This window comes from Reichenbachiella sp. (assembly GCF_039969095.1).
Taxonomy (GTDB): Bacteria; Bacteroidota; Bacteroidia; order Cytophagales; family Cyclobacteriaceae; genus Reichenbachiella.
Genome location: NZ_JBDVOL010000008.1, coordinates 115,344 through 346,029, shown reverse-complemented (window position 1 = coordinate 346,029; position 230,686 = coordinate 115,344). Strand labels below are relative to the sequence as shown.

The window sequence follows — 230,686 nt, the reverse complement described above, 5'->3', positions numbered from 1 at the left end:
ATTCAATAATGGAGGTGTCATCCTCAGCAATCTCGAGGATTTGACCAATTGGGCGCGAATGTCCAGTATCTGGCCCATGGGTTTTGGTTTAGCATGCTGTGCGATTGAAATGATGGGATCGATGGCTTCAGGTTATGACCTAGATCGCTTTGGGGTAGTGCCGAGAGCCAGCCCTAGAATGTCCGATGTGATGATTGTGGCGGGCACGGTTACTTATAAAATGGGCGACCGAGTTCGTAGGCTCTACGAGCAAATGGCCGAACCCAGATATGTCATCTCCATGGGAAGTTGTGCCAATTGCGGCGGGCCCTATTGGGAACACGGATATCATGTAGTAAAAGGCGTGGATAAGATCATTCCAGTAGATGTGTATGTGCCAGGCTGTCCACCAAGGCCAGAAGCTTTGATTGGTGGTATTATCAAACTTCGAGAAAAAATTGAAAATGAAACTTTGGTCGCTCCTGAAGGGTTCAAAGAAATCTTGGATAAACAAGCCTAATTATGACAGTAGAAGAGTTTAAAAATCTTATTGATTCGAAATTGGGTGAGGAAGTAGTTTTGTCGATAGACGAAATCTCAACACCCCAGGCTTTGGTTATCGAGTCAGATAAAGTACTGCCCGTAATGGATGTACTCAAAGACAATGAGTCTTCATTCTGTGACTTGCTTTCATGTCTGACGGCTGTCGACAACGGCCCAGAAGTGAATACTTTGGAAGTCATTTACAATTTGTATTCGATTCCTTTAGAGCATTCCATCATGATCAAGACGACAATTTCCCGCGAGAATCCAGAGCTAGAAACTGTTAGCTACTTGTGGAAAACGGCCGATTGGCACGAGCGAGAAGCTTATGATCTTTTCGGCATTAAATTCAATAATCACCCTGATCTGAGAAGAATTCTAATGCCAGCAGATTGGGAAGGACACCCTATGCTCAAAGATTATGAAGAGCCAGCGACATATCGTGGAATGAAAACGATCAGAGAGGAGGGAGACCCAGTATGAGCCAAGCCATAGAATATAAATACCGACCAGAAAACCTCAACGAGTCAGCACCCAACGTATATGACGAATCCAAACTCTCTCGCGAGGAAATGGTCATCAACATTGGGCCACAGCATCCTTCCACACATGGTGTGCTTCGGCTAGAAGTGGTCACGGATGGAGAAATTGTGGTGGATGTGGTTCCGCACTTGGGTTATCTGCATCGATGTTTTGAGAAGCATGCGGAGTCTGTAGCTATGAATGGCGTTATACCATTCGTGGATCGAATGGACTACGTAGGAGCGATGAATTCCGAACATGCCTATGCGATGGGTGTGGAACGCATGTTAGGTATTGAAGATAAAATTCCTAAGCGAGTGGAATACATCCGAGTCTTAGTGGCTGAGTTGAACAGAATAGCTTCACACTTTGTGGCTATTGGGACGTACGGACTGGACATTGGTGCCTTCACCCCTTTCCTTTGGGTCATGCGTGATCGCGAGCATATCCTTCGATTGCTCGAATGGGTCAGTGGAGCACGGATGTTGTACAACTACATTTGGATTGGTGGGTTGTATTATGATTTACCAGTGGGATTTGAAGAGAAATGTACTGAATTCATCAACTATCTAAAACCCAAATTGGTCGAGTTAGATGAGGTTTTGATGAATAATAAAATATTTATAGAGCGCACGGCTAACATTGGAGTCATTCCACGAAATCTTGCGATCAATTATGGAGTAACAGGCCCAATTCTAAGGGGATCCGGCTTGAGATTAGATTACCGCAAAGTAGATGGATATTCCGTCTATCCTGAGTTGGACTTTGAAGTGCCGATTGGCAAGGGTCAAATGGGACAAACTGGTGATTGTTGGGACAGAACTTGGGTGCGTGTTGAAGAGGTGAAGCAATCTGTAAAAATCATTGAACAATGTTTGTCACAATTGACTGGTGATTTGAAACGAACCCGTGACTTCGATCCGAGAGAATTAGTGCCTAAAAAAATTCGTCCTAAAGCTCAAGATTTGTACGTGCGAGCTGAAAATCCTAAAGGTGAACTAGGCTTCTTTTTTAGAACTGATGGCCGTTCAGATATTGCCATTCGATGCAAAGCGCGAGGATGCAGTTTTTCTAACCTATCCATTTTACCAGCTATTTCTAAAGGATATATGGTGGCTGATTTGATTGCCATTGTAGGTTCGCTCGATTTTGTGATGGGTGAAGTGGATAGATAATCAAACTTACTATTCAAAAATCGTTAAATTTAATCTACTAATGATTTTTGGATATGGATTTTAATTATTGTCTCAAAGTACTCGATGCGGAACAGATCCGACAAGCTGATCAATTTACGATCAAAAATGAACCTATTCATTCTATAGACTTGATGGAGCGGGCTTCAGAAGAGTTCGCTCGATGGTTTACAGCACTTTTTGATACGGAGATCCCGATCGTCATATTTTGTGGAACTGGCAATAATGGGGGAGATGGATTGGTGATTTGCAGATTACTCAATGATGCAGGATATACAGTTTCCTTGTTTTGTGTAGGTGACCCTGATTCAGGTTCGAGGGATTTCAAAATCAACTACGATATAATTCAAAACTACGATATTCCTCAGACAGTTATAGATCAATCAAATTTCCCCACACTTGGTAAAGACACGGTCATTATAGATGCTATTTTCGGATCTGGCCTAAGTCGTCCGATTACTGGACTTATTGCTGATTTGATTAATCATTTGAATGCCGAACCTTGCGAATATCGTGTGGCAGTAGACATTGCTTCTGGATTAGGGTGCGACAGTAAGTTTGATGGAGGTGCGATAATGAATGCTTCACATACAGTCTGCTTTCAGGTGCCCAAGTTATCATTGCTTTTGCCAGAAAATGAGAACCAGAGTGGTGAATTAATTATCAAAAGTATTGGATTGATAGAAGAGTACATCCAATCACTTTCTTCTAATTATTATTTTTCAACACTTTCATTTGTTCGCTCATTTGTAAAACACAGATCAAGATTTTCTCATAAGGGCCGAGCAGGAAAAAATCTATTGGTTGCTGGGAGTCACGGAAAAATGGGTGCCGCCATATTGGCTGGCAAAGCTTGCCTGCGATCAGGAGCTGGGCTACTGACTATGCATACACCGGGTTGTGGCCAAAACGTCCTTCAAAACAGTGTGCCAGAGGCTATGGTGATGGTAGATGATCAAGACCAATTGATTTCCAATATGCATTCTATTTCAGATTTTGATGTGATCGGAGTTGGACCCGGAATAGGTACAGATAAAATGACAGCTGGAGCATTCAAACAAATACTTGATCAGTTTGATCTACCAATGGTTATTGATGCGGATGCTTTAAATATACTTTCTGAAAATAAAAACTGGATTGAAAAAATCCCTGAAGGATCTGTTCTTACACCCCATCCAGGAGAGTTCAGAAGATTGGTTGGTAACTGGGAGAATGATTATGACCGCTTGAATAAACAGATAGAATTTTGTGCAAAACACAAAGTGATCATTCTCTTAAAAGGTGCCAATTCCAGCATCTGTAATCCAGACGGTACTGTAGTTTTTAATGCTACAGGAAATCCTGGCATGGCGACTGGCGGAAGTGGAGATGTATTGACTGGTATTCTAACTGCGCTCGTGGGGCAAGGTTATAATGGTTTTGAAGCTGCACTATTAGGTGCTTATCTTCATGGACTAGCAGGAGATTTATTTGTGAAGAAAAATGCGGAGGAATCGTTGATAGCTTCAGACCTTTTGGAATACCTACCTCGTGCGATGCGTAAAATAGTTTATCAACAAAAAGTAAAAAAATCTGAGAGGCGTCGTCGTATATAGTCATATTCATCGAGAAATTACTAGGCGCTTATCGAAAATTCAGATTCATCTGTCAGACTTAACAATAAATTAATTATATTCATAGAAACTATAAGTCCGCAATCAGCGTATTTTGTAGAGCAGTGAATTTGGGAACTAAACGATATGCAAATTTTAAAAGTCATAGGATCAGTGGTCTTGCTGCTTGCAGCCACATCTGCTTGGGCTCAAGATAGCACCAGCACCACGACTTTTACTGCAGAAGCACTCATATTCGAAAACGAATCCCTAAATCTTACCAATCAAATAGAAGTTTATCCTAACCCATCTATAGACTACATTATAGTAAATATTAAAAATTCAAACTTAAGAGAAACTTCTTTTGAATTACACAGCATCATTGGAAACACGGTAGAAGTAGATGCTGAAAATATAGGAAGCGATAAGTATCGTATTAATATCAAAAGCTTTAACCCAGGATATTATTTTGTGATTGTCAAAGATGATTTTTCTCAATTTAAAGAAGCTTACAAATTTTTAAAGAAAGAGTAAAGTAGCAAGGAGCGTAAAAAAAAGGCCTCGAGAAATCGAGGCCTTTTTTTTGTGTTTTGTCGCCTAGCTTATTGCGCCAGGTCGTAGTGTTTCCTGAAGAGCTCTTCGTATTTGCTAGCTAGTTCTAGGTTTTCAGTGCCTCTGAAAGTTCTAGCCAACTCACTTAGTGAGATTAAGTTCTTTTGCAATTCAAATCTGTCCAAAGTGCCCGTACTATATAAGTAAGTGAGCATTTCATCTGAACGCTGTGCAATCAGCTCTGCCATTTCGGTGGCTTTTTCTTCTTCTCCAACTAATATCAAGTAGCCTACTTGCTGAACACTGAAATGGTCGTATCTGATTACATTATCAGGCATAATCTCCAAGCATTTCAAAACAGCCTCTCTCGCCTTTTCAATATTTCCTTCAGCCAAAAGGTTTTCTATCAATGTATTGAAACTGGCTCTGTGATTCAAAACAAAGTTTCTATAATCTTCAGAATAATAGACCGTAGGATTATCCAATTCTCTCCAGTAGAAATTGTTCATCATGTTGTCGAACATGATGTTCGTGTCAACAAACATTTCACCTGAGTTTTCATTTTTGATTGGTAACAAGCGGAATGCATTTCCTTCCTGAACCATATAATCTTTCAAATTGAAATTCACACTTGATGCCGACGTATTGTTGAAATAAATAGGTCTCTCCCAATTGTTGTTAACAATCAAGTCAAGAATTGCCAAATCTTTCTTTTCAAGACCTCGACCTTTCATGCTCCAGGTCATACGATCAGATAGCCTTGAGGCAAACTGCTCAGGAATAATGCCCATGCCCATCACTTTAGCTGAATCAACTGGCAGATAAAAATTCTTAGCTGGTACAGAATTATAACTACTAATAGATGTAGGAACTGCTAAAGCCGGGTGTTCTTCTTTGATCAATTTGATAAACTGCGAAGCGTTCATCGTGCCGCCTTTGATATTCTGTCTTTCTACTAATGGTAGATAGTCATTCAGCCCACCTTGTTTGTAGTTGTCTAGTGTTAAACCAAACGGTAAAGGTTTCGACTCATAGGCATCACGCATCATTTGTGCGATATACCAATCCGTATTGAAATAACTCAATACAATGACTCTCACGTCAGTTCTGAATCCTTCTACCTCCTGCACATACCACAATGGGAAAGTGTCGTTGTCACCACCGGTGAAAATGATGGCGTTGGGTGCACACGAAGCCAGAAAGTTCTTAGCTGAATCTACAGAGAAATACCTGTTTGATCGGTCATGGTCATCCCAGCCTTCAGAGGCCATAATTATTGGTGCTGATAAGCAAATAACTAGTGCTATTGCAGCCGCTGGAATTCCCTTTTTGATTACAGCCATAATCCCATTGAATATGGCGATGAATCCTAATCCAATCCAAAAGGCATAAGCATAATAAGAGCCTGCATAGATATAATCTCTTTCTCTTGGTTCAGTAGGTGGTGAATTCAAATAAAGTACAACAGCGGCACCAGTTAAGAAGAAGAGCATACCCACAAATGCAAAATTTCTTGGGTCTTTATAATATTGAAAGGTCAAACCGATGATACCTAAAATAAGAGGAATCATAAAGAAGATATTTCTTCCTTTGTTCTCCTCAAGCATGGGGGGTACTTTTCCGAATGCGTCATTCAGTCCTACCCAATCAGCTCCTTGAATGTCAGAAGCACGACCCGCAAAATTCCACATGAAATAGCGGAAATACATCGTGCCCAATTGATGCTTGAACATGTATTCTAAATTGTCGCCGAAACTAGGTTTTTCCCCTTTTTTCAATCCTAAAATCTCTCTATAGCGCTGTACATGACCTGGCTGATTGCTATAAGCTCGTGGTAACACAGAGGTATGCGCTGGGTCGTAAATGTATTCCAGTTTATAATCTGATACTTCATATTTGTCCTCTCCTTTAGTGTAAACAGGAGCGCCTTTCTTTTGATCTACAATATCAGCCGTAAATAATTGTCCATGCAGTAAAGGTCTACTTCCGTATTGCTCTCTTTTCAAATAAGATACATAACTCAATACATCCTCAGGGTTGTTTTCGTCAATCGGAGGGTTATAATTCGATCGTATCAACACAATAGAATAAGACGAATACCCGATGAGAATAAAAGCAAAACTTACTAAAATCGTGTTGAGCGTAGCGTTGCTAGACTTGATGGAATAATAAATCCCATAGATCAAACCGCCTAAGAATAGAGTGATGAAAAATATAATTCCAGAACCAAATGGAAGTCCCAAATTGTTCACGAAGAATATTTCCATTTTTCCAGCAAAGCTTGGAAGCCCAGGAATCACACCTTCCATAATAATGAGAACAATGGCACCACTGGCAATCATAGTTGTGATAATGCCACGTGTGCTTAATTTCTCTCTTTTCTTAAAATAATAGATTAGCGCTAATGCTGGAACAGTAACTAAGTTCAATAAATGGACTCCAATGGATAATCCAACCATATAAGCAATCAAAATCATCCATCTGTTTTCATCAGAAGGATTTTTGATGTTTTCCCATTTGAGCATGGCCCAAACCACAAAGGCTGTAAAGAATGAAGACATTCCATATACTTCAGCTTCAACTGCTGAAAACCAGAATGAATCAGAAAATGTGTAGGCCAGTGCGCCAATGAGCCCACTTCCAATGATTACGAAGTTGGTGTGTGCTGTGTCAGGCTCAACTAATTTTTTTGCAATATGAGTGATAGACCAAAATAAGAATAGTATGGTGAATCCACTACTCAACACACTGAGCATATTAATCCAATAGGCCACTTGAGTCACGTCTCCCATTGCGAGAAATGAAAACAACCTTCCTAGCAATAAAAAGAAGGGAGCTCCAGGAGGGTGCGGCACTTCAAGTTTGTAGGATACCGCTATAAATTCACCACAATCCCAAAAACTAGCCGTGGGTTCTACTGTAAGGGCATATACTGTGGTGGCCAGAATGAATATGATCCAACCGGTTATATTGTTTAATTTATTGTAATCGCTCATAAAAATTGGAAATTTAACTGGCGAAAATAGTCATATTTGATCAAACCAAAAGGTTAATAAAGGTTAACTTGGGGCGCTGAAAATGGAACACTTAATTAGAAAAGTATGAAGTATACAAAAGGTCTTTCCCTGATTGCAGGACTTTTAATTCTTATTCAAGAAAATGGAATGGCGCAAACCAATTCAGAAGCAGCTATTGTTTCTGAAGAATTGATGGAAGCAGAACTACTCACTTATCGTGGTTCAATTTCTCGAACTTGGGATTTGCTCCACACAGATTTAGCTGTTTCATTTGACTGGGAAAAGCGTTATCTCCATGGGAAAGCCACTTTGGATTTAAAGCCATTGTTTTATGAGCAAGAACAGTTAGTGCTTGATGCCAAAGGAATGGACATAAAGTCACTTAATGTTGATGGAACGTCAATTGAATTTGAATATGATGGTTGGGAAATATTAATTCCTTTAGGTAAGGCCTTTTCTCGGAATGACACGATCCAAGTAAGCATAGAATATACGGCAAAGCCCTATGAGCGCGAAGTAAGTGGAAGTGAAGCAATCGAAGAAAATAGAGGCTTATACTTTATTAATGCCGACGGCTCTGATCCTGACAAACCGCAGCAAATCTGGACACAAGGTGAGACGGCAGCGAGCTCGGGTTGGTTTCCTACCATAGACATTCCAAACGAGCGCAGTACGCAGAAAATGAAAATTACTATTCAGGATAAATTCAAGACATTATCTAACGGATTGCTTACAGAACAAATCGAAGAACCAAACGGAAAACGAACGGATATCTGGGTGATGGATCAACCGCATCCGCCATACTTATTTATGATGGCTGTTGGTGATTTCACAGTTACTACAGATGAGTGCAATGGCGTGCCTTTAGCCTATTGGTTGGAAAAAGATTTTGGGAAATATGGAAAAGACATATTTGGAAACACTCCAGAAATGATGACGTTCTTTTCTGAGATACTAGGATATCCATATCCATGGAAAAAGTATGATCAGATTGTAGTTCGCGATTATGTATCTGGAGCAATGGAGAATACCACGGCTTCCTTGTTTTATGAGCAACTCAATGTAGACAGTCGATATCTGATAGATGATAATTGGGATGCGATTATTGCGCACGAACTGATGCATCAATGGTTTGGAGATCTGGTTACCTGTGAATCTTGGTCCAATTTGACCTTGAATGAAGGATTTGCGAGTTATTCTGAATACCTATGGAATCAATATAAATATGGTCAGGATCATGCTGATTATTCATTTCTTGTCGAGCAAGAAGCTTATTTTATTGAAGCTGCCGAAGAACCTAAAAATCTCATTCGATATTACTATGAACATCCGGACGATATGTTTGATTCACACTCTTACAACAAAGGAGCGGCTGTTCTACACATGTTGAGAAGTTATTTGGGAGACGATGCTTTCTTTCTTGGAGTTAAAAAATATTTAGAGGACAATGCTTTTCAGTCTGTAGAAGTAGCTCAACTAAGGATCGCATTTGAGGAGGTGACAGGAGAGGATTTGAACTGGTTTTTTGATCAATGGTTCTTTTTTGCTGGCCACCCTGAATTGGAAGTCAGGCATCTATATGAGAATGATACTTTGACTTTAACAGTAGCTCAGATTCAAACCGAAGATGATATGCCAATATTTCAGCTGCCAGTTTTCGTAGACATCTGGAAGGGTGATGAGCTGGCGAGTTTTCCCATAATCATCAATGAAGCCTATGAGACATACCAGTTTCCTATGGACGAAAAACCCGATGTGGTCATCTTCGATAGCGAGCGCCAATTGTTGGGAGTTATTGATCATCCTAAAACGGAGCAAGAGTATTATACACAGTTTGTAAAGGACGGGAGTCTATATAGCAGAATTGAGATTTTGGATAGTTTATATGCATTCAAAGACAAGAAGCTGATTGATCAAGTTTTAAGACAAGCCTTCAAAGACCCATATTATATGGTGCGTCAATATGCTTTGGAATCTTTGATGGATGAAGAAGTTAAGCTGAAGAAATACGAAACGGAAGTTGTTCAATTGTTGAAAGATTCAAGCTCACAAGTAAGAAGTTATGCATTGGCTTATTTAGGAGTAGATGGATTTGAAAAGTATCGCGCTGAATTTGATAAAGCACTGAATGATTCATCTTATTTGGTGGTGGCGTCAGGTATATCCCAGTTTACCGGAAATGAGATAGAATTACCCGCTAGTTTTTTAGCCAATCAGAAAGAAGTGACTAATTTAAATGTGGTGATCATGCTGGCCGAATATTATCTCTATCAAGAGCACAAAAACTCTTTCGATTGGTTTCAAAATCGAATGAAAGGACTGGATGGAAATACTTTATTCTATTTTATTCAAGCCTATGCAGAAAAACTATTGGAAGCGCCAGATGAATACAGAAAGGCAGCTGTTCCCCAATTTGAAGAAATAGCGCTTAAAAACTCGAATTACATGGCGCGGTTCTCTGCTTATCAGGCCTTAGTATTGATGTCGGACATATCCGGTATAGAAGCCAAACTCAAAAAGATCCGAGAGAACGAGGAAGATCAGCGATTGATAGAGCTTTACGAGGGGATTTGACAATAAAATGTAATGTCCTCAGAGTCACTCGAAGAGGACTCTGAGGTGAAATCTCTTACATCCCTAACAACTCATCAATCGAGCTGCTTGCTACAAAGTGATAATTTGGTCGTGCATTCTCATAAATGGCTTTAGCCATCTCAGTGCCTTCAGGTGTTTTTACAAACTCTTTATATAAAGGCATCAAAAATTTTCTTCTTCCGGTATTCACCAAAAACGATTCAAGTTTTTCGTAAGCGGGCTCGTATTGATTGGCAATGACATGTACGCCCCACAAATCAAAAATTTCACTGTTACCTGTGTTGGTGAATCCAAACGCATGATCCAGATTCGTCATTTGCTCAGTAGAGAGTGAATCTGGTAGACCGCGAACAAATCTTAACCACTCATGTGTAGTCCAGTTGTCACTATTATAAGAAGTTTGTAGTTCCTCTTTGCTTTGATTGGCAGTCCATGTAGCCAATGACTTATCTACGTTTTCAAATTTATCAGATACAGGCACTGGGCAGTTATCAGGCAATCCAGGCGTGTATATCCACGCCTCATAAAAGGCTGGCTCGATATCCAATTGATAAGCATCAAACAATTGAGTTTGAAGAATGTCAATGAATTGTTCGGTGGTCATGGTTTTGAAAGAATTACTAGTAAAATAATCTTTCAAGAATGCATCCCATTTTTCTCTACCTACAGTCTCTTCCATGAGCCTTAAGAAGAAATAGCCTTTGTCATAAGCAATAGCAGTTAATCCATCATCAGGGTTTCTGTTAGTCAGTTCCAATTTCAAACTAGTGTCTTTGAAATTGCCGTCTGCCTTCATTTCTTCTATTTCTGCTTTCAAATCCTGTAGGGACAGTAGCGCAAGCATTTCAGAATAATCTCTTCCATATACAGCTTCCATGATTCGGTATTCGAAATAAACTGTGAATCCTTCATTCAACCAGAAGTCGTTCCAGTTGGCATTAGTTACCAAATTGCCAGACCATGAATGAGCCAGCTCGTGAGCGACCAAAGACGTTAAGGATTTATCGCCAGCTAATATTGTAGGTGTTGCAAAAGTTAGTCTTGGGTTCTCCATACCGCCGAATGGGAAACTAGAAGGCAACACAATAAGATCGTATCGATCCCATCGGTATGGGCCATACAATTTTTCAGCAGCGCTGATCATTTTTTCTAAATCCTCAAATTCAGCAGCTGATTTAGCCAATACAGAAGGTTCAGCATATACTCCACTTCTTTGTCCCAACGAACTGAATTGAACATCGCCAACAGCCAGTGCCATTAGGTATGCCGGAATGGCCTGCTTCATCTCAAAATTGTAAATACCACTTTCATTTTTTTCTGTAGGATTTGAAGCACTCATCATTGCTAATAATTCAGTTGGCACTTTTACTTGAGCATCATAAGTAAAACGAATACCTGGAGAATCTTGGATAGGAATCCATGATCGAGCTAATATGGCCTGTGATTGAGTAAACAAGAATGGATAGGCTTTGTCAGTAGTTTGACTCGGCTCTAGCCATTGCAGCGCTTCGGCCTTTTCTGAAGTCTCATAAGCAATCACCACATTTTTAGTCTGTGGTGTGATGTCAATTGTCAGAGGAGCACCCAAATGCGGTTGTGATTCACCTAATACAAAATTCAAAACTTCATTATTGCCATTCATAATAGAGTTGATAGTTAGATCTTTTGTATCCAATATCAATTGCTTCGCTTCTGGCGAAGTATTAATTGTCAGCATGGCAGTCGCTTCAATTTTTTTCAACTCAAAATTTACATTTGCATTCCAGTTTAAGTGTGTAACCACTGCTTCATTTGGTCGAGCAAAAGAATGAGAGTCAGAAGCTTCCATAGTAGTATCTTTAGTATTATTCGATTCTTGTCCTTCTGAGCAGCTTGCCACTAGTAAGCTGCAGCTTATAGAGAGGAGAAAGAGATTTGTGATCTTTTTTATCATTGGTATCTATTGTTTTTTATTTGGTAAATCTAATGATCTGGTGAAGTAATAAAATTAATGTTTGATTTTCGACAAAAATGCTGTTTAAACGGGCTTAAAAGAATGCGAATCAAAAAAAATAAATATTGCTGAAAATAAGTTTGCAAAAATTTGAATAAGAATCAAAAGCATATAATTTTGCACTTCCTTAAGAAAAACGGGAGCGAATTATGCTTCAATTTGAATGAGGAATGTTCTCAATTTATTGAAACAAGGGGGGATACCAAAGCGGCCAACTGGGACGGACTGTAACTCCGTTGACTTATGTCTTCACAGGTTCGAATCCTGTTCCCCCCACATTGGCCTGATTTAACAACCAATTAAATCAGTGAAAACTTTAAGCGGGAGTAGCTCAGTTGGTAGAGCGACAGCCTTCCAAGCTGTAGGTCGCGGGTTCGAGCCTCGTCTCCCGCTCTTAATTTTTCAAGCCGATGTAGCTCAGGGGTAGAGTGCTTCCTTGGTAAGGAAGAGGTCACGGGTTCAAATCCCGTCATTGGCTCTTGATCTCTGAAAGCCTTTTTAATTAAAAGGGCTAATATTGGTTTGAGTAATTGTGCTATATATATAATGTGTAGCCTTTTTTTATATAATAAATATTTAACTAAAATAGGAATTTTCAGACATGGCTAAAGAAACCTTTGACCGTTCGAAACCTCACGTGAATATTGGTACAATTGGTCACGTGGATCACGGAAAGACAACTTTGACTGCTGCGATCTCTTCAGTTCTTGCGAACAAGGGTCTAGCAGAAATGAAAGACTTCTCTTCTATCGACAACGCTCCAGAAGAAAAGGAAAGAGGTATTACAATTAATACTTCACACATCGAATATCAAACTGCAAACAGACACTATGCTCACGTAGATTGTCCTGGTCACGCCGATTATGTGAAAAACATGATTACTGGTGCTGCTCAAATGGACGGTGCGATCATCGTGGTTGCTGCTACTGATGGACCGATGCCACAAACTAGAGAGCATATCTTGCTTTCTCGTCAGGTAGGTGTTCCTGCTTTGGTTGTATTTATGAACAAAGTAGATTTGGTGGATGACGCTGAATTGCTTGAGCTAGTTGAAATGGAAGTAAGAGAATTACTTTCTGAATACGACTTCCCAGGTGACGATATTCCAGTAATTGCTGGTTCTGCACTTGGTGGATTGAATGGTGAGCCAGAGTGGGTTGCTAAAATCGAAGAGTTGATGGAAGCCGTAGATAATTACATTCCGCTTCCAGAAAGAGCTGTAGATAAAGACTTCTTAATGCCTGTAGAGGATGTATTCTCTATTACTGGTAGAGGTACTGTTGCAACTGGTAGAATCGAAAGAGGTGTTACTAACACAGGTGACGCTGTAGACATTATCGGTATGGGTGCTGAAGACATGAAGTCTACAGTAACTGGAGTTGAGATGTTTAGAAAGATATTGGATAGAGGTGAAGCTGGCGATAACGTAGGTATCCTTCTTAGAGGTGTTGAGAAAGCCGACATCAAAAGGGGTATGATTATCTGTAAGCCTGGTTCTGTTACTCCTCACCAGCACTTCAAAGCTGAAGTTTATGTATTGTCAAAAGAAGAAGGTGGAAGACACACTCCTTTCTTTAACAAATACAGACCTCAGTTCTACGTAAGAACAACTGACGTTACTGGCGAAATCATGCTTCCTGAAGGAGTAGAAATGGTAATGCCTGGTGATAACGTAACTATCGAAGTTACTTTGATCAACAAAATCGCAATGGAAAAAGGATTGAGATTTGCAATCAGAGAAGGTGGTAGAACAGTTGGATCTGGACAGGTTACTGAGATTTTAGACTAAGGTCTACTACAGATATCATAAGATTATCAGATGCGTTTCATTTTTTAATGAAGCGCATTTGTTTATAATCAAAAATAATTCTAATTTTGCAGTCCTTTTGGGCTGAAGGATACACGGGTGTAGCTCAATTGGCAGAGTAGTGGTCTCCAAAACCATTGGTTGGGAGTTCGAGTCTCTCCACCCGTGCAAATGTTTAAAAGCAAAGATTTGAGTAATGACAAAATTGATCAACTTTTTTAAAGAGTCTTATGACGAAATGGTCCATAAAGTTACATGGTCTAAATACAGTGAGCTTCAGAGTAGTTCAGTTTTGGTATTGGTCGCTTCCCTGATCTTCGCAATATTCATTGGAATAATAGATTTCGGATTCGATAATCTATTAAAATGGTTTTATAATCTATAACAAGTCAAAAATAGTCCCGCTATTATGAGTGAACTTAAGTGGTACGTTGTTCGTGCAGTCAGTGGACAAGAAAAAAAGGTGAAATCCTACTTGGAAATGGAGATCTCTAGAATGGGTTTTGAAGAGTACATTCCTCAAGTCATGATACCTGCAGAAAAGGTGTATGAAATGAGAAATGGAAAAAAACGCGTTAGAGAAAGAAATTTCTTCCCGGGTTACATCCTTATTTCTGCAGATCTGAACTACGGCGAAGTACAACATACAATCACTAAAATACCGGGTGTAATTGGCTTTTTAGGTGCCGACGATGGCGGTCCTACCAAGACTCCAGTCGCTCTGAGACAAAATGAGGTAAACCGAATTTTGGGTAAAGTGGAAGAAGTAGATGAATTCGAAGAGAAATTGGATACTCCTTTTATTGTCGGAGAAACTGTAAAAGTAATGGATGGTCCGTTCAGTGGATTTACAGGTAATGTAGAAGAGGTTTTCGAAGAAAGAAAGAAGCTGAATGTAATGGTGAAAATCTTTGGACGAAACACACCTGTAGAACTTAATTATATACAAGTAGAAAAAACAGAGTAAAAATGGCTAAGGAAATTAGTGGTTACTTAAAATTACAGATAAAGGGTGGCGCAGCCAATCCTTCTCCTCCTGTAGGACCTGCTCTAGGTAGTAAAGGTCTTAACATTATGGACTTCTGTAAGCAATTTAATGCCAGAACCCAGGAAAAAGCGGGACAGGTATTACCTGTGCTTGTTACAATATATACCGATAAGTCGTTTGATTTTGTTATTAAAACTCCTCCTGCGCCAGTCTTGTTGCTTAATGCTGCAAAACTGAAAAAGGCTTCTTCGGAGCCTAATCGCGATAAGGTGGGTAGCGTAACTTGGGATCAAGTGAAAGATATTGCTGAAACTAAAATGCCTGATTTGAATGCATTTACAATAGAATCAGCAATGAAGCAGGTAGCTGGTACAGCTCGAAGCATGGGTATAAAAGTAAGTGGTAAAGCCCCTTGGGCCTAATTAATTTAAAATTAACATGGCGAAATTAACGAAAAGTCAAAAGCTAGCTGCTGAGAGGTATGACAACACGAAGGATTATTCCATCGAGGAGGCATCGCAGATAGTAAAGGACATCACTACAACTAAATTCGACGCCTCAGTAGACGTTGATATTAGGCTAGGAGTTGATCCAAGAAAGGCAGACCAGATGGTAAGAGGAGTTGCGACACTTCCGCATGGAACTGGTAAAGAAGTAAGAGTTCTTGTACTATGTACTCCTGATAAGGAGCAAGAAGCTAAAGATGCTGGTGCAGATCACGTTGGATTAGATGAATATATTAAGAAAATCGAAGGAGGTTGGACTGATATTGATGTAATCGTGACTATGCCGACAGTAATGGCTAAAGTAGGTAGAATAGGTAGAGTATTAGGTCCAAGAGGATTGATGCCAAACCCTAAGTCTGGTACGGTGACATTAGATGTAGCAAAAGCTGTACAAGAGGTGAAATCTGGTAAGATTGATTTCAAAGTTGACAAATTTGGTATTATTCATGCAAGTGTAGGAAAGGCTTCTTTCACTGCTGAACAAATCAAAGATAACGCGATGGAATTGATCAATGTGGTTAATAAATTGAAGCCTGCTAGTGCAAAAGGTACTTACATGAAAAACATTAGTCTTTCAAGTACAATGAGCTCTGGTATTTCAATTGACAAAGCCTCAGCTGGAATTTAAAAAGCTTTTATAATCAATGTCGCTTGCGGCAGGATTCTAAATAAAGAACAAAATGACTAAAGCAGAAAAAGCAGTCGTTATCAAAGAATTGTCTGAGAAATTCAAGGAAACTAGTAATTTCTATTTTACTGACGCTTCAGGTTTAACTGTAGCAGAGGTAAACGATTTCAGACAGAAATGTTTTGATAATGGTGTAGAATACAAAGTGGTGAAAAATACACTTATAAGAAAAGCTTTGGAAACTGTTGATGCTGACTTTTCTTCATTGAACGATGAAGTGTTAACAGGTTTTTCAGGGGTGATGTTCACAGGAGCAGAAAATGCAAATGTCCCTGCAAAGATCATCAAAGAATTTAAAAAAGCTGACAGTGCTGATAGACCAAAATTAAAGGGAGCTTCCATCGATTACGATCTCTTTATTGGTGAGGAACACTTAAATACGCTTGCTAAACTTAAGTCGAAAAGCGAACTTATTGGCGAGATTATTGGATTGTTGCAATCTCCTGCAAAGAATGTTGTATCTGCTCTACAGAGCGGAGGACAGACTTTATCAGGATTGGTACAGACGTTGTCAGAACGTTAAAATTGGTTTCAAATTATTAAATATTAAATACTAAAATAAAATGGCAGATTTAAAAGCATTCGCTGATCAGTTGGTAGGACTAACTGTAAAGGAAGTAAATGAATTAGCTGAAATCTTGAAAGAAGAGCATGGCATTGAGCCTGCTGCTGCAGCCGCTCCTGTAATGGTAGCTGGTGCTGGTGGTGGAGACGAAGCTGCTGCTGAAAAAGATTCTTTCGACGTGATCTTGAAATCTCCAGGAGGAGCTAAATTGGCGATCGTGAAGTTAGTTAAGGAATTAACTGGACTTGGATTGAAAGAAGCTAAAGAACTAGTTGATGGCGCACCTAAAGCTATAAAAGAAGGTGTTGCTAAGGACGAAGCTGAAGGACTTAAGAAGCAGCTTGAAGAAGCTGGAGCTGAAGTAGAGCTTAAGTAAAATTTGACTGTTTTTAGTTTTAAGAACGTCTAAAATATTAGACCCCGATTTATATCGGGGTCTTTTCCTGTTTCTGCTGGTTAAGCTTTTGCAGAAACAATTACTTACATTATTATCACATAAAATTGTACGGCCTTGGCTAGTAAAAATAAATCCGAAAGAATTAATTTTTCTTCGATAAAATCAGTGATTGATTATCCTGATTTCTTGAAGGTTCAATTACAATCTTTTGAAGATTTTTTTCAGTTGGAAACGCCCGCTGAAAAAAGAATTCAGGAAGGACTATTCAAAGTTTTCTCAGAAAACTTCCCTATTTCTGACTCAAGAGAGAATTTTGTACTTGAATTTATAGACTACTTGGTAGATCCACCAAAATACAACGTGGATGAATGTATCGATAGAGGGTTAACATATTCTGTTCCTTTGAAGGCAAAATTGAAATTGTCTTGTAATGATGAGGACAACGATGATTTTGAAACCATCGAGCAAGAAGTGTTTTTGGGTAACATCCCCTACATGACTGCCAAAGGATCGTTCGTAATCAATGGAGCAGAGAGAGTAATTGTTTCTCAGCTACATAGATCTCCTGGTGTATTCTTTGCACAAAGCAAGCACACCAACGGTACTAAATTATATTCAGCAAGAATCATTCCTTTTAAAGGTTCTTGGATTGAATTTGCGACTGACGTGAACAATGTCATGTACGCTTACATTGACCGAAAGAAAAAATTCCCAGTAACTACACTTTTGAGATCTATCGGATACGGTTCTGATAAGGACATCTTGGATTTGTTTGGACTATCTGAAGAGATTCCAGCAAATGCTAAAGAATTAAAGAAAGTTATTGATAGAAAACTAGCAGCCAGAGTTCTTAGAACCTGGACTGAAGATTTCGTGGATGAAGATACTGGAGAAGTAGTATCTATCGATAGAAACGAAGTCGTTCTAGAGAGAGATTCTGTTATCACAGAAGAAGACATCGAAACGATTGTAGAATCTGGTTCTAAATCAATTATTCTACATAAAAAGGATGTAAATATTACAGATTACTCTATTATTTACAATACGCTTCAAAAGGATAATTCAAATTCTGAAAAAGAGGCTGTAGAGCAAATTTACAGACAATTAAGAAACACTGAAGCTCCAGATGAGCAGACGGCAAGAGATATTATAAACAACTTGTTTTTCAGTGATAAGAGATACGACTTGGGAGAAGTTGGTAGATATAGAATCAACCGTAAGCTTCAGTTAGATCTAAGCAACGACTCGAGAGTATTGACGACAGAAGATATTATCTTAATCGTAAAATACTTGATCGGATTGATCAACTCAAAAGCAGTTGTCGATGATATAGATCACTTGAGTAATAGAAGAGTGAGAACAGTAGGAGAACAATTGTATGCTCAGTTTGGCGTAGGACTTTCTAGAATGGCTCGTACCATCAAAGAAAGAATGAATGTTCGTGATAATGAGGAGTTCAAGCCAATCGATTTGATTAATGCTAGAACCCTTTCTTCTGTGATCAATTCGTTCTTCGGAACGAACCAGTTGTCTCAGTTCATGGATCAAACGAATCCATTGGCGGAAGTCACTCACAAAAGAAGAATGTCAGCACTTGGACCAGGTGGTCTTTCTAGAGAAAGAGCCGGTTTTGAGGTTCGAGATGTTCACTACACGCACTATGGTCGTCTTTGTACGATTGAAACACCTGAAGGTCCAAACATTGGTTTGATATCTTCTCTTTGTGTCCATGCCAAAGTAAATAGCATGGGATTCATCGAGACACCTTATAGAGAGGTAGACAAAGGAGTGGTGAATATGACTAGTAATGTGAAGTACTTGACCGCTGAGGAAGAGGATACTTACAACATTGCGCAGGCTAACGCTCCATTGACCGACAATGGTAATTTTGTCAATGACACGATCAAAGCAAGATTTGAAGGTGATTTCCCAGTAGTGGGCCCTCAAGATTTGAAATATATGGATGTAGCGCCGAACCAGATTGTGTCTGTAGCGGCTTCTATGATTCCATTCCTAGAGCATGATGATGCAAACAGAGCCTTGATGGGATCTAACATGCAACGTCAAGCAGTTCCTCTTTTGAAACCACAAGCACCAATTGTAGGTACTGGTCTGGAAAAAAGAGTTGCATTAGACTCTCGTTCTTTGATCCTTGCAAGAGGAAAAGGAGAAGTTGTAGATGTGGATGCAAACAGAATTGTAGTGAAATATGAAGTTTCTGATGATGAAAGATTAGTTTCTTTTGATGAAGAGCACATCACTTATGATTTGATCAAATTCAGAAGAACAAACCAAGATACTTGTATCAACTTGAAGCCTATTGTTTACAAAGGCGATAAAGTAACAGCTGGACAAGCGCTTTGTGAAGGTTTCGCGACTGAGGATGGTGAATTGGCACTGGGAAGAAACTTGACCGTGGCATTTATGCCTTGGCAAGGATACAACTTTGAGGATGCGATTGTAATATCTGAAAAGGTTGTAAGAGATGACGTATTTACTTCAATTCACATCGATGAATTTGAATTAGAAGTTAGAGATACAAAAAGAGGTGAAGAAGAATTGACTTCTGAGATTCCAAACGTAAGTGAGGAAGCAGTGAAGAATCTCGATGAGAATGGTATCATCAGAACTGGCGCTGAAATCAAAGAAGGAGATATTCTAATTGGTAAGATTACTCCTAAAGGGGAAACTGATCCTACACCTGAAGAAAAACTACTAAGAGCCATCTTTGGAGACAAAGCGGGTGATGTGAAAGATGCTTCATTGAAAGCTTCACCATCACTTAGAGGTGTAGTTATAGATACAAAATTGTTTTCAAGACCTAAGAAAGACAAAGACCTTAGAGCGAAGACCAAAAGAGAAGTTGAAATTTTGAAAAATAATTACTCTCAAGAATTGAAAGAATTGAGAGCAGTTGTTATAGCTAAATTGGTTGAGCTTATTGGAGGTAAAACTTGTCAGGGTGTAAGACACAAATTTGGTGATGAAATCATGTCTAAAGGCGTGAAATTCAATGCTAAAAACATAGAAGAAAATCTTTTCCCAGAAAAGAATATCTATAGAGACGAGTCTAATTACAATGTTCAAGAAGAAGTGAACCTTATTGGTGATTTGTTGTTGGATAATTGGACTACTGATGAAAAAGTGAATAAAATGGTTTTTGAATTAGTCAAAAACTTTGGTAAGAAGAGACACGATATTGGTGGAATCTTCAAGCGTGAAAAATTCACTTTGGAAGTTGGAGATGAATTGCCAGCAGGCATTGTACAATTGGCTAAAGTTTACGTGGCTAAGAAACGTAAATTGAAAGTAGGTGATAAGATGGCGGGTCGTCACGGTAACAAAGGGGTTGTAGCCAAAATTGTAAGAGAGGAAGATATGCCTTTCTTAGAAGATGGAACGCCTGTTGATATCTGTCTGAACCCTCTAGGTGTACCATCAAGGATGAACATTGGTCAGATTTATGAAACAGTGCTTGGTTGGGCCGGATTGAAATTGGGTAGAAAATACGCTACTCCAATTTTTGATGGCGCGAGCATGGCTCAAGTAGCATCTGAATTGAAGGAAGCAGGTTTGCCAGAGTATGGTAGAACTTACCTTTACGATGGTTTGTCTGGAAACAGATTTGATCAGCCAGTTACAGTTGGTGTGATTTACATGCTGAAACTAGGTCACTTGGTAGATGATAAGATGCACGCAAGGTCTATCGGGCCATACTCTTTGATTACTCAGCAACCGTTGGGTGGTAAGGCACAGTTTGGTGGACAGCGTTTTGGTGAGATGGAAGTTTGGGCATTGGAGGCATTTGGTGCAGCCAACGTACTTCAGGAAATCTTGACCATCAAATCTGATGATGTCATCGGTAGAGCAAAAGCATATGAAGCCATAGTAAAAGGCGAGAATATGAACAAACCAAATATTCCAGAGTCGTTCAACGTACTCGTTCACGAATTGAGAGGTTTGGCTCTTGAAATTACTTTAGACTAATTAATTGATCATAAGACCTTCGGGTCATTAACATATAAGATTGTAATTATGGCATTCAGAAAAAGCAAAAAGCTAAGCAGCAACTTCTCGAGAGTTACAGTAAGTTTAGCTTCTCCCGAATCTATTCTGGAAAGCTCACATGGTGAGGTTACACAGCCTGAAACTATCAATTACAGAACATACAAACCAGAAATGGGTGGATTGTTCTGTGAGCGAATTTTCGGGCCAGTAAAAGATTGGGAATGTCATTGCGGGAAATATAAGAGAATCAGATACAAAGGTATTATCTGTGACAGATGTGGTGTTGAAGTTACCGAGAAGAAGGTAAGACGTGAGCGCATGGGACACATCGAGTTGGTAGTACCTGTAGCACATATCTGGTATTTCAAATCTCTACCTAACAAGATCGGTTACCTCCTAGGAATTCCTACTAAGAAGTTGGATCAAATTATCTACTACGAGCGTTACTTGGTGATTCAGCCAGGAGCGAAAGAAGAAGATGGTATTGCTCGTCACGACTTCTTGACAGAGGATGAGTACTTGGATATCTTGGATAAGTTGCCTAGAGAAAACCAATTGTTGGATGACGACGATCCAAACAAATTCATTGCTAAGATGGGTGCAGAGGCGTTAGAAATGTCTTTGTCAAGAATCAAGCTAGATGAATTATCATACGAATTAAGACACCAGGCTGCCACTGATACTTCTCAGCAGAGAAAAGCAGAGGCTTTAAAAAGGTTGAAAGTAGTTGAAGCATTTAGAGATGCAAAAACTCGTATCGAAAACAAGCCTGAGTGGATGATCATTAAAATGGTGCCAGTTATTCCTCCAGAATTGAGACCATTGGTGCCATTAGATGGTGGTAGATTCGCTACCTCTGATTTGAATGATCTATATAGAAGAGTGATTATCAGAAACAATCGTTTGAAGCGATTGATCGATATCAAAGCGCCAGAAGTGATTCTTAGAAATGAGAAACGTATGCTTCAGGAAGCGGTTGATTCACTTTTCGATAATTCAAGAAAGGTAAATGCCGTAAGATCTGATGGAAATAGAGCATTGAAATCTTTGAGTGATATGCTTAAAGGTAAGCAAGGTAGATTCCGTCAAAACTTATTAGGTAAAAGGGTGGATTACTCTGGTCGTTCTGTAATTGTAGTAGGACCGGAATTGAAAATGCACGAATGTGGTCTTCCTAAAGGAATGGCTGCCGAGCTTTTCAAGCCATTCGTTATCAGAAAATTAATTGAAAGAGGAATTGTTAAGACAGTAAAGTCGGCGAAGAAAATCGTTGATCGTAAGGACCCTGTGATTTGGGACATTCTTGAGAATGTATTGAAAGGACACCCTGTACTGCTTAACAGAGCACCTACGCTTCACAGATTGGGTATTCAGGCTTTCCAGCCTAAAATGATTGAAGGTAAAGCCATTCAATTACACCCATTAGCCTGTACAGCATTCAACGCCGATTTTGATGGTGACCAGATGGCGGTTCACGTGCCTTTAGGACACGAAGCGATCTTGGAAGCATCAGTTTTGATGTTGGCTTCTCACAACATCCTAAACCCTGCCAACGGGGCGCCGATTACGGTACCATCTCAGGACATGGTTTTGGGTCTTTATTATGTAACTAAAGGTAAGAGAACTACAGATAAAGAAGTTGTTGCTGGAGAAGGAATGACTTTCTACAGTGCTGAAGAAGTGGAAATTGCGATCAACGAAGGAAGATTGTCTAAGCATGCATTCATCAAAGTAAGAACTAAGGTTCGTACTGCAAGTGGTGAATTAGAGACTAAGATTATCGAGACTGTTGCTGGTAGAGTAATATTCAATCAGTTGGTTCCAGAAGAAGTTGGTTTCGTGGATGAGTTGTTGTCCAAGAAAAAATTGCAACAAATCATTTCTAATGTATTTAAAATCTCAGGAATGGCTAGAACAGCTCAATTCCTTGACGATATCAAGCACCTAGGATTCCAGTCTGCTTACAAAGGCGGATTGTCAATGGGGCTTGGGGATATTAATATTCCAGATGAGAAAGAGAAGTTAGTTGCTCAGGCTAAAGAGGAAGTGGATGCAGTATGGCAAAACTACCAAATGGGTCTGATTACTGACAACGAGAGATACAATCAGGTAATTGATATCTGGACTAGAATCAACTCTATGTTGACTGGTACTTTGATGAAGCAGCTAGAAGAAGAAGATCAAGGCTTTAACTCGATCTACATGATGATGCACTCTGGTGCAAGGGGTTCGAGAGAGCAGATCCGTCAGTTAGGCGGAATGAGAGGTTTGATGGCTAAGCCACAAAAGAACTTACAAGGTTCTGTAGGTGAAATTATTGAAAACCCAATTCTATCCAACTTTAAAGAAGGACTAGATGTAATTGAGTACTTTATTTCTACTCACGGTGCTCGTAAAGGATTGGCCGATACTGCATTGAAAACTGCTGATGCGGGTTACTTGACTAGACGTCTGGTTGATGTATCTCAGGATGTAGTTGTAAACGAAGAAGATTGCGGCACTTTGAGAGGATTGGATGTTTCAGCATTGAAAGACAACGAAGATATCGTTGAGCCTTTATCTGAAAGAATCTTGGGTAGAGTATCTGTTCATGATGTTTACGATCCAATTTCTGAAGAATTATTAATTCCAGCAGGAATTGAAATTACTGAAGAACTAGCTGAGAAAGTAGATGATACTGCAATTGAATCGGTTGAAATAAGATCGGTATTGACTTGCGAGTCTAAAAAAGGCGTTTGCGCATTGTGTTACGGACGTAACCTAGCTACAGGTGCCATGGCGCAAAGCGGTGAGGCTGTAGGCGTAATTGCTGCACAGTCTATCGGTGAGCCGGGTACGCAGCTGACTTTGAGAACTTTCCACGTTGGGGGTACGGCTTCTAATATTGCAGTAGATGCTACCATTCCAGCCAAATTCGATGGAGTTGTCGAAATGGAAGGTTTGAGAGCAATCAAAACTACAAACGCTGATGGCGATACTGTGGAAGTAGTTATGGGTAGAACTGGTGAAATCAGGATAGTTGATCCTGAATCTGGTAAAACTTTAATTACTAATCATGTGCCTTACGGTGCTTTCTTGGATGTTAAAAACAAAAAGAAAGTAAAGAAAGGAGACAAGCTTTGTCACTGGGATCCATACAATGCAGCCATTTTATCTGCATCTGATGGAGTTGTTCAATTTGATTCTGTTGTTGAAGGAGTTACTTACAAAGAGGAGTCTGATGAACAAACTGGTCACAGAGAAAAAGTAATCATCGATACAAAAGATAAAACTAAGAATCCAGCAATTCTTGTTGAATCTAAAGACGAAGAATTCACCTATAGTATTCCTGTAGGTGCTCACTTAGCTGTAGACGAAGGAGATAAAATCAAGGCTGGCCAGATCTTGGTGAAAATTCCAAGAACAATGGGTAAGTCTAGAGATATTACAGGGGGTCTTCCAAGAGTAACTGAATTGTTCGAGGCAAGAAACCCATCAAACCCTGCAGTAGTTTCAGAGATCGACGGTGTGGTAACATACGGTGGTATCAAAAGAGGTAACAGAGAGATTTTCATTGAATCAAAAGATGGTGTCAAAAAGAGATACCTAGTATCTCTTTCTAAACACATTCTTGTTCAGGACAATGACTTTGTAAAAGCTGGATATGCACTTTCTGATGGAGCCATTACTCCTGCAGACATTTTGGCTATCAAAGGCCCAACTGCTGTTCAAGAGTATTTGGTAAATGAAATACAGGAAGTTTATCGTCTTCAAGGTGTGAAAATCAATGATAAGCACATCGAGACGATCGTGAGACAGATGATGCAGAAGGTTAATATTCTTGATGCTGGTGATACTACTTTCTTACCAGGTCAAATTGTTGATAAACTGATCTTCATGGAAGAGAATGATTCAATTCTTGATAAGAAAGTGGTGACAGAACCTGGTGATTCTCCAAACTTGAAGCAAGGACAAATTATTGAATCAAGACAATTGAGAGATGAGAATTCTAGCTTGAGACGTAAGGACTTGAAGTTAGTACAGGTGAGAAATGCTGAACCAGCAGTTTCTAAACCTACACTTCAGGGTATTACACAAGCTTCTTTGGGTACGCAGAGTTTCATCTCTGCAGCTTCTTTCCAGGAGACTACCAAAGTATTGAGTGAAGCATCTATCAGAGGTAAACGAGATACATTGAACGGATTGAAAGAGAATGTAATTGTTGGACACTTGATCCCAGCAGGTACAGGACAAAGACAATTCCAGGATTTGATTGTAGGTTCTCAAGAAGAATATGATTCATTAGTTTCTTCTAAAGAAGAATTCGAAAAATCAAAAGAATATCAGACAGATGAGCAATAAGAAAGAAGAGAATCAAGATAAACCACAACAAGGCAATCAAATTAACATTGAATTGTCTGAGGAAATCGCAGAAGGAGTTTATGCCAATTTGGCTATGATCGCTCATTCGAATTCAGAGTTTGTCATTGATTTTATTCGATTGATGCCAGGAGTGCCAAAAGCAAAAGTAAAATCCAGAGTCGTGGTGACTCCAGAGCATGCTAAAAGGTTGTTTGCAGCGCTTCAGGATAACATCAATAAGTACGAACAAACGTTTGGACCAATAAAACACGTAGATGATTCTCCCAAATTCCCTATGAATTTTGGAGGGGCAGTAGGCGAGGCTTAACGGACCAGATTAATTTATAAGATAATTAGGGGTTAGGATATTTTGTTCAGAAATACTTAATCCCTATTTTTGCGTTCCGAAAATTTTCGGAGGAATTGAAATATATAAATAATAAGTAAATGCCTACTATACAACAATTAGTAAGAAAAGGCAGAAAGACATTGGTGTCAAAGTCAAAGTCTCCTGCATTGGATTCTTGCCCGCAAAGACGAGGTGTATGTACCAGGGTATATACGACCACGCCTAAGAAACCTAACTCTGCGATGAGAAAAGTTGCTAGGGTAAGGTTAACCAATGGCAAGGAAGTGAATGCTTACATTCCAGGTGAAGGTCACAACCTTCAAGAACACTCGATTGTATTGATCAGAGGTGGAAGGGTAAAAGATTTACCGGGTGTAAGATACCACATCATTAGAGGAGCTTTAGACACTGCCGGTGTTAGTGGCCGACTTCAGAGAAGATCTAAGTACGGAGCCAAGAAGCCAAAAGACAAAAAATAATAATTTAAAAGAAAGATGAGAAAATCGAAACCAAAGAAGAGATATATTCTTCCGGATCCGAAGTTCCAAGATACGCTAGTATCTAAATTCGTGAACTACCTTATGGTGGACGGAAAGAAGAGTATTGCTTATTCGATCTTTTACGATGCGGTAGCATTGGTAGAAGAAAGAACCAGTGAGAATGGTCTTGAAACTTGGAAAAAAGCGCTTAACAACATCATGCCCTCAGTAGAGGTGAAAAGTAGACGTGTAGGTGGTGCAACTTTTCAGGTTCCTATTGAAGTAAGACCGAACAGGAAAACTTCCCTAGGAATCAAGTGGATGATTTCATACTCTCGCTCTAGAGGAGAGAAAACCATGAAAGAAAGATTGGCTGGTGAAATTATTGCTGCTGCTAAGGGTGAAGGAGCTGCTGTGAAGAAGAAAGATGACGTTCACAGAATGGCTGAAGCGAACAAGGCATTTTCACATTTTAGATTTTAATAACAGGAAACGATGGCAAGAGATCTTAGTTTGACTCGAAATATTGGTATTGCAGCACACATTGATGCTGGTAAAACTACCACTACCGAGCGTATCCTGTATTACACAGGCGTAAGTCACAAAATAGGAGAGGTACACGATGGTGCCGCTACTATGGACTGGATGGAGCAAGAGCAAGAAAGAGGTATTACAATTACTTCTGCTGCTACTACTGTATTCTGGCCTTATAAAGACAATAAATATCATATCAATATCATTGATACTCCTGGTCACGTAGATTTTACCGTAGAGGTAAACAGATCATTAAGGGTATTAGATGGTTTGGTTTTCTTGTTTAGTGCAGTTGACGGTGTAGAGCCTCAGTCTGAAACTAACTGGAGACTAGCAGATAACTACAAAGTAGCTCGTTTAGGTTTTGTCAACAAAATGGACAGAGCTGGAGCTGATTTCCTAATGGTATGTAACCAGGTAAAAGAAAGATTGGGCACTAAGTCTGTTCCTTTCCAATTGCCAATTGGTGCAGAAGAAGGATTCAAAGGAGTAGTTGATTTGGTAGAAAGAAAAGCCATGATCTGGAACGAAGCAGACATGGGTATGACTTTCGAAGAAATCGATATCCCTGCGGATATGGTTGACGATGTGGATCAGTATAGAGAAGAGTTGTTGGAGGCAGTAGCCGAATACGATGAGTCTCTCATGGAGAAATACTTCGAAGATCCTAATTCGATCACTAAAGAAGAAATTATTGCGGCATCTAGAAAGGCAACTATAGACATGGCTTTTGTGCCAATGTTCTGTGGGTCTGCCTTTAAGAATAAAGGAGTTCAGACCATGTTGGATTATGTAATGGAATTGCTTCCTTCACCTCTTGATAGAGAAGGTATCGAAGGAACTAATCCAGACACAGAGGAGCCAACTTTGAGAAAGCCTTCTGCTGACGAACCATTTGCAGCATTAGCATTTAAAATTGCAACTGACCCATTCGTAGGTCGTTTGTGTTTTGCAAGATCATATTCGGGTACTTTGGATTCTGGTTCTTATGTGTTCAACACAAGAACAATGAAAAAGGAAAGAATTTCTAGAATCTTCCAAATGCATGCTAATAAGCAGAATCAGATTAATCAATTCCATGCTGGTGATATTGCTGCAGTAGTAGGATTTAAGGATATCAAAACTGGAGATACTCTTTGTGACGAAAAGCACAAAATAGTTCTTGAGTCTATGGATTTCCCTGATCCGGTAATTGGATACGCTATTGAGCCTAAAACTCAAGCAGACGTAGACAAGTTGGGTATGGCAATTGCTAAGTTGGTAGAGGAAGATCCTACTTTGGTAGTAAACACTGATCATGAAACTGGTCAAACTATCTTGAGAGGTATGGGTGAGCTTCACTTGGATATTATTATTGATCGTCTAAAAAGAGAATTTAAGGTTGAAATCAACCAAGGTGCTCCAGAAGTAGCTTACAAAGAAGCTATTCAGACATTAGTAGATCATAAAGAAGTTTACAAAAAGCAATCAGGTGGTAAAGGTAAATTTGCCGATATCGTTTTTGAATTGTCTCCAGTAGATGAGGATTTTGATAAAACTGGATTGCAGTTTGATAATAAAATTGTAGGTGGTGTAATTCCAAAAGAATTCATTCCTTCAATTGAAAAAGGATTTAAAGCTGCCATGGACAATGGTCCTTTGGCTGGATATCCTTTGGATAGCATGAAAGTGAAATTGTATCATGGTTCTTTCCACGATGTGGATTCGGATGCACTTTCGTTTGAATTAGCTGCTAAAATTGGATTCAAAGAAGCTGCTAAAAAAGCGAGTCCAGTATTACTAGAACCTATTATGGGTGTTGAAGTTGTTACGCCAGATGAATATACGGGTAACGTAACAGGTGACTTGAACAGACGTAGAGGTTTGATGAAAGGAATGGACGTAAAAGGAAATTCTCAAGTTGTGAAAGCTGACGTACCATTGTCTGAGTTATTTGGTTATATCACTGACCTTAGAACCATGACTTCTGGTAGAGCGACTGCTTCATTGACATTCTCACACTACGATCCAGTTCCTAAGAACATCGCAGAGGGAGTAATTAAAAAGGTAAAAGGCGAGGCCGTTTAAAGCATATTAGTTATGAATCAGAAAATTAGAATTAAACTAAAATCTTACGACCATAATTTGGTAGATAAGTCTTCTGAGAAGATCGTAAGAGCGGTAAAATCTACTGGTGCTGTAGTGAGCGGACCTATTCCTCTTCCTACAGTAAAGGAAAAATTTACTGTATTGAAGTCACCCCACGTAAACAAGAAAGCTCGTGAGCAATTCCAGCTTTGTACTTATAAGAGATTGGTAGATATCTTCTCTAACAGTGCAAAAACTGTAGATGCATTGATGAAGCTTGAATTGCCGAGTGGTGTAGATGTAGAGATTAAGGTCTAATAATTAGACTTTGAAAATATGAGAACCACGTGTAAGCGTGGTTCTTTTTTTGTGCCTTACGGAATTGTTACTTTTTTGTTTAGGAATTGTTTGACTGCAATTTATAAATTGCTATCTTTGCACTCCTTTTCCGAATAAGTGGACGAAAAGGCGAAATTTATTAAAGAAATTTAATACTGAAATGTCAGGTATAATAGGAAAAAAAATTGGGATGACTAGCATCTTTGGGGCCGATGGACGAAATGTCGCATGCACATTGATAGAAGCTGGTCCTTGCGTTGTAACGCAAGTTAAGAACGAAGACACTGACGGGTATACAGCTGTACAGCTTGGTTACGGTGAGCGTAAAGAAAAGCGTACGACTAAAGCCTTGAAAGGTCATTTCGCGAAAGCGAAAACTACTCCTAAGCAACACTTAGTGGAATTTAGAGATTTCCGAGTTGAGTTTGATGGAGGTGTAGAACTTGGACAAGAACTAAGTGTAGCAGATATTTTCCAAGAGGAAGATTTCGTAGATGTAATTGCCAATTCAAAAGGTAAAGGTTTTCAAGGTGTAGTTAAAAGACACAACTTCGGTGGTGTTGGACAAGCTACTCACGGTCAGCACAACAGACTGAGAGCACCTGGATCTATTGGCGGAGCATCTTATCCTGCAAGAGTATTCAAAGGAATGAGAATGGCTGGTCGCACTGGTAATGACAGAGTCAAAGTCACTAATCTTCAAGTAATGAAGATTATTCCTGAGAAAAATCTGATTTTGGTTAGTGGGTCTATACCAGGACCTAAAAATGGAACTGTAATTCTAGAGAAATAGTCATGAAAGTATCCGTAGTAAATAGAAACGGTGAGGATACCGGGAGAAAAGTTGATTTGGCTAAGGACGTTTTTGGCATCGAGCCAAACGATCATGCTATCTATTTAGATGTAAAGCAATTCCTAGCGAATCAGAGACAAGGTACTCACAAGTCGAAAGAAAGAGCAGAGATCTCTGGATCGACTAGAAAAATAAAGAAACAAAAAGGTACTGGTACCGCACGTGCGGGTAGTATCAAGTCGCCTTTGTTCAGAGGTGGAGGAAGAGTTTTTGGTCCAGAACCAAGAGACTATTCATTCAAGCTTAACAAGAAATTGAAAACTTTGGCTAGAAAGTCAGCTTTGACTTACAAAGCGACTGGCAAAAGTATTTCAGTTTTGGAAGATCTAAGCTTCGAAGCGCCAAAGACGAAGGAATACCAAAACTTATTGACAAGTCTTTCTTTAAATAATAAGAAGACGTTGCTAGTATTAGCTGAAGACAATAAGAACGTTGTGTTGTCGTCAAACAACCTTCAAAAAACTAAAGTAACAACAGCAGAACAGATCAATACTTATGATCTTTTGAATGCTGACAATTTGATACTTTGTGAAGGTTCAATTGAAAAGATTCAGAACTTATTAAATAAATAAGAAGATGAGTATACTAAGAAAACCACTAGTTACCGAGAAAGTATCTGCGCTTAATGAGAGTGGAAAATATGGCTTTATAGTTGATCAAGATGCTAATAAAGTTGAGATCAAAAAGGCAGTAGAGAAAACCTACGGAGTAACGGTTGAGAAAGTAAACACAATGGTTTACCAGGGCAACGCAAAAACTAAGTACACTAAATCGAAAGTAGTAAGCGGAAGAACTTCAGCTTATAAGAAAGCAATCGTGCAAGTGGCCGAAGGAGATATAATTGATTTTTACGGAGGAGTATAAATAGTTAGAAAATGGCTGTAAGAAAATTAAAACCGATGACGCCGGGTACCAGATATAGGGTCGCACCTGTATTTGATGAGATCACTAGCTCTACTCCGGAAAAATCTTTGACCAAAGCTGTTCACAGAAATGGTGGACGAAACAATTCTGGTAGAATGACGATCAGGAATGTAGGCGGTGGTCATAAAAGAAAATATAGAGCAATAGACTTTAAAAGAGATAAGTTCGGAATTCCGGCTACTGTGAAGACTATTGAGTATGATCCCATGAGAACTGCAAGAATTGCTTTGTTATTCTATGCGGATGGTGAAAAGAGATACATCATTGCTCCTGAAGGAGTAAAGGTTGGGGATACTTTGGTATCTGGACCAGGTGTGGCACCAGAAGTAGGTAACACACTTTACTTGTCTGACATTCCTTTAGGTACAATCATTCACAACGTGGAGTTGAAGCCTGGCAAAGGAGCATCTATGGCAAGAAGTGCTGGAGCATATGTGCAATTGATGGCGAGAGAAGGTAAATACGCAACAGTGAAATTGCCTTCTGGAGAAATGAGATTAGTACTTGTGACTTGTCTTGCTACTATTGGAACCGTATCAAACGGTGACCACATGAATGTAAGATTAGGAAAAGCTGGTCGAAACAGATGGTTAGGAAGAAGACCTAGAGTAAGAGGTGTAGCAATGAACCCTGTCGATCACCCAATGGGAGGTGGAGAAGGTAAATCGTCTGGAGGTCATCCAAGATCTCGTAACGGAATCTTTGCTAAAGGTCAAAAGACCAGAACGCCTAAGAAATATTCTAACAAGTTGATCATTGGTAAAAAGAAGAAATAAGCAATGGGAAGATCATTAAAAAAAGGACCTTATATAGATTTCAGACTTGAGAATAAAGTCGATGCCATGAGTGAATCAGGCAAGAAATCAGTGATCAAAACTTGGTCAAGACGGTCGATGATATCTCCGGATTTCGTAGGATACACTTTTGCAGTACACAATGGAAACAAATTTATTCCTGTGTTTGTGACAGAGAACATGGTTGGGCATAAGCTTGGCGAATTCTCTCCGACGAGAAATTTCAGAGGTCATATTAATAAAAAAGACAAAAGAAAATAATTAGCTGAACTATGGAAGCTGTAGCAAAACTAAAAAACGTACCTACCTCTCCTCGTAAGATGAGAGTGGTTGCTGATTTGGTAAGAGGCCAAAGAGTAAACCATGCATTAAACGTACTGAAGTTTGAGGCAAAGCAAGGTGCTGCTAGACTAGATAAATTATTATTATCTGCCATCTCTAATTGGGAAGCTAAAAACGAGGACGCGAAGCTTGAAGAAGCGGACCTATACGTGAAAGAAATTTTTGTGGATAGCGCAAGAATTTTGAAAAGGCTGAGACCTGCTCCGCAAGGAAGAGCGCACAGAATTAGAAAGAGATCTAATCACGTGACTTTGGTAGTGGATAGCCACAACGCAGAGAGCGCAGAAAAGAATACTGAAACTTCAGAAAACAAATAACCATGGGACAGAAGGTAAACCCTATAGGATTTAGATTAGGAATTGTTAAAGGTTGGGATTCCAACTGGTACGGAGGCAAAACCTTTCCTGACAAATTGGTAGAAGACACCAAAATCAGAAAGTATATCAAAGCCAGAATTCCTAAAGGAGGTATTTCTAAAATTGTTGTAGAAAGAACGATTAAAAGAATCACTTTGACTATTCACACGGCTAGACCAGGTGTTGTGATTGGTAAAGGAGGATCTGAAGTTGATAAAATTAAGGAAGAATTGAAAGCATTTACTGGAAAGGATTTGCAGATCAATATTTTCGAAATTAAAAGACCTGAATTGGATGCAGCATTGGTTGGTGAGTCTATTGCTCAGCAGTTGAAAGCTAGAATCTCTTACAGAAGAGCAATGAAGCAAGCCATCGCTTCTTCCATGCGAGTAGGAGCTCAAGGAATCAAAATCAAAGTAGCTGGCCGATTGGGTGGTGCTGAGATGGCGAGAACAGAGCAATACAAAGAAGGTAGAATTCCTTTGCATACTTTGAGAGCTGATATTGATTATGCGATTTCTGAAGCGCATACGATCTATGGTAAAATTGGTATCAAAGTATGGATCTTCAAAGGTGAAGTTTACGGAAAGAGAGACTTGTCTCCAAACGTAGGCATGAGCAATCAAGGAGGTGGCGGAGGAAACCGTGGCCCAAGAGGTGGCAACGAAGGTCCTAGAAGAAAAAGAAGACAATAATCCCTCTCTCTAGAGGAACAAAATATTTAACAGATGTTACAACCGAAAAGAACGAAGTTCAGGAAAAAACAAAAGGGTAGAGTCAAAGGACTTGCACAGCGAGGACATACTTTAGCCTTCGGTACTTTTGGAATTAAGTCCCTAGAGCCAGGTTGGATCACTAGTCGCCAAATTGAGGCTGCCAGGATTGCCATGACCAGAGCGATGAAGAGGGAAGGACAGGTTTGGATTAGAATATTTCCAGACAAACCTGTAACAAAGAAGCCTGCTGAGGTAAGGATGGGTAAAGGTAAAGGTGCTCCAGAATATTGGGTAGCAGTAGTAAAACCTGGAACTATCTTATTCGAAGCTGCTGGTGTGAGCAAAGAATTGGCTCAAGAAGCTTTGAGATTAGCGCAGCAGAAGTTGCCGCAAAGAACAAAGTTCGTTGTTAGAAGAGATTTTCAAGCACAAGGGTAATCCCTTTAAATAGAGGAAATTATGAAAAATTCTGAAATAAAAGGCTTATCGCTTGATGAATTGAAAGGCAAGCTTGTAGCTGAAAAAGAAAATTATGCAAAGTTAAAATTTGCACATGCTATCACTCCTATCGAAAATCCAATGAGATTGAAGGAAGCTAAGAAGTTGGTAGCAAGGTTAAGTACTGAAATCAGGGCTAAACAAATCGCCCAACAATAAGTTAGTTCGAGATGGAAGCCAGAAATTTAAGAAAAGAGCGTGTCGGAAAAGTAGTTAGCGACAAAATGTCGAAAACTATCACTGTAGAAGTGTTGCGTAAAGTAAAGCACCCGATGTACGGAAAATTCATGATCAAGACAAAGAAATTTGCAGCTCATGATGAGAATAATGATTGTGGTATCGGTGATACTGTAAAGATCATGGAAACAAGACCTTTGTCTAAGAACAAAAGGTGGAGATTGGTTGAAATAATTGAAAGAGCTAAATAAGAGATGGTACAACAAGAATCAAGACTTAGTGTAGCGGATAACAGTGGTGCTAAAGAAGTGCTTTGTATCCGTGTATTAGGAGGAACTGGTAAACGATATGCTTCTGTTGGTGACAAAATTGTTGTGACAGTTAAGTCTGCTATTTCTTCAAGTAATCTAAAAAAAGGTACTGTTTCTAAAGCAGTAGTTGTTAGAACGAAAAAAGAAGTTAGAAGAAAAGATGGGTCTTACATCAGATTCGAAGACAATGCTGCGGTATTGTTGGCAGAAAGTGGTGAGCCTAGAGGTACTCGTATCTTCGGCCCAGTGGCTAGAGAGCTTAGAGAAAAGCAGTTTATGAAAATTGTTTCATTGGCTCCAGAGGTGCTGTAATTTTATCATAGCGTAGAAAAAATTAGATCATGAAATTTCACATCAAAAAAGGAGACACCGTTAAAGTACTTTCAGGAAACTCGAAAGGAAAAACAGGAGCTGTTCTAGAGGTAATTCCTTCTAAATATAGAGCTATCGTAGAAGGCTTGAATATGGTGACTAAACACACCAAGCCGTCAGCTGAAAGTCCAGAAGGTGGCATCAAAAAAGTTGAGGCGTCAATTCATATGAGCAATTTAATGCTTGTAGATGCTGCAACAGGCGAAGCTACTAAAATTGGAAGAAAGCTAGACGAAAATGGCAAATTGCAAAGATTTTCAAAGAAAACAGGGGAGGTAATCAACAATGGCTAATCCAAGATTAAAAGAGATTTATGAGAAGGACGTAGTTCCTGCTCTTAAAGAAAAGTTCCAATATAAGTCTGTTATGATGGTACCTAAAATAGAGAAGATCTCTATCAATAAAGGTATCGGTGGAGCAGTATCTGACAAGAAATTGGTTGACGCTGGAGTTGAGGAATTAACTCAAATTACAGGACAGAAAGCTGTAGCTACTTTGGCTAAAACTTCTATCTCTAACTTTAAGTTGAGAGAAGGAATGCCAATTGGGGCAAGAGTAACATTGAGAGGAGACAAGATGTATGAATTCTTGGATCGTTTAATGACTGTAGCACTTCCAAGAGTAAGAGACTTTAGAGGTATTAAAGATAAAGGCTTTGATGGACGCGGAAATTACACTTTAGGTGTAAAAGAGCAAATCATCTTCCCTGAAATTAGTATTGATAAAATCAATAAAATTTCTGGTATGGATATCACGTTCGTGACATCAGCCCAGACCGACGAAGAAAGTTATGAACTACTTAAGGCATTTGGAATGCCTTTCGTAAAGAAAAATAATAATTGATATGGCAAGAGAAGCAATAAAAGCCAGAGAAAGAAAGAGAGAAAAGTTGGTAGCTAAGTATGCCGCTAAAAGAGCTGAACTAAAAGCAGCTGGCGACTATGATGCATTAGACAAACTTCCTCGAAACTCATCTAAAGTTAGACTTCACAACAGATGTAAGCTTACAGGCAGACCTAAAGGATACATGAGAAAGTTCGGTATTTCTAGGGTTACATTCAGAGAGATGGCTAGCGATGGAAAAATTCCAGGTGTTACTAAAGCAAGCTGGTAAAAAGAGTTTTTAAAATATAAAATATTAACTAACTTTGCACCCCCGTAAAGAAATGGGGGTTAAAAGTATACTGTAATGACAGATCCGATAGCAGATTATTTAACAAGATTGAGGAATGCCATCAAGGCAAATCATCGAATCGTAGAGGTTCCTGCTTCTAACATGAAGAAGGAGCTTACTAAAGTGTTGAAAGACAAAGGGTTCATTAAGAATTTTAAATTCGATGAAGATGGTGTCCAGGGGAAAATCAGAATTGCATTGAAATACAATCCAGAGACGAAAGAATCTGCAATTGTAAGCTTAGAAAGGGTAAGTAAGCCAGGTCTAAGAAAATATGCTAAGTCTGACGCATTACCCAGGGTATTGAACGGTCTTGGAGTAGCCATTTTGTCTACATCCAAAGGCGTTATTACTGACAAAGAAGCCAGACAGCACAATGTGGGCGGCGAAGTATTGTGTTACGTTTATTAATTAGAATAAGATGTCAAGAATAGGAAAAAAGCCGATTACTATACCATCTGGCGTTGAAGTAAACATCAACGGTGGATCAGTTACAGTAAAAGGATCAAAAGGAACTTTGGCAAGAGAGATTGATACAGATTTTACTCTTGCTCTAGAAGATGGTGTTCTGTCTGTACAGAGACCAACCGATCAAAAAAGACATAAAGCACTTCATGGTCTTTACCGTTCTCTGTTGAACAATATGGTAGAAGGCGTGAGTGAAGGGTACAAAAAAGAATTGGAATTGGTAGGTGTAGGTTATAAAGCCTCTACTCAAGGTCAAATTCTTGAATTGAACTTGGGATATTCACACAATATCTTCATGGAAATTCCTAAAGAAGTTAAAGCTTCAGCTGAAACTCAAAAAGGAAAGAATCCAATTGTTACTTTGGAGTCTGCGGACAAAGAATTGATCGGAGAGGTTAGTGCTAAAATCAGATCCCTAAGAAAAATCGAACCTTACAAAGGAAAAGGTATCAGATTTGTTGGTGAAATTATTAGAAGAAAAGCTGGTAAAACTGCTGCTAAATAATAAGAGACATGGCAATTACTAAAGAACAAAGAAGGCTAAGAATTAGAAGAGGTATCAGAAATAAGATTACTGGTACAGCCGAAAGACCAAGATTGTCTGTCTTTAAAAGTAACAAGGACATATATGTTCAATTGATTGATGATGTAAATGGTCATACTTTGACTTCTACTTCGTCTGCTGAACTAGGGAAAGCAAATATTAATATTGAAATTTCTAAGGAAGTAGGTAAGAAGTTAGCTGAAAAGGCTGCAGGATCAGGTATCTCATCTGTAGTATTTGATAGAGGTGGTTACCCTTATCATGGTAAAGTAAAAGCTTTAGCAGAAGGAGCTAGAGAAGGAGGCCTTAAATTTTAATTGAATTATGTCTAAGCAAAATATAAAAGCAATCAAAGCAAGCGAAATTGAACTTCAAGAGAAAGTAGTTGCTATAAAAAGAGTTGCTAAAGTAGTAAAGGGTGGTAGAAGATTTAGTTTCTCTGCTATCGTTGTTGTGGGTGACGGAAATGGTGTAGTAGGTTATGGATTGGGTAAAGCCAATGAAGTAACTGACTCTATCACAAAAGGAATCGACGACGCAAAGAAAAATTTGGTAAGAGTGCCTGTATTTAAAGGAACTGTACCTCACGATGCAATTGGTAAGTTTGGTGGAGGACATGTATTGTTAAAGCCAGCTTCAACGGGTACTGGTGTAATAGCTGGTGGTGCGATGCGTGCAGTATTAGAGAGTGCAGGTGTACATGATGTACTTGCAAAATCTAAAGGTTCTTCAAACCCTCATAATGTAGTGAAAGCTACTTTTGATGCTTTGAGTCAAATGAGAGATCCTTATGCAGTAGCTCGTCAAAGAGGAGTTGAATTGTCAAAAGTATTTAACGGATAATAAAATGGCCAAAGTAATTATTACTCAAAAGAGAAGCGTCATAAAAAGACCTAACAACCAAAAGCTTACAATTAAAGCTTTGGGATTAGGTAAGATCAACAGATCTGTTGAAAAAGAATTGACCCCACAGATTGAAGGAATGATCAGAAAGATCAGCCATTTGGTATCTGTAGAGAATAAATAATTTTAGAACTATTCTGAAATCATAGAAAGATGAAATTAAATACATTACAACCTGCTGAAGGGTCGATTAAATCTGACAAGAGAATTGGTAGAGGTCAAGGATCTGGAAGAGGTGGGACATCTACAAGAGGTCACAAAGGTGCTAAATCTAGATCTGGTTATTCTAGAAAAAGTGGTTTTGAAGGAGGTCAAATGCCTTTATACAAACGTGTGCCTAAGTTTGGTTTTACCAGCCCGAATAGAGTTGAGACTAAGCCAATCAATTTAGATACGCTTCAGACATTAGCTGAGAAAACAAAAGCTACTACTATCACTGTGGATACTTTGGTAGAGAATGGTTTAGCAGCTAAAAACGACATAGTTAAAGTATTAGGTAGAGGTGAGCTTAAAGCTAAATTGGACATTACTGTTCATTACTTCTCTAAAACCGCTATCGCTGCAATTGAAAAAGCAGGGGGCAAAGCAACAGCATTGTAATCTATGAAGAAGTTTTTTAGTACCATACGGAACATATTTACCATTGAAGATCTAAGGGTCAGAATACTGAATACAGTCGGTTTTTTAATCATCTTTAGACTGGGTTCTTTTGTTGTTCTTCCTGGTATAGATCCTTCTAAATTAGATGACAACGTTGCAGGTATATTAGGTATATTAGATACCATGCTAGGAGGCGCATTTAGCAATGCGTCTATCTTTGGCTTAGGGATCATGCCTTATATCTCAGCTTCCATTGTTATCCAGCTATTAACTATGGCTGTTCCTTATTTTCAGAAATTACAGAAAGAAGGAGACAGTGGTAGAAAGAAAATCAATCAAATTACAAGAGTACTGACTATTGCGATCACTTTCGCTCAGGGTAGTGCTTATCTAGCAGGAGCTATTCCTGCAGATGCGATTGTATTAGAAAATAAATTTTTGTTCACACTTTCTTCATTAACCATCCTTACAGCAGGTACAATCTTCTGTATGTGGTTGGGTGAAAGAATTACTGACAAAGGAATTGGTAACGGTATCTCCATGTTGATCATGATAGGTATCATTTCTAGATTCCCTGGTAGTTTGATGCAGGAAGCAGTGACTAGAGGAATGAGCGAAGCGCTTTTCTTCTTGCTTGAAATCTTAGCATTGTTCTTCGTAGTGATGGCAGTGGTATTGTTGACTCAGGCAGTAAGAAGAATCCCCGTACAATATGCCAAGCAAGTGGTTGGTAATAAGGTATACGGAGGTCAAAGACAGTACATTCCTTTGAAAGTGAATTCAGCTGGCGTTATGCCAATCATTTTTGCACAGTCGTTGATGTTCTTGCCATCTATGGTAGGAGGATACTTCGCTGAGTCAAGTGATGTAGCACAATATGTGGCAACTACATTCTCCAATTTCCAATCTTGGGAATACAATTTGACATTTGCAATCATGATCATGTTGTTTACTTTCTTTTATACAGCCATCTCGGTTAATCCAAACCAGATTGCTGATGACATGAAAAGAAACGGAGGTTTCATTCCAGGTGTTAAGCCAGGGAAGGCGACTTCTGAATTTATTGATACCGTATTAACAAGAGTAACATTCCCAGGATCTTTATTCCTTGCAGTGGTGGCTATCATGCCAGCATTTGCTCAAATGGCTGGCGTTAATACAAACTTTGCTCAGTTTTTTGGAGGAACATCATTACTGATTATGGTTGGTGTGATACTAGATACCCTTCAGCAAATTGAGAGTTACTTATTGATGAGACACTACGAAGGCATGATGAAGTCTGGTAAGTTGAAGGGTAGATCTCAAAATATAGCAGTAGCATAATTTTAAAACAAGAATGGCAAAACAGGCTTCAATAGAACAAGACGGAACAATTAAGGAAGCGTTGTCTAACGCAATGTTTCGAGTAGAATTGGAAAATGGGCACGAAGTAATCGCTCATATCTCTGGAAAGATGAGAATGCACTACATTAAAATCTTACCAGGCGATAAAGTGAAAATGGAAATGTCTCCTTACGACTTGTCTAAAGGAAGAATTGTTTATCGTTATAAATAAAAATCGCTGATATGTCCCGATCTGATTGGGATGTGTAGGTTTAAATAGTAGAAAAATGAAAGTTAAAGCATCCGTAAAAAAGAGAAGCGCAGACTGCAAAGTCATCCGCCGAAACGGTAAAGTTTACGTAATCAACAAGAAGAACCCTAGGTTCAAGCAAAGACAAGGATAATTATGGCTAGAATTGCAGGAGTAGATATTCCAGGAAACAAAAGAGGTGAGATTGCACTTACCTATATTTTTGGTTTGGGTCGTAGTTCGGCACAAAAGATTTTGTCTGAAGCAGGCATAGACTGGAGCAAGAAAGTTGATGATTGGAGTGATGATGAAGCGGGTGCAGTAAGAACGCTTATCAGCGAAAACTTCAAAGTAGAAGGTGTACTGAAGTCTGAGGTTCAATTGAACATCAAGCGATTGCTAGACATTGGTTGTTACCGAGGATTGAGACATAGAAAAAGTCTTCCAGTTAGAGGTCAGCATACTAAGAACAATGCAAGAACTAGAAAAGGTAAAAGAAAGACTGTTGCCAACAAAAAGAAGGCTACTAAATAATTATTGACGATGGCACAAAAAAGAAAAGATAAAGGAAGAAAAAGAGTTGTTGTAGTTGAGCCGATAGGCCAAGTGCACATCAAGGCTTCGTTTAACAACATCATTATTTCAATGACCAATTTGACTGGTCAGGTAGTGTCTTGGGCATCTGCAGGTAAAATGGGATTCAAAGGTTCTAAAAAGAACACTCCATATGCAGCTCAGGTAGCAGCTCAGGATTGCGCGCAAGCCGCTTACGATCAGGGCTTGAGAAAAGTAGAGGTTTTTGTAAAAGGACCGGGTGCGGGTAGAGAGTCTGCCATTAGAACAATCCAAAATGTAGGTATCGAAGTAACAATGATTAAAGATGTTACTCCACTTCCTCACAACGGATGTCGACCACCTAAGAGAAGAAGAGTTTAATAATATTATAGAATTAATATAAAATGGCAAGATATACCGGACCCAAGACGAAAATAGCTAGAAGGTTTAACGACCCTATCTTCGGCCCAGACAAGACTTTGCAAAAAAAGGCGTATCCTCCGGGACAGCATGGCCGTGGCAGAAGAAGAAAACCTTCTGAATATGCCATCCAGCTTGCTGAAAAGCAAAAAGCTAAGTACACGTACGGATTGCTTGAAAAGCAATTCTCAAACTTGTTCGAAAAAGCTTCTAAAAAAGGTGGTATTACTGGTGAAGTATTACTTCAACTATTGGAATCAAGATTGGATAACGTAGTATTCAGACTAGGACTTGCTCCTACGAGAAGTGCGGCCAGACAACTTGTATTGCACAAGCACGTAATGGTGAATGGCGAATTGGTAAACATTCCATCGTTTTCACTAAAAATAGGAGATTTGGTTGCTGTGAGAGAGAAGTCAAAATCACTTCAGTCGATTACTGAGAGTTTGTCAAGAGGAGTAGTAAGCAAATATCCATGGTTGGAATGGGATTCTAGCCAGTTGACGGGTAAATTAGCTGTATTGCCAACTAGGGAAGAAATTCCTGAAACTGTCAAAGAGCAATTGATCGTTGAATTGTACTCTAAATAATAAATTTCCATAAATTTTATATTAAAGAATTAACTATGTCAATACTAGCATTTCAAATGCCTGAAAAGGTGGTGATGGAGAAGGCTGATGACTTTCATGGCTTATTTACTTTTAAACCATTAGAGCAAGGCTACGGAGTTACCGTCGGTAATGCATTGAGAAGAATTTTATTGTCTTCACTAGAGGGATATGCCATTACTGGTATCAAAGTTCCTGGAGTATTGCATGAGTTTTCTACAATGGAAGGTATTGTAGAAGATTTGTCAGAAATAATTTTGAACCTCAAAATGGTGAGATTCAAGAAAATTGCTGATGTAGCTGAGAGCAAAATTGTTGTTAGCATATCAGGACAAAAAGAATTCAAGGGTAGCGATATTGGTGGAGCTACTTCAGCTTTTGAAGTATTGAATCCAGATCACGTGATCGCTCACTTAGACGAAAAAGTGAAATTCGAAATAGAACTAACTATTGAGAAAGGTAGAGGTTATGTGACTGCTGAGGATAACAAACCGGCTGAGCAAATCTTCGGATTTATTCCGATTGATGCGATTTTTACTCCTATCAAGAATGTTAAATATTCTGTAGAGAATACAAGAGTAGAGCAAAAGACTGACTATGAGCAATTGATATTGGACATAGAAACAGACGGTTCTATTCACCCAGAGAATGCTTTAAAAGGTGCAGCGAACATTTTGATCCAGCACTTTATGTTGTTCTCAGATCAGACGATGATTCTCGATACGCATGATGCGGGCGAGCCAGAGGCTGTGGATGAGGAATTACTACACATGAGAAAATTGCTTAAGACTAATCTTAACGATCTAGATCTTTCAGTAAGAGCTTACAACTGTTTGAAAGCTGCTGACGTGAGATCATTAGGTGACTTGGTAAGATTGGAGATTTCGGACATGATGAAGTTTAGAAACTTCGGTAAGAAGTCTTTGGCTGAGTTGGAGCAATTGGTAGCAGACAAGAACCTTACTTTTGGCATGGATTTGTCAAAGTATAAATTAGACGAAGAGTAAAATGAGACACGGGAAGAAATTTAATCATTTGAGCAGAACAGCATCGCACAGAAGTGCAATGTTGTCCAATATGGCTTCTTCTTTGATTTTGCATAAAAGAATTACTACTACTGTAGCTAAAGCAAAAGCTTTGAGAAAATATGTTGAGCCTTTGATCACTAGAGCAAAGGACGATACTACACACTCTCGAAGAGTAGCTTTCTCTTACTTGCAAAACAAAGAATCTGTAACGACCCTTTTCGGTGAAGTAGCGGAAAAAGTGGCTAGCAGACCGGGAGGATATACTAGAATCTTGAAAACAGGTGCTAGATTAGGTGACAATGCTGAAATGTGCATCATGGAGTTGGTTGATTACAACGAATTGATGTTGAAAGATGCAGCACCAGCTAAAGCTAAGACTAGAAGAAGTAGAAGAAGCAAAGGAAGCGCTGAAAAAGCGGCTCCAGCTGTAGAAGCTACTGAAGCAGTAGTAGAAGAGGCTAAAGTGGAAGAAGCTCCAGCTGCTGAGGCTACTGAAGAAGTAAAAGCTGAAGCTGCTCCAGAAGCACCAGAAGCGGATACTAAAGAAGAGTCTGCTGATGATTCTGAAAAGAAAGAAGAGAAGGAATAAGTGATATTGTTCCATTAAAATATAAGCCATCTCGATTAGTTTCGGGATGGCTTTTTTTATGTCTAAAAATTCATAAAATTTGCGCTGATTTTAGCCCAGAGTTTGCACCAAACGAAATATGAAAATACAGGAAAAGAAGAAAGCTTATTTATTACTGGCAGACGGCCAATGTTTTGAAGGTTCATCGATTGGAAGCGAAGGCACAACGGGTGGCGAAATCTGCTTCAATACAGGCATGACAGGTTATCAGGAAGTATATACCGATCCTTCTTATTATGGACAGATTGTAGTCAATACCAATTCCCACATTGGTAACTATGGAGCCGTAAACAGAGAAGAAGAATCTGACGGGCCTAAAATCAAAGGGCTTGTGATCAATGACTTCTCGGATATTCATAGTAGATATCAGGCTGATTATACATTGGATGAATACCTAAAAAAGCATAACATCGTAGGAATTTCGGACTTGGACACCAGAAAGGTGGTAAAGAGCATCCGAAGCGAAGGGGCAATGAACGCCATCATTTCCTCTGATATTACTGAAATAGATAAACTGAAAGCAGAGTTAGCGAAAGTGCCAAGCATGGATCATTTGGAGCTAGCGACAAAGGTGAGTACCAAAGAACCTTATATGCTTGGAGATGAAAATGCAGCCTATAAAGTCGCAGTACTGGACATAGGCGTTAAAAAATCGATCCTTACTAACATGACAGATCGTGGCTGTCAGTGCAAGGTGTTTCCTGCAGAGACTCCTTTTGAAGAATTGAAAGCCTATAACCCGGATGGTTACTTTTTGTCTAACGGGCCTGGTGATCCAGCTGAAATGGGATATGCCATTGAAACTGTAAAGCAGATCATGAAAGAGGATAAACCTTTGTTTGGTATTTGTTTAGGACATCAGGTGATTGCATTGGCCAATGGAGCCACCACTTTCAAAATGCACCACGGACATAGAGGATTAAATCACCCTGTAAAGAATTTAATTACTGGTAGAAGTGAAGTGACTTCACAAAACCACGGATTTGCTGTAGACAGAGATTCTGTTGAGCAATCCGACAACTTAGAATTGACACACATTAACTTGAATGATAATACAGTAGCTGGTATTCGTGTAAAAGGCAGACCTGCCTTTTCAGTGCAGCATCACCCAGAGGCTTCTCCTGGACCACACGATTCGAGATACTTGTTCGATGACTTCATTCAATTAATTAATAAACACAAGAAAAAATGAGTTTGATAGAAAGTGTATTTGCTAGACAAATACTTGATTCAAGAGGAAACCCAACCATTGAGGTAGATGTAGTTACTGAAAGTGGCGTATTGGGTAGAGCGGCGGTTCCATCAGGAGCTTCTACGGGTGTAAACGAAGCTGTAGAATTAAGAGACGGCGACAAAGGCAAATACCTGGGAAAAGGGGTGTTGAAGGCTGTAGACAATGTAAACGATATCATTCAGGAAGAATTGATCGGGTTGTCTGTATTTGATCAAAAGTATATCGATCAGTTGATGATTCAATTAGACGGTACAGAGACTAAATCTAAGCTAGGCGCTAACGCCATCTTAGGTGTTTCTCTAGCCGTAGCAAGAGCAGCAGCTGAAGAGCTTGGCTTGCCATTATTCAGATACATCGGTGGTACGAACGCACACACGTTGCCAGTACCAATGATGAACATCATCAACGGTGGGTCTCACTCTGATGCGACGATCGCATTCCAGGAGTTTATGATCCGTCCAGTAGGAGCAGAGACTTTCTCTGAAGCGATGAGAATGGGTGCGGAGACTTTCCACGCCTTAAAGAAAATTTTGCATGACAAAGGATTGAGTACAGCAGTAGGTGATGAAGGAGGATTTGCTCCAGCATTTACTGGTGGTACGGAAGAAGCTTTGGAAAGCGTATTGAGCGCAGTGAAAGCGGCTGGATATGAGCCAGGCAAAGACATCACTATTGCACTAGACTGCGCGTCTTCTGAATTCTTTGTAGACGGTAAGTATGACTACGCTAAGTTTGAAGGGCCAAATGGCAAGAAGAGAAACATGGAAGAGCAAGTAGCTTACTTGGCTGAGTTGGTGGATAAATATCCTATCGATTCTATCGAAGATGGTTGTGCGGAAGAAGATTGGGCTGCTTGGGCATTGTTGACTGAGAAAATCGGTGACAAGTGTCAACTAGTAGGGGATGATCTTTTCGTAACTAATGTGAAATTCTTACAAAGAGGAATCAACGAAAAGTCGGCCAACTCTATCTTGATCAAAGTAAACCAAATCGGTACTTTGTCTGAGACATTAGATGCGATCGAATTGGCTCACAAAGCAGGCTTTACCGCTGTGATTTCTCACAGATCAGGGGAGACTGAGGATTCGACTATTGCAGACATCGCAGTGGCTACGAACGCTGGTCAGATCAAAACTGGATCTTTGTCTAGATCTGATAGAATGGCGAAGTACAACCAACTATTGAGAATCGAAGAAGAGCTAGGCGAAACCGCAAGTTTCCCACAGGCTAAGTAATATATTCAACCCGTCATTACCTGGTTTATCTAGGTAATCTGCTGGAGTAACATCAGAAACCGCAGGGAATTGTCCTTGCGGTTTTTTGTTTTGGGATATTTAAGTGCTGTTAAAATTTTGAAAATTCTTATATTTAGCTCCCTTGTGAATAACACTCTATGAACGGATTTCTGAAATATTTTCTACCACTTTTCCTAATATTCTCTCCTAGAATTGTCCCTGCGATATATCCCTCAATGAATCAATTGGTATATCATATTTTTATTGCAGTTGGATATGTTTATTACCTCCAATTGGGAACTAGTAATTCCAAATTAGTTTATCCAATAGGAGTGTTTTTCGGTACGTCCTCTATACTAATAGGACTTGTTCTTACGGAATTGATTACATGGAATGGTGTTGATTATATTGTATTTCTTTGTTCTATTATTGGATGTTTATTTTATACTTATCGATATTGGAAGAAGACAAATAAGTATGATTTTCTTGAAGTAATTAAACTGTTAGCTGTATTTCAGTTAACAGTAATTTATTGTATCAATTGGACTAATATTCCAACAGCGCAATTCATTCTAGCATTAGTTTATTTTGTAGCAAGATTTAATCAAATAGAAAACATCGGAAATATGACACGAAATGTAGTATCTGGGTTCTTAATTTTAGTTTGTGTGTTTTTTGTTGTCTTTGCAACTATTAAGGCTAACGAAGCTGAAAAGCAAACAATGTTGATGAATATGAGTAATAATCTGAACAAAGAAAAACTTAAAGAACTATCAAAACAGATTGACAATTTGACTAAAGAAACTGCAACACTTAAAATTGATTTAAGAAAGTGTCAATCTCAGGATTAATCCCCTCTGGAGCGCTTTCCAAAGCGTGACAAATGTATTTGCGCTTGGAAGTAATTTCTTTTAACTTGAATGTTATCGACTTTAATGAGGATTAGAGCTTTAATTAGTGAACTATATTATAACTGTTATGGAAAAAGATAAAAGTTTTGATACACTATCTCAAGCAATAAATGCACTTACAAAGGATGGCTATGAAGAAGGTTTTACGGCGGGAGATGAAAAAATTATAGGAAGTATTTCAAAAAAGGAATACGTACCAACAGATCTGAAAATTGTTAGTACGTATCGATTTGAAGGTATGACGAATCCTCAAGATGAAACTATAGTATTTGCAATAGAAGCCATCGACGGTAGAAAAGGCACTTTAGTGATGTCATATAGTGCTGAACACAACCAAAATGTGGAGCTTATTAAGGAAATCCCTCAAGCGAAAAATTGAAAGCCGAATCCTCAGCCCTTGTTGGTCTTGTGACCAGCAAGCTTCCAATGTCAGTGACTGAACTGAAAACAACTCCACCAAAGCCGAAAGCACCTCGTCATATCGACCAAAGGGAGATATCCCCATATTCTTTCGCTGAAGCTTCAACATATGCGATCGGTAAGGTAATCCGCAGGGGACTTCTCACTATTGTTCGAAGTGACTCCGTATTACTCATTCTGCTCCCTTCCCTTCCGCTTAAACAATTGCTTGCCTTTAGCCAATAAAGAAGATCTGCCACCAAGAAGAAACTCATTCACCACTTCAGCCAATTCGATGCATCTGAGGTACCCAAATGACTTGTGGGCGTTGTCTGTCTTCCATTCTTTGTAGTTGTTCTCTACGAATTTGCCAATGGGTTTCACGCCACGAACATTTTCTACATAGTAGTCCGCCAGATTGTAGTGGGCACCGATATTGTCTTCTTTGTCGCAGAAGCTGTACCAATTTTCTACTCCTTCAGGAGTAGGAGGGAATGCTTCTTCATCTTCTACGAAAGGTAGATGATGGTCTTTCATAATGTTCTCCCTGATCAATGGGAGTCCCATGGGTGATCCCATAGCTATGAAGTATTTTACTTTCACTCGATGCTTGAGTGATAATAATACATCGTAAGCAATGATAGAGCCCATCGAGTGCGCGACGAGTAAGATGTCTTTCCTTTTGTTCTTGAGTAGTAATTTTATCAGTCGGCTTCTCACTTTATTTCTAAAGTAATCCTCAAACATTTGCTCGTTTTTTGGAATATCTTCATTGTAGTAGGTATCCAGATCTTTAAATCCAATTTTAAGGATCGCATCAAATGGACGCCTGAACTTGTTTAGTCCTAATTTGCTAAGAAAAACGATTTCCTTGATGTACTGAATCAAATTCTTGAAGATTTGAAGAAGGCCTTTTTTGGTCTTCACCTTCAATTGCTTTTCAGAAATGTAAGGTTCGTCGATATGCAAAGGGTCATCTGGGTCTTTAGCATTCAAACTCAAGGGAGTTGGGTAAAGTAAATCTGCCCAATACAGCATTTTAAAATCGAATTTTGTTGGGCTTTTCTCAATCTTCATTAAGCCTTCTTCAATAGATCTCCGCCACCAGTGGGTCAATAACTTCTCAGGTGGTTTATTACTTAGGCCATGAATACCGATGATGAGGGTTCTCCGTTTTCTAGTGAAGATATTTATGAGCAATGATTTCTGAGCCATATTTTGACACGTCTGTAAATGAATTTTAACGCGTCACTAAATTAAGATATTATAATGAGGTCATCTCAAAAAAATGTCATTTCGAACGAGCCGACCATAAGGGAGGAGAAGAGAGAAATCTTATTGAACTTAAGTGTCGTAAATGATCGCAATAAGATTTCTCCTTTGTCGAAATGACAATCAATTTTATTTAACCAGCCTTCTCAATCCAGCCTTGCACATCTTCAAGACTAGGATTTTTCACATCCTTCAACTTAAGCTTTTTACGAGTGCCACACACGTCATTGAATAACTTGCTGTCTTTGGCTTCTACAAATTGCTCTTTGGTCACCATGCCTAGTTTTTGAAGAATTGGGATCAATTCTTTGGCCACACCTAATTCTTCATACTGACCAGAAGTCAACGCTTCGATTTTCTTCTCAGGCTTCATCTGAGGAAAAAACAATACATCTTGAATGGAATTAGAATTGGTCATCATCATGGTCAGACGATCAATACCTACTCCCAACCCAGCCGTTGGAGGCATGCCATATTCCAAGGCTCTCAAGAAATCTTCGTCTAGTACCATGGCTTCATCATCACCACGTTTACCAAGTTCCAATTGCTCTTCGAATCTTTTTCTCTGATCAATCGGATCGTTTAACTCTGAGAAAGCGTTGCAGATCTCTTTGCCATTAGCAACGGCCTCGAACCTTTCAACTAACCCTGGCTTACTCTTGTGCTTTTTAGCCAAAGGAGACATTTCTACCGGATAATCCGTAATGAAAGTTGGTTGGATCAATTGACCTTCACATTTCTCCCCGAAGATTTCGTCAATCAATTTAGCCTTACCCATCGACTCATCAGTCGGTACGTCGAGCTTCTTAGCAGTGGCTCTCAACTCGGCTTCTCCCATTTCAGAGATGTCTACACCAGTGAAATGTTCGATCGCTTCAAACATCGTGTATCGTTTCCATGGTCTTTGGAAGTTGATCACGTTCTCACCTACTTGCACTTCGGTAGTGCCGTGCAAGTCCATGGCTACTTTCTCTACCATGGCCTCAGTCAAGTCCATCATCCATTCGTAGTCTTTATAAGCTACGTAAAGCTCCACTTGCGTGAATTCTGGATTGTGAAAACGTGACATACCTTCGTTTCTAAAGTCTTTAGAGAATTCAAAAACTCCGTCGTATCCGCCTACAATCAATCGTTTGAGATACAATTCATTGGCGATACGCAAGTACAAGGTCATATCAAGCGTATTGTGGTGCGTCTTGAACGGTCGAGCAGCAGCTCCTCCGTACAAGGGTTGTAGGATAGGAGTTTCTACCTCTAAGTACCCTTTTTCTGCGAGAAAATTTCTCATCGAATTCACCAGCTGAGTACGTTTCACGAAAGTATCTCTTACTTCTGGGTTTACGATTAAGTCTACATATCGCTGGCGATATCTCAACTCAGGATCAGTGAAGGCATCATAAGTTTTCATGTTGCCTTCCTCGTCTTTGGCTTCTTTTACGATAGGAAGCGGCTTCAATGATTTGGTTAATAATTTCAATTCGGTGACATGAATAGAAATTTCTCCAACTTCTGTAGTAAATACATATCCTTTGATGCCGATAATGTCGCCAATGTCCATCATCTTTTTGAAGACATTGTTGTAATGGCTTTTGTCTTCATCAGGGCAGATGTCATCTCTTCTCAGGTAGATCTGGATTCTACCTGTTGAGTCTTGTATTTCGGCAAAAGAAGCGGATCCCATGATTCTTCTGGACATCAAACGTCCTGCGATAGAAATAGCCTTATAGTCCGTCTTTCGTTTTTCGTAGTTTTCGTGAATGTCTTTAGTGGTCACGTTCACTTCAAAAGTGTCGGATGGATAAGGGTCAATGCCAGATTCGATCAATTTTTCTCTGATCTGGCGTCTGTTAATTTCCTGTTCGCTTAGAATCATTTTGTAATTTTTTAGAAGCCGCAAAATTAAAGTAAAATAGACGATTGGTGAAGGATTGACGTGGGATGTTTATTCAGAAATCGTTATCATTGATAAGAAAAACAACATTACTATGAGAAAAATCGATCAGCTACTTTCAGAATATGGTGAAAGCCATCAAAATCCTACTAATAAGTTCATTCACTGGATCTGTGTTCCAGTGATCTTTTGGAGTATTGTGGGGTTGTTTTGGTCTATTCCCAATGGTTTTTTGATTTCTGCATTCCCAAATGTGACGAGTCCATTTCTTAATTGGGCTACTATTGCTTTGGTAGTGGTACTACTCTATTACTTCACCCTTTCCTTTTGGTTGTTTGTAGGTATGGCAGTGGTTGTTATGGGCTTTTTATACCTTACCTTATTTGTAGAGCAGTTGGGAATAGCCCCAGTTTGGCAAGTTAGTGTTGCGGCTTTTGTTATTGCTTGGATAGGACAATTTTATGGACATAATGTAGAGGGTAAAAAACCTTCCTTTCTCAAAGATATCCAGTTTTTAATGATAGGCCCTGCGTGGTTGATGCATTTTATATACAAAAAAATAGGGTTGCCTTATTAAAGCTAACCCTGATTTTTAAACCGTAATTTGTAATTCTTAGTTACTGCCGCTCCACGGAGGAGTGATGCCGTTTACTCTTGTGTACGCAATAAGTTGACCCTTGTGCTCATAACTATGTGTAGCGATGATCATGATCAAAGAACGCTTCGTGAAAGTCCCAAATGGCAATGTCACCATGTCATTCATTTGCTCATCTTTTACACTGGCCACTGCAGCGGTAGAAAATGCATAAGCATCATTAATAGCTTTTAGTATTTCATCTTTGTTTGTGGTAGATTTTTCTAGATTCTTCGTGTCAAGCCCTTCTGGAAGTGGAGTGCCTAATGCACTTGATAAGTTGTAGGTCGATGCTGCGATGTGTAAAATCACTTCAGAAACACTTCTCACATCTTCCGCTGGTCTCCAAGTATACTTGTCCTGAGGAATTGCACCAATCAATTTGATTATCTGATCTTGACTATAACTCATGCTTCCTGCAAATTCTTGCTGGTAAGTGGTTGGTTGAGGGGCTTCCTGAGCTGTCGCTAAAAAAGGAGTAATCAATAGTATGTAAAGTAAATTTTTCATTGGTATATGTTTTAGTTCAGTAGTTGAAACGGTAATGGGTAATTGGAGTTAGGAATAAGGTGTTCTTTTTTATTTTTGATAGATGACTAAATACATAGCACTACTTCGAGGAATAAATGTGAGTGGACAGAAGCTGATCAAAATGGATGCTTTGAGAACCTCTCTGGCTAAACTCAAATACAAAAACATTCAAACTTACATTCAAAGTGGAAACATTTTATTTGAATGGTCAGAAACCAATCAAAAGAAATTAGAAGATGAAATCCATCAAAATATCATGGATATTTTTGGGTTTGACGTTCCAGTTTTAGTTCGGTCTCAAAAAGAATGGAAGGATACATTCGAGAACAACCCTTTCGTCAATGATAGGAATGAAGAAATCACTAAACTTTACGTTACGCTGTTGTCGGAGAAACCAAGTATAGAAAATTTTGAGTTGCTCATGAATTTCCGTGATTGGCCAGAAGAAATGATCTTGAAAGGGAAAAATCTATACATATTTTATAGCAATGGAGCAGGAAAGTCAAAATTGGATCTGAATACCATAGAGCGAAAACTGAAGGTGAAAGGCACTTCAAGAAATTGGAAAACGACGACCAAGTTGAAGGAGATGCTGGAGGTTTAGACCCATTCCACCAAAGCAATCTCTGCATGAATACCCCATGCTAGAAACCGCTCTAACCAAAACAATTGCTTCTCAGATAAATGATCATTGGGTGATTTGACTTCGTAGAAGGAATATTCTTGTTCTTTCCAAATGAATAAATCAGGGAAGCCTGTGGAATGAGTTTTAGGGTCGAAAGCCATTTCTGCCAAAAGGGCTTTGACTTGTTTCAATTGTGCAAAGGACAAAAACTTCCACATTGCCTCAATCATGTTTTCATCCCAGTGTACAAAAGGGTTAGATATACCAAAGTGCAAATCAATGCTTGTCTCAAGTACTTTTGAAAGTTGCTTTTTGGATTTGGTGTTTTGTAGTTTTTCTACGATGGCTACTTTACGTTTTTCATAGAAGTCTTTTCCGTAAATATCAGATGGATTACGCTGAAGTGGTTGGTGCAGGCTGTTGTATTGTGGATCGAATATTTCACCCCAAAAGAACAATCCAAAAACATTTCTACAAATCGAATTTTCGGAATGATAACCATGATAGCCCAAAGATTCAAAATAGGCTAATGCGCCTTGTTCCACACGATTTCGATAGCTTTCATCCACAGGAATGACCAAACCTTCTTTTTGCCTAATGGTAGTTGTTTTTAGCTTCTTTTCTAGTTTGTTGATCACATCCAAGGCGATATAGTATTCCTTGTTGTCATTAGGATTCTCAAGTATTTGTCGTGCCAGAGCCAATGACTTATCAAATTCTTTTTGCTTGTTGTAAATACGAATTCTTCGTTCTCTAAGCGGGGCAGCAGAAGATAGGTGATAGAGTTCAAGAGCCTCTTCGAAATGCTTGTGCTTTTCCAGATGGTAACCTACTTTATGTAGAAGCTTGTCAGCTCGCCGTTTGACTTTGTCCATATCGAGGAAGTAACCTATTTCCACTTCTTTAAACCATTCATATATGGATAATGGAGAAACAGCTTCTTCCAATAAATAAAATTCCTTGCTGAGTTGAGAAAGTTGCATTACAGCTTCTGCTTCCTCTCTGGAATCGAATGATGTACCTAATTTGGACTCATCAATTTCCATGAATTTGGCATGACCCACATCTCGGATCACAAAGTCTGACATGTCTCCATGATTATGACCAAAAAAGAAGAGTTTAACCATATCCAATTCATCCCTTACCCCTTGTGTAATGATTGTGTCTGAATAAAAAATCTCTGAAAGTAAATTAAGGTCTTGGTTTTCTAATAAATCAAGAATCAACTCGTCTTTTTTGAGTTTCTTATCAAAGGATACCTCAAGAGGGTTTAGCAGTTTTATGATCTCAGGTTTGTTGTATATGTTGATAAGTTGAAAGCATTCTTCAATTTCAAGAATAGATTTTTTTGTTAGAAAATTTCTTTCTAACAATTCTTCATGAGCATTGTCGAGATTAGTGATTTCTTGGTAGACTAGTTTTTCCTTACGGAAGAATTGCCCTTTTCGATTGCTAATTCTAACATAGAGACATTGCCCATCTTCTGACAAAGACATAAAATCAGAAATAAAATCTAATTCAGGTGCTGAAAGTAAGGGTTCATATTTACTATGAACGAAATTGAGTAGATATCTAAAATTGTCCAGATAGTACTTTTCGGGCAATATGATTTTGTCCTGATTAGCCATTAAAACAAAAATAGGAGCAAGTAGTACCCTTTTTATAAAATCATACGTTTTATTTGAAACACAATTCTGTGAAATGATCAATTACTACCACGTATTGGGTGTGCTTTCTAATGCTACGGATGCGGAAATAAAGGCCGCCTATAAACTTAAGGCTATTGGTTGTCACCCAGATAAGCATGATGGAGATAAGGACATGGAAGAGTTGTTCAAACAAGTCAACGAAGCCTATCAGAATCTTTCCAACCCTTATAAAAGATCAAAACATGATATGTTGTTGCGATATGGTAGAGTGACGAGTACTACCGTAACTCATACCTACCATGGTCATCGCCAAACCAGCAGACGCCCAAAGTATTATACACCCCAGATGAGTAATTGGAAAGCAACGGTCTACGCTTTTCTATTTGCATTTTCCATTGCCTTGATAATGAAAACAGGGATGTATCTAAACGATCAGTATAAAGCCCGTCAGAAAGCCGAATTGCTTGCTGGCCGAAGAACCACATTTAAGCAGGTCATGAGCGCTCATGAGCATGGTGATCTGAAGCAAAGCTTAAATTTACTGAGTGGCATGGGGTATTTTATGTACGAAGAGCAGGACATGCGAGACTTTAAGGATCTGTTGCTGACTGAGATCAAAGAAAAGGGTGATAGATTATTGCAAGAAGGAGAATACGAAAAAGCAATAACTCATTATGATTTACTCAAAGATTATTCAGTGAGTAATACAATTTCTTATATGAAAAAAATTGCCACAGCTTATCAAGGTATGGGAGAGGTTGGGAAGGCACTGGAAATGTATCAAATGATGCATTTGTACGGTTATCGTACAGCCAGCTTTTATCTAGAAATGGGCTCCTTATATGAAGATGGCATGCAAGATTTGGGTCAGGCCTTAAATTATTATCAAATCGGAGCAAAAATGGCATCTTCGGAGTACGAAGTAACTATAGGCAGTGCTTATCCAATCGTGATTAATGCCAATATGGTTCCTGCTTCCCATTATGATATATATATGAAGGTGGCGCAGACTCATTTGAGTTTGGGACAATATCAAGAAGCAGTAGACGCAATATCATGGACGAAGGAGATTTGGCCTGATAGTATTTTTCAATACAAAATAGAAGCACTGAGTTTTCAAGGAATGGGAAGGTTGTCAGCCATGCGCCAAACGATTACTCATGCAAAATCGATTGACCCTAAATTTTCATTGGATTGATCTACCATTGATAAAATCTTTTTCAAGTAATGGTTAAATAATTCTATTTTTGATTAAAACCATTACCGAGTATGTCTAAACTCTTGTTCCGGTATTTTCTGATATCCTTTCTTTTGTGTTCGCATCTTTTGGCCACAGGTCAGCGCCGAACCTTGGAACCATTCGATGTGCTGCATTACCAATTCGATGTGAGTCTGAATGATACCACAGATGTTGTTTTTGTGAATGCTAAAGTGACTGTTTTTTATGGTCAGCATGTACCAAAAAATACCATTTTGGATTTGGCCAATCAATCGGGTCGAACGGGCATGAAAGTTAAGGAGCTTACAATCAATAATGAAAAAGTCAGCTTCGAACACCAAGCTGATCAATTGAAAATCCAGACGCTACAATCCATTCAAAAAGGTGATACTTCAGAGATCTACATTTCGTATGAAGGAATTCCTGACAACGGTCTAATTATTTCTAAAAATGCTCATGGTGATCGAGTGTTTTTTGCGGAACACTGGCCGAACCAAGCGCATCGGTGGTTGCCTGTAGTCGATCATCCTGCAGAAAAAGCTACGTGTGAATTTATTGTCACAGCTCCTGAAAAGTATCAGGTGGTAGCCAATGGGGAATTCCTATCAGAAAAAATGCTTTTATCAAATAGTAAAAAGACAACTTGGCAAATGAGCTATCCTATTTCTACGAAAGTCATGGTGATTGGAGTAGCAGAGTTTAGGACAAAAACATTAGATGATAAGGGCAGAATTACTGCCTGGATTTATAAAAACTCAGATGATACGATACTGAATGATTTCTCTGAAGCGCCTGCAATTTTAGAAAGTTTAGAAAAGCTATTGGGGAAATATCCATTTTCAAAATGTGATCAAGTGGAATCCACTACGAGATTTGGAGGTATGGAAAATGCTGGAAATATTTTCTATCCAGAAAAGTTACTTACTGGAAAACAAAAATTAAATAAGACAATAGCTCATGAAATTGGCCATCAGTGGTTTGGAAATGCAGTAACCGAGAAGGACTGGGCAGACATTTGGATTAGTGAAGGCTTTGCTACTTTTTTAGAGAATTACTGGATTCATGAGACCCTAGGAAAAGAGTACCTTCAGCCTAAACTTGAAAAGGAAGAGTTGAAAATATTGAGCTATCAGAAGAAAAACCCTGAACATACAGTAGTTCAGCAGAATATAGAAGATCTAAATAATCTAATGAATGCTTTGACGTACGACAAGGCTGCTTGGGTATTGCGTATGCTCAGATATAAATTGGGAAAGGAAACTTTTCGAAAAATCATTTTCACTTTTTACGAGCGGTTCAAATATGGAAATGCAAGTACACAAGATTTTATTGATGTAGCAAATGAGATTTCATTGCTAGATCTAACTAAGTTTTTTCAACAATGGTTTTTCACCCCTGGCGCACCGAAAGTGAATTATACTTGGAAATACAAAAAAAATAAGTTGATATTTGAATTTGAACAGTTGACTGACAAAATGTACCATTTGGATGTAGATGTTCAGATAAAATACCAGGATATGAAATTCGAAATCAAGCATCTTGAACTTGATAAAAGAGAGCAGTCCATAGAAATTGAGTGCGACGAACCCTCCAGTGTAAGAGTAGATCCATTGAATATAATTTTAGGTCATTTTCAGAAAGAATGAGTGAAAACATGGTGAAGATCCGAATTGGAACCATCAAAGAGGTGGTGGCAATCAGTCAGAAAGTTCCTGAATTTGGCAGACCACACGGAACCGAAGTGTATGAACAAAGATTAAAGGATAAAATGAACCTTATAGCCATAGCAGAAATGCAAAACCAATTGGTGGGATTTAAAGTGGGCTATGACAAATTCAACAACAAATCATTTTATACTTGGATGGGAGGTGTAATACCTCAGTTTAGAAAATCTGGAGTAGCTAAGGCATTGGCACAGTTTCAAGAGGGATTTGCTAAGGCTAATGGATTTGTATCAATTGTTCTAAAAACCAGGAATAAGCACAAAAACATGCTTTGCTTCGCTATTAGTTCTGGGTTCGATATTATTGAAATAGAAGAAAAACCTGATGTTTCTGAAAATCGAATATTGTTGAGAAAAAAATTGAATATTCAACAATAAAGTAGCCGTTTGTAATAATTCACCTGTCATTTGCTTCGAAATCACATATATTGAATAAAACTATCGAATGAAATAAATACATCTGATCACTCAGTAATTAATGTACATGAAATTAACTATGAGCCTTTTGGCTATACTTTTAGGAACATCCAGCCTCCTTGTAGCGCAGGAAAAGTACATCGTAACTATCGATTTAAAAACCGTAGTAGATGATAAAGTGAAAGTCATTTGTGCCATGCCCAAAGTGGCGATGGATGAGATTGAGTTTCGAGTGCCCAAAATAGTTCCGGGTACTTATTCTGTGTATGATTTTGGTAGATTTTTCACAGATTTTAAAGCATTCGATGTTGATGGAAATGAGCTGGAGACCGAGCAGCTTACTGATAATCGAATTTTGATAAAGAAAAGTAAAAAGCTGAGTTTTGTGTCCTATTGGATAGAAGACACTTTTGATTCAGACAAGAACAACTTCATTTTTGAACCAGCTGGAACTAACATTGAAGAAGGAAAAAATTACGTCATCAATACTTTTGGTTTTGTAGGCTACCTCCAAGGACAAAAAGACCTTTTGTACGAGCTACACGTCGACTATCCCAAAGGGATGTATGGTGCGTCTTCACTAGATAAAGTCTCTACCAGTGACTCATCTGATGTTTTTTTAGCTGCTAATTATTTTGATTTGGCAGATAGCCCAATCATGTATGCTGAACCAGATACCACAAGTTTTGTAGTGGGTGGTGCTGAAATTCTGATATCGGTTTATTCACCCAATAGAGTGCTTGACCCACTTTTTGTAAAAGAACAAGTGGAGCCTACGCTAGAAGCACAGGTTAAATACTTGGGTGAACTTCCAGTCGATCGATACGCTTTCATTATTTATCTATTTGATAGAAGTCCAATGTCTGGAAAGTTGGGAGCATTGGAGCATTCCTATTCTTCCTTCTATAGTTTGCCAGAAATTGACCCATACCGATTAGGACAAGTGGTTCGGGACGTGGCTGCACACGAATTTTTCCACATACTTACTCCTTTAAATATCCACTCAGAAGAGATTGGGAACTTTGATTTTATCAACCCAAAAATGTCCAAACATTTATGGATGTATGAAGGAGTTACAGAATATGCTGCAGGGTTGGCTCAAGTGAAATATGGAGAGATGTCTTTGATAGACTACCTCGATGTAATAAATGATAAGATCAGCCGGTCAAAAGAAGATTTTAATGATGAGTTGCCATTTACAGAATTGAGTCTGCATTGTTTGGATAGTACTAAGGAAGAGTATGGCAATGTTTACCAAAAAGGTGCTTTAATAGGTATGTCCTTGGATATCCGATTGAGGGAATTATCTGACGGGGCGTATGGAATTCAAAATTTAATGAGTGATTTAGCTAAGAAATATGGAAAAACTCATGCATTCAAAGATGATGAGCTGTTTGATACCATTACAGAAATGACCTATCCAGAAATTCGAGAGTTCTTTGAGAAATATGTAGAAGGCCCTACGCCCATTCCTTATGAGGATTTTTTGGCCAAGGTGGGTGTGTTATATAAACCTGCTGAAACGAAAAATGAATTATCCTTGGGGCATATTAGCTTTTCTGTGAACGATGTGGACAATAGACTCATTATACATTCGATAGATCAAATGAATTTTTTTGGCCAGGAGATGGGTTATTTGGAAGGGGATATTATTTACAAGTTTGATGATGTGGAGATAGATATAGAAAATTATGAAGAAGAATTTCTTGCCTTTAATGACCGTCATGAAGTAGGTGACAAAATCACAGCCATTGTTTTGAGAACAGACGAGAATGGCAAGCAAAAAAAGATTAAATTGAAGGCGGAAGCCATGTCTGTAAAAGTAAAAACTGAACCTGCTATCTCACTTATTGAGGAATCTTCCGAAGATCAGATGGCCTTACGAAAGGCTTGGGTAAACAAATAATTTCTAAGTCGTAGACTGAATTGAATGGTGCAGTTTGGCTAGATCTAAATGGATAATAATTTCTTCATACTAATTCACTGATATTCGTACTTTTCGCTTGTAGATTAAAGTAAAATTTTCCATTTTACTAAAGAACTAATTCCTACATTGATATGGCGAAGAAAGGTAGTGAGAAAAAAATATTTGTCCTTGATACATCAGTAATACTCTTTTCACATGACTCTATAATGAACTTTGCGGAGCATGATGTGGGGATTCCAATCACAGTTCTGGAAGAACTTGATAATTTCAAAAAAGGTAATGACACCATCAACTTTGAGGCGCGTGAATTTGCACGTTTGCTAGATGGTTTGGCCAAGGACCACATGCTACAGGATTGGATTCCTTTGAATGGTAATACAAGAGGAAAATTCAAGGTGCTCATGCATTCTGAAGCCGAACCAGAGTTTGATGCGGTTAAAGTTTTTGGAGAAAGAAAAAATGATCATAAGATTCTTAATGCTGCTCTAAGACTTAAGAAAGAAGAAAAAGGGCGTAAGGTCATTCTGGTTTCGAAAGACATCAACCTGCGTCTAAAAGCCAAATCTTTGGATCTTACTGCAGAAGATTACGAAACAGGTAAGATTAAAGATGCTTCCGAACTGGTACACGGAAAGTACGAAATAAACAAGGTGCCAGCCACTACTATTGATACGCTCTATAAAAAAGGAGAAGTAGATCCAAAGAAAATCTCCAAGACGTATGAATTTCACAACAATGGGTATTATATCTTAAAAAGCCCTAAAAATTCGGCCCTCAGCTTTTACAATCCTGTGACTGAAAAGATGGGTCATGTAGAAAAGAAAACGGTCTATAACATCAAACCAAGAAATGCAGAACAGGCATTTGCTATACATTGTATGATGAATCCTGATGTTCGGTTGGCGGCTATTACAGGCATGGCTGGAACGGGCAAGACTTTGCTAGCGCTGGCCTGTGCTTTGGAGCAGAAGCGTGAATTCAAACAAATCTATTTGGCTCGACCGATAGTACCATTGAGCAATAAGGATATAGGATACTTGCCGGGTGATATCAAGTCCAAATTGAACCCGTATATGGAACCACTTTGGGACAACTTGAAATTCATTCAAAACCATTACAAAGAGACAGACAAGGAGTACAAGCGCCTGACAGATATGGTCAATCAGGAAAAGCTTTTGATTACTCCTCTGGCTTACATCAGAGGGCGAAGTTTATCCAATATTTACTTCATCGTGGATGAAGCGCAAAACCTAACACCACACGAAGTAAAAACGATCATTACTCGTGCAGGAGAGAATACTAAGATTGTGTTTACTGGGGATATTCACCAGATCGATACACCATATCTGGATTCGCAAAGTAACGGTTTGTCGTACTTGGTAGACCGCCTGCAAGGACAAGAGCTTTTCGCCAACATCAATCTTGAAAAAGGAGAACGCTCTGAGTTGGCTAATTTGGCCAATGAGTTGCTCTGATGACGGGTGGCATTGGATTTTCTAGGCTAGGCAAAAAAAGTTTTGAAGATAATCGTAAACTTTTAAAAGCAACTCAACCTTACTATAAATCTAAAAAGGATAAGTTTTCCACTAAAGGAAAGATTAAGTTTAAGATTTCGAAAGAAGATATTCATTATTTGATTTTAGTAAAAAAAGCAAAAGCCAAGCAGGCTGCTCGAAATAAAATTGGTGTCTTTTTTTTACTTCTTGCAATTGTCATTGTGATACTTTGGATATTAAATTAGAACTAAGAAATCGATTTCTAAAATATGGATACTAGAACTTGCTAACAAGATTTATCCTTAGCGGTTATTGGAATATCTCTAAATACTCACTCAGTGTCACTCGTAGAGGACACTGAGTTTTAGGTTTATGATTTAGTTTTTACCTTTTGCGGCTCAGGGTTAGAATATTTAAATAGATCCAAGAATGCTTTTCCATTAAGACCAGGGCCTTCTTTACTCACTTTCATCAGCTTTTTCAATAACTGTTCTAGCGGGAATACGCATAAGGCAATCATTACATCTATGGCAAAGTCAATCACAGGCGTACTCTCAATACCTAGCGTACCACCAGCTACAGTTTGCAGAAATTCGATAACCATGACGATGGTCAAAATGGTAAGCCCTTCCGTCACAATTACATATTTCTGCTGCGCTTGGCGGTTCATGATGACAGATCCAATGACTAATCCAGTCATAAAAAGTATTTGCAATCCATAGAACCAAAGCGTTTGCCAATAAGGAGGTTTGATGGTGAAGTTCACTTCATCAAGTTCCTGAATTTTTCCAAAGTGATCCTTCGACCTGATCTCCAATTTGTAATTGGCCGGTGGCAGGTAGTTGAAACTGATTTGATTATTAGTTGACCATTCGGACCAGCTATCATTCAAGCCGCTGAGTTTGTATTGATATTCAATCTGTAGCAGCCCTCTATAGTCTGGACGAGCCAATTCGAAATAAAAGGAGTTCTCATCGTGTTCAAAAGCAATGGGTCCTTTGATGTTGACATTCACATCACCTTTGTTGCTTTTCGCTTCGCGGAGGTACATGTGATTTCGCCATATGAGCGAATCATCTTCGCTTGGATAGTATTTTAGTAATTCGTGAGATTGGTCAATCAGCCAGATATTGTCTCTATAGTTGGTGATGAAAGTCATATCTGGAAATAGCCCAAATATTTCACGTTTTATAACTGATTTATTACGATTGATCTGGTACCAGGCATCTCCATTATTGACCCAGACTTTACCTCCATGTTCTTGCAAATGTTTGATGGGCTTACCGATCGCTTGCATCAAGGTGGTATCTTCTAAGATCGTATCCAATGCACCATCCAGATAGAAATATCCGATACTATTGATCAGGTACAACTGATTGTCGATAGCCGCAATACGCACCTCATCGATAAACTGATTGTGGTATTTGTATTCTTTGAAATCATGGTAAGTAGAAGACAATGAATCATATCTATATAAGTGGCTTGGAGTGGCGAACCAAGTGATTCCGTTGTACTGATGCAGGGCACTCAATACCATTTCGCCATGGAAATCAATCTGATCTTCTTGCACCCAAATCTCATCCTCATGATTATAAAGCTTAATTTCGTTGTAGTGATTAGCAATCACTAAACGACCCTCATGATTATCTATAAACGTAAATCTGATCGGCTCATGAACTACAAGTTCTGCAATGTGCTCCCATTCCTTTTCTTTTTTGTTGTACTCTTTTTTGATCTCATATAGGCCATTAGATGAGGCTACTAGAAGCTTTTTCTTATATCGTATAAATTTCTCGCACTTGGCTTCTATTCCTTCCACTTTGGTAAATTCATAACCAGAGCTTACCAAATGTTTTTTCACTCTTCTTTCATACTTGGTGCTAGCTGTTTTTTTATTACCACCTGAGGTAGGGCCCTTTTTCTTTCCACGTGATCGTTGCGCTTTTTTACTTTTTTTGGAGGTGGATGCAGTTGTAGGCGTAGCTGCTCCGCCTTTTACGGGGACATAGTACACTGTATTTTTGTAGTTGAGGCTTTTCTCAAGAAAGAAAACGCCCTTGCTTGTAGAAACATACAAATGGCCACTAAACCAGAAGATATCTTTTAGATTACCTTCTAGGCCGTGATAGTTCGTAAAGCTCCTAAAAGGAACACCGATTTCTAACCTGGAAAGACCAAATTCATGAGAGATCCATAATCCACCTTCATGATCACGGCCTATGGTATAGATTTCGTTGTCAGGCAGCCCTTTGTCATGATTGATCACATCAACAATTTTCGAGTATCGGTTGCTGTATAAAATGATTCCATCTTCCAGCGTACTGAGCGCAAAATGGTTTTCGTCTACCCAAACACCATTATTGACAAAAGACTCATGCTCTGTCAAGAATTTGGACATTTTACATTCGTAAAAATTCTTTTTTCTATAGATGTAAACTTTATTGTCAGTAGTGCCTGCTACATATTGGTCTCTGGTAGGATGTTTGTCGAAAAATAGAAACTGAGCATTTTCAGGAAGCTTCCAATCAAAGTCATCCAATAGTTGATCGTCATGATAGCGATAGATTTTTTTGTTGGTTTGAACCATGATATTGCTATCTGCTTCAAAGAGGTAAGTGAAGTACTCATCTGGATCTTCTAAATAGGTGATGTATGATTTCTCTTGTCCGATATGATAGCGTATCAAATTGCTTTCACTGACGAAAAATGCGAGTGAATCCCTAACAATGGATTTGAAATAAAGACTTTCATCTGTTTTGTTCGGATTTAAAGAGATGAATTGATACTTGCCATCTTCGAAACCAAACTTACCAAAATCCCCTGCGCATCCCACATATATATGACCAACAGAATCAAAGTCGAGCGATAATGCTGCACTTGGGGTAGCCTGATAAACCCAATTATGTCCTTCGTAAAGCAGAACACCTGACCGATTGGCAATGCATAGTTGGCCATCATCATTGACCTTGAGTTCAAAATTGAGGTTGTCGAGCCCGTCTACATCTAACGAATAATGCGACAGTAAATAATCTCCTTTTTGACCATGTGCATAGCTGAATGCAAGTAAGAATAAAATTAACAGGTAACTCTTCAAAGTGGACTTAGGCATTGAGTTTAGATTTAGTAAAGAAGAACTTTCTAGTCAAATATAATAAGGTTGAGAATATTAACCTTCGGGTATTTTTTATAAAAAAATTAATACGTCAACTGATTTCGCACTTGGTACCAGGTAATCTTTAATTATCAATTATTTAATTCAAAGCAGATGAGCTGTTAGAGTAGTCTTTTATATTTGCCTAACTTTTTAAAAAAACACCGAATTCCTACTTGAAAATGGCGAATCATAGAGAAAAACTTGGAGCATTTTTGGAGAGCTCAAAATTCCAAAACTTCATTATTGGATTAATCATACTCAATAGTATCACGATCGGTATGGAAACTTCCAAACCCTTGATGCAAAACTTCGGTGTATTTTTTGAATGGATAGACGACGTCATTTTAGCCATATTCGTAATAGAGATTGTGCTCAAACTTTATTCTTTTGGTTTTCGATTTTTTAAGAGTGCCTGGAATATTTTTGATTTTCTCATTGTGGCGATTGCTGCTGTGCCTGCAGCTGGGTCTTTTTCAGTGTTCAGAACCATCCGAATCTTAAGAACACTTAGACTGATCAAAAACATACCCAAACTAAGATTGATCATAGAGGCATTGATTAAATCTATACCAAGTATAGGATGGATCATGGTGCTATTGGTAATGGTGTTTTACATTTTTGCAGTATTAGCCACCAACTTGTATAGTCAAGATTTTCCACAGTGGTTTGGTGATATTGGAGAATCTATGTTTACGCTATTTCAGATAATGACTTTAGAAAGTTGGTCTTCTGGCATTGCGAGGCCTATGATGGAGCAGACTCCACACGCTTACATTTTCTTTATTCCGTTTATTCTTATTGCTACATATACCACGCTTAACATATTTATTGCCATTGTGGTCAATACCATGAATGAAATGCATATGCAAGATGTGAAAGACGAAGAGGATATGAAATCAGAAATTACTTTGGCTGAACATCGCAAATCTCAGCATCAGATTGAATTATTAAATCGTAAGATTGATAAATTGATCAAGAAAATGGATCAATAAAAAATCCCATCACAGCTACTGTAATGGGACTTAAAATCAAACTAGGAAAATTACTTCTTTATACGTTTTATCCTGAATGAAAGTTTACCCTTTCGGTAAAAGCAAGGAAGTATCCCCATAACTCAGGAATCTGTAGTTATTGTTTAGTGCTTCCTCATAAATTTTTTGCCACTCGTCGCCTACAAAAGCAGCCACTAATAAAACCAACGTCGAAGCCGGCATATGGAAGTTGGTGAATAGCCCATTGGCAACTTTGAATTCATAGCCTGGGTAAATAAAAATCTCGGTTTCTCCTTTCAATTCATCAACCTTATCTTCATCCATTTTAGTCATAATAGCCTTCATCGATTCTTCTAATAACACGTCTTGTAGATGTGATTCATAAGGATCATTTTTCTCCACGAAAAATTTGGTTGAGTTGTTCTTAGACAATTTCACTCCATACCAGTAAAGGCTTTCTAAAGTCCGTAGGGCTGTTGTGCCGACTGGAATAATCGGCCCTTTGGCTGCCAAGATATTTTCTATATTATCACGATTCACAATGATGCGTTCGTTGTGCATGTCGTGGTTTTTGAAGTCAGCATCTTTGATTGGCCGAAAGGTGCCTGCACTTACATGCAAGGTCACACGATCTTGTTTTACACCTTTAGTCTTTAGTTGGTCAAGAATATCATCAGTAAAATGAAGTCCAGCCGTCGGGGCGGCTACTGCGCCTTCCAATTCTGAGAATACCGTTTGATAGCGGTCTTTGTCCTCTTCTTCTTCTTCACGATTGAGATAGGGAGGTAAAGGCACATGTCCAGCGGCTTCTACTATCGACAGAAATTCCTGATTTCCGGCCCATGAAAACTCAACTAGGTTTTGTTCACGATCTACTAGTCTGGCCTTAATTTCTAATTCATCATTGAGCTTCAACGAAAGCACATTGTCATCTTTCCATTTTTTTAGGTTGCCAATCATGCATTTCCAGGTGCATTTGTTTTTGGCCTTCAGTGCTTTTTGAAATTCAGAATGTGGAAGAATGGGCTCGGTCAAGAATACTTCGATCTGTGCTCCTGTCGATTTATGAAAGAAGAGCCTAGCGGCAATGACCTTGGTGTTATTCAGAAAAAGCAGTGCATTATTTGGTACTAGGTCAAGTACTTCTTTAAATGTCTGATGACTTATCTGACCAGCTTGATAGAGCAATAGCTTGGAGTCGTCTCTATTCGCCAACGGGTGTTTAGCGATGCGGTGTTCGGGAAGTTCGTACAAGTATTTTTCTAACGAAGTAGAATCTGAGGCCATCTGAAAATATATTAATTCGCCGTAGTTGGTCTTCTGACCAATTTCAAAAAATCAAAATTCTAATATTCTCACCATAATGCGAATCGAATGGCTAATTTTATTCTGAGTTTACTTGTCTTTTCGAACATAGTGAGAAATCTGGGTGGTGGCAACACCATCAAGGGCATAAACTAATTCTTTGAAAATTTCAGTGTTTGACTTCGATAGTAATCGGAGGAGTTTTGAAATTTTCTAGTCTTTTTGCTTACTTTTTTGGCAATGAAAAAAGTAAGAGCCTGTCTGGGTTGAAGACAATACTTGTTGCGACAGCCAAAATAATAGTGGCATACAAATGATTAGGTAATCTATTTTTCTCTACTGAAGTAACCTTAAAAATAATATGGGATTAATTCTGAAATTCACCAAACACGTACTCAAATTCAAATTTGATGCAGGCACCTCACGTGGTGTACTCAAAACCAAGGATGCCTGGATATTGAAGGTTTATCAATCGGGCAATCCCAAAATTTACGGTTTGGGTGAAGTCAGTACGATCGAACGATTGAGCTTTGACTACAGCGTTGATTTTGAAAATGAATTGGAAGAATTGAAGAAGGATTTGTCCCAACTTGAACTTCCTCAATCCGAAGAAGGCATATATAAATTGGTAAAAACGGTTGTGTCTGAATACCGACCAGCTATTCGATTTGGTTTGGAGACTGCATTACTCGATTTATTCCATGGCGGTAATTTCAAGGTCTTCGATAATTCCTTTTACAATGCTGAACAAGGTATTCCGATCAACGGATTGATCTGGATGGGCGAAAAGGATTTTATGAAACAGCAAATTGATGAAAAACTCAAGTTGGGCTTCAAATGTATCAAACTAAAAATTGGAGCGATTGATTTTGAAGCGGAGTGTGAGCTGCTGAGATACATTCGTTCGCAATATCCAGCTGACAAGCTTATTCTAAGAGTGGATGCTAATGGTGCATTTGTCACTCAAGATGTGCTTAAGAAACTGGAGCGACTCTTTGAATTTGATCTGCATTCTATAGAGCAGCCTATTATGCCCAAGCAACCCGAGGCAATGCAGCTGGTTTGTGAAAAGTCACAGGTGCCCATTGCGCTAGATGAAGAGTTGATTGGGGTATTTGGAAAAAGAGACAAGATCGAGTTGCTCAAGGATATTAAGCCAGATTACATCATCCTAAAACCTTCTTTAGTTGGGGGATTTGCGGCTACTGCTGAGTGGATCGAGATAGCCGAAGCTCAGCATATCGGCTGGTGGATCACTTCTGCTTTAGAATCCAATATGGGATTGAATGCCATTTGTCAGTTCACGGCAAACTATGACTATGTAGGACACCAAGGGCTAGGTACAGGTCAGCTATTCGAAAACAATATCCATTCTCCGCTTGCCATTCAAGGCGAGGAAATTGTCTACAATCAAACCCTTAGCTGGGATTATGCCGATCTCGAATTTAATTGATGCCTAAAAATCCTGAGTTGATCGAATTATTTTGTTTTTCAAATATGAATACAGGAACTTCTATAGCTTAATGCAACAAGGTTCGTTTATTAATCGATAACAACCACCTAAGGAAGAATTTGCATTCTATATTATGGATTTGCTGGATGCTGCAGCTTCGTCAGTCAAGCGTTCAGCATTTTCTTTTCCCAGGTATCTGTCGATCAAGTGATGCCCCAAGTAGATAAGGGGAGTAAGCAACACCGCTACACAAAACTTATAAATGTAATTGATGGTGCCCACTGCCAAGACTTGAGCAAAAGGCCATTGCGTATTTTCTGGCGCTAATAGGTAAAAAGCAATGAACAGGACCACAAAACTATCAATCAGCTGAGAGATCAAAGTAGAGCCTGTTGCACGGAGCCAGATCATTTTTGAACCAGTAATTCTTCTCAATTTTTGAAAGACATAAACATCCAACAATTGTCCAATCAAAAAAGCAATCAAAGACCCGATAATAATGCCTAGGCCTTGTCTGAAAATTGCCTTGAAGGCGTAGTTGATGTCGAAAGCTTTGCCTTCAGCATCAGTTCCATTCACACTAAGCCAAAAATCCGCAGGAGGTAAAATAGTTATCATATAAATGATGATAAATGCAAATGAGATCAATCCCGCAGTGAGAAAGCTAATTTTCTTTACACCCGCTTTTCCAAAATACTCATTGATGATATCTGTAGTAAGAAAAACCACGGGCCAGAGAATAACGCCAGCTGTCAAATTAAAATCCAACACGAAGTCGCCAAACAATTTGATCTGAGCAGGATTGATTCCTATGGCTTTCTCAGCAGAGAAGATCTTTACACCCACCAATTCAGCCAGCAGCGCACTAGTGATAAATATGCCAGCCAATACTAGAAAGAGATTTGTTTTTTTGTTTTGGAAGTCGGGTGAGGGGGTGTTCATTAAGTTTAACTTTTGTTGTGCAATATAAAATCATTTGCAATGAAGGCAAACTCAGGTTCATCATATCAAAAGGTGCAAGAACGAGATATCTCCTATGGGATGATTGAGTAGGGGATTAGAAGTTCGATAAGATTTCTCTCTTCACCTCCCTCCGGTCAGATCGTTCGAAATGACAAGTAAAGAGAGATTGTCTTTTTATTGTCATCTCGACCAGCGGGAGAGATCTTATCATCACTATTTACAGAATCTTCATTATTTTAAACCCATGAACCAACACAACTATTTTGTCTACATCACCACGAATCCAAATAAAACTACTTTGTATGTAGGTGTTACCAATGACCTACCTGCCAGAATAGGCCAACATTTCGAGAACAGAGGAAAATCAAAAACTTATGCTGGTAAGTATTTCTGTTACAATCTAGTGTATTGGGAAAGACATCAATATATTAATCATGCCATCCAACGAGAAAAGGAAATCAAAAAATGGAGAAGAGAGAAAAAGGAAGAATTGATTCATTCTATGAATCCTAAATGGAATTTTTTAAATGATGAGGTCAGAGATTAGAAGTTCGATAAGATTTCTCTCTTCACCTTCCTGCCGGTCGGATTGTTCGAAATGACAAAATAAATCGGACAATCAATATCCTATGTCATCTCGACCAGAGGGAGAGATCTCATCGTCAAAATGGAAACCTAAATAGTATATTTTATACCAACTACTCCACCCCAAAAACTTCCCCCTCAATTGCCAGTTCGGTATTTTCAAACACGCTTCTGGTTTCTTGGAGCATGGGCTCTAGCTCTTTGTAACGGGTGGAGAAGTGGCCGATGAGTAGTTTGCCTACCTTAGCTTTTTTTGCGATTGTGCCCGCCTGTTTGGTGGTGGTGTGGCAGGTGGCTTCGGCTCGGTCTTTCATGTCTTCCATGAAGGTGGCTTCGTGATAGAGCAGATCGACTTCTTTGATATAAGGCAATATGGCTTCGCTGTACTTCGTATCCGAGCAGAAGGCATAAGAGCAGGATCGTGCGGGATCCATGGTGTATTTGTCGTTGGCTAGGAGCACATTGCCGTCGTCATCTAATACGTCTTTACCGTCTTTTAGGGAAATGATTTTGAGTGGGGAAATGTCTTTTTCTAGCAGTCCTTTTTTGATTCTGCGTTTCTTAGGCTTTTCTCGAAAGAGAAATCCTGAGCAGTCGATGCGATGATCCAGTGGAAAGGAATGTACGGTCAGATTTACATTCTCAAACAACAATTCACTCTCTCCAGGCGTCCATTCAGTTAAATTAATCTTATAATTCAGCGAAGACTGAGAGTATTTGAGTTGGATGGCTATGATCTCTTTAAGCCCGGGAGGACCATAGATGTTCAGTTCCTTTTTTCTACCATACAAATGCAAAGAAGAAATCAATCCCATCAAACCATAAAAATGATCGCCATGCAAGTGGCTGATAAAAATGTGATCGATCCGCTGGGATTTAATCTTGAACTTCTTGAGGCGGAGCTGAGTGCCTTCGCCGCAGTCTATCAGGAAAGGCACCTGCATCATAGTAAGCAACTGTGAGGTCTGATGTCTATGATGCGCCGCTATGGCGGCATTGGAGCCGAGTATTTGTAAGGTAAATGACAATAAAAGTTGGTTTAGTTGATTGAGCAAATAGGGAGGAAGACTTAGTCCTCCTCGTTTTCAAAGCCTTGCTCAAGCTCGTTCATGAAGACTGCATCTACAGCTTCTTCCACGGTAGGCAGTATGTCCAAAACACCGTCTAACTGAGAGATTTTGATCAATTTCATGGCATGCTCTGAAACGCCTGAAAGAATGAAAGAACCTTCAGCTTCCGTAAAAACTCTATTGCCTACCAAAATGGCACTCAATCCAGAAGAGTCGATGTACTTCACATCAGACAGATCTACAATGATGTTTTTGATACCCTGACCCTGAATGGTCAAGAATTCTGATTTGAGATCTGGAGAAATGGTTGAATCCAATTTTTCCTCATCTACTTTAAGCGTATTGTATTTTTCTTGTCTGTCTAGTGTAAACTTCATAGTCTTTGATTTAAACTCTTATTGTAATTTAATCGATTTTTCGATGTTCGACTGAATGCGTGCTTCGATATCTTCAGTTGGCACGCGGTCGAACTGATCTCCGGTTATTTTTTCATAAAGCTCAATATAGCGTTCTGAAATGGAGTTGATTTTTTCTTCAGACATTTCTGGAACCGTTTGTCCATCCTTGCCTTGGAAACCTTCGGAGATTAACCATTGACGAACAAACTCCTTCGAAAGTTGTCTTTGTGGCTCGTTTTTATCTTGTAATTCCTGATAAGTGTCTTGATAGAAGTAGCGAGAAGAGTCGGGTGTATGTATTTCATCAATCAGAATAATCTTTCCTTCATACATACCAAATTCATATTTAGTATCCACCAAAATCAAACCTCTTTCAGCCGCCATTTCGGTCCCTCTTTGGAATAGTTTTCTGGTGTAGTCCTCTAATTGCACATATAGACTTTCTTCGACTATGCCTTTCGCTAAAATATCTTCTCTTGAGATGTCTTCATCGTGACCTTCATGGGCTTTGGTCGTTGGTGTAAGAATGGGCTCTGGCAGCTTGTCGTTTTCTTTCAATCCTTCTGGAAGAGCCACGCCGCAGACTTGTCTTTTACCAGCTTTGTATTCTCTGGCGGCATGACCAGCGAGGTAGCCACGAATGACCATTTCTACCTGAAAAGGTTCGCATCTTTTGCCTACGGTTACGTTCGGGTCAGGCACTGCTTCCACCCAGTTTGGGACAATGTCAGCAGTTGCTTCAAGGAAGCGAGCAGCGATTTGATTCAGTACTTGCCCTTTGTAAGGAATGGGTTTCGGTAATACTACATCGAATGCAGAAATTCTGTCCGAAGCCACCATCACGAGTTGGTTTTCGAACTCATACACGTCGCGCACTTTGCCGGTGTATTTTTTGGTCTGCCCTTCGAATTTGTAGTTGGTAGATTTTAGCCCTTTTGTCATGTCGCAAAAGTACATAATAGAAACTTTTCGAAAGTTTCAAACTTTAGAAAAGTTATGAGCATTCGGGTAATCTGCCTTTGGTTAGCACTGCTATTTTCGAGCTGCACGAGAACCGCAAAGGATAGCCCGAATAAATCGGGCTATAACGTAATTGCTATTTACTCAAAACCAACCGCCCAAACTTATAAGTCTCCTTTTTTAGGACGTCACCTTTTTTGTCGAAGAAAGTCCACTCGCCATTCTTTTCATTGCGAGTATAGCGTCCAGTGATTTCTGGATCTTGTGATTTGTAGTATTTGATGTATTCGCCATCGAGTCGGTCGAATTTGTAGTTCAGCTCTTCGGCTTTTTTCCCGTTGCTAAAATAAACCATTGCCTCCCCGTGCTTTTTGCCTTTTTCGTAAGGTTCTACTTTGGCTATGTTTCCTTTGTCATCGTATTCCGTGCGTTTGCCTTCTAGCTTGCCGAGGGCATAGTTTTCTTTAATCACCAGATCGCCTTTGGAGTTAAAATATTTCCAGGTGCCGGATTTGAAGTCGTCTTTATACTGTCGTGTGGCTATTAGCTTACCTGATGGATTATATTCTTCAGCGGTCCAGTTTTTTTCTTCATTAGAATAATTGGCCTTGATTTTCAATTCCCCGTCAGGGAAATAAGTGAAATTGGCGCCAGTCATTTTATCATTTACAATGTTTAGTTTCTTCTCCAAACTTCCATCTTCGTAGTAAGATTTGAATTCGCCATCACGCATGCCGTTTTCATATTGTCCTTGCATTTTGACCTGGCCATTGCTGTAGTATTTGATATAATCCCCGTGCAATGAATGATTGGATTGAGTGGCTTTCGTATCCATTTGCCCGTTGGGATAGTAGCTGATCATAACACCGTCAATTACCCCAAAAGTGTAGTTGATTTTTGATTTGGGAGAACCGGATTCGTAGTAGGTGGTATTGAGTCCGTGTTGTTTGCCATTCTTGTAATTGACCTCTTCTTTCAGTATGCCTGAAGGAAAATATTCTTTGACTAAACCATCGGGTTTGCCATTTTTGAAAGCAGTGGTATTTTTAACTTTCCCTGTCGGATAATAGGTAATCAGTTCTCCAATAAGAGAATCATTCCTGAACTGTACTTGTTGGATTAGATTACCTTTCTGATCATAAACTTCTGTTGTGCCTTGCCTCAAACCATTTTCATAGGTCGTCTTTCGCTGGGTGATACCGTTTTCATAAATATTCAGGAATTCTCCTTCGCGCTTGCCATTTTGATACTGGCCAGTCACGATCACCTGACCTGATGGACTGAACTTCTTGTAGGGACCTTCAAGAACTAAGGTGTCTTTCTCCACCACATAGTACTCCTCCTTCAAGGCGTATCTTTCATCGTCATAATAGGTTTTTATTTTTTCCTGTGCCCAGGAATACTGGGTCATCAAGCATAAGAATAAAAAACTGATTACGTACTTCATTTATTTTTCAAGCTGATTAATTGAAACTCAAAGTGTTTAAAACAAAAAAGACTTTAGACTTGAGTTTCCTCAAATCTAAAGTCTCTTACGTCTAATTTTGTATTTTATTATGCTTTTTCTATCACGATAGCAGAAGCACCTCCGCCACCGTTGCAAATACCTGCCACACCGATATTGCCACCTTTCTGGTGAAGTACAGAATTTAGTGTAGTGATGATTCTAGCACCAGAACATCCTAGCGGGTGACCCAAAGCCACAGCGCCTCCAAATGCATTGACACTATCTGGGTTCAAGTCCATTTCTTTGATGTTGGCTAATGCTACTGCAGAAAATGCTTCGTTGATTTCGTAAAAGTCAACATCCGATTTTTCGATACCCGCATTTTTGATAGCCTTAGGAATAGCCAAAGATGGAGCAGTTGTAAACCAAAGTGGCTCCCGTGCTGCGTCAGCAAAACCTCTGATCTTAGCCACTGGAGTCAATCCTAATTCTTCCATTTTAGACTTGCTCATCAAGATGAGCGCAGAAGCTCCGTCATTGATAGTAGAAGCATTGGCGGCCGTTACCGATCCGTCTTTGTTGAATACAGGACGCAAAGAAGGAATTTTTTCGAATTTCACATTCTTGTATTCTTCATCTTCAGTCATTACGATAGGATCGCCTTTTCTCTGAGGGATCTCCACTGGTACAATCTCATTTTTGAATAAACCGTTTGCTACAGAGTCAGCGATTTTCTTGTAAGAATTGATCGCAAATTCATCCTGAGCTTCTCGAGAAATGTTCATTTCCTTAGCAGTATTATCTGCGCAACTGCCCATTGGAAACTGATGATAGGGCTCCCAAAGTCCGTCGTGCATCAATCCATCTAGTAACTGACCATGCCCGTATCCATGTCCGTATCTTGCTTTAGGTACATAATACGGCACATTCGACATGCTTTCCATTCCACCTGCAACAATTACATCAGCATGACCAAGCATAATGCTTTGCGCGCCAAGCATCACAGATTTCATCCCTGAAGCACATACTTTATTAATCGTAGTACAAGGCACGTTGTATCCTATGCCTGCTCCGATGGCAGCTTGTCTGGCTGGAGCCTGACCAAGGCCAGCAGAGACCACATTGCCCATAAATACTTCATCCACTGATTCGGCTTTGACGCCTGCTTTTTCTAGTGCGCCTGTGATGGCGATCGATCCAAGTTTGGTAGCTGTAAGGCTGGAAAGGCTTCCGCCAAAACTTCCGATTGGCGTTCTAACCGCCGATACTATATATACTTCTTGCATTTGCTTACTGGGTTAATATTTTATAATGGTAAAAATAAAAAGGACAGGGCATTCTAAGGCTAATAAGCAGTATTATTTGACCAAATAAGAATAGTCTGCTGAAGAAAGTCGACCCCGTAGAATAATATCTATTTGTTGGAAAATACCAATTGGTATTTTGAAGGTATTACATGCAATATCCGAATATTGTTATGCTCTTTAGATTATATCTCACTCAATCTCACCAGTGCCTTATCCTTAATAATACTCTGTACTGGGCGTCTTTCGATTTTGGACTCGAGCCAGGAAATAATATCAAAATAAATAAATGCCCGTCGCTCATAGGGGTCTTTGGCCAGTGGAATCAGGTTTTCACGCAAAGTGCGAAATCGTTTGATTAATTCGTCTTGCGTGATATTAGTTTTCAATCTTACCAAGAAGTTGAGAATATACTTTTGATAGAGGTGTAAATCTTCTTTTTTGAGTAGAAACCGATAGGTAGATCGAACGTAATACTCTATTAATTCCATATTACCCAACTCATAATGAGCGATGAGGTTCAGTATCCGTGCGAATCCATGTATGTCTTCTCTCAAATCAGCTTCTTTTGAATTGATGATTTGATTGAGCCAATGTATGGCTGTATGGTAATTGTCATTTCCGAAGTAAAGACAAGCCGTTTTGTAAAAAAGGATCACTTTCGAATGCATATCGATCTGACTAATGAACTGTTCCATACCAGGCTTGATTCGCTCCATCAACTTCACCCCGCGCTCAAAATCCCCCATCAAAAACAGACGGTTGAACTCATGAACGAAAGTGTACTTCAAGAGCTTCATCCGAATATTTTCATTCAATTGAGCTGGTGGGAGGTTATTAAGCGCTCTGAGTTCTCGAGTTGTGGCTTGAAACTCTCGGTATTTCAAAAGCTTGTTTTGAGCGATCAATAAGTTATTCAGACTATTGATATACGCTTCTAGCATTGAATTGATTAGAGCTTTGTTTTCATTAAATAGGTTGACCAGTTTATTGGCATACTGAAATCCTTTCTCAAAATCTTGAAGAAAAAAGTAATAACCAACATAGAGGTTGTAGAGGCTGATTTTCTCACTGTTAGACAGTTCATCCTCAACAAAAACTGGTAAAGTCGCTGCAAAAACATTTTGAATTTTATTGTAATCGCTTTCGCTTCGGATGAAGCCAATCTTTTGGTATAATGACTGCAATTTTACTTGTAGGTTAGAAAAGGAATTGATGTTATTGATTCGGTTATTGACACGCTGAACATCGGCAATAATGTCATTGGTTCTGGCTATGTGTTCCTTGCCAGAAGTATGGAAGAGCACTTGCTTTTCCCACTTCAATATCTCCAATTGCATTTCGAGGTTTCCTCCCTTAATCGCGATTTTCTTTACCTTCTTAATTACTTCCGCACATTGCTTGTAGAGCCCTTTGTTGAACAATATCTCAGCATGATCGATCATATCCCGAATTTTGATATTCGGCAATGTATTGGAATTGTAATCTCTAAGGGCATTAAGGATTTTAGTGTATAAGTGAGCTTTCATATTAGAAAGCTGTGTCGGTTTGATAGATGTATCCTTTTTCAATATTTCATCATCATCAAATACAGTCTGACTTTCAAGAATATTAAAAAGCTTGGAAAATTTTTTTTCTTCTCCGTTTGCCATTGAGAGCTTGAAATAGCGCTTTTCACTCTTTTTGAGTGATTTGATCAAATGGAACAAAGCGTCTGATCTCTCTTTAGACATTGTAATTAAAATTGCGTTTTATTACTAATGGAGTTAAATAATGGACAAAAGTAATCATTTTAGAAATCGTAATTAAATAAATAATAGGCATTTTTTAGCGAATTGTCGCTAAGTAGTTTTGTAGCCAGAATTAAATGAGAACTATGGACAATCGCATACACATTTTCGATACCACACTACGAGATGGGGAACAAGTGCCAGGTTGCAGGCTAGATACCAAAGGCAAACTCTTGATTGCCGAGCAATTAGAACATCTTGGAGTTGACATTATAGAAGCTGGATTTCCTATATCCAGTCCCGGTGATTTCGAATCTGTTTCAGAGATTTCAAAATTAGTAAAAGAAACAACAGTTTGCGGTTTGACCCGAGCGGTACAAAAAGACATAGAATGTGCGGCTGAAGCATTGAAGCATGCCAAGCGACCTCGAATCCATACGGGGATTGGCACTTCAGATCAGCATGTATTCACTAAAATCAAAACCACAAGAGAAGACATCATTGCTAGAAGTAAGCAGGCGGTCAAGTGGGCTAAGAATTTTGTGGATGATGTGGAATTCTATGCAGAAGATGCGGGTCGAACAGAGAATGCATTTTTGGCTCAAGTCATTGAAGCGGCTATTTCTGAAGGGGCAACAGTGGTCAATATTCCCGATACTACGGGTTATTGTTTGCCAGAAGAGTATGGAGCTAAAATCAAATACTTGATGGATAACGTCAAGGGAATTGAGAAAGCTGTTATTTCAACTCATTGTCACAATGACCTTGGATTGGCTACAGCCAATTCTATTGCGGGTATTCAGAATGGTGCTCGTCAAATCGAATGTACGATCAATGGCATCGGCGAAAGAGCTGGAAATACTTCACTCGAAGAAGTGGTGATGATCATGCGCAAGCACAATTGGATGAAATCTGATACGGAGATTGATGCCACTCGTTTGAACGCCATGTCAAGGCTGGTGTCGGAAACCATGAGAATGCCAGTACAGCCTAATAAAGCGATCGTTGGAAGCAACGCGTTTGCTCACTCTTCTGGGATTCACCAAGATGGTGTGATCAAAAACAGAGACAATTATGAAATCATCGATCCAGCAGAGGTTGGAGTAGATGAATCTTCAATTGTGCTTACGGCAAGAAGTGGAAGAGCTGCATTAAACTACAGAGTAGAAAAGCTCAATGTCAACTTGAATAAAGAAGAATTGGAGAAAGTCTATCACGAATTTTTGAAAGTGGCAGACAAGCACGATGTAGTCGATGACAAATTGCTTAAAAGCATGTTGAGCGAGTATTTGATGACTAATGTAGAAATGTAGAAGATGGATAATTACAACAATAAAAATAACCCAGAAAAAGAAAATCAACAGTTGGAAGCCTTACATGAGGATTTCGAAATGGACAAGAAGGCATTGAATGCCAGAGTCTTTTTGGCCTCATCCCAATGCAGGGGAACCAATGAGAACTTTTTGTATGCCTTTGGCTGCGAATAAAAAAGGGTAAACGTCATTCAGCAATGGATGGCTTTTTTAATAAGTAATTAATTAGAGAATTAGATTAAACGTGGAAGCAAAAACATTATTTGATAAGATCTGGGATGCTCATGTGGTGAGCGAGATCGAAGGAGGGCCAAGCGCCATATATATTGATTGTCACTTGATTCACGAAGTGACCAGTCCACAGGCTTTTGCAGGAATTGAGAAAAGAGGCGTACCTGTATTCAGACCAGATCAAACATTCGCCACACCTGATCACAACGTACCAACTGAAAACCAGCACTTGCCAATCCAAGATGCATTGTCAAAATTTCAAGTAGACAAGCTGACCGAAAATTGCGAAAAACATGGCGTGTCATTGTACGGATTGAATCATCCATACCAAGGCGTGGTGCACGTCGTAGGACCACAGCTGGGATTGACTCAGCCAGGAATGACCATCGTATGTGGAGACAGCCACACGTCTACGCATGGCGCTTTTGGTGCCATTGCTTTCGGTATCGGAACGAGTGAGGTGGAAATGGTTTTGGCGTCGCAATGTATCATGCAGCCTAAGCCTAAGAAAATGAGAATCACCGTAAATGGTGATTTGGGAGCAGGTGTTACTGCTAAAGATTTGGTGCTTTACATTATTTCAAAAGTGACTGCTGGTGGAGGAACAGGCTACTTTATTGAGTATGCAGGCTCGGCATTCGAAAACCTTTCTATGGAAGGTAGAATGACTGTTTGTAATATGAGTATCGAAATGGGTGCAAGAGGAGGCTTGATTGCTCCTGATGAAACCACTTTCGAATATGTGCAAGGAAGAGAAAAAGCACCGCAAGGCGCTGATTTTGATAAAGCCGTTGAAGAGTGGAAAAAATTGAAAACTGACGATGATGCAGTGTTCGATAAAGAACTAGAATTTGACGCCGCCGACATCGAGCCTATGATCACTTATGGTACGAATCCAGGCATGGGCACAAAGATCAAATCTTCTATTCCAGCCTTGACAGAAATTGAAAAATCTGAACAGGAGTCGTTCCAGAAGTCTATGCACTACATGGGATTCTCTGATGGAGATGTATTGGTAGGCAAGCCAATAGATTATGTGTTCGTGGGTAGCTGTACCAACGGTCGTATTGAAGATTTGAGAGAAGTAGCTGCCTATGTGAAAGGCAAACAAAAAGCCGAAAATATTACCGCTTGGATCGTACCTGGTTCGAAACAAGTAGAAAAACAAGCGCAAGAAGAAGGTTTGGTTGAAGTGCTTGAAGAAGCAGGTTTCAAATTGAGACAGCCAGGTTGTTCGGCTTGTTTGGCTATGAACGATGACAAAGTGCCAAAAGGGAAATACGCAGTTTCTACTTCCAACAGAAACTTCGAAGGAAGACAAGGGCCTGGCTCTCGTACCTTATTGGCTAGCCCGTTGACTGCCGCTGCGGTGGCTGTTGCTGGCAAAATTGTAGATCCTCGTGAACCTGTAAACGCTTAATCAGATGGCTATAGAAAAATTCATAACAATAAAATCATCGGCAGTTCCAGTAGCTACCGAAAATGTAGATACAGATCAAATCATTCCAGCAAGATTCTTGAAGGCAACGACCAGAGAGGGTTTTGGTGAAAACTTATTCCGTGATTGGAGATATGATGGAGATGGAAATGAAATTCCTGATTTTCCATTGAACGACAAAAAATACTCAGGCACCATCTTGGTCGCGGGTAAAAACTTTGGTTGTGGATCGAGCCGTGAGCACGCTGCTTGGGCCGTTCATGATTATGGGTTCAAAGTAGTTGTGTCTAGTTTCTTCGCAGATATTTTTAGAAACAATTGTTTGAATAATGGTGTGCTTCCAGTACAAGTGTCTGTGGAGTTTGCTGAAAAAGTGTTTACTGCAATAGCTGCTGACCCAAATGCACAGTTTGAAGCTGACTTAGATGCGCAGACATTCACTATTTCTTCAACTGGAGAATCGACAGATTTTGAGATCAGTCCATACAAGAAGGAATGTTTGCAAAATGGATATGATGATATCGATTATCTGATATCCTTGAAAGATAAAATAGGCGAATACGAAGCAGCGCGAGCTTAATGAAAGTAGAAATCCTAGATACGACCCTTCGAGATGGCGAACAAACGTCAGGCGTGGCTTTCACCGAAAGCGAAAAGCTGACCCTCGCCCAACTCATCATAGATGAGCTGGGTGTGGACCGTTTGGAGATTGCCTCTGCGCGAGTTTCGAAAGGCGAGTATCGTGGGGCACAAAATATTCTGGATTGGGCCAATCAAAATGGTCACGGACACAAAATCGAAATACTTGGTTTTGTGGATGGTGGCAAATCATTGGACTGGATCAAAGAAGCCAATGGACAAGTGATGAACTTGTTGACTAAAGGCTCATTGAAACATTGTAAGGCACAATTAAGGAAAACTCCTGAAGAGCACTTGGCAAATATTGCTGAAACCATTGCCTACGCAGACGAATTGGGAATAGCTGTCAATGTCTATCTAGAAGATTGGTCTAATGGTATGATTGATTCTCCTGAATACGTCTATCAAATGGTGAAAGGTCTGCAAAAGACCAGCGTGAAAAGAATCATGTTGCCAGATACGCTGGGCGTACTCAACCATGGAGATGTAAGCAAATTCTGCAAAGAAATGGTGAAGCGTTTTCCAAACGTCCATTTCGATTTTCATGCGCACAATGATTATGACCTTTCTGTCGCCAACGTTTTCGAGGCGTTGAAAGCAGGAATGAAAGGGATTCATACCACCTTGAATGGATTAGGAGAACGCGCAGGCAACGTACCAATTTCGAGTGTAGTGGGTATCATGAAAGATCATCTCAACTTAGAAGTGAATCTGGATGAGACCAAGTTGTACAAAGTGAGCAAGGTGGTAGAAGCATTCTCTGGCGTACGTATTCCAGCCAACAAACCATTGATTGGAGAATTTGTGTTTACACAAACTTCTGGCGTTCATGCTGATGGTGACAGCAAAGACAATTTGTACCAGACGGCCTTAGAGCCTACCCGCTTCGGGCGATCTTATACTTATGCCTTAGGCAAGCTTTCGGGCAAGTCTAACATCCATAAGAATTTGGACGAATTAGGCATTCAGTTGTCGAGCGATGAGATCAAGAAAGTAACCGAACGAATCATTGAGCTGGGCGATAAGAAAGAGAGCATAACGCAAGAAGATTTGCCGTTTATCGTGAATGATGTTTTGGGTAATTCAGTTTCTGACCCAACGGTCGAAATTTTGAATTATTCGCTCTCTGTTGCGAAAGGACTCAAACCCTCAGCGACGATTTCGGTAAGCTTGGATGGTATCGTCCAAGAAGAAACGGCTCCTGGAGATGGACAATACGATGCATTTATGAATGCCTTGTTGAAGATCTACGCAACTGTAGGAAGAACCTTTCCGAAGTTGGTAGATTATGAAGTAAGGATACCACCTGGGGGAAATACAGATGCACTTGTGATGACGACTATTTCATGGAATTGGAATGGAAAAATATTAAAAACCAAAGGGCTAGACCCTGACCAAACCGTGGCGGCAATCAAAGCAACCACACGAATGTTGAACATAGTAGAAAGTAAAGAAGTAAAAGAATATGCAGTTTAAAATAGCTACCCTTCCTGGAGACGGAATTGGACCTGAGATAGTAGAACAGGCAGTGAAAGCCATGAAATCAGTGGGAGAGGTTTTCAACCATGAATTTGATTTTCAATATGCAGAAGTAGGTGCTTCCGCCATCGATAAAGTAGGAGAACCTTATCCAGAAGCTACACACAATCTATGTATGGCGTCGGATGCAGTACTATTTGGAGCGATCGGAGATCCTAAATATGACAACGATCCGTCAGCTAAGGTTCGTCCAGAGCAAGGCTTGTTGAAGATGAGAAAATTGTTGGGTTTATATGCCAACATCCGTCCAGTGGTGACTTTTCCTTCATTGAACTATAAGTCACCTTTGAAAGAAGAAATTGTAGAAGGGTCTGACTTTGTAGTGATTCGAGAGTTGACAGGTGGTATCTACTTTGGAGAGCCAAGAGGTAGGTCTGAAGATGGGAATACAGCTTTTGATACTTGTGTGTACAAAAGAGAAGAGGTCGAAAGAATCTTGGAATTGGCGTACGAATATGCTGGTAAAAGAAGAAAGCATTTGACCGTAGTGGACAAAGCTAATGTATTGGGAACTTCAAGATTGTGGAGAGAAGTAGCTCAGAAAATGGAGAAAGAACGAGCGGATATCCAGACGGAATACATGTTTGTAGATAACGCAGCCATGCAGTTGATTCAGTGGCCGAAGAAGTTCGACGTGATGGTGACTGAGAATATGTTTGGCGATATACTTTCTGATGAAGCAAGTGTAATTACAGGTTCTATGGGCTTGTTGCCGTCGGCTTCAGTTGGGGTGCATACTTCAGTGTTTGAGCCAATCCACGGATCGTACCCTCAGGCCACTGGCAAGAACATCGCCAACCCGATTGCTACTATTCTTTCAGCCGCAATGTTGCTAGAGTCTTTGGACTTGATGAAAGAAGCTGAAGTGATCAGAAACGCAGTGAATCAAGTGATCGAAGAGAGCTACTTGACAGAAGATTTGAACAAAGAAAATGCAAAATCTACTACAGAGGTAGGAGATAAGATAGCCGAACTGATCCGTGCAAGTAGCACAGTATTAGAAGGTTAGGTAATATAGTATCAAAAATTGCCTAAAATGCTAGGATGATAAAAATGAAATGTTCTACCTTTGGAATTCGAAAGAACAACAAAAATGAAGAACATTATTGTCATAGCATTAGCGATTATTACTGAGGTCACAGTCACCTCAGATCGGGAATGATATGCAATAGTTTAAAAAGATATTCTAAAGCGTCATTCCCAACAGGATGGCGCTTTTTTTATTTATACGCCGAAGTGAATTGAGAAATTCACATAGGATAATACCCAAATGTTGACCCAAAAAATGATAACGACAATTGTCACAGTATTAGCCATCGTGATTATTACCATTATTGGTAGTACGTGAGAGAGGTATATAAGAATTTAATTATTCAAAAGCCTTTCTCCAGCGAGAAAGGCTTTTTTTATGACAAGAATCGAATAAAAGAAATTATTAACTAAAGAGACAGACTATGTATTACAACGACAACTCGATCCTTTTCCTAGACGGACAGTGGGTAAAAGCATCAGAAGCTAAAGTTGACTTGTTTAGCCAGACCATGCACTATGGCAATGGCGCCTTTGAAGGGATCCGCTCGTACGCAGGTGCCGCCGGACCTAACGTCTTCAAGGCCAAGGAACATTTTGAAAGACTAAAATACTCTGCTGAGAAGATGGGTATTAAAATCAGCCAGTCCGTCGATGAATTAGTCAAAGTCTCTTATGAGTTATTGGATCGCAATGGATTGAGCAATGCTTACATCCGCCCAATGGTTTATCTCGGAGCCAATATGAAACTACTCTCTTGTGGAGAGGTGCATATCATGATGGCAGCCTGGGATTGGCCTCCATACTTGGGTGATGAAGCCTTGAAAGTAATGATTTCTTCTGTAGAGAGACCAAACCCTAAGTCGATCCCTGTAGACGCCAAAGTAACTGGTAACTACACCAATTCGATCATGGCATCTAACGAAGCCAAAAAAAATGGGTACGACGAAGCGCTACTTTTGGATTCGGAAGGTTATGTAGCAGAAGGATCTGGTCAGAATTTCTTCTTTGTGAAAGATGATGTGATTTATACGCCACCACTGGGTAATATCCTTCCTGGTATCACCAGAGCGACCATCATAGAATATGCGATGGAATTGGGCTATCCAGTAGTAGAAAAACTGTTCAAGCCTGAAGAAATGAAAGGCGCAGAAGTGGCTTTCTTCACAGGTACGGCAACAGAAGTGGCAAGTATTAAATCGATCGACGATATGGAGTTTGCTGCCGATTGGAAAGAAACAGTGGCTTACGATCTTTTTCTTATGTATCGCCAACGAGTGAGCAATGCAGAATTAAGTGAGTTCACTTTAGTCTAGCTACCTCAGTTATCTAAATACTAATATCTAAAGTCTAAATACTATAATGTTAAATAAATACAGCAAAACGATCACTCAAGACCCTTCGCAGCCAGCTTCTCAGGCGCAGTTGTACGCCACTGGATTGTCAGAAGAAGATTTGAAAAAAGCGCAAGTTGGGATTGTGAGCACAGGGTTCGAAGGCAATCCGTGCAACATGCATCTCAATATTCTTTCACATCAGGTGAAAAAAGGTGTTCGTGAGGCAGATCTAGTAGGATTGATCTTTCACACCATAGGCGTGAGCGATGGGATTTCTAATGGTACGACAGGGATGAAATATTCTTTGATTTCCAGAGACATTATTGCTGATTCCATTGAGACTGTGGTCAATGCTCAATTTTATGATGCTGTAGTGCCTGTAGTAGGATGCGATAAAAATATGCCTGGCTCAATCATGGCCTTGGGTCGTTTGAACAGACCAGGGTTGATGGTTTATGGTGGCACAGTAAAGCCAGGCAAGTGGAAAGGCGAAGACCTGAACATTGTTTCGGCATTTGAGGCTTATGGCCAAAAGCTAGCCAACAATATTTCGGATGAAGATTATAATGGAATTATCAAAAATTCAATTCCAGGTCCAGGAGCATGTGGAGGTATGTACACAGCCAATACCATGTCTTCGGCTATCGAAGCTATGGGTATGAGTTTACCATCTTCTGCTTCTAATCCTGCTGAAAGCGAAGACAAAAAGCAAGAGACTTATAGAGTAGGACTAGCAGTAAGGCATTTGCTCGAGCAAGACTTGCGTCCAAAAGATATCATGACCAAAGAGGCTTTTGAAAATGCCATCCGAATCATCATGATTTTAGGAGGCTCTACGAATGCGGTGCTTCACCTGATCGCCATGGCGAAATCAGTAGATGTGCCAATAGGTTTGGACGACTTTCAGAGAATTTCTGATAGTACACCATTTATAGCTGATTTGAAACCAAGTGGTAAATATTTGATGGAAGATCTACATTTTGTTGGAGGTGTTCCAGCAGTAATGAAGGCTTTGTTGCATGAAGGATACCTACACGGCGACTGCATGACGGTGACAGGCAAAACTTTGGCTGAAAATATTGAAGAAGGGCCGTCATTGAAGGAAGGACAGCAAATCATCCATTCATTCTCTGATCCGATCAAACCATCGGGTCACTTGCAGATCTTGTATGGCAATTTGGCACCAGAAGGTTCAGTAGCGAAGATTACCGGTAAAGAAGGAGAATACTTCGAAGGGCCAGCCAGATGTTACGACGATGAGTTCGAGGCAATCGAAGGTATCGGAAAAGATGTGAAAAAAGGTGAAGTGATTGTCATCAGACAGTCAGGACCTAAGGGCGCGCCAGGCATGCCAGAGATGTTGAAACCTACAAGTGCCGTCATGGGCGCTGGACTCGGTAAAGATGTAGCATTGATCACAGATGGTAGATTCTCAGGTGGATCTCACGGTTTTGTGGTAGGACACGTTACGCCGGAGTCGCAAGAAGGTGGGCCTTTGGCATTGGTGAAGGATGGCGACATCATTAGCATCGATGCAGTAAAAAATGAAATGAATTTGAAAATTTCTGATGAAGAAATGGCGAAGAGAAAAGCGGCATGGAAACAGCCAGCTTACAAAGCCACAAAAGGAATTCTTAAAAAATATATCAATCAAGTAGCATCAGCTTCAGAAGGCTGTGTAACTGACGAATAACCTAAAATGAACCAAGAAATAAGAGCAAAGACATAAGAAGTCTTGAATCTTGATTCTTAAATCTTGAATCTATCAAAATGAACACATCGACACTAGAATTGGAAGAGAAACCAAAACAAGGTACGAAAAGATTGACGGGGTCTCAGGCATTGCTTGAGTGCTTGCTTGCCGAAGGAGTGGAGACACTTTTTGGCTATCCAGGCGGAGCCATTATGCCAGTCTATGATGAATTATATAAGTATGCTGACCGACTAAATCACATCTTGGTTCGTCATGAGCAAGGCGCTGCACATGCCGCGCAGGGGTTCGCAAGAGTCAATGGGAAAACCGGCGTCTGTATGGCCACTTCTGGCCCAGGTGCGACTAATTTGATTACTGGTATCGCAGATGCGCAAATTGATTCTACGCCGATGGTTGCAATTACAGGTCAGGTGTTTTCTCACTTGTTGGGAACTGACGCCTTTCAGGAGACTGATGTGATCGGCATATCCATGCCAGTAACCAAATGGAATTTTCAAGTAACTAAAGCCGAAGAAATTCCGATGGCTATTGCCAAGGCATTTTATATTGCCAACACTGGCCGTCCGGGACCAGTATTGATTGATATCACTAAAGATGCGCAAATCACTGAATTCGATTTTCCATTGTACGAAAAATGCACGAAAATCAGAAGTTACCATCCATTTCCAATTCTGGAAAAGTCGAAAGTAACAGAAGCTGCAGCGCTGATTAATCAAGCGAAAAAACCTTTGATGCTGGTTGGACATGGTGTTTTGATCTCGCAGGCTCAAAGTGAGTTGTTGGCTTTCGCTGAAAAGGCTGAAATTCCAATGGCTTCTACACTGCTAGGTTTGTCAGCCGTGCCAAACAAACATCCACTTTATGTGGGTATGTTAGGAATGCACGGCAATTATGGCCCCAATTTGAAGACCAACGAAGCGGATGTAATCATAGCCGTAGGTATGCGATTTGATGATCGGGTGACTGGCGATTTGAGTAGGTATGCTAAGCAAGCAAAAATTGTTCATATCGAAATTGATCCAGCTGAGGTTGATAAGAACGTAAAAACAGATGTGGCAATCGTGAGCGATGCCAAAGCAGCCTTGATTCAATTAGAAAAGGAAATCACTTCAAATAAACATGGAGCATGGCTTCAGGAATTTAGCGATTGTGATGCCAAGGAATTTGAGAAGGTAGGGAAACTTGACCTCCATTCTGAAAAGGACGAAATAAAAATGGCAGAAGTCATCAAATTGATCTCTGACCAAACGAAAGGAAAAGCAGTTGTTGTGACTGACGTAGGACAGCACCAAATGATAGCGAGTCGATATTATGCTTTCGATGATACGCGGTGCAACGTGACTTCTGGAGGCTTAGGTACGATGGGATTCTCCTTGCCAGCAGCGATGGGGGCTAAAGTGGCTCGCCCAGAAAAGCAGGTGATTGCAGTTATTGGTGATGGTGGTTTTCAAATGACCATCCAGGAGTTGGGTACTATTTTCCAGAGCAATATTGGAGTGAAAGTATTGATTTTGAATAATCAATTCTTAGGAATGGTTCGTCAGTGGCAGGAAATGTTTTTTGACAAAAGGTACGCACATACGGAAATGATCAACCCCGATTTTCAATTGATATCTAAGGGATATGGCATTCCTTGTAATAAAGTGACAAACCGAGATGAATTGGCTGTGGCTGTAGATGTTTTCTTGGAGCACGAGGGGCCTTATTTGCTGGAAGTGTGTGTAGAACAGGAAGGGAATGTTTTCCCAATGGTTCAGACTGGAGCGTCTGTTGCAGAAGTAAAACTAGAAGCATAGTAATCATGGAAGAAGAAAAACAATATACCATATCAGTATTGACCGAAGATAGAGCTGGTTTACTCAATCACCTCACTGTTATCTTAAACAGAAGAAAAATCAATATTGATTCTCTCAACGTTTCGACTACAGAAGTGGCCGGAATTAGTAGGTTCACTATTGTGATTACCACTACGCGTGACAGCGCAGACAATTGCTGCAAGCAATTTAGAAAGCTCATCGAAGTGTTGGGTGCTTTTGTTTACGAAGAAACCGAGATCTACTACCAAGAAATCGCCTTGTACAAGGTTCCTACTTCGGTATTCCTTAATGGAAATAAAATAGAAACTTTAGTTCGTAACAATGGTGCAAGAATTCTGGTGATCGAAGAAGATCATATCATCATCGAAAAAACGGGACACATTGCAGATACCCACGACCTCTACAAAAAACTAGAGCCATTAGGGCTATTGGAGTTTGTAAGGTCGGGTCGGGTGGCGATTTCCAAATCAAAGCGTAAGACGGAAGCTTACATCAAAGAATTGGAAGAGACCAAGTCGAACCTGCTGAGTATAAAAGACTACTAATCAGATATTAGACATTAGTATCTAGACTTTAAAAAAAAGGGTCTAAATACTAGTGTCTAACTACTAAATACTATAAAAGTAATGCGCCAAGTACTACTACATGAAGGATCGAGTCAGCTAGACTATGAAATCAGAGACATAGTCAAGAAAGCTGAAGCCCTACAAGCGTTGGGTCAGCGGATCTATTGGGAAAACATTGGAGACCCTATATTGAAGCATGCCGTAGTACCTGCCTGGATCAAAGAGATTTTGACTGATTTAGTCAATGAAAATGCAACCTATGGCTATTGTCATTCAAAAGGGGTCTTGGAGACCAGACAGTATCTGGCTGAGAAGAACAATAAAAAAAACGGTGTGCAAATCACCGCAGATGACGTTTTGTTTTTCAATGGTTTAGGGGATGCGATCGGCAAACTCTATCAATTCTTGAGTCCTTATTCGCGTGTCATCGGACCTTCGCCTGCATACTCTACACATTCTGCATTAGAGGCCGCACATTCGAACAAAGAGCCTTTGACGTACAATTTGGACCCAGAAAATAATTGGTATCCAGACTTGGAAGACTTGCGTCTGAAAGTAAAATACAATCCCAACATAGTCGGGATTCTGATCATCAACCCAGATAACCCGACGGGCATGGTGTATCCTGAAGAATATCTGGTCAAGATTGTAGAAATCGCCAAAGAGTTTAATCTGTTCATCGCAAGTGATGAAATTTATACCAACATCATTTACAACGACACGAAGACCAGAGCACTGGCAGAAGTCTTGGGTGACGTGCCAGGAATTGCGTTGAAAGGAATTTCAAAGGACTGTCCATGGCCAGGTAGCCGTTGTGGCTGGATGGAGTTTTATAACAGAGAAGTAGACGAAGAATTTAATAAGTATTGCGCAACATTAGAGAATGCTAAAATGGTCGAAGTATGTTCGACTACGCTTCCTCAGAAGGCGTTGCCCTTGATTCAAGAGCATCCGAAATATCAGAATTATTTGGCTCAACGTAGAGATGAAATAGCTGAGCGGAGCGAGATTATTTCTCAATACTTGAAGGATCTACCTTATGTGACTTTCAATAAAACCAATGGAGCATTCTACAATACCATCGTGTTTAAAGAAGGTGTCTTGAACAACAATCAAGAGCTACAGGTTGATAACCCCGAAATCAAAAAATTAGCTGATTCATGGGTGGAGCGAATCGGCGAACCCGACAAAAGGTTTGTTTATTACTTGCTCGCAGCTAAGGGAGTTTGTGTGGTACCTCTTTCTTCTTTTCAGTCTGAACTGAGAGGATTTAGAATCACATTACTAGAAGAAAATAAAGAAGTCTTACACGAGACTTTTAGCAAAATCGCAGATGCGATCAATGAATTTTGCACCTCTGATGTCAAGGAAGAAGTGGTAGCCTAAGGTAAGGAAATGGAAATAGCAGAAGCAAAATTGATGATACCGACTTACGAAGGGATACAGGTCGCCAAGGTGAAGCTCAACAATGTAGTTGTGCGCACGCCACTGATGAAAAATCTAAATTTTTCGGAGCGCTTTCAAGCGGATATTTCTTTCAAAAGAGAAGATTTACAAGCGGTAAGGTCTTACAAAATCCGTGGGGCTTACAACAAAATTTCGAGTCTTGACGAAAGTGAGCGACAAAACGGAATTGTCTGCGCCAGCGCTGGAAATCACGCGCAAGGTGTAGCTTATTCGTGTCAAAAATTGGGGATAAAAGGCACGATCTTCATGCCGAGTGTTACACCTAAACAGAAGATCGGTCAGGTACGCATGTTTGGTAAGGACATGGTGGAGGTAGTCCTCACGGGAGACACGTTTGACGATGCTTACAATGAAGCTATGGTGTATTGTGAGAAGGAAAAGGCCACTTTTGTTCATCCATTTGATGATGATAAAGTGATCGAGGGGCAAGGAACCGTAGCACTTGAAATATTAGAAGACGCCGATGGTCCTCTAGATTATCTATTTGTACCCATTGGTGGTGGAGGCTTGGCTGCAGGTGCCATTACTGCACTCAAAACCTTGTCTCCTAAGACAAAAATCATTGGCGTGGAGCCGGCCGGTGCGCCGGCCATGAAACAATCTATTGCTCAGGAGACGAACATCGTATTGCCGAAAATCGACACTTTCATAGATGGTGCAGCAGTAAAGCAGGTGGGTGCTAAGACTTTGGCAATTTGCAAAGAGGGTCTTGATGATATCATCTTAGTGCCAGAAGGGAAAGTGTGTTCTATGATCCTTCAATTATACAATCAAGAGGCGATAGTAGTCGAGCCAGCTGGTGCATTGAGTTTGGCAGCTTTGGATTTTTACAAAGAAAAGATCAAAGGAAAAAACGTGGTCTGCGTGATCAGCGGCAGTAACAACGACATTACCCGAACCGAAGAAATCAAGGAGCGGTCTTTACTTTATGAAGGGATTAAACACTACTTCATCATTCGATTTCCACAACGAGCAGGCGCATTGAGAGAATTCTTGACTGAAGTACTGGGGCCTGGTGATGATATTGTTCATTTCGAATATTCGAAAAAGAACAGCAGAGAAAAAGGACCAGCTTTGATTGGAATAGAATTGCAAAACAAAGACAGTCTTCAAGACTTGTTTAAGAAGTTAGCAGCCAAAAATTTCGTGTTCGAATATCTGAATGAAAAGCCTGATTTGATGCAGTATTTAGTTTAATAGAATTGAATTAAAGAACCCTAGCTTAGTTTGTTTTAAGCGAAAGTTCAAAACTTAAATAAATAGAGACTTAAGTCTAAAATCTTGAGTCTAACGTCTAAAATCTTATATAATGAAAGTGTTGAAATTTGGAGGTACATCCGTAGGTACCCCGGATAATCTAAAAGTGGTAAAGGATATCTTATCAGCTGGAAAGAATGAAAAACAAGTATGCGTAGTGTCGGCCTTTGGTGGCGTCACCAATCTACTCCATGAGTGTAGCGATTTGGCTGCAGCTGGCGATGAGTCATACCAGGAGTTGCTAACAAAAATAGAAGCCAGGCACCTCGATACAGTAAAAGAACTGCTTCCAGTGAAAAGCCAATCGGGCACTTTGAGCAAAACCAAAATCTTATTGAACGATCTAGAGGATATCATGAAAGGTATCTTCTTGATTGGTGAATTGTCACCGCGATCCCTGGATCGAGTGTTGGGAATGGGAGAGATACTGTCTTCCAATATCATCGTTGACTTCTTGAATTCGGAAGACCTTACCACAGACTGGGGAAATACCGGTGAAATGATCAAAACAGATAGTACGTTCAACAATGCGATTGTTGATTTTACCAGCACTAATCATAACATCAAAGACTTTTTCAAATCTTCCGCAGATTTGGTGATTTGTCCAGGCTTTGTTTCTTCCAATGCTGACAACGTCAATACAACTTTAGGTCGTGGAGGATCTGATTATACTGCCGCTATTTTGGCCGCAGCTTTAGAAGTAGACGCTTTCGAGATTTGGACAGATGTGAGTGGCATGATGACTTCCGATCCACGAGCTGTTTCCTCAGCACACCCGATTGAGAAGATTTCTTATCAGGAAGCGATGGAGCTTTCTCACTTCGGGGCAAAGGTGATCTACCCGCCGACTATCCAGCCGGCCATGGATAAGAACATTCCGATAAAGATTAAAAACACTTTTAAGCCACAGGATGCGGGTACGACTATTAGCTCCGACTCGAATGGTTCTAAGCAGTTTGTCAAAGGCTTGTCGAGCGTGAAAAATATAGCACTACTCAATCTGTCAGGTAGTGGAATGATTGGAATACCAAAATTCTCCTTTAGACTTTTTAAAGCATTGTCTGAAGCAAAGGTTAACGTGATCATCATCACTCAGGCATCTTCTGAACACTCGATTTGTGTGGGTGTAGATGGCAATGATGTGGAGGCCAGTAGGGCAGCTATTGCCGAAGAATTTCAGTTTGAGCTAAGCCTCAATAAAGTTGACCCATTAGAGGTTGAAGAAAATCTTGCTATTGTGGCATTAGTTGGTGACAAAATGCGAGACCATGTAGGGATCAGCGGGCAAATGTTTGCTGCGTTGGGCGAAAATGGGGTGAACATCAAAGCCATTGCGCAGGGATCTTCTGAAAGAAATATTACCGTGGTGATCCAAGAGCGCCACTTGAAAAAATCTCTTAATGTATTACATGAAAGCTTCTTCTTGTCTGAGAAAAAACGAATCAATTTATTCTTGGTCGGAATTGGTAATGTGGGGGGTACACTCATCCAGCAAATTGCTAAGCAGCAGGAATATTTGAGTGAGAACGAACATGTAGATTTACGAATTGTGGGTATAGCCAATAGCAAAAAGATGTTCTTTGATGAAGAGGGTATAGATCTTGTGAATTGGAAGGATTCGTTATTAGACAGTGAGTTGAAAATGGCTAACGAAGCATTCATTCAGTCTATTCAAGATATGAACTTGCGAAACAGTGTGTTTGTAGACAATACGGCCAGCGCAGAGATAGCTGGTCTTTACAACGGCATTCTGAGCAAAAACATTTCTGTAGTTACACCGAATAAAATAGCCTGTGCCTCGTCGTATGAAAACTATCAAGAACTGAAAAATACGGCTCGCGAGTACAAGTCGAAGTTCTACTATGAGACCAATGTAGGTGCAGGTTTGCCAGTCATCACTACCCTCCAAGACTTGATCAAGAGTGGGGACAAGGTGAAGAAAATAGAAGCTGTACTTTCGGGGAGTTTGAATTTTATCTTCAACAATTTCAAGTCAGGTGTCAAGTTTGTTGACATTGTCAAGCAGGCTGGCGAAGAAGGCTATACCGAACCAGATCCGAAGATTGATTTGAGTGGAGTTGATGTGATGCGTAAGATTTTGATTTTGATCAGAGAGTGTGGAGTTGAGGCTGAACTTGAAGATATAACCGCAGAATCTTTCATTCCAGAAGACTGTATGAAGACGAAGACTAATGAAGAATTCTATGCCAAGTTGGAGGAGCACGAAGATCATTTCCAGTCACTCGTGAAGAAAGCTGAAGATAACAATGCGCGACTCAAAGTGGTTGCTACATACGACAATGGAAAAGCATCAGTGGGACTCAAAGAAATCACAAAATCTCATCCATTTTATATTTTGGAAGGAAGCGATAATATAGTCTTGTTCAACACCAACAGATATGAGGATCAGCCTTTGGTGATAAAAGGTGCTGGGGCAGGAGCTGCAGTAACTGCGATGGGTATATTTGCCGATATCATGCGAATTGCAAATAGCTAAACTATGCCAGAAAAAATAAAAGTATTCTCTCCAGCCACCGTGGCCAATGTTGGTTGTGGATACGACGTCCTGGGCTTCGCCTTGGATGGAATTGGAGAAGAGATGGAGGTCTCAAAAAGGGATGATGGTCAATTGGTCATTGACGAGATTATTGGCTTTGATCTACCAAAAGATCCACTGGTGAACACAGCTACAGTAGCCGCACAAGCCCTTTTGGATGCTGTGGGAAGCACACAAGGTTTTTCTTTTTCGATCAAAAAAACAATCAATCCAGGTAGCGGAATGGGAACAAGTGCTTCCAGTTCTGCAGGTGGAGTATTCGCTGTCAACGAATTGTTGGGCCGCCCATTTACCCCTTCACAATTGGTTGAGTTTGCCATGGAAGGAGAGAAAGCAGTTTCCAAAAAAGCACATGCAGACAATGTAGCTCCCAATTTGTTGGGCGGATTCACACTCGTAAGAAGCTATGAACCTTTGGATATTTTGACTCTTCCGGTGCCAGAAGATTTGTTCGTCACCATAGTGCATCCGCAGGTCGAAGTGAAAACTACGGATGCTAAAAAGATATTGAAGAAGCAGGTGGATTTGTCAGTGGCTGTTCAGCAGTGGGGCAATGTTGGTGGCTTAGTGTCGGGATTGTATGAGTCAAATTATGATTTGATTGGTCGCTCGATGGTGGATGTCATAGTGGAGCCTATTCGCAAGATTTTAATTCCACTCTATGATGAGGTGAAATCAAGTGCTTTATTAGAGGGTGCTTTAGGCTGCAGCATTGCGGGATCAGGGCCGTCTATTTTTACTTTTAGTAAAGGAGAAGAGACTGCTTTGAAAATCAAAAATGTGATGCAAGCTAAATATGATGAAGTTGGAATTTTGGCTTATACTTATATGTCCAAGATTGGAAAAGAAGGGGTGAGAACCATTTGATGTCATGATTTACATCACACAATTTATTTACTTAAAGCCTGGCAAGGAAGCCATTTTTCAAGCATTTGAAAACCATGCGATTCCGTTGATGGAAAAGTACACAGGAAAAATAGTTCAGAGACTGAGGCCTGACGCTACAGCGTATGTAGCAGGAGAAGACAAAAAACCTTATGAAATTCATATTGTGAGTTTTGAATCTGAGGATAAACTGAACGAGTTTATGAATGACAACTCGCGCCTTAAGTACAAACACCTGAAAGATGAGTCCGTAGAATCTATTTTAATGTTTAAAGGAGAGAAAATGTAAAGCGACTTATGTTTTAACAATCTGAACATTGAATTTTAAATTTTGAATCAAAAGTGAAATACTATAGCACCAATAAGCAAGTTCCTGAAGTAAGTTTTGAAAAAGCTATTTTTCAGGGGCTACCCGATGACAATGGATTGTATATGCCGAAGGAAATCAAGCAGTTGCCTGCTGAGTTCTTTGATAATATCCATGACATGCCTTTGCACGAAATAGCCTACCAAGTGGCGAAGTGCTACATCGAGGATGAAATTCCAGAAAAGGAATTGAGAGAAATAGTGGAAGGTACGTTAGCTTTTGACTTACCCTTGATAGAAGTGGAAGACAATGTCTATGCCTTAGAATTGTATCATGGCCCTACCTGTGCATTCAAGGATGTGGGGGCTAGATTTCTAGCTAGATGTTTGAGCTACTTCTCCAGACAGAGTGATAAAAAAGCGACCATCTTAGTGGCTACATCTGGCGATACGGGTAGTGCCGTAGCTAGTGGTTTCCTAGGGATGAAAAACATCAATGTCGTGATCCTTTACCCTAAAGGGAAAATCAGCAAAATCCAAGAGCAGCAATTGACGACCTTGGGTGAAAACATTACAGCTTGCGAAGTAGAAGGGACTTTCGACGATTGCCAAAAAATGGTAAAGGATGCATTTCTAAACCTAGAGCTTAAAGAAAAATATAATTTGACTTCTGCTAATTCCATCAATATGGCGCGATTGGTTCCACAGTCGTTCTATTACTTCTGGACGTACGCCATGCTCGGTGAAGAGAATGAATTGGCAATTTCAGTACCTAGTGGCAACTATGGCAATTTAACTGCTGGGTTGCTAGCCAAAAAAATGGGCTTACCGATCAAGCAGTTCATCGCTTCAACCAATGCCAATGATATTGTGCCAGCATATTTGAAGTCGGGCAATTTTGAACCACGACAATCGGTAGAAACCATTTCCAATGCCATGGATGTGGGAAATCCGAGCAACTTCTATCGAATGAATGATTTGTTTGGTGCAGATGTGGAGACTTTTAGAAAAGAACTGATTGGCTATACTTATACTGATGAGGAAACTAGTGGCACGATCAAGAAAGTATACGGTGAAACTGGATACTTACTCGATCCCCATGGGGCTGTCGGATATTTGGGATTGAAAGAATATTTAAAAGAGAACCAAGCTGTTGGTGTGTTCCTAGAAACTGCTCATCCAGCTAAGTTCTTAGATGTTGTAGAATCAATCATTGAAGAGAAAGTTGAGATTCCTCAAAGGCTTCAAGATTATATCGATAGAAAAAAGGTGGCCATTGGAATGAATGCTGACTTGGGTCAGCTGGAAGAAGTGCTAAAAACTATATCTATATAATAATTAATTCAAACACTCGCCCTTTTCATATATAGTGATGCTGGCACATTCTGCAGCGCAGGCATTGGGATATGTTGTACCATTGCAGCCACATACTGGATCATATTCTAGTGTGCATCCACATGCGGGTTTTAGCTTTTCAATGCAATCTTGTTCGTCATCCGAGCAAGAGGCCATGCTTAGAAATAGAAATAGAGGGAATAAGAATAACTTCATGTTTCAACTTTATAATCAATACTTATTTTGTTCTTGATTATAAGACACAGTAATATCCAAAATGGATGGAATTACTATCTAAAATTTAATGTTGAGATGTTATGACACTTCTCTTAGCTACTAGTTCTTTTTAACAGAGACGCGTTTAGTTGTGCTTGAATTTTTACTTTCAATTTTAACTATATAAACACCCTCTTGCATGTAAGGGTTGCCAATTTGAATTGGAGCTGTAAATGAATTCTGACCACTAATTCGTTTTTGCTGAATCAAAGAACCTGAAATATCAAACAACGAAACTATTGATTCTTCTTGACCCATATCTTGTGTTAGGCTGATATTGAATATGCCTGTACTTGGAACTGGGTAAATGACTGGGTCAAAAGATTGTAATTCTGTTGAGAGAGTTTCTTCCTCATTATCCAAATCAACGATTCTAGCATTGCTGTCTTGATTATTTTCAAGGGTTTCACCTAGTTTATAGGAAGCTTGAGCCATATTCCCTGAAGCATCAGTAGAGGTGGCTACCAATTCAATTTCAGGAGCATAAGCCGCGTATAACCATCCTCTCCATAACCTGTACTCATGTTTTGATCCAGAATGAAGCTTTAAGTAAGCGAGAGATTTATTGGCAACTTTTAAACCACCTGTTTCCAGAATTGATTCGTATATTTCTTGTGGATTGTAGGATTTTATTTCGATTCTTTTTTTATGAGTATCAATTTTAACTTTTTGACTAAACCAACTTCTTTTTAATTTAACAGTAAATCCACTAATGTCTGGAACAGTAATAAGCCCATCAACGTCGGCTGATTCATTGCATTGGTCTTCGGCAGAATAGTTTATTTGATAAATATTATGATGGTAGCTACGAGACCTGCCATGATGGCTGATCAGATCTATGGAAGCAGATATATTTGGAGCTAAATCATCAATAATATAGACAGTAACAGTTTCTGACGACATATTTCCATTATTGTCAGTGACCGATAACGTCAAGATATTTTCACCAATATCCGTACAGTCGAAACTAGTTTTGTCTAATGTGATAGCACCTATGCCACAAGCATCTTGTGATCCATTATTTAATTCATCTACTGAAATCTCTGCATTGCCAAATTCATCGAGCGATACTGTCAATTCATTTGAATGTATCACTGGTGCAATATCATCTACAATTGTAACTAGAGCTGTCGCAGAACTAGCATTGCCAGCTTCATCAGTTGCAGTTAGAGTAACATCATTGACCCCAATATTGCTGCAATCGAAGTCCATAATGTCTAGTGCTAAGATGATAGTGCTTTGATCATCGAAAGAACCATTGTCTATATCTTGTGGTGCAATAGAAATAATTCCTAAATCGCTAAGAGAGGCGGTAATATCTCGTGTTAGAACAGTTGGTGGAGTCGTGTCCAAATTACTTGTCAAAAAAGTCTCTGTATATGGAGGCCAATTGGTCCATGTTCCATTACATTGTGCTTTGACACGCCATTTATAGGTTGTATTGGGCAAAAGGTCTGTAAGAGAAATGCTATTACTAGTTAAAATTGCTGAAAAAACTTGAGGTTGCCCTACCTCTCGATAACTTACTTGATACGCTTCAGCTGATGTCAATTCCCAACTTAAATCAGCGGTATACAAACCATCTTCATTTTCTATAAGTGATACTGATAATTCGTTTGGCTGGCAACCTGTCCCATTTGGTGTGACAAATTGCTCCACATATGGAGGCCATGCATTCCAATTTCCGTTACAACTAGTTCGTACACGCCAAGTATAGGTGGAATTAGCTTCCAAAACAGATAAACTGTGTTCATTGGTAGATAGAATACTTGAAAATAGCTGCGACTCACCTACTTTCCTGTAACTCACTTGATACATGTCTGATAGCTCATTGTCCCAGGTTAGTTGAGCCGATATTGTGTTGTCTTCTTCCACGACAATATTAGAAGTCAGACTTTGGGCCTCACAAGATGCGCCGTCAGGCGTAGTGAATTGTTCAATGTATGCAGGCCATGTCGCCCAAACTCCATCACATTTAGCATTGACTCGCCAAGTATAGGTCGTATTTGGAACTAAACTAAACACGGTGAATGTGTTGGTATTCATGAAAAGAGAAAAAACTTGATCAGGATTACCTAAAATTTTATAACTCACTTGATATTCTTCCGCATTTTCCAAGACGTCCCAAGTAAATTCTGTGGTAATTGTATTTAAGTTTAGTGGATCGCTATAGGAATTCACGGACAAACCTGATACGGTACATTGAGCCTGTGCCAAATTAGGAAAGGATAGTATTTCAATTAAAAGAATGGAAAATACCAATAAATGGAATCTATAGATTTTAATCATTTAAGTACTGTTTGATACTGAAAATTGTAAATACTATAGCTGGTATTCGAAAAGATTGAGAATAACCTTTTCCAAAGTCAAAGCTAAGTAAAAAAATAAAAAAAATAGGTATTTTTACCTATCGATTAGTGTTTTTACCTAGATATCTGTGGATTTATTGTCCATTTCGCTCAAAATGAACTAAAGAGAGAATTCTAAAGACTAAGATTTTGCCACAAAGAAAGCTGGCTGGCCTTCAAATTCTTCTTGTTTGCCCAGTTGCTTAAGCATATGGAAATGACTGGCAACAGCATCTCCAAATGAATCTACCGCATAATAAGGCAGACCATACTCTTTGGTGGTCTGCTGAACAATCGGTGCTATAGCTGGGTAATGAACATGACAAATATCTGGAAATAAATGATGTTCTACTTGGAAGTTTAATCCACCTACAAGCCAGCTTAACACTTTATCATTCATACCATAATTACATGTAGTTAGTAATTGATGGGCAGACCAGCTGTGGTCTACTTCCTCACCCTCGATTTCATAGAAAGCAGCAGATGGTACTACGTGAGCAGTCTGGAATATCATGGCGAGCATGATTCCTGTAACCCCGCTAGAAATCAAAATCATAACTAATGTGATCCATGCTGGTATTGGGATAACAAGCATTGGAACAGCCACAAAGAAAATATAGTAGAAGAATTTTCTAACAATAATGGCCGCAAGTTCCTTTCTGAATTCAGCCCCCGGCTTAATCAGACGCATTTTTTTATAATCAAATGCTTTGAGAAAGTCTTTAGTTGTGAGCCATTCTAACAAGGGTACACAATAGAAGATTGGAGCATAAATATGTTGAAATCTGTGAAACCACTTTTTAGGTTGATTATTCGAAAATCTGAAGACGAATCGTGGCAAAATATCTTCATCCGTATGTTCTATGTTTGTATAGGTATGATGAATGACATTATGTTGAATTTTCCAAATTAATGAGTCTACACCTATGATCATGGCAGAAAGACCCATCCAGAAGTTTACTCTTTTGTTGTTCGAATAAGATCCATGCAAAGAATCATGCATTACAGCGGTTCCGATAAAGGCTTTTCCTAGACCCATTATTACCCACAAGGACATCAATACTGGAATGCTCGTAATTCCACTAAATATTAGAATGAAATAGGGGGTAAGATACCAAGTGAAAAGGCAAATGGACTTAAAAAACATGGTTGTATTAGCATCTCTATTTAGATCATTCTCTTGAAAATATGAATTGACTCTAGATCGAAGGGTTGCTGTAAATTCTTGATCCTGTTTTTTAGAGAACTTGTATCTGATCATAGCTGCTTAATTTTTTCTTTGGTTAGGACTAAAACTTGCCAATATGGCAACCAAGGAAAAAAATTTCCGTAGGCCAAACGGCAAATCTAAAGAGAATTGACTGATCTGCCTAATTTGGTGAAGTGATGGCAACATGATTTTGGTCAGGTGATCTTTAGCTTTCTGCTTCTTGAGTCTTGCCTTTCATCAGGTCGACCTGAAGCGTAAGTATAAAAGCTGTGCCGACTCCTACTTTACTTCTGACATCGATATGACCTCTGTGGGTTTTTATAATGTCTGTAGTGATTGATAGTCCTAGCCCTGTGCCTTTGCCAGATTCTTTAGTAGTATAGAGTGGTTCGAAAATTTTCTTTTTTACGTCTTCCGTCATGCCACTACCACTGTCTTGCACGATAGCTCTTACATATTTATTGTCAATGTTTTGTAGCATCAATTTAATCCATCCTTCGCCTTCAATGGCATCTGAGGCATTACCTATGAGATTGATGAAAATTTGATTCAATTGGCCGGGGAAACAGTCTATTGAAGGCATATTATTTCCATAATCCTTGATAATTTGAATTCTACCTTTGTATTTAGACTTCGAAATCAACAGAGCAGACTCAATAATATCACTTAGCTGAGCTTTTTTAAATTTCTTTTCATCTTTTCTTGAGAATATTCTTAGCCCGTCTACAATTTCAGTTATCCGTGTAGCTCCAAATTTCACATCTCCGAGTAAATCAGCTGTGTCTTTTTTGAGTACCGATACGCTTTGATTTTCAGATTTGTGAATGTTGTAGTTGCTTTTGATATCATCTATATCATTCAATTGAATGATTTGTTCAAAAGTGGAAAGTGTATCAAAAGCTTCAGATATATTCTCATCCAGTATTTGAAGACCATTGCTTACAAAACTGATTGGGTTATTGACCTCATGCGCGATCCCTGCAGTCAGCATACCTAAGGCTGACATTTTCTCTGCTTGTATCAAATTAGCCTGTGTTCGCTTGAGTTCATTATGCGCCTTATGCAACTTGGCATTTTTTTCCATTATAGTAGCATTGCTAATTTGAAGCTCTACATTTCGTTGATGGATAGTAGTCTGTTGAGATTTGAGCAATTTGTTTAATTTTCTGATTCGGACGTATTCCACTCCTAATATCACTGAAATAAGCAGAAATGCCCCGCCGATGACGAGGTAGATTTGTTGCCTTTTTTCGCTGATTTCTGCCTGCTGCTGTAGAATCAGTTTTTCTTCTTCTGCTACTTTTAGCTCGAGTTGATGTCTAACGAGGCTTGCTTTATATCTGAGTATTTCTGCTTGTCTTTCTGTACTTTCGAATTCGTGCTGAGCAACCATCAAATCCTGATGAATGTACTCTGCTTCTAACGCCGTGTGTCCCAAGTTTCTATTGCCCACAAGTGCCTCATGCTCCAGAAGTTTTAGCCTTTGGATTTCATCACTTACTATATCTTCATGTTTGTTCTTTTCGGCTTCTTCTTGCGCCAGTTGTTGTTCTGAAATTATCGCTCTAGAGGTTCTTTCAAGCTCACGAGCTAGTATTTCGGCTTCTTCAAGATCGTCTGGGTGGTAATTGGTTTCTGCTGGCAGTCTTCTTTTGAGTGATTCAAATTTATTGTTGTACTGCGTTGATAGATCAGAATTATTGAGAGCATCATGTGCTTGTGAGAGTAATTGGTACGTTTTTGAAAGTATTTTATCACCTGTTTTACCACTTTGACCTATCACTTCAGCTTTTTGTAAAGACTCCAGAGCCAATTGGTTTTCATTGTTATTTAAGTATAACGCTCCCATTCTATTATGTGCGTTTGCAACCATTTGCTCACTTCCACCTTCTTTTTCAATCAACACTAAATAAGATGTTCCTACTTCAATGCCCTTTTTGGTGTCTTTTAACTTTTGATATACCTCCAATAATCCATCATGTGCGATTAGTTTGAAATAGGCCAAATTATCTTTAGTGGCTAAATCCAACAACTTATTGTATGAGATCAGGGCTTTGTCAAGATTGTTAGCTGTCAGATGATTCAAACTGGCTGCAGCTTTCACTTCGATCATACCCACTTCATAGTCGATTTTATCAAATTGATCATAAGCCAACTCATAGGTTTCATTGGCCTTAGCGAAAGCACCCATATGAGAATAGATGTTGGCAAGTGATAAATACCCATTGGCAGAAACACTAAAATTGTTAACCTTTTCGGAGCGCATACTCATTTCCAAAAAGATATGAATCGCTTTCTGAAAATCGTTTTGGGTTAAATAGATTTCACCCACCAAGTTCTTTGCTTCCCATGATTTCTGAACGTTATCAATGCTCTCCGCAAGTTCAAGGGCGGATTGGGCTTGAGTCAATGCTCCAGAGAGATTCGATCGATTGATGTTGTTCTTTGCGCTAGCCAGAAGGTTATCTATTCTTTCTTTGTCTTGTGTACTTCCTTTTTGAGCAAGAACTGAAGACCCTACTGACCATAGAACAACTATCAGTAGAAGGAGATGTCTTGACATGAATGGCAATAATTTCATAGGAAGAATTAAGTGAATAGATATTTGATTAGTACAAAATTTAGTTACATCAGGTTATTCTGTGTAAACTAAGCTACGGAAATCATCCAATTCACCAAAAAAAATTATGTGAAAAGAATGGTTTATTTGCTTAATAGGATGGTAGGGCTCTAAAAGTGTCGATTATCAATGTGATTAAGCTCAAATATTGATAGTTTCGTCGAATTGTTGAAAACAGATTTTGGAAATCGCCAAAAACATCACCGATCTATCAAACGAAAATACCTTTGAAAAGGTGTTCAAGGCCTATTATCAGCAATTGGCGGCTTTCGCCTATCAGTATGTAGAAAGTCACGAGACGGCCGAGGAGATTGTACAAGATGTTTTTACGAATGTGTGGTCTAAATCAGATCAGATTGAGATTCGAACGGCTGTAAAGTCGTACCTCTATGGAGCCGTACGAAATGCCTGTCTCAATTTCATTAAGCATAAAAAAATAGAACGGCGCTACGAGGAACAAGAACTATTGAAATCTGATGGTTTTGAGACCGACTTTTTGGAGTTGGATGAGTTGCAAATGGAAATAGACGCAGCATTAAATCAATTGCCAGAAAAATGTCGCCAAATCTTTGAAATGAGTCGTTTTGAAGAAAAAAAATACAAAGAAATAGCGGAGGAATTAGGGTTGTCTATCAAGACTGTAGAAAACCAAATGGGCCGAGCACTCAAGGTGATGAGAACTGCTCTAAGTAGACATCTGCCAAGTATTGTTTTTTGGCTAATCACAGTACTTCAAAAAAACTTGTGGGGGTAAAATGAATACTAGTTGTCCACATTATAGCAGAAAATGAGTGAGAAAAACAGACATATCGTATCAGAAGAACTGTTGTTCAGATATTTCGCAAATGAGGTGAATCCTGATGAGCAAGAAATGGTATGGTCCTGGAAATCAGAAAATCACAAAAATCAACAAGAATTTGAGAGAGTCAACTTGCTTTTCCTTGATCTAAAGGCGGTTAATAATATAGGTAAGGATGGGGCTGTCTATGATGTGGATGGTGCCTGGCAGAAAATTTTGAAATCAAAAAAAGGTGGCAGCAGCCAAACGAGATCAGTCCTTGGTTGGTGGAAAATAGCAGCAGCTGTTTTAGTCATGATCGGTATGGGATGGTTCACTTATATGTCGAGACAGGTGGAAACTTTGGAGTTGTTGGCTGAGGATTCCCAACAAGCAGTTCAACTTGTTGATGGATCTCAAGTTTCATTAAACCAGGGCAGTAGCTTGACTTACCCGAATAAATTTAATGGAGCCGAAAGAAAGGTTGAGTTGAAAGGAGAAGCTTATTTTGAAGTAGCTCATAATCCGAAACAGCCATTTTTAATCCAAACAGATGAGGTGGTGGTCCAAGTCCTGGGAACAACTTTTAATGTGAATAATGCAAATGCTGATAGTATCATAGTGACTGTGGATACAGGTAAGGTATTGATGACTGTAGGTGGCAATCAAGAGACTTTACCCGCAGGTTATCAGGGCGTCTATTATAGAAGTAGTCAACAGTTGGTTAAAATCATATCAGAACGAACGGGAATGCACAACTACTGGCGAACCAAGACACTGTCATTTAGTGGGGCTACAGTGGCACAGGCTGTTAGTGCCATTGAAGATATTTACGAAGTGAAGATTGATTTTTCCAATGCTGATATTGCAAACTGTAAAATCAATGTTGATTTTCAAGATGAGAAAATTGAGCATGTGCTGGAAATCATGAGTGAAACCTTGAATTTGGTATGGTCTAATCAAGGGGATTCGTATTTGATATCAGGTTATGGCTGCCCTCAATAAAACAAGTTTAATGCTTCTTCTTTTCATTTGGTGCCATCCGCTTGTGGGACAAGGGCTTTCAAATGAGCGCGTTTCAATTCAATTCAAAAATGTGACTTTGATCAATGCCCTAGTCCAAATCAATGCGCTAGATCAAGTAAAACTCTCATATAATCCAGATCACGTTTCGAATGAAAAATTGATCGATGAGTCTTTTGAAAATGAATCTTTGGATGTGATCCTAAAATCAATCCTCGGATCAGCATTCGAATTAAAGTATCGTGGTAGTTATGTGATCATTCAACCCAAAAAAGAAAAAGAAGTAAAAAAAAAGCACCCGATTGAATTAAAGGGTGCAATAAAAGATGCTGAAACGGGTCAAGCGATTAAAGATGTTACGGTCTATGAAGTCAACAAACTGGATGCGACTTTAACTAACGACCGAGGCGAGTTTGACTTGACCGTACAAGCCAAAACTGAGTATTTAACTTTTGCGATAAGCCGAGAAAATTATCAGGATACAGTTATTCAGATCCGAAATATCTCAGAGATGACCGTTTCACTACGACCTGAAAAAAAGGGGAAGTCAAAAGTAATTGACCGATTTGAGATAGAGACAAAGAAATTGGTACGGTTTTTTACTCCCAATGAGTCTCGAAAAAACGCTAGAAATGTTTCACTCGATGAACAACGGTTTTTTCAATTTTCAGTCATACCGAAGGTGGGAACGAATGGCAAAATGAGTGGACAAATAACCAACCAACTTTCTGTTAATTTATTAGCTGGATATGCTCAGGGAGTAAATGGAGTCGAAATTGGCGGCTTCTACAACATTGACCGAAAAGGGATGACAGGTTTGCAAATGGGTGGCTTTGGCAATGCAGTAGGTGGAGAATCACATGGTGTGCAGTTGGCTGGTTTTCTCAATACTACCAAGGGCTATACCAATGGCGTTCAAGCGGCAGGTTTTGTCAATATTGTGACGGATGATGTGAAAGGCGTTCAAGCCGCCGGATTTGTCAATCTATCTAAGAAAGTAAGTGGTGTTCAAACCGCTGGCTTTGTAAATCTTGCCACGAAAGAACTTGCGGGTGTCCAAGGTGCAGGTTTTGTAAATATGGCCAAGTCTATAAAAGGTGTTCAAGCGGCAGGCTTTGTCAATCTGACCAATGACGTGGATGGAGCTCAGGTAGCTGGTTTTCTAAATATTGCCAAAAAATTAAAAGGAGTACAAATCGGAGTCTTAAATATTGCAGATACAGTAGAGCGAGGCGTTCCTATTGGTTTGTTCAGTTTTGTGAAAAGCGGTTTGCACCAATTTGGCATGGAGCACAACGACTTTATGCCTTACAATGCTTCCTTCAGGTCAGGTTTGCACAAATTTTATAGCGTGCTATCTGCTGGTGTTGACCCCTCAAAAGACAATTTATGGACTTATGGATTAGGTTTTGGTACGCAACTCGATTTGAGGAAAAAATGGTATGGAAATATTGAGCTAACCGCTCATAGCATTCAAAATCCAGAAAGAGACCAAGAAGACGACGAGCTTAATCTACTCAATAGATTAAATCTCAACATAGGCTATCAAATAGGGAAACATCTATCAATCAATGCTGGTCCCACGCTCAATTTGTATCTCACTAAAGTTTATGACCCAGCCGCAGATACCTATGGTGATCTGGATCATTCTGGATTTTATCAATCCTCCTCAGAAGATGGTTTGCATTTGTCTGCCTGGGTGGGCTATGCCGTTTCTGTGAGGTTTTAGTTACTGGTAATCACCTTCACCCCCGCCATTTCCAAATGATCCCAGTATTCTGGGTAAGATTTAACCACCACTTCGGGTTCATGTATGATGCAGTCGAATTTCATGGCCAATGGAGCTAAAGCCATCGCCATGCGGTGATCGTCGTAAGTATCAAACTCAATAACATTATTCACTTCCAATTTTTCAGGAGAGGAGAGTATCCAAAGCCCATTGTCATGTTCTTCAAGTTTTGCACCTATTTTTGAAAGCTCTGTCGCCATGGCAGCCGTTCGATCAGATTCTTTGATTCTGAGACTTTCTAAGCCAGTCATTTCTAAATCGACCCCTTTCGCCGCGGCACAGGCCATAACAGTTTGAGCCAAATCAGGACAAGATTTGAAATCTATGACCAATTTCTTTTTAATATCAGTCTTACTTAAAGTTACAATCTCACCCTCAAAAGTTGATTGGACGCCTAATCCTTCCATGATGGAGGCAATGGCATGATCTCCTTGATTTGAAGTTGAGCGTAAACCCTTCAGTGTAATTTGTGCATCGTCAGCCAGCGCAAATAAACTATACCAATAACTGGCACCAGACCAGTCGGATTCTATGGTGTAACTGTTTGATTGATAAGATTGAGCTGAGACCTTGATTTCATTCCCTTCAAACTGACCCGAAACGCCGAAGTGTTTCATTAGATTCAGGGTCATTTCAATATATGGTCTGCTATAAATATCTCCTTCTAACGTAATCGTCAATCCTTCCGGTAGCGTAGGTGCTACCATCAATAAGGCAGAAATATACTGGCTGCTGATATTTCCAGGAATGGTTAATTGGTTTGTTTTTTGTTTTGTAAATGGTTTGAAAAGGAGTGGAGGATAACCTTCTTCATTTTCGTATGAGATGTCTGCTCCCAAGTCGTTTAGTGCGTCTACCAACAGTTTGATTGGCCTTTTGCACATACGTGGCGTGCCTGTGATTCGTCTTTCTTTTTGACCAATAGCGAGAAACGCTGTCATAAACCTCATCACCGTACCAGCATCCAACACATCCAATGAATACTCATCTGAAGCCAATAATTTAGTCATGGTATCAGTATCTCTTGCTGAAGACAGGTTTTCTAGCTTAGAATTACCACCTCCCAGCTCATTCAAAAGTAATGCACGATTGCTTTCACTTTTTGAAGAGGTCAAAGGAACATCGAGGGATAATGTTGTTGTAGGTCTGCTTAATTTGATCGATCCACTCATGTTCTTGAATTGAAATTTTTTGGAGTTGCAATATTAAAGTCTAGGCAGGAAAATGAAGTCATTAGACAGGATTTTAATTTGAGTACTAACCAACTTGCTTATGACTTAATTGAGGATAAACAACAGATTATCCCCTAAACCACAGACTTAAACGAATTTGTTGTTAATCCTCAATTAAGTAAATCTATTGTTCGGTTTTTACGTTAAGAATATCGGGTAATGTCATGAGGGAATGAACCTCAAGATTTGTTATATAATTAGGTCAAAGAATGATACAATGAAGCAAAAAGTTAAAAAAAGAAAAGGAGTTTTGGGTAAATTGGTTGCGGGGGCAACCGCAGGAGCTACCGTTGGGCTAGCGACTTACTTGTTTTTAAAAGGCGACAAGGTTGAGACCAATAAAGTGGATCAACTCATCGTAGCTGAAGATTCCAAAGCTGACCTATTTGTCTAAGAGGCAATACGGTCAGCTCTATTTATTTTTAAGCACTCAGTGTTACTCAGAGAGAACGCCGAGCACTATCATCCTATTTGCTTATTGAAATAAAACAAGCTGTCCAGCATATCTGGAGCAGATATTGGAATATTCACTTTGCATTCACCAATTCCAGCTAGGAGGCTAAATTGAATCGCACCGCCTTCATTTTTCTTGTCTTGCAGTGTCAGACCAATGATTTCATCGAATAACGATTTATCAATACTTATCGGTTGGTATAGATCTATCAAATATGCTGTGATTTCTTCCAGCTCTTCTGAAGAAAGCCCTGTGAACTTTTGAGACAAATAAGCTTCGCAAATCATCCCTACTGCTATGGCCTCACCATGTAGCAATCTCTGATCTTCTTTGTCTAGAAAGTAGGATTCTACCGCATGACCTAGCGTATGACCGAAGTTTAGAATCTTTCTTAACCCACCTTCGAATGGATCTGCTTTCACTACTTCTTTTTTGATGTCAATGGATCGTGTAACGAGTTCTGACCAATTAGCATTATCCAAATCTATGATTTTTACTTTTTGCCAATAAGCCTTGTCATAAATTAATCCATGTTTGATTACTTCGGCAAAACCTGATCTAAGTTCTCTTTTGGGTAGTGTTGAATAGAAACAAGTATCTATTAGTACATTCTGTGGTTCAGCAAAAAGCCCAATATGGTTTTTGAATCCATGGAAGTCAACGCCTAATTTGCCGCCTACACTGGCATCTACCTGAGAAAGTAGAGTTGTTGGGATATTCAAGAAATCCATACCCCGCTTATACGTGCTCGCCACAAATCCCCCCATATCTCCAATTACGCCACCACCGAGATTGATCACAAGCCCTTTGCGATCAAATCCAGCTTCAGTAAGTGCCATCCAAAGTTGTTCACAAGTGCCTAGGTGTTTGTTTTCTTCTCCGCTATCAATACGCAGGAGGTAGTGTTCGGGCAATGCATTCAGGACGAGAGGAAGGCAATGCTCTTCGGTATTTTCATCACAGATCACTGCGATTTTACTATACTTTTTACCGTCAAGGAAATTACGGATACTTTGGGTGATGTCGTTCGTGATTTCTGTACGGTGATTTTCCATGAGTTTAGCTTGTAAGCGGCAAATGTAATCTTGTCCTTTTTAATTTCCTTTTAAATGACCGTCAAAAGTAAAACCACTCATCCCGTAGCTTGCGGAGGGATCTTGTGAGTGTCAGTCGGACTGCTTTGAATTGAGAAGTTTTCTCCGTTGTACTACGAAATGACTTATTTAATCTTGAATACCCCTGTTCTTTTTCGAATTGAATGGGATTTCAATCTAATCACTACTTTTTGTCTAGCTTTGCAAAATGGCAGTGAAGCATGAATTGAAGGATTGGCTCCCTATTACAAAAAAGGAGTTGGAAGCTCATGGGTGGGATGAACTTGATGTGATTATCATATCTGGAGATGCCTATGTGGATCACCCTGCTTTTGGCGGAGCGGTTATTGGTCGAATCATTCATTCAGCAGGCTATCGCGTGGGTATTATTCCTCAGCCCAATTGGCAAGATGACTTGCGTGACTTCAAAAAATTCGGTAAGCCTAAGTTGTTCTTTGGTGTGACTTCTGGTTGTATGGATTCTATGGTGAATCATTATACTGCCAATAAAAGAAAACGCTCGAACGATGCTTATACGCCAGGGGGAGATGCAGGATTTAGACCAGACTATGCCACTATTACTTATACCAAGATTCTAAAGGAGATTTATCCGGATGTGCCTGTTGTCATAGGAGGAGTAGAGGCCAGTCTTCGGAGAGTGACGCATTACGATTATTGGTCGGATCAATTGATGCCTTCCATTTTGGTAGATAGTGGAGCGGATTTGTTGGTATATGGCATGGGAGAACAGCCTTTGCGCGAGATTATGAATTTGTTGGGAAAAGGAGTTCCTTTTCATCAGCTTACTAATATTCCCCAGACGAGCTACAAAGCACCTCGACAAGAAGAAGTGCCAAAACATAAAGACTGGAAGGACATAGTGCTCAATACACACGAAAAGTGTTTGAGAGACAAAAAATCTTATGCCTCTAATTTCAAATTTGTAGAACAAGAGTCGAACCGACTTCAAGCCGATCGAATCATACAAGCAGCAGATGACTTTCAAGTTGTGATAAATCCGCCATACTACACCATGACGGAGCAAGAGATAGATCAGTCATTTGATATGAACTATACCAGACTACCTCACCCCAAGTACAATAAACGAGGTCCGATTCCAGCGTATGAGATGATCAAGTTTTCGATCAATATGCACCGTGGCTGTTTTGGAGGCTGTAGCTTTTGTACGATCTCGGCGCATCAAGGCAAGTTTATCGCTAGTCGAAGTCAAGAGTCCATCATGAAGGAAGTAGATCAGGTGACTCAAATGCCTGATTTCAAAGGATATATTTCGGATCTTGGTGGACCATCTGCCAATATGTACGGCTTGAAGGGCAAAGTGCAAGAAATCTGCGACCGTTGTGTGAGTCCGTCTTGTATTCATCCGGTGATTTGCAGCAATTTGGATACGGATCACAGTCAGATGACGGAGCTTTACCGAAAGGTAGATAAACACCCCAAAGTCAAAAAAGCATTTGTAGGAAGTGGCATCCGATATGACCTGCTTACCAAGAGTTACAACAAGGAAGCGAATGAAAGCATTGATGAGTACATGGAGCAGCTGATCACACGCCATGTGTCGGGTCGCCTCAAGGTAGCCCCTGAGCATACGGCGGACGATACGCTGAAGATTATGCGAAAGCCTTCTTTTAAGCACTTTCATGAATTCAAGAAGAAATACGACAAGATCAATGAAAAGCATCAGCTCAATCAGCAACTGATTCCTTATTTCATTTCTAGCCATCCTGGCTGCAAGGAGGAGGATATGGCTAACTTGGCGGCTGAAACGAAAGACATGGGCTTTAGACTAGAGCAGGTGCAGGACTTTACGCCCACTCCGATGACCGTGGCTACTGTGATTTATTACTCTGGCTACCATCCTTACACCATGCAGAAGCTATTCACTCCGAAGTCGGAAAAAGAAAAGCGCAATCAGCACATGTTTTTCTTCTGGCATAAGAGCGAATATCGCAATCGAATCAAAGACAAACTGCAAAGCAAAGGCAGAGAGGATTTGATTGAGCGTTTGTTGTACAGCCGTCCAGAGAAAAAGCAGTTTACTCATAAGGAAGATGGAAAGGCTAAGCCATTCGGTAAGCATAAATTCAAGGGTAAGCGATCAGGAAAGAGTAGAAGGAAATAAAAAAGGCTCTCAATGAGTTGAGAGCCTTTCTATTAATTTTCAGATGATCTTAGTATAGATAATCCAAAGCAGTTTTGTCATTGTTTGAGAATGGATTATCTCCGCTTGAACAAGAAAGCATCCAAGATCCATTTTCTGGTCCAGTAGGAGTTCCTGGGATATGGTTTGCACCAATTCCAGCAGCACCTTCGTTAGCATAAGATCCTCCACAGCTGAAGCTTCTGTCCATATAGTCTGTGTGTCTGAAACCAATACAGTGACCCATTTCATGAGCGATTGTAGTAGCTAAAGCATCTACATCATCAAAAGTATCATAGTAGTAAGTGTTCAAGTTGATTTTATTATAGGGCTTTCCTCTTCTAGTTGGAAATCCAGCAGACCCAAGTGTGATATAACCACCGCTTGGCCCTTCGTAAAATGCTACAATATTAATGTCCGCTTTCACTTTTCTTTTTCCATTACTAGTTACCCTGGTAAATTGGAGGTCAAGATTCTCTGCATTGTACCTGTCTATCGCAATGTCAGTTGCCTGAACGTAGAAATTAGAAAAGTTAGGATCAACATAAACTTTTACAGTTCTAGGTAACCCGGTAACCAAATTATTGGTAGAGTAGTGCTCTTCTTCGATACCTGGTACGATTTCTTTTGCCGACATTTCATTGGCAATGTACTCTTCTGTTAGAAAAATGTCTCCTTCTACAATGTAGCCAGCTTCTCCAGATGGATCCGTAAATTTGTGAGCATTTTCTACATTGAATCCTAAAGATTCAATCTTTGCCAATGTGTTGGATGGAACTGCTTGTGATGCTTCTACTGAAGTCTTTTCACAAGAAGTGAAAACAGTGGTAACTGCAATTGCAGCTACGAGAGATAATGAAGCGAATTGTTTCATTTTTGTTATAGAGTTTAGTTTAAATAATTAGTTAATCCAGTAATATATAAATTAACTTTATTTTATGAATCATCAATTAGACAAAATATTATATTGATAAAAATTGACAGTAAACATATAAAGTGTTATATAATTAACAAAAGACACAATGATGATTGAAAAAATAACAAAAAGACAGATTTTAGGATTTATAAAATGCTGAGAATAAACAGAGTATTTTTTTTCTTGGTCGCGCTATTTTGCAGTCTTTTTATTGTCGTTGTCTATCCATCCTATGGCAAAGTGGGTAAATGTGTCAGATCGAATTTTTCTGTTGAATTAAGGATAAACTCAATTCAAGATTCGGTTAAAATTAGAAGAGTCAAGGGAAGGAACCCAGGTGCAAAGTCATTCAAAACCATAGCCAAGCCTCAGTTCAGAATTAAAGAGAATTCGAATGTGTCAACTGCCCTTAAGCAAGGAATAATAATTCAACCTGAAGTTTACCAAACGCTTAAGAATAAAAATGACATTACATATACAGTAATTGTTCGAAACGTAGATCACTTTCTTGAATACTTGAATTCAAGAACTTTTGAAGGTGAGATAAAGGCTATTAACTCGCAAACCAATGCGTTGATCCTAGATTGCGCTGGTCGAACTTTAGAAGCGACAGTACTGACATATCCCCATCTGGCATATATAGGTTTAAGTCAAGTTATTCCCAAAGTTGAAAATAGTATCAACTACATGGACCTATCTGTGAATCGTATCAATGCGGTTCATGCGGCCTATCCAGGATTAAAAGGTGAGCATATTCAAGTATCTATAAAGGAGCAATTCTTGGATACAACAGATATTGACCTAGTGGGCCGATATTTTTCAGTCGGATTGGAGAGTGAAATCATTTCGCAACATGCCAATTTCATGGCAACAATGATAGCCGGTGCAGGTAATACTTATCATTTGGGTTTTGGAGTGGCTCCATTTGCTAATATTACCTCTTCTGATTTTACTTCGATTTTTCCAGATGAGAATGAGTTATTGATAGCAAACGAAATATCCATTCAAAATCACTCATATGGATTTGAAATTGATAATCGGTATAGTCCAGAGGCGCAAGCATTTGATCACCAGTCATTTCAATTACCGAATGTTTTAGATGTGATGTCAGCAGGAAATAAAGGAATAGAAACAAGTGGTGAAGGAACATATGCAGATATCGAATCTTATGCCAATCTATCTGGAAGTCAGAAAATGGCTAAAAACGGTCTCATAGTTGGTGCTACTAATCGATTTGGAGTAAGAGATGAAAGGAGTTCGGCGGGTCCAACTTTCGACGGTAGAGTGAAACCAGACCTTATGGCTTTTGGCCAGGAAGGTTCGTCTGACGCAGCTGCTTTGGTGAGTGGTGCATCTGTTCTCATTCAGGACGGATATCAACAGAAATATGATGATTTACCACCATCTAGCCTAGTGAAAGCTGTTTTGATAGCTGGAGCTAAACCTTACACTGATCCAATGAGTTTTAAAACTGGATATGGTCAGCTCAATGCCTTGGCAGCAGTGAAGATTTTTAATTCTGAACAGTTTATAACTGGAGAGGTCCAAAAGAATGATCCATCTGAATTTGAAATTGTTCTTCCTGAGAACTTCAAAGAATTGAAAATGGTACTTTGCTGGACTGATGAGGCAGGTATAGCAGGGTCTGATTTGGCACTGGTCAACGACTTAGATTTAGCAATAATGGATCCAAATGATCAGGAATGGTTGCCTTGGGTATTGGATTATAGTCCCAACTTTGAATCGCTTAGTAATCCTCCGATGAGAGGAAAGGATGCTAGAAACAACGTGGAACTCATTTCCATTGAAAATCCACAGGCTGGAACCTATTCTATTCACGTGTCAACTGACACTGAAATGGATTTTGCTCAACAATTCTCTTTGGCCTATCAAATTACAGACGAAGATTCATTTCAGTGGACATTTCCTAGTAGCTCTGACATTTGTTTGACCAATGAGGAATTAATTTTTAGATGGGATGGAAAGTTCATCGGTACAGGAAGGCTTGAATTGAAAAATGGTGCTGGAGAATGGGATATTCTAGACGAGAATGTAGATCTGAATGATTCATATTTCTCATGGACAACGGATACACCTTATTTCCAATCGCAATTGAAAATGACTATTGGAGCACGGAGCTTCTTGTCTGGTGAATTTAATATTGTGAATGAAACGGCATTGAACGTAGATTATGATTGTGAAGACAAGTTTAAGCTGATTTGGGAAAAAGATGAGCTTGCTATAGCTTATGAATTGTATGAGTTAGGCAATAAGGCAATGGTTTCTATAGCTTCTGTTTCCGATACCTTTTATTTAGCCTCTAAATCAATGGATCAAACGTTGAATTTTGCTGTTAAACCGATCTATGAGTTTGATGCCAATTACAAATCTCGGACTATAGATTTTTCGGAGCAAGGAGTGAATTGTTATTACACAAATTTTATTTCAGAATTGATTGATGACTCCTTCGTGAAAAATAATTTGAGTTTAACCAGTATTTCAGATATTGAGCAAGTTGATTTTTACAATCGAAAAGATGGAGTGAATCACCTTTTATCTTCTTTGAATGTTGATATAAATGCGGATCTTGAAGTTGAGGACCTCGACCCATGGGAAGGCGTGAATAATTATTATGCCCAAATTAATCTGAAAAGTGGAGAAGAGATTCAAACCGATACCACGAGCATTTACTACACAGAAGAAAATACATTGATTGTATTCCCTAATCCAATAGCCAAGAGTAGTTTTTTGAATGTACTCACCGGAAAACCTGGAGCAACTTTGCAGCTCCTTAATACAAGTGGAGATTTGTTGTATGAAGAAGAAGTGTTCTTTGACTTTGCCCAAATTCCGATCGCTGATTTGGCAGAAGGCATTTATATCCTACGTCTTTATCAAGGTAGCAATCAAATATCTCAAGCTAAGCTGATGGTGACAGATTAGTGCAGAACCATATTTCTTACATGGCTTCGAGTGACACAGGTACTCCGTTGATAGCCGCATTTCCTGTCAATTGATCTACAAAATTATCATCAGTCAATTCGTTGATGTTGGTGCCTGGAGAAGTGGAAGCGATATCCAATTTGATATTGCCTTTGTGCCCCCAGCCATGAGGCAAACTCACAACCCCCTGCATAATTTCTTCTGTGGTTTCGAAGGGTACCACCACTTGCCCCACTTTCGAAGAGACTTTGACTGTGCTATTTCCATTAAGACCTAGTTTTTCAGCGTCTTTGGGGTGTAAGAATAAATGGCACGAATTGTTTTTCAAGAGCCTTTGACTATTGTGAAGCCAGGAATTGCAGGTTCTTAGTTGTCGTCTGCCGATGAGTAGAAAGTCATCTGGTTGGAATGAATCCAACTTTTGTTTTACCCGATGAAGGTCTACTTTTATTTCTGAAGGAAATAGATCGATCTTTTTGTCTTTGTGATAAAGAGACTCAGGCATTTGAGATTTTAATGCACCTAAGTCGATACCATGCGGGTTTTTCTTTAATTTTTTTATGCTAAGCCCATTCTTGTATGGCCCTCTTTTGAGTAATATATCGAGCATCTTTTCTGGAGAAAACAGATGTGAAATTCCAATCTTGATGCGTTTGGCTAGCGATAACTTATTCATCGATTTCAGGTAAGCAACTCTCAAAGCTCTGAAAACCTCCCAATCATATTTGGCTCCATTCGACTTACTAAATAGTGCTGGTGAATATTTGGATGTATTTCTTACCGCTAGCGTATGAAATATGATATCATAGAGCTCAGTTTCCAGTCCCGTAGCTGTAGGTAAAATGATATTGGCCAGCTTAGAAGTTTCATTAATGTATATATCAATTGACACCATAAAGTCCAAAGACTCAAATGCTTTTTCCAATTGTATGCCGTTGGGAGTGGAGAGGACTGGATTTCCAGCACTAATGACCATCGCTTTGATTTGCCCTTCGCCAGGAGTTAGAATCTCTTCAGCCATGACTGAAGACGGCAATTCACCACCGACTTCCGGTAGGCCTCTTACCCGGCTTTTCCATTTGGCCACATGACCTCTTGATATTTGTGGTTTGAGGTCAATAGCCGGAGTAGTAAACATATATCCGCCTGGTTCATCGAAGTGACCAGTGAGAATGTTGATGACATTGACGAGCCACATGCACATACCCCCGAACTCTTGGGTGCATACACCCATTCTACCATACAAGACGGCTTTCTCTGTGTAAGCAAATTGCCTGGTTAAATCTATAAGGACTTTTGAGTCAATTCCCGTGATCGTGGCAGTGTTTTCTGGCGCGTAAGCATTGGCCACTTGACGTATTTCTTCGTAACCTTTGAGGTGCTTTTCAAATCGTCCCAGCTTCACCAAATTTTCTTCAAACAGGATATGAAGCATGCTCAATAGCATAAATACATCCGAACCTGGTCGAATGAAAAGGTGTTGGTCAGACTTGGCCGATGTTTCTGTGTAGCGCGGATCTATATTGACAATTTGACCACCTCCGTCTTGAATGTTTTTTAATCTCTTTTTGATGTTGGGAGCGGAGAGCAGACTACCATTGGATATGATTGGGTTGGCACCTAAAATGATTAATAAATCTGTCCGGTCGATATCGGGTATAGGAATTTGAAGTTGGTGACCATACATCAGATAGGCCATAAACTGATGAGGCAATTGATCTACGCTGGTGGCGGAGAATCTGTTTTTGGTTCTGAGTTCTTTTAGGAATTCAGGTGCAGATAACAAAGCGCCTGAGTTATGAACGTTTGGGTTGCCGCTGTATACACCCACAGCATCCGAGCCGTACGTTTTTCTTGTATCAGCTAAGCCATTGGCTACTTCCCGAATAGCAGCTGCCCATGATATTTCAACCCATCCATTCTCCGTTCGTTTAACTGGTTTCTTGAGTCGATTAGGATCTTCGTAAATGTCTTTTAGAGCGAGTGCTTTGGGGCAGATGTGTCCTTTACTAAATTCATCATCTACATCTCCTTTGATAGAGATGACTTCTTTGCCATCATGTTCGATCGCCAAGCCACACATGGCTTCGCATAGGTTGCAGGTACGATAGTGTGTCTGAGACATGCCTTATCTTTTTTAAAAGATAAGACTTTTAGAATTGTTCAGCAATTATCAAGTGGAGTGGAAGGATTGACCTCTCTTAGATATCACTCCAATAATCGAACACCAGGATCAGACCTTCTACGGTTTTGATGTCGATGTCTTCTTTTTCAATGTAAGCTTCCAATTTTCTGTAATTTTTTGAGTCTAGTTCCTCAAGGAAGTCTTTGTTGAAAAGTTTATATTTCCTCGCGGACTTTAACGCAGCGCTTTCAGTAAAGTCTGGGTTTTCTTTTTCGCTAGGTTTAAATGCGGTATGGTCATACTTCGAAAATTGCGAAAAAGGATTTATATATATGGTGTTATTTTTTTCAATTTTCCCTTCTAGAATAAGACTAGGGGAAACTTTTTTGTTTATTATAAAAATTCTTTCCAAAACTTTTTCATACCTGGATAATTTACTACTTGATCCTTGGTGCTGGTATGTCATATGCTGTCTGTGTTTGGTTGCATAATCTATTTCTAAATTGCTAAGAATTGCGGCCTTATCATTTTGATGTATTACGAGAAAAAAGTGGTATTTTTTTGTTGAGGATTTTATATCAATAGATCCACTTGTTTTATTAGAAATGCCTAGCATTTTGGATTGGGCGTAATAAGAATATGGGAATGAGTAATAAAGACTCTTTGTTCTGATTGAGTCAAATACAGCGAACCTACTTACATTTTTAGCAGCATAAGTTTTGATCCTGCTATTTTTGTCAACTCGAATCGTTTCGGAAACGAAATTGTAATTGATTTTACCTTTCACTTTTTCTCCTGTAGACAAATAGACATAACCATCTAGCCAGATGTCATGCTCTTTGCTGAATGATTTGTGTTGTGAGAAGGCTGGATTACTAAGTGTGAAACACAGAGCAATTGCGACTAGTATTTTCAATAATAAGCGTGATTTAGTTTTGAAACCGCCAATCTAAAACAAAAATAGCTCAAGGTGAATGCCCTGAGCTATTTTTTGAAAGTCTGTTGGACTTAGCTTATCCCCATCCCATTCTGCGTCACTTCATTCGGCTGGATGAGTCTGAGTTTGCCATCGTGGTCTTCCGCCATGAGGGTTAATCTTAGTTAAAACCTATACCCTAGCATAAAGTAGAATCTCTTCACTTTTGAACTAAGGTTTACAGCTTCTGACATGCCACCGCTGCCTTCGTATCGGGCTTCGAAAGATATTTTATTTGCTCTAACTCCCAACCCAGCTATCAAACCTTGTTCATATTTTCTGGTAAACTCTATGGCCTCTTCTTCGGTATTTCTGGTTGAACTATAGGCTTGTATGGTTTGTGTCATGTTATTGGTTTCGCTAATGGCAAAACCATTAGATAGTCCTACATTAATGAAGGTATGGATATTACCAATCGGAATGCTGTACCTGACCATGTTGTTTAGTTTGATGTAGGAATAAGCTAGTTCTATATGTGATATTGTATATAAATAGTCTGGGTCAGTAATGTCTGAATGATCCGCTTCTACTGAAAAGGATGTGTAAATGAGTTCGTTAGGAATGGACCACTTTCTTCCAGATCTAGGAAAAACAAATTCAATTGAGACACCAGCGGTGAAATCAACTGATGAGCCAAAATCTGATTCAATCAACTCACTATTATAATTATCAGTTCCACTAAATTTTATTGAGCTCAAAGAGACTCCTGCTAAAACACCAAATTTGGTTTCAATTTTTTCTCGTTTCCTTTGATTAGATCCTTCAGGATTAACACATTTTTCATAAGACTCAAATATCCTGTACATACTTTTTTGGCCATATCCAGCGCTGGTTATTTTTGAATTTACTGATGAGCAGTCTGAAAGATAGGCCATCAATTGAGCTCTAAACCTGTTGTTTTCAGCAACAGCTGAATTGTGAGCGGCCAGTGGAGCGTCAGGATCGGCTGATGGGGACTTTTTTAAATATTTTTTATAATTGAGCAGTTCAAGTTTATTATTATTTTCAATGTAAAAATATTCTCGCTGTTGATTGTTGTAGAAGAAATACAACGGTTTGTTTCCACCAAACAATTCTTGAAGAAAGACTGTGTCCGAAGCTAAATCAAATTGGCCAGACTGACTCATTTTGCTGAAATTCAATAAAGTGGAGCTTGTTTCATAATCTACAATACCTGACAAGTACCTTTCATCTGCTACGCCGAATTCAAGAATTTCAAGAGGTGAAAATGTCTGTTCTATACTACTAGGGTCAATGAAATTAATTTGATCTGGGTTTATTTTCCAATTTCTGTAATCTATTTGTCCACGAATAGTGTCACCACCTAAGGTAAGAATATAACCGGGCTGAAAGTTTTTTTGACCAATTGCAAATTGACAATTGAACAATAAAACAGATAAAAATAAAACTGTTATTAATGATTTTAACATTGTATTATTAAAAGTTAGTGATTAATTTTTTTAATGAACTTAACTAATTCCCATCCCATTCTGAGTTACCTCATTAGGCTGGATGAGTCTGAGTTTGCCATCGTGGTCTTCGGCCATTAAGATCATGCCCTGAGATTCGATGCCCATGATTGCTCGTGGAGCCAGATTCATCAAAACGGTTACTTGCTTACCGATCATTTCTTCGGGAGAATAGTGCTTGGCGATGCCGCTCAGGATGGTTCTGGTATCTACGCCAGTATCCACTTTAAACTTCAAGAGTTTATTGGATTTAGGAACGGCTTCGGCTTCCAGGATTGTACCTGTACGGATATCCATTTTCATGAAGTCATCAAATGTCACTTCAGCCTTTTGAGGGGCTATTTCTAAGTCTTCTACTTTCACAGTTTTATTGGCTTCTGTTGCTTTCAATTTTTCTACTTGTTCTTCCACGAGTTTATCCTCTATTTTTTCAAACAATAAAGCTGGTTTTTCAATATTCTGTCCGGCTAATAATATTCCAGCCGATCCTGCTTCATCCCATTTTTCACCATCCATGTTGAGCATAGTGGCGATTTTCTCCGCTGTTCTTGGCAAAAATGGTTCGCATAGAATAGACAGATTGGCAGCTATCTGTAGTGCTACATTTAGGATGGTAGCTGTACGCTTCTCATCCGTTTTGATCAGTTTCCAAGGTTCAGTTTCGGCCAAGTATTTATTACCCAATCGAGCCAAATCCATCAAGTGGGCTAGAGCCTCTCTGAATCTATATTTCTCTATGCTCTCTGAGATTTTAGCAGGAAAAGCACCTAATTCTTTGATAACAGCTTCATCTTCTCCTTGCAAGGCGGCTGCAGGCAAATGCCCATCAAAGTACTTGTGTGTAAGCACTACTGCTCGATTTACAAAATTTCCGAATATGGCTACTAATTCGTTATTTACTCTGGCTTGGTAGTCTTTCCAGGTAAATTCACTGTCTTTGGTTTCCGGTGCTATGGAAGTCAACACGTACCTCAATTCGTCTTCCTTGCCGGGAAACTCATCCAAGTATTCGTGCAGCCACACTGCCCAATTTCTGGAGGTAGAGATTTTTTCTCCTTCCAGATTTAAGAATTCATTGGCAGGTACATTTTCAGGCAAAATGTAATCTCCATGCGCATGTAAGATCGCTGGGAATATGATGCAATGAAATACAATGTTGTCTTTTCCAATAAAGTGAATCAAACAGGCGTCATCATCTGAGTTTTCTTGTTGCTTCCAATAGTCTTCCCAGTTCTTGTTGTTTTCTTTTGCCCAGTCCTTGGTGGCAGAGATATAACCGATAGGGGCGTCTAGCCATACATATAGCTTTTTGCCTTCTGCTTTGGGTAGCGGAACGTCAACTCCCCAGTCCAAATCTCTGGTCATTGCACGCGGCTGCAGCCCTTCTTTGAGCCATGAACTGCATTGTCCGTATACGTTCGATTTCCATTCGCCTTTTTTGCCTTCTATCAACCATTCCTCTAACCATGGCTGATATTTGTCCAAAGGTAAATACCAATGCTTAGTTGTTTTTAAAACTGGGGTTTTTCCACTCAAAGTGGAAATAGGATTAATCAAATCCGTGGCATTGAGAGAGGTACCACATTTTTCGCATTGATCTCCGTAGGCGGCTGGATGACTGCATTTGGGACAAGTGCCAGTTACGTACCTGTCGGCTAGAAATTGTTTGTATTCTTCGTCGTAAAACTGCTCAGATTCCTTTTCAGTGAATTCCCCTTTTTCATACAGGTTCAAGAAGAATTCCTGTGAAGTTTTATGGTGAATTTGCTCAGAAGTACGGTGATACATATCGAAAGAAATACCGAATCTTTCGAAAGTCTCTTTATTGATTTGATGATACTTGTCTATAATCGTCTGAGGTGTGGTATTTTCTTTTTTCGCCCTAAGCGTAATGGCCGCACCGTGTTCATCGCTACCGCATACATAAGCGACGTCTTTGCCCTTGCCTCTGAGGTAACGCACATAAGTATCTGCTGGTAGATACGCTCCAGCAATATGTCCAATATGAAGCGGCCCATTCGCATAAGGAAGGGCAGAGGTGACGGTGTATCTTTTAAACTCTTTTTGCACGGATTTTTTTTCGGCAAAGATAGAAATATTAGAAAGCTAGTTGATGGATTTAATACTTATTTAAGGTGTCAGGTTTTATTCATTCTGAATATGGGTAAATTATGGTAAATCAAGAGTGAGTTAATGACAGCAAACCTTTTATCCTTATTGGACAAAAATGGCTACACGGTTTTTCAAACCAAGGCGTATTTTATTGTGAGGAAAAAGGTATTTACCTCATTTTGGCTCACGTTTCTACTCCTTTCAATTGGGTTATTGTTTTTTTCACTTGGGACATTGATTTTGATGAATAGTCAAACAGAGATATACTCATTGGTTATTTTGCTGATCACAATCGGCGTTGGCTTGATACTTTTACCTTTTATTAGTTATTTGACGGCTGCCTATCGCAGTTTGGTTATTGATCTCGACAATAAAACTTTGTTGTTCAGGGCGGGTTATTCAAGGGCCTATCTATTTACAGAAGTCAACGAACTGAAACTTGAAGTCCAAGCCAAACAAACTGGGACTGATCCATTCTCAAATTCAAATAAAGAGTTCCATTATACTATTACAGCTTATATGGATGGTGGGGGAAAAGAAGAATTGTTGTCCTTAAAATTTAGAGATGAAGAAAGCGAACGCTACCTTTTTGATATCAAAGATTATTTTCAAACGTTGCTGACTTTCAGTCATTAGTATTTTAAATGGAGGTTTTTTCTTGTAAGCACAAGTATGGTGAATTCAGGGTCTTCATGCTCAATCGTAATTATGAGTCCACTGTTTCCTTGTGGAATCACCACTATCCCTTTCTGATCCTTAAACCCATACCATAAACGAAGTTTTTTTCCTTTGAAGACTGCAACTTTTGCATCATTTAAGTGTTGTGTTATTAAGTTTTTTGCTACTGACTCTGTCAGTTTTTTATCATCAGTAGTTACTTGTGAGAACTTTATCGTTTCATTGTAATTATTGGCTAAAGACAAGAATTGTGAAGATGGAAATTTTGTGCCATCATCGGTAATTTTAAATCCATCTGGTAGGTTGAATCGAATGCCCAGTCCTTCATTTTCATATACTGGATTTTCGAAATAATAAGGCAAAACCTGACTTGAAACAGGATGCTTTTTACCATTTAAGTTGAATGATTGCACTTGTATATTTGAAATAGGAGGGAAATTTTTGATAGAGAAATTGCTCATGATTTCACCTGTTTTACCTTTGTATAGTACGATTTTCAATGCTGGGTTAGTTTGTATTTCTGAAGTAATATCTTGAATGACCCAAATGTTGTTAATAGCTACTTCTGTCCAAACTTTGGACTGCCAAAACCATTGGTTGTAAACATATCCATACACCTGTCGAGCGGGCAATCCCAATCCTAACGCCAGCTGGTAAAAAGCCAGATCTGGATACGGCTGAGTTTTAGCATAAGATTGGATGCTGTTGAGCTTTTGATTAATACTCAGAGAATTCAACAACAAAGAGTCGAGTACTTGATGTGTTTTAGTCTTTCTCCAGATGATTTCAGAATGAGTGGATGGAATGGAGTCTGTTTTATCCCATGGTGCCTTCTCATTTGAAATGACCAAAACCAAAGAGCTATCATGTTTGGTGATTTTTTGATTGTTGGACTTGAAATATCTAGTTGCTACCGAATCTACCCCTGTAATTTTTAATTTGACTGAGGAGATATTTTGGGGGTCTGGGAATCTGATATTGGACAATAAACGATCCGTATTGGGAATTCCTGATTCAAAGAATTGAGAGGGTCTAATAGTTTTAGTTCGGGTTAGTTTAATTTCCCCGAATGGGGATTTTGAAGTAGTCTCAACTAAATAAAAGTCATTGTCGAACAGGCTGGTTGTTGCTTGAGTCTGGATAGTCTCTTTTACCACTTTAAACTTCTGAGCGTTTTGAATAGAGAATCCTACTAATTCTCTATTGACTTGCACCGTTTGATTTAACTCTGGTGAAAAGGTTGGGTAGCAAATGTTAGCCCCTATGGTATCAAGCCTTTTAATGCTGAGTTTTCTTATTTTCTCTGGTCCATAAACGATGTTCACATTTTCGAACTTTAGTTCATAACCTAAAGTATCCTGAAAAATTTGTGACCATGAAATGGATTTCAAATACCCGGAATCCGATTCAACGAAATGAGCGTCCGATGTGAACTGAAGTGAATCTGTTAGTGTAAGTAATTGAACGTTTAGGAAAGTGAAAGTATGAATGCTTTGATCTATTGCTGTGATTTGCTTAAAGCTTCCCGCTCGGTGATTGTTTATTTCTACTTGGTATTGAAATTCTTGAGAAAGGACAAGATGGTGGGTGAAAAGTATAGAAAAAATAAGAATCAGTATTCGCATTGAAAAAGGTTGATTTCAATCTACGGAACAATATAAATAAAAAAAGAGCACTGATGATTTCAGTGCTCTTCAATTTGAATGTTTTTCAGCTTCTTAAAAAATGGTCTGAACGATGTCGTTGAAAAAGGCGAAAACCATCAAGCTCAATAAGATCACCATACCTACCTTCTGTGCGTTTTCCAAGAATTTATCTGAAGGTTTTTGACCAGATACAATTTCATAAGTCAAGAATACCACATGTCCACCATCTAGCGCAGGAATTGGTAAGAAATTCATAAAAGCAAGTACCATAGACAACAATCCAGTCATGTTCCAGAATTTGTTCCAATCCCAAGTACCACCAAACATTTGTGCGATGCGAATTGGACCACTCAAAGATTTTGACACAGCCACGTCTCCAGAGAATATTTTACCCAATCCTTTAATGTTAGCCCAAACCACATTGAAGGCTTGATTGGTACCAATAGGAATGGCTTCACCAAACGAATATTCATCATGTTGGAAGTTGATTGTTGGATTGGGTTGAAATCCAATAGTCCCTTCAGGAGAAACATGAAAGGTCAAAGTAGCAGTGCTATTGTCAGCTCTTTTTACAGTAGCTACGACATCTTTGTCTTTATTCGCTGTTAGTATTTCTTTCAATTGGTCGAAGTACAATGAAGGTTCATTATTGATCGTAAGAATTTCATCACCAGCCAATAGACCACCATCTGCAGCGGCACTTCCAGCAATCACTTGTCCTACATTATATGGATATCTGAATGCAATGAATTGATCTTTATATTTCTTGTCCGTTAGCTTATTTAAAAAGCCATCTGGGAAAGCCAAATCAAACACAGAATCTCCTCTTTGTACTTTGTAGGTCGGTTGATCTGCAAAAAGCACTTCCATACTTCTCAGGTCAGTGAAACGATCGTAATCTTTGCCGTTGACTTTAAGTATAATGTCACCAGATTTTAATCCGATTTCTTGCCCTAGATCATAAGCCACAATCCCGTGCTTGTTGAGTTCTTCTTTCGGAATATATGAATTGCCATTGCTGTAGACCAAGAATACAAAGATGATGATACCAGTGATTACGTTCACAATAATACCACCCATCATCACGATCAGTCTTTGCCAGGCTGGTTTCGCTCTAAATTCCCATTCTTCTGGCTCGGCAGACATACTTTCGGTATCCAACGATTCATCGATCATTCCTGAGATTTTTACAAATCCCCCTAAAGGAATAGCGCCAAAAGAGTATTCGGTTTCTCCATACTGGAAACCCCAAATTTTAGGAGGGAATCCAATCGAGTACTTTTCTACTCTCATCCCAAAAGCTTTTGCGGCAATCAAATGCCCAAATTCGTGTACACCCACCAAAATGGATAATCCCAACAAAAGTTGGGCTGTCATTATTAGTCCTTCCATCAATTAATTAATTCTGTTGCTAATATTCGAGTTTCTTTATCAGTCTCTACGTAATCGTCAAAATTAGGAGTAGAGATATACGAGATTTTATTGAGACAGGATTCGACTACATCGGACATCTCTAAAAAGCCGATACGGTCTTCCAAAAATTTTGATACCGCAATTTCGTTAGCTGCATTCAATATACAAGGCTGATTGCCGCCTTTTTTTAATGCTTCGAACGACAAAGCCAAATTTTTGAATGTTTCAAGGTCTGGTTTTTCAAAAGTCAGCTCAGGGTAATCCATGAAGTTGAACCTTGGAAAATCATTTTTCAGTCGTTCTGGATAGGTCAAGGCATACTGAATGGGAAGTTTCATGTCCGGCAATCCCATTTGTGCTTTGATCGATCCATCTTCAAATTGCACCATCGAATGGATGATCGATTGGGGATGTACCACTACTTCAATCTGCTCATCAGTCAAGTCAAACAGCCATTTGGCTTCGATGACTTCCAAGCCTTTGTTCATCAGACTAGCCGAGTCAATCGTGATTTTCGCGCCCATATCCCAATTGGGATGCTTGAGTGCTTGTTCTTTTTTAGCTTTCGATAAAAAAGCTCTGTCTTTTCCTCTGAATGGCCCTCCAGAAGCGGTTAATATTATTTTTTCTATTGGATTGGCATATTCACCAGTTAGACATTGAAATATGGCTGAGTGCTCAGAGTCGACGGGTAGGATTGGAACCCTTTTCTTCTTGGCCAGTCTAGTCACCAAATCACCTGCTACTACCAAAGTTTCCTTGTTAGCCAATGCGATGGCTTTGCCCGCTTCTATAGCTCGTAGTGTTGGCTTCAATCCAGCGTATCCCACTAATGCAGTTAAAACCACATCTACTTCTTCTAGCTCAGCAGCATGACAAATTCCATTTTCTCCTGCATAGACTTTGATGTCCAAGTAATCCAAGGCATCAAATACTTTCTGGTATTTGTCTTCATTGGCGATCACTACCAAGTTTGGTTTGAACTGAATCGCTTGTTGGATCAACAAATCAGCATTTTCGTTGGCCGTGATAGCCTCTAGCTCAAAATGATCTGGATTGGCTTCAATGACTTCCAGGGCTTGTGTGCCGATAGAACCTGTTGAGCCAAGAATGGATATCTTTTTCTTCACAATAACTTTTTTGGGGTATGTGCCTGAAGCATTCTTTTGATTTTGCTTTACAACTCTTTATAGTGATTATTCTCTATCCTTATGTCATTTCGACCAAAGGGAGAAATCTTGTTAGTGTTTTGTAGAACGATGAGATTTCTCCTGTCGTCGAAATGACAAGAAAACCTTGATTTCACTTCATATTCTGACATTAAAGTCAAAAACAACTGCAAAACTATAAAGAATAGATGGTTATGCCTGACCTTTTTCAAAGTTCTCAAAGCCATTAAAATTAAATGTCATCTAGCAGCTTAGCGGAGAGATCTTCTTGGCTACTTGCTGTCCGGACCGATCTTCATCCAAATAAAAAGTTTTCTACGGTCGTCCCTCCCTACGAAATGACTTTCAGCGAGGTATTGTATAATCTTAAAGCTTGAGTTTAATCAACTCCTCCGCAATCTTACGATCATTCGATAATCGAGGTACTTTGTTCTGCCCACCCAGCTTACCTTGCGACTTCATGTAGTCGATAAAAGCATTTTTCTTTAGCGGGACGATCTCTAATCTCTCCAGAATATTGCCAGTAATTAGATCATCATAATAGGAGTTGAGTTCCCTCAAATTTTGATCAATGGTATTGGCGAATCGTTCCATATCCTCTGGCATGTGTCCAAATTCTACAAACCATTGGTGCTTGGGCAATCCAGATTCTGGTGTGACTTGTGGAGCTACGGTGAATTCTGTGATTTCTGTCTGGCTTTGCTCTTGTACTGCAGCATTCATTGCCTTTTCCACTTCCTGACCGATGACATGCTCGCCAAATGCCGAAATGAAATGTTTGATTCTGCCCGTTACGACCACACGATAGGGGTCGGTTGAAACAAATGCTACTGTATCGCCAATAGAATAGCCCCAGAGGCCCGCATTGCTGTTGATGATCAAGGCATAGTTGATGCCAGTTTTCACCTCGCTGATGCTAAGTCTTGTTGGATTTTCATCAAAGTATTCATCCGCAGGAATGAATTCGAAAAATATTCCTGAATTGAGAAGCAACAAAAGTCCTTCTTGATCCAAGGTGTCCTGGTAGGCGATGAAGCCTTCGGAAGCAGGATAGGTTTCTACTGAATCAATCGTCTTGCCAATGCTTTCAAATAGTTTGGCTTTGTAGGGTTCGAAATTAACGCCGCCATAGACGAATAGGGAAAAGTCTGGAAATAAGTCTTTGATGGCTTTTCCAGTCTTTGCAGTCAATCGGTCGAAATACATCTGCACCCAAGGTGGAATGCCCGAAATGAGTGTCATGTTTTTTTGATACGTCTCTTCTACGATTTGATCTACTTTTTGCTCCCAATCCTCTATACAGTTTGTTTCGTATGAAGGCATTTGATTGGTTCGGAGATAGTTAGGGACATGGTGATTCACTATTCCAGAAAGCCTTCCAGTATGAATGCCGCTGGTTTTCGTCATGATGGGACTTCCCGATAGGAAGATCAAATTGCCATCCAAAAATTGGCTGTTACCAGAATTGTGTACATAGTTTAAAAGTGCATTTTTAGCACTATTGATATGATTGGGAACAGAATCTTTGGTGATTGGAATGTATTTAGTACCTGACGTGGTGCCTGAAGTCTTGGCAAAATAGGCAGGAAGCCCGGGCCACAGCACATCTGGTTCGCCCATTTTGATTCGATCCACATATGTGCGCAGTGCTTCGTAGTCACCCACAGGAACGGCCTCTTTGAATTCCTGATAGCTGCCGATGTCTTTGAATTTATGATCTTTACCAAAAGCAGTGTTGGTGGCTTTTTTAGTAATCTCAGAAAGAATTTTGTCTTGTACTTCCTTGGGGTTGGAAGCCCATTTGTTTTGCTGGTTGATAATGTATTTGGCGTAAGGCTTGCTTAGTACCGATCGGATGCCCATGTTATTGGTATTTGCTTTGTGCGGTTTTCAACTCTTCGTCTGTCAGCAGTTCTAGACCCACTTCGACTCTTTTTTCATTCACCGAATTTACATCTTCCAAAGGAAACAATACTTGAATGTCATCAACATAATTCCATTGCGTACCATAGATCTGAGGTAGTTTTTTGTTGACTAATATCCTGTCTTTCATGGTAGCCATTTGAGACAAACTTGACTCACCGCGTTTGGCAGAGGCTTCCAGCATAGGATAGTAGCGTTCTCGTACTTGATCATTTGGCGCTTGCTGGATGGCTAAGAATATCGAAATATTGGCTTTTTTGCCAATCACAGAAGTGCCCAACCAGCCATGTTCTGTGAGCACAGCGACTACAAATTGGAGGTGTATTGAATCACGAAAATTAATCAACTGATTGAGCGAATCCATTTGATAAGACTCAAAGCCAAACTCCTGAGCAGTCGGCATCACCGATTGTCTGACTGCTATGCTTTGATCTACAAACTGCTCCAACTTTTGGCGCAAGCCACTATAATCTTGTGCAAAACTCTTTGAAGATAAGAGTACTAGTATGATCAGTAGTTTTTTCAAGTCCAACTCCAGTTATAAGTGTGAATATTTTCTAATGCAGCCACAGTCAAATCAATAGAAGCTTGAATATCGTCTTTGTCGGCCATTTCGATTACCTGATGTAGGTGCCGGGTAGGGATAGATATTGCTCCTGATATGGCGCCATTTTTTCCTTTTTGTTGAATCCCAGAAGTGTCCGTGCCACCAGCAACCAAGATTTCATTCTGCCATTTGATTTTGTGGTCGTCGGCGGTTTTTCTGAGAAAGCTCACCATCCGCGTATCGCAGATCGTCATAGCATCCAATATTTTGATGGCGGTTCCTTTTCCTAGTTCTGTTACATATTCGTGTGGCTGGGCGCCTGGAAGATCGTAGGCGATCGTAGTATCCAAAGCAATCCCAAAATCAGGATTGATGCTATGTGCAGCCACGTTGGCGCCACGAATTCCGACCTCTTCTTGGACGGAGAAGACGGCATACACATCATGCGCATTGTTTTTCAATTGTTTTAGTGTCTCGATCAAAATGAAAACCGAAACTCTGTTGTCTATCGATTTACAATTGACGCAGTTGCCCATTTCGATCAGGTCTCTTTCTCTGGTCACTGGGTCACCTACGGCTACAATTTTTTCTACTTCATCTTTGGGCATGCCCAAGTCGATGAAGTAATCTTCTTTCTTGGCGGGCTTCTCTCTCTCGGCAGGAGACATCACGTGAATCGGTTTGCTGCTCATTACTCCGATAATGTCTTTTTTGCCATGAACGACCACTCGCTGTGCGGTAAAAGTTTTAGGGTCGAAGCCGCCTAGGGTCTGGAATCTTAAAAAGCCGTTGTCATCGATGTGGCTGACGATAAAGCCAATCTCATCCATGTGAGCGGCTAGCATGACTTTCTTTGGGTCGTCGCTGTTGCCTCTTTTGATGGTGACCAGATTGCCCATGTTGTCGATGTGATATTCATCCACATGGTTTTTGATTTCTTCGATCACCAGATTTCTAATACGCGATTCGAAACCTGGTGCACCAGCGATTTCACAAATATTTTTGAGCAAGTGGATATTGAGAGCCATACGATATTATTAAGAATTCCTGTTTAGACTGCGAATTTAAGAATTGATCACAAATCAATAGTTCTAAACTTGAAAGTAAAATAGGATTTTGTTTATTAGGAGTCTGCTCTTGATCTGGTAGATTATGGTTGCTTGGTCTTTAGCCAAGAAAAAACTTAATGTAGGAATGTTTTTACTCACTACACTTTCCTGAAAGTATTTTTTGCCTTGTTGGATTATATGGATTGCCGCTTATATAAAGTTCACTTAGTTCGTTGTTTCTAAGTATCCCTTCCAATGCACAAAAAATGGTAAGATTGCTATTGCTATTTATAAAAATATCTAACCCTGTAGTCTTTGAATTCCAATTTTGTAAACCGTCAAGGCTAGTAATTAGTGTATTGCCGCTAATGTCAAAATCATTCCTTACAAATGACAAGCTTTTCAGCCCAGATACATTTTCTAATGATGCATTGTCGAGAATGATTAAGGACCATCCAACACTTTTTAGATTTTCGAGCCCATCGATATTTTTTAAATTTATATTGCTTGAAATTCTAAGGTTATCATCAACTACTCTCAATGAGGAAAGGGCGTCAATGTTGATAATTTCAGTTGTTGGTTCAATAAAAATACCGATGTTTAAATTTCCAGCAATTCGAGTATACCCTTCAGATCCAAATTCATCTACATCTTCTTGAGTAAGTAAATTTACTTCCCCTTCATAAATCTTTTCAGGAAGTTCATCTTTATCGTCACAATTAGAAAATAATAAAGAAATAGATATGGTAAATATTAAAGTGAATTTCATAGAAGTATATTAGGAAAAGTTCATTTCTTAAACCTAAAATGTGCGCACGAGAAGATTCGAACTTCCACGGGATTGCTCCCACCAGCCCCTCAAGCTGGCGTGTCTACCAATTTCACCACGTGCGCATTTTTGTAGTGATGAGCCCGACGAAGTCGGGGTTGCAAAAATAGATTTATTATCCAATTGCCCAAAGTAATTGCAGAGTTACTGATTAAAATTATGGGAGGAGTATTTTTGTGTGCACGAGAAGATTCGACAGGGCAGACTTTCTGCTTCCACGGGATTGCTCCCACCCCTCAAGCTGGCGTGTCTACCAGCGGAACGCCGCCCGATTTCACCACGTGCGCATTTGTAAGTGATGAGCCCGATGCGATCGGGGTTGCAAAAATAGATTTATTCTCCAATTGCCCAAAGTAAATGTGGAGATTGTGAGAAGATTTTGGTTTAATAGTTTTGCCGCATTTATTGCGGTATCCGTTACTATGACAGCTGCTGTTTGTTCAGGAATGTCGCACAACGGGGTGCGCGAAGGTGGTTTGATTGATGTACGCGGCACGTATAAAATCCCCCTAGCCCCCTTTTTCTAAGGGGGAATGATTTGAGTCACAGCCTCGCCGTACCTGTTACGGCATCTCTCGCTATGAGAGCAGCTGTATAAGCTGGCAGGTCGCGGAATGGGATCCGCGAAAACTCCCTCTTGGAGAAGAGGGCTGGGGAGATTGAGAACGGCAATCGTGCTTATACAATCTCCCAGATAGAATCTACAAAATACTTATTCGAATCGAATAAGTCCTTTTTGACTTTAAATCCTGATTTTTCGGCTAGTCTGTGCAACTGCTTAAGTGAGTATTTTCTGGAGATCTCCGTATGTACTGGTTCCCATTTGGCGAAGTGAAAGGTCTGATTGTCGACTTGGACTTCTTGCTCTTTTTTGCTCAATAGAGCACTTTTGCATTCTCCAGTCACCGGATCATAAATTGGGTGATGCTCGAATTGCTCCACATCGAAGTTGCCTCCTAATTCGCGATTGATTCTTCTTAGCAAGTTGTAGTTGAATTCGGCAGTGATTCCTGTGGGGTCATTGTATGCTAAGAGTATCTTTTTAGGGTCTTTTTTTAAATCTACCCCTATGAATAGCAAATCTTTTGGATTGAGCTTGTCGCTAATGTCAGAAGTGAATGAAAGTGCTTCTTCATTCGTGAAGTTACCAATGTTGGATCCTAGAAAAAGCACTACATTTTTTCTACCATTGTCTTCTTTTAAGCGATTGAGCACCTCAAAATAATCCCCTTGAATGCCTTTGAAAGAAAGGTCGGGCATTTCCTTAGTCAACGACTGTTTCAATTGATCCAATGCATTTTGTGAAATATCGATCGGTATATAGTCAAACGGTATCTCATGACTCAATAATTCTTTCAACAAGACCTTGGTTTTCATGCCATCGCCTGCGCCAAATTCAATCAAATTGAACGGTTCTTTCTCTGGTGAAAATATATTGGCAATTTCACATTTGTGGGTTTGAAATATGTCTAGCTCGGCATCTGTCAGATAATATTCATCCATGTGCATGATTTGCTGGAAGATGGCATCACCTTTTTTGTCGTAGAAATATTTAGACGAGATATGTTTGGTGTCAGCCGAAAGGCCATCAATCACATCCGTCAGGAACTGCTTGTTCTTTATTATTTCTTTTTCTATGGTTTCAAACATGCTTTGCTAGGCGAATTCCAGTGAAATGCCATTTTAAATTAGGGTGAAAAAAATTTCTGTATGATGGTCTGATATGATCCTGAGGTGTGGCAAAAGAGCCTCCTCGTAGTACCATTTGATTGATCATAAATTTGCCATTGTATTCGCCCACAGGTCCCGTTTCAGTTTTGAAGTAGGGGTAGGGCAGATAAGCTGAATTGGTCCACTCCCAAGCATCTCCGTAAAACTGAAAATGATTTTGTTCGGCAGTTTGGGTGGATAGTGCAGCACCTTCTACGAAGTTGGCTTGCTTGTGAATAGTTGACTCGTATTGGTGGCAAGCTACTTCCCATTCGAATTCGGTAGCCAGTCGCATGCCCTTCCATTGTGCGAAAGCCGCTGCTTCGTACTGGCTGATGTGGGTGACTGGTTCGTGCGGATTGAGCTTCTGTAAACCAAAAAAAGTATACTGATGCCACTGGCCATCAATCTGGTGCCAATGCATAGGAGCAAATTCTTTATTTTCTTGCACCCAAGCCCAAGCTTCCATGTACCAGTATTTGAAATTTTGATAGCCGCCTGCTTCTATAAATTCTAAATACTCGCCATTAGTAATCAGTCGATCACCAATTTCAAAATCATGCAAATACACCTGATGTACACCTAATTCATTATCGAAACAAAAACCTTCCTTCTGATGGCCAATGGTGTAGTTTCCTTCTGAAACAGGTAAAAAATTGAGTGACCTGCTTTTTAATGAAGGAATAATTTCCTTTTTGGTGTAAGCAGGGAATAGCGGATTGTTTCCAAGAATGTATTTGATGTCATACATCAACAATTCTTGATGCTGCTGTTCGTGCTGTAGCCCTAATTCTATTAGTTCCGAGACTTGTTCTGATAATTCAGTTTGACTATCTAAAAAGTGAGCCATTTGTTCATCTACATAGGCCCTATACTTATAGACCTCTTCAGTAGTTGGTCTGGTTAAGTTCCCACGGTCGGTACGCAATACTCGTTTGCCAATGCTTTCATAGTAGCTATTGAAAACGTAGTTGTATTCAGCGTGAAAAACATGATAACTTTCGAAATACTCCTCAAGAATCATCTTTTCGAAGAACCAGGTGGTATGACCCAAGTGCCATTTGGGAGGGCTTACATCTACTATGGGCTGAACAACCATATCCTCTTTTTCGAGGGGTGCACAGAGGTGTTGGGTTTGATTTCTTACTCGTTGGTATTTTTCCTTAAAATAGGAAAGTGTAGAATGAGTAGATGCTGTTTGAGTATCGATCGGGATAATACTTTGAGTTAATCGTTAACTTAAAATTAAAGCTTCTTACGTACATTTAGTACGAAAGTTGAACTATTGAATTTCATCTTGTTCTAGTTGGTCTGCCTTCAAGCGTCTTCATAAAAATTTTCAAATCTTCTTTTTCAACGTCCGAAAACCTGATAACTCTAACAAGTGAATCTTGTAATTGGTTCATGGGGTCTAAATTTTGATAATGAGTAAGTACCTCATCTATTGTATTAAAACGACCGTCGTGCATAAAAGGAGCCGTACGAGACAGGTTTCTTATGGAAGGTGTTTTGTATTTGCCTAAATCTGATGAATCTCTAGTAATTCTGAATCTACCAGTGGTCAGTGATAGGTCATCGGAAGAAAAATACTGTTTCAAACCATTGTGGTGAAATTGGTTGTCGGTAAAAAGTGGTGGTTGGTGACAAGAAGCACAATTATTCTTGAATACTACTTGTCCTTTTAATTCCTGATTTGAAAATTGAGCTAAATTTTGTTGTACACTGTCGTATTTTGAGTTGGCTGAAATCAGTGTTCGCATGTACTGGGCGAGTGCTCGACTGACATAAGCGGATGAAACAGAATCAATTCCAAAAGCTTTTTTGAAAGCAGAAGAGTAGTTTTTGTCTTCGTTCAATTGCTGGCAAAGCTGACTCAAGTCTGATCCCATTTCGTGAGGGTTCATCAAAGCAGTAAAAGACAAAGATTCGAGATTTTTCACTCCACCATCCCAAAAGAAGCTTTCTGACCAGGTTAGATTAAAAAGTGGGGGCGTGTTTCTATTAAGGAGTTGACCGCTATGACCTGAACTGAAGGATTTGTTATCAGAGAAGGCTAACTCTGGTTGGTGGCAACTTGCGCATGAAATTTGATTGTTTGCAGATAATCGGGTGTCAAAAAATAGCATTCGTCCTAAAGCAACGCCTTCTTGTGTCAACTCATTTCTGTTGGGAGAAAGGATCGGTTTTGGGAAATAGGATGGGTAGTTTATTTGTAATTTATTTGTTGAATTTGAGTTAGTATTACAACTCCATATTACTGACAGCAGAACTAATAATAATATGGCAAAAAATCGTTTCAGGCTTATGAATTTGTAGTGAGTTGTTAAGTTAAGCAATTATAAAAATAGAGAGTTGAGTAAAAGGATGAATATTAAGGTTGTGATTTTAATGGTGCTCATGCAGGTGCTGTTTTCTTGCGCAGAAGATTCGCAAATCAAAAAGCCTACACCTTATGTGTTTGAACCGCCTGCGCTTTTTGGTGATGATTATATCCTACCAAAGGACAATCCATTGACAGTAGAGGGAATTGCTTTGGGACGAAATCTCTTCTATGAAAAAAGGCTCTCGAGAAATAATCAAGTCTCCTGTGGATCCTGTCACCAGCAAGCAAAAGCATTTACAGATGGAGCTAAATTTAGTACTGGTTTGGATGGAGAATTGACTGGTAGAAGTTCGATGTCTCTCGTGAATCTACTTTGGCAGACGAAGTTTTTTTGGGACGGCCGGGCTTTGAGTTTGGAAGAGCAGGCTCTACAACCTATTCCCGATCATATAGAAATGGACTTGCCACTAGATGAAGCTGTAGAGCGCTTATCGATTTCTGAAGATTATCCTCGACAATTTTTAGAGGCATTTGAAACTGAGAATATTACTGCAGACTTAATAGCCAAAGCCTTAAGTCAATTCATGAGAACCTTGGTGTCTTCAAATTCAAAATATGATAAACACTTGCTAGGACAGGATGTGCTGACTGATCAAGAAAAACTGGGAATGGATCTTTTTTTCACACATCCTGAGCCGACCATAGGCCTGCGAGGAGGCAATTGTGGTGATTGTCATTTGAATATCTTGACAGCAGGAAATCGAAAAGGATTTGAGGGCTTTCACAATAATGGAATAGATAGTGAAGATGCTTTAGAAGATGGGTTAATGACGGTTACGGGAAAAGCAACCGATAAAGGTAAATTTAAAGCCCCAAGTTTAAGAAATATTGCCTTGACAGCTCCATATATGCACGATGGTAGATTTTCCTCATTGGAGGAAGTATTAGATCATTACAATGAAAATGTACAGACCAGTACTACTTTGGATGTTTTAATCTCAGACGCAACTAATAATCCCGAAAATGTGTTACCCGTAATGTTGGGATTGACTGCTGAAGAAAAAGAAGCCATTATCGCTTTTTTGCATACATTAACAGACGAAACCTTTATAAACCATGAAGAATTTTCTGATCCGTTTTAGTTTTTGGTTTGTAGTCTTGTGCGGAATAATTGCTTGCTCAACCGATGATGTGATAGAGACTAAATCTTTGACTTTCAATTTCACTATAAAGGCTGATTTGGAGGATATGGTATTTGAAAGTAAAAAATACTTGACCCCATTTAATCAACAAATAACTTTTGAGCGATTTTCGATTTATCTGAGTAACGTAGCCTTGCGTGATTTAGAAACTAATGAAGTTTACAAAGAGGTTGATAGTTATCACTTGATCAGTTTTGACTCAGAAAATGGCACAGCATCATTCACCATCGACCAAATACCTGCCAGTTATCAAATCTCCGAGATCAAAATGGCCATAGGTGTGGATGCTGAAGCCAATACTTCTATCGATCATGTAGGCGATCTTGATCCTACCAATGGCATGGCCTGGGATTGGAATACGGGGTATAAGTTTTTTCTGATGGAAGGGAGATATTTTGCAGAAGAAGATCCAGTTGGCGAAGAGATCAAAATGCATATAGGTATGGACAAAAACTATTTTGAAAAAGGCTGGTTATTGGATGCGCCTATTTTCATGCTCCAGGATCGATCGATCGACTTTCATGTCAATGGATATGTACCTATAGGTACCATTGATTTCTCAGAAGGTACAGTTTTCATGAATGATGAAAGAGGAGATGAAGTCGCTCAGAATTATAAGGAGGGGCTTTTGGAAGTAGAAGAGACAAGTAGAAAGTAAAAGTCTTATTCATTAATTTGCATGGCATTAACAATCAATACAGCCATGATGAAAGTATTACAGTATTTTCTAATTCTATCTTTCCTTTTTTGTCAAGCATTCTATGTATCCGCAATAGATAATCGTACTGAGGCTGAGCTCTTAATTAAGGTTGGCGATTCACTAAGGGATTTAAAAGCATTTGAAGAAGCGTTGAATTTCTATAGAAAGGCTGAAAACTTAAACCATGTAAAGAATACTTTAAATATTCGCTTGAAATCTATTTTGAAAATAGCTGAAATGGAGAGAGAGTTGGGTTTGTATGATAAAAGCATTCAAACGGCACAGAAAGGAACAGAATTAAGTTCAACCAATCAAGAAAAATTATTTTTAGCTGAATTTGAAATTGAAAAAGGGAAAACATTTCTATTGAAAGGCAACAATTCAAGTGCTCTAGAATCATTCCAACAAGCGCTTAAATTAAGTATGGAAGCTAGTGAGAGGCCTGAATCTAAGCTTTTGACTGAATGCTATGGGCTTATAGGTGATACTTATGTAGCTATGCATATATATGATTCCGCGATAGTCAATTTGGAAAAAAAACTAAAAACACTAAATAAAATACCTGAGAGGGATAATTACAAATTAGCACCAACACTTAATAGTTTAGGTTTAGCCTATTTAGGTCGTAAAAATTATAAAATTTCAAAAAGCTTTCTAGATAGTTCTTACAATTTAGTTAAGGATCATTATGGCAATTTATCAACTGAACTGGGTTCTATATATGGGAATCTAGGCACATATTATAAAAGTTTAGCTCTTTATGATTCTGCTTTATATTATTATGGTTTGGCACTACCCAAGCATGTTGCTAAGCTAGGGGAGAGTCATCCTGAAGTCGCAGCTGAATTAATAAACCTTGGGGATTTATTCCTTAAAAAAGGAGATTTTAAATCCGGATTAAAGAAGTATAAGGAGTCTCTATCCATACATAATAAAATTGGAAAAACTGAGAATGCAAAAGTCGCTTTCTTGTACTATAAAATTTCAGGAGCTTATATCTATATGAATCAATTTGATTTGGCATTGGAATACATTGATTTTGCTATTGATGTTGTGCAAGTAGAAGGGGAAAAAGAGGATGGTTTGTTGATGTGGTTTTTTTCGAGAAAAACCACCTTAATGGAAAGGCTTAATCAATATGAAATGGCATTTTCAATTTATAAGGAGTCTACAAATAAGTGGGGGACAAATAGACCGAGCGCTGCAAACGATAATTACACTATAGGAAGGTTGTTTGGTAAAATGGGTAATGAAGATTCTGCCGTATACTATCTCAAAAAATCCTTGGACATAGAAAAAAAAGTTTATGGAGATTCTCACCCTCAAATTGCATGGACCTTATTAAGAGTGTCAGATTCCTATAGGAAAATGGGGCAAATGGAAGAAGCCTTAAAAGGCATATTTAAAGTATTAGAAATACAAAAAAAGTATTATGGAGATAAACATTATAGTGTAGGCTCTGCATACAGAATCTTGGCTAATTTGTATTACGACCTAGGACTTTATGGTGAATCTTTAAAAGCGAATCAAAATGCCTTAATTGCTAATGCTTTGGATTTTAATGATAGTTCAATTGTTCATAACCCATTGGGGGTTCATGCACAAAATGTTACTGATTTATTTATTACGTTGCTCCAAAAAGCACTTTGCTTTGAACAAATAGGGGGGGCTGAGAACCTCAATCATGCACTCAATTGTTATTATCAAGCAGATAATGTACTTAAAGAAATTAGAAGAGATAAAACAAATTTGAAAGATAAAATGACTTTTGAAGCTCACGCAAATCAGATGTATCAAAGAGCTGTCAGCGTTTGCATGAAACTCAATGAAATGAGCAAAGACGCCAAATATTTGGAAGAGGCATATGTTTTTACTGAGAAAAATAGGAGGGGAAATTTGTCACAAGCTGTGGCCAAAAATTCTGCAGAAGATTTTGAAATTTTACCTCGTTCAATAATACAAATAGAGGATCAAATCAAAGTGGATCAAAATTTTTATGAGAATCAGATAAAAAAAATGAAGGCCTCAAAGGATGGTTATGATACTACAAAATTAGTGAACTTAGAAAGTTTGCTATTTGGTCTCAATCGTAAAAGGGATTCTTTAGTAGGAGTTTTTGAAAAAGATTTTCCTCGCTACTATCAACTCAAATACTATCAGGATATAAGTGGGATAAAAGAGCTTAAAAATAATCTTCCCGGTCAAACAGTATTATTAGAATATTTTGAAGGTGATTCAACAATCTATTTATTTGCGATTGCAAAAAATGACTTTAGAGTTTCGGTGATCCCATCAAAAGGAGAGATTAATAACCAGATAGATCTATTTAGAGAAATTCAGTACTATTGGAGTATTTCGGATCAATCTGATAGCACTTATCTAAGTTATGTGAGGTGCAGTAGTTATTTGAAGTCCTCTCTTCTAGGTGATAACATTGATGATTTTCTTGAAAAAAATCGCATCCAAAATTTGGTGATTGTTCCTGACGGGAAACTGTCGTACCTTCCTTTCGAAATTTTGTTAACGGATGACAATTTCAAGCAAGTTGGAGACTACAGCTCATTGCCCTATCTTATTAAAGATTACAATATAAGTTATGCCTATTCAGCCACCTTAAATTTTGAATTTAATAACCGGTTGAGAAAGGGGCCTTCACCTAGAGGATATATTGGGTTTGCACCTTCCTACACCACTTTGCCCTTGGATTCTTCAAATTTGTTAGCAATAGGTAAATTCAGAAGTTCCGTTACGAATTTAGAATGGAATAAGGAAGAGGTATTAACTTCTTCATCCTTAATTGGTGGTGAATATAGGTTGGAGAATGACGCAACAGAATCAAAATTCAAAGAAGATGCTTCAAATTATAATATTCTTCATTTAGCCATGCATGCATTGATTGATGATGAGGATCCAATGCTGTCAAAGCTGGTATTTGCGAAAGATGAAAATGATTCTATCAATGATGGATTATTACACACGTATGAAATTTTCAATATGAATATGAATCCAGAGTTAGTGGTGCTTAGTGCGTGCAATACAGGTTTCGGGAAATTAGAAAGAGGAGAAGGGGTGAATAGTTTGGCTTATGCTTTTGCATATGCTGGATGCCCAAGTATTGTGATGAGTCAATGGCAAGTGGACGACAAATCAACAAGTATACTAATGAAAGATTTTTTTGAAAACCTTTCAGGTGGAATGAGCAAAAGTAAGGCGCTGAGAGAAGCCAAACTTAAATTTCTGAATGATCCCTCTAGTAGATATGCAAACCCTTCTTATTGGGCAGGCTTTGTCCTGATTGGAAATGAAGACGCTCTTGATCAATACAATGGATATGATCTTTTTTACATCTGGATTGGAGTTGGAATGGCCATTTTGGTTGTTGGGTTTTTGATTATAAGAAGGAGAAATTTATCGGTCTAGTTCCTGAAGCATCACCTCAGCTTTATTCGAAAATAGATGATTTGAATTCTTGATTTCAATAAGCACTTCTTTAGCCTTTGAGGATTGTCCAGCCTTGAAGTAGGCCAACGCCAAATACCAATCACTATTGTTTTTAATTGTATTGCTGGTGCTTCCGGAGATTAATTTGAATTGATTGATTGATTGCGTTATCAAATCTTGCTGTAGATAACAGATACCTAGAAACAGCCTATATTTTTCATTTTCGGGATTGAGTTCTGTCAATTGAGTAAATGCTGAAGTTGCTTCTGAATATTTCTTGTTTTTATACAGTAGCATGGCCTGATTTTCATCACTAATGCCTCTGAGATTGTTATCGGCAGGATAGGGCTCGTAATATTTTCCAAACAATTCTTCGTTACTCAGCGAATTGGATTGGTTTAACAAAACAAATGTAGATCCCAATACAAGAGCTATTGCTGCTGCGTATAGCAACCAGTTTTTCGGCCTTTTTTTCTTCTTGTTTTTGGCATTGATGATGTCCTTCATTTCTTCGCCTATGGCCCACGTCTTAATGAAGTTGCTGCTTTGAATGTATTGATCATAACGCTCTTCAAAAGCTTTATCAGCTTTCAATTTTTCATCAAAATCTATCCGCTCTTGATCATTCAAAGTACCGTCAAATCGTCGGTCGAATTGCGCGATATGTTCTTCACTCAAACTCATATTACAAAGTCTTCATGTGTCATTTTACGATCTTGTATCAATTTAGTCAAGTACTTCAGACATCTCGATTTTTTGTTTTTCGCCGCTTGTTCGCTTGCAAGCCCAAATTTTAATGCCAGCTCTTTCATCGATTTCATGTTATAATAGAATCCTTTCAATATATCCTGACATTCTTCCTTCAGTTCCTCCATGATACTTTTGACGGCTTCTACGTCAATCACATGTTCATTGTTTTCTATGATCATCAAACCATCTTCATTTAAAAAGTCTGCTGGCAAATTTTTCTGTTTCCTCAAATGATTCATCCACAAATTTTTGCATATCCCAAACAAGTATGATTTTAGGGAAGACTCGCTGTTGAATTTGTCATTCAATATGTTTTGAAATAGCACCATGGTGCCATCTTGAAAAACATCCTTAGCATCTTCTACGCTACCGGTGTTGTTGAGTATAAAATGCTTTACAGTTGAAAATGAGACTTTGTAGATCGTTTCTAACGCTTCACTTCTAAGTAAAGGATCTCTAGATAATAGGTCGGATTTTAATTGCTCTGTTTGGTTGGTTTTCAAAGCGTGATTTTATGCTGTTCTGAAAACAAATGTAATAAAATTCCTGAATGACTGATTACCTATCGGCTCAACCATACACTAAGTATCAAAACCAAAATCAATTTTTAAAACCTACTTTATTATGAATATGAAAACACTTTTATTCACCTTAATAATAATTATAGAAAGCACTGTAGTTAGTGCTTCATGGCTTTCTATTTCGGGCCCAAGTGAGGTTTGTCCTAGGCAAGAATATACATACACACTGGATTCAGATTTTTTTTTCGGATCTTGTGGTACATATATTTGGGCCATTTATGACTCCAATGGCAATCAGGTTGAGTACGGTGCTGGACCCAATATAAAGTTTACATTTCCGGCTCCCGCAAATAAAACTTATAAAATTCAAGCATCAATTTCAGGCGGTATAGGATGTTATAATACAGAAACCAGAACGTTGAATGTTTTAACAAAATATTCTAAACCATCTATTGGTGGTGTTTCTGTATTATGCCCAGGTGGTCAATCTAAAGTATATACACCAACTGTTAGTGCTACCCTAGACTGCTTTCACTGGGAGATTGATTGGAAAATTCCTCAAGGTTTGTCGGTTTCCTACGGATCGAATGGTAAGGTGACTCTTTCTGCTCCCAATTCAGCTTCAGGAAAATATACGGTATCTGCAAGATGTAAAATTTTACCATCAAATGAGTATGGTGATTGGACACATAAGTCTGTATGGGTTGGATCTCCTGAATTTGGGACTAATTCTATACAAGGAGATGACGAAGTGAACGTTGGAAATTTCGAATACTACACTGCTCCTAGTGCAACCAACAACCCCTCTTATAACTGGACTTATACCTATCCTGGTTCTTCGTGTAGTTGGAAAATATTGAATAATAATTCAAAAAAATTATATGCACAAGCAGAGTGTGATGGTCAAGGCTGGCTAACCGTAACAGCGAGTAATGCATGTGGGTCTGTCAGTTTAGATAAATATGTCGAAATATTGGGCGGCTCAGGAGGTGGTGGAGGAAACCCTTGTGGTACTGCTCCGATGATGGTTAAAGCTTTTCCTAATCCTTCAAAAGATGGATTTATTACTTTAAAGAAGATTGATGATGGTCCAGGTGATCCATGTGATGGAGGTGGAGGACCAGAGATGCCGGCAAGTATAGAACAGCCTGATGAAGAAATTAAAATCTATGATTTCAATGGCGCTTTGATTTTCTCTCGAAAAATCTCACCAAAAGATGGTACGATTGAAAATGTAAATCTAAAATCCGGAAACTACATTATTAAAACAGGCCACGACGCCGGGTCTGTCAAACAAGAGCTGCTAATCGTTGAATAATAGTCATCTGACAGAGGGCAGGAGTAGAATTCTGCTCTCTCTTAGATGGCATGCTACTTAACAGTTAACAACGCAAGCCAAATCCTTTATTACAATTCAGAATAAAGACTAATTCGTAAATAATTAAAACTAAACTTTTATAAACAATCTTACTATGAAAAAAATAATTTTAGGCATAGCCTGTCTATCCCTTTTACTTACCAACTGCGAGGAGGGAAGTGAATTACCGAAACCAAACATTGAGGATGAAGCTTCAAGACCTCTACCTGAATTAGGAGATGTGGATCCTCCGAACATTACTTCTGTTTCTAGTACAGGTACTACAATTACAGTTAACTGGACTACCAATGTAGCTATGAGAGTTGAATTGAAAATTTCCAGAGTTTCAAATTTTAATTACTCCTCGGTTCAGGGTGGTGGACTTTCAACGGGTAATAGTTTTACGTTTACTGATTTAGTTCCAGGAGTAAAATATTACATCAAAATGCAAGGAACTAAAATTAACGGTTCACAAGTTTCGCCTATAGCTTCAACTTCTAAAACGACTAGTGGCAATCTCAACCCACCGGATATCTGTGATGCCGAATTTGATTATAATAATTTAATTTATGGATGGTGGGGTTTTTGTGAAATTTTGGATGATAAAAGAAATAGTATCAATAGCACTTCTGAATTATTGAAAATTGAGTCTAAAATGCAAATATTTACTTATCAAGGAAGTAATTCAGGTGCAGGTGAATGGGTAGACCTTTTGGAGCAATATGCAAGTAATGGTTGTACTCATTATTTCGATAATTTCCATGGTACCAGTCTAAGACGTATTAAGATTAAATGGACATATGGATCAGAATCCACGAGTTGGAGTTCTTGGTATCAATATGACCACTCACCGGCATATCAAACGGAGCATGAATCTGGTAATTGTAACTAATTAAAGTTAGTTCTTAAGAAATACGGAATATGAATAAATAAGGGTTGAGTTTAATCAACCCTTATTTTCTAAAATTATACTTCGCTTGTTCAAATACTAACTTATTACACTAGCTTTATTCCATATATCCAAATGGAATAATTTAATGGAAATTGAAAATATTGAATTGACCTATTTGACTCTTGGAGACTACAAGGAGTTGAAAAAGGCCATGATAGAGGCGTATAGCAGCATTCAAGATGCTTATTGGAAGGCTGACGAGATCAAATCTTTAATTGATAAATTTCCAGACGGACAGGTGGTGATCAAAGTCAATGGTCAATTGGCTGGTTGTGCACTTTCCATCATTGTCAAATACAATCAATTCGACGAGCACCATACCTACAAAGAAATCACAGGCAACTATACCTTCGACACACATACAGATGAAGGAGATGTATTGTATGGCATTGATGTTTTCATCAAATCCGAATTTAGAGGACTGAGGTTAGGTAGGCGCCTTTACGATTATCGCAAGGAGTTATGTGAGCGGATGAATCTCAGAATGATTGCTTTTGGAGGTCGGATTCCAAATTACCACACCTTTGCTGAAGAAATTTCGCCTAAGGAATACATCGAGCGAGTGAAACGGAAGGAAATAGATGATCCTGTTCTGAACTTTCAAATTTCGAATGACTTTCATCCATCTAAAGTATTGACTGGCTATTTAGAAGGAGATGAGGCCTCAAGTGAATATGCTGTATTGTTAGAGTGGGACAATATCTATTACAAAAAGCCAACGAAAAAAGCCGAAACCAAAAAGAAAATAGTCCGACTAGGATTGGTGCAGTGGCAAATGAGATTGTACAAAGACTTGGAAGAACTGATGCAACAGGCAGAGTATTTTGTGGATGCAGTCTCTGGATATCGTTGTGATTTCGCACTCTTTCCAGAATTTTTCAACGCACCACTCATGGCAGAGAACAATCATTTGTCAGAGCCAGATGCTATTCGAGAATTGGCCAAACATACAGATGAAATCGTGAGGAGATTTTCCGAATTGGCAATCTCTTACAACATCAACATCATCACGGGTAGTATGCCAGAGATTAAAGAGGATTTGCTTTATAATGTGGGCTATCTGTGTAGAAGAGATGGTACGACCGAGCGATATGAAAAAATTCATGTTACTCCTGATGAATCCAAAGTCTGGGGGATGCAAGGTGGTTATGAAATAAAGGCATTTGATACAGATTGCGGGAAAATTGGTGTGTTGATCTGTTACGATTCGGAGTTTCCAGAGTTAAGCAGATTGTTGGCAGATGAAGGTATGGATATTCTTTTTGTTCCATTTCTTACTGACACACAAAATGGATATTCACGAGTCAGAAATTGTTCGCAGGCTCGTGCGATTGAGAACGAATGTTATGTAGCTATAGCTGGAAGTGTAGGCAATTTACCCAAAGTGCATAATATGGATATTCAGTTTGCTCAGTCTATGGTATTTACACCTTGTGATTTTGCGTTCCCGACTAACGGCATTAAGGCGGAGGCTACACCCAATGCAGAAATGATTTTGATCGCAGATGTAGATATCGATTTACTAAGAGAATTGAATCAATTTGGAAGTGTGCAAAATTTGAAAGATCGAAGAAAGGACATTTTCGATTTGAAAAAGAAGAGGCCTAAAAGATAGTTTTTTCTTTGGATGGCCATGTATTCTTCTATTTTTGTCAAAAAACAAACCCAATGAGATTAACAATACTATTCATAGTTTTCGTATCAGCATGTAATGCACCAAAAGCCGTAAACAATAACTCCACCGATCCTATTCCTTTTGTTCAAATAGCAGAAGATCAATTGGGTGGAACCGCTCAATGTTTGAAAAACCAATCTGAGACGATGGTGCTTTGTGTTAACGAATCTCCGAGTACTCCAGAACAACCGAGGAATACAGTTTCTTTTATGGTGATAAGCCTTGATGATTCGTCGGTAATTTACGAATCCAGCATCGATGGTGGAAATGTGAAATGGTTTGATGATGAACGATTAGAAATTTTCAATACGCCTGGATATGTAAGACAGGATCAAACCAATGATGACTTTACTAAAATTTATGAATTGAAAACACAAACAATGATCCCAAAGAAGGAGTATCTTGAAAAGTAAGGTTAACAGCTGTAAATAAAAAAGGCATTTCATAACTGAAATGCCTTTTTTATTAAGCGTGGCTCTGATTTACTTGTTCAATACCACCGTTTGTTTTTGTCTAGTACCATTAGTGATGGATTCTATAATATAGAGTCCGTTTTGAAGGTTGCCTAGATCTACCACTTTGCTTGCATTCAATTCTTTCACTATTACCAATTCACCTGAAATTGCATAGATATTAATTTGCATTGGTTCTTTGATGTCGAAACTGATTGTCCCAGTTGATGGATTGGGATACGCTCTTCTTGCCAAGTCTGCTTCTTCAATTCCGCTTACAATTAAGCTAAGATTATCTGAAGTTGCTTCACAATTGCCATTTTGAGCGATTACAAAGTATACGCCATTCATAGTTGCTTCATATGAATTTGAATTGGCATCTAAAATTATTCTTTCGTCAATATACCATTGGTAATTGTCCGCGCCTTCTTCTACAGTAAGTATAAAATCAGATTCAGTAATAGTAACATCTGGGTAGGCTATAGTTGTAATAGCAACCGTAGAAGCAAATTTTAGTTCACAATCAGCATTTTCACTTTCAGCCTTTACACTTAAAACAGTATCGGATGTTAATTCATCACTAGTTAATATAATTGTATCACCATTACCTGCTTTTGGATTGCCAGTATTTTCTCCAGATTCTTCGAAAACCAATTGATATGATACGCCTTCAATAGAATTTTCGATTCCGATACTAACAATATCTCCTTCGCAAATAGTGATTTCACTGTCGCTTAGTTCTGTTTCTTTTATATCAGTCACAGTCAATTCGAGTATATCTGAATAAACTTTACAATAACCGTCTTTTGCAATTTCGACGTAGAATTCTCCAGAATTATCAATATCACTAACTGCTATTTCCAACAAATCTCCAGTCCCTGATTCAGTTTCTGAAACTGCTTCGTTTGACTCATTGTCAAATACCTGATAAGTCTTTCCATCTTCAGAATTATCAATCAAAAAAGTAGCATCATCTCCTTTGCAAATGTCTGATTCAGATATGGAAATACTAGCAGAGCTAGTCATACTCTCAAGAACTGATATGAAGTCTGTTTTAGTCTCAGTAAATTCAGTCTCAGAGTCATCTGTAATGGTAAGGGAGACTGTTTTATCTCCAGTAGTTGAATAAAAAACTTCATGCGGTCCTTTTCCAGTTGCAGATTCAGGTGAAGCTCCATCTCCGAAATCCCAGTTATAACTTTCAGTTCCAATAGAACAATTTTGGTAAAATACTATTGTTGATTCCGTGCAGTGTTCTTCTTGGTAAGGAATGGAAAAATCAGGAACGATGTCTGCATCTGGTCCGGTAACACTGAAGTCGTCCAGAGCCATACCAATTTCAACTTCGGCTGCATCTGACATATACACCAATCTAAATGTAACATTTGGATTACCAGCTAGTCCAGATACATCTTTTGATTTAAGCTCATAGCCATCTGTAGAACCACTAAAAATTGGAACCGATTCTCCAAAAACTGATTGAGCATCTGATGTTTGGTTGTACCAGCCCGTTTCAACAGCACTTCCTAATTTGACCCAGTTGTCGCCTTGATCTATTGTATACTCGACTATAAAACCATCCCATTGTGCTTCGAAAGAGTAATTTGTTTGGAAAGAGATAGTGTAGGTTCCATCAGCGCTAAAATCATATTCAGGGAAATAAATGTGCGTCTCAGATTCATCCGTATATGTTTCATCTTCTAATCCTAGTACCCAAGCAGATTCGCCACTAGTTACACCGTCTTTTCCATCAATTGTGCTATTGCCTAATTCAAAACCTACTTCTCCTTTGATATTATCTGCGTAAGTATCAACTGGTTCGTTTTCGATTTCACAAACATAGTTGACGGTTCTATTAGGTAGAACAAAGATTTTTTTAGTCTTTGTTAATTCTCCATTTATTTCTAGGGTTACTTTATGCCATCCTGCTTCATCAAAAGTATGGGTTATATCTTCAGTTGTGTATGAAGAGCCATCAGTGATAGTCCATGAGGTTGAAGAAATTGTTGCTTCAGATTCGTTTGTGAATTCCACTTCTTTTCCAATATAAGTCACGTAACTATCTGCAGAAAAATCGGCAAATGAGATGCTAGAAAAGGACGATGAGGTAAATAAACCTCTGCCATGCGTAGCAACTCCTACTCGTTGATCAGAAGTTCTATATTGTAGCATACGGCTACTGACATTAGCTAGACCTTCATTTACTGGACCCCATTCTACATCTGTCGCAGAAATATCACTAGAGGACCAAACCCCAACTTCAGTTGCCAATATGACTTGGTTGTCACTATTTGGTGTAAACATTCCCCACCATACAGGCATATCAGGAAGGTCTCCTTCAATATCTACCCAATTTTCGCCTCCATCTGCTGAAAACCAAACAGAATTGGCTCCATAGTTACCAATTGTAACTAACATCTTGTCACCGTTCTCATTAATGTCGATACTTGTTACAGTGCCAGAGGTGTCGAATAGTTCTTCAGTACTTGGATTGCTTGTGTTTGCATTAGTCACTTTTGTAACAGTACCGAGATCTGAGCCAATGTAAAGTACGTTATCTTCGTACGGTGATGCTAATATATGAGTTGCTTCTCCACCGATTTCAATTGAAATGGTACTTGTGTTGATATCTGAATCAGTAATCGTATAGACGTTCAAAACGTTATCATCATTTCCTCGGGCGTACAAAATGTTTGCATCACTATCATAGTCTGATTGATTGATAAATCCACCAGAATCTCCTACTCCAAAGCCATTAAACGAGGCGCCTCCATCTCGTGATAAATAATAATTGTTGTAGACATAACTAGTGATCTGTATGTCGGGTTCGTTTTGGTCAATAAAGCAATATGCTCCATCTCCACCTGTAGCTTCATTAGTTGAATTGATTCCTGAAGTGCTGTATTGCTGGGTACCATTGTCTTGAGAGCCAGCCAGCATGTCATTCGAATTTACTTCATTACGCATAGCCAGCGCATAGAATTGAGTGACATTGTAATCATTGTTTCTAGTTTCGAAAGTTGGTGATTCTTGGTCTATATCATCCGAATAAGAAACTCCACCATCATTTCCAAATATTGCTTCACTAGACGAGCCTGGCTTAAACACAATGGCATGCTGATCTGCATGCACATAAGGCGCACAACTCCCTGTCCAATAGGAGATGGCAGTCCAAGTTGTACCACCATCTGTGGATTTGTGTAGATCAATTCCTCCAACTATTACCTCATCTTCATCTGAAGGGTTTACGGCAAGAATTAAATCATACCACGCTTGCCCTCTAGAAAAATCGCTACTAGATTCCTGACATGTAGATTGATCTAAATAGGAAGGGATTGTGATTTCTGTCCAGTTTGAACCCTCATCGGTTGAAACCGCCATCCAGCCAATATCACTACCTTGAGCTGCTGCGGCATAGAATACATCAGAATTTGATGGGGCAATAGCTGTCTCTACTCGATTTCCTCCCAAACTTGGTGAAATGTCTGTCCAACTTTCTCCATCGTTTGTGGACTTGTAAATATCTCCAATAAATCCAGAACAAATTAATGTACCATCCTCAGCAATTTCAAGATCTGACATATTAATATCAACAGTTGACGGCGAACTCCAATTGTCCCCTCCATCGGTTGATGTTTTTATTCCATTACTTGTAGCTGCAATTATTTTGGAGTCACTAGTAACAACAATTTTGGTAGTATATCCAAAATCTTCCGTACTGCTTAACTGATTCCAACTATCTCCTGAATCTGTTGATTTCCAAATACCAGTCCCTCTAAAATCATTAGTCCAGCTTTCACCTGTCCCAGCATAGAATGTGGTTGTTGTTCCTGGATCATAAGCGAATGAGCAAATGGATAAATTGGTCATGAAATCGTCCACGTTTACCCAACTGACATCACTGTCTGTAATGTCACTATTATACCAAATTCCTCCAGAGATCCCTCCAGCCCAAACTTTTTTGTTTGTATCGTCATTTGGATCAAACATTAATGCACGTGTTCGACCACCTACATTGTTAGGCCCTCTTTCGTTCCATTCAATGTTATCAATTGTACGTGCTTGAGATTTTCTTGCTAGCCTTTCGCGTGCGACTTTGAATGCCTCCACCTTTCTTTTAATTGGAGGGTATCCTAAGCTTAAATCTTTAGTAGTTTCAAACTCTTGGAGCAGCGCTAAATCAGGGCGGTCTCTTTTAGGAAGGTTCTTGATTTCTTCATATGACAGGTCTTTTACTTTGTCATATTTCTCAAAAAGTTGTTCATAAGATTTTTTGTCTAAATCGGTTGATTTTTGAATTGAGACAAGAAATAGGGTAGCTGTAGTCATCACTATCCCTGAGATGAGTAGTGTTTTTCTCATAATTTATCGGTTTTCGGTCTATTGCTGTTTATTGCACCCGCAATTTATGCTTTATTTTCTCCTAGGTGCAACGAGAATTACTTCTAATTTCTGCTTATTGGATGAATTCTCTTTTTTATTCGATTAAACAATAAAAAACGCCATTCTAGTTTTGCTAAAATGGCGTTTTATCGGGTAAGTACTTCTTTACTTATTTCGCAGCCGCAAATCTTTTGTTTACTTCTTCCCAGTTGATTACATTAAAAAATGCGTTGATGTAATCTGGACGTCTGTTTTGGTAATTTAGGTAATATGCATGTTCCCAAACATCTAGACCCAAAATTGGAGTGCCTCCGCAGCCTACACCTGGCATCAATGGATTGTCTTGATTCGCAGAAGAACAAATTTCTAGTTTACCGTCTTTTACACAAAGCCAAGCCCAGCCAGATCCAAATCTAGTGGCACCAGCTTTAGCGAATGCGTCTTTAAAGGCATCAAACGAACCAAAAGCAGAGTCAATAGCTCCAGCGATGTCACCTGTAGGGTTTCCGCCGCCGTTAGGGCTCATTACAGTCCAGAACAAAGAGTGGTTGAAGTGTCCACCGCCATTATTCCTTACAGCAGGCACATCTGAATGTTCTGCACAAAGTGCTTCGATAGATTTGCCTTCCATTTCAGTACCGGCAATCGCTCCATTCAAATTAGTTACGTAGGCATTGTGGTGTTTTCCATGATGGATTTCCATTGTACGTACGTCGATATGAGGTTCCAATGCATCGTGTGCATATGGTAATGATGGTAATTCAAAAGCCATGATTAATCTATATTTATGTTTAAAAAATTCTTGAGAGTAAAGTTAATTGTAAATCTAAAATAAAGGTAAGCAATTGATCATTCTATTCTATACGGGAATAGAATCAAGATATATGATTCTAGAACCAAACGTAAACTTCTCTCGTCATCACAAGGCATTAGTCCGGGTGATCTGTTTCTGAGACTGCAGAGGTTGGTCGGGCAGATACCCTGAAAGAATCAGGGTATGGCGTTGTAATGGAATTAATCTTTACCTCTCATCCGCTTAAAGAATTCGGTTACCAGTCCACCACATGCTTCGGCTAAGATACCTTTAGTGATTTTGGCTTTTGGGTGTGTAGCCTTAGGTGCAAGATGAGTATAACCTCTTTTCTCATCACTCGCTCCATAGATGACTTCGTCGAGCTGTGACCAATAGGTGGCTCCTGCGCACATGGTACAAGGTTCGAGGGTCACATACAATTTACATCCTACTAAATATTTAGTCCCTAGATAATTCTCTGCCGCGGTGATCGCCAAAATTTCGGCATGAGCTGATACGTCATTCAATTTTTCTACTTGATTATAAGCGCGAGAAATGATTTTGTTTTCACAAACTACTACTGCCCCTATTGGCACTTCGTTTTCTTCGAAAGCATAGTGCGCTTGTTTGAGTGCTTCTTTCATGAAAGCCTCATCGCTATGTAAGCCAGGGATCATTTTTTCTTTTTGATGAATTCAATACTGTTCATAATATCTGCTAGCAGTGGCTGCCATTCGGCTTGCAGTTGAACTGGACTGGTGAAATTAAACACCCAAGAGTGGCTACCAACGATCATGTATTGGATGTAAGTGTATTTTTTTACTGGGCTTTGAGCTCTAAATGACTGAGTATCTGGCTTGACTGTAGATATAAATTCAAAGTATGCTGCTTTTTTACCATTCACTTCTTTGATACCCTGACTCATCATTTCTATTTGATCATAGAAATTGTAAATATTGGATTTTTGAAAACTCACCATAATCTCTAAATCATCAGCGATCCATTCAGTCACTGATTTGTTAATACCTAGATCTACAATCACAGCCTCATTGGTATAGATGGCAATTGGCCTTTTGGTAGTGAAATAGCGACTGGCTACTTCGTCATCAGTCATCAATCTGAAATTAGAAGGAATCATCATTGTAATCTCTTCTGTGACATTGACTTTTGTCAACCCACTGTCAAGAAAATTTGAAAAGATTAGACTTATAAATAAAAAGACACCCATGATTTTGCGAATTTTTTAAAGCTAGTGAAAAATCAAAATTAAACTACCTCGTGATGAAGCCCAAAACAAGACAATGATTAAATTTGCGGCTTCATTTTTTATAATACAATTATTATGCTTAGAACGCAGACTTGTGGCGAATTGAGATTGGCAGATGCCGGAAAAGAAGTAACACTTTGTGGATGGGTACAGAAAGTACGAGACAAAGGTGGAATGGTTTGGATCGATTTGCGAGATCGATATGGAATCACTCAGCTCATTTTCGAAGAAGGCCAAACAGCTACGGCGTTGGTAGAGAAAGCAAAGACTGTGGGTCGCGAATTTGTATTAAAAGCTACAGGTGAGGTAGTCGAGCGATATGCAAAAAATGACAAGATCCCTACGGGTGAAATAGAAATAAAAGTGAGTGAATTGGAAGTTTTGAACGCTTCTAAAGTACCTCCATTTATCATTGATAATGACACGGATGGTGGTGAAGAGCTTAGAATGAAATATAGATACCTCGATTTGCGAAGGGACGAGGTTCGGGAAAAATTGATGCTTCGTCATAAAATGCTTCAGGCCACAAGGTCATATTTGTCTGACCAAAGTTTCATGGAAGTCGAGACACCCGTTTTAATCAAATCTACACCTGAAGGAGCAAGAGATTTTGTGGTACCTTCTAGGGTAAATAAAGGTGAGTTTTATGCCTTGCCTCAGTCGCCACAGACATTCAAACAGTTATTGATGGTGTCTGGGTTTGATAGATACTTCCAGATTGTGAAGTGCTTCAGAGATGAGGATTTGAGAGCAGATCGTCAGCCAGAGTTTACACAAATAGACTGTGAAATGTCTTTTGTGACTCAAGAAGATATTTTGAATACTTTCGAAGGTTTGACCCGTCATTTGTTTAAGCAAGCACTCGATGTAGAGGTGGGAGAGTTCGTACATATGCAGTATGATGACGCCATGCGTCTCTATGGCTCAGACAAACCTGATGTAAGATTTGGCATGCCATTCATAGAGTTGAATGATGTAGCTCAAAACAAAGGCTTTAATGTATTCGATCAGGCAGAGTTGGTTGTTGGAATTTGTGCAGAAGGGTGTGCAGAATTTACACGTAAGCAGCTAGATGCTCTGACGGACTTTGTAAAAAGACCTCAAGTAGGAGCGAAAGGCCTAGTCTATGTGAAGTGCAATGAAGATGGTACTTTCAAATCATCAGTAGATAAATTTTATTCGCAAGAGGATTTAAAGGCTTGGGCAGACAAAGCCGAAGCAAAGCCGGGAGACTTAATATTGGTATTGTCAGGCGAATTGAATGCGACCAGAAAACAAATGTGTGAATTGAGATTGCACATGGGTGACCTGCTGGAGCTAAGAGACCCAATGAACTTCAAACCGCTTTGGGTGTTGGATTTCCCACTTTTAGAATGGGACGAAGATACAGAACGTTATCATGCGATGCACCACCCATTCACCTCGCCTAAGCCAGACGAAATTCCATTATTAGATACAGATCCAGGTAAAGTTCATGCCAATGCCTACGATTTGGTAATCAATGGAGTTGAGATCGGTGGAGGGTCTATAAGAATCCACGATCGAGCAACACAGGCTATGATGTTTAAGCACCTTGGCTTTACTGATGAAGAAGCGAAGGAACAATTTGGCTTCCTTATGGATGCTTTTGAGTATGGAGCACCACCTCATGGTGGAATTGCTTTTGGATTTGATAGATTATGCTCTATGTTTGGAGGCTCAGATTCTATCAGAGATTTTATAGCCTTCCCTAAAAATACCTCTGCGCGCGATGTGATGATAGAATCTCCTTCTCCGATTGCTAAGGATCAGTTGGATGAGTTAGGACTCAATTTATTGCCTGCCGAATAACTACATGCTAAAAACCTTAATTTGCTGTTTTTTATTAATGAGCATTTCCTTTACGGGATGGGCTCAAGAGGAGGATAGCGTGAAAGAAAAGCGAATCAAGTTTGCTATATATCCAGCGGTAGGTTACGCTCCAGAAACGAAAGTCAATATAGGAACAATTGCTTTTTTTGTATTCAATACAAAATCAAAGGATTCCACATTTCATAGACCGTCCTCGATTACACCCTATGTCGTTTTTACTACAAACAAGCAAATACTTGTTAAATCAGACTTTGATCTTTTTTTTGGTAATGGGATGAATCTGAACATGGAGGCTCGTGGTTTTGATTTTCCAGATAATTATTATGGCATAGGACCAGATACGGATCCATCCGTTTCAGAAATATATACTGACAAATATGTTCAACTGAAAGGAAGCTTATATAAACCTGTGAATCCTCAGTGGTTTGGAGGGTTAACATTTGATATTCAGTATAACAAGATCGATGGTATTGAGGATGAGGGATTATTGGAAAATGATAGCCCAGTGGGGCTTTCAGGTGGTAGAAATATGGGATTAGGGCCTGGTTTTAGAAACGACACCCGAAATAGTACCTTGTGGCCAACACACGGACGTTTTATTAATGTCAGTGCTACATTCTATGGGGCAGCATTGGGAGGTGAATACAATTACATCAATTATGTAGCTGATTATCGTCATTATTTTAAGTTTTTGGGGCCTAAAAGTGTATTAGCTATTCAATTTAGAATGGACTTGACTTCAGGAGATAATATCCCATTTTATAAGTTGAACAAAATAGGAGGTGGAGGAAGACTACGAGGAGTAGAGCATAGAAATTTGTATCGCGACCGTCAGTCCGCTTATTTTCAGGTCGAAGCAAGACAAGAGCTTTTTTGGAGATTTGGAGGAGTGATTTTTGCTGGTGTAGGCGAGGTCTTTGATAATTTCGGGGAGTTTAAGGCCAATAAGCTAAGGGCAATATATGGGCTTGGCGGAAGGTTTAGAGCGTTGAAAGATGAAAAACTCAATTTTAGGATGGATTTAGGTTTTACTGATAACGGGCAACATGCCTTTTATCTTTCAGTTCGAGAAGCCTTTTAATTTACACCTTAAATTGTTATAATATTTTTGTATTTTACATTACCAGTAAAGGAAAAGAGAAAGAACGATAATTATGGCAGATAAGATTAAGTTGCTGTATGTGGATGATGAAGCAGCTAACCTAAATGTTTTCAGAATCGCTTTCAAAAGAAAGTACGATGTAACCACATGCGAAAGCGCTAAAGAAGGACTCAAGCTTATGGAGGCAGATAAGTTCGATGTGATCATTTCTGATCATCGAATGCCGGAAATGACTGGTGTTGAGTTACTTGAGCAGGTTGGGAATCTTTATCCAGATATGATCAGAATCATTATCTCTGAATACGTCAATGACGAAATTATCAGAAATGCCATTAAAAATTTCGGCTTCACGGGCAGCGTAGGCAAGCCTTGGGATGCTGATGAATTGGTCGCCCTTATCGAAAAAAAGTAAACCAATATTTTGCAACTAGAAATATCTACTCCGGCTCTTTTATTTCCGGCTATTACCTTATTGCTTCTAGCCTATACCAATCGTTTTTTGGCCTTGGCCACTTTGATTAGAAATCTGCATGCTAAATATCAACAAACGGAAAAACAACATGTGCTTGTAGGACAGATTAAGAATTTGAGAAAACGGCTTAACATGGTTCGTCGAATGCAGGCCTTCGGGGTGCTTAGCTTTCTACTTACAGTTGCTTGCATGTTTGCCCTTTTTCAAGAAGGTTTTGTATTGGCAAACTATTTATTTGGAAGCAGTCTTTTCTCACTCCTTATTTCTCTGATTTATTCACTTATAGAAATCCAGATGTCTACAAAAGCGCTCAATTTAGAATTGAGTGATATGGAAAAGTGATCAAGAGGATTCGATAATTATTTTTATAATCCATTAACCCACTTGCTTTGTTGATTAGGGTAAATGCACTATTATTATACCTGCAAGAATTAATTATTTGATCTTGTCCAGCACATCAGAGAAAATTAGATAACTATTTCATCTAATATTACTTAATCCTGAACCTAACCCTAATCTAACCATGCAAGAAAAATCTAAAGGTGGTCTAATCATCTCAAATATTTATGCCGGAATCGGAATGGGCTTGCTTATGGGGCTCATCATTGGTCTGTCTGTATCACCTACGGTCAAGTTAGTTATGGGTTCCTTAGTCGGAATAATGGGAGGATTTTTGGGATTCGAAAATAAAATTGGTCAGCGCGATTCGAATGAAAATTCGTCACTTTTAAGCAATATAAAGTTAGGTAGTTTCGGGTTGGCTGTAGCAGGAGGTATTCTCTGGGGACTTACTATTCGAACCCATGATTTGTTTGCTCCTACGCTGAGTGAACGAATTCAAGTCTATACAGAAGCTGGTTATGATTCATTGGCAGCGAGAAAATATGTCCTCTACGAAAAACTGGGTATTGATCCTAAAACGGGTGAAACCATGAAAGAGCAGGGCGCGATCCAGCGTTCAAATACATCTGCATTGTTTAAGTCGAGCGATACCAAAGGATTGAGCGAGCAAATGGATCCAGATTTATGGAAAGGAAATGTAAATAAGATGGTGGCTGGATGGCAAAAGTTAAACCTGCCGACTCTGCATGAATTGACTCAGCATGCATTAAATATTTTACCGAAAGAGGATCAGTTGGCTTTTCTTTCAAAGATTCAATTAATGGTCTTTCAAGTAGAAGAGAACAAATCCAGTTATTGCCAACTTTCTGACAATATGATGAATTGGGAAGGAAAAACTTCAAAGGAGGTTGCTGATTTGCTAGTGACCACGCCCTATCAAAAACGTATGATATTGGTTGAATCCATTAAAAAATTCTTTTGCTCAATTGAGAACTAAACTAAACCTTCAAACCTATGCGATATTTAATTTTATCAATGCTTATACTGAGTTCATGGCTTTTACAAGCACAAAGTGATCAGAATAGTGCACAATCTGTAGTGAAAATTAAGACCAGTTATCCTGGTGTTGACGAAAATGGGAATCCTGCAACAGTGGTAAATACATCTACTGGTTGGTCATGGAATGATCCATTTTGGGTAGTAACCACCTTGCATTCAGTAGCAGGCATGGAGGGTAATATTGAAGTTTGCTCGACTACTGGAAAATGCTGTTCTGCAAAAGTAGTGAGGGTACTCAAAGAAGCTGATCTGGCGCTAATGCAATTGGATGAGAATTTGGGACTAAATCCGCTTACAGCGAAAAATGTAAATCCACAGTCGACTGAGACTTATTTTATCTGGGGTTATCCTCATGGTGTGTATACAATTCAGGGTGATGAGATTAAATTCTCGCGTAGTTTGAATCGTTATCCAACGCTTTCAGATATTCTGACTGGGAATAAACTGAAGCAGCAACTGATGACGCAGGGATACCCGCTTCCAACGGCAAAAATTTATCGAATCAGTTCAATTATACAACCGGGTCATTCAGGTGCTCCAATTCTGACATCAAAAGGTGAAGTAATTGGCATTGCAGATGGTGGATTGCGAGGCGGAACTGCAAGAATCAACTGGGCGATGCCCTCAGAGCAATATCTTGTAAGTTTGGCTCGTTCGAACGAATCTATTCCTACCAAAATATCATTACAGCAAAATCTTTATAGTCATTCCTATTACATTCCACAGTCGGTTAATAGCGCAGAGATCGATAGCTATGTAGCCAATGCGGAAGCCAAAAGTACAGTAAGCTCAGATAAAGGGACTGCTGTTCATAAAACATGGACTGCTTCGCTTGAGGATATTTATTGGACACTTGATGAAGAGGACCAAGCAGATATGGATGATTTCTTGTCAGATGGGATGTATGAAATTTTATCCAATTCCAATTTCGATATTTATGAAGATTATAATACTGGAGCTTCATTTGCCGTTCCTTTTGGGGCTGTGGTTACTTATGAAGATGAACTTTTTCATATTGAAAGGGATCATAGTTATTTGGCGTTTGCCCCTTTTAATGCTCCATCATTTCAAGAAGCTTCTAATGTGATGGATCTTTTCATCAGTGGGATATTGAATGGGTTTGAACAGCATACTAATGCCATCAATTTTGAAAATGACGATGAAATAGATGAATACAATGAATATCGAAATGCGGTGATTTTTAAGGAAGTCAATTTAGATGGAAGTAATTATTTGCTGGCCGTTGGAGGAGAGGTGCTCGGTTCCAACGTAGCAGCGATGATGATGCTGACCCCGTTGCCGAGAGAAATGAATGATGTGCAAATGTTAGAGTTTCTTGAATTAGCCTTAGCTACAGAAGTCATTTCTTTTTCTGGTCAATAATATGTCGTTACAAAAAGCAGGAAATTTTTTGTAACCTTATAAGGTTTTATTCGAATGCTTTTACCTTTGGAAATTCTTAAAAATGACTTTCATTCAAAACTATGATCCTTAAATATTCATTAGGAGCGGTCATAACAATTCCACTATTACCACTCTTGTACTTGCAGGGGCGTAGGGTTAAAAAATCAATACCTGATTTACCAGAAGCCAAAGAACCTTCAGGAGTAAGTGGTTTTTCTGAATGCCCGAAAATGAAAATTTTAATCATTGGGGAAAGCACGATGGCTGGTGTAGGGGTAGAAAATCACAGAGATGGGTTTGCAGGTACATTGGCTGATGAATTGGCAAACAAACTTAAATCATGTGTCCATTGGACGGTGCATGCCAAAAGTGGAATTACAGTGGGTAGAATGAGTGAAGAATTACTGATACAAATCGAAGACAACGATTGGGATTTAGTGGTCGTAGGTATTGGAGGTAATGACGCCTTTAAGCTGAATAATCCCATTCGTTGGAAAAGTCAAATACGAGAATTTATTAATCAACTCAATTGTAGATTTCCTCAAGTGCCGATTGTGTTTACTAATATGCCGCCAATTAAAGAGTTTCCTGCTTTCACGCCATTAATGAAATGGACGATTGGTAATTTGGTGGAATTGCTGGGGGAGGCACTCGACGATGTGGTAGGTGAGTTTAATCAGGTTTATTACTCTTCTGAGGTTATTTCTATTGAGAATTGGGTGAAAGAATATAATCTTTCATCAGACATTTCACTTTATTTCAGTGACGGTGTTCATCCGTCACAATTGACTTATCAGACGTTGGCTAAGCAATTGGTGGAGTTTATTGGGTCAGATGTCAACCTTGAACAAAATTTATAGTTCACGTCTAGTAATAGAACTATCTTTGATTTGCTAAAACCCTTTTTCGTCGATAATCGACGTAATTTTTCCAGTTTTCAAGATAGGATTCCCAGCTTTTTGGATGGTACGAACTAATGAGCGACTCAATTTCTTGATATAAAGCATCGACTTTATCGTATTCATCCATTAACCCATAAACGATCAATAGGTTTTGGTAGAGCAGTGCTGCAACTTCATTGTTCACTTTAGAATTTTTCTCTTTCAAATTTTTGGATAAAAGCATGTTTTCCCAAATCAATAGACTCTCTTGAAGTTTGTCTTTGATTACTATTGGCATGTATTCATCTTCTATTGCATGAAGGGCCAAGGCACCTTTGGCATTAGTCAGTGCTCTATCTAACTCTGGGTAGCTGTATTTTTTAAATTTTTTAATTGTTCCAATAGGTACGCTGCCTTTTATTCGCCCATGTCCAATAGCATTACTAATTCTGGCAGATAAAGCATTAATATTTTTTGTTTTTATTTCTGGGTCATACTCTTGAATTAGCCTACTTCGATTGTTGATATACCAGGATTCTGCAGAACTTTGAGACGTTTGCCATTCGCCGTGTTTAATGTATTTATGACCATCAATTATATCCTCAATGAATGCCTCATCGGCATCAGGCATTGTCAATTTATATTTTAGGGTTCTATTAACTGTTACTACCTGATTGTATCTCATTTTGTCATTATACTTACTTGAATTAGCATAGTGAGTAACAGACAGAGTGTCTGGGAATACCATTATTTTCACACCTTCGTTTTCAGATCTAGTCAGTCCATTAATTGTTATTTTATCTAAACTCAACTCATAGTCTTCCTGCATATATTTTGGGCTTACCTTACTTAAATCATAAACCAAATAAAAAGATGAAACTCCTTCTGGAACAGGATTGGAAGGTAATCGAGTGTGATGGTAGGGCACATTTTCGATATTTGTTTTTTGAGAAAAAGCACTCAGCATTTGTACGAAGGTGACTAGAAGGACTATTAGGGTTTTCATAGAGCCATTAAAACTTGAAGAACAACAATATAGCCAATTCAAATAGTATTCCCTAAAAGGGAAAAACTTATGAGATACAATATTAGTTTATGCGAAACTTCATCTATTATTTTATGGTTAGATTAGAAAAAGAATATTATGAAATTTCATACAAGAAAATGGGTTAAACCCGAAGACTTAAATCCGAATGAAACCTTATTTGGAGGTAAGTTATTGGCTTGGATAGATGAAGAGGCGGCATTATATGGAGCTATTCAGTTAGAAAATAAAAAGGTGGTCACCAAGTTCATGTCGGAGATCAATTTTCTAAGTTCAGCTCGTCAGGGTGATATTGTTGAGATTGGCATCGAACCTACTAAGTTTGGTCGAACTTCTCTGGAATTGAATTGTGAAGTCAGAAATAAAATGACAAGAGAAACCATAATCACAGTAGATAGGATTGTTCTGGTTAATATTGGTGATGATGGAAAACCAGCTCCGCATGGCAAAATAAAAGTTGAGTATGTGAAGGACCGATTGAGTAAAAACTAAGAATAAATCTTCCTGTAGCCGATAGTGTATGGTTAGTAGTTTTATTCTGCTTACAACTGTCGGTTCATAGATGAAATAGAAATAGCAGATCAAATGACGAGGGACATCATCGATATCAACGACTTTACTATTCTGGTAGAAGAAGGCAGTTCGGATGTTCCAACAGTAGATTCTTGTCTTTTTGATGAGCCAGTTATTGCAGTAGCTTGCTATGGCGCCGGCAATGTGGATCTTTCAGTGAAGTTTGGGGAGAAGCATAAGCAATTCAATCACACCAAAGGCTTGGCTCTATCTTTTTATGCGGATGATCAAGTGGAATTTGTCCATACGGTTTCTGCTGCTAAACCGTTAGCGTGTATTGTTATTGCTACTTCAGTAAGAAATTTGGATAAGCTTCCTGCTATGGAGGGGGAACTCTTCGGAGAAATGCTTCATCAACTCGTTCACCCGAAAGATCATTATGTAGAAGGGCCTAGTTTTTTCATGAGTCCTGAAATGCAATCTATTGTTGATCAAGTGTTTCATTCAAAATATGAAGGGAAAGCAAAAATGATGTTTTTTAGAAGTCAAATGACTTCGCTATTGGCACATTTTTTTGGTCAACTTTCTGTCATGCCTGAAGATAGTATCCCTCAGGATGAACGTGAAAAACTACAACTAGCTAAAGAGATTCTATCCAAAAATTTAGAAAGACCCCCTTCGCTTTCAGAGCTTTCTAAAGAAATTGGATTAAATACATTCAAATTAAAAAAGAAATTCAAGGAGTTGTTTGGTGTTCCTGTTTTCAAGTACTTGCAAAATGAGCGATTGACTAAAGCTCATGATTTAATCCGTAACCAAAACGCAACCATTCAAGAGGCCGCTTGGCAGGTCGGGTATGATAGCTTGGGTTCCTTCTCTAATGCTTTTTCGAAGAAATTTGGGTTTAGACCAAGTGCCATAAAAGGATAATACTTTTAGAATAAATCTTGATTCTTTTCTGATAAATGATCCCATATATTAGGTAGCAGTTTTGTGTCATCACTAAATGTTAAAAGAGATGAACACATTAAAATCAATCTTAATTGGAGCCCTTATATGGGCTGTTGGAGCTAGTGCCTATACCGCTTCTTATTTTAATACAATCCTTGAAAACCCGGAGATGCAGGCCAATATCATTTTGGCTATTACTCTGATTCCGGTTGCATGGTTTGGTGCCAGCTTGTATTTCAAAAAGGAGAGTAATAAATATGGTATTCAGGTAGCAATAAGCATGGTCATTACCGCTGTTTTGCTTGATGCGTTGATAACTGTGCCGTTTTTGGTCATGCCTTACGGCGGAACTTATTACAGCTTTTTTACATCACCTGCTTTTTGGCTTATCGCCGTAGAGTATCTAATGATAATAGCCATATATCCAAGCTTTAAATCCAATCGATCAAAATAGAAGTATTGGCACAAATCAGTTTCAATGAAGAAAAACTGTCGTCATTACTTTCAGCAATTATGCAATCAAAAATCTTAAAAATTTTAATAACCTTTTAAAATATTATAATCATGAAAAGTAACATATTAATTATTGGTGGAACTGGTAAGACCGGTAGAAAAGTAGTTCAAAAGCTTCAAAAACTTAATTATGAAGTAAGAATTGGATCACGTAGTGCAAGTCCAGCATTTGATTGGAACAATCCTGGTACCTGGGAAGGAGCCATGGATGGAATTGAAAAAATGTATGTGACATTCCAACCTGATCTAGCAGTGCCAGGTGCATTGGATACTATAGAAGCCCTAACGAGACAAGCTTTGAAGAGTGGTGTTAGGAAAATCGTTCTTTTGTCAGGAAAAGGAGAGCGCGAAGCAGAATTGTGTGAACAAGTGATCATGCATTCAGGGATGGATTTTACGATCGTCAGAGCTAGTTGGTTCAATCAGAATTTTAGCGAAAGTTTCTTTTTGGATCCGATTATTGCGGGTCATGTAGCTCTTCCAAAAGCTGAGGCTAAAGTACCTTACGTCGATACTGAGGACATTGCTGATGTTGTGGTCGAGGCATTGTTAGAAGAAAGACACAATGGTCAAATGTATGAATTAACAGGTCCTCGACTTTTGACATTCAAAGACGTGATTGCCGAAATAGCTGCTGCTACAGGCAGAGATATCGAGTTTACACCAATTTCTTTGGACGCGTATGTCAAAATGCTTGAGGAAGTAAATGTTCCGGCTGATTACATTTGGCTAATCAACTACTTATTTGCTGAAGTATTGGACGCCAAAGGTAACGATGTCATTTCTAATGACATTGAAAAAATATTAGGAAGGAAGTCGAAAGACTTCTCAGAGTATGTCCAAGAGACCGTTCAATCTGGTGTATGGAATGCTCAGACGACTAAAAGTGCGTGATAAAAGTCAGACAGGCTGTTTATGAGAATGAGCAGCCTGCTTTTTTGATGTATAGGTATTTAGTGATATATCTAAATCAACCCATGGATGAATCAAAAAAGAAAACAACATTAACTCAAGAATTGATTGCGGTAGAATAGTAGTTCTAGTTATTGGATGCGCTACTTCTTGACAAATTTTGTTAAAATAACAATGTGCTGGCCATTGACTTTTCCTTCAATATGTTCTGCGTTATCATGTGTGAGTGTAATGTTTCTTACCGCTGTACCTCGCTTGGCAGTGAAGTTGGCACCTTTCACATTGAGATCTTTGATGAGCACCACGCTATCACCAGCTTCTAGTATAGCACCATTACTATCCTTGTGTATAATCTTATCACTTTCTTCTTCATCTTCTCCAGTCGCTTTTGCCCAATTCAAAGTCTCATCTTCCAGATAAAGCATATCCAACAAATCCTGGGGCCACCCTTCCCCTCTGAGTCGAGTTAGCATGCGCCAGGCCAATACTTGTACAGCTGCGTTTTCGTTCCACATGCTATCATTGAGACAACGCCAGTGGTTTGAATCCATTTGATCTGGATTTTCAATTTGAGTCTGGCAAATACTGCACAGATAGGCGCATTCATTTGCAGATTCTCCAGATTTTGGAGCAACTATATAGACTGATAGGTCCTCTGTTGAAGAGCAAAGCTCACATTTGGATTCACTTCGCTGCTCTAGGTCTTTAATTAAACTCATAATTTATTAGTCGAATTTTTTTCTCTTGGTGATAGCCATGGCTTTTAGAATAAAACTAGGTAGAGGCTTGTGTGGATCTCTATTTTTGAGTTTGATACTCCAGTTTATTTTCTTAATCAATGGTACTTTATGCGTTTCTACGAATTCTACCAGCGTACCATCATTGTCTTCAATATATCCCCAGTGTCCATTGGCATCTCCCATGTCAAAGTGCTCTGAACTCAATACCTGAAAAGGATAACCTTTTGCTTTACATTCATCAACAAGGGCATTCATATTTCTAATGTCAAAGCAAAGGTGAATAAATCCCACATCTCCCCAGAATCGCCCTTCAAAGAGTTTTTTTGGTGTGCGATCTAGTGATTGAATGAGTTCGATCTGTCCATCACCAAGTAACGGGTAGAATCCCCCCGTTCTATCCTTTTTATGGGTGAGTAGGATTCGTCTGAATTTACCATCTCCACCATTGAGGCCTTTAAGGTCTTCGAAAGTGCCTGACTCGTCGTAGATCACCTGATCATAGCCTAGAATATCGGCATATAACTTTAAAGACTGGTCAATATCAGATACTCCCAAGGTGGCACCACAAATACCACCTACGTCAAACTTAGATTTTTTCAGCCAGGAGTCGAATTCCTTGATTTGAAGGATATTGTCCCAAGGGTCTTTGATATAGAATCCCTTCGACCCATCAGGTTCTTCATTTATGTCTGTGCAAATGACAACTCCCTTGGTTTTTAACCGATCGTAGCTTTTTTGAATATCTTGAGATTTGATTTTGGCTATATTAATACCTAAATCACCAAGGAAAACGGGTTCTTCTATGGTTAAAGGTGTTCGGCCTGTATGCTGCCAGATCTCATATCCACTACCTCCTTGTGCATTCATGGCAAGGATGGCTCTTTTTGGTCGAGGCTCACCACCCATGTACTGGGCCATAAAGGTGGCTTCATTGTCGTCATCAAAAATGCACAAATCTGCACCTAATATCTTGGCATACCATTCAAATCCTTTCTCAGCATCATCTACACCAACACCTACTTGCTGAATTCCATAAATTAGTTTTCCATCCATGCGCTTTGCATTATTCATTCACAAAAAAAGAAGATGCAAATTAGGCAAAATTTCTTTTTAGAAGAGACTTGTTGTGCCTCAAACTGTGTATTAATTCGATTCTATTCTAACCGAATAACTATTGTCTTTTCAAAATCCCTTGAGCATGACTATATTTAAATCAACAAATCTAACCTTATCTAACTTGACATGGCAGGTGTAACTAAAATTGAAATTGAGGATAAAACCATCATATTTACCGATTTGGCAAATTTGACTCCAGAGGAGGGGCCAGAAGTGATGGACGAAGCTGCTAGAGTTATTTCACAGTATGCTCCAAAATCAGTGATGTCTTTGGTTGACATGACTGATATGAGATTTAATAAGGTGGTAATTGCAAAAGTGACGGAAATCGCTAGAATGAATGAACCGTATGTAAAAGTAACAGCCATAGTCGGATTAAACTCAGTGGCTAAACTCATTGCCAAATCTGTTATTAAGTTGACCGGCAGGAATACCGTTTTATTTAATGAAATTGAAGAAGCGAAAAATTGGTTGATCGATGAAAGCAATTGATCAAGTGCATGTGCTAGTTGTTAATAGAATATGGTCATTATTGGAATTTTTTAAATAAGGATTAATTGATAAGAAGAATATTATTGATTTCGTTTGGATTGGGTTGGGTCTTAAATGTGAGCGGGCAGGAGGATAATGGTGGGAGCAGCTATGTGGTCAAATCCATTGGTATTGTGATCGAGGGCAAGACAAATGTCAATAAATTTAGTTGTAAACTAAAGAAGTATGTTTCCAATGATACCCTAAAGATTAATGGGATTTGGAATGGGAAATCTGTGGAGTTTGATGGATTATACTTACAAGTTCCTGTAGATGGGTTTAACTGTGGGTTACCACCTATGACCGCTGATTTTAGGAATTTGCTTAAATCAGAACAATATCCTCAACTCTCAATGGAGATACGTGAGATTTATCTTCCTCCGTTACCCAACTTGAGTGCTTTGGAAAATATGACTGCCAATACGATGCTAACCATAGCTGGAGAAAAACAGACAGAGGAGATTTATGACAGTTACTTAAATGAAGTAGGTAATGAATTGATTCTTGGGGGAAAACATGAATTGAATATGCGAGCGTATCAGATTGAGCCACCAAGTAAATTCTTTGGTACTATAGTCGTTCAGGAGCAATTGGACATCGAATTTGAAGTGATGCTTCAGCTAGTAGAATAAAAAAAGCGAATACATTGGTATTCGCTTTTTGATTATAATTCAGCGGTAATAATTACTTATTAGAAACTAATGGCTGCTTCGATCACGAAGCCTTTGAATTCAGCACCTTGAAATTGTGCGTTACCTTCATAACCTTCACCACCGTAAGTTTGATTTACGTATTCGAGTTTGGTGACTACATTTTTAGTAAGGAACCATCCGCCTCCGAAATTGAATCTTTTGATTTCTAAATCTGGTGCTCCATCAACAGTATTTCCTTTGACCATGTTGTAACGACCACCAAGATAGAATTGCTCATTTTGTCCTAATCGGTAGATGGCTTCTCCTGCTACTTGAGTCATAGACCCTTCACCGTCACCACCTCCACTTGCTATTTCATATATGCCGAAGAACTCGAGCCCTTTGTATTTTACAAAAGGGTTGAATTGAATGGCGGTAATTTCAGAGTATCTGGCATTGAATCTACCACCGAAGTCACTTGAAGAAACAATAGGTGCGCCACTGTTAGGGTCTGTTTCGCCTGTGAAGTAATCTGTAACTTTATAGTATCTAGACCCTGCTCTGTCCCCACCATAAAGGTAAGTACCAGTGGTAGCCCCTTTGTTGATATACCAAGAGCCAGTTAGACGGAATCTTAGATCATCGTTGATTTGGTTGTCATACCCGAGTTTACCAAAGAAAGATAGTTTGTTGTCCGTGTTGTCATTGACCGTCACGTTTTGATTCAACTTGCCATTAGTCACACCAAGTACTCCAATTAGACCATTTTTTTGAAGGTTGACTTCAAAGAATGCTTCTGTAGAGAAGGCATCCATGATGTAGTTGCCTACAAATGGATTGTAAGTAGCACGCCCGTTATCTGTTCTTCTAAAGTGAGCATCGCCATAGTTGAACTCATCCATACCCACTCTGATAGTGGCTACTTCCATAAATCCAGAGAGAAATCCGTCACTTACAAAGTTCAAGTTGTCCATTTGAAGGTATCCGCCTTTTACCCATGCTTCTTCATGGTGTCTGGCAGACAGGTAGGTTCTTAAGTGCATTCTTAGCCCATCTTCCAATTGCACATCTAGATTTAAGTTGGCTGTAGGTAGATTTAAGTTAGAGCCAAGTTCTGTCATATTATCAGCATCATTAGACTGGTTGATGCTTTGAAACTGCATCGCAAAGTCGCCGCCTACTTTTACTTTTAATCCATCGTATACTACTGTATCAGTTTTGGAAGTTTCAAAGACGTTTAGTCCCGGCTGTCCGTCCGGTCGATAGTATTGTATCGGTGTTTGAGCAAATACTGGAGTCATCCAGAGCATTGTTAATATAAAAACAATGAAATTTAAATTTTGAGATGTTTTCATGATTGAAATAGTTTAATTTTTTGTAAGAGTAAAATTGAATTGAATAGTTATATCGTCCCCGGTTTTAATGGTGCCGAATACTGCTGTAGGTGGGGTGATGTCGTAATCGGTCATTTTAATTTTTACTTTTCCATCGACTGTTATCATTGATTCTTGATTAATGTCTAGGTCAATTGGAATTTCATTTGATTTTCCTGCTATCGTCAGCTTTCCTGTTCCTACAAGCTTATTTCCTTGTATTCTTAGCTGACTTGATTCAAATTTGATTTCAGGGTAATCATCTTCCTTTAAAGCCTTGTAGGTATTACTGTCCATGCCAGATTTTCCACTTTTTATGGACTTTACAATGGCTGAAAACTGTATGTCACTGATTTGATCCCCATTCAAATTGGCTTCTACAGTGAAATTTTCTACTGTTGATTCCCAGTCGTGCACAGAAGATGTTCCTTGTATTTCCATCTTGCTAGCACTTTTGTCGAATTTTAAGGGTTGAGCTTTAATTAAAAAAGCGCAACAACTTATGATGATTATGGTCAAAATATATTTCATGATTGCTTGTTTTTCGAACTAATAATTATCCTTTGGCAATAAGCAAATCAAGCGTGCAATCGCTAGATACGAACAGTAGTGGGTCAGACTGAAACATGATTAATATCAGTTTTTCATGCTTCCAAAATGATATAATATCAGTTGTTCTAGTGTAGCCATTTGACCAATCATGTAATAAAAAAGCTTGTCTGTGTACTTATGATAGGTGATGATGAAAATCAGACGTTATCTTAACAGTGGTAACTTAAAAACTCAAAATAAACTCAGATGAAAAAACTATACACAAGTGTATTAGCAATGGCCATTTGCCTAGTAGCGCAAGCGCTACCAGATGGTCAATATGAATATGTATTAGACCTCACCATTGTCAAAGATGATAAGGTACAGGTGATATTAACTCCACCAAAGATTACAGAATCGGAGACCACGTTTTATATGCCTAAAATAATTCCAGGCACTTATTCTGTGTCAGATTATGGTAGATTTGTGGAAGATTTCAAAGCGCTCGATAAGAAAGGTAAGGAACTGAAAGTAGAAAAAACTTCAGTGAACTCATGGAAAATTTATAAGGCCAATAAGTTGAGTAAAGTGACTTATTGGGTGAAGGATTCTTATGACAATGATGTCGAAGGTCCTGGCGTATTCGAACCTGCTGGTACGAACATAGAAGAAGGAAAAAACTTTGTGATTAACTCCGCAGGATTTTTTGGGTACTTTGAAAATATGACGCGAATGCCATTCAAATTTAATGTGGTACGCGATCCCAAAATGTATGGATCTACTGGATTAATTGCATTGAGTACTGGAAGGCCGATGGACACCAGCCTGGATTTGAGTGAGATCGAATTAACGAAGAGTGAAGCTTCTGTAGATACCTATCTCACAGAAAGTTATGACCATCTAGTGGACAATCCTTTGATGTATTGCGAACCTGATACTAGTATCATAAAAGTAGCTGGAGCAGAGGTTCTAATTTCAACTTATTCGCCAGGCCAGGTAGTCAAATCTGAAGAAGTGAAAGGAGCCATTGAAAAAATACTCATGGCCCAAAAGGAATATTTAGGAGGTGAATTGCCTGTAGATAAATATGCCTTCATTTGTTATTTCACAGAACGACCAGTCAGAGCAGTAGGGGCGTTGGAGCATTCTTACTCTTCACTTTACTCGATGAGAAATCAACCCATCCAATCTATGATTGGTATGTTTAATCGATTTGCCGCCCATGAATTCTTTCATATTGTAACGCCATTGAATATCCATTCACAAGAGATTCATCAGTTCGATTTTAACGAGCCCAAGATGTCTAAGCACCTTTGGCTTTATGAAGGAATCACGGAGTTTTTTGCTGGTAACGTGCAGGTGAAATATGATATCATTACCCAAGAACAATACTTTCAGGCGCTACAAGGCAAAATGAATAATGCTTCTTATAGATTCAATGATTCTTTGGCGTTCACTGACCTCAGTAAATATACTTTGAATAAATATTCTGATCAATATGGAAATGTATATGAAAAAGGAGCTTTGATCGGGATGTGTTTAGATCTTAAATTGAGAAGCTTGTCGGATGGTGAATATGGTGTTCAAAATATGATGTTTGATTTGGCAGAAAAGTATGGTAAAGACCAGGCCTTTGACGACGAAGAGCTTTTTGATATTATCACTGAGATGACTTATCCAGAAATCAGAGCATTTTTCACTACTTATGTAGAAGGCACAACTCCACTGCCTTATGATGAGTTTTTAGAATTGGCTGGGGTAGACTATAAAGCCTCGGAAACAAGAAAGGAAATCAATATGGGTATACCGCAAGGTACCATCGGATATAATCCAGAAACCAGCCGCATTTATTTAACGAATGTAGAGGGCTTAAATGAGTTTGGAAAATCCTTTGGATTAAAAAATGGCGATGTATTAGTGGGTATTAACGGAAATGAGATACCTTTGACTGGTATCATGGCATTCTTGCAAGGTGTGAAAGAAGGAATGGAAGTGGGAGCTGAGATGACTTATACCGTGATGAGGCAAGGAGAAGACGGTTCAGAATCTAAGATTGATTTGACCGCAGAGATTGTAGAAGTAGATGTAGAGTACAGTCATATACTCTCGTTGAATGAAGAGCCTACCGAATCACAATTGGCCGTCAGAAATGGCTGGCTAACCAAAAACGAATAACCTCAATTTACCATAAGCATCAAACTTTACAGTTTGGTGCTTTTTTTATTTCTTCGTTTTATGAACGGTAAATTCAACTCGCCGATTTAGTTTTCGAGTTTCGATGCTAGCATTGCTAGCTATAGGCTTGGTTCCCCCATATCCTTTGCCAGATATTCTTTTTTTGCTTACCCCTTGAGAAATTAAGTATTGCATAACGGTTTGCACACGTTCCTCACTCAATTCCACATTCAAGGACGATTTGCCTTGATTGTCCGTGTGGCCTGATAAGAATATTGAAAAATCAGAATTGTACTTCATCATCTCTACCACCAAGTTGAGTTCTTTCTCTGAGCCTTGAATTAGATTGGCAGTTCCTTGTTCGAAAAGTACATGGTCTAATGTCACCGTATTGCCTTCTATAATAGGTTCAAGGCTAAAAGCTAAAGGCTCATTTTCAAATAAAGCCGCATCGGTTAGGACTAGTTCGGCTGATAGGTATCGAAAGGCTTTCACCTTTACTTTGTAGTTGTTGCCTTCATCTACAGTCACATTAAATGCGCCCTGAGAGTTAGTCAGCGTTTTAAATTCCTTATTAGTGGGTTCGGTAGTGATAATTACCTCAGCACCTATGATATGCTGATTGCTTTTCTTATCCAGCACGGTTCCGCTTATGGCAATGATCTTTTCTTCGGATGTAATGTCTATGACCTCAGCTGTATCCGCAATTATTTCAATAGGCGTTATATCGGGCATGATTTTTACTTTTTTCAAATCTCCATACCCATCACTATTTTGAGTGCTTGATAAATAGCCGTATTCGTCATTCAATAAAAATGTAAAGGATTGCTCTCTTCCTTTGGAGTTAATTTTTGCTCCGAGATTGACCGGTGTACTCCATTTTTGCCAAGTGTCGTCGAGTCGTGTTGACATAAAAATGTCGAAGCTACCGAATCCTTCGTGGCCATTCGATGCAAAAAAGAGTGTTTTGTTATCTGCAGCAAGAAAAGGCGTGATTTCCTGATTTTGCGTGTTTATAGTTGATCCAAGATTCTTAGGGCTGGTCCACGATCCGTCACTTTTCATGCGAGAGATATAAATATCTTCTACGCCATAATTTCCAAAGGATTCCATACCAAACAGCAAGTGTCTGCCATCGGCAGAAATACTGGCTCCCAGTGTTTGGGATTTTGAGTTGAGGTAAGGGATTTCAAAAGGTTTGGGTTGTGACCACTGTCCGTTGTTGAGATGCGCAATGGCCAATTGATTGCCATTACTGATCACCATAGCATTGCCCTGATTCAAAAAACCAATGATCGAATTGGATTTAGTAGTGTTCACTGTTTTCAAATTATAGGCAGGCGTCCAGTTTCCATCTTTATTCTTTTCACTCACCCAGATATCTCCATTGTCCTTTTTGCCACCAAGGTTTTCGGGGTGATTGTTTCTTGTGAAGTATAGCAGCTGGCCATCTGGACTCAATACCACATTGATTTCATCTGAAGTGCTATTGACAACAGAGTCCAAGGATATTTGTTGTGAATAGATTTCAATTTGTCCAAACGTGTTGAAACTAGTTAAAATTGAAAGGAAAAATAGTGCTCTTTTGATATTCATACTGTTGGTTGATGCCGTAAGCAAATGTGCCATGCTTACAGATTAATTGCAACTTGTAATTTTCATTCTTTTTTATCTTCAATCAAATCATATACCAAATCATGAATTCGTGGCCGAATGTTTAGTTGATAGATTTTTCTATTCGTTCTGGTTGGGTACACTCTATTGGCTAAGAAAATGAATAACAATTGATTGTCAGGATCAGCCCAAACTAAAGTGCCCGTATAGCCAGAATGCCCATAGCTGTTTGAACTAGCAAGTTTAGCTACACTTGTTTTGATGCTGTCGTATTCGATCAGTGGTTTATCAAAACCAAGACCTCTCCGGTTCTCGAATTCACAATATTGACATCTTGTAAATTCAGCAATCGTTTCTGATCGTAAATACTGAACCCCATCGTAGGCACCTCCATTCAGCAACATTTGATAAACCTTGGCCAAATCGTAGGCATTACTGAATAAACCAGCATTGCCAGAAATCCCCAACATCACGGCAGCTCCTTCATCATGTACGACCCCATGGAGTTTGCTCATTCGGAAAAAAGTATCTACCTCCGAAGGCACAATTTGATTCAAACTGAACTTTCTCAGGGGATCGAATCCCAAGCTCTCTGCCCCCAAAGGAGTGTAAAAATTTTCATTCAAAAACTCTTCATAGGAGGAGCCTGAGAGCCTTTCTATCAAATCTGGAAAAAGATAAAATGCCAATCCTGAATAGACATAAGCTTCATTTTCATACAAATCCGATTTTTTGATCATTTTATAAATCCTATCTTCTTTAAAGTCCTTGTAAAGAAAAAGGTCTGATCCTGGTATTCGATTTGGATATTTTGCTGAAGAATCTGTGGATATTGTCTTACGTCTGTATTTGCCACTTTTTCGTTGGGATTCTGAATAGTAAGGAATCCAATTTTTCAAGCGAGACTGATGGGCTAATACTTTTCTAATTGTTAAATCCGATTTATTGGATTTAGCTAAGTATGGAAAATAGTAACCAAGAGTTTGGTCTAAGTCAAATTTACCATCTTCATATAGCTTCATGAGGGCAAGGGTAGAAGCTGTAATCTTTGTGATCGATGCCAAGTCATACAAATCGGAGTTTCTAACTTTCTGGATGCTGTCGTAAGTATGATAACCGAACGACTCATAATAGAATATTTGACCTTCTTTGGCTAGTAAAATTTGACAGCCTGGGAATGCTCCTGAGTCGAGAGCCTCAGTAATGATTGAATCTATTCCAGCATAAAGTTGAGCAGAATCTATTTTGCAAATCGTCGGAGAGGCATAAGCAAGAGTATCTTTTTTGGCTTGTTGCGCCTGGAGTTGGACACAGCTAATCACAGATGAAAGGGCGAAAAAAAGGAATTTATTTATGCTCATAAATATTAAGCCACTGTTTGGTATACTTTAACTGGCATAATTAAGTTAAAACGGGCTTTTTTACCCACAAAATGCATTCTTAATTTATTTAGCAGATAGTGTTTGTATTTATACATAATAGCTCTAAATTTGCAGTCCTAAAAAAAGAATATAACATTTTAGAGAATGGCGAATCATAAATCGGCTTTAAAGAGAATAAGATCAAGCGAGGCTAAAAGGCTAAGAAACAGGTATCAGCACAAAACAACTAGAACTTTCATCAAGAGATTGAAGGATTCTTCTAACAAGGCTGAAGCTGAAGAACTATTGAAAAAAGTAGTAGGGATGATCGATAAGTTGGCTAAGAACAACATCATCCACAAAAACAAAGCATCTAACCAAAAGTCAAAACTGACTAAGTTAGTAGCTTCTCTATAAGCCAGAGTCTCTTACGAAAATATAGATCGCTCCCTTTTTCAAGGGAGCTTTTTTTGTTTAAGCCCTTCTCGTTTTAGTTGGTTTTCCCTACTTTCGGTATAGCACAAACAGAATCTCTATGTACAGTTCAGATAATCTGTCCATCAAGCAATGGGCAGAGGAAGACAGGCCTAGAGAAAAATTAATTATTAAAGGTAAATCGTCGCTCTCAGAAGCAGAGCTGATCGCGATTTTGATTGGATCAGGGACTCCAAAAATATCAGCAGTGGACTTGGCCAAAACCATTTTAGCAGCAACAGGAAACGATTTGAATGAATTGGCTAAACTTTCTTTGGCTGATCTGAAAAAATTTAATGGTATAGGTGAGGCCAAGGCCATTTCGATTATTAGCGCTTTGGAACTTGGGCGCCGACGGAAAGAAACCGAGTTTGTTAAAAAACCGAAAGTACAATCTTCATCAGATGCCTATCATTTCCTTAAACCTCATTTGATGGATTTGGATCATGAGCAGTTTTGGGTGTTGTATCTGAATCGAGCCAATCAAATACTGAAACCTGAAATGGTCAGCGCCGGTGGTGTGTCTGGTACTGTAGTAGATGCAAAATTAGTCTTCAAAAAGGCTTTGGAGGTGTTAGCTTCTAGTGTCATTTTAGCTCATAATCACCCTTCAGGCAATCTTCAGCCAAGTACACAGGATATTCAATTGACTAAAAAGTTGAAAGCTGCGGGTCAAACATTAGATATTCCAGTCTTAGATCATATTATTTTCACAGATGACGGTTATTTTAGCTTCGCAGATGAATCTATGATGTGATGAAAAATATTTTATGCCTTTGGGCTTTCTTGATTGTGTGGGCCTGTGAGTCAAAGCAATCTTCGCGGTCTTATGAAGAATATATTTCCAATCACCGGGAAGAAACACATGAATTCATGAATAATGACGAGGATTCGCCTTTTGTTGGAGCAGACTCGACCGTTACTTTGAATTATTTTCCAGCTAATGAAAAGTTCAAAGTGATCGCTGATATAGAACGAATAGAAAACGGAGGCCAATTGACGTTAGCGACATCAGATGGAGTGCCTAGAGTATATGACAAACACGCCTTCCTAAAATTCAAAATCAATGATCAACCACAAGAATTGTTGGTGCTGAAAGGAGAAGATAATGGAGGTTTGTTTTTGGCTTTTTCTGATCTGACCAACGATAAAACTACCTATGGAGGCGGGAGATACATTAATCTTAATTTCTCTGATCAAGCCGAAAAGATCACACTAGATTTTAATCTGGCTTACAACCCTTACTGCGAATACAATGAAGTGTATTCTTGCCCATTGCCGCCGTTGGAAAACTATTTGAAAATGGCCATTCCAGCGGGGGAAAAGTTATACAAGTGATTCAACCAACCACTCTTACTCCACCCTTCCAAACCCCATCGGGCTTGATTTTGCCTTGCTGATAAAAGATCTCGCGATGGTCACTCACTGGGAATGAAATCAAATCTGCCAAATGCCCCGCTTTGATTCTTCCTCGATCTGACAAGTTCAAAGCCTTGGCTGCTCTATAGGTAATGCCAGCGATACACTCGGGGATAGAAAGCTTCTCAAAGGCACCCATCAATGCGGTTTGGATCAATAAGTCACCCATAGGGGCTGAGCCTGGATTCCAGTCGGTAGCTATGGCCAAACAGCAGCCCGCATCCAGTAACTTCCTGGCTGGTGAGTAATGCATGCCCAATCCCAATGAAGCACCTGGTAATACGGTGGCAACGGTTTCCGAATTAGCCAATAACTGAACATTCTCATCAGAAGTTGCTTCTAGGTGGTCAGCACTCAGTGCGCCTGCTTCCACTGCTACTTGTGTGCCTCCTGAAGTAAACTGGTCCGCATGAACCGTAATTTCAAAACCGGCTTCTTTAGCTTTTGCCAAGTATTTAGCTGAAAGATCGGTGTCAAAGGCACCATCTTCGGTAAAGATGTCGATTCGGTTGGTCAGGTTTTGCTCTTTCAGTTGTGGAAATAGATTTTCTACTATATGGTCCAAATAAGTTGCATGATCGTCAAATTCTTTAGGACAGACATGTGCTGCCAGACAGGTTGAGATCAAATCAGCGGGCACCAGACTGTTAGCAGATTGAATAGCCTTTAGCATTTTGATTTCTTCTTCTACAGAAAGGCCATAGCCGCTTTTTACCTCTATCGTTGTTACTCCTTCTTCCAGGTGTCTTTTGGCACGCATTTTCACCAAGTCCGTGAGATCTGATTCTGAAGCAGCTCTGGTTTTATTCACGGAGTCATGTATGCCGCCGCCATTTTTTAAGATTTCCTGATAGGTTTTACCAGCTACTCGCTGCGCATAATCTCCAGCTCTTGACCCACCAAAACAAATGTGAGTATGGCTATCAATTAAGCCAGCCATGAGAATGTGATCACCTTTAATTAAATCGACCTGATCTGCTTTGCTTTTTAAGTTTTTGAATGCTCCAACCTCAATGATTTGACTGTCTTCAATCAATACTCCACCTTTTGGAATCACGCCAAGAGCATCTTCAGCCAATGCTCCTTTCATCGGAGCTTCTGACATAGTAATAATTTCTTTGAATGGGCCGATGAGTCGTTTACTAGGTTGTTTCATGGGTAGTTGTTTTGGGTATCACCAATCTTGATCCAATTGTGCTTGCGCTTTGTCTTTTTTGGCTTCAAATGCTACTTCGTAGGCCTCATAGTCTTCTCTAGGTAGAATGTCAATCAACTTAATCAATCCATCTTCGGCGAAATCTATCAAGCCATTATTCAAACAATGATCAATATAATTTTTAATTAAAATTTCAGAATACTCATTGACAGTAATTGCTTCATGCAAAATCCTGTAAGCCATTTCGTCTTCCTCATTCTCCTGAAAATATTGGGCAGCAGCCAAAACACCTCTTTCGAAAAATGGATTGTCTAATCCTAGTCTTTCATACAGCAATCTTTGATCAGCACCGGAATCATTAGCCCGAGCTAAAAGTTGCTGCTCTCTGTCAAACGAATAATCTTCCCATGTGACTTGATTTTTTTGCATCACATCAAAAAGTTTTGTCCATTCGGCAGCTAGTGCTGGATTGATGGAGTCGTTGGCGATGCTTTCCTTGCTTAATAAAAATAAGGCCAGTGACTGATCTCCCATGCGGTGATACGCCTGCGCCAAATCAGCAGAAACGTTGGGGTAATAAGCCTCTCTTGATGCTTCCAGATATTTTGACCCTTGTATTGGGGCTTCCAGTTCTAAACACCATTTGCCTAAAAGCGCATTCCATTTTCCAGATTCATCTTCGTACACTTCTTTGAGTTGATAGATCAGCTCGATGGCCTTGGAGACCTTTCCGTTTTGATAAAGATTAAAAGCTTTAACCATGGTTATTTCCTTCCTAAAGGCTGCATTTTCAGGTGCTTCCAAATACGGATCGATCAACTGTAGGAATTCAGGTAATTTGTTGGAATAACAGTAAAGTCCCAGGTTCTTCAAGTAGCTGAAAGTAAATAAGTTAAGCACGATGTTTTGTGGTTGAGTCACAAAAGATAATTTCGATGTATCGGAACTGATCAGCTGATTCGCAAGTGCATTGCTTTGTAGATCAAATCTTTCTAAATCTGTTTTGTTTTCATCCAATAACTTCAACCCATGCATGCTGGCAACGGCATTTCGGTTGGCATCTACCACGGATTGTTTCCAAGAACCTGGAGTGCTATTTTCTAAGTAGTAGAGTGCCGAATCCAAGACATTGGTTTTATTGTAGAGCAGTGCAATGTTGTTCTGAATTGCCCAGTGATCTGGAAATGCTTTTAACCCATCCTGGTAAGTAAATAACGCATCAAAAAACCGACTGGAATTTTCATATTCTTTACCTAGACTGGCATAAGCATATGGGGTAGGTTTTTGTTTGATGGCATTTTTCGAATAGATCAGACGCTTCAAAGGATCCTTTTCCAATAGCGCCAATTGAAAATTGCCATGATGATTGTTGGTGTTTTTTGTTACACTCTCTTTGTAGTAATGTTGAGCAACAGTTTCGTTGTCTAAAGTTAAATTCAAATCCCCTAAGCCATTGTAATATCCTGCTACTCCCTGATAGAAGCTACCATAATGGGCTCTGAAGAAAAGTGCAGCTACTACGATCAATCCTGCTATCCTGGCTGAGATATAAGGGAAGTTATCTTCTACGTACGCAAACTGATGAACGGGTAAATTCTGTTTCAGCTGTGTGATAAAATTAAAAATGATGTACAGAAAAAACATTAATCCAAACCCGAAGTGGCTATACAAAATCAGGTTCTCCATCGATGTAATGAAGGCATCATTAGCATGAAATGCTTGAAAGCCTAAAGTAATAAACGTAATGAGCCCCAAGCCAAGGTATAAAAAAGCCGTATATGGATAGTAGGGTAAGATTCTTGAATAACGATTCTCTCTGGACCTGATCCCCCAAATACCCAATATGGTGGAGATGGCTAGTAGTAAAAACTCATTGATATAAAAGATATCCCAATCCAAATAATCGATCTTGAATAGGTATAATACAATTAAATTCAAAAGATACGCTACACTCAGCACGATGAAATGGGTGGTGTTATTGGACGAATTCTTTGAGTACGGCGTGGTCAAGGACAATATCGCATAGATGATTTCATGTCCGATGATGAGGATAAAAACCAAACAAATCAAAGCAGCAGGCAAGTAGGAAAATCTTGCTAGAAAAAGCAGCGGACTTTCATACGTACTGCCAAAATAGATCAATCCAAACACTAGTGTCATTAAACCAGAGAAGGCTAAAAACCTCTTGCCCATTCCAATATTTTCATTGATGGAATTGAAGTAATAGGAGACCGGAAGAAAAAGCATTAGCACAACGATAATGGCCGTCTGATTGTATAAATCAAAGAATCCTACATTACTAATGCCGCTCAGCACTACTAATAAAATCCATAAACCAACGCCGATATAGTACCAGAATTTTTCCAGGTAAGTAGAGATGGTCAGGCAGCCCATCAAACAGGCGTACAAAAGCACAAGATAGCTATAGGTATAAGTAGTAGGTAAAGTTTTCGATCCGCCAAATACCTTTTGGAAGATCAAAGGCAAATCTGTATTGATCGTGCTTTCAATAAATTCGGAATGGTTGGAGAAGACTGGATAGGAAATGTTTTCTAAATACCCTGTTAATTTCCAATAGTAGAATGGACTGAGATCTCCCCATTGGATAGCTAGGAAAGTAGCAATGAATGCAAAAAGGAGAAAAATTAATGTTTTAAAAACGAGTTTGAATGAAGATTCCCATTCATTCCAGAAAGCCAGTTTATTCATAAGATTACTTGAGTACCTTAGGTACAATAAAATGGCCTTGATCACTTTCAGGAGCATTTTTCAATGCCTCATCTCCTGAGAAAAAATTATCGGCTTTATCTTCTCTTAGGTGAATCGGTTCCTCGTTTACATTGCCGAGTGGCTCCACATTAGTGGTGTCTACTTCTTCTAGTTTTTCTACCCAATCCAAGATGTCTCCCAGGTCTTCACTCATCTTTTCTTGTTCTTTTTCAGTGAGTTCAAGTCTCGATAAGTGTGCTAGTTTTTGAACAGTTTTTTTATCTATTGCCATTTGATTTTGCTATAAGCCTCAAATTTAACAAAAGATGTGTGTTGGTTGACTAGTCCTAAGAACAAAAAGGCATCTACTAATGATAAACAACGCGAACAACTACCTATGTCGTTTTATCAATTCCACTACGTGGTGGCTCCTCCACAGCTTGAGCCAGCACCTGCCGTACAGCCATAGCAGTGATTGTTTAAGATAATCGTTCGTTGGGTCAAGGCCTGAACATCAAAATCTCTGATATGATTTGGCGCGCCATGATTCAATTTCAGATCAAGCATTTGATTGAAGTCACAATCGAACAAGTAGCCATCCCAACCGATAGAAATGGTGTTTCTGCACATCACACCTTCTACAGCAGATGGGTTGAAGGCATCGATCAGTTTCTGCATGTAATCCTCATAGTTTTCTGAGGCCACCAGATAATCCAAAAATCTTGAGATGGGTAAATTTGTGATCGCATAAAGCTCATTAAAATCAATATCGAAATCGCCTTTCAGCTTTCGTTTAAAATCTGCTTCTAGTCCACCTTGATCGGCCGGCAGAAAAGCACCCGACGGATTGTAAACCAAGTTTAGTTTCAATTTTGAATCAGGTAAACCATAACCAACGCTGTTCAGCATTTTGAGTGCTTCGATTGACTTTTCGAAAACACCATCACCACGCTGAGCATCAGTTCTGCGAGCAGAGAAGTGAGGGAGGGAAGAAACTACTTCCACTTCATGTTTCTTAAAAAATTCTGGAAGGTCGTTGTACTTCTTGTTGGCCAGTATGATGGTCAAGTTGCAGCGCACTATGATGTGTTTGCCACGTTTGGAAAGTTCTTCCACAAACCAGCGAAAATCAGGATTCATCTCTGGTGCCCCTCCCGTGAGATCAATGGTCGAGATATCTGATCGATCCAATGCATCGAGGCAAAGCTGCATGGTACCCTTGGTCATGATTTCTTTGCGATCTGGCCCAGCATCCACATGACAGTGTTTACAAACCTGATTACACATTTTACCCAAGTTCACCTGAAAGATGTCAATCCCTGTGGGCTTAAATGGAATGTTGTCCAATCCATCCAACCGATCTGAAAAACTGACCTGATCCAAATCTTCCAGAATGGCCAATTGCTTGTCCGTATGACTTAGCAGGTGGTCCTGGCCTTGTAATGATATTTTACGCTCTTTCAGCATTGATTTTATTCTGTTTCTAATGTCGTCATTGCCCGATTTATTCGGGTAATCTCTTTCGTCTAGCAGGATGTCTGGGAATTCACCACTTTTTTCTGTCAGATTACCCAAATGCTCCCTATGGTTGCCTCGTGTAATGACGGGTGAATTACATAGTTAAGTCATCAATTTTATTCATCATCTGCACGCCATGCACCAACAACGCCCCACTTTTGATAGCCGCCGCCACATGAATTGCCTCCATCATTTGCGTCTCGTCGGCGCCTTTCTCTAGCGAATCAGATGTATAGGCATCGATACAGTACGGGCACTGAACCGCATGCGAAACAGCTAAGGCGATCAATGACTTTTCTCTTTGTGTTAATGCGCCTTCTTTAAACACATCTCCGTAGTAATCGAAGAATTTTTTTCCGAGCTCAGGCTGTAATTTACTGATATCGCCAAATTTTTTGAGATCCTTAGGATCGTAGTATGTCTTATCCATGTATGTATTGGTTATGAGTAGGTAGGTGAAATTATAATTCTCGAATTAAATTCTTGAATTTAAAATTTCTATCCCAATAACCACAGCAGAGTGGAAATAATTCCATTATTCTTTTTTTTTGCTCTTAGGTCAGAAAGTCATCCTGTAGCCTGCGGAGGGATCTCGTTAGCTTTAAGCAGGCTGCTAGTAACTGAGGTGATTTTTCCAATAATCCGACATCCGTTGAATGCTTTGCGAAATGATAAAAAATGATAACGTCACTCAGAGTCACCTGAAAGGGACTCTGAGTTTTCGTTCATTAGTCCTCAGAGTTCTCTAACGAGTAACTCTGAAGGTGTGAAATAATTCCTGCAAATCAGTTAAAAGTCATTCCGCAACGAAGTGGAGGAATGACACGAAGTAAAACCGTCATTCTCTGAAGCGACAAGGGAGCTGTCAGGGAATCTGTCGGCGGGTAACGCTGCGCTACCCTTACAGTCTGCTCTCTACGAGGGATTACCCGAGCTTACGTCGGGTAATGACGGGTATGAAATGAGTTTCTTTAGAGTTTTTGTCTCCTCTCAGAGTCACCTGATAAGGGACTCTGAGTTTGTCGTGACTAGTTCTTCAGAGTTCTCTAGAGAGTAACTCTGAAGGAAGAAAAAGACAAAACACGTCATTGCCCGGCGTCAGTCCGGGCGATCTGTTTGATTCAGGCAGGCTGAGGTGTAACTGCGGCTCTTTTCGTAAATAAATCGCTATCTCAAATTGCGAAATGCTTCCTCTACTTCAATTCTCAATTCTTCATTCTCTGGATGTTCATAGTATTCATTGAACAACTCAACAAACTCTGGATTATCACGATAGAAAACTTGAACGATGAGATTTGAAGGTGTTAGGTATACAGTATAGCCAATAATGAGAATTAGCACCATTCTTACTAAGGAAAAATGATTTAGAGCGCTCTTTTTGTTTCTGAAGTTCTTTATTAATAGGACTAGGCTAGCTGCAAGAATTCCACGAGTTCCAATAGTTAGCATTTCTACTGCTCCAGGTAAAATCAATAGTTTGAACATAATTCCAATTATTACAATTGATAGTCCAAAGCCAACAAAAATTGTCCCGATGATGCGCTTCTTAGAAATTCCCTCATAAGATGATTTCTTAAACATTCGTTTAATTGGAACTCCGAGGAAATAAGGAAGTGTAAAAACATAATATAGGATTGCTAGAAAATTTAGTGACAGAGCCAGAATTTCGGCAGAAAAAGGGACTAACATTATTTGTCCAAGTAAACCAATTGCGAAAGTGATAAATAATACTTGTTCGATTTTTTTCATGATTACAAATAGATTACAAAATAGGAATAAGTTCTTGATTATCTTAATTCGCCCCCTTCATCTCCTCGTACTTAAAGCTTAATAGCGAAAGCAAATCCCCAAAACGATCTACCATCGTCTGGTCTTCAGGTTCGATGTTGCGTTCAGCGATTTTGAGGAGGAGGAAGCCATAGATGCCATTGAGGCAGATTTGGATTTCGTCGCGGATCGCGCCTTTGGCGTGGCTCATGTTGTTTTCTATGAATGGCAAAGCTTTTTGGTATACGCCGTAGTAGTCTTCATCATCAGCTTTGAGTTGGTCATGCATTTTGCTCAGCGTTTTGACCAGTTCATTCACTTCCTCTAGGTGGCCTTTTTCTTCGATCCCCTGATCTTTCATTTTTTGCATGAATTCCTCATAGTGGTTCACTTCTGCCAGTTTTTCCTTGTCTGAGATTGGGAAGAAATTAATCACCTGAGTACCAAATTTTTCCAGATCAAAATGATAAGCCCGCATCAGGTCTTCTTTGCGATAAATGGAGATGATGTACTCAGAAATATTGTTGGATTGCTCGGTCATAACGGCCTTATCGTATTTATTAAAAACTAAATTTAATTGTCATTTCGACCAGAGGGAGAAATCTCATTAACCTGCCATTTGTAAATAAGATTTCTCCTGCCGTCGAAATGACAAAATAGGAAAATAACTAATTGTCATTATCGCTCAGGTTCGTGTCCTCACGAACCTTGCATGATGTTGTCTCGTGAAGACACGAGCCAATGCATCAAATTGTAATTCAAAAACAGATTTCGATCTTTGAATTATCATGCAAATCTGAACTAAACTTTATCTATTTTTGCATTCGTTTTTGAAAAAAATGGAGAATATAAGAAACTTTTGCATTATTGCACACATTGATCACGGCAAGAGCACCTTGGCGGATCGATTATTACAGCAAACTGGGACTGTGTCTGGTAGAGACATGCAGGAGCAGTTGCTTGATGATATGGATCTGGAGCGCGAGCGAGGCATTACGATCAAAAGTCACGCTATTCAGATGGCATATAACCATGAAGGCAAGGACTACACCCTCAATTTGATCGATACCCCTGGTCATGTAGATTTTTCTTACGAAGTTTCTCGTTCTATTGCGGCCTGCGAAGGCGCATTATTGATCGTGGATGCCTCTCAAGGTATCGAAGCACAGACCATTTCCAATCTTTATTTGGCATTGGAACATGATTTGGAAATCATTCCAGTCTTAAACAAAATTGACCTTCCAGGCGCTATGCCTGATGAAGTGGCAGATCAGATCATAGATTTGATTGGATGTGAAAAAGAAGACATTATTCACGCCAGCGGAAAAACTGGGGTCGGAGTAGATGATATTTTGGAAGCCATTGTCAATCGAGTACCTGCGCCAAAAGGTAACGTAGACGAGCCGCTACAGGCCATGATTTTTGACTCAACATTCAACTCGTTCAGAGGAATCGAAGTTATCTTCCGGGTATTTAATGGGTCGATCAAAAAAGGAGATAAAGTAAAATTTGTGGCGACTGGCAAAACGTATGATGCCGACGAGATTGGTATCTTAGGTTTGCAGCAAAAGCCACAAAAAGAAATCTCGGCTGGAAATGTGGGTTACCTCATTTCTGGAATCAAAGTAGCGAAAGAAGTGAAAGTTGGAGATACGATCACACATGTAAATCGACCAACTCAGCAAATGATCAAAGGTTTCGAAGATGTGAAGCCGATGGTATTTGCGGGCATTTATCCAGTGGAGACTACTGATTACGAAGAGCTTCGAGCATCGATGGAGAAGTTACAGCTCAACGATGCTTCCTTGATTTGGGAGCCAGAGACCTCTGCTGCCCTAGGATTTGGGTTTAGATGTGGGTTCTTAGGCATGTTGCACATGGAGATCATCCAGGAGCGACTGGAACGTGAATTCGACATGACGGTGATTACTACCGTACCTTCCGTACAATTCAAGGCAAAAATGACAGATGGTTCGGAAACTTTCATCAACGCACCATCTGAGATGCCTGATCCTAGTAGAATCAAAGAGATTGAAGAGCCTTACATCAAGGCGCAGATTATAAGTAAGGCTGATTACGTTGGTCCGATTATATCGCTATGTATGGACAAAAGAGGAACCATTCAGAATCAGGTGTATCTAACTTCAGAGCGTGTAGAGTTGACTTTCGATATTCCATTGTCGGAGATTGTTTTTGACTTCTTTGATAAGCTGAAAACTATTTCCAGAGGCTATGCTTCCTTAGATTATGAGTTGACAGGCTTGAGACCATCAAAACTGGTAAAATTGGATATCATGTTGAACGGAGAGCCGGTGGATGCATTATCTGCGATTGTACACAGAGACAAGGCTTATGAATGGGGCAAACGATTGTGTGAAAAGTTGAAAGAGTTGATCCCTAGGCAGATGTTTGAGATTCCAATTCAGGCGTCAATAGGAACCAAAATTATATCAAGAGAGACTGTAAAGGCCATGCGTAAGAATGTATTGGCCAAATGTTATGGTGGTGATATTTCGCGTAAGCGTAAATTGCTGGACAAGCAGAAAAAAGGTAAGAAACGTATGCGTCAGGTGGGTAATGTAGAGATTCCTCAGGATGCATTTATGGCAGTATTGAAATTGGATTAAAGTCAAAATTCCTCATTGACCCAAAAGCAAACAGGAAAAACTAGATCAAATGGCTACAATAATCGACGGTAAAAAGATATCGACAGATATTAAATTAGAAATCAAAGCGCAAGTAGATGAGCTGAAAGGTGAAGGCAAGCGCGCACCGCATTTGGCTATTATTATTGTGGGCGATGATGGAGCCAGCCATACGTATGTAGGAGGGAAAATCAAGGCTTGTGCTGCTGTAGGATTTGAGTATACGTTGATGCAGTTTGCAGAGAGTATTTCAGAAGAGAAATTGCTCAAACATGTGCATAATCTCAATACGGACGATGATATTGACGGATTTATTGTCCAACTACCATTGCCAGCTCACATCTCTGTCGATAAAGTCACAGAAAGTATTTCAGCCGAAAAGGATGTAGATGGTTTTGTGAATGAAAATTTTGGCAGTATCACTTCCGATCATCCGAAATTGATGCCAGCCACCCCATTTGGCATAATGGAATTGCTCAAACGATACGAAATTGAGACAGAAGGCAAAAACTGTGTGATAGTAGGTGCCAGTCGATTAGTAGGCGCTCCATTAGCCTTGATGTTGTCTAAAGAAGGAAATGCAACTGTTACGCTTTGTAATAAATACACGGTTGACCTAGCCAACCACACCAGACAAGCAGATATCCTTGTTTCTGCCGTTGGTCTACCTGGTTTAATTACCAAAGATATGGTGCAAAAAGGTGCTGTGGTGATTGATGTGGGTACTACCAGAGTAGAGGATGCTTCAAAAAAATCAGGCTTTAGACTGTCGGGTGATGTGGATTTTGAAAATGTAGAGCCGATTGCGAGTCATATTACACCAGTGCCAGGAGGGGTTGGACCGATGACTATTGCTTCATTGATGATCCATACGCTTGAAGCCGCCAAAAAGAACCTATCGTAAGCTTGACTTTCATTCCCAAAATATCAGAGAAACTACCCATCATGGAGATTTTTTACTCCATTCAAGGGGAAGGTTTTCACTCTGGTAAACCAGCGATTTTTGTTCGGTTAGGTGGATGCGATGTGGGCTGTGTTTGGTGTGACGTGAAGGAATCATGGAATGAAGCCGATCATCCGTTTTTGACCATTGACGAGATTCTCAACGAGCTGAGTCAATATCCTTGCAAGACGCTGATCATTACAGGCGGAGAGCCTTTGATGTATGATTTGAAAGAATTGACTAGTCGGTTGAAAGCAGCGGATTATCAGATGCATTTGGAGACTTCTGGTGCTTACCCAATGACAGGTATTTGGGACTGGGTGTGTTTCTCACCAAAAAAATTCAAAGCGCCTCATGAATCGGTATATGCCCAAGCACATGAGTTGAAAGCTATCGTTTTCAATAAATCAGATTTCAAATTTGCGGAAGAACACGCAGCGGGTGTAGAAGAAAAATGCATGCTTTATCTTCAGCCTGAATGGGGGAAGGCGGATCAAATGACGGAAAAGATCATTGACTATGCGAAAGTCCATCCCCAATGGAATATTTCATTACAAACGCACAAATACCTCAATATTCCATAATATCTTCGTTAGTGCATAAAACGAGTCTTATGAGAATTGCCATTACCACCTTATTATTCTTTACTTGCTTTAGTGTATTTGGCCAATACACGAAGTATCACACCACAGACAAAAGAGCAGAAAAATACTACGAAGAAGCTCGTCAATATTTGAAACGCGCTCAGTTTCGGGAAGCTTTCGAGCCACTCCAGGATGCTTTGGATAAAGATCCTGAGTTCATTGAAGTATGGTTGGCGATGGGCAGTGCCAATTACCGATTGGGCAGATTTGATGAGACATTGGTTGCTTTGCATCGGGCATTGGAAATAGATCCTGACTATCCCAAGTCCATTTATGCTTATTTTTTGATAGGAGAGATTTACTTCAAACAGGCAAAGTATGAGGAGGCCAAGTCCTATTTAGGTCATTATCTTTCAAGGGATGATACCGAGATTCAAAAGCGTCAGCAGGCAGAAGTAATGGTGGATAATTGTCAATTCGCATTGAAGGCGATGGAGACACCATTTGATTACAATATTCAAATTCTACCCGATCACGCCAATTCATTTGCGTTGCAATACTTTCCAGTGTTATCCGTAGACCAGCAGAAAATTTATTTTACACGAAGAGAAGGATTTTCTGTACAAAACGACGAGGATATCTTCTATTGCGACAAACAGCCAGATGGCAGTTGGTCGGTACCCATGTCAATTTCTGATAAAATCAATTCCGTGTACAACGAAGGAGCAGCTTCGTTGTCGGCTAACGGACGAATGTTGGTGTTTACTTCATGTGATGGTAGGAGAGGATACGGGAGTTGTGATATCTATGTGTCTTACAAGGAGGGCAGTAACTGGTCGGAGCCAGAAAACATGGGCAATATGATCAACTCTGCAGCTTGGGAAGCTCAACCCTCCTTATCTGCTGATGGGCGCACGATTTATTTCGTTTCTAATAGGCAAGGAGGCTTTGGTCGAAAGGATATTTGGTCATCTGTTAAAAACAAGAAAGGAAAGTGGGAAACAGCTGTCAATCTTGGTAAAAAAATTAATACAAATAAAGACGAAATTTCACCCTTTATTCATGCGAATGGTGAGTCTATTTACTATTCTTCCAATGGCATAGTTGGTCTTGGGGGCTTAGATATCTATATGAGTGAAAAGGAAGATTCTCTTTGGTCTGATCCAGTCAATTTGGGTTACCCATTGAATGATGCTTATGATCAAGTTTCGCTTTACATCTCGTCCAATGGAGCGAAGGGTTATTACACCATAGAGAAGAAAGAAAGAGGTGGTTTTGAGAGTAAATTATATAGTTTCGACTTACCAGATAGCTTTCAGGTTTCCAATAAAAGTTCCTATCTGAAAGGTACCGTTACGGATGCTGAGTCTGGGTCACCATTGAGTGCTGATATCAAGCTTTATAAGTTGAATAATGAAGACTTTTATTCAGAGTTGAAATCAGATAAAAAGACCGGGGATTATACTGTGGTACTGTCTGAAAAAAACCAATATGGCTTGTATATATCTTGCAAAGGTTATTTATTCCAAGATTTTTCTTTTTCGTTTGATGAAATCGATGCCTTCGATTCTAATCTGTTGGATATAGAATTGGAGCCAGTTAAGATTGGGGCCACTACAGTTCTAGGAAATATATTCTTTGATTTTAATGAGTTTACACTGCAAAGAAAATCTATGTCTGAGCTTAAAGAAGTGTATGATTTTCTGAAGCAAAACCCCCAAGTAAAAGTCGAAATATCTGGCCACACAGATGATGTTGGATCTGCACCATATAATATGGAATTATCGACCAAAAGAGCCAAGTCTGTATATGATTTCTTACGATTCAAAAGAATCCCTTCAGAGCAAATTTCATACGTGGGCTATGGTCAAACCCGCCCGATAGCTCCCAATGATAATTTGGAAAACCAGTCCAAGAATAGGAGAATTGAGTTTAAAATTTCGGAAATTTCGAATCAATAGCGTATAAAACCTATATGCTCACCCTTATGCCTTATTATTACTTTATTTAGACTAAATGTCGTCTAAATAACCTTTTCAATTAAATGTCTTAGTACCGTAAGGGTAAAATTGACTTGTCCTTTTATCAGGCCAGTTAAACATATTTTATCATTAAAAACTAAGACAATATGAGAAAACTACTACTAAGTATCATGTTGCTGTCTGCACTCATAGGTGAGTCGTGGGCGCAAGATCGTACCGTGTCTGGTAAGGTGACTTCCGAAGAGGATGGTTCGACTTTGCCTGGTGTGACGGTTGTATTAAAAGGAACTGTCACAGGAACAACTTCGGATTTGGATGGTAATTACAAATTATCTATCCCAAGTGAAGGTGGAACTTTGGTTTATTCTTTCGTGGGAATGGCCTCTCAAGAAGTGGAAATTGGTCAGCGAAGTGTAATAGACGTTACCTTGCTTCCAGATGCTCAGCAGTTGACCGAAGTTGTGGTTACAGCTGTAGGAATTGAAAGAAGTGCCAAAACACTTAGCTACTCTGTAACGGCTGTTGATAACGATGAGTTGACAAAGACTAAAAGTACAACTCTTTTGAATTCGCTACAAGGAAAGGTTCCTGGTGCTCAGATTCAAACATCTTCAGGTGCTCCTGGTTCATCGCAAAAAATTCTATTAAGAGGTATTTCTACTTTAGGGAATGGTGATGGTCAGCCACTAATCATTATTGATGGTATCCCAATGAACAATGGGCAGATGGGTACATTTGATGGCCAGACTTCTATAGGAGATGCTGGATCATTTTCTGAAGTTACTGATGCGGGTAATGGCATTTCCACTTTGGAGCCTGAAAACATCGAAAGCGTAAGTATCTTGAAAGGTATCTCTGCAGCGGCTCTTTATGGATCAGCAGCTGGTAACGGTGCCATTATCATTACAACCAAAAATGGTAAAGGAGCAGCTTCTCAAGGAAGATCTCAAGTGACTTTTTCTTCTTCATATATGATGGAATCTCCATTGAGATTACCTAAAGTACAAACTGTATTCGGATTGGGACAGCTTGGAGAAAATGTTTTCTATAATAATGATCAGGAAACATGGGGTGAGCCTTATGACGGAGTTTCGAGACCTTATTCACAAGTAGTTGGAGATCAACAATTGTGGAAACCTTATTCGGCCACTCCGCAATCGCTAAGAAATGCGTTTGATCTAGGTAGTGCTTTCAAAAACACAATTACCTTCTCAGGGGGAAGTGATGTAGCAAACTTTTTTGCTTCTTATTCTTTCCTTGACCAAGAGGGTATAGTTCCATATACAGGACTTGAAAGACACAACTTGAAATTGACAGGTGGTTCTAAGCTGAGCAATAACCTTTCTATTAAAGGATCAGTAGAGTATACTAAAACATACCAAGATGGTAGTCCTCAAGGTTTTGGTGGAAACTCTGATGCTGGTTTTTATGGAAACTTGTTAAGAACTTCATCGGATTTGAATACTGAAGAAGCAAAAGATTTCAACGATCCATTTTATGATATCGCTGGATACTTTACTCCTTTCAACTCGAATCCATTTAGAGCGGCTGCGACGCGCGAAGATTTAACTGATTGGAACCGTGTGAATGGTTTTGTGGAGTTGGGATTTCAACCAATTGATGTTTTAAACTTTACAATAAGAGCAGGAGCTGATTTAAGTGATAGAGAATTGGAGCAATGGAGACCGATTGAGTTTGCAGGTGCGCCAAATAACATAAACAGACCTGGTACTATTAGAGTGGCCAACAGCAAAACTTCACAATTCAATTTGGATGCAATTACAACATTCAACAAGAACATAACTGAAGATTTGAGTTTGACGGTACTTGCTGGATTGAATGTTAGAGATAACAAGGCAGAAACTACTACAGCACAGCAACCTGCTTTAGGTATTGCAGGGTTTAGAAGTTTGAATAATGCAAGTGCACCTCCGATTGTAGGACAAGGATTCGCACAGAGAAGATTAGTTGGAGCGTACGGACAAGCTTCTGTGGGTTTCAAAAATACTTATCACTTGGAGTTTACTGCTAGAAATGACTGGTCTTCTACATTACCAGTAGACGCCAATTCATTTTTCTATTGGTCTACAGCAGCTAACGTGATCGTTTCTGAATTAATTGATATGGGTCCTATTAACTCATTAAAAATTAGGGGAGCTTATTCTCAAGTGGGAAATGATGCTCAGCCATATAATACGAGCTCAACTTATATAGTTTCACTAGATCCAAATATTAATTCACAGCGTTCTGCAGCTTATCCATTTACCGGGTTTGTAGGGGCAAGAGCGAGTAACACTGTTGGTAATCCAGCTTTGAAGCCAGAAACTACTAAAGGTTTTGAGATTGGTGCAGAGATGGGAATTTTGAATGAAAGGATCAGTTTTGATGTGGCTTACTACGATCAATTGTCTGAAGATCAAATCCAGCCAGTAGCAGTTCCTAATACTACCGGATTTACTACTAGGATTTTGAATGCTGGATCTATCAGAAATAAAGGTGTGGAAATGATTCTGACTGCTGTACCAGTAGAAGGAGAATTCACTTGGACAGTGAGTATGAACTACACTAAAAACAAAAACATCGTAGAAGAGATTGCTCCAGGTTTGGACAAAATAAATCTTGGAGGTATCACATCAGGTGGAGCCGCTATGAATATTGTAGCTATCCCAGGTGAGCCATATGGTTTGTTTGAGTATACAACTTACCAAAAAGATCCAAACGGCAATTTGATTGTAGACGCAAACGGACGTCCTCAGTTTGATAACGACGGAAATGTATCTGACGGAAGATCAATCCAACCAGATTTTACCGCAGGTATCAGTAATACTTTTGGGTACAAAGGATTGAGATTATCAGTAAACTTCCAAGGACAAAGTGGAGGTAGTTTTTATTCTGCTACTTATGCACAGTTTGAGACTCCAGGAAAATCTCATTCTACTACCTACAATATGAGACATCCATGGATTGTACCTGGATCCGTTTTGGATAATGGAGATGGAACTTACTCTCCTAACACTACGAATTTTGTCACTGACGCGAATCAGTATTGGAACAACAGAACAATTGAGGACTACTTACTTGATGCTAGTTATATCAAGTTGAGAGAACTTTCATTGAGCTATGATCTTCCAACTCGTTGGTTTGAAAACACGCCAATTAGATCACTTAATATCGCGGCAATCGGAAGCAATTTATTCTTGTGGACACCAAGCGAAAATGTATATGCTGATCCAGAGCAATCTCTTGGGTTTGGTATTGGTCAAACAAGTAGTGTACCAGGCTTTGAATATGCTTCAATTCCTTCTACCAGGTCTTACGGTTTTTCTTTGAGAGCTACACTTTAAAATATTATAAAGATGAAGAAATATATAAATAAACTAATGATTGTTTCAGCCACTTTTGGTCTAATGACTTTAGGTGCGTGTGATGATTATTTAGATATAAACAACGACCCAACGCAGGTTGTAGACCCAGATCCCAATTTTACTTTGACTTCAGGGATCATTGATGTTGCATATTTCCATACTGATGCGTATGGTCTAGCAGCAGGTTATTGGGTGCAGTATATTACCCAGGCTGGAAATGTAGCTGGGGTAACGGCTCAAGATCAGTACCAGGTTTTGCCTGGAGATAATGCTTATCAGAGAGATTTTAACGGTTTGTATTCAGGACCTCTTCAGGATCTGGTTTATACTTCTGAAGAAGGTGTGCTCAGAGAGCAAACTAATGTTGCAGCAATTGCTGAAATATTGAAAGCTTACACGTTCCATTCTTTGGTTGACATGTTTGATCGTGTGCCATATACTCAGGCAAATAAAATCGATGAATTTCCAAACCCAGTATATGACGATGGTCAAGATGTATATGACGATTTGATTTTGAAAATTAATGACGCGATTGCGGCTATTGATCCATTATCAATTGAGTCTATTACTGGAGATGTCATCTTTGGAGGTGATATGAATCGTTGGTTGGAATTTGCTAACACATTGAAATTGAAAATATACCTAAGACAGACAGAAGCTCGTGCCTCTGTGGCTCAAAATGGTGTTGAATCTTTGGATGGTGAGGCATTTTTAGCTACTGATGCACTGATGGCATTTGATCAATCAAATCCGTCAAACAGACACCCAGCAGAATTGGCTGATATAGGAACTCAATCTTTTAATGCTGCTAGTGGTACCATTGGAAATTACATGGCTCTTATGAACGACCCACGGATTGATATTTTCTTTCGTGCGCCAGTTGATCCTGATCCCGTGAATCCACATCAATTTATTACACAAGCTGATGGTCCAAATGTAACTGGTCCTGACGCAGGATTGAGCTATTATTCTGCGAGAGGGAATTACATGATAGGCACAGGTTCAGCTTTTCCATATTTCACTGCAGCAGAGTCGAACTTTTTACAAGCCGAGGCAGCGCTAAGAGGATGGATTACTACAGGAACAGCTCAGGAGTTTTATGAGCAAGGAATCAGAGATTCATTTGCTAGCGCTGGCCTTTCTGGTGCTGATACTTGGATAGCTAACTTTGCACCTTACCCAACTGGGGGAACATTCGATGACCAATTGGAGGCTATTATGATGGCCAAATGGGTGGCACTGATTCGCCAGCCTATCGAAATGTGGAATGAGTGGAAGCGAACAGGTTATCCTGATACTGATGTGATAGCCACTAGTACTGCAAGTTTGTTAAATCCAGGAGAATTTCCTTTGAGATTTCCTCCAACTCAGACTGAAGCAGATTTGAATGAAAATACTCCTGAAGTAGTTTCTTTGGCAACCCCAGTTTGGTGGGACAGATAAGGTGATCTTTTAATCTTAAATGAATAAAAATGAAAAATTTGAAATATTTATTATTAGCGATTTTACCTGCTGTTGTTCTATCGGGTTGTGCCGAGGATATGCCATCAGGTGAGCTGATTACATACCCTACAATTGTATTTACTGGGGAAACATCAATTACGTTGGCTCCAGGTGAAGTTTATGAAGAGCCGGGCGTAGATGCTTTTCAGGGTGATGAGGTACTGCCTCTTGAAACATCCGTATCTTCTAGATACAGAGGGTACTCTGGATCTGAAGTGGGTTCTGATCCAGATGTATACTATGTGAATTATTCTGCTACCAATGAAGATGGATTCGTTGGTACAGCCGCACGTACAGTGATTGTACCACCAGTGGCAGGAGATTTGGTGACAGACCTTTCTGGATATTACACTGCTACTACCACTAGAATAGGTGGTGAGTCTTATAGTGGCATGGAAGTGATGATTTGGCCCGAAGGCGGAAATGTATATGGAATTTCATGTAACATTGGTCACTTCTACGCTGATGGTAGAGGTTTTGGACCTACGGATAACCTTTACTTAGGTGCTGGTAGTACAATAACTGTAAATGGTCCTGGTGATTATACTTTTACCTCTGGTTTTTTCTCAGGTTTCGGAATTAATTTCACTATCACTAGTATGACTGTAAATGCAGCTACAAAAACCATAACATGGTCAGGCGAAGGCAACTTTGCTAATTCTGTTTGGGATGTGGTTGCAGTTCAACAATAACTTAAAAGGACAATTAATATGAAAACGATATATAAATTTAATTTAGCTATTATTTGCGCCTTGTTCTTGATCACATCCTGTGAGATAGATGATGGTGACGATAGAGATGTAGAATTTACTCCTAAGTTGGGTACAGCTACTATTAATTTAATAAATGCCGTGACTTCGGCAGACGAATTGGAAGCACAAGGCTTTCCAATCAACGGTGTGGATCTGTGGGTGGATGAAACTAAACATGGACAGAATATGCAGTTAGGAGATATTCTTACTGTAGATCATGAGTTTCCTCAAGGTAGTATGTTTAGAGCGGTACATGGTGATCAATCTCCTACTTACTTAACTAACGGAGTGGTAGATTATCACACCATTTTTGCTTCAAATACTGCAGCTGCCATGCTTCCAGCAGAACACAATGTTCCGTTGCAAGGTCAATTGATTGATGGCGCTTCTTACACTGCCATTTACTTTGACTTTGGTGGACTCAGCCATGATTACCCTGCTGTTCAGTTGATAGAAGATGATTTGACTGCGCCAACAGGAGGTAATGCTAAAGTCAGATTTGTGAATGCAGCTGGTGGCGAGTGTTGGAACAACAGTTGTGTCACTACATTTATGAATGGCACTACTAATTTGGGGACTGCTATTTGGGGACCATTTGGAGCTGCTATCACAGATTTTGTAGAAGTTTCTGCTGGTTCGTTGAACATTGAGACTTTAGACGGAGATGGTGCATCTTATTTTACAGGTTCTGTAAATGTTACTTCTGGAGGTGTTTATACAATTGTATTTTCTGGTAATGAAGGCTACAGTGATAGCCCTACTGTAACCCCAGAACCAAATAAATATACGGTTCTTCAACACTAAGAACTGATTTGATAACAAGTATAAAGGCTTGCCATATGGCAAGCCTTTTTTGTTTTAATTGAATTATTTCAATTAATCCCGGTTCTCACAAAATCATAATCCTATAGATTACTGCTACAGCAGATAAATTGTGCATGTTTCCTTGTGAATTCTAACATAGAATCCATTCATCAAAGTGTATTTATAAAAACGACATTTGCTATTTTGAACTTCGTGTTTTTAGTCATATAAAAAACTATATTGACTTTTTAGACCGTTAAAAGCAGGATTCTGTTGTATTTGATGCAATAATTTAATGTTGATTTTCTTGGCTTTTTTCAGATGATCCATTGCTTCTTCTTTTTGGTTGAATTGGGCGCAAAGAATGGATTGATTCCATAAGAACCAGATTGAATTAGGATAAAGGTACAAATTGAGTTCATGCATTGATAGGACCAACTTAGGATTATTGAAGGTTTTAGCACTTTGTACTTGGTTATGCACCTGTCCTCTTAAGAAATCGATAAGTCGAGCCGCCGAAAGTCCTTTTGAGTTGTCTGGACTTACTTTACCACTTATTTGACCTATTTCACTTTTCCACCATCGAAGTGAATATTTTCCGGAGTCAGCTTCAAAATTTGGTATGAAGAAGTATGATCTGAATTCGTTTAGAGCCTTTACCAATGCGATTTGTTCTTCCTCTTCATTTTTAAGTATTTTTTCTTCTTGCTTGAAGGCTTTATCGAATTTCTTTTCTGATTCTATATCTAAGATTCTTTCGTTTATTGTTGAATGATTGAAGTCCTTGAAGTTCTTCAAAATCGCCTGATAACTTTTGTATTTTTCTACATTAGACATGGCTTGTGTTGTATCTAAATATTGAGTTCTGAGATTTATATAAGATTTCAATTTCGAAGGTTCATTCATTTTGACATTATACTCATGAAGACCTAAGTGCCAAAGGATCGCCTGATCATATATTTCTTTAGGAGGCCATTGGTGCGCAGCATTGTAAGTAATGAGAGTATTCTTGACTCCCATTTCAACAAGCGTTTGTTGAAATTTAGTATGTTCTAAATAGTTCATGTCTCGGTTGCCCACTATGCCAACATATGGAGTGATATAAGCTTGCTCATTAAATAAAGCACCATCTCCTCGTGGTCCTGCGACAGCAATTACTCCAGATATATTTGGATTATTCTGAGCAACTAGCTGAGAAAATCTACCGCCTCCAGAAAACCCACTGGTTAACTGATCTTGGAGGTCGATGTTGAGCCAAGAATTAATATCATCAGACATTTTCTGATAAGCATTTTCATTGTTCAGAATTGGGCCATTTCTCGAATTGTATGAACAAGCCAGTATTAATTCATGCGTCTCTGCCAGTTCTTTATAGAGCATTAAGGGTAGTTTGGCTCTAGCAGCAGGCTCGAAAATGTAAATGATTGGCCAAGACTTTGATTTGTCATAAGTGGATGGAACATAAACAGCATAAAATTGATTGCTATCGTTTTTACAAAAAATGGAGTCCATAATTGACCCTGGAACGACCTTGTGTTTGTTTTTGTCATCTTCTGGGGTAGCTCCCTTAAGTGAAAAAGCCAATAAGGCAGTCTTAATTAAGAATAAAAGGATGAATGTTCTCTTATATGGAAGTGCTATCATAAAAATCTAACAGCAAGATTCTTTTTATCACCTACTATTCTATTCAGTTAATTGTGTGATTGTAATCTAGCTGACATGTTCATTTGCTACAATGGCCAATAATCGGGTCGGACATTTGTAGCAGGCCAGTATCTACAGTCAATACACTCCAATGGAATACACTCCCTATCGCAATTTATAGGTCCTAAATTTCCAGGAACATCCGCATCTTCAAGTATCACTCGAGCGACAGTTATGGCGGAAGCTCCAAAATATCCCAATACAATTTCATCTGGATTGTCCTTTGAAATAATATTACCTCTGATTTGAAAATTTGGGCTTTCGAATACAGTGCCCGTATTTTCGTTTTGCGATTGGATTGAGTTCCAATATTCAAAGGCAGTTTTTGTCAAAGAGAACTGTTCTATGTTGGCGGCATATCCAATATTGAATCGTCGATCGGCAGGTGAAGAATAGATAAAGTATTCCTCAATTGTTCTACCATTAAAAAGCAAATCATCGTCAAGTTTGAGAAACTCCAGATCAAAAGCCGTGGCCCAACATGTCTTCATGGTCTCATCTGGACATATCCCACAGGTAGGGTCGCAGTCATCAGGTACTTCAATACTCTCTGAGTAAGGAGCGAAAACCTCATAAACACCTTTGTACCCCCAGCGGTAAAAATCTTTTGTTTCCGAATTATCTGTAAAAGTGATACTGAAACTTACTTCAGGGGATTTTACAATTGAACCATTGTTTGATGATAAGGATTCACTATAGGTGTTTTCAAAACAAACATTATCTATTGTTGCGCCATTAGGCAATAATTTTTCTGATCTGGAGTAATATTCTCTTCCATCATTAAGGACTACGTGTAATGTGTAAACTCTGCCAATTATACCAGCAAAGTTGTTTGGTGTATAATAATTACCATTTTTTCCTTCTATCAATTGTACTAGATTGTTTTCATCATCTGATATATCCACTTGAGCTTTTTGGACAATTGGATCTATTGCCTTAAAAAGAGGGTTTTCATCGAATGGATAAGAGAGAGCAATTTGTATCCGATGGGCTTTGGGTTCGTTTGTTAGCCATCCTTGAATCACCAATGCAGTTTCAGAAGATAGAGGCACTTTGATTTCATCAACACATCTAGTCAGAATGAAGTATGATAATGTTAAGAAGTATATCATCTTTTTCATCTAAGGCCAATAGTCTGGTTTTATATTTGTGGCTGGCCAAAAACTGCAATCTATACATGCAGCAGGTATGCAGCCAGAGGCATTAGCAGAGCAGTCTATCGGGCCAGATTTGAACATGACATCAGGCACTTCAGAACCATCAACAATCAATCTAGCGGTTGTTTTTGCAGAAGCACTGAAATATCCAAGTACTAGCTTTTCTGGATCCTCATCGAAGTAAATATTTCCTCGAATTTGATAGTTAGGCGTTTCAAAAACAGTCCCATTGTTTGTGAGTTGAGTGCTTAGTGCATTATAGTAATCAAATGCAGATTTTGTAAGGGAATATAATTCTATATGTGCGGCATAGTAAAAATTGAATTGTCGATCTGCGGGAGTGGTATAGATAGCATAATCATCAACCGTTTTCCCATTAAAAAGTTCGTCACTAACAACTTTGATAAATTCATTGTCGAATACATTGGCCCAACATCTTTTAGTGGGAACTTTACAAGGACCACATTTAACTGAAGGAGGTGTTTCAGCATCACAAGGAGGAGATGTGTCTGCAAGAGGAGCTTCCACTTCGTAGACTCCTGTATATCCCCATCTATAGTAATCATCCGTTTCTCCTCGATCTGTGAACTTAGCAGTAAACTGTACTTCTTTTACATCGGTAGTTGATTCTGATGTACTTACTTGTGTGAGTACATTTTCAAAACAGACCTCTTCAATAACAGCACCGACAGGAAGCAATATTTCGGGTTTGGAGTAATAAACTTCTCCAGTTTTTAGTGTGACCTGTAAGGTGTAGATTTTGCCAATTTCACCTGCAAAAACAGAGGGTGTGTGGTATGCTCCATTTTTTCCCTCAAATAATGCTGTCACATTACCGTCATTATCTGATATCTCAACCTGAGCTCCAAAAACCAAGGGGTCAATGGGTGTGAACGTAGGGTTGTCATTGAAAGAATAAGAATGTGAAAGTTGAATAGTATGATTTTTAGCCTCATCTGTAATAGACCCATCGATTGTAAGAATAGCTTCTCCAGACAACGGAATATCAATTTCGTCAACGCAGCCGGCTAAAAAAAATGATACAATTGATAGGGCTTTGAAAAAGTGTCTCATGCAATTGGAAGATTAAAAATTAAAATTGAATGTAAGGGAAGGAAAAGCATGGCCTAAAACTGATAGTTTATATGCCTTCGGTGGTACGCCTAACTTATTAATGAAAAATACGGAATATGCGTTTTTCCTTCCAAGTAGGTTGTAAATTGAAAATGTCCAATTGTAATCCCAATTACGGTCTATTCTTGGTTTACTTTTTATAGTCATGGATACGTCCAGTCTATAATAATCTGGAATTCGGTCTTGATTCCTCGCTGAGAAATTGGCCACACCAGTTAAATTAGAGACATTGTATGCAGATAATGGAACAGTTAAAGGTCTTCCCGTGCTATAGGTGAAATTAGTTCCAATCTCAACAATTGGACTTACCTTATGATTGATAGCCAAAGTAACATCATGGGGCTTGTCATAATTTGCTGGATAGCGATGACCTAAATTGATTTTTTCATCATCATATTCTCCACTTACTGTTCTAAATGTTCTGGAGTAAGTATAGCTGACCCAACCTGTAGTGAGCCCTTTCTTTTTGTTCACGAAGATTTCAATACCGTAGGCTTCTGAATTGCCTGGGATCAGTTCGCTTTCAATGTTATCATTCATAAGAAGAACTGCCCCATCTTTATAGTCTAAAATATGGCTGGCCTTCTTCTTATAAACTTCTATTGAAGATTCTATGGCATTGTCATTCCAATTTCTAAAGAACCCAATGGAATACTGATCTCCAATCTCTGGCTCAATGTATTTATTGCTTGTTTTCCAAAAATCTGTAGGTGTAGCTGCAGCTGTATTTGAAATCAAGTGTAGGTACTGTCGAGTTCGATTATAACTCATTTTTATGGAGTTGAAATCGTTGATCGTATAGTTTAGAACTACTCTGGGTTCAAATCCCTGATAGGTGGCAATGGTTTTGCCACTATTGTAATAGATGGTATCTACAATATTAGAATTGTTTTTTGAGTCACCTGTTCCATAAATAAAATCGCTTCCTGGCCCGAAATTATCAAACCTAGAAAACCTTATTCCTGGTCGAATAGATAGCTTATCATTGATTTTGATTTGGTCCTCTATAAAGATGGAAGACTCCAATGACTTCTCTTTTTCTATGGATTTAGCCTCTACTGGTGAATCTGCCGATAATGGCTTTCTGTCTCCAGGTAAAAAATCGTACAACAATGTTTCGAATCCAAAATTTATTGTATTTGACGCACCTAACTTATAGACTATATTAGACTTTAGGCTTTTATATGCGATTTCAGAATCAATTCTAAAATCATTGGCATTACCCTCATTTTCTATTTGATAGGAGTATTTCCCTACTAGTGCAGTTGTATTCAATGATAACTTCTCCGAAAACATCTGGTTCCATTTTAGGACGTGATTGGATGTTTGCCAGCTAAAACTAGTATCTGATGCAAAGCTGAAGCCATCACCACTGATATAGCCTGAATAGCTTATTTGGCATTTGTCATTCACTAAATAAGAAACCTTTGCATTAAAATCCTGAAAAGAGGCAGAACTGTTTTTAACATCAATATTATTCACTCGTTTGAGCAGCCAATCCGTATAAAAAATACGACCACCGAGCAAAACAGAAACTTTGTCTTTAATGATTGGTCCATCTACAGCTAACTTACTTGATACTAAACCCACTCCTCCTGAGACATGGTAATCTCTGTAGCTTCCATCTCTAAGTTCTACATCCAAAAGTGACGAAAGACGCCCACCATAGCTGGATGGGATGCCACTTTTATATAAGGTTGCGTTTTTGACCACCAGAGGATTAAAGGATGAGAAAAATCCAAAAACATGTGAAGAGTTGAATAACAAACCTCCGTCTTGTAAGACAAGGTTTTGATCAATTCCACCGCCTCTTACATTAAATCCGCTAGACCCTTCACCAACTGTTGATACGCCAGGTAAAAGCATCAAACTTTTAATCACATCAGGCTCTCCCATAAATGAAGGCAGTGAGTTGATTTTTTCTATACTTAATGAATTTTTACCGACATCAAGACTTTTGACATTGGCATCAGCTTTTTCACTGTATATAATAAACTCATCCAGTTCAAGCGTTTTTTCCGACATTTCAAGATTTAAAACTTGATCCTTGAGGAAATCGATTTTTTCCTCCTGCTTTCCCAGTCCAACTCGACTATATTCAATTACAAATGTGCCAAGTGGAATAATAATCTCATAGTTCCCATTGGTATCTGTAATTGTTCCTTTTTTTAAACTTGGTACATAGACATTCACACCCACCAAACCTTCTCCTGTCCAATTGCTAGTTACTCTCCCAGATAATTTGGCTTTATAGGATTGAGAAAAAAGGGAATGGTTGGTCAATAGTAGGAAGCTAAGAATTAGCATAAATGCGCAACCATGCAATCGGTGAGTAAGAGTTTCGTACATCTAATTTGAAAGAAATATTTCTGTATTTTTTGAGTCTGCCAATTCCTTGCAATAGGTAGTATAGCAGGACGAAATTAAAGGATATCGTCACTTGTAAAATTTATTTCATTGCACTAATGATAGGAATGTCGGCAATGATACAAATCCGTCTTTCGGAGTAATGGGGAAAGGTTTTTAGGTTGTTGGGGCAATTTTCAGTTGGGTACATTTGGTGACGGAGTCACTATGAATGCAAAGGTAGGTGAGCCATATGGTGTTTTGTTTGGTACAGATTATACCTACTTAGATCCGGATAACCCTAAAGCAAGCGAGCGAATAGTTGATGCAAGTGGAGATTATGTAATTACAGCTACTTCTGACAATGCTATTGGAAATGTCAACCCCAATTGGACAGCAGGTATAACAAACACATTCACTTACAAAGGATTGTCTCTTTCGGCATTGATAGATATTCAGGATGGAGGGAGTATATTCTCTCTAGATCAAGCATACGGAAGAGCAACAGGATTGTATGAGGAAACAGATTTTATTAATGATTTAGGTAATCCTGTCAGAAATTCATTAGCTGATGGTGGAGGATATATTTTCGAAGGGGTGCAAGCTGATGGAACGCCAAACACAGTAAGAAGAGACGCTGAACAGTGGGGAGGCTTCGGGTATGTTGGTGGTGTATCAAATAAAGCTCATGTTTATGATGCTGGATATATCAAGTTAAGAGAGGTGGCTCTTAATTATACTCTTCCTTCAAGTTTGCTTTCTAATATTTTTATCAGAACAGCCTCTGTTGGAATTTATGGGTCCAACCTTGCTATTCTTAAAAAACACTTACCTCATGCCGATCCTGAATCAGGTTTGAGCTCAGGTAATCTTCAAGGATATAGCATTGGCTCTTTGCCATCTGTCAGAGAGATTGGATTCAATGTCAAACTCACATTTTAATTATAAACGAAAAGAGACATGAAAAATATATTAATAATATTTATCGCAATCTTGGTAGTGTCCTGCTCTGATAACTTGGATGAGTTGAACAAAAATACCAAAGACCCATTGCAAGTGAGTGGTGAATCACTCTTCAATACAGCATTAAAGGAGACAGTTGATCAAGTGATAAACAACAGGTAAACTGGAACAATACCAGATTATGGGTACAATATTCGTGCGAGACGCAGTATAGAGATGAAACTAACTATGATTTGGTAACTAGAGCGATTCCACAAGGACACTGGAGTAGATTATATAGATACGTGTTGAAAAATCTAGATGAATCTCGATCAGTCATCACGGAGACAGTATATCCCGAAACAGAAGATCCGCAGGTAAAAGAGAATAAACTACTTTTAATTGAATTATTAGAGGTATATGCGTATAGTATTCTGGTGGAAACTTTTGGAGATGTCCCTTACTCTGAAGCTTTGAACATAGAAGTATTAAATCCAGCATATGAAGATGCAGATGGCATATATAGGGACCTCATCACTCGATTAGATGTTGTTCTTGAAAATTTGGATTCAAATTTTGGTTCATTTGATGCAGGTACTGATAACATGTACAATGGAGATGTTGCTAGTTGGATGAAGTTCGGTAATTCTTTGAAATTAAGAATGGGCATGTTGTATTCAGATGTGGACAATGGATTTGCGCAGGAAATAGTCGAGGAAGCTGTGGCAGACCCCATTGGGTTGATAAGGACGGCAAGCGAGGATGCAAACTTTCATTATTTGAGTTCAACTCCGAATACTAATCCTGATCATGTGACATTAGTCTTGAGTGGAAGATCAGATTATGTGGCCACTAATACCATAATAGATATGATGAGTGGATTGAATGACCCAAGGATGAATGATTACTTTACCGAAGCAAGAGGTGGTGGTTATATTGGTGGAGTAGTCGGAAATAATAATACACCAGCAGCTAACTGGAGTACATTCGCTCCTTCAATTAAGGAGGCTACCAAACCCGGTGTAATTTTTGATCATATAGAGATGGAATTTCTATTGGCAGAAGGGGCAGCAAGAGGTTATAATGTTGGTGGTGGTACAGCTGAAGATCATTATAATGCGGGCATCACTGCTTCCATTATCCACTGGGGTGGTACAGCGACAGAAGCAACTTCATACTTGAGTCAAGCCAATGTAGCATATACTACAGCTACTGGTAGTTGGCAGGAAAAAATAGGGACTCAGAGATGGTTAGGTCTTTACAACAGAGGCTTTGATGCATGGACAGCCTTGAGGAGACTTGATTTTCCTACTTTAGTTGTTCCTACAGGAGCACAATCTGGATTTCCAGTACGATATACCTATCCAGTGGTAGAACAGACTTTGAATGCTGAAGGATGGTCTCAAGCCAAATTTGGTGGAGAAAGTGATATCGTCACTAACCGATTATGGTTTGATATGTTTGATTATAGTCATTAATCAATGATATAAATACGAAAAAGGTGACCTTTTAAAGGTTCACCTTTTTTTTAATGACACCCACATGATGCTCTTACTTAATCAATTGGATTGAGTAATTGTACTTTAATATTTGCTCACTTTAGAATGGAGTATTATATTTTTTCAACGAAAAATTTTAAATTGATATAGTGGTTTAAATTTGATAATATGTTGTAACTATTATTGAATCAATGAAAATCACAAAACATTCTTCGGCTGGAGGCTAAGTGTAAACTAGGAAAAATATGAAAGAGAGTAAAATGGTTAAAGGAGCATGTGTGTTACTTGTTTTTATGTTAAATATTGGAATCACAGAGCTATCGGCGCAATTATATTACCGTCCAGGTGGTCAAGGAGAAGTTCAAGTCAACCCAATAAGAATTGATCCTGATAGCCCAGACTTAGTCAATGGACATTATTATGCAACTGAATCACCCTTGCCCACAAATATTGAGTTTATTGATGGAAATAGCCTCGAAGATGTCCCTACCAAATTTAACTTAGAACGACAAAACCTAGAACAAAAAGTTGATGATCAATTGATGGTGTATAGCGGAAAAATTATTAAATCCTTTACACAAGGAGGTAATGTTTATATCGCTGGAAAATTCATATCCAATCAGTTTCTGAATGATATGTTCTATTGTAAACTTTATGATGGTCAATTTCAGCTCTACTCACTGATGGATGTCAATCTGCAAGAAAATGCTTACAATAAAGCTTTAGATATAGGCAATCGAGGGTCAACCTATATTAATACTACCGAATACTTTCTAATGGATAATGAAAAAATAATTGAACGTTCTCAATCCATTAAAAAAATTATTAAATCATTAAATAAGAATTCTGATTGTAAGGAACTTTATAAAAGTGAAAACCTAAAACCGACAGAAGAGAATGCCATATTATTACTTGCTGAGTATTATAGTGAAAGCTGATTACCGAATGGCCTGGATTGAATTCAATCACAATTCAATAGAGATAAGGATATAATGCGGCGGAGGATAATTGGTCTTGTTTAATATTTTGTAGTCGATCATGGTCTAAATGTTCAGCTTTGTCTAAACACTCAATAGCCAACTCTTTTTCAGATCGTTCTGCAAAAATCAGTGCCTGATTCCAAAGTACCCATACAGATTTCGGGTAAAGTAGGACTTGAATCTGACTCAGATATAGTTTGAAATCTAAATTGCTCTGAGCACTTTTCTGGAGATTAACACCAAATACTTGACCCCTAATTACATCCAAACTCCGTGCAGCGGCATCGCCTTTTACACCATCTTTTTTTGCTTTGCTTTGAAGTAGATTTATTTGTAGCTGCCACCACCTCATAGAATAAATCGATGAATCCAAAGGTTGGTTTTGATTATACGCACATAATTTGAGCTGATATAGTGCACTATAGATGGTCTCATAATACTTCACTTCTTTTTTTAAAGCTTTCTCCTCTTTTGCTAATGATTTCATTAAGTTCTTATCGTTTTCCAAAACTTTCAATTGCTTATTGAGTAAATCATTTTCTTTTGGTGAAATACTTTTTTTCACGGAACTTAAATAACAATTTTTGTCCATTTTATTCAATGCACTTATGGAGTCTAAACCAACTAGTGTTTCGGCTATTAATTCATTTATTCTAGAATCTACACTTGGGTTAAGCTGCTTCAACAGAAATTGAATTTCTAACCATTTTAAGGCCATGTCAAAATACTTAGAAGGAGCCCATTGATGTCCGCTTGGATAGGTGAGAAGTGTATTTTTAATACCGAACCTATCCAAGGTTTTTTGATATTCTTTGTGCTCTATAAAATTCATGTCTCTAGATCCTACAATACCAAAGTATACATAATCCTTCTTGTCCCTAAATTCTACTTTTTCTTCCAATTTTGGCCCAGCAATGGTGATTACTCCAGCGATTGAGTCCTCTGAGTTGGCTATGTATTGAGCCAGTCTAGCTCCTCCTGAAAAACCTGAGGTATAGATACGATCGCCATCGATATTGAACTTTTTTTTGGAATCAGTTTTTATTGAGTTGAACACTAAGAGGCTTTTATCCATTAGTCCATTTTTTGAGTTGTTCGACCCAATGAGTATAAAACCATATTTTTCAGCAAGGTGAGCATAAAGTGCTAAGGGTAAGCGTCCTCTTGCCATCGGTTCGAAAAAAAAGATGGCTGGCCACTTTTTGTCTGACGTGTACTCAGAAGGTAAGTAGAGAGCATAAGATTGATCAGTTGAATTTTCGCACTTAATGGTATCAATAATTTGACCCATCGGCTGCTTCATTGCTTGAGCGCTGGCCAATACGGAAAGCAAAGCAAGAAATATAAAAATGAGAGAAAGGCCTTTAATATTTTGGGAGAAAGAGCTATTCATATTCTCTAAACACCTCCTATGTTAGTTACACTTAAGTGTTTGGTTAAGAATTAATAAAATACACAACTTGATAAGAAAAATATCTAAATCTGTTGATTAATCCTTATTAAAACAAAATCCACGAGCATCGGATTCCTCCAAAAAATCAACTTCCAGACCCATGAGGTACATCACATGTTTCTTCTCAATGACAATAGGTACCTCGTTATGTGAGTACGAGATGTCTGAGTCATTAGGTTTGTCGAATCCCAGCATATATCCCATAGCACCACATCCTCCACCTTTGATACCAATGCGCAGTGCATAGTCTTCAGGAATGCCCTTGTTGGACATAATATTTTTCACTTCCTCTATCGCCTTTGGGGTAATACTTACTGGTTCAAGACTCATTTTTCTCACTTCCATTTTTCTATGGCAAAAATACTTATTTTTGGTTTACACAATCTAAAATTTGAACCTTGGAGGCACTGACAGAATTCGGAAAAATCATTCTACCTGCGGGAGCAGTATTGTACGCAATGTTCCTGACCACGCGCATGTTTTTGAATAAAGAATATGAAAAAAGATTGATAGATATTAAAATCAAAAATAATGCAACCGTCTTGCCAGTTCGCCTACAAGCCTATGAACGCATATGTCTCTTTTTAGAACGAATAGCTCCCAAAAATTTGATCGTTCGCCTCAATGTGGGTGAAATGAGCGCAAAGGAGTTTCAGCAAGTACTATTACATGAAATAAGGGAAGAGTTTGGTCACAATCTGTCCCAGCAAGTTTATATGTCAGAAGAGTCATGGAACTTGGTGAAAAATGCTATGGAAGAAATTATCATGCTTGTAAACGAAGCCTCAGGAGAGCTAGAGGAAGAGGCTAAAAGTATAGATTTGGCCAGAAAAGTATTTGAGAAAGTAATAGAAAAACAAGACTTGGGCACGGATATAGCATTGTCTTTCGTTAAAAATGAGATTCAGCAAGTATTTTAAATAGAGATTATGGGCAATAAAGAAAATTTCAAAAAATATCAAAATAAAGCAACTGAAGTTCTAAAGGATAATAAGCGTGTTCAAAGCTTGCTTGGATCTACACGTGAAAAATTGACTGAAGTGCTGGAGAACAATGATCGGCTGAAGGATTTTTCAGACAAGGTTTATGTAATGATTCGAATGGTAAAAGCACAAATTGCTGGCGATTACCGAGAATTCCCTTGGCGTACCCTTGCTATGATGGTAGGTGCATTAATTTATTTTGTCACTCCACTAGATCTGATTCCTGATGTAATTCCTATTTTAGGTTTGACCGATGATATTTCGATTGTGTACTGGATCTATAAGAGTGTACAAGAAGATATCGAAAAATTTGAGGCGTGGGAAAGAACTATTGAGCTTTCATGAATATCAAAAAACTCAATCGCTACGGCATCCTAGGAGGCTTCGTACTCATCTTTTTAGCCTCCCTTCATTTTTGCCGCTCCTATCAAGCTGGTTCCCCGCGTTGGTTTTATTTGGTCATGGCTTGTGGCATGGGCATCATCCTTTTCAATACACTTTTTGGTAAGCGTCGAAGGAAGTAGTCAATTTTGATTCCCAAATCTGAAATATAAAATGCGGTGGCATGCCGCATCCTCCCTTATTTTTTTAATTTTACGGCTTGTTTTATCAAGACTAAAAAGCACGTAGTTTAATGAAGGTTTCTCTGAATTGGTTGAAGGATTTTATTGAGTTGAAAGAAGGCTCAAATATTATCTCCGAAATATTAACAGATACGGGATTAGAAGTAGAAGGCTTAGAGAAATTCGAAGAAATCGAAGGCGGGCTAGAAGGGTTAGTAATTGGTGAAGTATTGACCTGTGCAAAACACCCTGACGCGGATAAATTGAGCGTTACTACTGTGGACATTGGATCAGATGAACCAGTACCCATAGTTTGCGGAGCGCCTAATGTAGCTCAAGGACAAAAAGTAGTAGTAGCCACCGTAGGCGCAACATTGTACCCAGAAGGTGGTGAACCATTCAAAATCAAAAAAGCTAAAATTCGAGGAGAGGTATCACTGGGTATGATCTGTGCTGAAGATGAAATTGGCCTAGGTCAGTCACATGATGGTATTCTGGTTTTGGATACCGATCTACCCAACGGTACACCAGCTCGGGAATACTTCAAGCCAGAAAAAGATACCATTATAGAAATTGGATTGACACCAAATCGTGCAGATGGAGCTTCTCATTACGGGGTAGCCCGTGACTTGAAAGCGGCTTTTAGAAGACCAACGATCTTTCCAGACTTAAGCAGCTTTAAAGTGGACAGCCAGTCCAATCCAGTTGATGTAGTCGTAGAAAATTTTGAGGCTTGCCCAAGATTTTCTGGATTGACCATTTCGAATCTAACAATAAAAGAATCGCCAAAATGGTTGAAAAATAGACTGAAAAGCATCGGTTTGGCGCCAATTAATAATGTAGTAGATGCAACTAACTATGTTCTTCATGGTCTGGGGCAGCCATTGCATGCTTATGACATGGCAGATGTTTCGGGTAATAGAATCGTGGTAAAGACTTTACCAAACGGTACCAAATTCACTACACTGGATGAGAAAGAAAGGGAGTTGACGGATAAAGACCTCATGGTATGCGACGACAGTAAGGGCATGTGTATTGGAGGTATATTTGGAGGTACTACTTCTGGTGTGAAAGAGAGTACAAAAGCCATATTCTTAGAAGCGGCTTATTTTTCTGCGGATTGGGTGCGCAATACTGCTACAAGACATAGCATTAAAACAGATGCCTCATTCCGATTCGAAAGAGGAACTGATCCCAATATGACCGTTCATGCTTTGAAGTATGCTGCCATTTTGATCAAAAAACTGGCGGGTGGTGAAATTAGCTCTGATGTCATTGATATCTATCCGAATCCAATTGCTGATTTTGAGATTAATGTGAAATACAAAAACATCGATCGGCTCATAGGGAAACAAGTGCCACATGATCGTATCAAAGAAATTTTAGAAGACTTAGATATTGCAGTGTCTAATGAGTCTGAAGAAGGCTTCAAAACAATTGTACCTCCTTATAGAGTAGATGTAACTAGAGAAGCTGATGTAATCGAAGAGATTCTCCGAATCTATGGTTACAACAATGTGGAATTGGAAGAGAATTATGGAGCAGACTATTTGGCGGCCTTCCCCACGCCTGATAAAGATAAAATTCAGTCTAAGACTACAGACTTTCTGGCTGCTCAAGGCTTTAATGAAATCATAAGTAACTCTTTGACCAACCCAGACTATGTGACTAAAACTGGTCTTTGGGATCCAGCTAAAAATGTGGAGGTGCTCAACAAACTGAGTGAAGAGTTGGGGGTGATGAGACAGACTTTGGTTTTTTCAGGTCTTGAGTCTTTGAAATATAATATTAACAGGAAACAGACTAATCTAAAGTTTTTTGAGTTTGGTAGAATTTATAATTCAGTTGAAGGCCAATATAAAGAACTAGAGCAGCTGGCATTGTTTCTTACAGGCAACCAAACGGACGAAAGTTGGAATGTGGATAAAAAGTCGATTGATTTTTACAACATATCATCTACAGTTCATAAAATTTTGGATAAATTTAGCATTACTGAATTCGATTCCGTGCCGACCAACAATTCTGTATTCGACTATGGTTTAGATATTTCAAAGGATGGTCAATTATTAGTGTCCTTTGGAAAAGTAAACCCAAAGGTGCAGAAGGTAGCTGAAGTAACCCAAGATGTATTCTACGCTGAGTTCAATTGGGCCAAAATGCTGAAAAAGTATGGTAAAAAGATACTATACAAACCAGTACCTAAGTTTCCAGAAGTAAGAAGGGACTTGTCATTGGTGTTGGATGAGCAAGTTGACTTTCAGCAAATACTGGAATTGGCCAAAAAAGAATCGAAAAAGTTGGTAAAAAGAATCAACGTTTTCAGTGTCTATCAAGGAGAGAGTATTGGTGAAGGGAAGAAGTCTTACGCATTGAGTTTTATCTTACAAGATGAAAATAAAACACTTAATGACAAAGCGATAGACAAAACAATGAATGGCTTAATTGCCAGTTTTGAAAAAGACCTAAAAGCAATAATTAGAAAGTAAAAATGTCAGACAATCCTCTACGCTCAGAACTCAGCCATTTAGAACGAAAATTAGTTTTGTTGATCAGTGATCATCAAAAAATGAGAGAGGAAATTCAGACGCTGAAAAAAGAAAACGGCGATTTGCGAGAGCAACTCGAAGAGAAAGGAGAGGAAATCTCTAGCTTTCAAAATCAAGATAAAATTAGTAAAATTGTGAATGGCATGGTAGTGAACAGCACCCATAGTGCTGCAGATTTGAGTGACATGCTGAATGAATATATAATTGAAGTTGATAAATGTATTGCTCAATTGAGCGAATAGAATAGTCTTTATGACAGAGTTATCAATAAAAATAAAAATAGGCAACAGAGAATACCCAATGAAGGTTGCGGCCAGTGAAGAGGCAACCATTCGTGAAGCGGGTAAAAAAATAAATGAAAGACTAAAGTCTTTTCAGGACCAATTTGGTATTGATGATAAACAGGACCTATTGGCCATGGTGGCTATCGATAGTTTTGTGGAAAAACTGAGAGCTATGGAGCTTCGGCAAACTACAGACGAAGTGGCGATGGATCAAATTTCTAAACTCAATCGATTAGTCTCTGCTGAACTATAATATTCATTTCTGCTAAGCATTCTTTGCTTCCGTGCCATGATAAATATATATATCATGGACAACACACTACTTATAGTAATAGCAACCTTGGGCGGGCTCGTCGTTGGTTTTGGAATCAGCAAGTTTATGGCTAAACGAGCTGAAGGCAAGAGATTGTCGGAATCCAAAGGTCAGGCCGAAATGATTATTAAAGAGGCAACGATCAATGCAGAGAATATCAAAAAAGAAAAAGCAATTGAAGCCAAAGAGCATTTCCTAAGAAAAAAATCAGAATACGAGGAAGAGGCGAATAGAAAAAAGAATCAGATCATTGCCAATGAAAATAAGGTTAAGCAAAGAGAAAGCCAGGTATCCAAACAAGTAGAACAAAACAAACGAACAGAAGCAGAACTCGAAAGCCAAAAAGAAAACCTCGATGCGCAAATGGAAATCGTAAAGCGCAGAAAGGAAGAGCTCGAAAAAACCAAACAAGAGCAGACCTCTCTCCTTGAAAGGATTTCAAACTTGTCAGCTACTGAAGCGATTGATCAGTTGAAAGAAACGCTAAAAGATGAAGCTCGCACCAAGGCTTCTTCTCACATCAAAGACATCATAGAAGAAGCTAAACTCACAGCAACTAAGGAAGCCAAAAAGATCGTGATTCAGACCATCCAGCGTACGGCAACGGAGCACGCTATAGAAAACTGTGTATCGATTTTCAACATTGAAAGCGATGATATCAAAGGCAAAATCATTGGTAGAGAAGGTCGAAACATTAGAGCATTGGAAGCGGCTACTGGAGTCGAGATCATAGTTGACGATACACCAGAGGCTATTATCATATCTGGATTTGATCCGGTGAGAAGAGAAATCGCTCGATTGTCTTTGCATAGATTAGTTACAGATGGTAGAATCCATCCTGCTAGGATTGAAGAGATTGTGGCTAAGACTACGAAGAACATAGAAGAAGAAATTGTTGAGATTGGAGAAAGAACAGTAATTGACTTGGGTATTCATGGGTTGCACCCTGAGTTAATCAAGATGGTTGGGCGAATGAGATTTAGATCATCTTATGGTCAAAACCTATTGCAACACTCTAGAGAAGTGGCCAAGCTTTGTGCGACTTTAGCTTCGGAATTAGGACTCAATGCCAAGCAAGCCAAACGTGCTGGATTGCTTCATGATATCGGTAAAGTATGGCCAGAAGAAGCAGAGCAGCCACATGCAATCGTAGGCATGGAACTGGCTAAAAAATACAAAGAGCATCCAGACGTATGCAACGCGATTGGCGCACACCATGATGAGATCGAAATGACTACATTGATCTCTCCAATCATCCAAACTTGTGATGCCATATCTGGCTCAAGGCCTGGTGCGCGAAGAGAAATCATGGAATCCTATATCAAAAGACTCAAAGACTTAGAGGCTCTGGCTTTAGGATTTGAAGGCGTACACAAGTGCTATGCAATACAGGCGGGTAGAGAGCTCAGAGTATTAGTAGATGCAGATAAGGTGACCGATAAATCAGCGGGAGATCTTTCATTTGAAATATCCTCAAAGATTGAAAATGACATGCAATACCCTGGTCAGATCAAGGTCACAGTTATTAGAGAAATGAGATCAATTAGCTACGCTAAGTAAGAATTTTAAATTATTGATATTGTCCAAGCAACGGATGTGTTGTCTTATTGATCATGTAACTTTTCAATTTTTTTAAAAATCTTCTAACATTAGTATGATATTTGCTTTGCAATTGCTTTTTAGCTTTTGTATTGAAATTTATTATGCCTTCATCAAGGAAATGGACTCCTATTCAGTCTGATTCGTATCTTAAGATCATTCCTTTCTCCACTTCAATGTATTTATTCAAATACAGACTCATTGGCCATTATTCAAAATGAAGAATTTCTTAGTTTTAATGCTGTTGCTGATAGTCAGTTCAATGGCCAAAGCTCAAACTATTACGGTCAAGGATAGAGATACAAAGTTGCCACTGGAGTTAGTCACGCTTTCCAGTATTTCACCAAATGCTTATGCTACTACGAATGCGAAAGGTCAAGCTGATATATCAGCGTTTCAAGGAGCGGAGAAAATTGTAATTCGAAGACTAGGACATAAGCCTGTTTCTAAGTCGTACGAAATACTAATCTTGGACTCTATGGTGGTTTATTTAGAGCATTCAAACCTAAATCTGGATGAAGTAGTAGTTTCTGGTACCAGATGGAATCAGATTTCCACGAATGTTCCATCCAAAATTGTTGCTATCAGTACCGAAGATGTAGAATTGCAAAATCCACAAACAGCAGCTGATTTACTTACCCTTTCGGGAAAAGTCTATGTGCAAAAAAGTCAGCAAGGAGGAGGCAGTCCAATGATCAGAGGATTTGCAACCAATCGATTGCTCTATACTGTTGATGGCGTCCGTATGAACACAGCCATTTTCAGAGGAGGCAATATTCAGAATGTGATCAGCCTAGATCCTTTTGCGACAGAAAGTACAGAAGTGCTTTTCGGGCCAGGATCGGTCATCTATGGTAGTGATGCCATAGGAGGAGTCATGAGTTTTCAGACCTTAACTCCACAATTGTCACTTGCAGACAAACCCCTGATTTCAGGTAAGGCAAGCACGAGATTTGCTTCTGCCAACAAGGAAAAAACAGGACATTTTGATGTGAATGTCGGATGGAAAAAATGGTCACTTGTGTCTAGCGTCAGCTACTGGGACTATGACGATTTGCGTCAAGGGAGTCATGGTCCAGATGATTATTTAAAACCTTATCATGTTGAACGTGTAGATGGTTTGGATCTTGTGGTGAGTCAAAGCGATCCGCTGTTGCAAGTGCCATCCGCCTATTCTCAAATCAATTTTATGCAAAAAGTTCGGTTTAAGCCAAATGAGAATTGGGATTTTCAATATGGATTTCATTATTCCGAAACTTCGACCTACGGAAGATACGATCGTCATAATCGAGTGCGAGATGGGACAGTCAGATACGCCGAATGGAATTACGGCCCACAAAAGTGGATGATGAATAATTTGAACATTACCCATACTGGTGAACATTCAGCTTATGATCAAATGACTATTCGACTGGCTCAACAAGCCTTTGAAGAAAGCAGAATCGATCGAGATTTTAATGATGATGACCGTACAACCAACACAGAGGAAGTCGCTGCCTATTCAGTTAATGTAGATTTTATGAAAGCACTAAACTCAAATCATAAACTGTTTTATGGAGTTGAGTATATAAGGAACGATGTAACATCCAAGGGATTGATTACCGATATAACAAACAATCTTAGTGAAGCAGGTCCTTCGAGGTATCCGCAAGCCACATGGGCTTCTATGGCTGTTTATGTCAATGACGAATATACGGTCTCAGAAAAATTCACAGCGCAAGCAGGATTACGCTATAACCAATTTAAGCTTGATGCAGAATTTGATGATACTTTCTACCCATTTCCCTTCATGGAGGCCAATCTTAACAATGGAGCTTTAACAGGAAGCTTAGGCGGTGTATATCGACCCTCTGATACTTGGGTTTTGAATGCAAATTTTGGAACTGCATTCCGATCTCCTAATGTGGATGACATTGGAAAGGTTTTCGATTCTGAACCTGGAACGGTGACTATTCCTAACCCAAATCTGGATGCGGAATATGCCTATAATATAGACTTGGGTGTTGCCAAAGTTTTCAATGATTTTTTGAAATTAGATGTAACTGGATATTATACGATCTTAAAAAATGCGATGGTTCGTAGAGACTATCAGCTCAATGGTCAGGATAGTATTATTTATGACGGAGAACTGAGTCAGGTGCAAGCACTACAGAATGCGGCTAAAGCTAATGTTTATGGTGTGCAATTGGGTCTTGAAGTCAAACTTCCTGCGGGTTTCAACCTCTCTTCTGATCTGAATTTTCAGAAAGGAGAGGAGGAAGTGGACGACGGGACGACAAGTGCTTCTCGTCATGCGGCACCTTTATTCGGCGTGAGCCGATTAGGGTTCAAGGCGGACAAACTGAATTTGCAACTGTATTCAACCTACCAATCAGAACGAAAGTTTGATGACCTGCCTGTGTCAGAGCAATCAAAAGATGAGATATATGCCAAAGACTCACATGGCAACAACTATTCACCTGCTTGGTACACACTAAATTTTAAAGCCATGTATCAATACACGGAGACCTTTACCATGAGTGCGGGTCTGGAGAATATTACCGATCAACGCTATAGACCTTTCAGTTCTGGACTCTCAGGTCCAGGAAGAAATTTCCTTTTGTCTTTGACTGCTAATTTTTAAAGATAACTATCTCATTTTCTAGTACTCAGTGCATCTCATCGAGTATAACTCTGTTCATCGAAAAGGATTAAAGATAGAGTCAATGCCATGAAGCCGTTGCCTCTTTTGTTTTCAACCTAGTTTATAGAAGCTTGGAAGCTATATGTCATAGTTTGTCACAAAAAGTCACAGCTCCCATCTTTTTGAAAAATAGCCCGTAATCTAGCATACCAAAACGTCAATACTTTCATCAAACGGATGATTGCACTTACCCAGAATTGATAAGAATTCAAAAACTCAACTTTTAAACCAATGTCTAGATTTATCAATTTTACCCTCATGGCCATAGGCCTTTTTATTTTGTCTACCTCAAAAATTGCCGCTCAAGGATCATTGTCTGGCATAGTAAGAGATACCAAGGAAGGAATTTCCTTTGCCAATGTTTTACTATTAAGCCCTGAAGATTCCACGCTGGTCAAGGGAGCAGTTTCAGATGCTGAAGGAAGTTTCAAATTGGACCTCAGTCCAGGAAGCTATTTATTCAAGATTTCTTCTATAGGCTATCAAGATCACTTTTCTTCTATTCAAGTCATTCCAGGTGAACAGGATTTGGGAACTATTACACTCGTAGAAGATGCAGAGCAATTGGAAGAGGTTGTTGTAGTGGCGCATAAGCCAATTTTTGAACAGAAAATCGATCGTACCGTGATCAATGTGCAAAGTAGTATTACAACCAGTGCGGGCACAGCACTGGATATTTTGGAAAAGTCACCAGGGGTAACTGTGGATCGATCGAACTACAGCTTGGCCCTCGCAGGCAAATCAGGCGTTCGAGTGATGATCAATGGCAAAATCAGCCGCATGCCTATGTCGGCAGCCGTTCAGATGCTGGAAGGTATGAATGCCGACAATGTAGAAAGTGTGGAGTTGATTACTACGCCACCAGCCAAATACGAAGCGGAAGGCGATGCAGGTTTGATCAATATTGTATTGAAGCAAACTAGTGATGCTGGAACGAATGGATCCTTCTCTTTATTTACCGGATACGGTGGAGGAGAAAAGGTAGGTGGTAGTTTGAACTTCAACCACAGAAAGAAGGGTTGGAATATCTTTGGCAACTACTCCTATCGATTGGATCATACCGATCAGCTCAACGGCAATGATAAAATTATCTTGACTGATACAGGAGATGAAACGAGAACCAGTACGGTTAGTAATCGCGATCCGATTACCTATTCGCACAATGCGCAATTAGGATTTGATTATCAGTTGACAAAGAAGACTTTAGTAGGAGCTGGAGTGACTTTCTTTGATAGAGATTGGAATATGGATGCTGTCAATAAAGTGGACTATTTAATCAATGGAAACCCTTCCTATGCGCTGAATATGATCAATCATGAAGTGAACAAAAGCACTTATTTTGTTTACAATGCAAATGTGGAACATGTGTTTAATGACCGACATACTATATCAGCAGAGGTAGACTATATCACCTTTGATTCGTCTAATCCTACCGACTACCAACAAAATTTTCAGGATTTGGATGGATCTAATGGTGCTAGTAGCCTTCCGGATATTCGCTCAAGTAAAGAAACACCGCTAAGCACTCTGGTACCCAGAATAGATTATACTTTCCAAATCAATGAAAACACCAAGCTGGAGGCAGGACTGAAAGGTGCTTTCAACACTTTAGATAATTCCGTTCAGGTGATCTATGTCGAAAACGGAGCCTCTACCATAGATCCTGATTTGACACGCGATGTAGATATGGCTGAAGATATCTTGGCAGCCTATAGCTCCATCAGCTTTAAAGCAACCGAAAAACTGGGTATCAACCTAGGTTTGAGGTATGAGCATACCACAACAGACTTGGATAGCCGAACTGAACAAAATGTGGTCAACCGTGAGTATGGGCAGTGGTTTCCGAGTGTATTTGTCAACAAGACCATCAATGACGATCACAGCTGGGTACTGTCCTATAGTCGAAGAGTAACCCGTCCAACCTTTAACGAAATAGCACCTTTCGTGATATTCTTGGATCCTACGACCTTCTGGACTGGTAACGAATCGCTATTGCCAGCCATTACGAACAATTTCAAAGCGGAGTACCGATGGAAGTCAACCTTGTTCAATGTGCAATACAGTCGTGACGAGGATGCTATTGTCGGATTCCAACCCAGATTGGCTGACAATGGACGTACGCAACTAATGTCTGCAGAAAATATGAAGTACCGAGATAACTATAGTGTAGGTGTAAGCGTGCCGATCACCGTTACCGATTGGTGGGATATGCAATATACGGTGACAGGAATCTATAGCATTACGGAGACGGAACAGTTGGACACGCCTATTAGCGTCTCTGCATTCAATGTCCGATTCAATGGAAGCAATACTTTTAAGCTCCCAAATAATTTTACGGTAGAAGTATCAGCCTTTATGGGCACGCCTTCGTATTTCGGTATTTCCAAATTCCAGTCTTATGCCATTGTAAACTTCGGCGTGGAGAAGACGCTCAAGGAAGATCAGGGTTCTTTCAAATTTTCGTTAACGGATGCTTTTAGAGGAAGAGACTTCAAAGGAGAAACGCTCGTGCCAGAAGAAAACCTCAATCTAAGAAGCAGGTTCAGATTTGAAAACCAGGTATTCAATCTGACCTATACCCGTTCGTTTGGTAATAACAAATTGAAGAAGAGAAGAAACAAAGCTGCTGCCTCACAGGAAGAGCAACAGAGAATCCAAAATTGAAAGAGTAGGTGAGTAGGGTTAATTATACTTTAGCCTTTAAACTATTGAAACAAGAGATTTTCAAACAGCAAAAGAGAAAATCAAGAAATAGATTTTTAGGTTAGGTAAACAGACCACCTCGGGCGAAAGCTCTGGGTGGTTTTGTTTTTGAGTATGATTAAAGTCTATCAATAAGTCTCTTTCAAAACTTCTCCTATCAAGCTAAAAGATCACTTATATTAGTCACGAAAAAACAGTGTAAATAAAGTGCGCAGTGCACTTTATACGAATATTATATGCTAGATATTAACAACACAATGAAAATACTAATTACCTTCTTAAGCATTATTCTAATTTCAAGCTGTACAAACAAGCCAAACTCTTCAAAACAAAAAACCGAAGAATCTCCAACCGAAACAACCGAAACAATTGAAACTGGGGCTTCAGCATTGGTAACAATCGACTCAACCATCGCAGTCTTATTCATTAACTCGTATATCAATGACGGCGGCTATGTTGATAGAGTTGAATGGATTAACAATTCAACTCTGGCATCTGATAACTACAAAACGGCACTTACTAAACTTATCAACGATGCGCTCAAAAGCGACCCAGAATATGGCTTGGGATATGACCCTATTCTTGACGCACAAGATTTCCCTGACGCTTACCAACTTCTGGAATATAATAGAGCAACTCGAACAGCGACGGTAGTTGGAGTTGGGAATGACAACTTCAAACAAACCATTTTGCTTAAACTAATTGATGGAATTACTATGGTTGATGGCTGTGGCTCGGTCAACATACCAACAAAGTAAAAAGCATGTAACAAGTTGTATAGGTTATGCCCATGCTGACTTACCGAATCAATGCAGACGTTCCACCGATCCGATCGGAATCAGTAGAAGGCCGAGGTATGGGCAGACTGTAGCCGTAGCATTCTCGGATCAACAGAATTCCAGAAGGCCGACTTTGGCTGTATAGATCGTATCGGTTACTTTAGTGCTTTTAAGAGACTCCAAGGGCACAAACCCACACAGAGTCGTTTCCACCTCTAGAAACAAATGGAATTACTCCATAAGACAAATATTGTACTTCACGTTTTAACCGGAACAGTTGCGCTGTTGCTTGGACTAGTTGCCTTGTTAAGTCTTAAAGGAGGAAAAGTACATAACAAAAGTGGTAGGCTTTTTCTGGTATTTATTTCAGTTGTGATTTTGACTGGTCTAATAGGCGTTTTTGTCTTCGAAAGAAATACGTTTTTGTTGGTCATTACTGTTTTGAGTGGCTATGTGGCATTTTCTGGATTTCAAGTATTGAAACTAAAATCTAACGAACCAAGAAAATTAGATATGCTAGTGGCTGCGATTACTATTGTGGTGCTCGCCTACTTTCTATACTATTTTAAGACTACCGGCATGATTTGGTCACCGATCATCATTTACAGCACAGTGGGTGCCTTGGTTTTTGTAATCATTTATGACTTCTGCAAATACTTTATACCCAAAAGAGTATACAAGAATTACCAAATCTGGATGTATGAGCATATTTACAAAATGGTCAGTGCTTTTGCTGCTTTGTTGTCAGCATTTTCAGGAACTGTACTCGATCAATATCAGCCGCAGAGTCAATATTTGCCATCAGCTTTAGGACTTGTGATAATCATAGGATTTATGGTCTATTTTGGCCGTAATGGTTTGAAGCTGATGAAGAAAATCAATAAGCCTTCAAAAACCGAATCAATTCAAAAGGATCTGCGATAGGAATGACTTGCGAAGTCTTTGGGTTGAACGCTTCGTTGATGACAGTGCCAGAAAGTAGCAAAGGAATAGTCGTAACCTCAGTCACCTGATCAATCAGCGCGTCGATTTCACTGAGTTGACTCATCACCGAGACACTCATCAATAAATCACATTTCGTAATTTCAACAATCTGCTCCAGGTTCTCATAGGGAAGACTTTGTCCTAAGTAGTATATTTTCCATCCCAGATCTTTGACGATATAGGCTGCGAGCAAAAGTCCCAGTTCATGCTGCTCCTTTTGAGGTAGGAAGAAAGCAATTCTCTTGGCTTCTCCTCTGGTGGTGCCGATTTCATCTATGGCAGCAATCAATTTTTGTCTGATCAAATTTGAAACAAAATGCTCTTGAGCAGGGATAGCTTTGCTGGTACCCCACAATACGCCTACATGTTTTAGAAATGGGTACACCACCTTAAGCATGGTATCTAAAAGCCCGAATTTAGATACCTGCTTATGAAAAACCTTTGTAAATGTTTCCTCATTCATTTCCAGCATGGCAAGGGTCATGGCTTGCACTTGGTTTTGATAGGCATTGGCAATCGGTTGTGAGACAATTTCGCTAACTGTATCATGGATTTCCTCACTGGTCATCTTGTCTATATGAGAAATCTTATGGCCATTTCGGATCAGTATGCCGATATTAATTAGCTGTCGCATCTGGTCGTCACTATAAAACCTGATATTGGTAGGCGTACGCTCAGGTTTTAAAAATGAATACCTCTTTTCCCAAATTCTCAAGGTGTGGGCCTTGATCCCTGACAACGATTCAACCTGTGCAACAGAATAGATACTCATGCTAATTTTGTTTAATAGATAGTGTTCAAAAATAAACAAATAAATAACCGTAGGCCTAAATAATTGAGCTTTTGATACTAAAACTTTCTATAATGTTAAATAAAATATAAAAAAAGTTAAACATAATATTATTAAGCCTCGTAATAATGTTTAACTTTAATCAATAAATAGTTAAACAAAATGAAAAAGAACATTCTCTATCTATTAGGCATGCTATTTCTGACAGTCGGAATGGTAGCTTGCGACGACGACGATCCCAATGATGATGTAATGGCAGATGCTGAGGGTTCAGATATTGTAGAGCTCGCAGTAGCCACCTCTACCGGAGACAACCCGGAATTTACGGTACTGGTTGCGGCTTTGACGCGAAGTGCGAACGAAGGGGCAGATTTAATCTCGACCTTAAAATCGGATGGGCCATTCACGGTATTTGCACCTACCGATGCTGCCTTCTTAGAATTGTTAGGAGTAATTGGTCAAACTTCCCTAGATGATATTCCAATTGATGTATTGGAAGAAGTACTCAAGTATCATGTCATTTCAGGCGCGGCAGTCTATTCTGCTGATATTACGGCAGGAGATTCTCCAGCTACAGTTCAAGGTGAGGCCTTGGAATTAGCTACGGATGGTGGCGTGACGATCAATGGAGCTACTGTAGTAGCAGATCTCATAGATATCGAAGGTACCAATGGAGTGATTCATACTATCAATTCAGTTTTGGTGCCATCTACTGTTGGTAAGTTTGTCAATACCGTTTTGGAGCCAGCATATTTCAACAATAATTTTTCTACACTAGTAAGCGCTGTAGCAGAAAACAATTTGGTAGATGCCATCCTTGGTTATGATAACATTACCATTTTTGCTCCGACCAATGAGGCATTCGCAGCAGCAGATTTGACAAATGTAGATGTGTCAGCTACGCTATTGTATCACGTAGTAGGTGCCACAGCTTTTGCTGCTGATGTGCCGAGCCTTGATGGTTCCGTAGCCTCATTGGAAACTACAGAGCTTTTCTTTTCTACTCCATCAGCAGGTGGTGTGTACATCAATGGTACAACTAAGGTGACAGCTGCTGATGTGGTTTCAGTTGAAGGTGAAACAGATAAAGTGGTACATGTGATTGATCAGGTGCTAACCATACCAACAGGTACGGTAGTAGATATCGCTGTAGCCGCTTCAGAAGCAGATCCGGGAGCTGAGTTTACGCTTTTGGTCAAAGCACTGAGTGAAAGTAAAGAAAGAGGAGCAGATTTGATTGCAACACTAAGTGGAGCAGGGCCATTCACCGTTTTTGCACCTACTGATGCAGCGTTTACCACTTTCGCAAATGATAATGATATTGACTTAGATGCCGTGGATATCACTACGTTGGAAAATATATTAAAGCATCATGTGGCTAGTGGAGCTGTATTCAGCGTGGATTTAGCAGACGCTGTTGATGAATCGAATCAGATTGCATCCTTAAACGGAAACCTGACTTTCGATCTGACCAACTTGACTATTACTGATGGGAATGGTGGAACAAGTGGATTGGTGAGCACTAGTCTTAATATAACAGGTACTAACGGTGTCATACATGTGATTGATGCTGTATTAGAACCATAAAAAATAGAAAACACTTTGTTCTAAAGCTTCGGTTTAGAATACAGTTGAGGTTGTTGAGTAAGAGACGGAGGTAAATGCCTCCGTCTCATTTTTTAATTAAACTAATGAATGATGTTCGGATTATTTAATCGTTTCTCCAAGGTGAGCATGCTTGAAAAAAAATACGCCAAACTTATGAAAGATTCACATAGACTTTCTACGATCAATCGAGCACAGAGCGATTTGAAATTTGCAGAGGCACAGAGCATTTTAGATCAGTTGGACAAAATCAAGACATAAACATGGCATTCTATCAATATAAATCAGAGCAGATTTTACCTGCATCTATGGAAGAAGTCTGGCAGTTTATTTCTTCTCCAGCGAATCTGAAGAAGATAACTCCAGCATACATGGGTTTTGATATCATTTCAGAAGCACCTGATAAAATGTATCCAGGACTTATTGTAACTTATACAGTAAGTCCACTATTTGGTATCAAGACAGCTTGGATGACTGAAATCACGCATATGGTAGAAGGTAAATTCTTTGTGGATGAACAACGAATTGGTCCCTATGCACTTTGGCATCACCAACATCTTATTGAACCAATAGAAAATGGAGTCCTCATGAAGGATATAGTGACCTATGCACCACCGTTGTGGTGGATAGGAAAACTAGCCAATAGGCTGATCATCAAGCGAAAGCTGAATGAGATTTTTGAGTTTCGTCGAAAGGCTTTGATTAAAGTATTTGGAGAAGTAAAACTCGATGTCGCAGTATAATTTTAAATGACTCAACCATGAAAATTTTACTAACCGGAGCTACAGGATATATAGGCAAGCGGCTGCTTCCTTCCTTAATAGAACATGGGCATCAAGTAGTGTGCTGTGTACGAGACAAAAACCGTTTCAACCCACCTGCCTCTTATCATAAGAATATAGATATTATTGAAGTAGATTTTCTAAAAGCAGAGACACTAGACAAAATCCCAAATGATATCGACGGCGCTTACTATTTAATGCACTCCATGTCTTCTTCTACTGACTATCAATCATTGGAAGAGTTATCCGCTAAAAATTTTAAGTCGGTCGTTGAACTGACTAAATGTAAACACGTCATTTATCTCAGCGGAATCATCAATGAATCTGAATTGAGTAAGCATTTGGCTTCGCGTAAAATGGTGGAAAATGAATTGTCAACGGGTTCTTATCATTTGACGACGCTCAGAGCGGGAATCATCATTGGCAGCGGCAGCGCATCGTTTGAAATCATTAGAGATCTGGTTGAGAAATTGCCTATGATGGTTACTCCCAAATGGTTGAATACCAAATGCCAGCCAATAGGTGTCCAAGATGTCATTACCTATCTATCAAAGACGATATTTAACGAGCAAACGTATGATCAGAATTTTGACATTGGAGGACCCGATGTACTTTCTTATAAAGAAATGCTGCTTGGCTATGCCAAAGTTCGCGGACTGAAAAGAGCCATATTCACACTACCTGTGATGACACCAAAACTGAGCTCTTACTGGTTGTATTTTGTGACTTCTACATCCTACAAACTAGCCATTGCTTTAGTCAATAGTATGAAAGTAGAAGTGGTCTGCCGTGACCAAAGAATTAACGAAATTCTTCAGCTCAAGACCATTTCTTATGAAGAAGCACTAAAAAAAACTTTGCACAAAGTGGTCAGTAATGATGTGGTTTCAAGCTGGAAAGACTCATTGGTGAGTGGCAGATTTGACCACAGCCTATCAGAACATCTGGAAGTCCCTACCTATGGCTGCTTCATAGATCGTCGATCTGCTGCATATGAAGATCTTCAATCCTGCAAATCCAAGATATGGAGCATAGGCGGAAATAAGGGTTGGTATTATGCCAATTGGTTGTGGAAGCTGAGAGGTTTTATAGACAAGCTATCAGGTGGAGTAGGACTTCGTAGGGGGCGAACTAATCCTGAAGACATCAATATAGGAGACAGTGTAGATTTCTGGAGGGTTTTGTATAGTGATAAACAGGAAGGAAGGCTCTTGTTATTTGCTGAAATGAAATTACCTGGAGAAGCTTGGTTGGAGTTTAAAATAAGTGGCAAGAAATTATTACAGACGGCCACCTTTAGGCCTAAAGGGCTTTGGGGACGAATCTATTGGTATAGTGTGTTGCCTTTCCATGGAGCCATCTTCAATGGCATGCTTTTAAACTTATCAAAAAAATGAAAATCAATATCTTTTGGTTTCGGCGAGACCTTCGTTTAAATGATAATACAGGTCTAAACTCCGCTCTTAAATCAGGACTCCCTGTTCTTCCCATCTTTATTTTTGATTCAAACATTTTGGATGAATTAGAAAATAATGATCCCAGAGTTCAATTCATTCATCAATCGCTGAAGGGTATTCAGCAAGAATTGGTTAAAGCAGGTAAATCACTGCGCATATTTCACGGAAATCCACAGGAGGTATGGAAACAAATATTGAGTGAGTATGAAGTAAATTCAGTTTTTGCGAATAAGGATTACGAACCATATGCTACTGAAAGAGATCGTCAGGTGCAGTTATTCCTTTCTGAGTCCTACATAGAATTTCAAGTTTTTAAAGATCAAGTGATTTTTGAGAAATCTGAGATCGTTAAGGCAGATGGGTTGCCATATACTGTCTATACGCCCTACAAGAATAAATGGCTCTCGAGCATTAAGCCTGATTCGTTCAAAACTGAAAATCCTTCTTTTGACAACCTGGTCAATGAAATTCATGATTGGCCAGAATTGGCTGATATTGGTTTCACCTCGTCTCCTATACAAGTTTTGCCGCCAAGTATGTCTAGTCTTTCTGATTATGGAGCCACACGAGATTATCCTGCACAAGATTCCACTAGCAAACTAGGTCCACACCTTAGATTTGGTACGGTGAGTGTAAGGGAAATGGCACGTATCGCCCAAAAGACGAATCAGGTTTTCTTAAGCGAACTTATCTGGCGAGAGTTTTTCATGCAGATTCTCTTTCATTTTCCTCATGTGGTTTCTCAGTCATTTAGGTCTAAATACGACGATATAAAATGGCGTAACAACGAAGAAGAGTTTGAGAAATGGTGCCAAGGGCAGACGGGCTACCCAATAGTGGATGCTGGTATGCGAGAACTCAATGCCACCGGGTACATGCACAATCGAGTCAGGATGATTACTGCCAGTTTTTTGGTTAAGCATCTACTTATTGACTGGCGATGGGGAGAGGCCTACTTTGCACAGAAGCTACTAGACTATGACCTCGCTTCAAATAATGGTAACTGGCAATGGGTGGCAGGAACTGGCTGCGATGCCGCGCCATATTTCAGGATTTTCAACCCATGGGAGCAAACGAAGAAATTTGATGGTCAACTGGAATACATTAATAAATGGGTGCCTGAGGTGAATGAATTAGATTACCCAGTGCCTATTGTGGATCATAAAATGGCTAGGGAAAGAACTTTGGCAGCCTATAAAAACTTATGAGCACGAACTCTATTTATTAATTATGTTTAATAAATTTAAATAAAAGTTAAACATTATGTATATTTGATATACTCACACAACTGAAAATGCATAAAGTACATATCATCGGATCAGGATTCTCGTCTTTAGCGACAGGGTGTTACCTGGCTAAGGCTGGCTATGAAGTAACCTTGCTTGAAAAAAATAATACCATTGGTGGAAGAGCTAGAGAAATGCATAAAGATGGATTTCGTTTTGATATGGGACCTAGTTGGTACTGGATGCCGGATGTGTTTGATAAATTCTTTCAAGACTTTGGCCATCAAACGTCAGACTTCTATGAATTGATAAAACTATCTCCTTCCTACCGAGTACATTTTGAAGATGAGGAGTATATAGACGTGCCTGACTCTTTGGAAGAGATTTATAAAGTCTTCGATCAGTTGGAGCCAGGAAGTGCTGTCAGGCTCAAGGAATTTCTGGCTTTGGCTAAAACGAACTATGAAATAGCCATGAAGGATCTGGTTTACAAACCAGGCCTGAGTCCGTTAGAGCTGGTTACACCAAGTACGGCCCTGAGATTAAATCAATTTATTCAAACCGTTTCTTCTCAGGTCAGAAAGAGATTTACCAATCCGAAGCTGATTAAAATACTGGAGTTTCCTGTGCTATTCTTAGGGGCTAAACCTCAAAATACCCCAGGATTCTACAATTTCATGAACTGGGCAGACTTTGGATTGGGTACCTGGTATCCTAAAGGGGGGATGGTTCAGGTGATCAAGGGTATGGAAAAACTGTTTTTATCATTAGGTGGTAAAATAGAAACTAATAGTCCAGTTGATAAAATTGAATATGCTAATAATCGTGCCACTGGACTTATCGTCAATGGAGAAACAATCACTTCGGACATCATTGTGAGTGGTGCAGATTACAACCATACAGAAACCCTTCTAGACGAAACTAAGAGAAATTATTCTGAGCATTATTGGGATAAAAAGACCTTTGCGCCATCATCTCTTCTGTTCTATATCGGGTTTAAAAAGAAGCTGGCTAACGTCAAGCATCATATGTTGTTTTTCGATACAAACTTTGAAAAACACGCCAGTGAGATCTATGATGCCCCTAAATGGCCGAGCAATCCTCTTTTTTATGCCAACTTTACGAGTACTACAGACCCGAGCGATGCACCAGTGGGTCATGACAATGGGTTCTTGTTGATTCCTTTGGCTCCTGGTCTTGAAGACAGTAAGGAGTTGCACGAGAAATATTTCGATATGGTTATTTCAAGACTAGAAAAGCAAACGAAGCAATCACTCAAAAATGCCATTCTTTTTAAAGAAAGTTATGGCATTCAAAATTTTATAAATGACTACAATGCTTACAAAGGCAATGCCTACGGTATGGCTAATACATTGACGCAGACTGCTTTTCTAAGACCTAAAATCAAGAATAAAAAACTTACAAACCTCTATTATACGGGTCAGTTAACTGTTCCCGGCCCAGGAGTGCCACCCAGCCTAATATCCGGTAAAATAGTGAGTGACCAAATAATTAAAGAACACCTAATCACCAGAGATCATGAAACTGTTATTTGATCAATTATCTTTTGAGGCCAGTAAAAAAGTTACGGCCACTTACAGTACGTCATTTTATGGCGCTGTACGGATCCTATCACCTACCATCCAACCAGCCATCCATAGTATTTATGGTTTCGTGAGATTTGCGGATGAAATTGTAGACAGTTTTCAAGGATATAAACAGGAAGATCTTCTCAACAATTTTGAACAGGATTACCTACAGGCATTGGAAGAAGACATCAGCCTCAATCCAATTATTCATTCATTTGTTCAGACGTTGAAACGTTATGATATTGATTTAAAGTTAGTGGATGCTTTCTTGTATAGTATGCGCATGGATTTGACCAAAAAGGATTATCAATCACGTGAAGAGTATGAAAAATATATTTACGGCTCAGCAGATGTGGTTGGACTGATGTGTTTAAAAATATTTGTCAATGGAGATCAAGAGGAATATGAACGTTTGAAACCCTTTGCGATGAAACTAGGGTCTGCTTTTCAAAAAGTTAATTTCTTGAGAGATCTTAAAAGTGATCAAGAGATACTGGAAAGGAGTTATTTTCCAAACGTGGATCTAAAAAATCTGAGCAACGAGGACAAAACTCAAATCATAGAAGAAATAGAATATGATTTTGAGCAAGCTTATAAAGGTATAATTGAACTGCCAGTGGCAGCTAAATTTGGTGTCTATGTAGCATACGTATTTTACAAGCAACTATTATGTAAGCTTAAGAAAGTACCATCCAATGAAATATTAGACAAACGAGTTAGAGTTAATGACCCAACTAAACTTCTATTATTGGCGAAGTCATATCTTGACATTAAATTCAATTTTGTGTGATTTGCTTTTGTACGATATTAGTTTTACTTCTAAACTCAGAAAATGATTCCTCTGAAATTGAGAAATCTAGGCTGAAGTTCCTTTTTGAAAAACCTTCCAAAGAGGAGCTAAAAACGTATATTGGTGATGAAGAATCAAACCAATCCAATACCATTCAGGCTTATCGAGGGTTAAGTATGACACTTATGGCTGAACATGTGTTTTCACCTTTCAGCAAACTCAGCTACTTTTATGAAGGTAGGGATCTAATTGATCAAAGTATCGAAGAAAAACCAAATAACCCAGAGCTAAGATATATACGTCTTATAGTACAACTGAATGCTCCTGGGTTTTTAGGATATAACGAAAGTATAGCCGAAGATTTAGACTTGTTTGTCACGATGTTTGATCAAACTTCCTTACCAGCAGGTCAAATGGTGAAAAACATGCTGAATGCTAAACATATAGAAGACTATGAGATTTGGAAAAACACTTTAAAGCAATTACTGAATGAATGAACCACAAGTCATATTGGTAGATGATAATGACCAGGCCATTGGTACTATGGGTAAGCAAGAAGCTCATGTTCAAGGCCAGCTTCATCGTGCAATTTCAGTTTTGGTTTTTAACACAAAGGGTGAATGGCTCATCCATCAAAGAGCACTCGGAAAATATCATTGTGGAGGACTTTGGACGAACGCATGCTGTAGTCATCCAGCTCCTGGAGAAAAATCCAGAGACGCAGCAATTAGGAGATTGCAGGAAGAAATGGGTATAAAAGCCACTCAACTCGAAAAATTATTTCAGTTCAAGTATGAAGTCGCCTTTGAAAATCAGCTCACCGAACATGAAATAGACCACGTTTATAAAGTGATCACCAATGACGTTCCCGATATCAATACGGAAGAAGTAGCAGCCTATAAGTATCTAAGTCACAGTGAACTTACTGAATTAATCAAGAAAGACCCGAGTTCTTTTACGCCTTGGTTCAAATTGATCATTGAAAAGTTCAACAACCTTAATCCAAAGCAACTGTCATGATACTCAATAGCATCCTTTTTGTATTCACATTTGCATGCATGGAATTTGTTGCATGGTTTGCACATAAGTACATTATGCATGGGTTCCTTTGGCGCCTTCATGAAGATCATCACAAACCCAATCACCGGGCACTTCCTTTAGAAGACAACGATGCGTTTTTTGTGATTTTTGCAACGCCTGCTATTATTTTGCTGTTCTTGGGCTCATTTTGGAATGTGCCTTATGTCAATGCCATAGGAATTGGAATTACGGCTTATGGTATTTGCTACTTTCTAGTGCATGATGTATTTATTCATCAGAGAATAAAATGGTTGAGAAACTCTGACAATTGGTATTTTAGAGCGATCAGAAGAGCGCATAAGGTGCATCATAAACATCTTGGTAAAGAGGACGGCGAATGTTTTGGGATGCTCTTTGTTCCTTTCAAATATTTTAAGGCTGAATCAAACAAAGAATGAAGTTATATCTTCTACTCAATCTCGGAAGTATTGCCCTGCCATTACTTTTTAGTTTTCACCCAAAAATCCAATTCAATAAAGAATGGAAATATCTTTTTCCGGCGTTAACTTTTACTGCAATACCATTCCTACTTTGGGATGTTTGGTTTGCCAAAGCGGGCTATTGGGGATTCAATCCTGAATATTTATTAGGCGTCTACCTTTTTGACTTACCATTAGAAGAATGGATGTTTTTTTTCTGCATCCCATATGCATGTCTGTTCACCATGTACACTATGAATAAGAATCTGAAGGATTTTAAGTTTAGTAATCAGGCCACTCGTCTAATTACAGTTGCCATTTTATTGATAGGCTCAATCCTCGGTATTACTTTTTTTGACCGGTCGTATACGGCGGTTAATTATCTTTTTGCAGTGATGATTCTTGCCATTACATGGAAAGCCCAGCCTCAAATTTTAAACTCGTACTATGTAGGTTATTTAGTTATCCTACTTCCATTTTTGATAGTCAATGGCCTATTAACTGGTTCTTTTATCAAAGATGAAGTCGTGTGGTACAACAATTTAGAAAACCTAAATTATAGAGTAGCCACCATCCCTATTGAGGATTTCACCTACGCTTTTACTATGTTGTTACTACCTTGTTTAATTATCAGCATGCTTAAAAAACGTTACTGATTCAGCTAGCGTATTGGTAAATAATGCCATAATTTGTAATCGAATCTTAACTAAGCCAATTCGTCAAGCCCAACAATCAAACATTAAATCCCCAACAATGAAACACTTATTGATATTAGTAGTAGCCGTTGTACTCTCAAGCTGCACCAAGAAGGCAGAATCAACTAAAGAAGCAATAACAGACAAAAGAACGGCCGTAGAAATGGTCACAGACTACGGTGTCATCGTCTTGGAACTGTATAATGAAACACCCAAGCATCGAGATAATTTCATCAAATTGGCTAATGACGGAGCGTTTGATAGTGTGCTTTTTCATCGTGTGATCGAAAACTTTATGATTCAAGGTGGAGATCCTGATAGTAAAAATGCTCAGCCTGGTGATACCCTTGGAAATGGCGGTTTGGATTATCGCGTAGATGCAGAATTTGTCCCTTCACTTTTCCATAAGAAAGGTGCTTTAGGCGCTGCCCGGGATGGAAACTTAGCCAGAGCATCTAGCAGTATGCAATTCTATATCGTACAAGGGAAGGTGCATAATGACAGCTTACTCACGGTAGCTGAAGGTCGAATCAATGGGTGGTTAGGTCAACATTACTTCAAAAATGACAGTGCAAATAGTGATTTGGTGGCTGCGTTAGAACAAGCAGAAAAGGATGATGACTGGGTGCTTTACACTCAAATCAACGACAGTATCAAGTCCATGGCCGAAGGGTATGAAAACTTTGAGCCATACTCTATTCCTGAGTCACAACGTCAAGTGTATAAAACTACTGGTGGCACTCCGCATCTAGATCAGAACTACACAGTTTTTGGCGAAGTTGTCAAAGGTCTAGAAGTAGTGGATTCGATTGCTGCTGTTCAGACCGGAGTTTATGATCGGCCAGTAGCGGATGTTAGAATTCAGACCGTTCGAGTGGTTGGAAACAATAGAGATTAGATTAATTCTCTTCTAAAAACTCTAAAAGCGCTTCATAGACTCGATCTAGCTCCTCATCTGTAATCACATAAGGAGGAAGTAGATAAATCACATTGCCGAGCGGACGGATGAGCACTCCTTTTTCTAGGAAATAAGGGTAAATTTTCTTTCTGGCGTCGCTATTATAACCGGTTTCACCGAATCCTTTGAGATCGAAAGCCACAATGGTACCCTGTAGACGAATGTTTTCTACATGGTCAAAAGTTTTGAGCTTTTCCATGAATCCTTGGTGTCGCTGATGGATTCGCTGGATATTGTCTTTGCATTCCTTGGCTTCAAATAATTCAAAACTGGCATTCGCTGCAGCACAGATCATTGGGTTACCAGTGTAGGAGTGACCATGTAGGAGTGCTTTGGACAGCTCTTCACTTCGGAATACCGCCTCTACTTTGCTATTGACCGCTGTGATGCCTAGTGGCAAGGCTCCTCCAGTGATGCCTTTGGAGATACAAGTGATGTCGGGATTGGCTTCGATCTGATCGCAGGCGAATGTAGTGCCTGTACGTCCCCAGCCCGTCATCACTTCATCAGCGATGCAGATGATGCCTTTGGACTGTGCCATGGCTACCAGCTGCTGAAGCATATCTGGTGAGTACATTCTCATGCCGCCTGCGCCTTGCACCAGTGGTTCGAATATGAAAGCTGCGCAGTCATCATCTGAAGTCAGTTGATCAAACTGAGCCACTACTTTATCAAAGTTTTCTTCAGTAGGAAAGTCGAGCGTCTCTATGTCAAACAGGAAAGGGAAAAAGGGTTCGAAAAAGCTA

Annotated in this window: 207 protein-coding genes, 5 tRNA genes and 1 pseudogene (2 of these 213 only partly in view); 148 read left to right on the top strand and 65 right to left on the bottom strand. The window is 39.2% G+C overall.

What is annotated here, in order from left to right; all coding sequences use genetic code 11:
* The 5 genes from ABJH98_RS02780 to ABJH98_RS02760 form a co-directional block, all read left to right on the top strand.
* Positions 1–499: the 3' portion of an NADH-quinone oxidoreductase subunit B family protein gene (locus ABJH98_RS02780; RefSeq protein WP_348306097.1), read on the top strand. The gene continues 23 nt to the left of window position 1, outside the view; 499 of the gene's 522 nt are visible here — the last part of the coding sequence; its start codon lies off the left edge, out of view; its stop codon occupies positions 497–499.
* Positions 500–501: 2 nt separating this feature from the next.
* Entirely contained in the window at positions 502–1,005 is a 504-nt protein-coding gene (locus tag ABJH98_RS02775) for an NADH-quinone oxidoreductase subunit C (protein ID WP_348306096.1), read from the top strand.
* The gene (locus tag ABJH98_RS02770) at positions 1,002–2,219 is read left to right on the top strand and encodes an NADH-quinone oxidoreductase subunit D (RefSeq protein ID WP_348306095.1); all 1,218 of its coding nucleotides are present in this window, start codon (positions 1,002–1,004) and stop codon (positions 2,217–2,219) included. The genes ABJH98_RS02775 and ABJH98_RS02770 overlap by 4 nt, the downstream gene beginning before the upstream one ends.
* Before the next feature lie 53 nt (positions 2,220–2,272).
* Entirely contained in the window at positions 2,273–3,832 is a 1,560-nt protein-coding gene (locus tag ABJH98_RS02765; RefSeq protein ID WP_348306094.1) for an NAD(P)H-hydrate dehydratase, read from the top strand.
* Between the two features lie 144 nt (positions 3,833–3,976).
* Positions 3,977–4,363 carry a T9SS type A sorting domain-containing protein gene (locus tag ABJH98_RS02760; protein ID WP_348306093.1) on the top strand — a complete coding sequence of 129 codons (387 nt, stop codon included), beginning with the start codon at positions 3,977–3,979 and terminating at the stop codon, positions 4,361–4,363.
* A 68-nt stretch (positions 4,364–4,431) separates the two neighbouring features.
* Here the strand turns inward: ABJH98_RS02760 and ABJH98_RS02755 are convergent, their stop codons facing one another.
* Positions 4,432–7,377 carry a DUF2723 domain-containing protein gene (locus tag ABJH98_RS02755; RefSeq protein ID WP_348306091.1) on the bottom strand — a complete coding sequence of 982 codons (2,946 nt, stop codon included), beginning with the start codon at positions 7,375–7,377 and terminating at the stop codon, positions 4,432–4,434.
* Between the two features lie 105 nt (positions 7,378–7,482).
* Here ABJH98_RS02755 and ABJH98_RS02750 point away from each other — a divergent pair, with 105 nt between their 5' ends.
* Positions 7,483–9,972 carry a M1 family aminopeptidase gene (locus tag ABJH98_RS02750; RefSeq protein ID WP_348306090.1) on the top strand — a complete coding sequence of 830 codons (2,490 nt, stop codon included), beginning with the start codon at positions 7,483–7,485 and terminating at the stop codon, positions 9,970–9,972.
* A 55-nt stretch (positions 9,973–10,027) separates the two neighbouring features.
* On the opposite strand, the gene ABJH98_RS02745 is transcribed toward ABJH98_RS02750, so the two are convergent.
* Positions 10,028–11,926: a M1 family metallopeptidase gene (locus ABJH98_RS02745; protein ID WP_348306088.1), complete on the bottom strand. Its 1,899-nt coding sequence runs from the start codon at positions 11,924–11,926 to the stop codon at positions 10,028–10,030.
* A 253-nt stretch (positions 11,927–12,179) separates the two neighbouring features.
* Between ABJH98_RS02745 and ABJH98_RS02740 the strand changes: the two genes are divergently transcribed.
* The 50 genes from ABJH98_RS02740 (at position 12,180) to ABJH98_RS02495 (ending at position 46,657) form a co-directional block, all read left to right on the top strand.
* Positions 12,180–12,262: transfer RNA gene (locus ABJH98_RS02740), tRNA-Tyr, on the top strand.
* Between the two features lie 44 nt (positions 12,263–12,306).
* Positions 12,307–12,379: transfer RNA gene (locus ABJH98_RS02735), tRNA-Gly, on the top strand.
* Positions 12,380–12,392: 13 nt separating this feature from the next.
* Positions 12,393–12,464 (top strand) — tRNA-Thr (locus ABJH98_RS02730).
* Positions 12,465–12,587: 123 nt separating this feature from the next.
* Positions 12,588–13,775, top strand: a complete 1,188-nt coding sequence (tuf, locus tag ABJH98_RS02725; protein ID WP_348306087.1) for an elongation factor Tu — start codon at positions 12,588–12,590, stop codon at positions 13,773–13,775.
* Positions 13,776–13,888: 113 nt separating this feature from the next.
* A tRNA-Trp gene (locus ABJH98_RS02720) sits at positions 13,889–13,961 on the top strand.
* A 28-nt stretch (positions 13,962–13,989) separates the two neighbouring features.
* Positions 13,990–14,178 carry a preprotein translocase subunit SecE gene (gene secE / locus ABJH98_RS02715; RefSeq protein ID WP_348306086.1) on the top strand — a complete coding sequence of 63 codons (189 nt, stop codon included), beginning with the start codon at positions 13,990–13,992 and terminating at the stop codon, positions 14,176–14,178.
* Positions 14,179–14,202: 24 nt separating this feature from the next.
* A complete protein-coding gene (gene nusG / locus ABJH98_RS02710; RefSeq protein WP_348306085.1) occupies positions 14,203–14,760 on the top strand; it encodes a transcription termination/antitermination protein NusG in 558 nt (185 codons plus the stop codon).
* 2 nt (positions 14,761–14,762) lie between these two features.
* Positions 14,763–15,203, top strand: coding sequence for a 50S ribosomal protein L11 (rplK, locus tag ABJH98_RS02705; RefSeq protein ID WP_348306084.1), 441 nt, complete (start codon positions 14,763–14,765; stop codon positions 15,201–15,203).
* 16 nt (positions 15,204–15,219) lie between these two features.
* Positions 15,220–15,915, top strand: coding sequence for a 50S ribosomal protein L1 (gene rplA / locus ABJH98_RS02700; RefSeq protein ID WP_348306083.1), 696 nt, complete (start codon positions 15,220–15,222; stop codon positions 15,913–15,915).
* A 52-nt stretch (positions 15,916–15,967) separates the two neighbouring features.
* Positions 15,968–16,498, top strand: a complete 531-nt coding sequence (rplJ, locus tag ABJH98_RS02695) for a 50S ribosomal protein L10 (RefSeq protein WP_348306081.1) — start codon at positions 15,968–15,970, stop codon at positions 16,496–16,498.
* A 40-nt stretch (positions 16,499–16,538) separates the two neighbouring features.
* The gene (rplL, locus tag ABJH98_RS02690) at positions 16,539–16,916 is read left to right on the top strand and encodes a 50S ribosomal protein L7/L12 (protein WP_348306080.1); all 378 of its coding nucleotides are present in this window, start codon (positions 16,539–16,541) and stop codon (positions 16,914–16,916) included.
* Between the two features lie 135 nt (positions 16,917–17,051).
* On the top strand, positions 17,052–20,924 hold the full coding sequence (gene rpoB, locus ABJH98_RS02685) for a DNA-directed RNA polymerase subunit beta (protein WP_348306079.1): 3,873 nt from the start codon (positions 17,052–17,054) through the stop codon (positions 20,922–20,924).
* Between the two features lie 48 nt (positions 20,925–20,972).
* A complete protein-coding gene (rpoC, locus tag ABJH98_RS02680) occupies positions 20,973–25,286 on the top strand; it encodes a DNA-directed RNA polymerase subunit beta' (protein ID WP_348306077.1) in 4,314 nt (1,437 codons plus the stop codon).
* Positions 25,276–25,614, top strand: a complete 339-nt coding sequence (locus tag ABJH98_RS02675) for a DUF3467 domain-containing protein (RefSeq protein ID WP_348306076.1) — start codon at positions 25,276–25,278, stop codon at positions 25,612–25,614. Before rpoC ends, ABJH98_RS02675 begins: the two co-directional genes overlap by 11 nt.
* A gap of 119 nt (positions 25,615–25,733) precedes the next feature.
* The gene (rpsL, locus tag ABJH98_RS02670; RefSeq protein WP_084373612.1) at positions 25,734–26,114 is read left to right on the top strand and encodes a 30S ribosomal protein S12; all 381 of its coding nucleotides are present in this window, start codon (positions 25,734–25,736) and stop codon (positions 26,112–26,114) included.
* Between the two features lie 15 nt (positions 26,115–26,129).
* On the top strand, positions 26,130–26,597 hold the full coding sequence (rpsG, locus tag ABJH98_RS02665) for a 30S ribosomal protein S7 (RefSeq protein ID WP_084373613.1): 468 nt from the start codon (positions 26,130–26,132) through the stop codon (positions 26,595–26,597).
* Between the two features lie 12 nt (positions 26,598–26,609).
* Positions 26,610–28,715, top strand: coding sequence for an elongation factor G (gene fusA / locus ABJH98_RS02660; protein WP_348306074.1), 2,106 nt, complete (start codon positions 26,610–26,612; stop codon positions 28,713–28,715).
* Between the two features lie 12 nt (positions 28,716–28,727).
* Complete coding sequence (rpsJ, locus tag ABJH98_RS02655) at positions 28,728–29,033, top strand: 30S ribosomal protein S10 (protein ID WP_084373615.1); 306 nt, start codon at positions 28,728–28,730, stop codon at positions 29,031–29,033.
* Positions 29,034–29,214: 181 nt separating this feature from the next.
* Positions 29,215–29,847: a 50S ribosomal protein L3 gene (gene rplC, locus ABJH98_RS02650; RefSeq protein ID WP_348306072.1), complete on the top strand. Its 633-nt coding sequence runs from the start codon at positions 29,215–29,217 to the stop codon at positions 29,845–29,847.
* Positions 29,848–29,849: 2 nt separating this feature from the next.
* A complete protein-coding gene (rplD, locus tag ABJH98_RS02645) occupies positions 29,850–30,479 on the top strand; it encodes a 50S ribosomal protein L4 (protein WP_348306071.1) in 630 nt (209 codons plus the stop codon).
* Positions 30,480–30,483: 4 nt separating this feature from the next.
* The gene (gene rplW / locus ABJH98_RS02640; protein ID WP_348306070.1) at positions 30,484–30,771 is read left to right on the top strand and encodes a 50S ribosomal protein L23; all 288 of its coding nucleotides are present in this window, start codon (positions 30,484–30,486) and stop codon (positions 30,769–30,771) included.
* A gap of 11 nt (positions 30,772–30,782) precedes the next feature.
* Complete coding sequence (gene rplB / locus ABJH98_RS02635) at positions 30,783–31,607, top strand: 50S ribosomal protein L2 (protein WP_348306069.1); 825 nt, start codon at positions 30,783–30,785, stop codon at positions 31,605–31,607.
* 3 nt (positions 31,608–31,610) lie between these two features.
* Positions 31,611–31,886 carry a 30S ribosomal protein S19 gene (rpsS, locus tag ABJH98_RS02630; RefSeq protein ID WP_348306067.1) on the top strand — a complete coding sequence of 92 codons (276 nt, stop codon included), beginning with the start codon at positions 31,611–31,613 and terminating at the stop codon, positions 31,884–31,886.
* An 11-nt stretch (positions 31,887–31,897) separates the two neighbouring features.
* Positions 31,898–32,284: a 50S ribosomal protein L22 gene (gene rplV, locus ABJH98_RS02625; RefSeq protein WP_348121475.1), complete on the top strand. Its 387-nt coding sequence runs from the start codon at positions 31,898–31,900 to the stop codon at positions 32,282–32,284.
* Between the two features lie 2 nt (positions 32,285–32,286).
* Positions 32,287–33,018 (top strand): 30S ribosomal protein S3, encoded by a 732-nt coding sequence (gene rpsC / locus ABJH98_RS02620; RefSeq protein WP_348306065.1) that lies wholly within the window; start codon positions 32,287–32,289, stop codon positions 33,016–33,018.
* Between the two features lie 33 nt (positions 33,019–33,051).
* A complete protein-coding gene (gene rplP, locus ABJH98_RS02615) occupies positions 33,052–33,477 on the top strand; it encodes a 50S ribosomal protein L16 (RefSeq protein WP_348306064.1) in 426 nt (141 codons plus the stop codon).
* A 21-nt stretch (positions 33,478–33,498) separates the two neighbouring features.
* Positions 33,499–33,696, top strand: a complete 198-nt coding sequence (rpmC, locus tag ABJH98_RS02610; protein WP_084374008.1) for a 50S ribosomal protein L29 — start codon at positions 33,499–33,501, stop codon at positions 33,694–33,696.
* Between the two features lie 11 nt (positions 33,697–33,707).
* Positions 33,708–33,965, top strand: coding sequence for a 30S ribosomal protein S17 (gene rpsQ / locus ABJH98_RS02605; protein ID WP_084373624.1), 258 nt, complete (start codon positions 33,708–33,710; stop codon positions 33,963–33,965).
* A gap of 3 nt (positions 33,966–33,968) precedes the next feature.
* Positions 33,969–34,337 carry a 50S ribosomal protein L14 gene (rplN, locus tag ABJH98_RS02600; RefSeq protein ID WP_084373625.1) on the top strand — a complete coding sequence of 123 codons (369 nt, stop codon included), beginning with the start codon at positions 33,969–33,971 and terminating at the stop codon, positions 34,335–34,337.
* 29 nt (positions 34,338–34,366) lie between these two features.
* Positions 34,367–34,690: a 50S ribosomal protein L24 gene (gene rplX, locus ABJH98_RS02595; RefSeq protein ID WP_348306063.1), complete on the top strand. Its 324-nt coding sequence runs from the start codon at positions 34,367–34,369 to the stop codon at positions 34,688–34,690.
* Positions 34,683–35,240 (top strand): 50S ribosomal protein L5, encoded by a 558-nt coding sequence (gene rplE / locus ABJH98_RS02590; RefSeq protein ID WP_348306062.1) that lies wholly within the window; start codon positions 34,683–34,685, stop codon positions 35,238–35,240. The genes rplX and rplE overlap by 8 nt, the downstream gene beginning before the upstream one ends.
* 1 nt (position 35,241) lies before the next feature.
* On the top strand, positions 35,242–35,511 hold the full coding sequence (gene rpsN, locus ABJH98_RS02585) for a 30S ribosomal protein S14 (RefSeq protein WP_348306061.1): 270 nt from the start codon (positions 35,242–35,244) through the stop codon (positions 35,509–35,511).
* A 75-nt stretch (positions 35,512–35,586) separates the two neighbouring features.
* Positions 35,587–35,982 (top strand): 30S ribosomal protein S8, encoded by a 396-nt coding sequence (gene rpsH, locus ABJH98_RS02580; RefSeq protein WP_084373629.1) that lies wholly within the window; start codon positions 35,587–35,589, stop codon positions 35,980–35,982.
* A gap of 10 nt (positions 35,983–35,992) precedes the next feature.
* Complete coding sequence (gene rplF, locus ABJH98_RS02575; protein ID WP_348306060.1) at positions 35,993–36,544, top strand: 50S ribosomal protein L6; 552 nt, start codon at positions 35,993–35,995, stop codon at positions 36,542–36,544.
* An 8-nt stretch (positions 36,545–36,552) separates the two neighbouring features.
* Positions 36,553–36,900 (top strand): 50S ribosomal protein L18, encoded by a 348-nt coding sequence (gene rplR, locus ABJH98_RS02570; protein WP_348306059.1) that lies wholly within the window; start codon positions 36,553–36,555, stop codon positions 36,898–36,900.
* A gap of 7 nt (positions 36,901–36,907) precedes the next feature.
* The gene (gene rpsE, locus ABJH98_RS02565) at positions 36,908–37,426 is read left to right on the top strand and encodes a 30S ribosomal protein S5 (protein ID WP_348306058.1); all 519 of its coding nucleotides are present in this window, start codon (positions 36,908–36,910) and stop codon (positions 37,424–37,426) included.
* 4 nt (positions 37,427–37,430) lie between these two features.
* The gene (gene rpmD / locus ABJH98_RS02560; protein ID WP_348306057.1) at positions 37,431–37,610 is read left to right on the top strand and encodes a 50S ribosomal protein L30; all 180 of its coding nucleotides are present in this window, start codon (positions 37,431–37,433) and stop codon (positions 37,608–37,610) included.
* Between the two features lie 29 nt (positions 37,611–37,639).
* On the top strand, positions 37,640–38,086 hold the full coding sequence (gene rplO / locus ABJH98_RS02555; RefSeq protein ID WP_348306056.1) for a 50S ribosomal protein L15: 447 nt from the start codon (positions 37,640–37,642) through the stop codon (positions 38,084–38,086).
* 3 nt (positions 38,087–38,089) lie between these two features.
* Entirely contained in the window at positions 38,090–39,409 is a 1,320-nt protein-coding gene (gene secY / locus ABJH98_RS02550; protein ID WP_084373635.1) for a preprotein translocase subunit SecY, read from the top strand.
* Positions 39,410–39,422: 13 nt separating this feature from the next.
* Complete coding sequence (infA, locus tag ABJH98_RS02545; RefSeq protein WP_073122829.1) at positions 39,423–39,641, top strand: translation initiation factor IF-1; 219 nt, start codon at positions 39,423–39,425, stop codon at positions 39,639–39,641.
* Between the two features lie 55 nt (positions 39,642–39,696).
* A complete protein-coding gene (gene ykgO / locus ABJH98_RS02540; protein WP_073122828.1) occupies positions 39,697–39,813 on the top strand; it encodes a type B 50S ribosomal protein L36 in 117 nt (38 codons plus the stop codon).
* Positions 39,814–39,815: 2 nt separating this feature from the next.
* Positions 39,816–40,193: a 30S ribosomal protein S13 gene (gene rpsM, locus ABJH98_RS02535; RefSeq protein WP_348306055.1), complete on the top strand. Its 378-nt coding sequence runs from the start codon at positions 39,816–39,818 to the stop codon at positions 40,191–40,193.
* Positions 40,194–40,202: 9 nt separating this feature from the next.
* Positions 40,203–40,595, top strand: a complete 393-nt coding sequence (gene rpsK / locus ABJH98_RS02530) for a 30S ribosomal protein S11 (protein WP_263052902.1) — start codon at positions 40,203–40,205, stop codon at positions 40,593–40,595.
* Between the two features lie 23 nt (positions 40,596–40,618).
* Positions 40,619–41,224, top strand: a complete 606-nt coding sequence (gene rpsD / locus ABJH98_RS02525) for a 30S ribosomal protein S4 (protein ID WP_348306054.1) — start codon at positions 40,619–40,621, stop codon at positions 41,222–41,224.
* Between the two features lie 35 nt (positions 41,225–41,259).
* Positions 41,260–42,249 (top strand): DNA-directed RNA polymerase subunit alpha, encoded by a 990-nt coding sequence (locus tag ABJH98_RS02520; protein WP_084373639.1) that lies wholly within the window; start codon positions 41,260–41,262, stop codon positions 42,247–42,249.
* Position 42,250: 1 nt separating this feature from the next.
* Complete coding sequence (rplQ, locus tag ABJH98_RS02515; protein ID WP_348306052.1) at positions 42,251–42,859, top strand: 50S ribosomal protein L17; 609 nt, start codon at positions 42,251–42,253, stop codon at positions 42,857–42,859.
* 118 nt (positions 42,860–42,977) lie between these two features.
* On the top strand, positions 42,978–44,090 hold the full coding sequence (carA, locus tag ABJH98_RS02510) for a glutamine-hydrolyzing carbamoyl-phosphate synthase small subunit (protein ID WP_348306051.1): 1,113 nt from the start codon (positions 42,978–42,980) through the stop codon (positions 44,088–44,090).
* Positions 44,087–45,367 carry a phosphopyruvate hydratase gene (eno, locus tag ABJH98_RS02505; RefSeq protein ID WP_348306050.1) on the top strand — a complete coding sequence of 427 codons (1,281 nt, stop codon included), beginning with the start codon at positions 44,087–44,089 and terminating at the stop codon, positions 45,365–45,367. The genes carA and eno overlap by 4 nt, the downstream gene beginning before the upstream one ends.
* Positions 45,368–45,603: 236 nt before the next feature.
* Positions 45,604–46,218 carry a hypothetical protein gene (locus tag ABJH98_RS02500; RefSeq protein WP_348306049.1) on the top strand — a complete coding sequence of 205 codons (615 nt, stop codon included), beginning with the start codon at positions 45,604–45,606 and terminating at the stop codon, positions 46,216–46,218.
* A 127-nt stretch (positions 46,219–46,345) separates the two neighbouring features.
* Positions 46,346–46,657 (top strand): phosphoribosylpyrophosphate synthetase, encoded by a 312-nt coding sequence (locus ABJH98_RS02495; RefSeq protein ID WP_348306048.1) that lies wholly within the window; start codon positions 46,346–46,348, stop codon positions 46,655–46,657.
* Positions 46,658–46,866: 209 nt separating this feature from the next.
* On the opposite strand, the gene ABJH98_RS02490 is transcribed toward ABJH98_RS02495, so the two are convergent.
* Both ABJH98_RS02490 and lysS read right to left on the bottom strand, forming a co-directional pair.
* Complete coding sequence (locus ABJH98_RS02490) at positions 46,867–47,892, bottom strand: hypothetical protein (RefSeq protein WP_348306046.1); 1,026 nt, start codon at positions 47,890–47,892, stop codon at positions 46,867–46,869.
* Between the two features lie 190 nt (positions 47,893–48,082).
* Positions 48,083–49,822 (bottom strand): lysine--tRNA ligase, encoded by a 1,740-nt coding sequence (gene lysS / locus ABJH98_RS02485; protein ID WP_348306045.1) that lies wholly within the window; start codon positions 49,820–49,822, stop codon positions 48,083–48,085.
* Between the two features lie 112 nt (positions 49,823–49,934).
* Between lysS and ABJH98_RS02480 the strand changes: the two genes are divergently transcribed.
* Complete coding sequence (locus ABJH98_RS02480; RefSeq protein ID WP_348306043.1) at positions 49,935–50,417, top strand: Mpo1-like protein; 483 nt, start codon at positions 49,935–49,937, stop codon at positions 50,415–50,417.
* A 36-nt stretch (positions 50,418–50,453) separates the two neighbouring features.
* Here the strand turns inward: ABJH98_RS02480 and ABJH98_RS02475 are convergent, their stop codons facing one another.
* A complete protein-coding gene (locus ABJH98_RS02475) occupies positions 50,454–50,984 on the bottom strand; it encodes a DinB family protein (RefSeq protein ID WP_348306042.1) in 531 nt (176 codons plus the stop codon).
* Positions 50,985–51,066: 82 nt separating this feature from the next.
* Here ABJH98_RS02475 and ABJH98_RS02470 point away from each other — a divergent pair, with 82 nt between their 5' ends.
* Positions 51,067–51,609 carry a DUF1697 domain-containing protein gene (locus ABJH98_RS02470; RefSeq protein WP_348306041.1) on the top strand — a complete coding sequence of 181 codons (543 nt, stop codon included), beginning with the start codon at positions 51,067–51,069 and terminating at the stop codon, positions 51,607–51,609.
* Here the strand turns inward: ABJH98_RS02470 and ABJH98_RS02465 are convergent.
* Positions 51,606–53,258, bottom strand: coding sequence for a VRR-NUC domain-containing protein (locus ABJH98_RS02465; protein ID WP_348306040.1), 1,653 nt, complete (start codon positions 53,256–53,258; stop codon positions 51,606–51,608). The genes ABJH98_RS02470 and ABJH98_RS02465 overlap by 4 nt on opposite strands.
* A 73-nt stretch (positions 53,259–53,331) precedes the next feature.
* Here ABJH98_RS02465 and ABJH98_RS02460 point away from each other — a divergent pair, with 73 nt between their 5' ends.
* From ABJH98_RS02460 to ABJH98_RS02435, 6 genes are all read left to right on the top strand, one after another.
* Entirely contained in the window at positions 53,332–54,477 is a 1,146-nt protein-coding gene (locus tag ABJH98_RS02460) for a DnaJ domain-containing protein (RefSeq protein WP_348306039.1), read from the top strand.
* Between the two features lie 71 nt (positions 54,478–54,548).
* Complete coding sequence (locus ABJH98_RS02455) at positions 54,549–56,144, top strand: M1 family metallopeptidase (protein WP_348306038.1); 1,596 nt, start codon at positions 54,549–54,551, stop codon at positions 56,142–56,144.
* Positions 56,145–56,152: 8 nt separating this feature from the next.
* A complete protein-coding gene (locus tag ABJH98_RS02450; protein ID WP_348306036.1) occupies positions 56,153–56,599 on the top strand; it encodes a GNAT family N-acetyltransferase in 447 nt (148 codons plus the stop codon).
* A 106-nt stretch (positions 56,600–56,705) separates the two neighbouring features.
* On the top strand, positions 56,706–58,544 hold the full coding sequence (locus ABJH98_RS02445; RefSeq protein ID WP_348306035.1) for a peptidase M61: 1,839 nt from the start codon (positions 56,706–56,708) through the stop codon (positions 58,542–58,544).
* Between the two features lie 152 nt (positions 58,545–58,696).
* Entirely contained in the window at positions 58,697–60,040 is a 1,344-nt protein-coding gene (locus ABJH98_RS02440; RefSeq protein ID WP_348306034.1) for a PhoH family protein, read from the top strand.
* Positions 60,040–60,306: a hypothetical protein gene (locus ABJH98_RS02435; protein WP_348306033.1), complete on the top strand. Its 267-nt coding sequence runs from the start codon at positions 60,040–60,042 to the stop codon at positions 60,304–60,306. The genes ABJH98_RS02440 and ABJH98_RS02435 overlap by 1 nt, the downstream gene beginning before the upstream one ends.
* Positions 60,307–60,431: 125 nt before the next feature.
* Here ABJH98_RS02435 and ABJH98_RS02430 read toward each other — a convergent pair whose 3' ends face one another.
* Positions 60,432–63,170: a triple tyrosine motif-containing protein gene (locus tag ABJH98_RS02430; protein WP_348306032.1), complete on the bottom strand. Its 2,739-nt coding sequence runs from the start codon at positions 63,168–63,170 to the stop codon at positions 60,432–60,434.
* Between the two features lie 224 nt (positions 63,171–63,394).
* Between ABJH98_RS02430 and ABJH98_RS02425 the strand changes: the two genes are divergently transcribed.
* Entirely contained in the window at positions 63,395–64,207 is an 813-nt protein-coding gene (locus ABJH98_RS02425) for an ion transporter (RefSeq protein WP_348306031.1), read from the top strand.
* An 84-nt stretch (positions 64,208–64,291) separates the two neighbouring features.
* Here the strand turns inward: ABJH98_RS02425 and ABJH98_RS02420 are convergent, their stop codons facing one another.
* The gene (locus ABJH98_RS02420) at positions 64,292–65,494 is read right to left on the bottom strand and encodes an S-adenosylmethionine:tRNA ribosyltransferase-isomerase (protein WP_348306030.1); all 1,203 of its coding nucleotides are present in this window, start codon (positions 65,492–65,494) and stop codon (positions 64,292–64,294) included.
* A 379-nt stretch (positions 65,495–65,873) separates the two neighbouring features.
* Here ABJH98_RS02420 and ABJH98_RS02415 point away from each other — a divergent pair, with 379 nt between their 5' ends.
* Positions 65,874–66,965: an o-succinylbenzoate synthase gene (locus ABJH98_RS02415; protein ID WP_348306029.1), complete on the top strand. Its 1,092-nt coding sequence runs from the start codon at positions 65,874–65,876 to the stop codon at positions 66,963–66,965.
* A gap of 126 nt (positions 66,966–67,091) precedes the next feature.
* Here ABJH98_RS02415 and ABJH98_RS02410 read toward each other — a convergent pair whose 3' ends face one another.
* A complete protein-coding gene (locus tag ABJH98_RS02410) occupies positions 67,092–67,907 on the bottom strand; it encodes a queuosine precursor transporter (RefSeq protein ID WP_348306028.1) in 816 nt (271 codons plus the stop codon).
* A 265-nt stretch (positions 67,908–68,172) separates the two neighbouring features.
* Between ABJH98_RS02410 and ABJH98_RS02405 the strand changes: the two genes are divergently transcribed.
* A complete protein-coding gene (locus tag ABJH98_RS02405; RefSeq protein WP_348306027.1) occupies positions 68,173–68,475 on the top strand; it encodes a GIY-YIG nuclease family protein in 303 nt (100 codons plus the stop codon).
* 151 nt (positions 68,476–68,626) lie between these two features.
* On the opposite strand, the gene ABJH98_RS02400 is transcribed toward ABJH98_RS02405, so the two are convergent.
* The 6 genes from ABJH98_RS02400 to ABJH98_RS02375 all read right to left on the bottom strand — a co-directional run bounded on the left by ABJH98_RS02400 (position 68,627) and on the right by ABJH98_RS02375 (position 75,425).
* Entirely contained in the window at positions 68,627–69,541 is a 915-nt protein-coding gene (locus ABJH98_RS02400; protein ID WP_348306026.1) for a ribonuclease Z, read from the bottom strand.
* 41 nt (positions 69,542–69,582) lie between these two features.
* Complete coding sequence (locus ABJH98_RS02395) at positions 69,583–69,960, bottom strand: STAS domain-containing protein (RefSeq protein WP_348306024.1); 378 nt, start codon at positions 69,958–69,960, stop codon at positions 69,583–69,585.
* Between the two features lie 18 nt (positions 69,961–69,978).
* Complete coding sequence (locus ABJH98_RS02390; RefSeq protein ID WP_348306023.1) at positions 69,979–70,923, bottom strand: phosphoribosylaminoimidazolesuccinocarboxamide synthase; 945 nt, start codon at positions 70,921–70,923, stop codon at positions 69,979–69,981.
* 154 nt (positions 70,924–71,077) lie between these two features.
* The gene (locus ABJH98_RS02385) at positions 71,078–72,388 is read right to left on the bottom strand and encodes a toxin-antitoxin system YwqK family antitoxin (protein ID WP_348306022.1); all 1,311 of its coding nucleotides are present in this window, start codon (positions 72,386–72,388) and stop codon (positions 71,078–71,080) included.
* A gap of 107 nt (positions 72,389–72,495) precedes the next feature.
* On the bottom strand, positions 72,496–73,674 hold the full coding sequence (locus ABJH98_RS02380; RefSeq protein WP_348306021.1) for an acetyl-CoA C-acyltransferase: 1,179 nt from the start codon (positions 73,672–73,674) through the stop codon (positions 72,496–72,498).
* A 203-nt stretch (positions 73,675–73,877) separates the two neighbouring features.
* Positions 73,878–75,425: a hypothetical protein gene (locus ABJH98_RS02375; protein WP_348306020.1), complete on the bottom strand. Its 1,548-nt coding sequence runs from the start codon at positions 75,423–75,425 to the stop codon at positions 73,878–73,880.
* Between the two features lie 143 nt (positions 75,426–75,568).
* Between ABJH98_RS02375 and ABJH98_RS02370 the strand changes: the two genes are divergently transcribed.
* The 16 genes from ABJH98_RS02370 (at position 75,569) to thrC (ending at position 94,852) form a co-directional block, all read left to right on the top strand.
* Positions 75,569–76,735 (top strand): 2-isopropylmalate synthase, encoded by a 1,167-nt coding sequence (locus tag ABJH98_RS02370; protein WP_348306019.1) that lies wholly within the window; start codon positions 75,569–75,571, stop codon positions 76,733–76,735.
* 3 nt (positions 76,736–76,738) lie between these two features.
* Positions 76,739–76,909, top strand: a complete 171-nt coding sequence (locus ABJH98_RS02365) for a hypothetical protein (protein WP_348306018.1) — start codon at positions 76,739–76,741, stop codon at positions 76,907–76,909.
* Between the two features lie 70 nt (positions 76,910–76,979).
* Positions 76,980–78,386 carry a 3-isopropylmalate dehydratase large subunit gene (leuC, locus tag ABJH98_RS02360; protein ID WP_348306016.1) on the top strand — a complete coding sequence of 469 codons (1,407 nt, stop codon included), beginning with the start codon at positions 76,980–76,982 and terminating at the stop codon, positions 78,384–78,386.
* Positions 78,387–78,390: 4 nt separating this feature from the next.
* Positions 78,391–78,984: a 3-isopropylmalate dehydratase small subunit gene (leuD, locus tag ABJH98_RS02355; RefSeq protein WP_348306014.1), complete on the top strand. Its 594-nt coding sequence runs from the start codon at positions 78,391–78,393 to the stop codon at positions 78,982–78,984.
* A complete protein-coding gene (locus ABJH98_RS02350; protein ID WP_348306013.1) occupies positions 78,984–80,519 on the top strand; it encodes an alpha-isopropylmalate synthase regulatory domain-containing protein in 1,536 nt (511 codons plus the stop codon). The genes leuD and ABJH98_RS02350 overlap by 1 nt, the downstream gene beginning before the upstream one ends.
* The gene (leuB, locus tag ABJH98_RS02345) at positions 80,509–81,591 is read left to right on the top strand and encodes a 3-isopropylmalate dehydrogenase (protein ID WP_348306012.1); all 1,083 of its coding nucleotides are present in this window, start codon (positions 80,509–80,511) and stop codon (positions 81,589–81,591) included. The genes ABJH98_RS02350 and leuB overlap by 11 nt, the downstream gene beginning before the upstream one ends.
* Before the next feature lie 445 nt (positions 81,592–82,036).
* Complete coding sequence (locus ABJH98_RS02340) at positions 82,037–82,927, top strand: branched-chain amino acid transaminase (protein ID WP_348306010.1); 891 nt, start codon at positions 82,037–82,039, stop codon at positions 82,925–82,927.
* Positions 82,928–82,973: 46 nt separating this feature from the next.
* The gene (ilvD, locus tag ABJH98_RS02335) at positions 82,974–84,641 is read left to right on the top strand and encodes a dihydroxy-acid dehydratase (protein ID WP_348306009.1); all 1,668 of its coding nucleotides are present in this window, start codon (positions 82,974–82,976) and stop codon (positions 84,639–84,641) included.
* A 77-nt stretch (positions 84,642–84,718) separates the two neighbouring features.
* Positions 84,719–86,458 carry a biosynthetic-type acetolactate synthase large subunit gene (gene ilvB / locus ABJH98_RS02330; protein ID WP_348306008.1) on the top strand — a complete coding sequence of 580 codons (1,740 nt, stop codon included), beginning with the start codon at positions 84,719–84,721 and terminating at the stop codon, positions 86,456–86,458.
* 5 nt (positions 86,459–86,463) lie between these two features.
* Positions 86,464–87,024: an acetolactate synthase small subunit gene (gene ilvN, locus ABJH98_RS02325; RefSeq protein WP_348306007.1), complete on the top strand. Its 561-nt coding sequence runs from the start codon at positions 86,464–86,466 to the stop codon at positions 87,022–87,024.
* Between the two features lie 81 nt (positions 87,025–87,105).
* A complete protein-coding gene (locus ABJH98_RS02320; RefSeq protein ID WP_348306006.1) occupies positions 87,106–88,431 on the top strand; it encodes a pyridoxal phosphate-dependent aminotransferase in 1,326 nt (441 codons plus the stop codon).
* 9 nt (positions 88,432–88,440) lie between these two features.
* A complete protein-coding gene (gene ilvA, locus ABJH98_RS02315; RefSeq protein WP_348306005.1) occupies positions 88,441–89,709 on the top strand; it encodes a threonine ammonia-lyase IlvA in 1,269 nt (422 codons plus the stop codon).
* Positions 89,710–89,821: 112 nt separating this feature from the next.
* Entirely contained in the window at positions 89,822–92,266 is a 2,445-nt protein-coding gene (thrA, locus tag ABJH98_RS02310; protein WP_348306004.1) for a bifunctional aspartate kinase/homoserine dehydrogenase I, read from the top strand.
* Positions 92,267–92,269: 3 nt separating this feature from the next.
* The gene (locus ABJH98_RS02305; RefSeq protein ID WP_348306003.1) at positions 92,270–93,193 is read left to right on the top strand and encodes a homoserine kinase; all 924 of its coding nucleotides are present in this window, start codon (positions 92,270–92,272) and stop codon (positions 93,191–93,193) included.
* 4 nt (positions 93,194–93,197) lie between these two features.
* Entirely contained in the window at positions 93,198–93,500 is a 303-nt protein-coding gene (locus ABJH98_RS02300; protein ID WP_348306002.1) for a DUF1330 domain-containing protein, read from the top strand.
* A 53-nt stretch (positions 93,501–93,553) separates the two neighbouring features.
* On the top strand, positions 93,554–94,852 hold the full coding sequence (gene thrC, locus ABJH98_RS02295; RefSeq protein ID WP_348306001.1) for a threonine synthase: 1,299 nt from the start codon (positions 93,554–93,556) through the stop codon (positions 94,850–94,852).
* Between the two features lie 3 nt (positions 94,853–94,855).
* On the opposite strand, the gene ABJH98_RS02290 is transcribed toward thrC, so the two are convergent.
* From ABJH98_RS02290 to ABJH98_RS02275, 4 genes are all read right to left on the bottom strand, one after another.
* Positions 94,856–95,068, bottom strand: coding sequence for a Kazal-type serine protease inhibitor domain-containing protein (locus ABJH98_RS02290; RefSeq protein ID WP_348306000.1), 213 nt, complete (start codon positions 95,066–95,068; stop codon positions 94,856–94,858).
* A 120-nt stretch (positions 95,069–95,188) separates the two neighbouring features.
* A complete protein-coding gene (locus tag ABJH98_RS02285; protein WP_348305999.1) occupies positions 95,189–97,417 on the bottom strand; it encodes a T9SS type A sorting domain-containing protein in 2,229 nt (742 codons plus the stop codon).
* Between the two features lie 201 nt (positions 97,418–97,618).
* Positions 97,619–98,737, bottom strand: coding sequence for an acyl-CoA desaturase (locus ABJH98_RS02280; RefSeq protein WP_348305998.1), 1,119 nt, complete (start codon positions 98,735–98,737; stop codon positions 97,619–97,621).
* A gap of 154 nt (positions 98,738–98,891) precedes the next feature.
* Complete coding sequence (locus tag ABJH98_RS02275; RefSeq protein ID WP_348305996.1) at positions 98,892–101,249, bottom strand: ATP-binding protein; 2,358 nt, start codon at positions 101,247–101,249, stop codon at positions 98,892–98,894.
* 238 nt (positions 101,250–101,487) lie between these two features.
* Between ABJH98_RS02275 and ABJH98_RS02270 the strand changes: the two genes are divergently transcribed.
* The 3 genes from ABJH98_RS02270 to ABJH98_RS02260 are packed head-to-tail and all read left to right on the top strand — an operon-like array spanning position 101,488 to position 104,836.
* Complete coding sequence (locus ABJH98_RS02270) at positions 101,488–102,060, top strand: RNA polymerase sigma-70 factor (protein WP_348305995.1); 573 nt, start codon at positions 101,488–101,490, stop codon at positions 102,058–102,060.
* Positions 102,061–102,093: 33 nt separating this feature from the next.
* Positions 102,094–103,089, top strand: coding sequence for a FecR domain-containing protein (locus tag ABJH98_RS02265; protein ID WP_348305994.1), 996 nt, complete (start codon positions 102,094–102,096; stop codon positions 103,087–103,089).
* 10 nt (positions 103,090–103,099) lie between these two features.
* Positions 103,100–104,836, top strand: coding sequence for a hypothetical protein (locus ABJH98_RS02260; RefSeq protein ID WP_348305993.1), 1,737 nt, complete (start codon positions 103,100–103,102; stop codon positions 104,834–104,836).
* On the opposite strand, the gene ABJH98_RS02255 is transcribed toward ABJH98_RS02260, so the two are convergent.
* Entirely contained in the window at positions 104,833–106,068 is a 1,236-nt protein-coding gene (locus tag ABJH98_RS02255) for a 3-phosphoshikimate 1-carboxyvinyltransferase (RefSeq protein WP_348305992.1), read from the bottom strand. The genes ABJH98_RS02260 and ABJH98_RS02255 overlap by 4 nt on opposite strands.
* 277 nt (positions 106,069–106,345) lie before the next feature.
* Between ABJH98_RS02255 and ABJH98_RS02250 the strand changes: the two genes are divergently transcribed.
* Entirely contained in the window at positions 106,346–106,522 is a 177-nt protein-coding gene (locus tag ABJH98_RS02250; protein ID WP_348305991.1) for a hypothetical protein, read from the top strand.
* A gap of 68 nt (positions 106,523–106,590) precedes the next feature.
* Here the strand turns inward: ABJH98_RS02250 and aroB are convergent, their stop codons facing one another.
* Positions 106,591–107,637 carry a 3-dehydroquinate synthase gene (aroB, locus tag ABJH98_RS02245; protein ID WP_348305989.1) on the bottom strand — a complete coding sequence of 349 codons (1,047 nt, stop codon included), beginning with the start codon at positions 107,635–107,637 and terminating at the stop codon, positions 106,591–106,593.
* Positions 107,638–107,884: 247 nt separating this feature from the next.
* Here aroB and ABJH98_RS02240 point away from each other — a divergent pair, with 247 nt between their 5' ends.
* Positions 107,885–109,819, top strand: coding sequence for a YgiQ family radical SAM protein (locus tag ABJH98_RS02240; RefSeq protein ID WP_348305988.1), 1,935 nt, complete (start codon positions 107,885–107,887; stop codon positions 109,817–109,819).
* A gap of 49 nt (positions 109,820–109,868) precedes the next feature.
* Here ABJH98_RS02240 and ABJH98_RS02235 read toward each other — a convergent pair whose 3' ends face one another.
* Positions 109,869–110,711 (bottom strand): M57 family metalloprotease, encoded by an 843-nt coding sequence (locus ABJH98_RS02235; protein WP_348305986.1) that lies wholly within the window; start codon positions 110,709–110,711, stop codon positions 109,869–109,871.
* A gap of 195 nt (positions 110,712–110,906) precedes the next feature.
* Here ABJH98_RS02235 and ABJH98_RS02230 point away from each other — a divergent pair, with 195 nt between their 5' ends.
* On the top strand, positions 110,907–113,696 hold the full coding sequence (locus ABJH98_RS02230; RefSeq protein WP_348305985.1) for a S8 family peptidase: 2,790 nt from the start codon (positions 110,907–110,909) through the stop codon (positions 113,694–113,696).
* Between the two features lie 16 nt (positions 113,697–113,712).
* On the opposite strand, the gene ABJH98_RS02225 is transcribed toward ABJH98_RS02230, so the two are convergent.
* The 4 genes from ABJH98_RS02225 to metG form a co-directional block, all read right to left on the bottom strand.
* Positions 113,713–115,821, bottom strand: a complete 2,109-nt coding sequence (locus ABJH98_RS02225) for a molybdopterin-dependent oxidoreductase (RefSeq protein ID WP_348305983.1) — start codon at positions 115,819–115,821, stop codon at positions 113,713–113,715.
* 76 nt (positions 115,822–115,897) lie between these two features.
* Positions 115,898–116,737, bottom strand: a complete 840-nt coding sequence (locus tag ABJH98_RS02220) for a hypothetical protein (RefSeq protein WP_348305982.1) — start codon at positions 116,735–116,737, stop codon at positions 115,898–115,900.
* 185 nt (positions 116,738–116,922) lie between these two features.
* Positions 116,923–118,227, bottom strand: coding sequence for a hypothetical protein (locus tag ABJH98_RS02215; protein ID WP_348305980.1), 1,305 nt, complete (start codon positions 118,225–118,227; stop codon positions 116,923–116,925).
* A 39-nt stretch (positions 118,228–118,266) separates the two neighbouring features.
* Positions 118,267–120,357 (bottom strand): methionine--tRNA ligase, encoded by a 2,091-nt coding sequence (metG, locus tag ABJH98_RS02210; RefSeq protein ID WP_348306224.1) that lies wholly within the window; start codon positions 120,355–120,357, stop codon positions 118,267–118,269.
* Between the two features lie 102 nt (positions 120,358–120,459).
* On the opposite strand from metG, the gene ABJH98_RS02205 reads away from it, so the two are divergent.
* Entirely contained in the window at positions 120,460–121,014 is a 555-nt protein-coding gene (locus tag ABJH98_RS02205) for a hypothetical protein (RefSeq protein ID WP_348305979.1), read from the top strand.
* Here the strand turns inward: ABJH98_RS02205 and ABJH98_RS02200 are convergent.
* From ABJH98_RS02200 to ABJH98_RS02150, 11 genes are all read right to left on the bottom strand, one after another.
* Complete coding sequence (locus tag ABJH98_RS02200; protein ID WP_348305977.1) at positions 121,011–122,681, bottom strand: hypothetical protein; 1,671 nt, start codon at positions 122,679–122,681, stop codon at positions 121,011–121,013. The two genes, ABJH98_RS02205 and ABJH98_RS02200, sit on opposite strands and share 4 nt — an antisense overlap.
* Positions 122,682–122,774: 93 nt before the next feature.
* Positions 122,775–124,094, bottom strand: a complete 1,320-nt coding sequence (gene rseP, locus ABJH98_RS02195; RefSeq protein ID WP_348305976.1) for an RIP metalloprotease RseP — start codon at positions 124,092–124,094, stop codon at positions 122,775–122,777.
* Positions 124,094–125,248 carry a 1-deoxy-D-xylulose-5-phosphate reductoisomerase gene (locus ABJH98_RS02190; RefSeq protein WP_348306223.1) on the bottom strand — a complete coding sequence of 385 codons (1,155 nt, stop codon included), beginning with the start codon at positions 125,246–125,248 and terminating at the stop codon, positions 124,094–124,096. Before ABJH98_RS02190 ends, rseP begins: the two co-directional genes overlap by 1 nt.
* A gap of 402 nt (positions 125,249–125,650) precedes the next feature.
* Positions 125,651–127,147, bottom strand: a complete 1,497-nt coding sequence (locus ABJH98_RS02185; protein ID WP_348305975.1) for a GH3 auxin-responsive promoter family protein — start codon at positions 127,145–127,147, stop codon at positions 125,651–125,653.
* A gap of 1 nt (position 127,148) precedes the next feature.
* A complete protein-coding gene (locus ABJH98_RS02180) occupies positions 127,149–127,733 on the bottom strand; it encodes a DUF6624 domain-containing protein (RefSeq protein WP_348305974.1) in 585 nt (194 codons plus the stop codon).
* Positions 127,730–128,782, bottom strand: coding sequence for a M42 family metallopeptidase (locus tag ABJH98_RS02175; protein WP_348305973.1), 1,053 nt, complete (start codon positions 128,780–128,782; stop codon positions 127,730–127,732). The genes ABJH98_RS02180 and ABJH98_RS02175 overlap by 4 nt, the downstream gene beginning before the upstream one ends.
* A gap of 172 nt (positions 128,783–128,954) precedes the next feature.
* Positions 128,955–129,572 (bottom strand): hypothetical protein, encoded by a 618-nt coding sequence (locus tag ABJH98_RS02170; RefSeq protein ID WP_348305972.1) that lies wholly within the window; start codon positions 129,570–129,572, stop codon positions 128,955–128,957.
* A gap of 41 nt (positions 129,573–129,613) precedes the next feature.
* Positions 129,614–129,697: transfer RNA gene (locus ABJH98_RS02165), tRNA-Leu, on the bottom strand.
* 613 nt (positions 129,698–130,310) lie between these two features.
* Complete coding sequence (gene egtD / locus ABJH98_RS02160; protein WP_348305971.1) at positions 130,311–131,282, bottom strand: L-histidine N(alpha)-methyltransferase; 972 nt, start codon at positions 131,280–131,282, stop codon at positions 130,311–130,313.
* On the bottom strand, positions 131,275–132,552 hold the full coding sequence (egtB, locus tag ABJH98_RS02155; RefSeq protein ID WP_348306222.1) for an ergothioneine biosynthesis protein EgtB: 1,278 nt from the start codon (positions 132,550–132,552) through the stop codon (positions 131,275–131,277). Before egtB ends, egtD begins: the two co-directional genes overlap by 8 nt.
* An 82-nt stretch (positions 132,553–132,634) precedes the next feature.
* Positions 132,635–133,498 carry a cytochrome c peroxidase gene (locus ABJH98_RS02150; RefSeq protein ID WP_348305970.1) on the bottom strand — a complete coding sequence of 288 codons (864 nt, stop codon included), beginning with the start codon at positions 133,496–133,498 and terminating at the stop codon, positions 132,635–132,637.
* A gap of 208 nt (positions 133,499–133,706) precedes the next feature.
* Here ABJH98_RS02150 and ABJH98_RS02145 point away from each other — a divergent pair, with 208 nt between their 5' ends.
* Genes ABJH98_RS02145 through ABJH98_RS02135 form a run of 3 tightly spaced genes read left to right on the top strand, consistent with a single transcriptional unit; the run spans position 133,707 to position 138,987 of the window.
* On the top strand, positions 133,707–134,807 hold the full coding sequence (locus ABJH98_RS02145) for a cytochrome c peroxidase (protein ID WP_348305969.1): 1,101 nt from the start codon (positions 133,707–133,709) through the stop codon (positions 134,805–134,807).
* Positions 134,782–135,525, top strand: a complete 744-nt coding sequence (locus ABJH98_RS02140; protein ID WP_348305968.1) for an MbnP family protein — start codon at positions 134,782–134,784, stop codon at positions 135,523–135,525. Before ABJH98_RS02145 ends, ABJH98_RS02140 begins: the two co-directional genes overlap by 26 nt.
* A gap of 45 nt (positions 135,526–135,570) precedes the next feature.
* On the top strand, positions 135,571–138,987 hold the full coding sequence (locus ABJH98_RS02135; RefSeq protein WP_348305967.1) for a CHAT domain-containing tetratricopeptide repeat protein: 3,417 nt from the start codon (positions 135,571–135,573) through the stop codon (positions 138,985–138,987).
* Here the strand turns inward: ABJH98_RS02135 and ABJH98_RS02130 are convergent.
* The gene (locus tag ABJH98_RS02130) at positions 138,976–139,692 is read right to left on the bottom strand and encodes a tetratricopeptide repeat protein (protein WP_348305965.1); all 717 of its coding nucleotides are present in this window, start codon (positions 139,690–139,692) and stop codon (positions 138,976–138,978) included. The two genes, ABJH98_RS02135 and ABJH98_RS02130, sit on opposite strands and share 12 nt — an antisense overlap.
* Entirely contained in the window at positions 139,689–140,261 is a 573-nt protein-coding gene (locus ABJH98_RS02125; protein WP_348305964.1) for a sigma-70 family RNA polymerase sigma factor, read from the bottom strand. Before ABJH98_RS02125 ends, ABJH98_RS02130 begins: the two co-directional genes overlap by 4 nt.
* A gap of 121 nt (positions 140,262–140,382) precedes the next feature.
* Between ABJH98_RS02125 and ABJH98_RS02120 the strand changes: the two genes are divergently transcribed.
* From ABJH98_RS02120 to ABJH98_RS02105, 4 genes are all read left to right on the top strand, one after another.
* A complete protein-coding gene (locus tag ABJH98_RS02120; protein ID WP_348305963.1) occupies positions 140,383–141,597 on the top strand; it encodes a T9SS type A sorting domain-containing protein in 1,215 nt (404 codons plus the stop codon).
* Between the two features lie 154 nt (positions 141,598–141,751).
* Entirely contained in the window at positions 141,752–142,528 is a 777-nt protein-coding gene (locus ABJH98_RS02115; protein WP_348305962.1) for a fibronectin type III domain-containing protein, read from the top strand.
* 145 nt (positions 142,529–142,673) lie between these two features.
* Positions 142,674–144,203 (top strand): GNAT family N-acetyltransferase, encoded by a 1,530-nt coding sequence (locus tag ABJH98_RS02110; protein WP_348305961.1) that lies wholly within the window; start codon positions 142,674–142,676, stop codon positions 144,201–144,203.
* Between the two features lie 53 nt (positions 144,204–144,256).
* Positions 144,257–144,676 (top strand): hypothetical protein, encoded by a 420-nt coding sequence (locus ABJH98_RS02105; RefSeq protein WP_348305960.1) that lies wholly within the window; start codon positions 144,257–144,259, stop codon positions 144,674–144,676.
* Positions 144,677–144,745: 69 nt separating this feature from the next.
* On the opposite strand, the gene ABJH98_RS02100 is transcribed toward ABJH98_RS02105, so the two are convergent.
* From ABJH98_RS02100 to ABJH98_RS02085, 4 genes are all read right to left on the bottom strand, one after another.
* Positions 144,746–149,077 carry a PKD domain-containing protein gene (locus tag ABJH98_RS02100; RefSeq protein ID WP_348305959.1) on the bottom strand — a complete coding sequence of 1,444 codons (4,332 nt, stop codon included), beginning with the start codon at positions 149,075–149,077 and terminating at the stop codon, positions 144,746–144,748.
* Between the two features lie 190 nt (positions 149,078–149,267).
* Entirely contained in the window at positions 149,268–149,870 is a 603-nt protein-coding gene (locus tag ABJH98_RS02095; RefSeq protein ID WP_348305957.1) for a superoxide dismutase, read from the bottom strand.
* 242 nt (positions 149,871–150,112) lie between these two features.
* On the bottom strand, positions 150,113–150,568 hold the full coding sequence (locus ABJH98_RS02090) for a nucleoside deaminase (protein ID WP_348305956.1): 456 nt from the start codon (positions 150,566–150,568) through the stop codon (positions 150,113–150,115).
* Positions 150,565–151,119, bottom strand: coding sequence for a hypothetical protein (locus tag ABJH98_RS02085; RefSeq protein WP_348305955.1), 555 nt, complete (start codon positions 151,117–151,119; stop codon positions 150,565–150,567). The genes ABJH98_RS02090 and ABJH98_RS02085 overlap by 4 nt, the downstream gene beginning before the upstream one ends.
* A 114-nt stretch (positions 151,120–151,233) precedes the next feature.
* Between ABJH98_RS02085 and aspS the strand changes: the two genes are divergently transcribed.
* From aspS to ABJH98_RS02050, 7 genes are all read left to right on the top strand, one after another.
* Entirely contained in the window at positions 151,234–152,988 is a 1,755-nt protein-coding gene (gene aspS / locus ABJH98_RS02080; RefSeq protein ID WP_348305954.1) for an aspartate--tRNA ligase, read from the top strand.
* Between the two features lie 37 nt (positions 152,989–153,025).
* The gene (locus ABJH98_RS02075; RefSeq protein ID WP_348305953.1) at positions 153,026–154,090 is read left to right on the top strand and encodes a BamA/TamA family outer membrane protein; all 1,065 of its coding nucleotides are present in this window, start codon (positions 153,026–153,028) and stop codon (positions 154,088–154,090) included.
* Positions 154,091–154,163: 73 nt separating this feature from the next.
* Complete coding sequence (locus tag ABJH98_RS02070; protein WP_348305952.1) at positions 154,164–154,523, top strand: response regulator; 360 nt, start codon at positions 154,164–154,166, stop codon at positions 154,521–154,523.
* A gap of 9 nt (positions 154,524–154,532) precedes the next feature.
* Positions 154,533–154,925 (top strand): DUF2721 domain-containing protein, encoded by a 393-nt coding sequence (locus ABJH98_RS02065; protein WP_348305951.1) that lies wholly within the window; start codon positions 154,533–154,535, stop codon positions 154,923–154,925.
* Between the two features lie 181 nt (positions 154,926–155,106).
* Positions 155,107–155,922, top strand: a complete 816-nt coding sequence (locus ABJH98_RS02060) for a hypothetical protein (RefSeq protein WP_348305950.1) — start codon at positions 155,107–155,109, stop codon at positions 155,920–155,922.
* A 17-nt stretch (positions 155,923–155,939) separates the two neighbouring features.
* Positions 155,940–157,367, top strand: coding sequence for a serine protease (locus ABJH98_RS02055; protein ID WP_348305949.1), 1,428 nt, complete (start codon positions 155,940–155,942; stop codon positions 157,365–157,367).
* A 101-nt stretch (positions 157,368–157,468) separates the two neighbouring features.
* Complete coding sequence (locus ABJH98_RS02050; protein WP_348305948.1) at positions 157,469–158,248, top strand: SGNH/GDSL hydrolase family protein; 780 nt, start codon at positions 157,469–157,471, stop codon at positions 158,246–158,248.
* A gap of 19 nt (positions 158,249–158,267) precedes the next feature.
* On the opposite strand, the gene ABJH98_RS02045 is transcribed toward ABJH98_RS02050, so the two are convergent.
* The gene (locus tag ABJH98_RS02045) at positions 158,268–159,275 is read right to left on the bottom strand and encodes a hypothetical protein (protein ID WP_348305947.1); all 1,008 of its coding nucleotides are present in this window, start codon (positions 159,273–159,275) and stop codon (positions 158,268–158,270) included.
* Between the two features lie 138 nt (positions 159,276–159,413).
* On the opposite strand from ABJH98_RS02045, the gene ABJH98_RS02040 reads away from it, so the two are divergent.
* The 4 genes from ABJH98_RS02040 to ABJH98_RS02025 all read left to right on the top strand — a co-directional run bounded on the left by ABJH98_RS02040 (position 159,414) and on the right by ABJH98_RS02025 (position 162,185).
* Positions 159,414–159,806, top strand: a complete 393-nt coding sequence (locus ABJH98_RS02040) for a hotdog domain-containing protein (protein ID WP_348305946.1) — start codon at positions 159,414–159,416, stop codon at positions 159,804–159,806.
* A gap of 93 nt (positions 159,807–159,899) precedes the next feature.
* Positions 159,900–160,757 (top strand): AraC family transcriptional regulator, encoded by an 858-nt coding sequence (locus ABJH98_RS02035; protein WP_348305945.1) that lies wholly within the window; start codon positions 159,900–159,902, stop codon positions 160,755–160,757.
* 88 nt (positions 160,758–160,845) lie between these two features.
* Entirely contained in the window at positions 160,846–161,232 is a 387-nt protein-coding gene (locus tag ABJH98_RS02030; protein ID WP_348305944.1) for a DUF5367 family protein, read from the top strand.
* A 110-nt stretch (positions 161,233–161,342) separates the two neighbouring features.
* Entirely contained in the window at positions 161,343–162,185 is an 843-nt protein-coding gene (locus ABJH98_RS02025) for an NmrA family NAD(P)-binding protein (RefSeq protein ID WP_348305943.1), read from the top strand.
* 161 nt (positions 162,186–162,346) lie between these two features.
* Here ABJH98_RS02025 and ABJH98_RS02020 read toward each other — a convergent pair whose 3' ends face one another.
* Together ABJH98_RS02020 and ABJH98_RS02015 are read right to left on the bottom strand one after the other, a co-directional pair.
* A complete protein-coding gene (locus ABJH98_RS02020) occupies positions 162,347–162,922 on the bottom strand; it encodes a PhnA domain-containing protein (RefSeq protein ID WP_348305942.1) in 576 nt (191 codons plus the stop codon).
* Positions 162,923–162,928: 6 nt separating this feature from the next.
* Entirely contained in the window at positions 162,929–163,996 is a 1,068-nt protein-coding gene (locus ABJH98_RS02015) for a VOC family protein (RefSeq protein ID WP_348305941.1), read from the bottom strand.
* A 189-nt stretch (positions 163,997–164,185) separates the two neighbouring features.
* Here ABJH98_RS02015 and ABJH98_RS02010 point away from each other — a divergent pair, with 189 nt between their 5' ends.
* Positions 164,186–164,551 (top strand): hypothetical protein, encoded by a 366-nt coding sequence (locus ABJH98_RS02010; protein WP_348305940.1) that lies wholly within the window; start codon positions 164,186–164,188, stop codon positions 164,549–164,551.
* 65 nt (positions 164,552–164,616) lie between these two features.
* Complete coding sequence (locus ABJH98_RS02005) at positions 164,617–165,222, top strand: hypothetical protein (protein ID WP_348305939.1); 606 nt, start codon at positions 164,617–164,619, stop codon at positions 165,220–165,222.
* Positions 165,223–165,281: 59 nt separating this feature from the next.
* Here the strand turns inward: ABJH98_RS02005 and ABJH98_RS02000 are convergent, their stop codons facing one another.
* The gene (locus ABJH98_RS02000) at positions 165,282–166,577 is read right to left on the bottom strand and encodes a hypothetical protein (protein WP_348305938.1); all 1,296 of its coding nucleotides are present in this window, start codon (positions 166,575–166,577) and stop codon (positions 165,282–165,284) included.
* 12 nt (positions 166,578–166,589) lie between these two features.
* A complete protein-coding gene (locus ABJH98_RS01995) occupies positions 166,590–167,126 on the bottom strand; it encodes a YceI family protein (RefSeq protein ID WP_348305937.1) in 537 nt (178 codons plus the stop codon).
* A gap of 267 nt (positions 167,127–167,393) precedes the next feature.
* Here ABJH98_RS01995 and ABJH98_RS01990 point away from each other — a divergent pair, with 267 nt between their 5' ends.
* On the top strand, positions 167,394–169,301 hold the full coding sequence (locus ABJH98_RS01990; protein WP_348305936.1) for a peptidase M61: 1,908 nt from the start codon (positions 167,394–167,396) through the stop codon (positions 169,299–169,301).
* Positions 169,302–169,346: 45 nt separating this feature from the next.
* Here the strand turns inward: ABJH98_RS01990 and ABJH98_RS01985 are convergent, their stop codons facing one another.
* Both ABJH98_RS01985 and ABJH98_RS01980 read right to left on the bottom strand, forming a co-directional pair.
* A complete protein-coding gene (locus ABJH98_RS01985) occupies positions 169,347–170,930 on the bottom strand; it encodes an OmpA family protein (protein WP_348305935.1) in 1,584 nt (527 codons plus the stop codon).
* Between the two features lie 29 nt (positions 170,931–170,959).
* Positions 170,960–172,276: a serine hydrolase gene (locus tag ABJH98_RS01980; RefSeq protein ID WP_348305934.1), complete on the bottom strand. Its 1,317-nt coding sequence runs from the start codon at positions 172,274–172,276 to the stop codon at positions 170,960–170,962.
* Between the two features lie 165 nt (positions 172,277–172,441).
* On the opposite strand from ABJH98_RS01980, the gene rpsT reads away from it, so the two are divergent.
* The 3 genes from rpsT to ABJH98_RS01965 all read left to right on the top strand — a co-directional run bounded on the left by rpsT (position 172,442) and on the right by ABJH98_RS01965 (position 174,088).
* On the top strand, positions 172,442–172,693 hold the full coding sequence (gene rpsT, locus ABJH98_RS01975) for a 30S ribosomal protein S20 (protein ID WP_348305933.1): 252 nt from the start codon (positions 172,442–172,444) through the stop codon (positions 172,691–172,693).
* 118 nt (positions 172,694–172,811) lie between these two features.
* A complete protein-coding gene (gene radC, locus ABJH98_RS01970; protein WP_348305932.1) occupies positions 172,812–173,507 on the top strand; it encodes a DNA repair protein RadC in 696 nt (231 codons plus the stop codon).
* On the top strand, positions 173,507–174,088 hold the full coding sequence (locus ABJH98_RS01965) for a DUF1684 domain-containing protein (protein ID WP_348305931.1): 582 nt from the start codon (positions 173,507–173,509) through the stop codon (positions 174,086–174,088). The genes radC and ABJH98_RS01965 overlap by 1 nt, the downstream gene beginning before the upstream one ends.
* Position 174,089: 1 nt before the next feature.
* On the opposite strand, the gene hutI is transcribed toward ABJH98_RS01965, so the two are convergent.
* From hutI to ABJH98_RS01930, 7 genes are all read right to left on the bottom strand, one after another.
* Positions 174,090–175,325 (bottom strand): imidazolonepropionase, encoded by a 1,236-nt coding sequence (hutI, locus tag ABJH98_RS01960; protein WP_348305930.1) that lies wholly within the window; start codon positions 175,323–175,325, stop codon positions 174,090–174,092.
* 18 nt (positions 175,326–175,343) lie between these two features.
* Complete coding sequence (locus ABJH98_RS01955) at positions 175,344–178,034, bottom strand: hypothetical protein (RefSeq protein ID WP_348305929.1); 2,691 nt, start codon at positions 178,032–178,034, stop codon at positions 175,344–175,346.
* Positions 178,035–178,038: 4 nt separating this feature from the next.
* Complete coding sequence (gene gatC, locus ABJH98_RS01950; RefSeq protein ID WP_348305928.1) at positions 178,039–178,326, bottom strand: Asp-tRNA(Asn)/Glu-tRNA(Gln) amidotransferase subunit GatC; 288 nt, start codon at positions 178,324–178,326, stop codon at positions 178,039–178,041.
* A 125-nt stretch (positions 178,327–178,451) separates the two neighbouring features.
* Positions 178,452–179,501, bottom strand: a complete 1,050-nt coding sequence (gene arsS / locus ABJH98_RS01945) for an arsenosugar biosynthesis radical SAM (seleno)protein ArsS (protein WP_348306221.1) — start codon at positions 179,499–179,501, stop codon at positions 178,452–178,454.
* Positions 179,502–179,646: 145 nt separating this feature from the next.
* Positions 179,647–179,982, bottom strand: a complete 336-nt coding sequence (locus ABJH98_RS01940) for an arsenosugar biosynthesis-associated peroxidase-like protein (protein WP_348305927.1) — start codon at positions 179,980–179,982, stop codon at positions 179,647–179,649.
* 737 nt (positions 179,983–180,719) lie between these two features.
* Positions 180,720–181,301 (bottom strand): hypothetical protein, encoded by a 582-nt coding sequence (locus ABJH98_RS01935; RefSeq protein WP_348305926.1) that lies wholly within the window; start codon positions 181,299–181,301, stop codon positions 180,720–180,722.
* 43 nt (positions 181,302–181,344) lie between these two features.
* Positions 181,345–181,860: a DUF4924 family protein gene (locus ABJH98_RS01930; protein ID WP_348305925.1), complete on the bottom strand. Its 516-nt coding sequence runs from the start codon at positions 181,858–181,860 to the stop codon at positions 181,345–181,347.
* A gap of 298 nt (positions 181,861–182,158) precedes the next feature.
* Here ABJH98_RS01930 and lepA point away from each other — a divergent pair, with 298 nt between their 5' ends.
* The 8 genes from lepA to ABJH98_RS01890 all read left to right on the top strand — a co-directional run bounded on the left by lepA (position 182,159) and on the right by ABJH98_RS01890 (position 193,897).
* Positions 182,159–183,946, top strand: a complete 1,788-nt coding sequence (lepA, locus tag ABJH98_RS01925) for a translation elongation factor 4 (protein ID WP_348305924.1) — start codon at positions 182,159–182,161, stop codon at positions 183,944–183,946.
* 49 nt (positions 183,947–183,995) lie between these two features.
* The gene (locus ABJH98_RS01920; protein WP_348305923.1) at positions 183,996–184,868 is read left to right on the top strand and encodes a bifunctional 5,10-methylenetetrahydrofolate dehydrogenase/5,10-methenyltetrahydrofolate cyclohydrolase; all 873 of its coding nucleotides are present in this window, start codon (positions 183,996–183,998) and stop codon (positions 184,866–184,868) included.
* 41 nt (positions 184,869–184,909) lie between these two features.
* Positions 184,910–185,491 carry a 7-carboxy-7-deazaguanine synthase QueE gene (locus ABJH98_RS01915; RefSeq protein ID WP_348305922.1) on the top strand — a complete coding sequence of 194 codons (582 nt, stop codon included), beginning with the start codon at positions 184,910–184,912 and terminating at the stop codon, positions 185,489–185,491.
* Between the two features lie 29 nt (positions 185,492–185,520).
* Positions 185,521–187,452, top strand: coding sequence for an OmpA family protein (locus ABJH98_RS01910; RefSeq protein WP_348305921.1), 1,932 nt, complete (start codon positions 185,521–185,523; stop codon positions 187,450–187,452).
* A gap of 167 nt (positions 187,453–187,619) precedes the next feature.
* Positions 187,620–190,817, top strand: coding sequence for a SusC/RagA family TonB-linked outer membrane protein (locus ABJH98_RS01905; RefSeq protein WP_348305920.1), 3,198 nt, complete (start codon positions 187,620–187,622; stop codon positions 190,815–190,817).
* A gap of 12 nt (positions 190,818–190,829) precedes the next feature.
* Positions 190,830–192,281, top strand: coding sequence for a SusD/RagB family nutrient-binding outer membrane lipoprotein (locus ABJH98_RS01900; RefSeq protein WP_348305919.1), 1,452 nt, complete (start codon positions 190,830–190,832; stop codon positions 192,279–192,281).
* A 29-nt stretch (positions 192,282–192,310) separates the two neighbouring features.
* Positions 192,311–193,033, top strand: coding sequence for an immunoglobulin-like domain-containing protein (locus ABJH98_RS01895; RefSeq protein WP_348305918.1), 723 nt, complete (start codon positions 192,311–192,313; stop codon positions 193,031–193,033).
* Positions 193,034–193,051: 18 nt separating this feature from the next.
* Positions 193,052–193,897, top strand: coding sequence for a hypothetical protein (locus tag ABJH98_RS01890; RefSeq protein ID WP_348305917.1), 846 nt, complete (start codon positions 193,052–193,054; stop codon positions 193,895–193,897).
* Positions 193,898–194,116: 219 nt separating this feature from the next.
* On the opposite strand, the gene ABJH98_RS01885 is transcribed toward ABJH98_RS01890, so the two are convergent.
* From ABJH98_RS01885 to ABJH98_RS01870, 4 genes are all read right to left on the bottom strand, one after another.
* Positions 194,117–195,541 (bottom strand): hypothetical protein, encoded by a 1,425-nt coding sequence (locus ABJH98_RS01885; RefSeq protein WP_348305916.1) that lies wholly within the window; start codon positions 195,539–195,541, stop codon positions 194,117–194,119.
* Positions 195,542–195,627: 86 nt separating this feature from the next.
* A complete protein-coding gene (locus tag ABJH98_RS01880; protein WP_348305915.1) occupies positions 195,628–196,722 on the bottom strand; it encodes a DUF4249 domain-containing protein in 1,095 nt (364 codons plus the stop codon).
* Positions 196,723–197,832: a DUF4249 domain-containing protein gene (locus tag ABJH98_RS01875; protein ID WP_348305914.1), complete on the bottom strand. Its 1,110-nt coding sequence runs from the start codon at positions 197,830–197,832 to the stop codon at positions 196,723–196,725.
* A 12-nt stretch (positions 197,833–197,844) separates the two neighbouring features.
* Entirely contained in the window at positions 197,845–200,241 is a 2,397-nt protein-coding gene (locus ABJH98_RS01870; RefSeq protein WP_348305913.1) for a TonB-dependent receptor, read from the bottom strand.
* Positions 200,242–200,466: 225 nt separating this feature from the next.
* Here ABJH98_RS01870 and ABJH98_RS01865 point away from each other — a divergent pair, with 225 nt between their 5' ends.
* From ABJH98_RS01865 to ABJH98_RS01850, 4 genes and pseudogenes are all read left to right on the top strand, one after another.
* Positions 200,467–201,180, top strand: coding sequence for a hypothetical protein (locus ABJH98_RS01865; protein ID WP_348305912.1), 714 nt, complete (start codon positions 200,467–200,469; stop codon positions 201,178–201,180).
* Positions 201,181–201,198: 18 nt separating this feature from the next.
* Positions 201,199–201,363 carry a hypothetical protein gene (locus tag ABJH98_RS01860; RefSeq protein WP_348305911.1) on the top strand — a complete coding sequence of 55 codons (165 nt, stop codon included), beginning with the start codon at positions 201,199–201,201 and terminating at the stop codon, positions 201,361–201,363.
* 11 nt (positions 201,364–201,374) lie between these two features.
* Positions 201,375–202,658: pseudogene (locus tag ABJH98_RS01855) on the top strand (SusD/RagB family nutrient-binding outer membrane lipoprotein); the annotation flags it as partial.
* 266 nt (positions 202,659–202,924) lie between these two features.
* Positions 202,925–203,617, top strand: a complete 693-nt coding sequence (locus ABJH98_RS01850) for a hypothetical protein (protein WP_348305910.1) — start codon at positions 202,925–202,927, stop codon at positions 203,615–203,617.
* Between the two features lie 34 nt (positions 203,618–203,651).
* Here the strand turns inward: ABJH98_RS01850 and ABJH98_RS01845 are convergent, their stop codons facing one another.
* Complete coding sequence (locus ABJH98_RS01845) at positions 203,652–205,052, bottom strand: hypothetical protein (protein WP_348305909.1); 1,401 nt, start codon at positions 205,050–205,052, stop codon at positions 203,652–203,654.
* A 96-nt stretch (positions 205,053–205,148) separates the two neighbouring features.
* Positions 205,149–205,457, bottom strand: a complete 309-nt coding sequence (locus ABJH98_RS01840) for an iron-sulfur cluster assembly accessory protein (protein ID WP_348305908.1) — start codon at positions 205,455–205,457, stop codon at positions 205,149–205,151.
* 53 nt (positions 205,458–205,510) lie between these two features.
* On the opposite strand from ABJH98_RS01840, the gene ABJH98_RS01835 reads away from it, so the two are divergent.
* From ABJH98_RS01835 to ABJH98_RS01790, 10 genes are all read left to right on the top strand, one after another.
* Positions 205,511–206,032 carry a hypothetical protein gene (locus ABJH98_RS01835; protein WP_348305907.1) on the top strand — a complete coding sequence of 174 codons (522 nt, stop codon included), beginning with the start codon at positions 205,511–205,513 and terminating at the stop codon, positions 206,030–206,032.
* Between the two features lie 9 nt (positions 206,033–206,041).
* Positions 206,042–206,440, top strand: coding sequence for a YkvA family protein (locus ABJH98_RS01830; protein ID WP_348305906.1), 399 nt, complete (start codon positions 206,042–206,044; stop codon positions 206,438–206,440).
* A gap of 289 nt (positions 206,441–206,729) precedes the next feature.
* Positions 206,730–209,144, top strand: coding sequence for a phenylalanine--tRNA ligase subunit beta (pheT, locus tag ABJH98_RS01825; protein ID WP_348305905.1), 2,415 nt, complete (start codon positions 206,730–206,732; stop codon positions 209,142–209,144).
* A gap of 2 nt (positions 209,145–209,146) precedes the next feature.
* Positions 209,147–209,446 (top strand): hypothetical protein, encoded by a 300-nt coding sequence (locus tag ABJH98_RS01820; protein ID WP_348305904.1) that lies wholly within the window; start codon positions 209,147–209,149, stop codon positions 209,444–209,446.
* A gap of 10 nt (positions 209,447–209,456) precedes the next feature.
* The gene (locus ABJH98_RS01815; RefSeq protein WP_348305903.1) at positions 209,457–209,741 is read left to right on the top strand and encodes a cell division protein ZapA; all 285 of its coding nucleotides are present in this window, start codon (positions 209,457–209,459) and stop codon (positions 209,739–209,741) included.
* Between the two features lie 54 nt (positions 209,742–209,795).
* Positions 209,796–211,361: a ribonuclease Y gene (gene rny / locus ABJH98_RS01810; RefSeq protein WP_348305902.1), complete on the top strand. Its 1,566-nt coding sequence runs from the start codon at positions 209,796–209,798 to the stop codon at positions 211,359–211,361.
* 256 nt (positions 211,362–211,617) lie between these two features.
* Entirely contained in the window at positions 211,618–214,023 is a 2,406-nt protein-coding gene (locus ABJH98_RS01805; protein WP_348305901.1) for a TonB-dependent receptor, read from the top strand.
* A gap of 291 nt (positions 214,024–214,314) precedes the next feature.
* Positions 214,315–216,747 (top strand): TonB-dependent receptor, encoded by a 2,433-nt coding sequence (locus tag ABJH98_RS01800; RefSeq protein ID WP_348305900.1) that lies wholly within the window; start codon positions 214,315–214,317, stop codon positions 216,745–216,747.
* A 296-nt stretch (positions 216,748–217,043) separates the two neighbouring features.
* Positions 217,044–217,544 (top strand): hypothetical protein, encoded by a 501-nt coding sequence (locus ABJH98_RS01795; RefSeq protein ID WP_348305899.1) that lies wholly within the window; start codon positions 217,044–217,046, stop codon positions 217,542–217,544.
* 246 nt (positions 217,545–217,790) lie between these two features.
* Complete coding sequence (locus ABJH98_RS01790; RefSeq protein WP_348305898.1) at positions 217,791–218,489, top strand: hypothetical protein; 699 nt, start codon at positions 217,791–217,793, stop codon at positions 218,487–218,489.
* Here the strand turns inward: ABJH98_RS01790 and ABJH98_RS01785 are convergent.
* Positions 218,443–219,321, bottom strand: a complete 879-nt coding sequence (locus ABJH98_RS01785; RefSeq protein ID WP_348305897.1) for a MerR family transcriptional regulator — start codon at positions 219,319–219,321, stop codon at positions 218,443–218,445. The genes ABJH98_RS01790 and ABJH98_RS01785 overlap by 47 nt on opposite strands.
* Before the next feature lie 180 nt (positions 219,322–219,501).
* Here ABJH98_RS01785 and ABJH98_RS01780 point away from each other — a divergent pair, with 180 nt between their 5' ends.
* The 12 genes from ABJH98_RS01780 to ABJH98_RS01725 all read left to right on the top strand — a co-directional run bounded on the left by ABJH98_RS01780 (position 219,502) and on the right by ABJH98_RS01725 (position 229,880).
* Positions 219,502–220,926, top strand: a complete 1,425-nt coding sequence (locus tag ABJH98_RS01780; protein ID WP_348305896.1) for a fasciclin domain-containing protein — start codon at positions 219,502–219,504, stop codon at positions 220,924–220,926.
* Between the two features lie 108 nt (positions 220,927–221,034).
* A complete protein-coding gene (locus ABJH98_RS01775; RefSeq protein WP_348305895.1) occupies positions 221,035–221,205 on the top strand; it encodes a Lacal_2735 family protein in 171 nt (56 codons plus the stop codon).
* A gap of 2 nt (positions 221,206–221,207) precedes the next feature.
* Positions 221,208–221,687, top strand: coding sequence for an SRPBCC family protein (locus ABJH98_RS01770; RefSeq protein WP_348305894.1), 480 nt, complete (start codon positions 221,208–221,210; stop codon positions 221,685–221,687).
* A gap of 17 nt (positions 221,688–221,704) precedes the next feature.
* The gene (locus ABJH98_RS01765) at positions 221,705–223,123 is read left to right on the top strand and encodes an SDR family oxidoreductase (RefSeq protein WP_348305893.1); all 1,419 of its coding nucleotides are present in this window, start codon (positions 221,705–221,707) and stop codon (positions 223,121–223,123) included.
* Positions 223,120–224,391: a deoxyribodipyrimidine photo-lyase gene (locus tag ABJH98_RS01760; RefSeq protein ID WP_348305892.1), complete on the top strand. Its 1,272-nt coding sequence runs from the start codon at positions 223,120–223,122 to the stop codon at positions 224,389–224,391. The genes ABJH98_RS01765 and ABJH98_RS01760 overlap by 4 nt, the downstream gene beginning before the upstream one ends.
* Positions 224,392–224,477: 86 nt before the next feature.
* A complete protein-coding gene (crtI, locus tag ABJH98_RS01755; RefSeq protein WP_348305891.1) occupies positions 224,478–225,965 on the top strand; it encodes a phytoene desaturase family protein in 1,488 nt (495 codons plus the stop codon).
* Positions 225,949–226,788: a phytoene/squalene synthase family protein gene (locus tag ABJH98_RS01750; RefSeq protein WP_348305890.1), complete on the top strand. Its 840-nt coding sequence runs from the start codon at positions 225,949–225,951 to the stop codon at positions 226,786–226,788. The genes crtI and ABJH98_RS01750 overlap by 17 nt, the downstream gene beginning before the upstream one ends.
* The gene (locus ABJH98_RS01745; protein ID WP_348305889.1) at positions 226,785–227,285 is read left to right on the top strand and encodes a hypothetical protein; all 501 of its coding nucleotides are present in this window, start codon (positions 226,785–226,787) and stop codon (positions 227,283–227,285) included. Before ABJH98_RS01750 ends, ABJH98_RS01745 begins: the two co-directional genes overlap by 4 nt.
* Positions 227,278–227,808, top strand: a complete 531-nt coding sequence (idi, locus tag ABJH98_RS01740) for an isopentenyl-diphosphate Delta-isomerase (RefSeq protein WP_348305888.1) — start codon at positions 227,278–227,280, stop codon at positions 227,806–227,808. Before ABJH98_RS01745 ends, idi begins: the two co-directional genes overlap by 8 nt.
* A complete protein-coding gene (locus ABJH98_RS01735) occupies positions 227,805–228,266 on the top strand; it encodes a beta-carotene hydroxylase (protein ID WP_348305887.1) in 462 nt (153 codons plus the stop codon). The genes idi and ABJH98_RS01735 overlap by 4 nt, the downstream gene beginning before the upstream one ends.
* Positions 228,263–228,943: a lycopene cyclase domain-containing protein gene (locus ABJH98_RS01730; protein WP_348305886.1), complete on the top strand. Its 681-nt coding sequence runs from the start codon at positions 228,263–228,265 to the stop codon at positions 228,941–228,943. Before ABJH98_RS01735 ends, ABJH98_RS01730 begins: the two co-directional genes overlap by 4 nt.
* Positions 228,944–229,040: 97 nt before the next feature.
* On the top strand, positions 229,041–229,880 hold the full coding sequence (locus tag ABJH98_RS01725) for a peptidylprolyl isomerase (RefSeq protein ID WP_348305885.1): 840 nt from the start codon (positions 229,041–229,043) through the stop codon (positions 229,878–229,880).
* A 1-nt stretch (position 229,881) separates the two neighbouring features.
* Here the strand turns inward: ABJH98_RS01725 and bioA are convergent, their stop codons facing one another.
* Positions 229,882–230,686: the 3' portion of an adenosylmethionine--8-amino-7-oxononanoate transaminase gene (gene bioA / locus ABJH98_RS01720; protein WP_348305884.1), read on the bottom strand. It continues 479 nt past the right edge of the window; the window shows 805 of its 1,284 coding nt (coding positions 480–1,284); the start codon falls outside the window, past its right edge — the gene reads right to left on this strand; its stop codon occupies positions 229,882–229,884.

Bases quoted from the DNA above. Each gene is read 5' to 3' on its own strand.
- ABJH98_RS02775 (WP_348306096.1), top strand. From the start codon at position 502: ATGACAGTAGAAGAGTTTAAAAATCTTATTGATTCGAAATTGGGTGAG.
- ABJH98_RS02770 (WP_348306095.1), top strand. From the start codon at position 1,002: ATGAGCCAAGCCATAGAATATAAATACCGACCAGAAAACCTCAACGAG.
- ABJH98_RS02765 (WP_348306094.1), top strand. From the start codon at position 2,273: ATGGATTTTAATTATTGTCTCAAAGTACTCGATGCGGAACAGATCCGA.
- ABJH98_RS02760 (WP_348306093.1), top strand. From the start codon at position 3,977: ATGCAAATTTTAAAAGTCATAGGATCAGTGGTCTTGCTGCTTGCAGCC.
- ABJH98_RS02755 (WP_348306091.1), bottom strand. From the start codon at position 7,377: ATGAGCGATTACAATAAATTAAACAATATAACCGGTTGGATCATATTC.
- ABJH98_RS02750 (WP_348306090.1), top strand. From the start codon at position 7,483: ATGAAGTATACAAAAGGTCTTTCCCTGATTGCAGGACTTTTAATTCTT.
- ABJH98_RS02745 (WP_348306088.1), bottom strand. From the start codon at position 11,926: ATGATAAAAAAGATCACAAATCTCTTTCTCCTCTCTATAAGCTGCAGC.
- tuf (WP_348306087.1), top strand. From the start codon at position 12,588: ATGGCTAAAGAAACCTTTGACCGTTCGAAACCTCACGTGAATATTGGT.
- secE (WP_348306086.1), top strand. From the start codon at position 13,990: ATGACAAAATTGATCAACTTTTTTAAAGAGTCTTATGACGAAATGGTC.
- nusG (WP_348306085.1), top strand. From the start codon at position 14,203: ATGAGTGAACTTAAGTGGTACGTTGTTCGTGCAGTCAGTGGACAAGAA.
- rplK (WP_348306084.1), top strand. From the start codon at position 14,763: ATGGCTAAGGAAATTAGTGGTTACTTAAAATTACAGATAAAGGGTGGC.
- rplA (WP_348306083.1), top strand. From the start codon at position 15,220: ATGGCGAAATTAACGAAAAGTCAAAAGCTAGCTGCTGAGAGGTATGAC.
- rplJ (WP_348306081.1), top strand. From the start codon at position 15,968: ATGACTAAAGCAGAAAAAGCAGTCGTTATCAAAGAATTGTCTGAGAAA.
- rplL (WP_348306080.1), top strand. From the start codon at position 16,539: ATGGCAGATTTAAAAGCATTCGCTGATCAGTTGGTAGGACTAACTGTA.
- rpoC (WP_348306077.1), top strand. From the start codon at position 20,973: ATGGCATTCAGAAAAAGCAAAAAGCTAAGCAGCAACTTCTCGAGAGTT.
- ABJH98_RS02675 (WP_348306076.1), top strand. From the start codon at position 25,276: ATGAGCAATAAGAAAGAAGAGAATCAAGATAAACCACAACAAGGCAAT.
- rpsL (WP_084373612.1), top strand. From the start codon at position 25,734: ATGCCTACTATACAACAATTAGTAAGAAAAGGCAGAAAGACATTGGTG.
- rpsG (WP_084373613.1), top strand. From the start codon at position 26,130: ATGAGAAAATCGAAACCAAAGAAGAGATATATTCTTCCGGATCCGAAG.
- fusA (WP_348306074.1), top strand. From the start codon at position 26,610: ATGGCAAGAGATCTTAGTTTGACTCGAAATATTGGTATTGCAGCACAC.
- rpsJ (WP_084373615.1), top strand. From the start codon at position 28,728: ATGAATCAGAAAATTAGAATTAAACTAAAATCTTACGACCATAATTTG.
- rplC (WP_348306072.1), top strand. From the start codon at position 29,215: ATGTCAGGTATAATAGGAAAAAAAATTGGGATGACTAGCATCTTTGGG.
- rplD (WP_348306071.1), top strand. From the start codon at position 29,850: ATGAAAGTATCCGTAGTAAATAGAAACGGTGAGGATACCGGGAGAAAA.
- rplW (WP_348306070.1), top strand. From the start codon at position 30,484: ATGAGTATACTAAGAAAACCACTAGTTACCGAGAAAGTATCTGCGCTT.
- rplB (WP_348306069.1), top strand. From the start codon at position 30,783: ATGGCTGTAAGAAAATTAAAACCGATGACGCCGGGTACCAGATATAGG.
- rpsS (WP_348306067.1), top strand. From the start codon at position 31,611: ATGGGAAGATCATTAAAAAAAGGACCTTATATAGATTTCAGACTTGAG.
- rplV (WP_348121475.1), top strand. From the start codon at position 31,898: ATGGAAGCTGTAGCAAAACTAAAAAACGTACCTACCTCTCCTCGTAAG.
- rpsC (WP_348306065.1), top strand. From the start codon at position 32,287: ATGGGACAGAAGGTAAACCCTATAGGATTTAGATTAGGAATTGTTAAA.
- rplP (WP_348306064.1), top strand. From the start codon at position 33,052: ATGTTACAACCGAAAAGAACGAAGTTCAGGAAAAAACAAAAGGGTAGA.
- rpmC (WP_084374008.1), top strand. From the start codon at position 33,499: ATGAAAAATTCTGAAATAAAAGGCTTATCGCTTGATGAATTGAAAGGC.
- rpsQ (WP_084373624.1), top strand. From the start codon at position 33,708: ATGGAAGCCAGAAATTTAAGAAAAGAGCGTGTCGGAAAAGTAGTTAGC.
- rplN (WP_084373625.1), top strand. From the start codon at position 33,969: ATGGTACAACAAGAATCAAGACTTAGTGTAGCGGATAACAGTGGTGCT.
- rplX (WP_348306063.1), top strand. From the start codon at position 34,367: ATGAAATTTCACATCAAAAAAGGAGACACCGTTAAAGTACTTTCAGGA.
- rplE (WP_348306062.1), top strand. From the start codon at position 34,683: ATGGCTAATCCAAGATTAAAAGAGATTTATGAGAAGGACGTAGTTCCT.
- rpsN (WP_348306061.1), top strand. From the start codon at position 35,242: ATGGCAAGAGAAGCAATAAAAGCCAGAGAAAGAAAGAGAGAAAAGTTG.
- rpsH (WP_084373629.1), top strand. From the start codon at position 35,587: ATGACAGATCCGATAGCAGATTATTTAACAAGATTGAGGAATGCCATC.
- rplF (WP_348306060.1), top strand. From the start codon at position 35,993: ATGTCAAGAATAGGAAAAAAGCCGATTACTATACCATCTGGCGTTGAA.
- rplR (WP_348306059.1), top strand. From the start codon at position 36,553: ATGGCAATTACTAAAGAACAAAGAAGGCTAAGAATTAGAAGAGGTATC.
- rpsE (WP_348306058.1), top strand. From the start codon at position 36,908: ATGTCTAAGCAAAATATAAAAGCAATCAAAGCAAGCGAAATTGAACTT.
- rpmD (WP_348306057.1), top strand. From the start codon at position 37,431: ATGGCCAAAGTAATTATTACTCAAAAGAGAAGCGTCATAAAAAGACCT.
- rplO (WP_348306056.1), top strand. From the start codon at position 37,640: ATGAAATTAAATACATTACAACCTGCTGAAGGGTCGATTAAATCTGAC.
- secY (WP_084373635.1), top strand. From the start codon at position 38,090: ATGAAGAAGTTTTTTAGTACCATACGGAACATATTTACCATTGAAGAT.
- infA (WP_073122829.1), top strand. From the start codon at position 39,423: ATGGCAAAACAGGCTTCAATAGAACAAGACGGAACAATTAAGGAAGCG.
- ykgO (WP_073122828.1), top strand. From the start codon at position 39,697: ATGAAAGTTAAAGCATCCGTAAAAAAGAGAAGCGCAGACTGCAAAGTC.
- rpsM (WP_348306055.1), top strand. From the start codon at position 39,816: ATGGCTAGAATTGCAGGAGTAGATATTCCAGGAAACAAAAGAGGTGAG.
- rpsK (WP_263052902.1), top strand. From the start codon at position 40,203: ATGGCACAAAAAAGAAAAGATAAAGGAAGAAAAAGAGTTGTTGTAGTT.
- rpsD (WP_348306054.1), top strand. From the start codon at position 40,619: ATGGCAAGATATACCGGACCCAAGACGAAAATAGCTAGAAGGTTTAAC.
- ABJH98_RS02520 (WP_084373639.1), top strand. From the start codon at position 41,260: ATGTCAATACTAGCATTTCAAATGCCTGAAAAGGTGGTGATGGAGAAG.
- rplQ (WP_348306052.1), top strand. From the start codon at position 42,251: ATGAGACACGGGAAGAAATTTAATCATTTGAGCAGAACAGCATCGCAC.
- carA (WP_348306051.1), top strand. From the start codon at position 42,978: ATGAAAATACAGGAAAAGAAGAAAGCTTATTTATTACTGGCAGACGGC.
- eno (WP_348306050.1), top strand. From the start codon at position 44,087: ATGAGTTTGATAGAAAGTGTATTTGCTAGACAAATACTTGATTCAAGA.
- ABJH98_RS02500 (WP_348306049.1), top strand. From the start codon at position 45,604: ATGAATCAATTGGTATATCATATTTTTATTGCAGTTGGATATGTTTAT.
- ABJH98_RS02495 (WP_348306048.1), top strand. From the start codon at position 46,346: ATGGAAAAAGATAAAAGTTTTGATACACTATCTCAAGCAATAAATGCA.
- ABJH98_RS02490 (WP_348306046.1), bottom strand. From the start codon at position 47,892: ATGGCTCAGAAATCATTGCTCATAAATATCTTCACTAGAAAACGGAGA.
- lysS (WP_348306045.1), bottom strand. From the start codon at position 49,822: ATGATTCTAAGCGAACAGGAAATTAACAGACGCCAGATCAGAGAAAAA.
- ABJH98_RS02480 (WP_348306043.1), top strand. From the start codon at position 49,935: ATGAGAAAAATCGATCAGCTACTTTCAGAATATGGTGAAAGCCATCAA.
- ABJH98_RS02475 (WP_348306042.1), bottom strand. From the start codon at position 50,984: ATGAAAAATTTACTTTACATACTATTGATTACTCCTTTTTTAGCGACA.
- ABJH98_RS02470 (WP_348306041.1), top strand. From the start codon at position 51,067: ATGACTAAATACATAGCACTACTTCGAGGAATAAATGTGAGTGGACAG.
- ABJH98_RS02465 (WP_348306040.1), bottom strand. From the start codon at position 53,258: ATGGCTAATCAGGACAAAATCATATTGCCCGAAAAGTACTATCTGGAC.
- ABJH98_RS02460 (WP_348306039.1), top strand. From the start codon at position 53,332: ATGATCAATTACTACCACGTATTGGGTGTGCTTTCTAATGCTACGGAT.
- ABJH98_RS02455 (WP_348306038.1), top strand. From the start codon at position 54,549: ATGTCTAAACTCTTGTTCCGGTATTTTCTGATATCCTTTCTTTTGTGT.
- ABJH98_RS02450 (WP_348306036.1), top strand. From the start codon at position 56,153: ATGGTGAAGATCCGAATTGGAACCATCAAAGAGGTGGTGGCAATCAGT.
- ABJH98_RS02445 (WP_348306035.1), top strand. From the start codon at position 56,706: ATGAAATTAACTATGAGCCTTTTGGCTATACTTTTAGGAACATCCAGC.
- ABJH98_RS02440 (WP_348306034.1), top strand. From the start codon at position 58,697: ATGGCGAAGAAAGGTAGTGAGAAAAAAATATTTGTCCTTGATACATCA.
- ABJH98_RS02435 (WP_348306033.1), top strand. From the start codon at position 60,040: ATGACGGGTGGCATTGGATTTTCTAGGCTAGGCAAAAAAAGTTTTGAA.
- ABJH98_RS02430 (WP_348306032.1), bottom strand. From the start codon at position 63,170: ATGCCTAAGTCCACTTTGAAGAGTTACCTGTTAATTTTATTCTTACTT.
- ABJH98_RS02425 (WP_348306031.1), top strand. From the start codon at position 63,395: ATGGCGAATCATAGAGAAAAACTTGGAGCATTTTTGGAGAGCTCAAAA.
- ABJH98_RS02420 (WP_348306030.1), bottom strand. From the start codon at position 65,494: ATGGCCTCAGATTCTACTTCGTTAGAAAAATACTTGTACGAACTTCCC.
- ABJH98_RS02415 (WP_348306029.1), top strand. From the start codon at position 65,874: ATGGGATTAATTCTGAAATTCACCAAACACGTACTCAAATTCAAATTT.
- ABJH98_RS02410 (WP_348306028.1), bottom strand. From the start codon at position 67,907: ATGAACACCCCCTCACCCGACTTCCAAAACAAAAAAACAAATCTCTTT.
- ABJH98_RS02405 (WP_348306027.1), top strand. From the start codon at position 68,173: ATGAACCAACACAACTATTTTGTCTACATCACCACGAATCCAAATAAA.
- ABJH98_RS02395 (WP_348306024.1), bottom strand. From the start codon at position 69,960: ATGAAGTTTACACTAGACAGACAAGAAAAATACAATACGCTTAAAGTA.
- ABJH98_RS02390 (WP_348306023.1), bottom strand. From the start codon at position 70,923: ATGACAAAAGGGCTAAAATCTACCAACTACAAATTCGAAGGGCAGACC.
- ABJH98_RS02385 (WP_348306022.1), bottom strand. From the start codon at position 72,388: ATGAAGTACGTAATCAGTTTTTTATTCTTATGCTTGATGACCCAGTAT.
- ABJH98_RS02380 (WP_348306021.1), bottom strand. From the start codon at position 73,674: ATGCAAGAAGTATATATAGTATCGGCGGTTAGAACGCCAATCGGAAGT.
- ABJH98_RS02375 (WP_348306020.1), bottom strand. From the start codon at position 75,425: ATGTCTAAAGAGAGATCAGACGCTTTGTTCCATTTGATCAAATCACTC.
- ABJH98_RS02370 (WP_348306019.1), top strand. From the start codon at position 75,569: ATGGACAATCGCATACACATTTTCGATACCACACTACGAGATGGGGAA.
- ABJH98_RS02365 (WP_348306018.1), top strand. From the start codon at position 76,739: ATGGATAATTACAACAATAAAAATAACCCAGAAAAAGAAAATCAACAG.
- leuD (WP_348306014.1), top strand. From the start codon at position 78,391: ATGGCTATAGAAAAATTCATAACAATAAAATCATCGGCAGTTCCAGTA.
- ABJH98_RS02350 (WP_348306013.1), top strand. From the start codon at position 78,984: ATGAAAGTAGAAATCCTAGATACGACCCTTCGAGATGGCGAACAAACG.
- leuB (WP_348306012.1), top strand. From the start codon at position 80,509: ATGCAGTTTAAAATAGCTACCCTTCCTGGAGACGGAATTGGACCTGAG.
- ABJH98_RS02340 (WP_348306010.1), top strand. From the start codon at position 82,037: ATGTATTACAACGACAACTCGATCCTTTTCCTAGACGGACAGTGGGTA.
- ilvD (WP_348306009.1), top strand. From the start codon at position 82,974: ATGTTAAATAAATACAGCAAAACGATCACTCAAGACCCTTCGCAGCCA.
- ilvB (WP_348306008.1), top strand. From the start codon at position 84,719: ATGAACACATCGACACTAGAATTGGAAGAGAAACCAAAACAAGGTACG.
- ilvN (WP_348306007.1), top strand. From the start codon at position 86,464: ATGGAAGAAGAAAAACAATATACCATATCAGTATTGACCGAAGATAGA.
- ABJH98_RS02320 (WP_348306006.1), top strand. From the start codon at position 87,106: ATGCGCCAAGTACTACTACATGAAGGATCGAGTCAGCTAGACTATGAA.
- ilvA (WP_348306005.1), top strand. From the start codon at position 88,441: ATGGAAATAGCAGAAGCAAAATTGATGATACCGACTTACGAAGGGATA.
- thrA (WP_348306004.1), top strand. From the start codon at position 89,822: ATGAAAGTGTTGAAATTTGGAGGTACATCCGTAGGTACCCCGGATAAT.
- ABJH98_RS02305 (WP_348306003.1), top strand. From the start codon at position 92,270: ATGCCAGAAAAAATAAAAGTATTCTCTCCAGCCACCGTGGCCAATGTT.
- ABJH98_RS02300 (WP_348306002.1), top strand. From the start codon at position 93,198: ATGATTTACATCACACAATTTATTTACTTAAAGCCTGGCAAGGAAGCC.
- ABJH98_RS02290 (WP_348306000.1), bottom strand. From the start codon at position 95,068: ATGAAGTTATTCTTATTCCCTCTATTTCTATTTCTAAGCATGGCCTCT.
- ABJH98_RS02285 (WP_348305999.1), bottom strand. From the start codon at position 97,417: ATGATTAAAATCTATAGATTCCATTTATTGGTATTTTCCATTCTTTTA.
- ABJH98_RS02280 (WP_348305998.1), bottom strand. From the start codon at position 98,737: ATGATCAGATACAAGTTCTCTAAAAAACAGGATCAAGAATTTACAGCA.
- ABJH98_RS02275 (WP_348305996.1), bottom strand. From the start codon at position 101,249: ATGTCAAGACATCTCCTTCTACTGATAGTTGTTCTATGGTCAGTAGGG.
- ABJH98_RS02265 (WP_348305994.1), top strand. From the start codon at position 102,094: ATGAGTGAGAAAAACAGACATATCGTATCAGAAGAACTGTTGTTCAGA.
- ABJH98_RS02260 (WP_348305993.1), top strand. From the start codon at position 103,100: ATGCTTCTTCTTTTCATTTGGTGCCATCCGCTTGTGGGACAAGGGCTT.
- ABJH98_RS02255 (WP_348305992.1), bottom strand. From the start codon at position 106,068: ATGAGTGGATCGATCAAATTAAGCAGACCTACAACAACATTATCCCTC.
- ABJH98_RS02250 (WP_348305991.1), top strand. From the start codon at position 106,346: ATGAAGCAAAAAGTTAAAAAAAGAAAAGGAGTTTTGGGTAAATTGGTT.
- aroB (WP_348305989.1), bottom strand. From the start codon at position 107,637: ATGGAAAATCACCGTACAGAAATCACGAACGACATCACCCAAAGTATC.
- ABJH98_RS02240 (WP_348305988.1), top strand. From the start codon at position 107,885: ATGGCAGTGAAGCATGAATTGAAGGATTGGCTCCCTATTACAAAAAAG.
- ABJH98_RS02235 (WP_348305986.1), bottom strand. From the start codon at position 110,711: ATGAAACAATTCGCTTCATTATCTCTCGTAGCTGCAATTGCAGTTACC.
- ABJH98_RS02230 (WP_348305985.1), top strand. From the start codon at position 110,907: ATGCTGAGAATAAACAGAGTATTTTTTTTCTTGGTCGCGCTATTTTGC.
- ABJH98_RS02225 (WP_348305983.1), bottom strand. From the start codon at position 115,821: ATGTCTCAGACACACTATCGTACCTGCAACCTATGCGAAGCCATGTGT.
- ABJH98_RS02215 (WP_348305980.1), bottom strand. From the start codon at position 118,227: ATGTTAAAATCATTAATAACAGTTTTATTTTTATCTGTTTTATTGTTC.
- ABJH98_RS02205 (WP_348305979.1), top strand. From the start codon at position 120,460: ATGACAGCAAACCTTTTATCCTTATTGGACAAAAATGGCTACACGGTT.
- ABJH98_RS02200 (WP_348305977.1), bottom strand. From the start codon at position 122,681: ATGCGAATACTGATTCTTATTTTTTCTATACTTTTCACCCACCATCTT.
- rseP (WP_348305976.1), bottom strand. From the start codon at position 124,094: ATGGAAGGACTAATAATGACAGCCCAACTTTTGTTGGGATTATCCATT.
- ABJH98_RS02185 (WP_348305975.1), bottom strand. From the start codon at position 127,147: ATGGGCATCCGATCGGTACTAAGCAAGCCTTACGCCAAATACATTATC.
- ABJH98_RS02175 (WP_348305973.1), bottom strand. From the start codon at position 128,782: ATGGCTCTCAATATCCACTTGCTCAAAAATATTTGTGAAATCGCTGGT.
- ABJH98_RS02170 (WP_348305972.1), bottom strand. From the start codon at position 129,572: ATGAAATTCACTTTAATATTTACCATATCTATTTCTTTATTATTTTCT.
- egtD (WP_348305971.1), bottom strand. From the start codon at position 131,282: ATGTTTGAAACCATAGAAAAAGAAATAATAAAGAACAAGCAGTTCCTG.
- ABJH98_RS02145 (WP_348305969.1), top strand. From the start codon at position 133,707: ATGAATATTAAGGTTGTGATTTTAATGGTGCTCATGCAGGTGCTGTTT.
- ABJH98_RS02140 (WP_348305968.1), top strand. From the start codon at position 134,782: ATGAAGAATTTTCTGATCCGTTTTAGTTTTTGGTTTGTAGTCTTGTGC.
- ABJH98_RS02135 (WP_348305967.1), top strand. From the start codon at position 135,571: ATGATGAAAGTATTACAGTATTTTCTAATTCTATCTTTCCTTTTTTGT.
- ABJH98_RS02130 (WP_348305965.1), bottom strand. From the start codon at position 139,692: ATGAGTTTGAGTGAAGAACATATCGCGCAATTCGACCGACGATTTGAC.
- ABJH98_RS02120 (WP_348305963.1), top strand. From the start codon at position 140,383: ATGAATATGAAAACACTTTTATTCACCTTAATAATAATTATAGAAAGC.
- ABJH98_RS02115 (WP_348305962.1), top strand. From the start codon at position 141,752: ATGAAAAAAATAATTTTAGGCATAGCCTGTCTATCCCTTTTACTTACC.
- ABJH98_RS02110 (WP_348305961.1), top strand. From the start codon at position 142,674: ATGGAAATTGAAAATATTGAATTGACCTATTTGACTCTTGGAGACTAC.
- ABJH98_RS02105 (WP_348305960.1), top strand. From the start codon at position 144,257: ATGAGATTAACAATACTATTCATAGTTTTCGTATCAGCATGTAATGCA.
- ABJH98_RS02100 (WP_348305959.1), bottom strand. From the start codon at position 149,077: ATGAGAAAAACACTACTCATCTCAGGGATAGTGATGACTACAGCTACC.
- ABJH98_RS02095 (WP_348305957.1), bottom strand. From the start codon at position 149,870: ATGGCTTTTGAATTACCATCATTACCATATGCACACGATGCATTGGAA.
- ABJH98_RS02090 (WP_348305956.1), bottom strand. From the start codon at position 150,568: ATGATCCCTGGCTTACATAGCGATGAGGCTTTCATGAAAGAAGCACTC.
- ABJH98_RS02085 (WP_348305955.1), bottom strand. From the start codon at position 151,119: ATGGGTGTCTTTTTATTTATAAGTCTAATCTTTTCAAATTTTCTTGAC.
- aspS (WP_348305954.1), top strand. From the start codon at position 151,234: ATGCTTAGAACGCAGACTTGTGGCGAATTGAGATTGGCAGATGCCGGA.
- ABJH98_RS02075 (WP_348305953.1), top strand. From the start codon at position 153,026: ATGAGCATTTCCTTTACGGGATGGGCTCAAGAGGAGGATAGCGTGAAA.
- ABJH98_RS02070 (WP_348305952.1), top strand. From the start codon at position 154,164: ATGGCAGATAAGATTAAGTTGCTGTATGTGGATGATGAAGCAGCTAAC.
- ABJH98_RS02060 (WP_348305950.1), top strand. From the start codon at position 155,107: ATGCAAGAAAAATCTAAAGGTGGTCTAATCATCTCAAATATTTATGCC.
- ABJH98_RS02055 (WP_348305949.1), top strand. From the start codon at position 155,940: ATGCGATATTTAATTTTATCAATGCTTATACTGAGTTCATGGCTTTTA.
- ABJH98_RS02050 (WP_348305948.1), top strand. From the start codon at position 157,469: ATGATCCTTAAATATTCATTAGGAGCGGTCATAACAATTCCACTATTA.
- ABJH98_RS02045 (WP_348305947.1), bottom strand. From the start codon at position 159,275: ATGAAAACCCTAATAGTCCTTCTAGTCACCTTCGTACAAATGCTGAGT.
- ABJH98_RS02040 (WP_348305946.1), top strand. From the start codon at position 159,414: ATGAAATTTCATACAAGAAAATGGGTTAAACCCGAAGACTTAAATCCG.
- ABJH98_RS02035 (WP_348305945.1), top strand. From the start codon at position 159,900: ATGACGAGGGACATCATCGATATCAACGACTTTACTATTCTGGTAGAA.
- ABJH98_RS02030 (WP_348305944.1), top strand. From the start codon at position 160,846: ATGAACACATTAAAATCAATCTTAATTGGAGCCCTTATATGGGCTGTT.
- ABJH98_RS02025 (WP_348305943.1), top strand. From the start codon at position 161,343: ATGAAAAGTAACATATTAATTATTGGTGGAACTGGTAAGACCGGTAGA.
- ABJH98_RS02020 (WP_348305942.1), bottom strand. From the start codon at position 162,922: ATGAGTTTAATTAAAGACCTAGAGCAGCGAAGTGAATCCAAATGTGAG.
- ABJH98_RS02015 (WP_348305941.1), bottom strand. From the start codon at position 163,996: ATGGATGGAAAACTAATTTATGGAATTCAGCAAGTAGGTGTTGGTGTA.
- ABJH98_RS02010 (WP_348305940.1), top strand. From the start codon at position 164,186: ATGGCAGGTGTAACTAAAATTGAAATTGAGGATAAAACCATCATATTT.
- ABJH98_RS02000 (WP_348305938.1), bottom strand. From the start codon at position 166,577: ATGAAAACATCTCAAAATTTAAATTTCATTGTTTTTATATTAACAATG.
- ABJH98_RS01995 (WP_348305937.1), bottom strand. From the start codon at position 167,126: ATGAAATATATTTTGACCATAATCATCATAAGTTGTTGCGCTTTTTTA.
- ABJH98_RS01990 (WP_348305936.1), top strand. From the start codon at position 167,394: ATGAAAAAACTATACACAAGTGTATTAGCAATGGCCATTTGCCTAGTA.
- ABJH98_RS01985 (WP_348305935.1), bottom strand. From the start codon at position 170,930: ATGGCACATTTGCTTACGGCATCAACCAACAGTATGAATATCAAAAGA.
- ABJH98_RS01980 (WP_348305934.1), bottom strand. From the start codon at position 172,276: ATGAGCATAAATAAATTCCTTTTTTTCGCCCTTTCATCTGTGATTAGC.
- rpsT (WP_348305933.1), top strand. From the start codon at position 172,442: ATGGCGAATCATAAATCGGCTTTAAAGAGAATAAGATCAAGCGAGGCT.
- radC (WP_348305932.1), top strand. From the start codon at position 172,812: ATGTACAGTTCAGATAATCTGTCCATCAAGCAATGGGCAGAGGAAGAC.
- ABJH98_RS01965 (WP_348305931.1), top strand. From the start codon at position 173,507: ATGAAAAATATTTTATGCCTTTGGGCTTTCTTGATTGTGTGGGCCTGT.
- hutI (WP_348305930.1), bottom strand. From the start codon at position 175,325: ATGAAACAACCTAGTAAACGACTCATCGGCCCATTCAAAGAAATTATT.
- ABJH98_RS01955 (WP_348305929.1), bottom strand. From the start codon at position 178,034: ATGAATAAACTGGCTTTCTGGAATGAATGGGAATCTTCATTCAAACTC.
- gatC (WP_348305928.1), bottom strand. From the start codon at position 178,326: ATGGCAATAGATAAAAAAACTGTTCAAAAACTAGCACACTTATCGAGA.
- arsS (WP_348306221.1), bottom strand. From the start codon at position 179,501: ATGCTGAAAGAGCGTAAAATATCATTACAAGGCCAGGACCACCTGCTA.
- ABJH98_RS01940 (WP_348305927.1), bottom strand. From the start codon at position 179,982: ATGGATAAGACATACTACGATCCTAAGGATCTCAAAAAATTTGGCGAT.
- ABJH98_RS01935 (WP_348305926.1), bottom strand. From the start codon at position 181,301: ATGAAAAAAATCGAACAAGTATTATTTATCACTTTCGCAATTGGTTTA.
- ABJH98_RS01930 (WP_348305925.1), bottom strand. From the start codon at position 181,860: ATGACCGAGCAATCCAACAATATTTCTGAGTACATCATCTCCATTTAT.
- lepA (WP_348305924.1), top strand. From the start codon at position 182,159: ATGGAGAATATAAGAAACTTTTGCATTATTGCACACATTGATCACGGC.
- ABJH98_RS01920 (WP_348305923.1), top strand. From the start codon at position 183,996: ATGGCTACAATAATCGACGGTAAAAAGATATCGACAGATATTAAATTA.
- ABJH98_RS01915 (WP_348305922.1), top strand. From the start codon at position 184,910: ATGGAGATTTTTTACTCCATTCAAGGGGAAGGTTTTCACTCTGGTAAA.
- ABJH98_RS01910 (WP_348305921.1), top strand. From the start codon at position 185,521: ATGAGAATTGCCATTACCACCTTATTATTCTTTACTTGCTTTAGTGTA.
- ABJH98_RS01905 (WP_348305920.1), top strand. From the start codon at position 187,620: ATGAGAAAACTACTACTAAGTATCATGTTGCTGTCTGCACTCATAGGT.
- ABJH98_RS01900 (WP_348305919.1), top strand. From the start codon at position 190,830: ATGAAGAAATATATAAATAAACTAATGATTGTTTCAGCCACTTTTGGT.
- ABJH98_RS01895 (WP_348305918.1), top strand. From the start codon at position 192,311: ATGAAAAATTTGAAATATTTATTATTAGCGATTTTACCTGCTGTTGTT.
- ABJH98_RS01890 (WP_348305917.1), top strand. From the start codon at position 193,052: ATGAAAACGATATATAAATTTAATTTAGCTATTATTTGCGCCTTGTTC.
- ABJH98_RS01885 (WP_348305916.1), bottom strand. From the start codon at position 195,541: ATGATAGCACTTCCATATAAGAGAACATTCATCCTTTTATTCTTAATT.
- ABJH98_RS01880 (WP_348305915.1), bottom strand. From the start codon at position 196,722: ATGAAAAAGATGATATACTTCTTAACATTATCATACTTCATTCTGACT.
- ABJH98_RS01875 (WP_348305914.1), bottom strand. From the start codon at position 197,832: ATGAGACACTTTTTCAAAGCCCTATCAATTGTATCATTTTTTTTAGCC.
- ABJH98_RS01870 (WP_348305913.1), bottom strand. From the start codon at position 200,241: ATGTACGAAACTCTTACTCACCGATTGCATGGTTGCGCATTTATGCTA.
- ABJH98_RS01865 (WP_348305912.1), top strand. From the start codon at position 200,467: ATGAATGCAAAGGTAGGTGAGCCATATGGTGTTTTGTTTGGTACAGAT.
- ABJH98_RS01860 (WP_348305911.1), top strand. From the start codon at position 201,199: ATGAAAAATATATTAATAATATTTATCGCAATCTTGGTAGTGTCCTGC.
- ABJH98_RS01850 (WP_348305910.1), top strand. From the start codon at position 202,925: ATGAAAGAGAGTAAAATGGTTAAAGGAGCATGTGTGTTACTTGTTTTT.
- ABJH98_RS01845 (WP_348305909.1), bottom strand. From the start codon at position 205,052: ATGAATAGCTCTTTCTCCCAAAATATTAAAGGCCTTTCTCTCATTTTT.
- ABJH98_RS01840 (WP_348305908.1), bottom strand. From the start codon at position 205,457: ATGGAAGTGAGAAAAATGAGTCTTGAACCAGTAAGTATTACCCCAAAG.
- ABJH98_RS01830 (WP_348305906.1), top strand. From the start codon at position 206,042: ATGGGCAATAAAGAAAATTTCAAAAAATATCAAAATAAAGCAACTGAA.
- pheT (WP_348305905.1), top strand. From the start codon at position 206,730: ATGAAGGTTTCTCTGAATTGGTTGAAGGATTTTATTGAGTTGAAAGAA.
- ABJH98_RS01820 (WP_348305904.1), top strand. From the start codon at position 209,147: ATGTCAGACAATCCTCTACGCTCAGAACTCAGCCATTTAGAACGAAAA.
- ABJH98_RS01815 (WP_348305903.1), top strand. From the start codon at position 209,457: ATGACAGAGTTATCAATAAAAATAAAAATAGGCAACAGAGAATACCCA.
- rny (WP_348305902.1), top strand. From the start codon at position 209,796: ATGGACAACACACTACTTATAGTAATAGCAACCTTGGGCGGGCTCGTC.
- ABJH98_RS01805 (WP_348305901.1), top strand. From the start codon at position 211,618: ATGAAGAATTTCTTAGTTTTAATGCTGTTGCTGATAGTCAGTTCAATG.
- ABJH98_RS01800 (WP_348305900.1), top strand. From the start codon at position 214,315: ATGTCTAGATTTATCAATTTTACCCTCATGGCCATAGGCCTTTTTATT.
- ABJH98_RS01795 (WP_348305899.1), top strand. From the start codon at position 217,044: ATGAAAATACTAATTACCTTCTTAAGCATTATTCTAATTTCAAGCTGT.
- ABJH98_RS01790 (WP_348305898.1), top strand. From the start codon at position 217,791: ATGGAATTACTCCATAAGACAAATATTGTACTTCACGTTTTAACCGGA.
- ABJH98_RS01785 (WP_348305897.1), bottom strand. From the start codon at position 219,321: ATGAGTATCTATTCTGTTGCACAGGTTGAATCGTTGTCAGGGATCAAG.
- ABJH98_RS01780 (WP_348305896.1), top strand. From the start codon at position 219,502: ATGAAAAAGAACATTCTCTATCTATTAGGCATGCTATTTCTGACAGTC.
- ABJH98_RS01775 (WP_348305895.1), top strand. From the start codon at position 221,035: ATGATGTTCGGATTATTTAATCGTTTCTCCAAGGTGAGCATGCTTGAA.
- ABJH98_RS01770 (WP_348305894.1), top strand. From the start codon at position 221,208: ATGGCATTCTATCAATATAAATCAGAGCAGATTTTACCTGCATCTATG.
- ABJH98_RS01765 (WP_348305893.1), top strand. From the start codon at position 221,705: ATGAAAATTTTACTAACCGGAGCTACAGGATATATAGGCAAGCGGCTG.
- ABJH98_RS01760 (WP_348305892.1), top strand. From the start codon at position 223,120: ATGAAAATCAATATCTTTTGGTTTCGGCGAGACCTTCGTTTAAATGAT.
- crtI (WP_348305891.1), top strand. From the start codon at position 224,478: ATGCATAAAGTACATATCATCGGATCAGGATTCTCGTCTTTAGCGACA.
- ABJH98_RS01750 (WP_348305890.1), top strand. From the start codon at position 225,949: ATGAAACTGTTATTTGATCAATTATCTTTTGAGGCCAGTAAAAAAGTT.
- idi (WP_348305888.1), top strand. From the start codon at position 227,278: ATGAATGAACCACAAGTCATATTGGTAGATGATAATGACCAGGCCATT.
- ABJH98_RS01735 (WP_348305887.1), top strand. From the start codon at position 227,805: ATGATACTCAATAGCATCCTTTTTGTATTCACATTTGCATGCATGGAA.
- ABJH98_RS01730 (WP_348305886.1), top strand. From the start codon at position 228,263: ATGAAGTTATATCTTCTACTCAATCTCGGAAGTATTGCCCTGCCATTA.
- ABJH98_RS01725 (WP_348305885.1), top strand. From the start codon at position 229,041: ATGAAACACTTATTGATATTAGTAGTAGCCGTTGTACTCTCAAGCTGC.